Here is a 230,686-nt window from a genome sequence, read left to right on the forward strand (position 1 = left end):
CGATCTATCTTTACCGCACTACAGGCGACTTTGATTTGGGAGCCCTCGACAAAGACGATATTAGCAACGAAGGGCAGTACAACGATTACTCTGCAGCTTGGTTCTACTAAGGCTTATAAGAATGGTAAAGCTGTTACATTAACTGCACCACCACTGCAGATGAACGGCAGCACGATGGTACCGCTTCGGTTTGTAGCTGAGGCGCTGGGTGCTGAGGTTCAAATGGACAATGCGACGCAAGTGATTCGAATTACATCAGCGGAAGCCCTTTATAAGCAGCTTCTGGAAGCAGCTGCAAAAGCAAAAGAGTATGCTGATAAGCTTGCGGCAGCAACAGTGCTCACTACCAAACAAATTATAGATAAGAATGATAGCAAGGTTGTCATGATTACCACTAACGCTGGACAAGGCAGCGGCGTGGTCATTGGCACGAATCAAATTTTGACTAACCTACATGTTATGCAGGATGCAACATCAGGAAGTATTACCCTTCTGAACGGCAAAACGATTGAAATCCAAGGACTCGTTGGTTATGACGAGGATACAGATTTGGCAGTGATCCAGACGAAAGCACCGGTAAATGTTGCTCCCGTTTCAATTGGATTCAGAGCAAGCAAAGGGGATCATGTTGTTGCTATAGGCAGTCCGCTAGGCTTACAGAATACAGCCTCTGAAGGTATTATTAGCAACATCGTCAATGATTACCAAGAGACGTATCAGATTAGCGTTCCAATTGATCACGGCAGCTCTGGCGGGGGTTTGTTTAATGATCATGGCGAGCTCATTGGGATTACTTCTTCCGGTGTTGATGCGACCAATGCAAATTTGAATTTTGCCGTATCTGTTCTGAACATTCATATGCTTCTCTTCCAAATCGAAGATGAGCCGTTGGATAAAATCGCTTTTTTACCGAGTCAGCTTCCAGATACGCTCGTTGGTGCTTCTGATGACCAAATCCGCGAATTGCTGGAGAAGCAGTTCGCTGACATTCAAACGTCCCAAGGGACAACCAAGCTGAAGCACTTTGAAGTGAAACGCGATTCGGAGGGCTGGCTCGTTATTAGCGCCGTCATTGATCCGGCCTTCTACATGGTTTATGGCAATAGCTCTAATGATGATCTTCGTTACTGGGCAATTAACACCGGCTATGAGTTCACTAAATTGCTGCCTAAAGATACGATTCAGCTGACGGTTTACTATGATCAAACATTCAGCTATAAGCCTCGGGGCTTTACAGCAGATGAAGTGACCGCAAACGCGGATGGTACTTATCGTGTTCGTTTCCCAGTTATTGAAATGCAAGGAAAAGAGAAAATGATTGTTAAAGTTCGCACGTAATCAATGTAGAGGGCCGCTTCAGGTGGACAGCTTAGGCTGTGCTGCCGAGGCTGCCCTTCTTTTTTTTGTTGAATTTCGGTACAATAGAAGACATTAAGATAGACAAATGAGGGATTGAAACCAAATGAAAGTTGTACTGGCGACCTTGAACGCCAAATTTATCCATACTTCACTCGCGCTTCGCTGCCTGAAAGCTTTCAGTCAGCATGAATTTGATATTGATATCGCAGAATATACGATCAAAGATCCGGCTATGAACATTGTAGCGGATTTGTTCTCGCGAGACCCCGATGTTGTCGGATTCTCCTGTTATATATGGAATATTGAAGAGACCATAACCGTTATCGATATGCTGCGCAAAATTAAGCCTTCGATCCGAATCGTCCTTGGCGGTCCGGAAGTGAGCTACGATACTGCCTTTTGGCTGGAGCGGCTGACTCAGGTAGATTTTATCGTCGTTGGCGAAGGGGAAGAGACGTTCCACCACCTGCTGACCGAGCTGCGTGATAGCTGTAAGCTGCATATGGTATTTGGAGTTGCCTATCGCAAGGAACATGCCAATGGCGAGATTGAGATTATTGTCAATCCACCACGCCCGAAGCCAAGTCTAGCTTCGCTTCCGTCACCTCATCGCTTCCCAGAGGATGTGGCTAACCTAGGAAGTCGAGTTACTTATTTTGAGACAAGCAGGGGCTGTCCTTTCAGCTGCCAATTTTGTCTATCGAGTATTGAGGTTGGTGTCCGTTACTTCGATATTGAGCGTACCAAGGCGGACCTGCTGTACTTAATTGATTCCGGGGCAAAGCTTATTAAGTTCGTTGACCGTACCTTCAACATCAAGCGGGATTATGCGCTAGAGATGTTTCGATTCTTAATCGAAAATCATCGAGGCTGTGTATTCCAGTTTGAGATAACGGCTGATATTATGCGTCCTGAAGTGCTTGATTATTTGTCTGAGCATGCGCCTCCTGGTGTATTCCGATTCGAGATCGGGGTTCAGTCGACAAACGATATTACGAATGAAGCGGTTCAACGCCGGCAAAATTTTGCCAAGCTGACTCGCACCGTGATGAAGGTAAAAGAAAGCGGAAAGATCGATCAGCATCTTGATTTGATTGCCGGCCTCCCGCATGAGAATTACGATTCATTCCGTAAAACCTTCAATGACGTATTCGAACTGCGTCCCGAAGAAATGCAGCTTGGGTTTCTGAAGATGCTGCGTGGCACAGGTATGCGCCTTGATGCCGAGAAGCACGGATATATCTATATGGATCGCGCACCTTACGAAATTCTGGGCAATGATATTTTACCGTTCTCGGATATCGTAAGAATCAAACGCGTGGAAGATGTACTAGAGAAATATTGGAATGCACATCGAATGGATCATGCCCTCCTTTATCTAGTGGAGAGAGCTTTCACCTCACCATTCGACTTCTTCCAACAGTTCGGTGATTTCTGGGAAGGTCGCGGCTGGCAAAAAATCGGACATCAGCTGGAGGACTTGTTCTCACGGCTGTGGTCATTCTTGTCTGAGGCGCATTCGCTGCGAGCGAAGCAGGAAGGTCTTGTTTGGGAGCCGGATGTTGTGCTTGGCTTGATGAAGCTGGATTATTTCCTGGGACATAAATATAAGCCGCGCAAGCTATGGTGGGATTTTACGATGGACAAATCGGTCTGGAGCGGCTGGATGCAGCGTCTTGCTCAACGACCCGAGGAAGTATCCGAAGCGTTTCAGGCTCTCGGCCTTGCTGAGAGAGAGCTGCAAAAGCATGCAGTAATTGAGCTGCTTCCGTTTGATCTCGAACTTTACTTGCAGGAAGGCATCGTGTCCAAGGATAAGGAGACGCTCCTAATTGTGATTTATAATGGTGGCGGTAAAGAGGACGTGACGTCTGCTAAGCCATTTATGTTATCTTTAGTTAAAGCAGAGCATTCTTGAGCAGATTCTATGATTAGTGTTACAATGCAAGAGGTTTCATTAATAGCAAATAAGGGAGCGATACAGATGGTATTTCAGGCGAACAATGAGCGTTACGCTTCAATGACATATAACCGCTGCGGGCGGACAGGCCTTAAGCTTCCAGCCATTTCACTCGGATTATGGCATAACTTCGGTGGTGTTGATACTTACGAGAACGGACGCGCAATGCTCCACAGAGCATTTGATCTTGGAATTACTCATTTTGATTTGGCCAATAATTATGGGCCACCAGCGGGATCAGCGGAAGAGATGTTCGGTCGTATGATGGCTAGCGATTTCAAGCCTTACCGCGATGAAATGATTATTTCGTCAAAAGCGGGCTACTACATGTGGCCGGGACCTTATGGCGAATGGGGTTCACGCAAATATTTAATCGCAAGCCTCGAGCAAAGCTTGAAGAGGATGGCAGTCGATTATGTCGATATTTTCTACTCCCACCGTCCAGATCCCGAAACGCCACTTGAAGAAACAATGGGTGCATTGGACTCGATGGTACGTTCAGGCAAAGCTTTGTATGTGGGAATCTCCAGTTATAATGCCGCTCAAACGGCTGAAGCTATTGCGATTATGAAACGTCTTGGAACACCGCTTGTTATCCATCAGCCGAGCTATAACATGTTCGATCGTTGGATCGAAGAAGATGGCTTACAGGATGTGCTGGAAGAGAACGGTGTAGGCAGTATTGCTTTCTGTCCACTTGCACAAGGACTGCTCACTAATAAATATTTGGGTGGTATTCCATCTGATTCGCGTGCGGCAAGCACAACGGGTGCTTTGAATGAGAATGCGGTAACGCCGGATCGGATTGCTAGACTGCAAAAGCTAAATGCCATAGCTGCTGAGCGCGGTCAGTCACTTGCTCAGATGTCTCTAGCTTGGGTGCTGCGTGGTGGACGTGTGACTTCGGCCTTGATCGGCGCAAGCCGTGTTAGCCAAATCGAGGACAACGTTGCTGCGTTGAATAATTTGGCTTTCTCAAGCGAAGAACTCGAGCAGATTGAAGCTATTCTGCGTTAATGAAAGGGCTCAACGTAAATTAAGTGCCTGATGTGTCGCGAAGAAGCCCGCTGCGCGGACGGATCATTCTTACGATCGCTGTTGTCTCCCTATTTCCTTGATTCTATCCCTTAGGGGTAGAAATAAGGAGACAAAGGCGAACGCTATCGCTTCTTCAGAACGATTCCGTCCGCTTCGCTATGTACTTCGTGAACTCGTGAACTCGTGATGGCAAGCACTGATTATGGTTGAGAACCGATGAAAGATAGACAAAAAGCCTTTCGCCCATTAGAGCGAAAGGCTTTTTGTGCTCTCGTAAGGGAAGCTATTACTGCAGCCTACGAGTGTTTGGGTGATGCAAAAAAAGCTGATAGACCGAGGTCTACCAGCTTTTCTCTATGAAAGCAGGAGCATCGGTGAATATCACCTTGGCTTCAAATAATCGATGTGAAATTTTATCAAGACCTAACTCAACATCATATCAGAGCTGTCAGAAACAGTCTATATTTTTTTTGGTTTTTACTTTAAATTAGGTGATGCAATAACAAATAACGAATGGAATGGGGCCTGAGTGGAATGGATAGAGATGAGCATTGTCCGATAAGTAAGGCGTATTTAACCAAATGTTTTAAAGAAGTTCTTGGCATAACGAGTAAGATCACAAACCTAACCAACTTTCATGGCGGTGCGCAAAAAACAGTATTCAAAGTCCAATTTGAGGATGGATTGCAGCTTGTTCTGTATATTTGGGATTTAACTAGTAATTACTTTGAAGAGGAAATTAATACATCAACGGATGAACATGAATCCTTCGGTGCAGAGCTATTCGAGAACAATAATCGGTTTCTGATTCATCAAGGAATCAAGACACCGGCCCTCTATTACATGAATAAAGAGAGAACGCAGTACCCCTTCGATTTTGCGATTGTGGAGTATGTATCAGGTGATAATTTAAGTGAATTCATTAATTCTGAATCGGGAGTTGAGGCTATCGTTTTTGATAGATTCGCTCAGCTGCTGGAGCGCATGCACAGTATTCGGAGTATGGGATGGGGACAGGTGGGGAAAGTGAAGCATACGGAGCCCTGCCATCGCATGGTCTATGACAATACGCTGGAGGCTATTCGTTACACTTGCGGCTATGTAGAGGTATTCGCTATGAATGAAAGCCGGTTGGTTGAGATGCTTCAACGATTGAATGCGGCGATTCGTCCTAGGCAAGATTATGGCTTCATTCATGATGAGTTAGGTCCGGATCATGTACTAGTGAATGATAAGCTTGAGCCTTACTTAATAGACATTGAAGGCGCAAGGTGGTTCGATATCGAGCATGAGCACAGCTTCCTGCAATTCAGATTCGAGAACTACAATCGTTATCTATCTCGAACGGATCTGGACGAGGATCGCATGCGGTTCTATAAACTGTGCCATCATCTATCCTGCGCGTCGGGTGGTTTGAAGCTCATGCAGCGAGGCTTTCCGAACCAGAAGCTGGCTAAGGAGATCTTCGAATCTAACGTGCAGAGCTCATTGAATTTCCTCCGTTAACTATAACGCGCCGAAAGACCTATACAGGCAACTCCAGCTAAGATGAGCAGACATCCAGTAATTTTTAAGGCGGACAAGGATTCATTAAAGATATAGTAGGCACCGACAATGGAGATGATGTACGCCAAGCTTTGAATCGGATAAGCAAGGCCGAGATCGACTTTAGAGACGATATAGAGCCACAACACAGTGGCACAAGCATAAATAAATAAGCCTCCGATAATATAGGGTGAGAACATAAGCTCAATTATGGAGCGAAGGCTTTCAAAAGGCTTATCACGCTGCATTAACCCATATTTCCAAAGGAATTGTCCTGTGACCAACATCAGTGTATTAGCAAGAATGAGTATTAATTGCATGAAGCTCAATTTATTTCACGTCCCTTAACTTGGTCTTGCAGTTCTAAGATTTTCTTTTCCATAACGGCGAATTCCTGTGTTAACACCTTCATTCGCTCAGAATATTTAGATAAACTAATCGTTTGCCTCACTAATAATCCCAATATGAAAATAATCGTCACAAGAAAGACAAAAGTTGGCATATAGGATATGCCAATCCATAACGCAAATCGATTAAGGAGCGGAATACAGATTGCAGCCATGACTCCTGCAATGGCTGTAACCAGCCACAGGAAGGCATATCGGTCCTTTAGTTTATGCGTAACGGTAAAAGAAATAATAAGTCCTAAGAATAGGAGGGTAATGATTACAGCGACTAATTGGTTCATAGTTGGTATGGATCCTTTCCTTAAGAGAAACTTTTGCGAATGAGTGAGAACATGGTTACTTTTAGCATATAATAGATGGATTTTGACCAGTTGATGGACGAGGTTCCACCTTGTCTCCCACGCATTTCGACGTGGATTTCTTTTACTTTTCGTTTCTGCTTGGATAGGCTAATAAGGACCTCTACCTCTGGATAATCTGTTGGGTAAGTACGGGAAAAAAGCTCGATAGTCGAGCGGCTTACGATTCGAAAGCCTGAGGTAGGATCATAAATGCGAGTCCCTGTAAGCAGGAAGACGAGCACATGAAAATAGAAAATACCAAGTCGGCGGGATAGGCTTCCACGGTAGCTGCTCGATTCAACGAAACGAGAACCGATTACCATATCGTAATTGGTTGTTTGAATTTCTTCGACAAGCTTGGCGATATCCTCAGGACGATGCTGTCCATCTGCATCTAGTTGAATGGCATATTGATAACCGTTCTGATCGGCATATCGATAACCGCTTTGCATAGAACCGCCAATCCCTAAATTCACGGCATGACGAAGGGAGGGGAAGCCTTCTTGGCGAATAATAGCCGATGTACGGTCCTTAGAGCCATCATCAATAACGACAAAATCATAAGGAGTATGCAGCTTTAGCTCATGAATGGTGCGAGCAATATTTGCCTCCTCGTTAAAGGCAGGAATAATGACGAGAATATGACTTTTACTAACATTTTGCATATATAGTAAACCTTCTCTCCTCTGGTTTTACAATCTAATTTCTATAAAACAAACTTTGTATAGTATAATAGAAAAATGTTACACATGGATACCGCAATTTTTGGGAAGGAGTTTTATTATTGTTTTCTTTACAATCTGAACCACCTAAGATTCGAAAATTCGTCTTTCTTATCGTAGCAATCGTATTTCTTGTAAATGTGATCGTTGTATTAGCTTTAGGTGACCACTTTCTTCTTGGCTCCTATGAGAAGAGAAATAATGATGATGTGAAATATGTCTATGCAGCACAGATGCTGCTAGAAAAGCATACCCTTGTTTATAACAGCGGGGATAAGCCGACCAATTTCATAATGCCGACCATACCGGTTCTATTGAGTGGGTTCCTAACCTTCCTGGATAGAGATGCTGCAGTGATGGGGTTTAGACTTCTACAATGCTTGATGCAGGCGATATCTGTCTTTCTAATCTTTGTACTGGCAAGAGAAGTTGCGAACCGTAAGGTGGCTGTTGTTGCTATGATTCTGTCCGCACTCTACATTCCTGATTTATTTGCCTCTGGTGCGATCCTAACAGAATCGACGTTTAAACTGCTCTTATTGTTGCTCATTTGCAGTACAATAAATGCTATTCGCACAAAAAAAGCTAGTGCATACGTTCTCGTTGGCATCATGTTGGGTCTGTCATGCTATGTAAAACCCCAAAGCGCTTTGTTTCCAATTTGTCTTTTGATCTTATGGCTGGTTCATCATTACAGTTGGAAGGAAATTGTGAAATTCACAGCAATTGTAGGCATTTGCAGTATGACACTGCTATCCCCCTGGTGGATTCGTAACTATTCCATCTTTCATGAATTTATACCGTTTACCAAATCAACGGGAAATCCTATGCTGCTTGGTGCGCTTATTAAACGAGGAGCACCGCCAAAAGGTTTTTTTGAAGAATTCCCGGAATATAAGGATAATAAGCTATTTGGTGTTAACGACACGGCGCAGAAACTTGCCGCACAGCGTGTTATAGCATACGGCTTCAAGCATAAACCGCTTGATTATACGTATTGGTTCACCGTGGGAAAATCGATCCAGCTATTTGATACGCCGTTCTATTCACGGCCAGTGCCTGGGCTTCCTCGATCGTCGATTAATGTTCTTCATATATTTTACGTATTCATAGGCTTCTCGGGTATTGTCATCACTACTCTGAGAAGACGGGTGAAGCAGACACTGCCGATCCTGCTGCCATTTGTTTATTTCTGGCTCATTCATCTCCCATTTATTACGTTTGCTCGCTACGGGTATCCGCTCATGAGTCTATTAACGATATTCGCAGCGGCTGCTATTGTTGCCATAATAGAAATACGAAGTAAACGCAAGCATAACTCTAGTACCCTTATACAGGGGTAAGAACAACAAAAGAGGCATTCTGAGATGTTTATCCCAGGGTGCCTCTTTGTTGTTCTTTAAGGGGTAACGCTCCGTAAAACGGTTAAATTACCATCCAGCTCATAAGCGCCAAGGCTTGCAGGGAGCAGGAAGCATTCGCCAGCTTTGAGCTCTAGTTTGCCGTCTTCCCAGCTAAGCGAGCCGGTTCCTTCGGCGATGACGAGAATAACGAAACTCTCTTGTGTTGTGGATAGCTTCCAAGGTGCACGTACGAGCCCTTTCTCCACAATAAAATACGGTGATTCTGCAATTTGAAGCCATTCATTGTCACCAATATTATCGGTCTTCATACGGCTTGCTCCAGCACCTTCATAAGCGGTTACGTTAAGCGAATCTTCAACATGCAGCTCGCGAAGCTTACCATCAAGACCTGGACGGTTGTAGTCGAACACACGGTAGGTTGTATCGGAATTCTGTTGAATCTCGGCAACCACTACACCTGCACATAGTGCATGAACGGTACCCGCTGGAATGTAGAAGGCATCTCCCGCCGCTACAGGTACTTCCTGGAGCGTATCCATTACACGGCCTTCTTCAATCGCGGCAGCAAGGGCAGCGCGATCTACGCCATCTTTTAATCCGTAAATGATCTTTGCGCCTGGCTTTGCATCAAGAACGTACCACATTTCTGTTTTGCCAAGCTCGCCCTTTGGAAGTCCTTCGTAGGAATCGGTCGGATGTACTTGGATGGAGAGGTCATCATTACAATCAAGCAGCTTGATAAGTAGAGGGAAGCGGCCCCCTTCGGCATAACCCTTCGTACCGAAGAATTCACGTCCATAGCGCTCGCGTATGTCATCAAGCCCGAGTCCAGCAAGCTCTCCATTCATAACCTTAGTCGTACCATTCGGGTGGTCGCCAATCATCCAACCCTCACCGATTGATCCTTCTGGCAGTGTCAGACCGAACTGCTCAAGCGCTCGTCCACCCCAAATGCGTTCCTTCATTTCTGGTTTAAATTGTAAGGGATAAGCCTTAGTCATTGGGTTAATCTCCTTTATCTCTATGTAGTAGATACTGCTGTTTACTTGGATGCAGGCTGAAACATTTCTAAGAATTCACCATCAGGGCCATAGAAGAAGAAGTAGCGGCTCCCATTTGGCAATGTCGAAATCTCCGTGTCCCTTAATGGAACGCCAAGTCCTTGGATACGAGCAAACTCAGCTTCGACATCATCAACGGTAAAGGCCACATGGTGGGTAAGGCCCTCCGCCGGCAGTTCGCCTTGGTAACCCTCAATGAGTTCGATTTCGGATTCGCGTGCTTCAGCTCCAGCTAGAAAGGCAAGACGAATAACGCCATTGGAATGAGGTAATGTGTATAAGTACGTCAAACCGACAATTTCTGTATAAAAGGCAATTGATTTCTCCAAATCTTTAACCATAATACCAACATGCTCTAATTTACGTACGGCCATTTGGGTTTCCTCCTCGTAATCGTCTCAAATTGTTCATTGCTCCATCATAAAGCTTATGTGGGAAAAGGGGCTATAGTTTTTCGATCGCCACTAAAAAAGGTGCGTCGGACCGCTGTATCCTTTTGTAAACAACAGCCTGTCCGATTTGCTGTGGCAAGTTGGCAGCCCATTGCTCTACCGCAATCGTTTCTGCATCTCCTCCAGAGTGACCGGGATAAAGCACAATTGTGAGGATTCCGCCTTTGCGCAGCAGCATAATTGCAGACTGAAGTGCGATAAGTGTTGGTTCTGTCAGAGTAATAATACTTGGGTCTGCACCTGGAAGGTAGCCAAGATTGAACATAATTGCGGCGATTTGACCTTGAGAATTAACAGCTATATGATTAGCCATCACTTCGTGGCTGTCAAGCACCAGATGCAGCTTCGGAAGTGGGTATTCTTTCATCGAATTCGCTCTGGAAGGAGCTGGACCTTCAGCCTGTGAGGCATGTTCGACTGCTTGTACGGGAAGCGATGCGTTCAGACGCTCTGCCGTTCTCGTGAGAGCTTGCTCCTGAATGTCGAATGCATACAACGTGCCGCGTGATCCGACAAGCTCTGCTAGAAATTGAGCATCTACGCCATTCCCGCAGGTTGCATCTACTACCGTATCCCCTGGTTGAACACGCTCTTTAATGAGTTTATGTGCCATACTCAGCACGGATAGAAAACCCATTTATTTGGCCTCCCACAATCGGCCTTGCCAGGTATTACGGCGGCGCAGCTCATCGTCAATGGCATTGAGCACTTCCCATTTCTTAAGACTCCACATGGGCCCGATTAATAGATCGCGCGGGGCGTCACCCGTTAATCGGTGGACAATGATGTCTGGGGGCAGCAGTTCAAGTGTATCGCCAATTAGTTTCACGTACTCCTCTTGATCGAGAAACCGCAGCAAGCCTGCTTCGTACTGCTTAACCATTGGTGTTTTGCGCATGAGATGGAGGAGATGGATCTTAATTCCCTGCACATCCATCGCAGCAACAGCTCTGCTAGTGTCGAGCATCATCTCATGTGTCTCTTGAGGCAAACCATAGATAACGTGTGCGCACACCCGGATTCCACGTGCTCGAAGTCGCTTAACAGCATCGATATAACAGGCGGTATCATGAGCTCGATTAATGAGTGTCGAGGTGGATTCATGAACAGTCTGAAGTCCCATCTCTATCCATAGATAGGTTCGTTCATTCAGCTCAGCCAGATAGTCGACGACATCATCAGGCAAGCAGTCGGGTCTTGTGGCGATGGATAAGCCGACCACACCTGGCTGGACCAAGATCGCTTCATAATATTCCCGCAGCTCGTCAACCGGTGCGTAGGTATTTGTGTATGCCTGGAAATAACCAATGTAGCGGGCATTAGGCCACTTCTGATGCTGCAAGTCACGAATCTTATTAAATTGTGTGACGAGATCATCTCTTCGGCTTCCTGCAAAATCGCCTGAACCACGCGCACTGCAGAAGGTGCAGCCGCCTGCGGCGATTGAACCATCGCGATTGGGACAAGTAAATCCAGCATCGAGCATCACTTTAAACACTTTTCCGCCGAATTGCTCTCGCATTTCGTAGTTCCATGTATGAAAACGTTTGTCGCTCCATAGCCTAGGCTCTATGGAAGAGAACTCGGGTTGAGACTGTACCTGCATTTTAAATGCTCCTCTTTCTTACTTCAATATCGCTTCAATTGCGTTCCTCTAATCATAACGAAATTTGCTTAGAAACGCCATGCTGCAAACAAGTTTTGGATCACGAACAGCTGTATTCGATGTAGGGACAGTATCAAAATAGCTGGAAATTCACCGAGATTTATTTTAGAAAAGGGCTTGCTATACCTAACATGAAGTGTTATATTAAAAGGGCGATAGATCAACGTTTGAATCCATTTCACCCCACTTTCAATCACTTGTCATAGCAGGTCGAATTGCTGGAAAAAAGGTTTTAAATAAAACCGCGAGGTGATGAGTAATGAGCACACAAGTTAAGATTCCCCAAGGGGACGAGAAGGTAATGGTAGAACTAACTAGAAAAGAATTAATGGCACTTGCTGGCATCCGTTTTTACGGGAACCATAATGTTGAAGTATCCGCTCGCAAGAAGCTGAATGAAGTATTGGAGTCTGCGCAAGCTCAGCCGAGCCAATTACTGAATTAAAATAAATATACATTTACAATCTAAGCCGACGGGTGTTTAGCACTCACGGCTTTTTGTTTTGTCAATTTATGAACACTTTACAATTCGCGCGATGTTCGGCACAATAAGGACTAGTTTATGGATACGTGGAGGAATGAAACGAATATGCGTTTAAGAGGCAGAAAAGGAATTCTTGAAAGTTTGGAAGCCCAACCAGAACTTGTTGTATTGGATGCAGCAGCGCTCAAGGGGCGTTGGCATGAATTTTTTGGCAATCAGAAGCCAATTTACGTTGAGCTTGGTATGGGAAAAGGACGCTTCATCAGCGACATGAGCGTCCGTAATCCCGAGATTAATTTTATTGGCGTGGACATGTATGATGAATTAATTCGCAGGGCAAGTGACAAGGCGCGTATCGCTTGGGAGCAGCAAGGTGTTTCCCACCCGCCTAACTTGGCCTTACTACGAGCGAATATTGAGAAAATTGAAGATATCTTTGCCCCGAATGAAATCGAGCGCGTTCATTTGAATTTCAGCGATCCGTGGCCTAAGGCCAAGCATGCACGCAGAAGGCTGACTCATCCGAGATTTGTGGCCAAGTACATGGAGATCCTGAATGAAAATGGAGAGATCCATTTCAAGACAGACTCTCAATCTTTATTTGAGTTTTCTTTGAATAGCTTCGCGGATATGGAGCTTCATATGCGCAATATTTCGCTTCATTTGCACAAGGAAACGCTGCGTGACGATTTGGTTCTTACGGAATACGAAGCGAAATTTGTCGAGAAAGGCAATAACATTCACCGGGTAGAGGTCGTTATTGGCGAGAAGGCTTTAGCTGCGCATCGGGAAGCGAAGCGCACGTCTCAGATCAACGACCAAGCGGCCGAAACCAATACAGACGACAGCGAGCCTAGCACGGAGCCTACTGCAACATCGGAAGGATAATGCAATCCTAAGTACATTCGTGACCAAGCCACTGAGATGCCGAGTATGAGCGCAATAGGAAGCAGCAGCGGCAGCAGGGAGACATCAGCGAGCAGCCATGGTATAAGCCATGCAAAAATAGCTGTTGTATGGCCGGATGGGAAGGATGAGTCGCATAAAGGCTTCAAGCAAGTATTCAAATGCGGCATAGCCTGGTAAGGGCGAAGCCGACGGAATTTACGCTTCACGATTGCAACGGGAATATGGCTTATGGCTACTGCGATTACACATTGCAAACCGGCAATACGCCAGGGTCCAGATGCCAAAAGCGCGCATAATAAGGCGGTGACAAGCGTGAAAGTAGCACCGCCTGTATGCGTGATTAAACCAAGCCACCTGCTGAGCCACATATTGATTCCTTGATGAGCCGGTCTCCGATTTGCCCACAGCAGCATCCGCTGTTCACTCGAAACAAGCCAAAAAACCATCCGAGTCATGAAATCACACTCCTAAAAGTTTTTGCGAAACTTTCTCGAATACTTCCTGCGAGCAAAAACTCACTTCGAAAGCATAGGCTAAGTTTTTGCGAGGCTCTGCCTAACCTAACCGATTAGGCTAGGTAAAGCAAAAACTACATCGTAAGCATAAGTCTTTTTTTTCTAAGCTCTGTCTATTTAGCCGGATTTTGCTTAGGTGAGCAAAAACTCACTTCGTAAGCATAAGCCAAGTTTTTGCGAGGCTCTGCCCACCTAGCCGCCCTACACCCTCACTGTAACTCTTTATTGTTCACCCCGTGTCAACGGACTGCTAACGGTATATTAACGATCTTTTTATCCATTGTTGATGCCTCGAAAACATAGTTCCTTTATACTATCGCCAAACGACGAGCCGGTCACTAGGAATGATGTGCAGCCGGACAAACGGAGGCGATTGTAATGAGGCTGGCGCTTTTTACAGATACCTATGAACCCGACGTGAATGGAGTAGCAAGGACACTTGCCCGGTGGGTTGAGTATTTGCGTCGTAAAGGAATCCCAGTTCTTGTTTTTGCCCCAGATCCAGCAGATGACCGAGAAAGAGCCGCTATGGCATCCGTCGAGCGTTTTGCCAGCTTCCCCTTCTTCCTCTATCCAGAATGCCGCCTTGCTCTTCCTAGACCGATTTATATTCGTCGTGCGCTGCATGCTTTTGGACCCACGCTTATACATGTAGCGACCCCATTTAATATGGGTTTATGTGGCGTTCACTACGCGCGCAAATATCAGGTTCCGCTCGTTGCATCCTACCACACACATTTTGACCGTTATTTGCCGTTTTACAATTTGCATTGGATGGTTAAGATGTTATGGAGATACATGAATTGGTTTCACCATGATTCGCGTTCTATCTTTGTCCCTTCCAGATCAACGCTGCTTGACCTCAAGCAAAGGGGGTGGGATGAAGCCCGCCTTGAAGTATGGACGCGTGGCATTGATACGAAGCAATACCATCCTGGAGTAGACAGGAATACGTTCCTTACCCAGCATGATATTTCACCTGACAAATTTATCGTGCTTTATACAGGAAGATTGTCTCCTGAGAAAAATGTCGATGTTGCACTTGCAGCATTCGCTAAATTTCAACGCGACATCTGTCCAGATGCATTATTTGTCCTAGCTGGTGATGGACCATCAGCTGATTTGCTTAAGCAGCAAGCTGAGCGAGAACGAATTCCTACTCGGTTCTTGGGGTTCACTGGCATGCCTAACCTCCAGCAATGGTATGCAGCTGCGGATACTTTCTTATTTCCATCTTCAACGGAGACCTTTGGCAATGTTGTTCTAGAAGCAATGGCCTGTGGCACACCCATTGTGTGTGCAGATGCAGGCGGGGTAGTGGACACGGTCGAGCATGGCTGGAATGGTCTAATTTGCGAAGCAGGCAATATAAATGCCTTCAGCGATGCTTTGAAACAGATTCATGGGAATGCTGATCTTAGAGGTCGACTAGCGGCTCGCGGAATCGCGTACAGCTTACGTCAGTCATGGGATACGATTTTTGAAGAGCTGCTTATACGCTTTGAAAAGGCCTCGGACCTTGATAATTGTTCATGGATTCGTCACATAAGTGAGTGAAATGACTGAAACTTTTATTAAAATTAAATCGTTTATGGATAAGGAGACATTATTTCTTCGTAAATGGATGAAAATAAGAGCGAAACGGTAGAAAAACATCGATTGGGTTTCACTGACGTGCAATGCAAGCGTTTTTCCAAGGTTTCTTGCCAAACAACGGCGATTTGTTCTTTTGACAAAAAGACGTAATGTGTGGAGAATCATTATGGTTGCGGTATATAAAATAAAAAGAGAAATCCGCGTCCGCTTTAGATCGAGATAGATCAAACAGAGAGAATATGAAAATGGGGTCTCAAGGGGGCAGTAAACGTAATGGTCAACTTTATTATTATCTTGGTTCAGATTTTCCTGGCGTTTGTTGGTGTGTATCAATTTAGTATTTCTTTGTTCGGTATTGTAAGGAAACGCAGAGCTCTCAAACATCAACCGCAAAAGTCTTTCGCTGTTTTGGTTGCTGCACACAACGAAGAGCAAGTGGTCGGGGCTCTCATTGAGAATTTACAAAACCTCGAATACCCGAAGGAACTATACGATATTTTTGTAATTTGCGATAACTGTACAGACGGAACAGCAAAAATTGCCCGCAGTTACGGTGTTCAAGCTTGTGAGCGTAAGAACCCAAATCTGCGCGGTAAAGGTCATGCCATTGAATGGATGCTCAAGGAATTATGGGCCATGCCGAAACAATATGATGCGATTGTTATGTTTGATGCAGACAACCTGGTAGGTAACGACTTCTTAATTCATATGAACAACGATTTGTGTGAAGGTCATAAGGTTATACAAGGGTATCTGGATACGAAGAACCCTACAGATTCATGGGTCACCGCTTCTTATGCGATTACTTACTGGTACTGTAATCGGTTATGGCAGCTTTCCCGCAGAAACTTGAATATGGCCAACTACCTAGGCGGTACTGGCATGTGCTTCGAAACCGAACTGATGAAGGAAATGGGATGGGGAGCGACAAGCCTTGTCGAGGATCTTGAATTCTCGATGCGCTGTGTTCAACGCGGCGTACACCCAGTACTTAACTATGATGCAAAAGTGTATGATGAGAAGCCGCTTACCTTTAAAGCTTCTTCACGCCAACGTCTTCGTTGGATGCAAGGACATTTTACAGTGGCCCGTCAATATTTTTTCCCTTTGCTTTGGGCTAGTATCAAAGAACGCAGCTTTGTAAAATTTGATGCGGCGCTGTATTCCATATCGGTTTACAACACGTTTATCGGTTTCTTGGCAACAGCCTTACTGTGGGGGGATAATATTATTCCTGCACACAATATATTCACGTCGATTTATTATTACATGCCGAACTGGGTTGCCATTGCGGCAATATCGGCAACGGTTGTTATGTTCCCGCTGGTAATGATTCTTGAAGGAATTAAATCACCGAAAATGTATGCACATCTCTTTTCGATGGTGATTTTCCAGCTTTCCTGGTTACCGATTACGTTCTACGCGTTCTTCACGCAGAACAACAAGCAGTGGAGTCATACCCAGCATACACGTGTGCTTAGACTTGAAGAAGTACAAAGCAAACAAGTATAGCCTGTGTACGAAGTGAAATATTGTTGACACTGAATGTTTGTCTGTGCTATATTATTTCAGTGACATACAAACTTGTATGTGTACGCATAAGTAGAGGCACCCGCTTCTCACCTTCCCGGCTCAGGCCGAATGGTTTGCGATCGATGATTGGAACAGGCAGCAGCGCATTTATGCGACGCACCTACAATCTTGATTATTGGAATGCGGGTCCCTAGTGGATCCGCATTTTTTGATTTTTGAAGGGATTCGTAAATCTTGGAGGTGGCAGGTTATTAGCAGGGAACATCAAATTAATGATGAAATTCGGGCCAGAGAAGTTCGCGTCGTCGGTGCTGAAGGCGAACAAATTGGTATCAAATTGTTTCGTGAAGCGCTGCAGATGGCAATCGATTTGAACATGGATCTGGTGAACGTAGCACCTACAGCTAAACCACCGGTATGCCGAATCATGGATTACGGCAAATTCCGTTACGAGCAGCAAAAGAAAGACAAAGAAGCCCGCAAGAATCAGAAGATTGTTGATACGAAGGAAGTATGGTTCCGTGCCAACATTGACGAGAACGACTACCAGACCAAGTATCGCAACGTTGTGAAATTTCTTGGCGAAGGCGATAAAGTGAAATGCTCCGTTCGCTTCCGTGGACGTGAAATTACACATGCCTCTGTCGGCCAAAAGATTCTTGACCGTCTTGCTAGTGAAGTGACTGAATTATGCGTAATGGAGCGCCAGCCGAAGCTTGAAGGCCGCAGCATGATCATGATTCTGGCACCAAAAACAACTAATTAATTTACATTCTTAGAGGAGGAACTTCAAATGCCGAAGATGAAAACACATAGCAGTCTTAAAGACCGCTTCAAAATTACTGGAACTGGTAAAGTTATGCGTTACAAAGCATACAAGAATCACTTGCTTTCCGGTAAATCCGCTCGTCAAAAACGTGTACTAAATACACAACCATTGCTTTCTACTGGTGACTACAAACGTCTGCAACAAGGTCTTTCCAACATTAAAGGTTAATCAAATAAACATAACAGCAAACAACAATCGGGAGGTTTCTACTCATGGCAAGAGTTAAAGGCGGATTCGTCCGCGCACGTCGTCGTAAAAGAATTTTGAAACTAGCAAAAGGTTATTTCGGTTCCAAGCATCGCCTGTTTAAAACAGCTAAAGAGCAAGTAATGAAATCCTTGCTTTATGCTTACCGTGACCGTCGTCAACACAAACGTGACATCCGCAAACTGTGGATCGTTCGTATCAATGCTGCAGCTCGCCAAAACGGCTTGTCTTACAGCAAATTCATGTACGGCTTAAAACTTGCGGGTGTTGAAGTTAACCGCAAAATGCTTGCTGATCTTGCAGTTAACGATATCAATTCGTTTAACTCGCTTGCTGGTGTAGCTAAACAAAAAGTAAACGCGTAGCGATACACGTTAAAGATAAAGCGCCTTTCCTAACGGGGAGGCGCTTTTTTTTTGTTCAAATATAAGAAAGTATAAGTTATTTCCATACTTTGCTTATATTTCAGAGGGAAGAAACTTGCTTCGCCGCCAAGGACGGCGTTAGCCGTTTCTTCTTGCCTATAGAGTGGAACTCCTCGCAAATGAATCACCTATTTTTCGTTGGTGTATGGACAACAATACAGACCAAGCAGTCTAGGCCAGCATAAACTGTAGGACCTCTAGGCTTATGGCTTACGAGATTTAAAGGAGGAAATACAGATGCAGCGTGTCTCTAAAGAGCAAGTGAAGAAGCTAATCGGCAAAACAGTCTATGCGGTACGCAAGGACGGCTCGATAGCATCAGGCAAGCTCGTTCGAATACAAGAAAATAGACTGTACTTGCGCCCTGTGACTGAAGACAAAGAGAAAGTAGTCAGAACAAGGGCAATTCTGCCGCTTGTATTATTTGATCTCCTCGCAATCGGTACGCTTCCGTTTGCTGGCGGCTTTGGTGGAGGATTTGGTGGTGGATTTGGTGGTGGATTTGGTGGTGGATTTGGTGGTGGCTATCCAGGAGGATTTGGTGGCTATCCACCAGGTTATGGCGGCTTCGGTAATCAATGCTGCCAGCCTTATGGTGGATTCAACAACGGATTTAACAATTTTTACTAGAACGGTGCTGTTAATGCCTTTGTCATTTCATAACATCGGAGATCATGATAATAGTTGACGGTGTCAAATCCAAGCTGGGTATACAATCGCTGTGCTCTTGGGTTACTATTGTCAACAAAAAGTCTGGCTAAGCTGCAGTTCTTGGAACGGCCATAGGCCTCAACATGGGACATAAGCATCGTGCCTATTTTTTTACCTCGGTGCTGCGGATGAACGGCGAGCAAATCATATTGGAGGACATCCCCTTTTATATAAAAGTGGATAAATCCAAGTGGTGTGCTCGTCTTTGTACGTGAGTTTACGAAGGTTACACCTTCCCTTAGACGCTTGGGCAATTCGTGAATAGTCTGTGCATCACGAGGTGATGCGGTATGAGATAGCGGTATGAGCTCCGCTTTAATTAAACGAATGATTTCTGCGGAGTCGGTTCGTGGACGCCATAGCCTTATCATAGATCCACCAGCTTTCAATTTCATTTGAATAGGGTATCTTATGTAGTAGGTGGCGGGCATGCGCATTAACGACTGTTTGGATACATAACTTTTTGTCTAATTGCTCATCCTAGTTCTTGACGAAAGTTATGCCTAAGCATATAATAAGGTTTAAGTAACAGATATTCTAATAAAGTTATCGGCTATGAAGAGGACGAAGTGTTAAGGGCTCTTTTGATCAGAGAGCGGACGGATTTGCTGCAACCGTCGCCAGAATCCCTTTCCAACGAGCTCACCTCGGAGCTGTTTCCTTGAAAAGTTTGGCATCGCATGAAATGCGAGCTAACGGTGAATAAACCATCACTGGATGCCAATCGTATTAGGGGAAATCGAACGGCACACGTTAATGTGCCCAGGTATGAACGCATGCGTTCTTACCTCTGGAGGTTGCATGCTGTAAAGCGTGTAACAAATTTGGGTGGTACCACGGAAGATCAACCTTTCGTCCCTAGACGCTTGACGTCTGGAGATGAAAGGTTTTTTGTTTTTTTTAGAAGGGAGGACGACTTGATGGTCGCTCAAAATGCAACGCTAAGGTCAAAAGAAGAATTGCTTGAAAAGCTGAGTAAGCCTGAGGTCATCACGGGTTCAGAAATTTTGCTTCGCAGCTTGGTGTTAGAGGGTGTGGATTGTGTCTTCGGCTATCCTGGTGGAGCGGTGTTGTATATCTATGATGCTATGCATGGTTTTTCAGATTTCAAGCATCTACTGACCCGTCACGAGCAAGGGGCCATTCACGCAGCTGACGGTTATGCGCGGGCAAGTGGTAAAGTAGGGGTATGTATCGCAACGTCGGGCCCTGGGGCTACAAACCTTGTTACTGGGATAGCTACCGCGTATATGGATTCGGTGCCGCTGGTCGTCATCACAGGTAACGTAGCAACAACGCTAATAGGAACAGATGCTTTCCAAGAAGCTGACATTACCGGTATAACAATGCCGATTACCAAACATAGTTATCTGGTACGCAAGGCTGCTGATTTGCCGCGTATCATTCATGAAGCTTTTCATATCGCGAATACAGGACGTAAAGGTCCAGTGCTTATCGACATTCCTAAGGATGTTTCGGCAGAGCTTACAATGTTCGAGCCAGCGAAGGAAGTCAGTATTCGTGGCTACCATCCAACCGTGACGCCAAACAAGCAGCAGGTTGACAAATTGCTGAAGGCTATCGAAGAAGCGGAACGTCCGCTTATTCTAGCTGGTGGTGGCGTTGTTTACTCTGGTGGACATGAAGAGCTGCTTGAATTTGTTAAGAAGTCGGGTATTCCAATTACGACGACATTGCTCGGACTTGGCGCTTTTCCAAGCGGTGAAGAGCTTTGGCTCGGTATGCCGGGTATGCATGGTACGTACACAGCGAATAATTCCATTCAAAGTGCGGATCTGCTTATCAATATCGGAGCGCGGTTCGATGATCGGGTTACGGGTAAACTAGCTGGTTTTGCTCCGCTAGCGAAGATCGTTCATATTGATATTGATCCGGCTGAGATTGGCAAAAATGTACCGACACACATTCCAATTGTAGGTGATGTGAAGACGGTTCTACAGATCGCGAACAAAGAAGTGAAATGGGCAGCAAAAGCAGATGCATGGCGTGCTAAGCTGGCCGCTTCCAAGATAGAGAAGCCATTCAAATATATCGATTCCGATATTGAGCTCAAGCCGCAATGGGTAATCGAGATGCTTTACGAGGAAACGAAGGGCGAAGCGATTGTAACGACCGACGTTGGTCAGCATCAAATGTGGGCGGCACAATACTATAAATTCAACAAACCGCGCTCATGGGTTACCTCGGGCGGTCTTGGAACGATGGGCTTTGGTTTCCCTTCAGCTATCGGTGCTCAAATGGCTAATCCAGATCGACTTGTCGTTTCCATTAATGGTGACGGTGGAATGCAGATGTGCGCGCAGGAGCTTGCGATTTGCGCAATCAATAACATTCCGGTAAAAGTAGTCATCATCAATAACCAAGTGCTTGGTATGGTACGTCAATGGCAGGAGCTGATTTACGAGAATCGGTATAGTCATATCGATTTGGCGGGAAGTCCTGATTTTGTGAAATTGGCAGAAGCCTATGGTGTTAAAGGGTTCCGCGCATCAAACAAAGAAGAGGCGCGAGCGGTGTGGTTGGAAGCGATGAATCATCCGGGACCTGCTGTAGTGGAGTTCGTCGTTCGCAAGGACGAGAACGTGTATCCGATGGTTACGCAAGGATCCACAATTGACCAGATGTTAATGGGGGATTCGGAATGAAAAAACACACGATTTCTGTTCTCGTAAATGATCAACCCGGTGTTCTACAGCGCGTATCTGGCTTATTCGGTCGCCGTGGCTTTAATATTGAAAGTATTACCGTCGGGACAAGTGAGGAAGCCGGCTTGTCCCGGATGGTAGTGGTCACTACTGGCGATGATAATACGCTAGAGCAAGTAACGAAACAGCTATATAAGCTGATCGATGTCATTAAAGTCATTGATCTAAGCGCGAACCCAATGGTAGGTCGAGAATTGGCACTTATCAAAGTTAATGCTGAACCAACTTCAAGGCCTGAAATTCTCGGCGTTGTGGATACTTTCCGAGCTGCAGTTGTTGATATTGGTACAAGCACGCTGATGGTACAGGTTGTAGGAGATACAGAGAAGATCGATGCGATGGTGGAACTCTTGAAACCATACGGAATACGTGAGCTGTCTCGTACAGGTGTAACTGCAATGGTTCGAGGAAATGCGAGATAATGAAGTCTAGTATGTGTAAAGACTAGCAATACTCTAATCCCGATTCATCAAGCTATTTATTAGGTTCAACCACCATTTTTGGGCGGGGGTTAAAGCGGGGGAGATCGGTACTTTTATCCGGGCCTCCCTCCTTTAACACCCGCTCAAAAGGGTTAATTTAAAGGAGGCTTCATTTACAAATGGCAGTTACATTGTACTATGAAAAAGATGCAGACCAAAGCGTTCTGCAAGGTAAAACAATCGCAGTTATCGGTTACGGCAGCCAAGGTCATGCTCAAGCACAAAACTTGCGTGAGAGTGGACTTAAAGTAGTTATCGGACTTCGTGCTGGTAAATCAGCTGAAAAAGCTAAAAACGACGGTTTCGAAGTATTGTCCGTTGGCGAAGCTACTAAAATCGCAGACGTAGTACAAATCCTTATGCCAGATGAAACACAAGCACGCGTATACAAAGAAGAAATCGAACCGAACCTGAAGCAAGGCGCAGCACTTATGTTCTCTCATGGCTTCAACGTTCATTTCGGTCAAATCGTTGCTCGCAAAGATACAGACGTATTGCTAGTTGCTCCTAAATCACCAGGACATATGGTTCGTCGTACTTATGTTGAAGGCTTCGGCGTACCGGGTCTAATCGCAATCGAGCAAGATGCTACTGGTAATGCTAAAGCAATCGGTCTTGCATATGCTAAAGGTATCGGCTGTACTCGTGCAGGCGTTATCGAAACTTCTTTCCGTGAAGAAACAGAAACTGACCTGTTCGGTGAGCAAGCTGTTCTTTGTGGTGGTGCAACAGCACTTGTTAAAGCAGGTTTTGAAACACTTGTTGAAGCTGGCTACGCTCCAGAAATGGCATACTTCGAATGTCTGCATGAGCTGAAACTGATCGTTGACCTGATGTATGAAGGCGGTCTGTCGACTATGCGTGATTCGATCTCCAACACAGCTGAATACGGCGACTATGTTACTGGACCTCGTATCGTAACTGACGAGACGAAGAAAGCAATGAAAGCTGTTCTGACTGATATTCAACAAGGTAAATTCGCGCGCGATTTCATCTTGGAGAACCAATCCAACAATGCCTTTATGTCGGCTACTCGCCGCAACGAAGCAGAACATCCGATCGAAGTTGTCGGCGGACAGCTTCGTGAATTGATGCACTGGATCAAGAAGTAATCATTTTTTGCCGGATTCCGGTATATAGATAGGCATTTATGCAATCCCGGATGAACGGGACGGTCCTTCTCGTCGCCTCCTAGGTAGACAGGAGGGCCGTTTCGGTATCCGGGATCATTGTTTAGGTGCAGGATCATGCTTACGAAGTAGTTTTGCTTCGCAAAACTTAGGTTAATGCTTACGAAGTAGTTTTGCTTCGCAAAACTTTTAGGAGGTGCAAGATGCGCAAAATTTATATTTTCGATACGACGCTGCGTGATGGCGAGCAATCTCCAGGGGTTAACTTGAACACGCAGGAGAAGGTCGAGATCGCTTATCAGCTGGAGAGACTAGGCGTTGACCGGATAGAAGCGGGTTTTCCAGCAGCTTCGCCAGGCGACCTGGCAGCGGTTAATGCTGTTGCACGTGCAGTGAAGAATGCGACGGTAATCGGTCTTTCTCGTTCACGTGAGCAGGATATCGATGCGGCGCGTGAAGCGCTTAAGGGTGCACAGGATCCTTGTCTTCATCTGTTTCTAGCGACTTCTCCGATCCACCGCAAGTATAAACTTCGGATGGAGAAGGAGCAGGTGCTGGAGACAGCGGAGAAAGCGATTCGTTACGCGAAGCAATATTTTGACAAAATCGAATTCTCGCCTGAGGATGCAGGACGTACGGAGCTGGACTTCCTTTGTGAAGTGACAGCAATGGCAATCCGCGCGGGAGCAACGGTTGTGAATATTCCTGATACGGTTGGTTACATGAACCCATCGGAGTTCGGAAACATTTTCAAAACGTTGAAAGCTCAAGTGCCGGATATTGAGAAAATCCAGTTAAGCGCGCATTGTCATGATGATCTGGGTATGGCGACAGCAAATGCGCTAGCGGCGATTCTGAATGGTGCTGATCAAATCGAAGGCACGATCAACGGGATTGGTGAACGTGCAGGCAACACAGCCATCGAAGAGGTGGTCATGGCACTTGCTACGCGTGCTGAGTTCTTCCAAGCGACGACTTCATTGAACCTGAAGGAAATTGCGAAGACGAGCCGTTTGGTCAGCAAGCTGACAGGAATGGTTATCCCAGGGAACAAAGCAATCGTTGGTGCGAATGCTTTTGCTCATGAATCGGGTATTCATCAGGATGGCATGTTGAAGGAGAAAACAACGTACGAAATCATTTCTCCGGAAACGATCGGACTGGTCGATTCGAAGCTTGTTCTTGGTAAGCATTCGGGACGTGCAGCATTCCGTGAGAAGCTCATTGATCTTGGCTATGAGCTAGGAGAAGATGCAGTGAACGTGGTATTCGCGAAGTTCAAGGATCTGGCGGATAAGAAGAAGAACGTCAGTGACGAGGACATTCGTGCCATGCTGGAGGAGAAACTCATTGATACGCCGGAAGTGTTTACACTTGAGAAAATTCAAGTTAACTATGGCAATCAATCGACTCCAAAAGCAACCGTGTCTATTCGTGGAGCAGAAGGCGAAGTGAAAGAGCAGACTGCTGAAGGCAATGGTTCAGTTGATGCGATTTACAACGCTATTGATGCTGTAACTGGCGAGGCAGTCGAGCTTGAGGATTACTCGATTAAATCCGTCACGCACGGTAAGGATGCTCTTGGTGAAGTGCATGTTGTTCTGATGCAGGATGAAGTGTCGGCACAAGGCCGCGGCCTCAGCACTGACATTCTCGAAGCAAGCGCGCGCGCTTATATCGATGCATTGAACCGCCTCATTGAGAAACGGAAGTCACCTGGACGTCGGGACAAAATGAGTTTAATTTAGTTCATAGATGAGAAGAACGCTGCACAGCCGTAACCCGGCAGGTGTGGCGTTCTTTTTGTTTCACTCGCTCGTTACCCTCCATGGTATAATAAGAGGGAAATCGGCATTTTATGTGGAACGTATAGCAGCTATTTCTTCTCATCGGAGGATATAATCAAATGTTATTTGTATGGATAGCCCTATGGTTCACATCAGCTTTATTGCTTGTGGCAAATCGGAAGAATCCGGCAGGACGATGGCTGAGTCTGGTATCGTTCTGCGGTGGTATGGGTGCTTTGGCATCTATTTTGGAAGGTTGGATTGTGTCCTTATTCGAGACGGGGCAGATCGATGCTGCAGCAGAGCGGCTGCTGCGTATCCTACAGCGAGCGTGTTCGTGGATGAGCTATTATGGGCTGCCTTACAGCTTTTTATGCTTTGCTAGTGCTTATAATCATGAGGTAATACCGACACGATTCACAAAGAGATTGCCCTTGTTCTTAGTCATTCTGCCGCTAGGTATGCTCGCTTTGCCCATTGCTAAGGGGTATCCGGTTCACTTTAAGATACTCGCTATCTGGGCGATTCCTTATTTTGTAATCGGTCTGGTGCTGCTCCTAGCAAAGCGAAGTGTGCATCCTATGGAACGTCGAGCGCATGCCATTCTAACGATCGCGGTATTCCCCGTTATTCTGATTGCATTTACGATGAATTTTGTTCTTCCATTATTTGGCGTCTATGGCATGTGGCGTTATAATGTTTGGCCGATTACTGTGGCTTTCATCATCTTTATTGTGGCCCTTTTTAATTTTGGCTTTCTTGGTGTGCAGCTGCTTATTGAACGTCGTCAACTCAACTTCTCCTTGCGTGCGATAACAAGCGGGACGGCTATGCTGAATCATGCGATAAAGAATGACATTGGGAAAATCAAACTATTCAGCGATAAAATAAATCGTACAGCGGAAGCAAATCAAGAGCTTCGCGAAGACATTCGGGTTATTACTTCTGCGACGACACATATTGAATCGTTAATTCGAAGTGTACATGAGCGGACACAGGAGCTGCGTTTGCAGCCAGAGCGAATCAAGCTGTCTTCGCTTGTTCACGAACAGCTTCAAGCATTGGAGCCTCAGACGATTGCTGGACACATCACTGTGCATGCCCAATATGACGAGCAGGCGGAAGCCGTTGCTGATCTGGCGCAAACATCGGAGGCCTTGAGCAACGTCATCTTAAATGCGATCGAGGCGATGCCTGCCGGCGGGGAGCTAACCGTTAAAGTATTTGGCGGTAAACGGGGAAGTACAATCGAAGTACGCGATACCGGCAGTGGTATTGATAAAGAGCATATCAAAAAAGTAGTAGAGCCATTCTTTACAACGAAGAGTGGTAAAGCAATGAACTTCGGACTTGGACTTGCTTATTGCTACCAGCTTATGAATCGGCAGGGTGGAGAGCTTCGCATTCAGAGCCAAGTAGGTATCGGCACGGTGGTGCGGTTTCATTTTCCATCCATTAAACAAATTAAAGGAGTCAGCTAATGAGCAGCATACCGATTCGCGTGATGATTGTGGAGGATGACCCTGACTGGCGACGAGGGCTAACCGCTTTCTTGAATAATGAAATGGATCTGGATGTAATTGCTGAAGCTGAAGAACCGGAGAAGGCCTTGCAGCTTGCGAGAGAGCTTGAACCGGATGTGATTCTGCTCGATATTATGCTGGCTGACAGTCCAGAGGGTCTCCGACTAGCTGGTGAGTTGTCCGGATCAACGGGGGCGCGTATTATTATGCTCACTTCTATGGAGGATCGGACGTTCGTCGTGGAAGCTTTTCGAGCGGGGGCGGTTAATTATTTGGTGAAATCCGATTTCTCATCCATCCCGGATGCCGTTCGGAAGGCGGCAGCTGATCACTCCGCTATCGATGCAACCTCGGCACGTCAAATGCTCGAGGAGTTTAGGCGACTAAAGAAGCTTGAGCGTGAATATGAGGTGGAAAAGTTCAAGCGGATGCTGACCCCATCTGAGGTTCAGCTGCTCTCGATGATCCATGATGGCTACAGCCAAACGCAAATCGCGGAGAAGTCTTTTCTATCCATTCGTACGGTAAAGAACCATGTGACGAATATATTGCGCAAGCTGGGCGGTAAGAGCAGCAAGGAAGCAGCACAGCAAGCGAAGGATAACGAATTATTTTAACAGGTCTTGATAATTTGGCGGAAAGTCCTTTTTGTCTGGTCCCTTTAAATGTTTAAAGTCTACAAGCTTAACTTTTACGGTAGGAGATATTTCTGTCTTATATCTCCTGCCTATAAAAGTCATAGCTTTCATATCTTTGTCATGAGGGCTTGAATATGGTACAACTAAGGATAGAGTGAGAATCATAATCAAAGGGAGCCTTCATTCCGTGAAAAGAGATGCGGTGAAAGGTGAAGCCCTGAATAAAAGGAGAGTTACAAATCATATGGCTGACGTAAAAAAAATCGCGGTTATCGCGGGCGATGGAATCGGACCAGAAGTTGTAGGCGAAGCTTTAAAAGTATTGAAAAAAACAGAGGAGCTTTTCGGTTATCAATTTGAGACCGAGCACGGCTTGTTTGGTGGAATTGCAATTGATGAGAAAGGGACTCCTTTGCCGCAAGAGACGCTCGACATTTGTAAGAATGCGGATGCTGTATTGCTCGGCGCTGTTGGCGGACCTAAATGGGATAATAACTCCAAGGAGCTTCGTCCAGAGACTGGCTTGCTTGGTATTCGGAAAGAGCTGGGATTGTTCTCCAACATTCGTCCAGCAACTGTGTTTGATTGCTTAAAAGAAGCTTCCACGCTGAAGCCTGAAGTACTTGAAGGGACCGATCTAATCGTTGTGCGTGAGCTTACAGGTGGTATTTACTTTGGTGAGAAGTTCCGCCGCGAAGGTGCGAGTGGAGAAGAGGCAGTAGATACTTGTGTCTACAATGTTGTAGAAATTGAGCGTATTGCGCGTCAAGGCTTCGAGATCGCTCGTACTCGCCGCAAGAAGCTTGCATCCGTTGATAAAGCTAACGTGCTTGAGACTTCCCGTCTATGGCGTGAAGTGGTAAACCGGATCGCTCCTGAGTATCCAGATGTTGAGCTTGAGCACATTCTAGTTGATAACTGCGCCATGCAATTGCTTCGCCGTCCATCGAGCTTTGACGTTATTGTAACGGAAAATATGTTCGGTGACATCCTTAGTGATGAAGCAGCAATGCTGACTGGTTCAATCGGTATGCTTTCCTCTGCTTCACTTGGAGAAGGCAGCTTTGGCCTTTATGAGCCGGTACATGGCTCTGCGCCTGATATTGCTGGACAAGGTATCTCCAACCCAATCGCAACGATTCTATCAGTAGCCCTTATGTTCCGTCTTACTTTCGGTTATGCCGATGCAGCACAATCAATCGAAGATGCGGTTAAGTCTGTTCTTGATGCTGGTCACCGCACAGGAGACATCGCAGTTGATAAGAGCACAGCAATCGGAACTATAGAAATGGGCGATCTAATCATCGCTGCAATGAAAAAGTAAATTATAATTATTATTATATAGAAATAATTTCATTGTTGACTTTGTTATAAAGTGATGGTAGGATTTTATCAGGTCATCACGTGCTAAACGCACATAAATAGCACCAAAAAGCGTATGTTTTCGAAGTGGTTTTTGCTCTCGCAGAAGCCAAATCAAGAAGTAACGCAAAAACGAAGCGTATGCTTTCGATGTGGTTTTTGCTCACGTGAAGCCAATCAGGAAGTAACGCAAAAACCTTAGGAGGTCTTTTTCAATGGCAGAACGTTTGGTTGGTCGTCCGGCTCCTGATTTTAAATTGGAGACAGTTACTGGTGATGGACAAGATTTCAGCACAGCAGCACTTTCAGATTACAAAGGAAAATGGCTCGTATTTTTCTTCTATCCACTAGATTTCACTTTTGTTTGCCCAACTGAAATTACAGCTCTTAGCGATGCTGCTGAGTCCTTCAAAGCGTTGAACACTGAAATTCTTGGTGTCAGCATTGATAGCAAACACAGCCACCGCGCTTGGATCAACACGCCAGTTAACGATAACGGTCTTGGCAAGTTGAATTTCCCACTTGCTGCTGATATCACGAAGAGCGTTGCTCGCGATTACGGTGTATTGATTGAAGAAGAAGGTATTGCACTTCGCGGCCTATTCATTATTGATCCAGAAGGCGAAATTAAATACCAAGTCGTTAACCATAACGATGTTGGTCGCAGCGTAGAAGAAACACTTCGCGTACTGCAAGCTCTGCAATCCGGCGGATTGTGCCCAATTAACTGGAAACCAGGCGACAAAAACCTGGTAGCTAAATAATATCATTCAGACCTGAATAGACAGAACCCGGAACCTTCCAAGGTTACCGGGTTTTTCTATCTAGGTAAAAATGAAGTTTAGCAGGAATTTCAGGTGTCTATCGCGAATAAGCTTAGTAAGGTTTCAGCGTGATTTGGGTTGGCTATTGGAGGTTAAGGGGGAGAAGGACATGAGTTTTTGTTGTGGAGCGAGTATGATTGGCACTAACGGTACGCTTAAACATTTTCGGACGCATATTCATAATGTGCCTATTCTTTTCTGTCCCGTGTGCCACCGCGTCGAAATTCACCATATGATTGAAAATGAATATGAGATTTTGGCTGAATATGCTCATGGTGATGGGGCTTCCGAGGTTGACTTTATTGAATACGTTGAGCAAGAAGAGAAGGAATTGTTTGAGAACTGCGTGAATAACGAGAATGAAGATCCCATGGATGTCGTCACCAGTCAGATTGATATGGCACTCGATCTTCTATCCTTCGCCAAACAAATCAGTGATGAAGCTTGGGAAGCGGAGCTTAAAAAGAGACTTGGTATATTGAATCAGAGGCGAAACAAGCTTCGGCAGCGTTCTCCGATCTGATGGTTGTTGTGAATTCGGGTTATGCCTCCTGAGAAGGAGGCTTTTATTTTTTTACGGGTTTGCACGACGACCCCCTCAAGAGAAATAGACAGCACGAAAAATGTAGATGTGAGGTGGAGCGGTTGCTACTCGTACTATTCAAGCGATTTTTTGGCAAACATAGTCCGGCTTTAGCACCAACTGGCGAGAAGGATGAACGACATACACCAGAAGAAATGGTGGAGCTTATCCGCTCAGGCAAGGCTTCGCGAGATGATTTTATCCAAGCGTATAAGCCTTATATAGCCAAGGTGACAAGCCGATTCTGCAAAAGATATATAGATCCTTCACGTGATGATGAGTTTAGTATCGCGCTAAGTGCGTTCAACGAAGCGATCGAACAATATGCAAGCCATGCAGGTAAATCGTTTCTCGGCTTTGCCGAAACGGTCATACGGCGTAGGCTTATTGACTATGTAAGAAAAGAACAGCGTCACGCAGGTACGGTACCCTACAGTTCGTTCGACCGAACGGACGATGAAGAATTGACCGTTAATCCGATTGAAACACAGGAAGCCGTTAATCGTTATCAGATTATGCAGGAACAGGATGCAAGAAGAAATGAGATTGTTGAATATGATATTCACTTGAAGCAATATGGCATATCCTTCTCGGATCTGCAGGAAATCTCTCCTAAACACACGGATTCAAGACTTTTATTAATAGGAATTAGCCGATTGTTTATTGAAGCAGAGGGGCTATTCGAGGCCTTTGAAGTGAAGCAGAAGCTCCCGGTTAAGGAACTATGTGAAATGGCCTCCGTTTCACGAAAAACGATTGAACGTAACCGCAAATACATTATCGCATTAGCGATTTTACATAATGGGAATTATCCTTATCTTCAGTATTATCTCGAGCCACAGACGGATTCTCACAAGGTGGATAAACAAGCAAAAGGAGGCCGGTCATGAGTCGTGGAATCGTGATGGAAAACGGGAAGCGGCATGTCATCGTAATGATGCCAGATGGCCAGTTTCGCAAAGTTCCTACCAAAAATAAACCGATAGTTGGTGAAGAGATCACCTTCTCGGAACGGTCGCGGCTGCTCCAATCGCGCAAATTATACAGCATTAGCTTCGGCGCGGCGGCGGTTATCTTGCTGCTATTTATTCCTTTCATCATGAAGGGAGGGCCTTCTGAGTCTCCGGTAGTGGCCTATCTGACTATAGACGTTAATCCAAGTATCGAGCTTGGCGTAAACAAAGAAGAGCAAGTGGAGGAGCTGCGGGCAATTAACGTGGATGGAGCTGCAGTTACTCTCAATTTACCTTATAAAGGTCTTCCCGTTGAGCAGGTAGCGGAGGCGATTATGGATCGTGTGGATGCTGGACATTACATCCATAACGGAGAAGGCGATGTTGTGATCACAAGTGTCCTGGTGCATGATGAACGTGCATCTGCTTATGAAATTAATCTGAAGGAGCATGTCGATCTTGCTGTACGTAAGGCGCTTGCCAAGGTAGACAAAGGTGCGAAGCCAGGTGTAGAAGTGACAACACTTTCGGCACCAAAGGAATTGCGGGAAGAGGCTAATAGAGACGGTGTTTCCTCGGGTAAGCTAGCCTTCTATCTCTTAGCCAAAAGTCAGGGGCATCCTATTTCCATTGAGGAGCTTAAGACACATTCCCTACATCAGACTGCGAAAGCTTGGGGCGGCGTAAAAGCGGTCATTCAAGCGACCAAAGGCGACAACACCCATTCTAAGGCGAAGCAGGAACAGAAGCAGAAGGAGAAGCTGAAGGAGCTTCTGAAGCAAATGAAGAAGGACAGCAAGGAGAATCAAGCCTCGAATAATGAGAAGGAGAAATCTGATGATTCGAAAGGACAACAGCCTTCTGATCATGATGATCATACCAATATACTCCCCGCTCAAGTACAGATTGGGCAGTCTAACGATAAAGGTGAATCAACAAAGGTAAATTCAAAAGAGAAGAATGAGAAGAAGAGCTGGAATGACAAGTCTGTCCATAAACAGAGTAACAATGGAGATAAGAAAGATAAGAAAGATGAGAAAGATAAGAAAGATAAGAAAGATAAGAAAGATAAGAAAGATGAGAAAGATAAGAAGAACCATGATCAGAATGGTAATAAGCAAGATGATGAAGTTGATCGCAAGCAAAATAAAAAGCAGAAAAACAAAGATAAGGACAAAGAAAATAATAAGAACCAGCAAGAGGACCACAGCAACAATAAGAATGAGATAAGACAGGAGGAGCAATCCCCTTCTTCTAATCAACAAAAGGATCGTAAAGAAGACTCCAAGAGAGAGCATGACTAAGATCGAGGCTGCTGATCTACCCGTTTATCAAAGAAATTAGCTAGGCTATGGCAGTTATTCTGCCGTAGCCCTTTTTTCTCTCCATTATCCGCCTTTATTCGACAGGATCTCCTGTTGACATAAATTGGGCGTTGTCTCTATGATGATTGTAAGCGTCACCTTTACTCGGAATGATCAGATTTAGCATTATGAGCGGAGGGGAAAGACAAGTGGAAATGTTTCATATTCAAGAGACTTCTGATGCTATTGATGCGCGTCAAAGAGGAAGAGACATTGCAAGAGAGCTTGGCTTTAGTCTTATCGATCAAACGGTCATTACGTATACCATTTCTGAACTTGCACTTAAGCTGGTCTCTCTCTCAGAGAAGGGTCATATGACGATTCGTGCAATCGGAGTAAACAAAGGAGAAGTGAAATCGGGTATTGAAGTCCGGCTCTTCGATCATTTTCGAGGTCCTAATCGCATTGATCCGCGTTGGATCGAAAAGATAGTCGACGACATGGAAGTAATGACTGACAGTATAAGGGGGACAATGATTACCTTTCGAAAATGGCTCATATCCCCGCTACGTATCGACTCACCGATTTGTGCGGCAGGAGAGGAGTAAGCCATGCAAGCCATTCGAAAGCGCTACTTTCCGGCGCTTGCCGAATATATTAGAAGCGGTAGCGAAGCATCGCTTTTTGAAGCAACTGAAATTGGTAAATTGCTTCACGGCATTCATCCGGAGGACATCATTGCCATTCATGAAGAATCTATGCAAATGCTCGTAGCAAACGTCGAATCTGAAGAAGCACTTCGGCTTTATAGTCGGTCTTTTATCTTCCTTATTGAATTAATGGTCGCTTTTCGGTTTCGGTTACAGCCGGATCAAACGCCGGAGCAGCGGTTCAGCGAAATGAGGGACATGCTGTTGAACTCCCATCGTTCCTTTCGCATGGTCAAAAATAAATATGAAAATGTACTGCAGCATATGGATAGCGGCATCGCCATTTTTGACGGTGACGGTATTTTATCGTTTATAAATTTGCAAATGGCCAAGCTGCTTGATATTCCTCGTAAAACGCTCATTGGCAGCAATCTAACGGATTTATTATCCCATCCCCAGCTGCGTCGTGGGACGAAGCGTATTGTACTGCGTATTTATAAAGAAATGTTCCTTCGCCGAAGCCGATATCTGGAATTCCAAGATGCGAGCGGTAGACATTTACTCGTCACGGTCACTTATGGGGATCAGCTTGATGGCGATTATTTATTCAGCGTGAAGGATGTTACGGAATATAAGTTAATTGAACAATCAGCTTATCAGAATGATAAGCTAGCGATGCTAGGCAAAATCGCCGCTGCAATTGCTCATGAAATACGTAATCCGCTTACTTCTATTCGGGGGTTCATCCAACTGCTTCGTCCGCATTTAACTCAGCTTGGCAAAGAAGAATACTCCCGAATCATTCTGGGCGAGATCGATCGGGCCAATGATATCATTTATGAATTTCTTAACTCCTCCAAGCCATCTGCACCGATGAAGCAAGAGGTGCAAATTAACTCACTGCTTAAAGAAGTTATTCTTCTATCGGATAGCGAGGCTCACATGAAGGGCTGTCAAATTAATCACGAGACCTATGATGAGAATTTGACCATTTCCATTGACGTGAAGCAAATCAAGCAAGTCATCTTGAACATTGTCCGCAACGCAATGGATGCTATTGGCGAGCTTGAAGATGATCGGGGCGGACGTATCGATATTATTACGAAGCGAGAGGGCTCTTACGGAGAGATTACAATCAGGGACAATGGTAAAGGCATGGATTCAACGACAAAGGTTAAGCTATTTGATCCGTTCTTCACGACCAAAGCTGCGGGCACGGGCCTTGGTTTGTCAGTCAGCTATCGAATTGTACGAAATCATAGCGGGACGATCAGGGTAGTAAGCAATATCGGTGAGGGAACGGAGTTTAATATCTATTTGCCATTAGTGGAATAAAGGATTAAAATCGGGGTATAACCCGAATCAATCGCGAAAATGGCCTCTAAGAGCATAATGACTATACGATTTGTGGAACCGAATTGTTCGCTTCCTTCGCTTTTGAAACCTGAAATTTGGGAGGGCACCTAATGGTGGTGAGTCCCCGGTTTCAAGGGCGATTGCTTGTGCTCTTCAGCGGACTTTTTTCCATAAATGCTGTCATTATTCTGGGACCAAATGCGCTATGAAATCGGGGAAACCCGGTTTTTTTGTTGTAGAGAATTAGGTAAGTTCCATGTGATTGCGAGTGCAAGAGAGCAACCATTCAGTTGAGTCATGCTAGAGTAAGAGGGTAAGAAAACAGAACAGATAAGGGAGTTGTTATTGATCATGGGCGTTCAATTTACATATGGAGTAAATGGGCAGGATGGCAAATTGGTTGAAGCGGATGCTATTGTCCGTTTCATAAGTCGGGAGGAATTGAAGCGGGAGGACACGGATGAGGCTCAGTGGGTACATCCGCAGATGGACGCGGCGCTGAGAGAGCATTTTGAGAAGGAGTTATTCAAAGCTGAGCCCAAAGAAGTGCTATGCTTGCCGACGCTCGGGCTGCTTCCAGCTGCTTATGTCATCTATGTAGGGATTTCCTCACAGTTAGGTCTCACGACCAATGGACTGCGTGATTCCGCTGCGGCTGCTGCGAAGGCTGCTAGACGTGTGAAAGCTGTAGCTATCCAACAGCTGGTCCAAGATTCACTATATCTCGGTTCGCTGGAGTATACGGCCAGCCAGGCGGCTCAGGCTTTAACCGAGGGCTATACTCTCGGATTATTTACGCGGAAGACAGAGAAGAAAGAGGATGAGAAACGTCAAGCAACAGTAGAATCTGTCCTGTTCTCACCTATTGAGGGTGGTGCGAGCAAGGAAGCAGCTGCTTCTGCTGAGGCGTGGCAAACAGGTATCCGTCGTGGTACTGTATTTGCAGACTCAGTGAAGTTTGCTCGTGATTTGACGAATTTGCCTGGTAATAAGCTTACTCCTGAAATGCTGGCGGAGGAAGCGGAGACGCTTGCCCGTACGTATAGTCTTGATTGTGAGATCATTGACGAGTGGACAGCCGCGGAGCAAGGTATGGGTGGTCTGCTGGGTGTAGGTCAAGGAAGTGTCAATCCGCCGCGTATGATTGTTATTCACTATCACGGTGCACCTGAACACGAAGAAACCTGGGGCTTCATAGGCAAAGGAATAACGTTCGATACTGGTGGAATCTCGCTTAAGAAGCCGGCTGGCATGGAAGAGATGATCAGCGATATGGGTGGTGCGGCTGCTGTTCTGGGCGCGATGCGTATTGTTGGAGAGCTTCGTCCGCAAGTAAATGTAATTGCGGTTATACCTACCGCTGAGAACATGCCATCTGACCGTGCAATTAAACCTGGTGACGTGCTTAAGATGATGAACGGAACAACGGTTGAGGTTGTCAATACAGATGCAGAGGGACGTCTTGTACTCGCCGATGGATTAACGACAGCTATTCGCCGTGGAGCGACAAAGCTTGTTGATGTTGCTACATTGACTGGTGCCGTTATGGTTGCACTTGGTGATGTGGCTACTGGCTCGGTAAGTAATGATGAAGTCCTGCAGCAGGAGATCATTCTCGCTTCCAAACGGGCTGGCGAACGGATCTGGCCTCTGCCGACCTATCCGGAATTCCGTAAGCAATTAGATAGTGATGCGGCAGATATGAAGAATAGCGGCAGCCGATTTGGCGGAGCAAGCACAGGTGGACTGTTCATTGGAGCCTTCGCTGAAGAGCGACCTTGGGTGCATCTGGATATCGGCGGAACGGCTTGGCTTGAGCATGACCGCTCGTGGGAAGTAAAGGGCGGCACTGGGGTTATGGTCCGGACGCTCGGCGAGCTCTTGGTGTAAGCAAGGAGATAAGCATTCACTCGGTATACACCATGAAGGAGTTACATCACTATGTCATTTTGGAAGCATGTGATTTCGGTCTTTCACCGAAAGACACTCTCCGATCAGCGAAGAGGATTACTTACATCGATTATGGAAGGCATTCCTGCTACGATTATTGGCAACCTGCTGGGTGGACCCATCCTAACGATCTTTATCGTATACCTTGGGGGTAACTCTCAAGAGGTCGGCCTGGCATTGGCCATCCCAGCACTAGCCAACATGGTACAGCTCGTAGCCGCTTTTTACATGCAGCGATTTAATAACCGACGTCTACTGCTTACTTTGTTTAGTGTTATTCATCGGATATTATGGGTATCGACCGGATTAATTCCTTTATTTGTGTCAGAAGATCTGCGAGTTACGGTCTTTATAGGCATGTTTTTGCTATCATTTATATCAGCCTCTACCGGAGGCGTATTCTGGACATCTATTATTGCGGATATGGTGCCTGCTCAAGTACGCGGGAGATATTTTGGCATACGCAATACGATTCATTGGGCGGTTGCGAGCATTTCCCTCCTGGTTGGCGGTCAAATCCTTGAACACTTTACGGAGCAGACCGGCTTCATCATTTTGTATGGAGTCAGTGCAGTATGTACAGTCTGGAATGCGCTTGAGCTAAGACGGTATCCGAATCCGCCATTCGAGCGATCGAAGGAATCAAGCTCGGCGGCACTTTTCTTCAAACCGATGAAAGATCTTAGTTATATGAAAGCAACCGTGTTCATTTCTATTTTTATTTTATTGCAAAATATCGCGGTTCCGCTATTTTCATACGTTATGCTGGAGACACTTCATATCAGCAAGTGGTGGATTACAGTCATTACAACCGTGCAGATGGTGGTTATGATGTTTAGCTATTATTATTGGGGCACGATGAATACACGTTTCGCGACAAGAACACTGCTGCTCTGGACGCTGCCGGTCATTGCGCTATCCTGCCTCCTGTGGGCAGGGATCGAGATTCTGCCGGTGATGCTGGTATTGATTGCGGTTCATATTGCATTAGGATTTGGGACGGGTGGGTATAATCTACTTATCTTCAATTTCATTATCGGGGATACGCCCAAAGCTGATCGTCCTATGTATATAGCGGTGTTCTCAGCTTTAACAGGGGCGACTGGCTTCATTGGGCCTTTGATTGGCGGAATGATCTACAAGCGAATTGAAGACAGCCCCCTATGGCTGCAGAGCTATGGGGTATCGTTCATCATTGGCGCTGCGCTGCTTGTATTATCCCTTACAATTGGACCACTAGTCCTTCGTGAAGAAGTGCAGCCGCGTTTGCAAAAGACTGGAGGTCTATAGGCGATGGTTGTTGGAATTAGCAGCGAGAAAAAGGATAGAGCAGGCGATGATGCTTCTCGTACACCGCCCGGTCAGAGACTGACGGCAGGGTTCCCTGTGCTTCATCATGGAGATATCCCTGACTATAGGGACTTAAGTAAATGGAATCTGAAGCTGTTTGGCCTGGTCGAGGAAGAAACAGAGATTTCGTATAACGAGTTTATGAAATTGTCGATGAAGGAGTTCGGCAACGATATTCACTGTGTGACGACGTGGTCTAAGCTGGACAATGTCTGGGAAGGTGTTGCGGTCACGACGATCATGGAGAAGGTGAAGCTGAAGCCGGAAGCAAAATATGTCATGCTGCATGCTGAGCAAGGCTGGACAACCAATTTGCCGCTGGAGGATTTCTTAAGCGCAACTTCACTCCTCGCGATTCGCCATAATGGAGAACTGCTCTCGCCGGAGCATGGTTATCCCGTGCGGATGGTCGTCCCACATCTGTACTTCTGGAAAAGCGCCAAGTGGCTGCGCGGCATCGAATTCATGGAGAAAGATAAGCCGGGCTTCTGGGAGCGGAACGGTTATCATATGTACGGAAATCCATGGAAAGAGGAAAGATATGATTTTGATTGAGCAATACACGATATCGACTAAACAGCTGTCATCTCAATAAAAGATGACAGCTGTTTTTTTGCTTTTCTGCCGAATCAGCCGGCATGGAAACAGAAGGGCTGTGCGTCTGATTTTACATGCAAAATTGGCTCTACACCAAACTAGTGGTTGACGACGAAGGTAATCAGATGCTGAGAGTGAGCGGACAGGAGAGCTCTTATTTCAGTCCAATCGCTGTATGTAGGTGGTTTAAAGGACAGAAAAGACGCTATTCTCCAGCAAATTGTCTGAAATCAGCTGCATTTTAGTTGATAGCGGATCCTGTGTCCGCTGAACTTGTTTTGAGTCGTGTTTCGATCTGAATAGCGGTTCCACAGTCCGCTCAGCAAGATTAACGGGAAAAATGAACCGCTCAGCCCAAAATCGAGAGAATGAAATGGTGGTTTTCCTTCTAAAATATTAGGTTCGATATCTTCTACACGACCTCTATTTAACCAGCATTATAGATTAGAGTGGATGGCTGTATCTTCTACCATAATCAGTGCTTACCAACACGAAACAAAAGCGAAGCGGACGGAATCGTTCTGAAGAAGCGATAGCGTTCGCCTTTGTCTCCTTATTTCTACCCCTAAGGGATAGAATCAAGAAATAGGGAGACAACAGCGATCGTAAGAATGATCCGTCTGCACAACGGGCTTCTACGAACAATACTTCAAACTTATCGAGCACTTATTTTAGTGTTGAGCGGATAAAACTGTCGTCTAATTTCAAAATAGATTGTGAAGGTTTTCACAAATTATTCATGTTAACTGTGAGTTTTATCATAGTTAGTAGTTCTGATTAAGTTTAATCTAAATGTATAACAAACCACATAAACATTTAGAAATTATGGAGTAAATAAGGAGTTGATGGAGCATGGCGACGAAGGAAGCAAAGGTGACCGTACAAATCTCGGCACAAGAAGAGGTCAATCAACTGGTGGCTAGAGCCAAGCAGGCGCAACTGGAATTTCTTATGTTGAATCAAGAACAAGTAGATCACATTGTTCAGCAAATGGCACTGGCTGGTATTGATCGACACATGGCACTTGCAAAAATTGCGGTAGAAGAAACCGGACGCGGTGTTTACGAAGATAAAATAACCAAGAATCTGTTCGCCACGGAATACATCTACCACAGCATTAAAAACAACAAAACGGTAGGTGTCATTGAAGAGAATTCTTATGAAAACTATAAAATGGTAGCTGAACCGGTTGGTATTATTGCTGGGGTTACGCCGGTCACGAATCCGACTTCAACAACGATGTTTAAGTCGTTAATCGCGACAAAAACTCGCAACCCTATCATCTTCGCCTTCCATCCATCTGCCCAACAATCAAGCGCAATGGCAGCTTCTACCTTGCTTGAAGCGGCTGTTAAAGCGGGGGCGCCTGAGCACGCTATTCAATGGGTAAAGCATCCATCCGTTGAAGCGACCCAACTGCTAATGAATCATCCAGACGTAGCGTTGGTACTCGCCACAGGAGGTTCTTCGATGGTGAAGGCAGCATACAGTACAGGGAAACCGGCTCTAGGTGTAGGACCTGGTAATGTTCCTTGTTTCATTGAGAAAACAGCAGATTTGAAGCAGGCTGTTAATGATTTGATTTTATCCAAGACATTCGACAATGGGATGATTTGCGCTTCTGAGCAAGCCGTCATTATTGAAGAAGCCGTCTATGCGGATACAAGAAAGCTGATGGCGAATCAAGGCTGTTATTTCTTGAATAAAGAAGAAACCGAAGCGGTCTCCAAGCTGGTGATCAATGCCGATAAATGTGCGGTGAATGCCGTTATCGTCGGTCAATCTGCAAGCAAAATCGCTGAGATGGCCGGTATCAAAGTACCAGCTGATACTAAAATTCTGGTCGCGGAGTTAGTTGGAGTCGGCGAAGCCTTCCCTTTGTCAGCCGAAAAATTAAGCCCAGTTCTTGCTTGCTACAAAGTGAAAAATGCTGAACAAGGCATTGAACGTGCTGTAGAAGTTGTCAAATTTGGCGGCATGGGTCACTCGTCAGTCATCCATTCACAAAATGCAGAGGTTATTCAGGCCTTCTCCAATAAGCTGCAAACGGGACGGATTATTGTCAATTCGCCTTCCACACACGGCGCGATCGGCGACATTTACAACACAAATCTGCCTTCGTTGACACTGGGCTGCGGCTCTTATGGGCATAATTCCACGACCTCCAACGTGAGCGCGGTCAACTTGATCAACATCAAGCGGGTAGCTTACCGGACCGTCAATATGCAGTGGTTCAAAATACCGCCGAAAATTTACTTTGAAAAGGGCTCCACGCAGTATTTGGAGAAAATGCCTGACATTACGCGAGTAATGATCGTGACGGATCCTATGATGGTGAAGCTCGGCTACGTGGAACGAGTGGAATATTATCTTCGCAAACGTCAGCTTCCCGTCTATATCGAAGTATTCTCCGATGTGGAGCCAGATCCTTCGGTTGAAACGGTAGAACGCGGCAGGGCAGCGATGGCCAGCTTTCAGCCGGACTGCATTATTGCACTAGGTGGCGGCTCGCCGATGGACGCGGCCAAAGCGATGTGGCTGTTCTATGAATATCCGGATACCAGCTTTGATGCGCTTAAGCAGAAATTCATGGATATTCGCAAACGGGTTTACAAATATCCGCGTCTGGGACGCAAAGCCAAATTTGTTGCCATTCCAACGACTTCAGGCACAGGCTCGGAAGTAACTTCTTTCGCCGTAATTACAGATAAGGAAAAGGGCAATACCAAGTATCCGCTTGCTGATTATGAGCTGACACCTGATGTAGCCATCATCGATCCCGATTATGTGTACAGTCTGCCGAAAACAGCAGTCGCCGACACGGGCATGGATGTCCTAACCCATGCGATTGAAGCTTATGTCTCTGTCATGGCGAATGATTACTCCGATGGCTTGGCGATGAAGGCGATTCAGTTAGTATTCCAAAACCTGGAGAAATCCTTTGCAACGGGAGATCCAGTTGCGCGTGAGAAGATGCATAATGCTTCAACGATCGCTGGAATGGCTTTTGCCAATGCCTTCCTTGGTATTAACCATAGCTTGGCTCATAAATGGGGCGGGGAATACCATACGGCGCATGGACGCACCAATGCGATTCTGATGCCGCATGTAATCCGGTACAATGCTCAGAAGCCGACGAAGTTTACTTCGTTCCCTAAATACGACCACTTTATCGCGGATCAACGATATGCCGAGATTGCACGTATGTTAGGGCTTCCTGCCAAAACAACGGAAGAAGGCGTGAACAGCCTTATCGAGGCGATTCGCAAAATGAACAAAACACTTGGCATACCGGAGAAATTTCAGGACCTTGGTTTCAATGCTGAACAATTCGAAGCACGGGTAGATTACTTGGCGGACCGGGCATTTGAAGATCAATGCACAACTGCAAACCCGAGGATGCCATTAGTTACAGAATTGGCGGACGTTTACCGGAACGCTTTTTACGGAAGGTTTGAGTAAGTCCATCCAGGAGGTGCCATGATGGCGATACAAGAAGCAGATTTAAAAAGAGGAAGCTGGAGAGGTTTTATTCACGGGCAGTGGGCCAAGAACATCGACGTTAAGGATTTTATCGATAAAAATGTAACTGTGTATACAGACGATCATTCTTTCCTAGCAGGTCCCACAGAAGCAACGTCAGAGCTGTGGCGCATGATAAGCGTTCTTACCGGTAAAGAGAGGGAAAATGGCGGGGTATTGGACATCGATCTCCATACCGTGTCCACTATTACCTCGCACGCTCCAGGCTATATTGCGAAGGAGAAGGAGAAAATCGTTGGGTTGCAAACGGATGCGCCGCTGAAGCGTTCTGTTCAGCCCTTCGGGGGGATTCGCATGGTTATCGATGCTTGCGAGGCTTACGGCTATAAGCTTCCGCAGGAGATCGTTCAGCTATTCACGGAGATCCGCAAAACGCATAACCAAGGCGTGTTCGACGCCTATACTACGGAGATGAAGACAGCGCGTAAAGCCGCAATCATTACGGGGCTGCCCGACGCATACGGACGAGGTCGCATTATCGGCGACTACAGACGTGTTGCGCTTTATGGCGTAAATCGCCTGATCGAAGAGAAGAAGGTCGATCTCCTTCAGTTAGAGGTCGATTCGATCACAGAAAATATCATTCAGCTGCGTGAAGAGATATCCGAGCAAATTCGCAGCTTGAGCGAGCTGAAGCAGATGGCCAAGACCTATGGTTATGATATTTCAGAGCCTGCCACGAATGCGACTGAAGCTGTTCAATGGTTGTACTTTGCCTATTTAGCCGCGATTAAGGAGCAGAACGGGGCTGCGATGAGTCTTGGGCGTGTATCAAGCTTTCTTGATATTTATATCGAACGGGATATGCAAGAGGGAACGCTATCGGAAGAAGCGGCTCAGGAGCTGGTTGACCATTTTGTTATGAAGCTGCGTATCGTTAAATTCTTGCGTACGCCTGACTACAACGAGCTCTTCAGCGGAGATCCCACTTGGGTGACTGAATCAATAGGCGGTATGGGGCTGGATGGTCGGGCGCGTGTGACGAAAAACTCGTTCCGCTTCCTGCATACCTTATACAATCTGGGGCCTGCCCCTGAGCCGAACCTGACCGTGCTTTGGTCCACGCAGCTGCCGGATGGCTTTAAAGCATACTGCGCCAAGGTGTCAGCGGAGACCAGCTCGATCCAGTATGAGAATGACGATCTGATGAAGCCTTACTTCGGCGATGATTACGGCATCGCATGCTGTGTATCCGCGATGCGGATTGGCAAACAGATGCAGTACTTTGGCGCCCGCGCCAATCTGGCCAAAGCACTGCTCTATGCGATCAACGGTGGTGTGGATGAGAAACTGGGCATACAGGTTGGACCGGACCTGGCTCCTTTGACTTCTGAGGTTCTCGTTTATGAAGAAGTCGTGGAGAAATTCGACACCGTGATGGAATGGCTGGCAAAGCTGTATGTCAATACGCTTAACGTCATTCACTATATGCACGATAAATACAGCTATGAACGGCTGGAAATGGCGCTTCACGACCGTGAAATCGTTCGAACGATGGCTACGGGAATAGCCGGTCTGTCCGTCGTCGCCGACTCGTTAAGTGCGATCAAGTATGCGAAGGTCCGTCCGATCCGCAATGAGCAAGGGATCGCGGTTGATTTTGAAATCGAGGGAGAATACCCGCAATACGGCAACAATGATGAGCGCGTTGATGCGATCGCTGTTCAATTGACGGAAACGTTTATGAATAAGATTCGGAAGCATCAAACGTATCGCGGCGCAGTGCCAACGATGTCTGTACTGACGATTACTTCCAATGTCGTGTATGGCAAAAAGACAGGCAGTACGCCTGATGGCCGCAAAGCCGGCGAGCCCTTTGCACCGGGAGCCAATCCGATGCACGGTCGCGACCGGAAAGGGGCATTGGCATCGCTTGCTTCTGTAGCGAAGATCCCTTATGAGCATTGCCAGGACGGCATATCCAATACGTTCTCCATCGTACCGAAGGCTCTTGGCCGTGAAGAGCAGACGCGATTCTCGAATCTGGTTTCTCTGCTGGACGGTTATATGGCGAATAAAGGCCATCATTTGAATATTAATGTGTTTGAACGTGCCCAGCTTCTGGATGCGATGGAGCACCCGGAGCAATACCCGCAGCTGACCATTCGCGTATCCGGCTATGCGGTAAACTTTATTAAGCTGACGCGTGAACAGCAGCTTGATGTGATCCATCGTACGTTCCACGGTACGATGTAGAATAGAAAGGGGTGCAGACAGATGAAAGGACGCATACATTCTTTCGACACCTTCGGCACCGTTGACGGTCCTGGCATCCGTTTTGTGCTTTTCATGCAAGGTTGTGCGCTGCAGTGCCAGTACTGCCATAATCCGGATTCATGGGAGATGAATACCGGCAGGCAAATGGACGTAGAGGAAATACTGAACGAGATTGAGCCGTACCTGGAGTATTATCGTCGCTCAGGCGGGGGTATTACAGTCACAGGCGGGGAGCCGACCTTACAGGCTCCTTTCCTGGCTCGCTTGTTTGCCGAGTGCAAACGACGCTGGGGACTGCATACCACACTTGATACAAATGGGTTCTGTGAGCCAAGCCATGCGCAGGAGCTTTTACAAGTAACCGATCTGGTGCTGCTGGATCTGAAGCAGATTAATCCGAATAAGCACATCATGCTCACGGCACAGCCGAACGATCGGATTAAGCGCTTTGCTTATTATTTGAATGAGATCGATAAGCCCGTATGGATTCGTCATGTCTTAGTTCCAGGATGGACTGACGCTTACAAGGATTTATTAGAACTAGGCATGTTCATTGGAGCATTGGATAATGTAGAAAAGCTTGAATTGCTGCCTTACCACCGCATGGGTGTCTATAAATGGCACCAAATGGGTAAGGTTTATCCACTTGAAAACTGCCCCACTCCAACTGATCAAGAGGTAGTAAGAGCTCGCAGCATAATTGAGCTTGGTCTCCAAAGTGCTGAACCTGACGGTGCTGGATTTTGGGATTAAATGAATGAACAAATCATTCCACTATGGCATTCTTGCTTTGGTGGATTTTTTTGCAAAATTAGAGATTTCATAAAAGGAGCTGTAGTTCCATGCAATTTCATTTCTTGCATCCAGCAGATCAAATTATTCTAATCATGGAGCGAATCTATGGTTATGGCATGACTACAACATCAGGGGGCAATCTCTCCATTCTTGATGATAAGGGCGACATTTGGATTACACCAGCAGGTGTGGATAAAGGGTCCTTGAAGAGAGAGGATATCATATGTGTTCAGGCTGATGGTACCATCGTAGGGCATCATAAGCCATCAAGCGAGTTTCCCTTTCATCAGCTGCTATATCGAACACGTCCTGATTTAAGAGCAGTTGTGCATGCACATCCTCCTGCGCTTGTTTCCTTCAGTATTGTCAGAAAGATACCTCATACACATCTATTACCAAATGAGTATGATATTTGTGGCGAGGTTGGAATGGCTGCTTATGCGCTTCCGGGGAGTTATGAGCTTGGTGAACAAATAGCAGCGGTTCTGGCTAAAGGTATCAATACCGTGATGCTTGAGAATCATGGTGTTGTTGTTGGGGGTACCGATTTGTTTGAAGCCTTTAAAGTGTTCGAAACGTTGGAATATTGTGCAAGACTAGAGATCGAGGCGAACCGGATTGGAAGGCCGACGCTTTTATCTGAAGGAAGCTTGGATCTAGTGAGGGCTCAACAAGATATTCACATGCCTACGTTTGTTCCGAAAGCCTTTTCCACCCAAGAAAGAGCCCTGCGCAGAGATATGTGTAAATTCATTAAACGCTCCTACGACCAACGGCTATTTACAAGTACACAAGGAACATTTTCGCAAAGGTTGGATGGAGATGCGTTCCTAATTACGCCTTATGGCGTGGATCGTAAGTACTTGGAAGTAGAGGATTTGGTGAGAATCGAGGGTGGCGAAGTGCAGGAAGGAATGATACCCAGCCGCTCTGTATCTCTTCATCAGTCTATATATGAGATGCACCCCCACGTGAATTCGATAATAATTGCGCATCCTCCTCATATTATGGCTTTTGCAGTCAAGGATTGCCTATTTGATTCTAGAACAATTCCTGAAAGCTATATCTTATTGCGCAACATACCAAAGCTGCCTTTTGCCTCTGTATATGAGAATCTTAAAGAAACAGCCGCAGTTTTTGTTGAGAATACCCCGATTGTAATTGTAGAAAATAACTGCGTCATTGTTACAGGACAAAATCTATTAACTGCGTTCGATCGGTTGGAGGTTGCTGAATACAGTGCTAAGTCCGTTATTTCATCGTTCAGCATCGGCGAGATCGTGCATATCAATGATAAAAGTATTAAGGATATTGATAGTGCTTTTCATCTTTCCTAACTTAATCATTCAACAAAGAGCAAATCGTGCCGGAATCGATCCGACACGATTTGTTCTTTTCTATTTCTTATAACAAATAGCTCCCAGCCAGCCTCGAGTTCAAGATGCTAGATTCGGTATTTTTTAACGATCCATCGCTCCCAGTAATTCAGGTCTGGCTCAATCAGGGGCCGGCTATAGCGGCGGACGATTTCTTGCGATAATAGACAGGTAAGTGCTGTGGCCAATAATAAAACTAGTGCCACCTGTATCGAATTGTGTACATAGGTGAAGAGCCCCATAGAAATCGCTGTTTTGGTAATCAATGCGTGAAGTAAGAAGACATATACCGTATATTTTCCCCAATCTGTTACAAAAGACTTTTGGCGCGGTACAATGTATAAGAAGCAGAGCGAAGCGAGTATTTCCAACAGATAGATGCTTAAGCGATATATACCAGTATACCAATGAAAAAAGCCCATCTCTTTGAACGTAAAGCTGCTGTAAAGCCATTTTGGATCTACTGAGAATAAGTTGAAAAGGATAACAATACCAGCCATGCAGCAAGCAAATAGCCACCTATTCCTATGAATCATAATAGTTCGTACATGATCCAAACGAATGTAATATCCAGCTAAGAAGAAGGGAAAGAACACGATCGTTCGGGAAAAGCTGAGAATCGTTCCAGTGAATGGCGTGTAGCCAATGAGAACCCCTAGTATTATGGAGATTACGAGGGGGTGCTTCATTTTCGTAAAGAGGGGAAGAAGCATCCGCCAACAGAAGTGACTGAACAAAAACCATAATAACGAATAGGGAATAAAGAACGAATAATGAACACCAGGTGCATGAAACACTAATAAATCCAGCAGCGAGTATAAGCTCTGAAAGATGAGATAATGGTAAAAGATCTTCTGTAAACTCTCGATCCCGGGAATATCAAGGCGAAAACTTTTGGAGAAATAGCCTGTCACTAACACAAACATTGGAATGTGGAAGGTGTAAATACCTAGATATATAGAATACAAAGCTTTACTTTGATGCATTAAGGGTTCGATACAATTGGCGATGACAACGATTAAAATTAGCAGAAACTTGGCGTTTAACATAAACGTATCCGTAGCTTCATTCTCTATTCTATCCACACTACGACCTCCATTCAGGAATGGAATGGTTTTATTCTAATTGTATACGGAATGAAAAGTTATCGTAGTGATGAAAGTCACTTAAGGTTATACCTAACATAAAATCTTCTTGTTTATTAATCAGCTCATAAAGTATAATTTTTCCATAATTATTAAAAATAGCTGCCTAAGAAAGGGGTAGACGATGAATATTGATGAGCTTGCAGTATCAATGTCTCTCAATAGTGGTAATCGTTCAGAACGAGAAGCAGCTCACCTTTTCTATCAACGGATTGGCTTTACTCCAAAAAGCACTGGCTTATCACATCCAATCAACATGTGAATTCGTTTCATTCCCGCTACAGTTTGTTTTCGTATATTCTATGACTAAATATTTGAGACTTTGGAGGAAAATGAATTGAAAAGAACCGTATTGTTCCTTGCTTTTCTATTAGCTTTGCTATGTGTTGTTGGAACAGGATGTTCATCTAACAACTCGGATGAACGTTGGGATTATAGAGATGGTTTTGTTGTCGCGAAAGAGGGCGACAAAATACTTGTAGTGCGGGATAAGGTCGCCGATTCCAAAGCTCCTCTTAGCGAAATATTAGAGAACGCTAAACCAAATGCAATGTGGATTTCAGTTGATAAAGCTGATTACGATGCAGTTACAGTAGACGACCGTGTAAGCATTAATTTTCCGAACGGCGGAGTAATAAATCAATCATATCCAGCCCAGACGACGGCAGATGTGGACAAAAAATAATATCGCTAATTGACAACGGAATAACCGCTTATGAGCGGTTTTTCTTTTTGTGACTAGAAATAGGCCTTTCTGTTTTTCTGGTCTTCGAGGAGCCGCAACTAATGGGCTGTATGAAGAAAAACATGAAAATGGCAGAATATATCAAACCTTTATTTTGTGAAAGCAGATATGTTTTTTTCGATCGGGTATCGATAGTAGAACAAACATCAATGAGCATGATGCCGTAGCAACCTGCCGTTTTGTTAAGCTAAACGTGAACAACAACATAATGCAACTCCCAAAGAGGCAACCGATATGATGAATTGGCTGCCTCTTCCACGCTAACTGGCAGAAGAGTTTAACGAGGTCGAGTGGAATTTATTAGAAACATTTCCATCGTCATTACGTCTAATGGGTGAAAGACTCATTATAAGGAGGTATTTTGTTGTCTGGAGTGAATTGATGTTGGGGCTATGAAGAGGCACTTACCATCAGAGAGGAATATAAATCAATGAAAAAGTGGTTATACGTAATCGGAATTAGCTGTGTGATTCTTTTATTGGCTGGTTCTATCTTTGCTTTTCAGCAGAAAGAAATCAAGGTGGTAAGAGTTTATGGTTATGGTTTGTCTCCGAACGGATACAGCATTTTGACAAGCCTAGGAGGAGCGAGTACAATACCCTGTACCTATGAGCAATACCACACGTTAAATGACGATTCCTATACAAATGTTTCGTATTCCGTTATTTACGAGCAGAATAGATGGTTCAAAAACAATCAGCACACTTTAAAATTACTTCGATTCGAAAGACCGTTTCCTAATGATCAAAACAAACAAGTACAAAGCTTTTATTATCGCCTGATAGATGAAACCCTTGAACAAGTAAACGACAATACTTCCGTTTTAACGAGATTGTATGAAAAGCGTGAAAACAATAACAATCTATTCGACGTAATTCCCCAGTCCGTAGTTATTTCCAGAGTAGGTAATGTCAAGCAAGCCAGGCAGTGGGTGCAGAAGCACCATCCGGAGTTTCTACAGCTAATGGATGAAACCGTAATTGATGACTCAGTGCTGGGCAGTTGGAAACGAGACGATTATCAGCAAGTTTACAGCACCGCTTCACCTGAAGGATTATCGCTGAATGATATCATTAGCATGCATCGTGATAATGTTACAGGACAATAGGCTGAGCTTACCTGGAACATGAGCCCAAAAATAAACATTACGCTCCCGGGGACTATAGTTCAATATCAGTAGGGCTGCTCTGGGACAATAACGGGTAACGATAGCTGAATTACAGCTGTATCGGCATCCGCTTTTATTTATGTCTAGCCGTTCTATTCACTGGCATGGGAGAATTGGTGTGTTGTAATATTGATATTACTACAGAAAATAAAAGGAGAAAGATATGTGCCGAAATATAAAGACATTATTTAACTTTGACCCACCGGCTACCGACGATGAGATCCTGGCGGCCTCACAGCAATTCGTGAGAAAACTCTCGGGCTTTAACAAGCCTTCACAGGCGAACGAGGAGGCGTTCCATCGTGCTATTGAAGAGGTGGCTACGGTGGCCCGGACTTTGTTGAATTCACTGGTAACCAACGCAGAGTCTCGTAATCGCGATGTGGAGATCGAACGTGCTCGCGCTAGAGCTGCGCAAAGGTTCGGAGTTGGCGAGGATTATGGTGATAGGTAAGATGTAGAGAACTAGTGGGACACTATAGCGAAGGAGCTTGCAAAACGGCAGCTCCTTTTCTTTGTTGAAGCAACAGGCAGAAGAGTTGGAAAACATGATTTTCTGGCTTTCCACCGGTTTACGGAATGAATTGGGATGCCTTTTGGGATTCGATAACGGGGTTAATTGAAATTTGAGGGCAGGTTTTCTGTTGTTTAGTGATTTTTTTCACTTAAGCTATTGAGAAACTCCTTTAAAATAAATGTAATGCATTATTTTTTAGGAGGAGAGGCACATGGGATTCATGAACCCAGAGCAGGTCTGGAGGCAAACCGTGGAAGCAGGTGAGAAGAAGGTTTATTTGCCTATTCTCAACCAGCTTGTATTGGGCTTTTTGGGCGGGGCGTATATCTCTATTGGATTTCTTTTATATATCAGGGTAAGTGCTGTTGTTCCAGCACCTTGGAGTGATTTTGGCAGTATCCTGGGTGCTGCATGTTTCCCTTTGGGCCTGATTTTAACGTTAATTGCCGGCGGAGAACTACTTACCGGGAATATGATGGCTGTTCCAGCAGCTTATTTCTCAGGAAGGATCGGGCTAAGACAATTAATGGGGAATTGGCTGGTGATTACGCTTGGGAATTTTGTTGGAGCTCTATTCATCGCTTATGCATTTGGTCACCTAGTTGGGCTGACTGAGCATGGTATTTACCTCGATAAACTGATGAAGGTTGTCCATGCTAAGATTGCAGAGCCCTTCTACGTAGCAATCCTATCGGGTATTGGATGCAATTGGTTAGTCGGGCTCGCTGTTTGGTTAGCATATGGTGCTGAAGAGGGTATAGCTAAACTAGTAGGAATATGGTTACCGACAATGGCCTTTGTGGCAATTGGATTTCAGCACGTAGTCGCCAATATGTTTGTTATTCCTGCCGCTATATTTGCTGGGCAAGCTACTTGGATGGACTATCTAAGCAATTTCATACCGGTGTATATAGGGAATGCACTCGGTGGAACGGTATTTGTAGCAGGCATGTATGCAATGGTTTATCGAAAATCCCAATCTAGCATGCAGGCGAAATCCCTGGAGTCTAAATCTGCCCCTTACGGTAAATAAAACGGTAAAAAAGGCTCAACACTAAAAGAGCTTGATAAATTCGATGCATTTTGCTAGAAGGGTGCTACGCAGACGGATCATTCTTACGATCGCTGTTGTCTCCCTATTTCTTGATTCTATCCCTTAGGGTAGAAATAAGGAGACAAAGGCGAACGCTATCGCTTCTTCAGAACGATTCCGTCCGCTTCGCTTTTGTTTCGTGATGGCTAGCACTGATTATTCTTTAGACCCGTAAAAAATACCCGGCTCTTTTATGAGTCGGGCCTTCATTGTGTGCGAATTATTTACATCCGAGAAGATGTCTTGGAGCTTTATAAGCCTTTGTGAGAAGCGACTTTATGAATGATAGCAATACGCTCCCTTGGAGTGATGGCTATTAAAGAACGATTGACTCCCCATCGGCAGGAACGAATATGTTGGCCGTGAGACCCTTCTCTTCAATAAAGCTTATCAATTCCTGTCTTGTCAACAAGCAGTGGTTAACCGCCTCCATATGGGATACGATAATTGTCGATTGTGGGGCTTCCGTGTATGTCCGATAGATGTCTTCTTTACCCATCGTAATGGGAGCGCCTTGCAGGAATTGCGCGGAGCCTCCGTTTACAATAATCACTTCGGGACGATGAAGACCAATGGCCTCCTCAACATCATCGCACCAGATGGTATCGCCTGAAATGTATAATGTCTTCTCATCCGGATGTTTAAAGACAATCCCCGAAACTTCCCCCATAAGTTGCCCAATTTCGCCTACGCCGTGTTTGCCGCTTGTTTGATTCAAAGAGACATCACCTATTCGAGAAATGCGATTTAAAACTTGTACGTTGTGGAATCCTTCTTTCCTAATCGCGTCGGCGTCTACATCAGATTGCGCTATCACGATCATATCTTTGGAAAGCGCCTCGATCGCAGCCGCATCGAAATGGTCCGGGTGCAAGTGAGTCACAATGACCGCATCGGCCTGGACGATTTCCTCGACAGGAATCGGCAAATCGACGGTCGGATTGTTGACTTGATTTGAAGTATTGGGAAAGGGTGGATAGACCCCCTTTGCCCCTAAAAATGGATCGATTAAAAAAGTCATGTTGCCATAGTTTAGAAGCATTGTCGCATTTCGTATTTGTCTGATCTTCACTGTGAATGCCTCCTTTTATAATCTTCTTTAATAGGATAATATTTATAAAGAAATTGGGACATATATATAATCACGAAAAACGGAAGAAATACTTGAATAATGAAAGAGGTTGTCATTCATGCTGGATCATACTGATAAACGAATTCTGGAAGAACTCAAAAAGAATGCCAGAATTTCGATGAAGGAACTGGGAGAAAACATTCACATGACTGGTCAGGCGACAGCCAACCGTGTTCTTAAATTAGAGGAAGACGGAGTGATTGAAGGCTATACGATTCATCAGAATTACATGAAAACGGGATACCCGGTCCATTCGTTTATTAATATTTATACGAAGAGCTTCGATCATAAACCATTCTTGTCGTTTATAGAAACGCAGCATCCGTATATTGTGAATAATTTCAAAATTAGCGGAGAGGGATGTTATCTTATGGAGTGCAGGTTTCCGTCCAACGAGGTACTCGACAGATTTTTAGGCGAATTAAACCATTATGTCAATTATAAATTGTCTCTAGTTATTAATAATTAATAAAAACAAAGCAGGAATTTGTACTTCTCCTGTCCAGTAACCGACCCAAGGACGTATAGAAGCGTATGTTCGGCGATCAACTTCCGAGACTGGTAGAGAATCCGTGTGAATAATGAGCTGAGGATCTCAGGGTAAGCTTTCAGCAAGATAGAAAATGAGCATACTACCGCTACAGAAACTGTAGGGGTGAAGACATGGCCGAATAGAACACGCGAACTAATCCGACAATGCTGTATGAGCCGCGGGATCACAATAGTTAAAGGTGCAGTAGAAAAAGACCATCATGTGATGAGTAGGAGCTCAGTCCAAGGTTTGAGCGTGCTTCAGAGGAGCATCGATTGATGCAACAGATTTTTCTTTTAAGGCTAAGCAAATGACGGTAATACCCCAAGATACGATCGAAATAAGTATCAAATTTACAACGTAGGTAGAAATGGAACTTCCACTATAAATGAGATGCAAATAGCCTTGGATGGCATTTGAAGCAGGGAGAAAATTATCGAATTGTCTATAAAAAGGGGTAAGCATCGTTGTAGGGATGATATTACCACCTGTCATTAATTGCAGCGGTACTAAAGCGATATTAAATAAAGGACCAAAATGTCCGAAGAGGGCAAAGCCCATTTGCGTCACGCACATGCAAGAAAGAAAGACAAGGATTTGAAATGTCCACATCGATATGAAAGAACTATGTACATTACTAAATAGCATAGCAACGCTTGTGATAATGAATGGGAAAACAATCGCAATAGCGATATATAGCATTTGTCTAGCAAAAAAAATCTGCCACTTGCTATACTCACGTTTCAGCATTAGTGAGGCAAGGTTAAATTGTATGTTCATAGTCATCATGGCAATATAGGCTATGAAACCAAGAAGCATGGGCAGCATAGACGTAGAAAAATCGTTTACAGGATTTGTTTTTACGATGTCAGTTTGTATAGGATCCTCTACAATTTGTTTTCCGATTTGATTCAGTTGTTTGGATATCTCTAATGCGGCTTTTTCCATCATAGCTTTTGCGATATCCGAATTACCCTCATTGATGTAGTAAGTCAGTTTCGCTTTCTGAATGGAGATAATCATGGCAATTTCACCTGCATTAATTTTGGCTTGAGCATCTTGGATTGATACTATCGGTTTAGTTTGAAAAGGGGCAAGCTGAGTAATTTGATTCGCAATAATAGCACCCTTGGAGCCATCTTCATTGACTACAGCGGCATGCAATTGATCAATTCGGTTCGTGGCGCCGCTATAACCCGTCATCCATACAATGATGAAAAACAAGGGGACAAATAATCCAAATACAAGACCAAACTTAGTCTGAGAAGTTTTTAGAAAAGATTGTAATGCTTTCATTATGATTTAACCTCCATGTTGCTCTATTCGATTCACTTGTACATCTTCAAAGTCGAACTGACAACAAGGACAATGGTTAAGTGGATGGAGAATGATCTGATAGCTTGGCAATATGATTTAATAGGTGCATGATATGAATTTATATCTACTTTAATGAGTAAGTTTCATAATTCCAAAGCCTTGCTGTGGCAGGTTTTTTTTAAGTGCGAAAAAAGGAGTGCCTCCCTAAATCTCGAAGTAGTAGTCGCTAAACAACACACCGAGATGAAAGGAAGAACCCCCTATGTTTATGATTTCAGGATACGAGAGATTAAACTCCTTGGATCCAATAAGAGATGTCCCTCATGACGATTTCTCTCCCTATGTCATCATGAGGATTATGGAGCATGCCGGAATAGCCTAGATAACTTTTACTTACCGTCTCAGGTACCAGATCAAACAACGCCCTCGTATTTTCCGGTGGAACAATCTGATCGTCCAGCCCCTGTACGATTAGAAGCGGAACATTAATTTTTTGCGGACTCTGGAGGATTGCCTCCACCGCTGTGAGTGTTCCCCTATGAAGACCGGCTGTTTTGATATGTTGCCTTAAAGGATCCCGTTTGAACTCGCGTATGACATGGATGTCTCTCGTTAGTTGTTCAAAATCCGGAGCCTCAGGATAGGCTGCTTCATTAGGGGTATCGGCTGGTATGTTCGACAGGTATTGACGAATGCGTTCAGGTATGATGGCTGGGCATATCAGCACCAGCCCCTGCAATTTAACGGATGAATGCATATGCATTGCATAGTCCAATGCGATAACACCGCCCAAGCTATGGCCCATAAGGAAAACAGGAACATTCGGCATATCAAGTGTTATTTCGTTCAAGAACATAAATGTGTCTTTACGAAATTGTTCAAACCCGTTTATAAAAGCGCGATCTCCCTCGGAACGACCATGCCCCCTGATATCGTAAGCACACACCTCGTAGCCTTCTTGAACTAACGGGTTAACGATATTCAGAATGCCTCCACTGTGAGAACCGACTCCATGAATGATGGCTATACACGCCTTTGGAGTGGTATCGGGAGACCAGGTTCTTCGAAATAAAACCTGGTCTTGGTAACCTTTGAAAAAAGCCTCCTTATGCTGCATATGACAACTCCCTTATTAACGAACGATTGACTCCCCATCGACAGGAACGAATATGTTGGCCGTGAGCCCCTTCTCTTCAATAAAGCTAGTCAATTCCTGTCTTGTCAAAAAGCAGTGATTAACCGCCTCCATATGGGATACGATAATTGTCGATTGCGGGGCTTCTGTGTATGTCCGATAGATGTCTTCTTTACCCATTGTAATGGGAGCGCCTTGCAGGAACTGCGCGGAACCTCCGTTTACAATAATCACTTCAGGACGATGAAGACCAATAGCCTCCTCAACATCATCGCACCAGATGGTATCGCCTGCGATGTATAATGTCTTCTCATCCGGATGTTTAAAGACAACCCCCGAAACTTCGCCCATAAGTTGCCCAATTTCCCCTTCACCGTGTTTGCCGCTTGTTTGATTCAAACTGACATCACCTATTTGAGAAATGCGATTTAAAGCTTGTACGTTGTGGAAACCTTTTTTTCTGATCTCGTCGGCGTCTACATCCGATTGCGCTATCACGATCATATCTTTGGAAAGCGCCTCGATCGCAGCTGCGTCGAAATGGTCCGGGTGCAAGTGAGTCACAATGACCGCATCGGCCTGGATGATTTCCTCGACAGGAATCGGCAAATCGACGGTCGGATTGTTGACTTGATTTGAAGTATTGGGAAAGGGTGGATAGACCCCCTTTGCCCCTAAAAATGGATCGATTAAAAAAGTCATGTTGCCATAGTTTAGAAGCATTGTTGCATTTCGTATTTGCCTGATCTTCATTGTGAATGCCTCCTTTTATTATCTTCTTTAATAGGATAATATTTATAAAGAAATTGGGACATATATTAAATCACGAAAAACGGAAGAAATACTTGAATAATGAAAGAGGTTGTTATTCATGCTGGATCATACTGATAAACGAATTCTGGAAGAACTCAAAAAGAATGCCAGAATTTCGATGAAGGAACTGGGAGAAAACATTCACATGACTGGTCAGGCGACGGCCAAGCGGGTGCTTAAATTAGAGGAAGACGGAGTGATTGAAGGCTATACGATTCATCAGAATCACATGAAAACGGGATACCCGGTCCATTCGTTTATTAATATTTATACGAAGAGCTTCGATCATAAACCATTCTTGTCGTTTATAGAAACGCAGCATCCGTATATTGTGAATAATTTCAAAATTAGCGGAGAGGGATGTTATCTTATGGAGTGCAGGTTTCCGTCCAACGAGGTACTCGACAGATTTTTAGGCGAATTAAACCATTATGTCAATTATAAATTGTCTCTAGTTATTAATAATTAATAAAATGGCTATCCAATAAGCTGTCAGGCCACTCCGGGTAACCCAGAAATCGATTCTGGGTTACCCGGTTTTTATTTGAAATATCAGACTATCCTTTTCTGGCTCTAACCCATAATCAGTGCTAGCCAACACGAAACAAAAGCGAAGCGGACGGAATCGTTCTGAAGAAGCGCTAGCGTTCGCCTTTGTCTCCTTATTTCTACCCCTAAGGGATAGAATCAAGAAATAGGGAGACAACAGTGACCCTTAAGAATGATCCGTCCGCGCAGCGGGCTTCTATGCACGAGGCTTCGAATATATCAAGCAGGATATGGTGTAAGAATGCACCCCGCCCATATGCTATAATTTACTTAACTTTACGTAAGCAACGGTGCGTGTGAAAACCCCAAAGGGAGAGCGATCATGAAATCTACTATAGACCAGCAGTCAGGTGTCTTTCCCTCTGTCTGTTCACTCGATTGTCCTGATCAATGCGGATTGCTTATTCATAAGGAATCCGGCAAGATCGTCAAAATAGAAGGAGATCCGAACCATCCAGTCACGCAAGGGGCTATCTGCAATAAAGTCCGTCACATGACGGAACGCATCTATGATGAAAAGCGACTTCGCTACCCTTTGAAGCGGGTTGGGAAGAAGGGCGATAACCAATTCGAGCGAATAACATGGGAAGAAGCGATTCAGACCATTACCTCCAATTGGAAATCGGTTATTGCCTCGGAAGGTGCCGAAGCGATTCTTCCTTATAGCTTTTACGGCAATATGGGTAGAATTGGAACCGAAGGTATGGGCAGGCGGTTGTTTAATCGGATGGGAGCAAGTCGGCTTATCTACTCCATTTGTGAAGCAGCGGGTACGGAAGGCTATGGCTATACGATGGGTGGAAGCTACGGTACGGATCCAGAAGATACCGTTCATGCCAAGTTATTTATTATGTGGGGTATTAATGCGGTAAGTACCAATATGCATCAGGTGACGATTGCTGAGAAGGCGCGTAAGAATGGAGCTAAGATCATTGTTATTGATGTCCATAACAATCGTACAGCACGCTGGGCGGACTGGTTCATTCCGATTCTGCCTGGTACCGACTCAGCGCTCGCGCTTGGGATGATGCATATTTTATTCGATGAAGGCTTGGTGGATGAGGCTTTTCTTCAGCAGTATACAACGGGTTATGAGAAACTCCGCGAGCATGTGAAGCAGTATTCACCGGAGGTCGTTTCATCTATTACGGGTGTCCCAGTTGAAGATATCTTGAAGCTTGCCCGCATGTATGGAGAGATAACGCCAGCCTTCATTCGGATTGGCAACGGTCCGCAGCATCATGATAACGGGGGAATGACTATCCGGACGATTGCATGTCTGCCGGCACTGACAGGTCAATGGCTTCAGCAAGGTGGCGGAGCGATTAAAGGAAATGGTGGTTATTTAAGCCTCAATAAGCGCGCGTTGGAGCGACCGGATCTGCTGAAGACCAGCACACGCAAAATCAACATGAATCTGCTCGGTCAGGCCTTACTTGAGCTTGATCCACCTATCCGCTCGCTGTATGTATATAATTCCAATCCCGCTGTCGTTGCTCCGCATGCAAACAAGGTGAGAGATGGGATGCAGCGAGAGGATCTATTTACGGTTGTTCATGATCTATTCCTTACTGAGACCGCTTCTTATGCTGATATTGTGCTGCCGGCTACGTCATCCTTTGAGAATATGGATCTCTACAGCTCTTACTGGCATCATTACTTGCAGATTCAAAAGCCCGTTATTGAGCCTTATGAGGAATGCAAATCCAATGTGGATGTGTTTCGATTATTGGCGCAGGCGATGGGATTCGATGAACAGCCATTCCTAGATACAGATGAGGATATGATTGGTCAGGCACTAGACAATCCGAATAATCCTCCTGTGCAAGAAATAACGGTCCAAGCCTTGATGGATCATGAATTTGTAAAAGCAAAGGTGAAGCCGCTATTCCCAGGGAAGCTGCGAACGCCAAGCGGTAAGATCGAGCTTTATTCTGAAGCGATGGAGCGTAAGGGTTATCCACCCCTGCCAACCTACACATCTCTCGTTGAAGATGAGTCACTGCCCTTCTTATTCGTGCCAACTGCTAATCATAACTTTTTGAACTCGACTTTTGGGAATAATGAGAAGCACGTGAAGCTGGAGAAAACACCGAAGCTGCATATGAATATTGCGGATGCTTCAAGACTTGGGATTGATAATGGTGATGCTGTGCGTGCATTTAATGAGCGAGGGAGCTGCGAGCTCACAGCGGCGGTAGGGGAAGATGTCCTGCCGGGTGTGGTGTTAAGTCAAGGGCTATGGTCCGATGCTGCCAAAGGCAAGGCGCTGGTCAATTCGCTTACCCCAGATCGCGTGGCGGATATGGGAGAGGGGGCGACCTTCTTCTCGGGTCGTGTACAGGTAGAGAAAGTAAACTCTTAACTCACGTCTGTTATCTTAAACGAATTGCCAAAGCTTGATTGGGTATATCACATTCTATGAGTTCTATCTATAATAGCCTATAAACCGGATTGAATAGTAGAATCACTCTTATATGGACAACTAAATTTGCAATGAAAAGAGGAATTCAAATGACCCATTTCATGGATTCAATTCAACAAGCAGCCTCCAGAATAGAGGGATTGGACCCCGACCTATTAGCTATCGGGCCAGTCCTGCTTGAGCACGGTGCCGTTCAACAGGTTGCACCATACTTGAAGGATCAAGATTATGGTCACGTCGCAATAGTAGCTGATGCTCGAACCTATGACATTGCCGGTCAGGCGTTGGAGTCGTCTATACAGGAGCTTGGAGTAGCAGTACAGGTGACAATTATCGATCCTGACCATCAAGGTGACGTCATCGCAGATGAAGCTTCGATCATTCAGCTCATCTTGGCGCTGAAGACTCACTCTTCAGAAGTTGTTGTGGCTGTTGGCACGGGAACGCTGCATGATATTGTACGCTTCTCTGCTTATACGTTAAATATCCCTTTTGTATCGGTACCAACGGCGCCATCTGTTGATGGATTTAATTCTAAGGGAGCGCCAATCATTCTAAGAGGCGAGAAAAAGACAATCACTGCGATCGGTCCAAATGCGATTTTTGCGGATTTAGATATTTTGACGAAGGCACCGGCTGCGCTTGTTGCGGCGGGCTTTGGCGATATGTTAGGTAAATACACTTCGCTGTTTGATTGGAAATTTGGACATCTTGCAGGTGGAGAGCCTTACTCTGAAGTGGTAGCTGAGATGACTAGAAATGCATTACAGCAATGTGTGGATCATAGTGATGAAATTGCCAAGCGCAGCTCGGAAGGGATACGACTGCTCATGGGTGCCTTGCTTGAATCAGGCTTTGCCATGCTGTTGTTTGGTCAATCTCATCCGGCGTCGGGCGCTGAGCATCATCTATCCCATTATTGGGAAATGGAATTTCTTCGTCTTGGAAGTAGACAAATTCTCCACGGAGCAAAGGTTGGTGTTGCCTGCGCGGAGATATCCAGATTGTATCATCAGCTCGCTGATGATTCTCTTGTTCCCGTTGCTCCCGCACTCTTGCAAGCGATTCGGGACGAAATCAGCTTGATTCCAGATGAGCAGACGATTCGTCAGCTCTTGAGGACCGTCGGTGGCGCAACGACTCCAGAGGAGCTTGGAGTGAAACCAGAGCTGTTAACGAGAAGCCTGAATGAAGCGCATCTCGTTCGGCCTAACCGTTATACGCTGTTGAGAGCCTATAACGAAGCGAAGTAGGGGATCTTTCTTTCGAGGGGCAGCGGAGCTTCTCTATTATCGGACAGAATAGCGCTCCGCAATGTTTGCAAGTCGCCTGACTCCACTCCTCAAATGCTCTTCATTAATGAAGGAATAGCTTAAACGGATCCAAGATCGCATCTCTCTGAGCGGATCACAAATTATACCCGGAATGAAAGAGATTGATTGCTCCATACATTCGTTTAGAAATCCTTCTACAGGGAGGGTTTCGGGAAGTTTGAGCCACAGGTTGAAGCCGCCTTTGGGACTGTCCCATGTCCATCCGGTAGTTTTCAATTCCTCCTCCACGATTTCTTTTCTTACTTGGAGAGCGATGCGCAGCTTCTTCAAGTGCTGCCTCATCCGTTCTGATTCGAAGTAGTGTAAGAAAAGCTTCTGGTTGACGAGAGGGGTTCCATTGTCAGCCAGCGATTTTGCGGTAAGGAGAGGTGTTATCACGGAAGGTCGTCCGATGACGACGCAAATGCGAAGTCCCGGCGCCACATATTTACTGAAGCTGCGGATATACACAACCCAACCATTTGTATCGTAAGTAAGCATGGGCTCAGGAGGCGGTTCATCAAAATACATCTCGTGAATGGCATCATCTTCTACTAGTAAACAGTGATACCGTTCAGCCAGTTCAACAAGCTGCTTGCGTTGAGCCTTGGGAACCGTGTACCCCGTCGGATTATGAAAGGTTGGATTCATGTAGAAAATCCGGGGTCGATGCTGTATCATCAGCATTTCAACTTTCTCCAGATCATAACCACCCAGTGTAATGTCGACTGGGATAATCCGTGCACCCTGCTGGCGGAAAATATCCAGCGCAGAACTATATGTCGGCCTTTCTACCAAAATGGGGTCCATCGGTCTGATGTATACCCGAGATATCAAGTCAATCGCCTGCTGGCCCCCGGTCGTAACCAACAGATCGCTTACTGACAGTTGAAGATTGTGTGACTCCTTCATATAGCGACAAAGGAATTCGCAAAGCTCCTCGTCTCCTTGTACATTGGAGTAAGTACCCATTAATTTTGGATAATCGTCGAAAACTTGCTTAACATATTCGGACAGGTAAAGATTAGGCAGCAAATTCGGATCGATCAGTGCTTGGGAGAATTGATAAACAACAGGTACCTGCTGAATTTCGGCTAAGGAGTTTTTCAAGAAGCCGGAAGAGGTGACGGGGTGACTCTCCGGATGTTCAGATATTACCTGCTGCGTATTTCCTGGACTTACGTAATAACCTGATTTCTCCTTTACATAAGCCTTCCCGTTTTGTTTTAACATCTGATAGGCCCGAAATACAGTTAGCCGGTGAATCCGGAGCTCTTGGGCGAGCATTCTAATCGAAGGGAGCTTGTCATGAGTTTGCCACTCTCCCAGCTCGATCCTAGTGACGATATAATCGTATGCTTGTCTAAAAAGAAGTTTAGTATCTTTCGTCGATGACTCCTCTTGCTTCACAGCTCGTCCTCCCCTATTCGTTAATTATAGTCAAAGCTCTACTAATCTGTTCTGTTATCATTCATCTGTTCTATCCCCTGTCTAGTATGATACATCAAAAGGGGGAACATCCATGATTATTTTTAATTACTTGCTCGTATGTCTCATTTTTGGTACAACATTTTTGGCGATTAAAGTAGGTGCGGATGCTCATACACCGCCTTTCTTCTCAGCGGGATTAAGGTTCACGGTGGCAGGTATCATTTTGTTTCTTTGGATGGTATGGAGAAAAAAGGCCAGCTTAGCGCTGTTATTCCGTAAAGAAGTGCTGCTCACTGGAATTGGCCTAACGTTCGGCACATTCTCAGCCCTTTACTGGGCGGAACAATATGTATCTTCCGGTATAGCTGCCGTTTTATCAGCTACGGGGCCGATGATGATTCTTATCATGCAAACATTCGTCATGCGGCTGAAGGCAACGGCACTCTCTATATTCGGGTGCATCCTTGGATTCGCTGGAATCGTCTTGCTGCTGCTTCCAAGCCTTACCGTGACCGCTAATAAAGTTTGGGTATTCGGATGCATCGCGATTTTGATTGGGGAGATCTTCTATTCTTCTGGTGCGCTATATTCCAAACAAGTTATTCAGCGATTTCCGCAAACATCACCCATTGCACTAAACGCGGCTCAAATGATTATGGGAGGCTTACTGCTGCTTATTCTGTCTTCTTTCACGGAACAAGTGGACATCAAGGGCATGTTGACGACCAAAGTGATCGGGCCTCTTCTCTACCTAATCGTTATCGGCTCAATGGTAGGACATAGTCTTTTCTATTGGCTTGTTGCCAAAACGAATCCCGTCTTTCCGTCAACTTGGCTCTATGTATCGCCGCTGATTGCCCTCGCAATCGGAATGCTATTTTATGGCGAGAAGATCACTTGGTTAATGGCTGCGGGAGTCCTTACAATTATCGGCGGAACAATTTGTGCTAATTTGGACAGCTTAAAGCAGTTGTTCCATAGGAGAAAGACAGTATAATGCCTCATTAGGCAAGGATAGGGGAGCGCAGTTCAGCCCTTTGTTCAGCTAACTGAACAGATTAGTTTAGTTTAGTTTAGTTTAGTGGTGATACAAGCCTGTTGATTAACCAGAATATGTAACTGAACTAGATGGATAGGTATTCGATATTTTCATTAAACTGAAAGAAAAATCATTCCACAGGGGGAATACTATATTATGTAAGCAGATTTCTGACTCGAGTCAGGGGGGACACTTTTGAAATTAAAGGAGCTTATTAATCAACTGACTATTTCTCACGTTAATGGAGATACAGACGTTGAGATTTCAGGGATAAACATTAACTCGCAACATCTAAAACCGGGAGAGCTTTTTGTTTGTATTCCCGGTATTCCTGGATTCCAAGAAGACCGTCACAAATTTATAGATGAGGCTATAAAAGCTGGTGCGGCTGCTTTGGTTTTAGAGCGTGATGTGTATGTAGATGTGCCAACTGTAAAAGTATCTGATGCTCGTTACGCTTTAGCAGTTCTTTCGGCACATTTCTACGGGTACCCAAGTTTGGATCTCAAGTTGATTGGAGTTACTGGAACGAATGGAAAGACAACAACAAGTTACATGATCGAGTCAATATTTGCTCAAGCAGGGTACCGAACTGGATTGATGGGGAATATCGGCACTAAAATTGGTTCCACAATGTTCGAAACAGATATAAATACACAAGATCCTAATCGGTTACAATCAAATCTAAGCAAAATGAAAGAAAATTCGACTGACTTCTGTGTAATGGAAGTTACTTCTCAGGGTCTTCACATGGGTCGGGTACTTGGTTGTGAATTTCGAACAGCCGTTTTTACAAATCTAACACAAGACCACTTAAATTATCATGGAACAATGGAAAGCTATCTCGCGGCAAAGGGATTACTTTTCTCAAGAATGGGAAACTCATTCTCGGCAGACCCTTCCAAACGAAAGTTTGCCGTTTTAAATGCTGACGACGAAGCATCTAAGTATTTAAAAAGTGTAACTGGTGCACAGGTTGTTACTTATGGAATCAATAACTTAGCAGATGTAATGGCCAAAGATATTCAGTTAACTTCAAAAGGTACAAAATTCAACTTGCTCTCCTTTGCTGGAAAGACGTCAATAGAACTTAAGATGATTGGAAAGTTTAATGTGTACAATGCTCTTGCTGCAATTAGCGCCGCACTTGTGGAACAAGTACCCCTTGATGTGATTCAACAAGGGGTAGCAGAATTGGTGAGTGTCTCTGGTCGCATGGAAGTTGTTGATAAGGGACAGGATTTTCTTGTACTTGCTGACTACGCTCATACCCCGGACGGTTTAGACAAAGCGCTCTCTACTTTACGTGATTTTGCGGAAAAGAAAATAGTTACTGTGTTTGGTTGCGGTGGAGACCGAGATCGAACCAAACGTCCAATTATGGGTGAACTGGCTGCAAAGTACAGTGATTTTGTTATCATTACATCTGATAACCCGCGTACTGAAGACCCTAACGGCATACTTAAGGACATTCAGCGTGGTTTAATTGATTCTCAAGCTCCTGTTGACTCGTATGAACTGATTGTTGATCGTAGGCAAGCGATTAACCGTGCTATTGAAGTGGCCAGTTCGGGAGATATAGTTATTATCGCGGGGAAGGGGCATGAAACGTATCAAATTCTAAAAGACGAAACGATACACTTCGATGATCGGGAAGAAGCAAGGGAGGCAATACGTAAGAAGAACTTGTAGAAAGTGTGAGGCCATCCATGGGGACAATGTCATTAAGTTAAGGCGCAGGGCCAAAAATCAAGAACAAGAGCAGGTTATCGAAAAGATAGCCCGCTCTTTTTTTGCACAAAAAAGAAAATAGAACTTGACAAGCAGATGAAATTGTGTGGCGAAGCCCCTTGGAAAAACGAGGAGGTTACGCCAATGAATGAGTACGCGAATTCGCTAAAAGAAACGCTGACATCCCTCATACGAGAAATGTCAGCGGCACCAGCACCTTATGTCAAAAAACCTGAACAAGATTTTACCCGAAAGAAAAAGCTACCCTTTGAAACGGTTATGCAACTCCTGATCTCAATGGGGGGGAACAGCATATATAAGGAACTCTTGGAATCGCAGGGCTATGACGTAAACACCGCAACCACTTCTGCTTTTGTCCAGCAGAGGAATAAAATCCTGCCGTCTGCTGTGGAATTCTTGTTTCACAAATTTACGCAATCGTATACGAATATCAAGGACTATCGAGGGTATCGATTACTTGCCGTTGACGGTTCGGATTTGCATGTCGCAACTGACCCTGCCGACACGGAAACTTATATTCAAAGTCAACCGAACACGAAAGGCTATAACCTTCTGCATTTGAACGCAGCCTATGACTTGTGCAATAGATTTTACGTGGATGCCATTGTTCAGCCACGAAGGTTGTGCAACGAGGGAAGGGCGCTTGCTGCTATGGTTGACCGTTCCCCCATCAAAGGCAAAACCATTGTTACTGCCGATAGGGGGTATGAAAGTTACAACAATTTCGCGCATATTGAACGCAAAGGGTGGAACTATGTCATACGGGTAAAGGATCTGAATTCCAGTGGTATTCTTTCGGGCTTGCATTTGCCCTTTAGCGGAGAGTTTGATATTGACGTTCATCTGACACTCACCAAAAAACATACCAAAGAAGTCAAGGCTCATCCCGAGATTTACAAGTTCGTCCCTTCCACGTCTACATTTGATTTTTTGGATCGGCATGAGAACTTGTTTTATCCGATTTCCTTTCGGGTTGTTCGTTTCGTCCTGCCGAGTGGCGCTTATGAAACCGTCCTTACGAATCTTTCAGTCGCTGATTTCCCACCCAATGAAATCAAGTCCATTTATAACATGCGATGGGGCATCGAAACTTCTTTCAGAGCATTAAAATACACCGTCGGTCTGACGAATTTTCACGCAAAGAAGCAAGAGTCCATCATCCAAGAGATTTTCGCAAGAATGATCATGTACAATTTCGCTGAAATGATGACCTCACACGTCGTCATTTCCCAAATGGATAAACGGCACCAATACCAAGTCAACTTCACGGTCGCCGTTCATGTTTGTAGACATTTCCTGCGCCCAAGGGACGATGAATCCCTGCCCGATGTTGAAGCACTGATTCGCAAAAACATTTTGCCGATTCGACCCATTCGACCAGGGCAGCAGAATACGCGCAAAATTCGCTATAAATCAGCTGTTAGCTTCGTCTACAGAGTAGCATAATTCGGTTCATATGAACATTTTTTTAAGCGGATATTCCATCCGCTTTGTTTGCTGTACGCTTTTTTCCTTGCTTGCACAAAAAAACAAACGGCACAGGGCTTTTTCCCATACCGTTTCGGATTCCATTTTTATTCCCTATCTTGTCTTTGAGCTTAACTTAATGACATTGTCCATGGGGATGGCCTTTCTTCGTGAAAAACTTGCCGTTACAGACAGCGCGGAGAACCGTATCACAAGTGATGGTAAAGCAAAGAATTGAATTTCCTGTGTTATCAGCGGACATATGGAGATAACGATTGATGGTGTATTGGCAAGGAGATATACCATATCGTTTCCAGTAGAGAGGCGAAAAGCTTTTTTTGTTGATCTTTTTTTTGCAATTAACCATAATTGGATTTTTAAAACTGCCTGGCTCTAGAGGTTGCGCAGCATTATATTGTTTAGTTGTTTGCGTCTCTAAGCAGGATGAGACGTCTTAAATAACTTAAAAACTAATCTCACTTTAGTTGTCTTTTGCTCATCAAATGAGTAATGGTGATTTGCAAGTTGCTTGTAGTATTGTTTTTATAGAAGCTTCAAGAAATATTATACGAGGAGTAATGATTATGAAAATCAGAATTGGCGAAAATCTTCGAAAACTTAGAATTAAAAACGAACTTACACAGGAAAAGCTTGCAGAGGTATTTGGTGTATCCCCTCAAGCAATTAGCCGTTGGGAAAATAACTCGACTTATCCAGATGTCACCATGCTTCCAAGCATTGCAAATTACTATAATGTATCAATTGATGAATTGATGGGAATGGATGATATTCGCAATGTCGAAAAAATTAACAGCACATTTTCTATTGTCCATGAATATGAGTCAAAAGGGATGATTGACGAAGCTATTCAAACGCTTAGAGAGGCGATAAAAGTATACCCTAACAATTGTGGATTTTTGTCTGAACTTGCATTAGCATTAACGTTAAAAATTAATACGGATACAAAATTTGAGTTAGTCAATGAAGCTATTACACTATCTGAACGTGTGTTGTTAAGTAGTACAAATGAAAAAATTAGAAGTACAACTAAAGCAAATCTTTGCTTTCTTTATTTGAAAATATATGAAGATGAAAAGGCTATAAAATTAGCTAAGACACTACCTCACGTTTGGGAGTGTCGAGAAATTCTATTACCAGAAATGTTCATTGAGGATGATTATATTATTGAATTGAAAAAAGGGATAATCACTGTTATCTCTGTAATCTGTGAGAAAATTGAAAATTCTAAAAAAAATAAGCATTCAAGTATTGATAAAATGATTGCTATTGGACCGAATACAAATTGGAATGATGATTTAAAAGGAAAAATAGAATTGCTAACGCAATTCCTTGATGTAGCTTCGATCGAATGAGAAGTACACGTTATACCCGTTAAGGCGAACCGTATCACAAGTAACGGCAAGTTTTTTAAGGAGCACATGACTATGAAAAAGAGCTTGGAATACGGTTATTTTCCAAGAGTGGTTTTCCTAAGAAAGTTTGAAGCGGAAGAAGGGAATTCAATGCTTGTGTCGAAACTACAATTTCAGAACTTTCTCAGAAAGGAATGAATGTGTTGAAAGCGAATCGCATGGAAGCGTTCAGCGATGGCGTGCTAGCCATCATAATTACCATCATGGTGCTCGAATTCAAAGTTCCCGAGGGCCACGATTGGAATTCCTTGGTCGACCTGGTTCCCAAGTTCCTCAGCTACGCGGTCAGCTTTGTTTATGTAGGGATATATTGGAACAACCATCATCATCTCCTCCACACGGTTCATAGCTTAAACGGAAAGCTAATGTGGCTAAATTTGTTGTTGCTATTCTCGCTATCTCTTGTGCCGTTCTCCACGGCTTGGATAGGAGAAAGTAGCTTCTCCTCCACGCCTACGGCGTTGTATGGTATCGTGTTGCTGTTAGCGGCCTTTTCGTACCGGCTGTTGCAACACGAGATTCTTAAACAGCACTCCTCCGATTCCGATTTCGTGGTCGCGATGGGTAGGGACTTCAAAGGCAAGATTTCACTCTTGCTCTACCTGATTGCTATTGTAGTGGCATATCTCAATTCATGGGTGTCATGCTTCTTCTACGTGCTTGTCGCTGCGATCTGGTTCGTGCCTGATCAGCGGATCGAGCGTGTATTAAGGAACAGGTCCTCCTAACCATGAAGGGATCCTGCGGAATTACGAAAAAACATGGAGGAGCAAGCCGCATTGATTCCTTATCTGCACGCCTCCTAGCGCATAACGGAAGATTAGTTAAGATTCATTCATGGCCATCCATTAAAGGATGGCCATATTTCGTAACTTGCCGTTACAGACAGCGCGGAGAACCGTATCACAAGTAGCGGCAAGCCATCTATTTAATAACCTTGACTTAGGAAATCATATTCAGTATACTTTCCAATAACTTGAATATTCAGAAAAAAGCTAAGAAGAGAAAGAGTACCATGGTGATGTCTTAATACAGAGAGCCCCGGTTGCTGAAAAGGGGTAAAGAATAACCTTGGGAATATGGTCTCTGAGCTGCGCATCGAACCCTCATTTGGTTGTAGGCTGCGCCGGAACCCGCACCCGTTACTGTGCTAGGGTATAAACGCAAACGCGTCGTACCTGAAGAGGTTAATGCTGCAAGGCATTAATAAAATTGGGTGGTACCACGTGAGCATAGCTCTCGTCCCTTCGGGATGAGGGCTTTTTTTGTTTGTCCAAAAAGGAGGAGTCTTAATGGCAAATATTTTTATAGGCGGAGCTTGGCCATATGCGAACGGTTCATTGCATTTGGGACGATTGGCAAGTTTATTGCCAGGAGATGTGTTAGCACGTTATTTTCGTTCGAAGGGAGGAAAGGTGTTGTACGTTTCGGGTAGTGATTGCCACGGTACACCTGTTGCAGTGCAAGCCATTCAGGAGGGGGTCTCGCCAGGGGATATTGCCGATCGATTTCATCAGGAGTTTGCCGAGTGCTTTAAACAGTTGGGGTTTACTTATGATTTGTACACGCGTACTGATCAAGTTTTTCATCATCATGTCGTACAGGAATTGTTTTTGAGTCTACTGGAAAAAGGATATTTATACAAAAAAACAATCCAGCAGACGTATTGTGAAACGGACCAACGATTTTTACCAGATCGATATGTTGAGGGGGTTTGCCCTGTTTGTAAGAACCGTGCCCGAGGCGATCAATGTGATTTCTGTTCTACATTGCTAGATCCTGCAGACCTATCAGACAAAACTTGTAAGATATGCGGGAACCCTCCTGTTGAGCGACCAACAGAGCATTATTACCTTGCACTCTCTGGGTTCCAAGCTGAATTGACCGAGTATGCAAAACAAGCTCAAGGATGGAAAGAAAATGCTGTACAATTAACCGGACGATACTTAAAAGAAGGACTTCAAGATCGTGCTGTAACTAGGGACTTAACTTGGGGTGTTGATGTTCCGGTTGAAGGGTTCGAAGATAAAAAAATCTACGTTTGGATCGAAGCAGTCAGCGGCTACTTATCGGCAAGCAAGCAGTGGGCTGCTGAGACAGGTGGTAGCTGGGAATCTTTCTGGCTGAAGGGAACGGAGGAAATAACCGCTTATTATGTGCATGGTAAAGACAATATACCTTTCCATACAGTGGTTTGGCCAGCATTGCTCTTGGGTGTAGGTGGTCTCCATTTGCCAGATCGAATAATTTCCTGTGAATATATGACCTTAGAAGGGAAAAAGTTTTCGACAAGTAGCAATTGGGCTGTTTGGGTACCGGACATTATGAGTCGCTATCAACCAGATTCCATTCGCTATTTTCTGATCGCCAATGGACCAGAGAAACGGGATACTGATTTTTCATGGAGGGAGTTCATCCATAGCCACAATGGGGAATTGCTTGGCGCATTTGGTAATTTTGTTAATCGAACATTGGCTTTTATCGACAAATCTTTTGAAGGACGTGTTCCTGAAGGAAACCTTAATGAAGAATGGAAGAAAACAACTGAGGATTTGTATCTAGCTTCTGGGGTCTTAATTGAAGAAGGTCATCTAAAGGAAGCTATTGAGCTAATTTTTGCTTATGTTCGCGGAGCAAACAAATTCTTTGATGAACAAAAGCCATGGGCACAGATCAAGGAAAATCGAGAAGCGTGTGGATATACACTTCATACATGTGTGCAAATGATAGCGAATTTGTCTAATTTATTGCATCCGTTCATTCCCTTCTCCTGTGAAAAAATAAGAAGGTTTCTAACACTTGGCCAACCCATTTGGAATTTGAATTCAGTTCCAGCTAACCGACAAATCCAAGACCTAGAGTTGTTATTCCAGCGTAATGACATTAGTCGGATTGAAGAAGAAACAAGTTTATTGGAGAACCAAAAATTGTAATTCAATCGAAGGTCGCGAGAGAATACTTAGCAAGACTTGCTCCACTAGTACATGGAGCCGTACAGAGTTTGGCTTCTCCAGATGTATAGCTAGTTGTATAATATCCAGGAAGGAATAACGAATTAAAACAATTTGTTTCCTAGCACTTGAGTCTATCTTCAGGAGAAAACGATCTTTGAGTCAAAAAATGGAGGGAATCTTTATAATGAATGAGTTGAATGGGCTATTTCGTAAAAGACTTGGCATCCCAGAGAACGAAAAACTTACATTTGAAACATTAGATAACATTCTTGAAAAAACAGCAACAATCCTTCCTTTTGAAAATTTATGCATCATTTCAAATAAAACAAGAGCTATAACAAAAGAAAATTTGATTAACAAGATTCTCATAAAAAATGAAGGTGGTCTATGCTATCAATTGAATCCTCTGCTTTATTTTTTCTTAGTTGAGAATGGGTATAATGTAGTATTAGTTCGCGGAGAAGTATACAATAATGAGACGAAAGACTGGTCGAAACTTGGTAGAACGCATGTAGCTATTCTTTTGCAGCATGAAGGTCAAACGTACTTGATTGATACTGGGTTTGGTGGCAACCTACCGCTAAAACCTGTGCCGCTAAATGGTGAAACAACCTCCTCTGTGAATGGTGAATTTCGAGTCAAAGCCATGGAAAGTGATTATGGGGACTTTATACTTGAAATGAAACTAAAATATAAAGATACAGATTGGAAAATAGGTTATGCTTTTGATTCAAAACGATCATTAGAGAATTTATCTGAATTGAATGAAGTCCAAGGAATCATCGTTGAGCACAAAGAATCACGATTTAATAAAACTCCACTGATTACGCAACTTAAAAGCGATGGGAATGTAACGTTAACCGATACTTCTTTCACACAATGGATTAATGGAAAATCGAAAAAGGAACAGATTGACAATGTTAAATTCAAAGAGCTAGCAAAACAGCATTTTGGATTCCAAGAACTATGAGAAGGCCGGAGGTAACCATAGTTGTGAAATTGAAAGGATGATACGCTCATCCTGGAACCTCGAAAACCGGCTTTAGGTCTGTTCGACACCGTGGCGGGGATGTAGCAAGTACATGTGTGAAAAGCGCTCAGCACGAGTTCGATAGGCAAAAGAAAAGGCAACCGGCCTAATATATCGGTTGCCTTTGTTCACTAATTTCTTGATCCTGCCGATCATTCAAATCAATCCATTTCTCAATGATTGTCTCCCACTTCTTCTCCGAAATGATTCCTGTGATGCGCTCCCTTACAATTCCTTCACTGTCGATAAGTAAGCTTGTCGGAAACGAAGAAATTTTATACAGATCTAGTGCTATACCTTTACGATCCATTAGAATTGGAAATGTGAGTTTCTGTTGATCGACAAATTCTCTAGCTTGTCTCTCCTTGTCGTAGCTCGTTGCATTAATACCATATATCTGAAGCTGTTCACTGTACTTTTTCGACAACGTCTGTAAATATGGCGCTTCCCGTTCACAAGGCCTACAGTAGGATGCCCAGAAATTAACGAGAAGCAGCTTGTCCCGTTTACCTCCTATTACAATGCTCATACCGCTGAGGTCAGGTAATTGTAGCGTAGGAGCAATATAATCAGGCTTCGGTTTCATGTGAGCGGAAAAAGTTAGCATCGTATTTTGTTTCTCATTATTCTGATATATCGCTATACCAGCTAAGCAAAGAACTACTACTATGAAAACAATTGTACGTTTCATGAGAATCCTTCTTTCATATCTTACGACTTACAAACATTACATATGTTACCATATAAAAGAATGGATGCTCAAGCTGGAGGGGATATTGTTTATGCACGCAGCTTATTCTGAGTTATTATTTAGCGAGTTAACCGGAAACTTACGTGAGGACGTTTATAATTTCTTATCGAGGAACGGCTGTGAGGAGATAGGGGTGCACTGCTTAAAAGTCGGGGAAGAATCGAAAAGAATTGCAATCATGTTTGGTGCTAACTCAAGAGAAGCTGAGTATGCGGGATATCTGCATGATATTAGTGCGGTATTCCCAAACGAAATAAGAATATCTATTGCTCATCAGCTAGGAGTTGAGGTTTTACCAGAAGAAGAAACCTTTCCGATGATCATTCATCAGAAATTATCAAAAGAGATGGCTAGGAATTTGTTCAACATATCGAATCCTACGATTCTGAACGCGGTAGGGTGTCATACAACTTTGAGAAAGCACGCTACACTTCTGGATAATGTACTATTTGTTGCTGATAAAATTGCATGGGACCAGTCCGGAAGTCCACCTTATATCAAAGACATCTATCAGGGACTTGAAAAATCCATAGAGCATGCTTCATATGCCTATATTAATTACCTTTGGCAGCAACGAGAAAAATTGAGAGTGGTACATCCATGGTTAAGGGATGCATTTTATGATTTAGATCAACTCCTGAGGGAATGTTGAAGAATGATTCAGTCATGAAAGATGAGATTCGAAGACCTATGTTCTCGATAGGTATGCAAGACTGATACCAAAATTACAAAGTGAAAATTTGTAAAGTTGAAAGAGAATATACCTTTTAACAGGATATTAAAAGGGCTGTCGAGGTTTTCTCGACAGCCGGATAGGCCATTTAAGCTTGATTGACAGCACTTTCGTCCATATAGATGAACTCCCAGAGGTGACCATCGATATCCTCAAAACTCCATCCATACATAAAGCCATGGTCAATCGGATCATTGAAAGGCTTCCCACCAGCGGCAAGGGCCTTGTTTACAATCTCATCGACTTCTTCCTTGCTTGAAGCAGATAGAGCCACAATCACTTCTGTAGTTGTCGTTGTATCCGCAATCTCTTTTTTGACAAAAGTTTTAAAGCGGTTTTCAACGAGCAGCATAACATAGATATTTTCTCCTACAATCATGCACGTGGTGCTCTCGTCTGTAAATTGAGGGTTAAATTCAAAGCCAACTTTCGTGAAAAAATCAATAGATTTGTTCAGATCTTTAACCGGTAAATTCACGAAAATTCGTTTTGCTTGTAGTGCCATTCCTATCACCTCATCATAGTTTTATCTTCGCCAATTGCTCCTCAAGTCGATCAAGTGTTGATTTTGCACCCTCAATAGCTCCATATTCTTTAATGACCATCTCTAGTTCTGCAGCTGATTTGAAAATCGACTGCATTGTGAGTTCGGTCTTATTGTTTTGCACTGCAAAAGTCACGTTCACTCGGAACTGCTCGTCCTCACCATCTCCGCCGTGGGAATAAACGAGGCGCTCGGGGTTAATGACCTCGATATAAGTGATTTTATTATCATAATCAACTCCGTCAGGACCATGCATAATGTAATGCCACACACCACCTGGGCGTACGTCTATTTCATGCGTGGTGATCGTAAAACCTCGGGGTCCCCACCAATGTGGCAAGTGTTCAGGATCCGTCCAAGTTTGATAAACGAGTTCACGCGGAGCATTCAAGACACGCTTAACAAGGAGTTCGTTATTATTAACTGAGGTAAACGTTGAATTCACTGCTTGTTCTTCTGCCATGATTTCATTCCTCCACCATTATTAATGGTAACCGTTCCGCTCAGCAAGAGCATAAAGGTCAAATTCATGTTTTTAATATACCTTTATAGGAATATTCCTGTCAAGGAATATTTGGAGCTGTTGTAACGGACATGATTGCACTCAAATAAAGGAGAGAAAGCCGTCCGATTTGGACGGCTTTTTGGTATGCTCGGCTACCTAAGAGAACAAGCTAAATCTGAGCCGTAAAGTTTCCTCCATCGACGGTGCTTCCCGGTGGCAGCAAATGCGCTATATTAGTCTTCCCATGTTGAAGCCAACGATCTTGATTCTCACCTTGCTTCAGTTGGAAGAAACTTGAATGCCGACTTCGGAATGTTTTACGCCATGGTAGGTGATGCGTCGCTGCTGTTCTCAACAACGGACGTTATCGACACCTTGGTATACCGCAGTCTTCGTAAATCAGGTGATATTGGAATGAGGGGAAGCTTTATGAGTAAAGTCAAGATTGTAATACAGTGGTGGACAGAGAGCCTAGAAAGATTAGATATGATACGTTACGTTATTCAATGTTTCAGATCTATTTATAGTATAATGGTTACTACTGTATGGAATGGAAAACAGGGAAAAGAGGGAACGGATGCCTACTATATTGGTTGCTGACGACGATGCGAACATTCGCGAACTCGTCTGTTTATTTCTACGCAACGACGGATTCGAAACAGCCGAAGCCGCGGACGGCAAGGAAGCATTGACCGTCTATGCCTCGACGCATGTCGATCTTGTCGTGCTCGATATTATGATGCCGGTTATGGATGGTTGGACGTTATGCAAGGAGCTCCGAAGAGCCAATCCTGATCTTCCGTTACTTATGCTGACTGCAAGAGGCGAAACATGGGAGAAAGTGAAAGGGTTCGAACTTGGGACGGACGATTATATGACGAAACCATTCGATCCGTTGGAGTTGACAGCTCGTGTTAGGGCTTTACTGAAACGATACCGGATTGGCTCCACGCAGACGATTCAGTTCGGCAACGTCATCCTTGATCGGCAGACCTATAAGGTGATGAGAGGGACGGAGTCGCTCACGTTGCCGCTCAAGGAGTTCGAATTGCTATATAAGCTCGCTGGAACACCCGGACAAGTCTATACGCGCGAGCAGTTGATCGATCAAATTTGGGGGATCGATTACGCTGGAGATGATCGAACGATAGACGTACATATTAAACGCCTGCGCGAACGGTTCGCGACTACACCCGATTTTCGTATCGAGACGGTGCGTGGGCTTGGCTACCGGCTTGAGGTGTACGAATGATCAGATCCTTATATACACGCGTCGTCCTGATATTTCTAGTCTCCGTAATCGGAGGAACGATCATTTCCTTTTTTGTGTCAACTTGGGTATTTAAAGATAAATTGAACGAAAACTTACAAATCCCCTTACTTTACTTCGGTCAGGACATCGCCCGGATTTACGAGAAATTACCATTACGTGAGGCGGACGATTTCGTTAGTGGAATGAATCAGCTTAAATCTTATCATATTCGAATTTACGAAGAAACAGGACAGTTCCAGTCATACGGAGCGCTTAACGGACACAATCCTACCACTGTGACTATGGAACAAGTAAAAAAAGTACTAGATGGAGAAGTTGTTCAAGTCAATCCGACTGGTGTTGCTACGGTCCTCTTAGGGTTGCCGTTGACAACTGACATGGGAACGAAAGCGATGTTTGTAGAATCGATCGCCCTCCCTTCCACCTCTTTTATCATAAAGTGGATTTTGAACTTTTCAACCTATTCGTTGATAGCAGGAAGCCTATTGATTCTGGTTGCTGCGATGTTCCTAGTCAGACCGATCAAAAAGCTGACAAAAGCGACTAGGCAGATAGCAGGTGGAGATTTCAACGTCAAGCTGAATATTAAGCAAAAGGGTGAGCTGGGTACTTTGGCTCGCAGCTTCGAAGAAATGATGCACGATCTGAAGCAACTTGAGCAGATGCGCAGGGAATTCGTAACGAACGTGTCCCACGAGGTTCAGTCTCCGCTCACCTCAATATCCGGTTATGCTATAGCGCTCAAGCAAGTAGACATCGCAGATAACGACCGAAGCCGCTATCTCGATATTATCATCGCTGAAGCAAATCGGATGTCCAAGATGAGCGATAGCCTGCTAAAGCTGAGTTTGCTTGAATCGCAGTCACAGCAACTGCGGTTGGTCACCTTCAGTCTTGATGAACAGATCAGACGAGTGATCGTCGCGATCCAGCCGCAATGGTCAGCTCGCAACATCCGTTTCGAGCTCAATTTGAAGGCAATTAACCTGACGGCTGATCATGACCAGCTCAATCAGGTGTGGACCAATATACTCGGTAATAGCATAAAATTTTCTGAAGATGGCGGCGTTATTAACGTCAGCATCAAACAAGATATCAACAATGTGATAGTCCGAATATCCGACACTGGCATTGGTATTTCCCTCGAGGACCAGAAGCGTATATTCGAACGGTTTTTTAAGGCCGATCGCTCCCACAGTCGTAAGTATGGCGGTAGCGGTATGGGACTCGCCATCGTTAAACAGATCGTATCGCTTCATCAAGGCGACATCCGAGTGGAAAGCGAACCAGGCCAAGGAACGACCTTCATTGTCACCTTGCCAATCACTACGCCAACAGATTAGTTAGTTTCATGTGGTATCAATCGGATTGACTAACCGCATTCCCCATGCTATGGCATTATGTGCAAGCTTCCTTGCATGTGACGCCGCAGCATTTTTTTTGCTTGTTCATACTCCGTTCATATTGTCGTCACAGGGAGTACATCTTCGTCGTATAAGCTTTCATTACCGGTTCGTTAAGGTAGCCCTATAAACAGATGAGGACAGGAGAAGATGAGAGTGCAACTAAGAGAGGTAATGAAAATGAGAGAGGGTACGAGAATGAAAAAAGCGCTTAACATTATACTTAAATCCATAGGAGTTATAGCTATACTAATAGTACTTTTCCTAGCCATTGTTTTTATAGTTAATATTGTCTGCAACAAATCGGAGCAGGGAAAAATAGAACCCTATGGTCAGTCTGTAACCGTCGATGGGAAAAAGATGAATGTTTTGATTCAAGGAAAAGGCGAAGAAACAGTCGTGCTCCTGCCAGGCTTTGGAACATCAGCGCCGGCACTTGATTTTAAGCCGCTAGTGGAAGAACTATCACCCTTTTACAAAGTAGTCGTGGTTGAGCCTTTTGGTTATGGATTAAGTGATGGAACCGATAAGGAACGAAACACAGCGAATATTGTAAGTGAAATTCATGAAGCTTTACAGCAGCTTCATATTGATCGTTACACGCTAATGGGCCATTCCATTGCAGGCATTTACGGATTAGATTATGCGAACAAATATCCAAACGAAGTGAGTGCATTTGCAGGGATTGATAGCAGTGTTCCAACGCAGGGCGGAATGGATGTCAAATTCCCAATAAAAACGTTTAAATTACTCAAAGATTCCGGTCTCTTGAGAATGATCACGAAAATATCTGGCGACCCGTATGCTTCATTGCCGTATGATGATAAAACAAAAGCACAAATAAGAATGATCACGAATAAGAACATGAATAATTCCACTACCCTGAATGAAATGAAAAATATTTATCCTAATTTTGTAGCAGCTAGAAATTTAACATTCCCTAAAAATCTTCCCGTTATTTTCTTTATTCAAGCGAATAACACAGGTGTGAAAAGATGGATACCACTGCATGAAGAGCAAGTCAAAGATTCTGTACATGGAAAAGTGATTACACTTGACGGAGAACATTATCTACACCATACCAAATCAAAAGAAATCGTTGAAAACTTTAGAGAATTTATGAAAGAAATAAAATAAGTGAACTGAAACAGGTCTCTCCACTATTTTGTACATGAATATAAGTGATATAAAAACCGCCCATTGGGTGGTTTTTTCACTTTTTGTTTGTGAAAGCGAACCCTGGCTGAGATTCACCGTGGTTAGCGGTAAGAAACAGGTCTTACTACCGGAGAACGGTAGGATCGTATTTGCAGGCGAGGTAGGTTCCAAGTTAGATCATTCGTGGTCTGATGGAGAACACAACGATTAAACAAGAAAAAAAAGCTTTAAGCTTAAGGGGAGCTCAGGCTCAATAAGCTTAAAGCCATTACTAATAGTGCCAATAGAATGACATAAGAGTTTGCTCTTGCAAATACGAAGAGCTGTTTCTTATATTTTTTAACCAGTATGAAAGCTGCAATTCCAAGTGCGATTATGCACCCAGCCCGGATGGAGTATTTCGTAATCAGATGGATGATTGTTTCGAATCGATGTCCAAGTAGTCTTCCAACCATAATGTAGGTAGTCACCCATAGCAGTGCTCCTGTGTGGTTGAAAATTAAAAACGTACGAAAACGAATCCGAATAATTCCCGAGACGTAGCCTGTGAAATGACGAAAGCCAGGAATGAAATAGCTGATGAGCAAGATTTTACTGCCATATTTCTCGAACCAGGACGTTATCTTCTCAATTCGCCCAGGATGTAGAAACATGTATTTGCCATACTTAGTGAAAAAGGGTATTCCCAGCTTCTGTCCAATGAAATAAGTAATTGTTGTCCCGATTGTCGTTCCGAGGAAGGACAATAGGATCACGAATATCAGATGGAATTGGCCGAGAGAGGCCATATATCCAGAATAGGCCATCGCTAATTCTCCTGGGAATGGTGTTGCTAAAGACTCGGATAGTAAGCCGAAAAATAAAACAAAATAGCCATATTGCTCAAACAAGCGGTTTATCCATTCCATACATCCTACTCCTTCAAAGCAAATGGTAAAAGTACTTAAATTAACTATACCCTTACAGCATGAGTTGAAGAACGGACTATGGAACAGTTTATTTCTAGACTTAAGTCGAGGATACACGCAAGACCGAGTAGATTCGCTCGATGGCCCAATCTAGCTCTTCCCGTGTAATGATAAGCGGCGGGGCAAACCGGATCGTGTGCTCATGCGTCTCTTTGCAGAGCAGACCGGCTTCCATCATTTTCTCGCAATAAGGCCTTGCAGGCACGGCTAGCTCCAATCCGATGAATAGACCGCGTCCGCGAATATCAGTGATGAGCGGGTTGTGGATGCTCTTCAATGCTTCCAATAAATAGCTGCCAAGCTCTTCGGAGCGCTCGGCTAGCCGTTCATCCTCAATCACCTTCAGCGCAGCAGATGCGACAGCACTTCCAAGCGGATTCCCGCCGAAGGTGGAACCATGTGAACCGGGGTCGAAGACGCCCAGAATATCAGGGCTGGCAGCGATGGCCGATACAGGGAACACACCGCCTCCGAGCGCTTTACCCATAATATACATATCCGGCACGACGTTCTCCCAATCGCAGGCAAAGCGACGACCCGTCCGACCAAAGCCGGTCTGAATCTCATCAGCTGCGAGCAGGACATGATGCTTGCTGCACAGCTCGCGAGCTTGGCGCAAGAAGCCTGCTGGTGGAATGCGAATGCCTGCTTCCCCTTGAATGGGTTCGAATAAGAAGCCTACGGTGTTCGGTCCGATTGCTGCTTCGAGCGCTTGGATATCTCCATAGGGAATGATACGGAATCCAGGCGTAAAGGGACCGAAGCCACGCTTATAGTCCGGTGCTGAAGAGAAAGAAGTAATCGTGATCGTTCGACCGTGAAAGTTATCCTCGCATACGATAATCTCTGCCTGATCCTCTGCAATTCCTTTTACATCATACCCCCATCGACGAATCGCCTTAAGCGCTGTCTCCACCGCTTCTGCCCCCGTATTCATCGGTAAAATCATCGATTTGCCCGTATATGCCGCTAACTGCGCATACAATTGTCCCAATGTTTCATTATGAAAAGCTCTCGAAGTGAGTGTTACTTTATCGGCCTGTTCCTTCAAGGCCGCAATAATAGCGGGATGCCGATGACCTTGGTTGAGTGCGGAATAAGCGCTTAGCATATCCATATATCGGCGGCCTTCCGGATCTTCAACCCATACGCCCTGCGCCTGCGAGATGACGATTGGCAGGGGATGATAGTTCCTCGCCCCATGCGTATCGGTTTGTTGAATGATTCTGCTGGAAGGGATATTCGTCATCGTGATGCCTCCTCCTTTATTCCGTTCCAAGGTCTGCTCAAAGGGTTCGGAAAATCACCGCTTTATCATATTCTTGACAAGAAACCACATATTAGCAGGCCGTTCTGCCAACCTCCTAACAAAATACGGATACCACATTCGTCCATACGGCACGTAGCAGCGGACGGTATACCCTTCTCTGGCTAGTCGCTCCTGAAGTGGCATTCTTATGCCATACAGCATTTGAAACTCATAGGTAGATCGTGAGATCCTCTCTTGCTTAACGAAGGATTTGACCCATTCAATGATCTTCTCATCGTGAGTGGCCACACCCGTATAGATTGTGCTGCGTAATCGATGGGCAATGATGCGCTTGAAGTTCTCATCAACCTCGCTTAGCTTCGGATAGGCAATGGATTTTGCTTCCTTGTAAGCTCCTTTCACGAGCCTGAGGTTAAATCCTTCCTCTGTTAGCAGGTGTATATCTTCCTCGCTTCGATAGAGGTAAGCCTGAATAACGGTCCCGACATTGGATAGTCCTTCCGTATGCAGCCGCTTCATGATTTGAATAGTAGCATCGGTATAGGGTGAATTCTCCATATCCATACGTACGAAGTTTCCGAATGACTTCGCATGAGTCACAATTTCACGAATGTGAGTGTAAGCGGCCTCCGGATCAAGCGCCAGCCCTAACTGAGTCGGCTTGAGGGATACATTCGCATAGGCGCCGGTCGCCCGAATATGATGGAGCAGCTTGATATATTCATCCTTATATACGGCGGCTTCAGAGAGCTGCCGAATGCCTTCACCCAGATGATCGAGTGTGGTGAGGATGCCTTTGGCATTCAACAGGCGAACCTGCTCTAGAGCTTCTTCTAGTGATTCGCCAGCAACGAACTGGCTGGCGCCAAGCTTCAAGCCATATTTGAGTGCTAACGCTTCAACCGCGCGGTTCCCAGCAAGGGCAAGCAGGATGGAGCGAAAGAATTGAGTTGGGGTATCCATCAGGCATCTCCTTCCATCAATAATAAGATCCTTATGCCGCAAGGGATTGAGGTATGAGGATTCGAAGGGTATATGGCTCGCTAACTCTTGGAAAGCTGAAGGAAATCGTTAGAAAATCAAAATGAATTTAACGGTTTGAGCATCTTTATCCCCCTTTCTGCTTAGAGTGTTGTAGAGTGGCTATTTTACTTGTTATTCATCAAGTCAGAGGAGGAGTGCTGGCATGCTGGAAGACTACCGGAATGAACCCTTTACCGATTTCTCTTTGGAGCCTCATCAAATAGCTTTTCAAGCCGCATTAACGCAAGTTGAATCCGAGCTAGGCCGGGTGTACGGCCCTATTATAGGGGGGAAGTCCATAGCAACGGATCACCAGACAGTCTCTATTAATCCCGCAGAGACGAGTCAAATAGTCGGGATCATTGGGCAGGCGAATTCAGCGCTGGCAGAAGAAGCGATTCAAACCGCAGCGTCTGTGTTTGAATCTTGGAAACGGGTTCCGGCAAGCGTCCGCTCGCGTTATCTCTATAAAGCAGCAGCTATTCTGCGCCGCCGTATGCATGAATTCTCGGCATGGATGGTCTATGAAGCGGGCAAGAGCTGGGTTGAAGCAGATGTGGATACGGCCGAAGCGATAGATTTCTTGGCATTCTACGCTCGTGAGATGGATCGTCTTGCCGAGCGGCAGCCGCTCGTTCGCATTCCTGGGGAAGATAACGAGCTTGTTTACATTCCACTCGGTGTTGGGGTTGTCATTCCACCTTGGAATTTTCCGCTCGCTATTCTAGTTGGGATGACAACAGCCGCCATCGTAACTGGGAATACCGTTGTATTAAAGCCGGCAAGTCCGACTCCAGTAATAGCAGCCAAATTCATGGAACTGCTGCAGGAGGCGGGTTTACCTTCGGGTGTGGTGAATTTTCTTCCGGGCTCGGGCAGCGAGGTGGGGGATTATTTGGTTGATCATCCTTTGACAAGGTTTATTAGCTTCACAGGATCTCGGGAAGTCGGACTGCGAATCAATGAGAGAGCCGCCAAGGCGAATCCAGGGCAAATATGGATGAAACGTGTCGTAGCGGAGATGGGCGGTAAAGATACAATTATCGTCGACAATGACTGTGACCTAGACCTTGCGGCAGAGTCTATAACCCTTTCGGCATTTGGTTTCTGTGGACAGAAATGCTCAGCTTGCTCCAGAGCCATTATTCATGAGGATGTCTATGATGTCATGCTTACAAAACTCATAGATAGAACTAAGAAGCTTATCATAGGTCAGCCTACAGAGGCATCGACTTATATAGGTCCAGTTATTGACGACAAAGCTTATGGCAGAATATTGGAATACATTGAGCTTGGACGCCAAGAAGGCCGCCTCATAATCGGAGGAAACAAGGGACCTTCTAATGGCTATTTTATCGAACCTACTATTATCGCAGACGTGCTGCCTACGGCTCGCCTTGCGCAGGAAGAGATTTTTGGTCCCGTGCTAGCTGTGATCAAAGCAAGCTCATTCGATGAAGCGCTCACTTTTGCTAATAATACCGTATTTGGCTTAACAGGTGCAGTTATCTCACGCAGCCGAGAGAGGCTCGAGCAAGCTCGTGAGCAGTTCCATGTTGGTAATTTGTATTTTAATCGCAAATGTACAGGTGCGTTAGTCGGTGTTCATCCCTTTGGCGGTTTTAATATGTCGGGTACGGATTCTAAGGCCGGAGGGCGAGATTATTTGCAGCTGTTCATGCAAGCTAAGGTCGTATCCGAGCGGCTTTAAGCAGAAAGAATACCCCGAAGCAGGTAGTATCTAACCTAGTTCGGGGTATTATTTTTCCGTCGTCGTATGGATTCGTTTCTATTTTGTTTTCGTCTCGATATCATGGTTTATCGTAATTATGCCAAGCTTCTGTGGAGCAGCGATGTCGCCGCCGAACCAAATTTCACCATTACCGACCATGACACCCTGGTAATTAACGAACAGGGAATCTATCTTTTGCTGCGCGAGTGCCTGCTTGACTGGTGCGGTGAAGATCATGTCATATTGCTTCAGAAACTCTTCCTTGTTCTCTACCTTCATAGCGCTTCCGGTTCCATTCACTCGAAGAGGATACAGGATATTGGCAGCAACGGTCTCTTTGTCATCTTTGGCAACCGCAGCTTGAACAGCTTCAAACATCGTGTCGAACGCTTTGGCATCCGCTATACCTGCAGCTTCATAGGGGTTCGAGGCTGGCTTCGATGACACAGCAGCAGTGGCTTTCTTACCAGGAGAAGTATATTTTTGCTCAGAGGTGCTCTTATTCTGGGAAGTGTCGGAAGTATTATCTGAACTGCATCCTGATGCAACCAGTAATCCAGTTACAATGAGCAAGGATGCCATTAGGCGATTAAACGTTATGACGTAATTGTTCCCAATCTTATTTTTCATTGCCAATCATCCTTTCTTGTACATATGCTTTCACATTAAAGACGAAAGGATACAAGTTAATGTTTCAGTAATTGGCACTGGAAAGTATTGTGTATATATGGATGGCAATGGAATGAAGATCAAGGTCATTCCTGACATTCACTCCGATAGGCGGTAGGGCTAAGTCCGGCGACTTTCTTGAAGACGTTGCAGAAGTAATTCTGATCGTCATAGCCGACCAACTGAGAGATCCGGGCGATTCTCATCGACGTTGTCTTCAAAAGCTCCTTGGAGCGGTTAATTCGAATACGAGTCACATAGTCATTGAAGCTAATGCCGACGACCTGCTTAAATCGCTTAGAGAAATAGTTGGGATGAATATAATAGCAATCTGTGACCCACTGCAAGGACAGATTCTCCGCATAATGCTGTTCTACATATTGTTTAACGGATTCAATAATCTCTTCTCCTGTTAGTTCTGAGCCTCGCTCTGTCGTACGGCTCACTCTCAGCAGCAGCTGCTCCATGCTGCTCATCATGTCCGTCCAGCTGGACATCTCCTCTAAACTGCCCAACGGCTTAGTGACTTCGAGGAGAGGAGGAATGTACAGCCCAGCTTTCGCAATATGTCTTCTCAAGAGATGAATTACCTCGGTATACAAATACTCCAGATGTTCATACCGTGGAACTGGGGCTTCCGTTAGTTCTTCGAATAGCTTCCCCGTATATTGAAGGAATTCTTTATGATTACCTTCCTCCAGCATGCCGATGAGTCCTCGCTGAGCATGTTCGGTAAGCAGTGGGTGAGCTAGATCTGTATGATCACCAGTTTCATCGATATATACGCGACCATCCCCGAACAATAGGCGATTTTTCAACGATTTGCGTGACTCTAGGAAAGAGATTCGGAGCTGAGGGAGTGTATGCTTCACAGTACCTATTCCAATGGAAACACGCAAACCCAGATGATCCGCTGCCCAGTCCACGGCTTTCGACAAACTTCCAGCGAAGCTGTGGATATCCGGCATGGCCTCCCATCCTAGAAATAGTATAATTTCCTCGGGGTGATAAGCATGTTTAAACACAACGGACTGTAAGTTTTTTAACGCTAACAAAGCATTTTGAATAAGGTTCTGAACAGCAAAACGAGCTAAAGCTTGGTCATTTTCCTTAAAGCGAGCGTTCTCGGTGCGCGGAATGATTTTCACGGAAGCCGCAGCCCAGTATGTACTGCTTTCTAGTGACGGTGGAACCCAGCACTTGCTTGATTCCTGTTCGGAGAGGAGATGTGTCAAGTGAAAATCGATTGCTTCCAAGTCGCTTTGCAGCATGAATAGATTTAATTGATTAAGCTTAGAACGGTCTGCTGCTTCCTGCTTCTCTGTACGAAGCTCTTGGCATAGACCGAGTAAGAGCGCATGCAGCTTATCTCTATCGATAGGCTTGAGAAGATAATCCTTTACGTTATACTGCATAGCCTCCCGTACATATTCGAACTCATTGAAACCGCTGATAATGACAAACTTCGTGTGGGGGAATTGTGATCGTGCTCGGCTAATAAACTGAAGTCCATCCATCCCAGGCATACGTACATCTGTCAGTACAATATCTGGGTGGCATCGTGTTATTTGATCCATCGCTTCCAGACCATTACTGGCTTCACCAGCAAGCTGAAGATTAAGGCTTAGCCAGTCAATTTTGCGAATTAGACCTTCTCTAAGCAGCGGTTCATCTTCAACGATCATGACCTTCAACCTTATCGCCTCCTGCAGCTCGCTTCGGCAGTACAAAATGAATGACTGTTCCTATTCCAGGGTTACTTTCAATATGAACCTTCGGGTCGCATTCGTAATACATCTCAATCCGCTTGAAAACATTGGCAAGGCCAATCATTGTGCGAGAGGATAACGGGTTTCTGATGACCGATCCAGATAAAGGATCTAACCTTTTACTAAGCAGTTCGAGCGTCGCCGCATCCATCCCAACTCCATTATCTGCAATAACGAATTCGAGCTGCTCGTGATTTAAGCTGCGAATAATCACATGTAAGGATTTGTACCCAACCTTCTGCTCCAAACCGTGAATAATCGCATTTTCTACAAGAGGCTGAATGAGGAATTTGGGTATTATCAGCTCTTCGATCCCTTCCTCAACATTCATCTCGTAGTGGAATTGCTCGGCAAACCGTATTTGATAGATCGACAGATACTGCGTCAGCTGGGTGACCTCTTCCTTTATCGTGGCCAAGCTTCCACCATTGAGGTTATATCGGAGCATGTTCCCAAGCGCCAGACAGATATCACCAACCCGCTGATCACCATCTATGGAGGAGATGCTGTCTATTGTACTGAGTGTGTTGTATAGGAAGTGAGGGTTAATTTGAGATTGCAGCGCTTTGATTTCCGCTTCTTTCTTAAGCAGCTCGGTCTCATAGACTTTGCTAATGAGCTTGCGGATCTCGGCGATCATCTTGTTGAAGCTATGTTGAATAGTAGAGAGCTCATCCGCACCTTTGACCTGGATCGAAGCTTGAAAATCCCCCATTTCCACCAGCTTCATCTTTTTATTCAATTCCTTGAGCGGTCTAGTAACGCCGGCGGCAATAATCGAGCCCAGCAGCATAGCGGCTAGAAAGCTGATTACCGCAATGAAGATCAAGGTATTACGGAAGACGTTGACCTTGTGCAAAATGCGATCAAGTGGAACGCTGCCTATGACGACCCAATCACTGTAATGGAGGCTTTGAGAGAAGCCGATGTTGCTGTTATTGCCTTCCTTGAATCGAAAATCAACATAGCGGTTCGATATGTTCTCTTGCTTGTAGGCTGTGAATAAAGGACTTTTAGCAATTGACCCGCCGATCTCATCATTCGTATTGGTGAAAATAATGCGACCCTTGCTGTCTGCGATGTAGTATGTGCTGCCATCATCATTTTGCAAGCCGAGAAAAGCCTTCTCCAGAATCGCAGGATCCATGTCAATTTGAATGTAGCCAATCGGATGCTGAGAGTTCGTAGTGATGCGTTTAAGCTGCTGCACATAGCTAATCGTATGAATGGGGATCAACGCATTCTTATCTGTTGTGATGGAAACTGCCCATAAGGGGAATCCATCGAGCTGTTTGGCTTCCTGATACATCTCGCGTTGATTCTCGTCCATGAGAGAGCGAAGGGAGGAGTTGTAATAATAATAGCTGGACACTTGTTCCCCATCCAAGCTGGTGATTTTGATAAAGGAGATTAGAGGGTTTTGCATTTTCTGACCCTCAAGCTTATTGCGATAATACTGTAAATTATCGAAGGTGGGCGTGTTATCCAGAAACTTCTGCAAGGAAGTATCGCTGAAATAGCTATAGCCGATATTGCCGACTGTTTTGAAATGAAGCTCAAGCGTATCCACCGTTTGCTCGGTCATCTTCTCCAGTCCTTGAAGGGTAGAATCTTCAAGCTCATGGCTCATCATGCGGTAATAGGAATAACCCATGATGACAGCAGTAAGTCCGATAACAATGAAGAAGGAGAGAATCATCTTACTGCGGAACTGCAGAGTACGCAGTGCGCGTAATGATGGCTGAGGCATAGTCAATCTCATTCCTCCTCTCGATATGTATGCGCTTACTGCGATTGTATTCGACAGCCAGCACCGTTTTCCTTTTCGAGTAATCTGGGTATGGAGTGGGATTAAAATATTGCTAATCGAAGGTTACAATTTTATATAGAAAGCGCTATCAAGAAATCATATACTTGCGTTGTGAATCATTACCACTTAGAAGGAGGCAATCATTCAGTGAAGAGACATAAACGGTTTGGCAAATGGACAAGTGCGGTATTTGTGTTGATTGCAATGCTGCTTGTATCTGCTTGCGGGAGCAGTAACGGTGGTTCTAACACAGGCGATGCCAAAAAGAACAATACGGCCTCAACAACGACGAATCCGACAGATACAACGACAAAGACTGACGATGGAACGAACCAACCGAAGACGGAAGATCCACCTGAAGCAGTGGAAATTAAAGTCTGGGATCAGCCCAAGCCGGATGATCCAAACAAGCCAGTTTGGGAGGAAGTCTTCACAGGCTTCGAAGCTGCTAATCCGACGATTAAGGTTACGCATGAATTGATGCCGCAGGGTACAAATGACCGTGAAGTATTCGTTACGGCAATGGCTGGCGGTAATGGTCCGGATGCTTATCAAGCCGCCCATTTTCCTATCATTGCTGATTGGGTCGGCCAAGGCTTAGCGCTCGATCTGACGCCATATTGGGACAGCTATACGGACAAGGATCAATTCATTGCTTCATCCATGCAAGCAGGAACAATTGATGGCAAGGTGTACGGACTGCCGCATGATATGTACGTAACAGGACTATTTTGGAATAAGAAAATGTTCAAGGATGCCGGTCTTGACCCGAACAAGCCGCCTGCTAACTGGGATGAGCTTGTAAGCTTTGGTAAGAAGCTGACGAATACCGCTAAGAAGCAGTATGGGCTAACTCTACTCGGTATGGAATGGGCAGATTGGTGGTTCGAGTATTATGTATGGCAAGCTGGCGGTGATTTAACGCATCTGCAAGAGGATGGGACTGTCAAGCTAGCCTTTACCGAGGAGCCTTCTGTTAAAGCTCTTCAGTTCTACAAGGATCTCAAATGGAAAGAGAAGATTGTTCAGAATAACGTATTACAGAGTTATCAAGATAACATGAATGACATCTATCAAGGACGTGCAGCCATGTCTAACGGGGCATCTGGAGGCTTCGGCGATTATGCAGCCAATGGCCTCGATCTCAATGAAATCGGCTTTGCTCCTTATCCTGTAGGACCTTCTGGCAAAGGACCAGGTCAAATAGGCGGCGCGTATTGGATCATCAATCCGAAGACGAGCAAAGAAAAGCAGGACGCAGCTTGGAAATATATCACCTATTTGAATTCCAAAGAAGTGTTGGAGAAATATCTCCAGTTCCAATCGGATAATGGCATTTTCCCGAACCTGCTATCGGTTCGAAGCGACGTCAATCCGTCTAAATTCGCGGCCAACGTCTCACAAGAGTTGGTGGATGGTGTTAACAAAGCAGCAGCGGATACACATCTTGAATATTTCCTCAAGGAGCGTCTAACCCCTTATGTAGTCAAAGCGGTGCAAAAAGCACTGACTGATGAGAAATCGGATCCGAAGAAGCTGCTCCAAGAAGCTCAAGATGCAGCGCAGAAGGAAGTTGTCGATGCCTACAACGCATCTGTGAAGAAATAAATGGGTGTGGGCGGAGTAGGCAGCGGATAAGAGAAGTCGCTGCATGCTTCGCCTACCTATTCCGAAAGGAAGCACGAGCTTATGAGAACAGCAGCTAGGCCGCAACCTCAAGCGCAACCGCAAGCGCAGCCACAGGTGAGAACCAGCTTTCGCCCTCGAATACCTTGGACGCCGATTCTTTTTCTGACGCCTGCCATTATTGCATTCCTGTTATTTAAGTATTATCCGCTGTTCCAAGCGGTTTATATGAGCTTTTTTGACTACAAGGTCATCAACCCGCCAGGCCATTTTGTTTGGCTGGATAATTATAAGTATCTGATTCATTCCACGGAGTTCTGGAATGCCCTATTCAATACCTTTGCATTTTTCTTTATTTACTTTGTACTGACGTTCTGGGTCCCTATCGTTCAGGCGATTCTGCTCAATGAAGTGCGGTACGCGAACAAGACCATTCGTGTGCTTTATCTGCTTCCTACCGCGGTTCCTGCCGTTGCTGGCTATCTATTGTGGAAATGGCTCTACAATCCAGACTATGGTTTACTGAACTATTTACTCCATTTTGTTGGGCTGGGACCTTATGGATGGTTGAACGACCCGGCCATGGCGAAGTGGGCGATCGTCTTCCCGGGTGTATTCGGAACGGGAATGAGTATGCTTATCTATTATTCCGCCCTGCAGGGCATTCCCAGTGAAAATATCGAAGCTGCCAAAATCGACGGTGCAGGTCCTTGGCGCAGAATGTCAGCTATCGTATTTCCTAGCCTGAAATTCGTTATCGGTATCCAATTCATCGCCTTTATCTCAGGCGTATTCCTCACCTTTGATCCGATGTACATCATGACAGGTGGTGGACCTGCGAACAGCACAAGAACGCTCTCCATGCTGGTGTTTAACAGCTCCTTTAAGGAGTTTCGCTTCGGCGTGGCGGGTGCCATCTCGTTCGTCATGTTTATTATTATAGCCGTCATCACCTTTCTGCAGATTCGCTTGACTAACAAAGAATAACAGCTCGACTCCCGAAAGGAGATTCTCATGGCTGCACGCAGACGCATACAGGAGCGGGGAGGACTCTCCGTCAAGATTGTCAGTTATACGGTTGCTAGTCTATTTATTCTGGCCTCCATCATTCCGCTGATCTGGATGATCAGCTCTTCAATGAAGGACAACATCTCTATCTATCGCTTTCCACCGACATGGGTCCCAAATGTCCCCAAAGTCGTTAACGTAACCTTGAGTTATGAGGGTACGGATCTGCAAAAGCAGCAGGATTATGAGTTAGATGCGATGGAAGCTATTTGGTTCACATGGAAAAAAATGCAGAACGATGCGGTCGGTGCACTACGAGTCACGGGCATAAAAGACGGCGTGGTTCTGTACAGAGCAGATATGCCTTCCTATAAATTCACATTAGGCCGGCCGCAAATTGTACCGACACAGCTTGCCACGCATGCGACGATGAAGCTGAAGCTTCCGCAGATTCGAGAGCGTAAACTGACGACCTTTGAGTGGGCAGATAAGGGCGCTGCTTACACCGGAGCATCGACGGTGCCAGCTGATTTGCCGGAAACCTCAAGCACGGTTAAGAAGCTGTTGTCAGAATCAAAGGTTGTCAAAGGCAAAGTATTAGCCATCTCAGAGAAGAATGATTGGTGGCGTTTCTTTGATAACTATCTGGTTCTGTGGAAGATGGCAGAAGCCGACAAGAGCTCCTATGGCTTCCCGCACTTCCTACTGAACAGCGTCATCGTAACGGCTGCCACGATATTCAGCCATATGCTTATTGGAGGCATGGCAGGCTTCGCGCTTGCCCATCTTGTTCGAGGCCGTATTGGCGCATGGCTGACGTTATTTTTCGTGGCGACGATTATGATTCCGGAGATCGCCATTCTTGTACCGCTCTATTTGACGATGGATAAGCTGCATTTGGTGGATACGTTATGGGGAATTATTTTGCCGCATACGGCTTGGGGGATCGTCATCTTTCTGTTCAAAGGCTTCTTCCAGCAGCTTCCTAGTGAGCTCATTCAAGCGGGACGAATAGACGGTGCATCTGAGTTTCATATTTACTGGCGGATCATCGTTCCTATGTCTGCGCCTATATTCACGGTTGTATCGGTCATGACCTTCATTGGGGTATGGAATGAGTTTCTATGGCCGCTTGTTGTCGCTAGATCGCCATCGGTCTGGACCTTTACCGTTGCGCTTAGCGACTTCCAGAATCGACAGAGCATGGGTGCTAACGTCATCATGTCCAGTCTAGTCCTAGCTACCATTCCGCTTATGATTATTATCGTCTCGTGTCAGAAGCTGATCGAGAAGGGCGTTTCCTTTACGGGATTGAAGGGCTAAGCTTAAGAATTAGACTAAGAGCCTGCTCTAATGAGGAGGAACATGATGGACCGCAAAGTTGCACTGGTCACTGGATCAGGAAGAGGAATTGGAAGAGGGATTGCTCTCGCGTTCGCGGCAGAGGGTTACGATGTGTGCGTCAACTACAATACGAGCGTGGAGCGGGCTGAGGCGGTTGTTCAAGAAATTAGAGCGCTCGGTGTGAGGGCGGAAGCAGTACAAGCTGATATTTCGACGATCGAAGGAATCTCTGCTTTGTTTGAAGGTTTCTCGAAGCATTTTTACCGACTTGATGTGCATGTTGATAATTCCGGCATTACACGGATGAAGCCTTTTCTAGAAACAACACCGGAGATGTTTGACGAAGTCATCCATACGAACTTAAGAGGGCTTTACTTCTGCGGACAGCGCGCAGCTCGTCTCATGATTGAGCAAGGAACCAAAGGCGTCATCATCCATATTAGCTCCAATCATACGCAAGGCACATGGGCGAATTCCACCGTCTATGCTGCGGCAAAAGCTGGCGTGAACAAGCTTACGAAGAACATGGCGTTAGATTTGGCTAGCTACGGCATTCGTGTCGCGGGTATAGCGCCTGGCTATACGCTCTTGGAGAAGCAGAGGGATGAGAGAGCACTGCAATTTATTGAAGCGATCTCGTCCCGTATACCGCTAGGCAGGTTCACAACACCGGAAGAAGTCGGAGGAGCGGCTGTTTATCTCTCTTCCGATAAGGCTAGCTATATAACAGGCACTACTCTCTATATGGATGGTGGAGCTCTGCTGCCCGTTTGGGCGGATCAAGGCTGATACGATGAGACGATGAGACGATGAGACGATGAGACGATGAGACGATGAAGCGAAGGAGGAGACTAAATTATGAAAATCACGGATATGAAGCTATTTCATGTCAAACCGCGTTGGCTGTTCCTAAAAATCGAGACTGACGAAGGTATCGTCGGCTGGGGAGAACCCATCGTTGAAGGCCGCGCATTGACAGTGGCAACGGCAGTCGAAGAGCTGAAGCGATATCTCATCGGAGAAGATCCTCTCCGTATTGAGCATCATTGGCAGGTTATGTACCGGGGAAGCTTCTACCGCGGCGGTCCCGTATTAGTCAGTGCGATAAGCGGTATCGAGCAGGCATTGTGGGATATTAAGGGAAAATATTATCAGATGCCAGTCTATGAAATGCTAGGCGGAAAATGTCGAGACCGCATACGAATGTACAGTCATTGCGGCGGTGCAACACCAGAGGAAATGGCAGCGAATGCCGTTCGTAAGGTAGAGGCAGGCTTCAACGCAATCAAGATTGGCGTGGATGCACCTGTACAGCATATCGATACACTCCGATTCGTTGAGAATCAAACAGCCAAGCTCGCCGCAATCCGTGAAGCGATTGGCAGCGATCTTGATGTGGCCATCGACTTTCATGGACGAGTGAGTCCGGCGATGTCGATTCGGTTGGCACAAGCGTTCGAGCCTTACTACCCGATGTTCATTGAGGAGCCATGCTTACCGGAAAATGTAGATACTCTGCTGCGGATTGCTCAGTCCACGACAATACCCATTGCTTCTGGTGAGCGCCTATTCACAAGATGGGGTTTCCGTGAGGCGCTTGAGAAGCAGGCAATAGCTATCGTCCAGCCTGATCTTTGCCATGCCGGAGGTATCTTTGAAGCTAGGAAAATCGCTGCGATGGCGGAAGTCTACTACGGCTCTATCGCTCCGCATAATCCGCTTGGGCCGATCTCATTAGCTTCCTGTCTTCAGTTGGATGCATGTACACCGAACTTCCTCATCCAAGAGCATCCGTCCATGGCGGAGCGCTGGGATCTTGGTGAAGGCTATCTCAATCAGCCTTTCCATATTCAAGATGGCTACATCACCGTTCCGGAGGGTCCAGGCCTGGGCATCGAAATCAACGAAGAAGCCCTTCTTGAACGGGCTTATCCAGGTGACTGGGACACTCCGCGTCTTTACTATCCAGACGGCTCTTTTGCCGAGTGGTAATTGTTCGCTTGAGGGATCATAAAAGATGTCGGCTAGTATTGATCGGTATTGAGTGAATCGGTCGCTCTTGCTCCACTGTTATTTTGACAAAGCAATCTCAGCTAGCTAACATGGAAGCATCTAAGAAATGCCAAAGGAGTATGCAGCCATGGAAGCCACAATTGAACTTATTGTTCGCTCAACCGAAATCGATGTGAATGGTCATGTCAACAACGCGAAGTACTTGGAGTATCTCGAATGGGGGAGGGAAGAGTGGTATGAGAAGGCCGAGCTGCCGTATGCTGTTTTTCTAGCTATAGGTATCCAAACCGTTACTGTCAATATCAATGTGAATTATCGGAAGGAATGCCGGCAAGGGGATAAGCTAACGGTACGGACAGTGCCGGAGCGTGCAGGGAGAACCAGCTATGTTCTGAAGCAGGAGATTGTTAACGAGCTCGGTGAAGTATGCGCGGATGCTAATGTCACCTGTGTCACCATGGATGCGACAACACGCAAGAGCCGCGAGCTTCCCTCCGAGCTGCTTCAATGGTTTGCCTAAACTTAATCTTCATTTTGTCACCGATCGCTCTGAAAAGGATAAAAATTTCAGTTGACGAAAACGCTTACTTGCGATATTATCGACACATCGCAATTGAATACATGGCGTGTTACCTTCGATAAAGGGCATGAGCCAAGAAAAGATTCTGATTTCAGGATCTATTCTTGGCTCTTTTTTATGTCTTATTGCCATAATAAGCGTGGTGGTGATTAATGGTGAATAAGGATGAGACCCTACGAATCGATAGGGTAATCGGTAACAATGTCGTGTTAGTACAGAATCTGCAATCGGGTAAGGAATTTGTTCTTATGGGCAAGGGCATCGCTTTTGCCGGTAAGAGCGGTGATACGATTAGCGGGTCGGATCGACGGATTGAGAAGCGGTTTCGCATAGATGATCAAGCCGAGATGGTTCAATATCACTTGCTACTTGAGGATATGGATCCGGAGGTCATACGAATTTCAGAGCAAATCATTCAAATGATTAGCGATACCTTCGGCTCTCCCCCGGGAAACAAGATCTATCTTGCCCTTCCCAGCCATATCCAGTTCGTTGTTTATCGGCTGCGTAATGGTATGGATATCGTCAATCCTTTCCTATATGAGACGAAAATGTGGTTTAAAGTGGAATATGACATTGCCAAGAAAGCGGCGGATTTAATAAGTGATACATTTGGCGTTCAGGTGCCGGATGATGAAGCGGGTTTTCTAGCTTACCATGTTCACTCCGCCGTCCATAACGTACCTGTTGGACAGCTCGTGAAGTTTACAAACCTCATCAATGAGCTCGTAGAGAATATTGAGAAGAGTGGCGAGATCCAGATTCCTAGGGAGAGCTTGAATTATGTCAGGCTGATTACCGATCTTCGTAACACGGTCGACAGGGTCGTCGAAGGGAAGACGACGGCCAACCCGCTGCTCAATGAGCTGACGGTGCATATTCCGAAGGAGCTGCGGATGGCGAATGAGCTAGCAGATCTCATGCAGGCTCATCTAGGAATGAATGTTTCAAAGGAAGAAATCGGCTATCTTGCCATCAACTTGTATCGCTTGTTCCAAACGTTCGAGCTGGAACGCCCGCATTAACGTCCGAGAACTAAGCTTATGCTTCCGAAGTGAGTTTTTAGCTCACAAAGAAGTGTCCGAGAAATTATTGCTAATAACTAAGCTTATGCTTCCGAAGTGAGTTTTTAGCTCGCAAAGAAGTGTTCAAGAAAGTATCACAAAAAACTTTTAGGAGGTTTCCAACCATGTTCGGAAAACTATTTAAAACCAAAAAAAGCACGACGATCGATATCGTTTCACCAATTACAGGTATGGCTGTCTCGTTGGAGCATGTGCCTGATGACGCTTTTGCAGGTAAACATATGGGTGACGGGGTCGCAATTGAACCAGAAGTGGGTAAGGTTATCGCGCCATTTAACGCTGTCGTTTCCCACATCATTCACACGAATCATGCCGTAATTCTGGAGCATGAATCGGGATTGCAAGTATTGATTCATGTCGGAATTAATACGGTAGCCTTGAAGGGTGAAGGCTTCAAGAGCTTCGTTCAGACTGGCGATACAGTCAAGGCTGGCCAAACGCTAATTGAATTTGATATTGATTTGATTCGCAAAGCAGGCTATCCGATCATCACGCCAGTCGTTATCGCGAACGGAGAGATGGTTGCGGAGATGAATCATACGTTTAATAAGATGACGGCTGGGTCGAGTCCAATCATCAGTGTGGTCTTGGCAGAGCAATAAGAGGAGCATATAGACAACTAGAACGACTACGAGAGGATGTTGAGAAATGCTCGCATTTTTGCAAAAAATCGGTAAAGCACTCATGCTGCCTGTTGCTACACTTCCCGCAGCTTCCCTGCTGCTGCGCTTCGGCGCGATTGATTATGTGAAGGATTTTCATATGGGCCATGATGTTGGGGGATTTCTTAATCAATATATCGCACCGTTCCTGTCTGCAGGCGGCTCTGCAATATTTGACAACCTTCCCCTTATATTTGCGGTTGGGGTCGCGATCGGCTTAGCAGGTGATGCCGTTGCAGCACTGGCCGCGGTAATTGCTTATCTAGTGCTCACGACCGTGCTTACTAAAGTTCCAGTCGCATTCCCTAACTTGGTTGGTAAGGCTGCCGTACTCAACATGGGTGTTCTCGGAGGCATTTTAGCTGGTCTTGTTGCGGCTTTCTTATACAAGCGCTATCATACCATCAAACTTCCAGAATGGCTGGGCTTCTTCTCCGGCAAACGCTTCGTACCAATCATTACTTCACTGACGATGGTTTTAGTCGGAATTATATTTGGACTTATTTGGGGCCCTGTTCAAAATCAGCTCGATACCTTTGGGCGATGGATTGTTGATCTTGGAGGCGTCGGAGCCGGAATCTTTATGATGGCGAACCGGCTGCTTATCCCATTTGGCTTACATCATGTGCTCAACTCGATTGCTTGGTTTCAAATCGGCGACTATACGGATGCGGCTGGTAATGTCGTGCATGGTGACCTGACACGATTCTTCAAAGGGGACAAGACGGCTGGCATGTTCATGGCTGGATTCTATCCCATCATGATGTTCGCGCTGCCGGCTGCCGCATTCGCAATTATTCATACAGCTAGACCAGAGAAGCGTAAGGCTATCGCATCCATATTCATCGGAACGGCGCTCGCCTCCTTCTTGACAGGGATAACGGAACCGCTTGAATTTGCCTTTATGTTCGTGGCTCCTGCGTTATTTGTAGTCCATGCCGTATTGACCGGGGTTTCCGCGTTTATCGTTACCCAGCTCGGAATCAAGGATGGCTTTGGTTTCTCAGCGGGCTTCATCGATTATGTCGTCAACTTTCAGCTGGCGACCAAGCCGCTGCTGCTTATCCCTATCGGTTTGGTTTTTGCGGTCGTGTACTACTTCATGTTCCGCTTTATCATCGTGAAATTCAACTTGAAAACACCAGGCCGCGAAGTAGACGAACCGGATTCGGTATCGACTGCAGCGACAGCTAAAGCGATGACAGGTACTTTTGAGGAGAAGGCAGAGCAGGTGCTGGTTAATATCGGGGGCTCGGACAATATTGTGGGAATTGATGCTTGTATTACTCGTCTTCGTTTAGTTGTGAAGGATGAAACAGCTGTTAATGATCAGGCACTGAAAAATCTTGGCGCCTCGGGAGTAATGAGACTTGGCTCCGGTGCTGTGCAGGTTATATTCGGAACGCAATCAGAGCGTCTTAAGGATGAAATCACGAAAAAGATGTAGGCCCTTACAAAGGCTGATTAATGCCAACTATCAGACAGGGAGTGGAGAACAATGGAACAGACATACACCATTCAAAGCGAGCTAGGTATTCATGTTCGGCCAGCTAAACAAATCGTGGAGGCAGCAAAGAAATATCCAGCTTGCAGCGTATTCCTAGAGAAGGACGGTAAGCGTGTCAGCGTGAAAAGCTTAGTCAACGTCCTTACGCTTGGTGCCAAGCATGGCGATACGGTGACCTTGATTACAGAAGGCGAGCAAGAGGCCGCGGTACAAGATGAAATTGGCGCGATTTTCGCAGATATTGCAGGCAATCATCATGCACCAGGTGCTGGCCAATGATTGTTTTTAACGGCGTTGCTGCATCGCCAGGCATTGCAATCGGGCGTGCTTGGCGACTGGAGACCGAAGAGTCGCATAAGGGCCCAGCATCCATTGTTTCTTCTGCCGTAGCGGAGCAAACCTCGAGATTGCAGGCGGCTGTTCTCTCTAGCGTGGAGGAAGTGCGCAAGCTCAGAGATGAACTGACGGAGCGGGGCAGAGGTGACGAAGCCGAGATCTTCGATGGCCATCTCCTGCTGCTGGAGGATGAGGAGCTTATCGGCCGTGCCGAAGAAGCAATTAAGAATAAGCTCATTCCAGCTGAACTAGCGATTGCAGCTACCCGTGATGAGGTCGCGGCTGTAATGGAAAGTTTGGAGGATGAATACCTAAGAGAGAGGGCTTCCGATATTCGCGATGTATGCGGAAGAGTCATCGGTAAGCTTACTGGCCGAACAGAGATGCCTACCGAAGCTGGCGACGAGCCGGTCATTATTCTGGCACCGGAGCTTACGCCATCTCATACGGCTCAGCTCAAACCGGATATCGTTGCAGGCTTTGTAACTTTGCAGGGAGGTAAAACTTCGCATACCGCTATTATAGCTCGTTCCTTAGGCATACCCGCTATTGTAGGGATGGGAGATCAGCTTCAAGCTGTGCGGGGTGGTCAGTATTTAATCGTTGATGGCAGCCAAGGTCAGCTTCATGTGGATCCGGACGCCGAAACGATTGCACATTTCCGGGCACTTCAGAGAGCGAACCTTGCGAAGCTGGAGCAGCTGCGGAAGCTCACAAGTGCAGATTCCGTATCGGCGGATGGCTTCCAGGTGGAGCTGGTTGCCAACATCGGCTCCCCAGAGGATGCAGCTGCGGCTAAGAACAACGGTGCGGAGGGTATTGGCTTGTTTCGTACGGAGTTCTTGTATATGGGCCGAGACACGCTCCCTTCGGAAGAGGAGCAGTTTCAAGCCTATCGCAAGGTTGTAAAAGCGTTCGGACCGGATGCTCCCATCATCATTCGTACAATGGACATCGGGGGAGATAAGGAGCTGCCTATTCTTCAGCTCCCTCAAGAAGACAATCCGTTTCTTGGCTATCGGGCAATAAGAATTTGCTTGGATCGTCCGGAATTGTTCAAAACACAGCTTCGGGCTATTCTTCGCGCCAGTGCTTTCGGTAATGTCAAAATCATGTTCCCTATGATTGCCGCATTAAGCGAATGGCGAGCGGCCAAAGCGGTGCTGGATCAGTGTAAGGAAGAACTGCAGCGTGAGAGGATTGCATTCAATCCTGAACTTGAAGTTGGCATCATGATTGAGGTGCCCGCTGCGGCAATGCTCGCAGATCGTTTTGCCAAGGAAGTTGATTTCTTCAGCATCGGTACGAACGATCTGACCCAATATACGTTGGCGGCAGATCGGATGAACGAGAAGCTTGCCCATCTCAATGATCCTTTGCAGCCAGCAGTTCTCTATTTAATTGAGAAGGTTATCCGAGCTGCTCAGAAGGCTGGTAAATGGACAGGGATGTGCGGTGAAATGGCCGGGTCGCCTCATGCGGTGCCCATTCTTCTGGGACTGGGCCTGAAGGAATTCAGCATGAGCGGCGGCTCCATTTTCCAGACAAGAGCGCTCATCAGCACGCTGAGCCAATCCGCAATGGCTGAGCTGGCTTCCAAGGCACTAGAGCTAGAAGGGCCTGACGAAATCCGCAGCTTCGTAGAAGCGCAGGTTCCAGAGATTCTTGCTTTATAGCGATTAAAGAGCTTGAAAAACAACAAAGGGCAGTGCCCTCAAGTGAATTCGCTGGATTCATTACTTGAGGGCGCTGCCCTTTTGACATTTAACCAAACGCCGTATTGCCACCTGTTTCTCACCTACTTATCCTGATTCTTCAGCGATCCCGGATAATCATCTTTGCTCCAAGGCATAAATTCGCCCTCTTACGTACAAGGTAGATTTAGTTCTTTTTAGATGCATTAGTTGTGGTTTAAACCATTATCGTTACATAAAGTCGGATTTGACGTTATAGGTAAGTAGAAGGGATGCTGTATCTTATTTAGTGAAGGGAAAGGTGACGTATGACGGAATACCGGATTGAGAAGGATTCAATGGGAGAAATAGAGGTTGAGGTTGATCGGCTGTGGGGTGCACAAACGCAGAGAAGCTTGCAGAATTTCAGAATTGGTACGGAAAAAATGCCTTCCGAGCTCATCACGGCATTTGCTTATTTGAAAAAAGCGGCTGCTCTGGTTAATGAAAATATCGGCAAGCTGGACGCCCACAAAGCACAAGCTATCGCGGAAGCGGCAGATGAAGTTATTGCCGGACGCTGGAACGATCAATTTCCGCTTGCGGTATGGCAAACCGGCAGCGGCACGCAGTCCAATATGAACGTGAATGAAGTTATTGCCCGCAGAGCAGGGCAATTGCTTCAGGCTAGAAGCGGCGGAGATCCCATCCCTTCTATTCATCCTAATGATGATGTGAACCGCTCGCAAAGCTCGAACGATACATTTCCGACCGCCATGCATGTCGCCGCACTCATCGCTATGGAAGAGAAGATGCTCCCGGCAATTGCTCAGTTGAAACAAACGCTGCAGCGCAAGAGTGAGGAGTTCGCCGATGTGATCAAGATTGGACGTACCCATCTGCAGGATGCGACACCGCTAACGCTTGGTCAAGAAATCAGCGGCTGGGTTCGTATGCTGGAAAAAGGTGAGAGGAATATCAAGAGTTCCAGTGAAGAGCTTCGTGAGCTGGCAATTGGCGGAACAGCAGTGGGTACGGGACTGAACGCACCGAAGGGGTTTGGCGATCATGTTGCGGCAGCGATTAGCAAGCTTACTGGCAAGCGATATACGAGCGCTCCTAACAAATTCCATGCGCTGACGAGTCACGACGAAATTGTTTTTGTCCATGGAGCAATCAAAGCATTAGCAGCAGATCTAATGAAGATTGCCAATGATGTTCGCTGGCTTGCAAGCGGCCCAAGATGCGGAATAGGGGAAATTCGTATTCCGGAGAATGAACCGGGAAGCTCTATTATGCCAGGCAAAGTAAACCCTACACAGTGCGAAGCACTGACAATGGTCGTTTGTCAGGTGTTGGGCAATGATGCGGCGATTGGATTCGCGGCTAGTCAGGGTAATTTCGAGTTGAATGTATTCAAACCGATTATTATTAACAGTTTCCTACAGTCTGTGAGATTACTGGCCGATTCGATCCACTCCTTCGAGGAACATTGTGCGAGGGGGATTGAAGCTAACCGCGAAGCGATTGGCCGCCATCTGAGTGAATCGCTTATGTTGGTTACAGCACTTAATCCGCATATAGGTTACGAGAACGCAGCCTCCATCGCAAAGACAGCGCATAAGGAAGGACTTACCCTGCGCGAAGCGGCCATTCGCAGTGGACACATTACGGCGGAGAAATTTGATGAAGTCGTTCGAGCGGAAGAGATGATTTAACTTTAGCCATGCTAATTAACGCCGCCGCTGTGATTTTAACTGCTTAATAATTTGTAGTTTAGCCGCATTACTTTATGCAAAGAGGAAGTAGAGAATATCGGCGTTTGACGAGGGCAAAAAATAGACAAAATGATTTTCACAAAGCTGACAAGGTATGGCTAAATCCGACAAATTAGCTTTGCGTTAAAGGGCATTTTCAAGTATCATGGATAGAAAAGACAAGCTTTAACTAAAGGAGCTATACACGCATGAATACGAAAAAAACGAATCATGGCAAAATTGTAGACTGTACGATACGCGACGGCGGACTCGTTAACAACTGGGACTTCAGTGTTGAGTTCGTTCAACATTTGTATAACACTTTGAATGAAGCTGGCGTCGATTATATGGAGATTGGATACAAGAATTCTCCGAAACTGCTTAAAGGTGCCGAGTCAGCGGGCCCATGGCGTTTCCTGGACGACGATTTCCTTCGTAAAGTCATTCCGCAGAAGCTGAACACGAAGCTATCTGCACTGGTTGATATCGGTCGTGTAGACGAGAATGATATTTTGCCGCGCGAAGATAGCATGATCGATCTAATCCGCGTTGCATGTTACGTACAAGATGTGGAAAAAGCGCTTCATCTTGTTCAAGTATTCCATGACCGTGGCTACGAAACAACGATAAACATTATGGCTCTTTCTAACGTCATGGAGAATCAACTGCTTGAAGCATTCGAGCTGATCAATGAAAGTGTCGTGGATGTAGTTTATGTCGTTGACTCCTACGGCAGCTTGGACCCGAATGATTTCAACTATCTGGTTGCCAAATTCCAAAAGTACCTGCCTAACAAGACACTTGGTGTCCATACCCATAACAACATGCAGCTGGCATTTGCCAATACATTGATTTCTGCGGAGAAAGGCGTCGAGTTCCTAGATGCTTCCGTTTATGGCATGGGACGTGCAGCTGGTAATTGCCCGACTGAATTACTTGTAGCTCATCTCAAGAACGCCAAATATAATGTTCGTCCTTTACTGGATATGATCGAGAAATATATGATCCCTCTTCGCGAGAAAGAAGAGTGGGGCTATATTATCCCTTACATGATTACAGGTATGCTTGATGAGCATCCACGCTCAGCAATGGCGCTTCGTGAATCCGACGATAAAGATAAATCCGTTGATTTCTACGATAAGCTGACAACACCTGAGGTTCTGCATAACAAGAAGTAGTTTACAGCAGAAGCTTGGAATAATAGATAAGCAAACAAACCCTTTACTGGCTTCCATGCCGGCAAAGGGTTTGTTCTGTAAACACAATAATACCCTATCAGTCCGTTGGAATGGATGATGGGGGTATTCGCATTTATCAAGCACTTATTTTAGTGTTGAGCCTAAAAATGCAAGGGGAATTAAGCATTGTCACGTTGTGGAAAAGCGGTTAAATTTAAATAACACCTTGGAGCTGAATGTTTAGGTCCCTACTGTATAATCCTCTTGTTTATTACATTAAGGAGTGAAATTGAATGAATAATCAGCTTAAGTGGAATGAGATTATTACGAAATTGCAAAATCGCAGTCCATTACAACCGTTATCACCAGTAAGGGTATGGGATCAAGCGATAGACGAAGATATTGCAGCACTTGCTTTGCCTGAAGGTGAAGCGCTCACCCCCGAGTCTAAAGAAGTCATTGCACTAAAAGCGGGTCTTCACCTATGGAATGATAGTTTGGATCTATCACATTCCTATTCGCAGCAGATTGAAGATGATGCTACAGGCTGCTATTGGCATGCGATCATGCACCGAATGGAGCATGATTACTCAAATGCTAATTATTGGTTTCATTGTGCTGGATCTCATCCGGTCAAGGGTAAGCTTCAAGCAAAAGTGGCCGACTGGCTTCAGCACGGAGTTATACTCGTAGAGCTTCCGGAAAGCCGTATTCGTGAGACGCTTGTAGATATGAAACGTCAGAGTGTTTGGAATCCGAATGCCTTAACTGATATCATCCAGCTGCAAGAGAGTGGCAAGGCATCGGAGGAAACACGTGCAGCACTCGAGTATATCCAGCATCTCGAAGTAACGGAGCTGTTCGCTCACACACTCAGCGCAGTAGAAGCAATCCGCTAAATGGTGCTGGAATAAAACAAGACAGGCGCCAATAAAAGCGGACTGTCTTGTTTTAAAATATCAGAAAGTATAAGTTTTCTCCATACTTTGCTTATATTTCGGGGGGAAGAAACTTGCTTCGCCGCCAAGGACGGCGTTAGCCGTTTCTTCTTGTTATTTTCTAAAATCGTTATCGAATATCAATAGGATTCTTGGTGTTATTTGGATGTTTATGATTGGAGCTGGTTGGAATATCCCGATTATCCTGTGTTTGCTTGGCTTCACGTTTATGGAAGGGCCACCAGTTTGCCTCGCCTATTAAGTTGGCTAATGCTGGGACAACGAGTCCCATGAATACGGTGGAGTAAAGAACAAGACCAATGACGATGCCTGCTCCAATCTGAAGCAGTGTATTTACGCCTGAGAGCATGAGAGCTGCAAACGTACCTCCCATAATAACAGCAGCTGAAATGATAACACCGCCAGTCGTGGACATGGCCTTCGACATAGCATAGGAAATACCTCCAGGTCGGTATTCTTCCTTGAAACGAGCCATTAAGAAGATACTATAATCAACCCCAAGTGCAACGATGATCAGGAAGACGAAGAAAGAAGCGCTCCAAGATAGGCCGGGTTTGCCCGCGAGTTTGACGAAGATAAACTCGACAATTCCCATCGTCACCAAGTAGTTGAAGCCCAATGATAACAAGACATACAGCGGTGCAAGAAATGAGCGAAGCAAAATCATCAGGACGATGAAGATACCGATAAGCACGAGCGAACCCGTCCTTACAAAGTCACTTCTAGAAATGTCTTTAATCTCTTCGATCTGTGCGCTTCTTCCACTAACATAGATGCTGGGGGTTGTGATAGCTGAGCCGTCTAAGCTATGCTTGAGCACAGTCCGCAGCTGATCAACCGTTACGAGCGCTTTCGGTGAATAAGGATTGACCGAGAGCACGACATCGATCTTCGCTGTTTTGCCGTCTTTGGATATATAATAGTTGAGCGCCTGCTGCAGCTCTGGACGTTCAAGCGCAACCTTTGGCAAGTTCCAGCCTGGGATTTGACTATCGCCAATCACTGCCTCTGCTTCTTTTACCGAAGTGAGTCCAGTGGAGATATCCCCGAGTCCCCTCGCACCATCTTGTAGGCCGCTAGTAAGCTTACTCAGGCCGCTGCCTAATTTCTCCGTACCAGCAGCTGCTTGCGATTGACCTTCTGCTAATTGTCCTAGTCCGCCTGCGACCTTGGCAACGGAAGGATTAATCTGCATAAAGCCCTGCGTTACCTTCGAAGCCCCGTTCATAAGACCGGTCAAACCGCCAGTCAGACCTTGCTGCTTCACGAGCAATCGCTTCATCGTCGCATCATCCTTCAGCTCGGGATGTGCCCTGAGAAGCTGCTGCAGATCAGCAGCCATAGAGGCGGATAACTGTGAGCTTTGCTTGAGTCCGCCAGCAATTTGCTTCGCGCCTGTTGAAGCGGCTTGAAGACCTTTATAAATTTGGTTCAAACCGTTCTGGGCATCCGTTGTTTTGGTAGACATCGTATGCAAACCGTCGGTTAGCTTATTAATGTCGGCTTGACCCTTCACAATCGAATCGCCTGCGGAGGATAAACCACCCGAAATTTTATCGATCCCATCCTTCATCTGACTGAGTGCATCGGATGTCTTCGTTAGCTGGTTCGTTACTGTAAGATCTGCTAATTGCTCACCCAGCGGTCTTACGGCACTTCTTACTTCACTGACACCTTCAATCTTCGCTAAGCTAGCACTTGCGCTTTCCATTACGGCCAAAGCTTCTGGGGTTCGCATGGATGCAGAAGAAGTAAGTGCAATGGATACTGGGAATACCTCGCCTGAGCCAAAAGCATGCTCGACCTGACGGAAGCCTTGAACCGAGCCAAAGCTCGGGTTGATCTCCGAGAGATCATCGAATGAGCGTTTACCATGAAACAGCAGGGTGAGTGGAGCAAGTAAAATAACGACAACGAGAAGTACAGCTACGGGTCTGCGTGCAGCTAGTGATGCCATACCGCGCCATAGCTTCGATTCTCCATGTCCTTGACCGCTCTTGACCTTGGAAGGCCAGAAGGTCGCCTGCCCGAAGATCATAAGCAGGGCGGGTGTAAGCGTTAGACCTGCAATTAATGTAACCGCTACACCGATGGAGACGCCAACGGCAGATTGGTATAAGCCGAATTGCGCAAATCCAATTAAGAAAAAGGCTACGAAAACTGTACTTGCCGAGAAGACTACCGTCTTGCCAACAGTACGCATAGTACGAATGAGTGCTTCAACCTTATCGCCATCGGCACTGAGCTCTTCGCGGAATCGCTGAATCAACAAGATGCAATAGTCAGTTCCGGCCCCGAACAAGACAGCGATGAGGAAGGATTCCGTGAAAGAGGAAACGGTCATGCCGTATTCAGTTGCCAGAGCGACGAGTCCTCGTGTCAGAAGCAAGGACACGCCAATCGTAATCAGGGGAATGAAAGGCGCGATAGGGGAACGGAAGACAATAAGAAGGATAATGAGTACGAGTCCGACGGTAAGAAGCTCGGTCTTTGCTAATCCTTTCTCAGAGCTTTCTTGAAAGTCCTTGCTAATTGGTGCGCTGCCGGTAAGTGCTACCTTGCTGCCAGCAGGTGCGCCTTTGATATCGTCCTCTAGTCTATCGACTGCTTCGCGCGTCTTTGTATCATTATCTGCACGCTCGAACCCGACAATGACCATCTCTGTTGTCGCATCTTTGCTCTGGAACTTCGAGGCTAGCTCAGGCGTTCCGAAGGCCGACTGGACAGATTTGACTCCGTCCTTTCCCGTGCGAGCTGTTATTTCACTTACTTTATTCTTTAGCCATTCACGATCGTGATCCGTCATTCCTGAATCACGAGAATAAACAATGATGGCGCTCGACTTGGTAGTCGTCTCCGGGTCAATCTTCTCCATCATCTGTTTAGCAACGACAGATTCAGAGCTTGCCGGAATAAATTTCTGTTCGGTTTGTCTTACAATCGCCTGGAGATCAGGCAAACCAAACATCGCTGCGACTGCTATGGCAATCCAAGCAACGAGTACAACCCACTTCAAGCGGGCTAGGCCGCGGATAAAGCGTTCAGTCATCGGTGGTTCCTCCTCATTCGACATTTTCATAATGATGATCTGTAAATCATGCATAGCTATGAATCCCTACGAATAGTTATAGCTGATCCAGAAGGTAAAAGTCAATTAATTTTGTACCATTGGTCATAATTATATTTATTAATAAGTGATGTAATATATGAGGGTTTATGTACAAGTTTGTTCGGTAATATGTAGAACGTTATAAAATATGGACCAGTGGTCATATTATATTTACGTACCTGCTATCCATATGCTACAATGTAGAGAATACAACAGGTTCGGATAAAAGAAACACCGGCGAAGGGAGCAAACGAATGAAGCGCGAGCTGAAGAAGGAACAGACACGATTACGAATCAAAGAAGCCGCACTCTCTTTGTTTTCCGAGCAGGGTTATGAGACGACTACTATCGAGCAAATTGCTAAGGCCTCGGGCGTGGCAAAAGGAACCTTTTTTAATTATTTTGTATCCAAGGATAAACTTGTATGTGAACTGCAGGGAGTATTCGTGATGAACGAAATTATGAATCTGAAGGACAAGCCGGGACCGCTTATTCCGAGAGTGCAGATGGTGGTCTTCTTGCTTGCTAAGCAGTTACCACTGAATAAATCAATGACGCGTGCCCTTTTTCAAGCTATATTCGGCAGTGGGCCTGCGCTTGATGCACATAACCGAATGAAAAGTGAGATGACGGATGTTCTCGTTCCCCTTATCAAGCAAGGGCAGGAGAGCGGGGAGCTGCGCAAGGATATGCCGGCAGAGATGATTGCCCAGCTTGCACTGCAAACCTACTTCGGGGCTTTGATCGTATGGTCGATGGAAGATAAGGAAGAGCCGATTATGGATCAGCTGGCACTGACGTTCGACTTGTTCTTTAAAGGGATTGTTGTAAAGCAGCATGATTAAGCGAGTCCATATTATGGCATGCAAAAACAGCCTTTATTCTCAGAAAGCTAAGGAGAATAAGGCTGTTCTATTGTTGTAAGAAGAATTTGGATTCGTTAAAAGGTTCTAACCATAATCAGTTGTTGCCAACACGAATAAACAAAAGCGAAGCGGACGGAATCGTTCTGAAGAAGCGATAGCGTTCGCCTTTGTCTCCTTATTTCTACCCCTAAGGGATAGAATCAAGAAATAGGGAGACAACAGCGATCGTAAGAATGATCCGTCCGCGCAGCGGGCTTCTACGCACCGAGCTTCAACGCACCATGCTTCGCATTTACCAAGCACTTATTTTAGTGTTGAGCCCGTTAAAAGCCTATTAGTTCACCATCTCCACGTATGGCAGCAGCATGATGCATGACGTTCGGATGGAAATAGCCGATGGCATCGAACGCTTGACCGCTAACGGTCAGACCAGCCATATCAACACGAATATCTTCGCTTTCATTGAACATATGCAGTAAAGTCGTTTGCTTTATGCCGTCCACATCGATATACCATAGTCTAAAGCCCGCATCCGTTACAACGACGAGCTGGGCGGTTACAAATTCAAGTCTTGTAGTGACACCGTTATAGGTGATTGATAATTGCTCTAGCAAATAAGTATCCAAGCTTAGTGTCCCTCCATCTTTTGCCAAAACCGAATCAAGCTCCCTATCGACAATAAGCCTGTCTGTTTCGATTGTAAGGTCGGATGAACGATTTTGCAACAAGTGACCCACGTGACTAAGACCTTAACAGTATTCGTCCGTTTGGTTAAGAAGATCGATTCTTAACAAGATTCATACTGGCATTTAGCAGGGATCGCTGACTTCTGCAGCGAATGAAATAGGCATCCTCCAGCGAGGTTATTTGTTTAATGAAATGTCCCTCAGGCGGTTCGCTCCCCAGATATCGGACCACGAATTCTCGTTCATCCTCTCTAACATGCAGAACATGAGCGGGATCCAATTGAAAGTAATGCGCCGCATTAACCCGGCCTTCCCATACGGATAGCGGAAGATCTGCGGACCACTCGGTTACTGTACCATAGAAAAGCGTTTTTCCATCGTCCAGCCAGAGCACGCGATCGGCCCAAGCCTCCCACTCATTAAGCTCATGTGTGGATATTACAATCGTCCGGTTACGAGCATTCGTGGCGACGTATTTAATAAACTGCAGCCGTTCCAAGGAATCGAGCGCATTCAAGGGCTCATCGAGAAAGAGATAGGCAGGTGTACCAATCCACGCCTGTGCGAGCGCGATTCGCTGACGAATACCCTGCGCCAGCGATTTGATTTTGTGTGTCTTATAGAGTGTAAGGTTAAAGTCAGCCATTAATTGATCTAACTGAGACGGGTCTGAAACCCCCTTAAGCTCTGCCAAATAATGCAGCAGCTTGGTGGTTCTCATTTCCTCATAGAGTTCGATTCCAGTGGGCACAAATCCGATCGATGAGCGAATAACGGCCAAATCACGAGCGGTCGTCATTCCGTTGTATAAAATGTCGCCTTCCATCGGGAATTGAGCCGTGGCCATAAGCTTAAGTAAGGATGATTTGCCAGCACCGTTACGGCCCACAAGTAAGGTAATCCCCGATTTGATAGTCAACCTTGGAATAAATAGCCTGAAATCGGAGCCTGACGATCGCCAAATCACCCGTTGAAGCTCCAGCATCGTTAGTTCCTCCTCGTTTACGGCAGCAAGCGTCTTCCAAAGCTCTTTTTATAGGCTAGCGACAGCAGAAGGATGCCTGCAATTAGGGCAGATAGATACATCGCTGTTGCATTTCCTGTATTACTGAGCTCATTTGTGGGAAGAACTCGCTGTTCGACTCCATTCCAGAACAGCCATAACAAGGCGGAGCAGGCAAAAGCGGCTTTAAACCCTTTCCACATCAGTATATAAGCGGTTACTCCACTAACCAGCAGCATAAGAGATAGCCACTGCAGAACGAAAGGAAGCAGTGGGAAGGAGCGAACCTCGATATTCATGTAGATGGAGCCTAATAATCCGAATACGAGGTTAAGTCCGATCACAATCATCGTTCGAACGATAAGCAGCAGTGCCGGCGGGTAGGGAGTAATGCTCTCAATCATTCGCATCTCCTTATTCCACGAGCGGAAGCTGTAGGCTAAGGAAGCAAGGAGCAAAGCAGGCAATACAAAAGTAAAGGTCTGAGCAACCGAAATATAGGATACATATTCATTCGTTGGCAGCATCAGCATCAGCATGCCGAAAACCATCAGGCTCGCTACCCAATATACTCTGGAGTAGGAGGAGAGCTGCGAATGCATCAGTCGGAACAAGGACGGACGTTTGCTTGGAAGCGTTTGTCTAAGCGAGAAACGTTCTTCATCGCTGGCTTCCTTGAGCCCATCAAATGCAGGCTGAAGTGCTTTTATGAGCATGGCCGTGCCGTGAGAGGTTATCGGATGGGTCATAATTTGCGACAGCGGCTGACGCAGCTCCTGCTCAAGCTGGTTAATCTCTTTATCGTGGGGAACGCTCATTCCGTCTGCCTCCTTTAGTAGTATCAAGCTCCGCTTGCTCTGGACGAAGTCTTGATTTAAGCTTTCGAAGTCCATTGTAGAGATGCGTTTTAACTGAGCCCAGAGGTAGACTGACAATATCAGCTATATCCTGAAGCTTCAAGTCCTGATAAAAGCGAAGCTTAATGATTTCACGCTGTACCTCGGGAAGGGATTCAAGCGATTCATGGATCTCCTTGCGTGTTTCCTGACGTTCAGCCAAATCCACGACCGAAGGGCTGGTATCTCTCTGCTCCGGCGGTTCGGCAAATGGAAATTTATCCGTTCGGAACTGAGCGCTCTTCCAGTAATCGCGGCACATATTGAGGGAAACTCGATACAGCCACGCTTGAACATTATCTGGAGGACGTTTATCTCGAAGCTGTTTAATTAGCCGGAGAAACGTTTCTTGAACAAAATCCTCCGCTTTTCCGCTGTCATGCAGCTGTCGCTGCATAAACCCAGACAGCGGGGCGTGATAGCGGTGAATAAGTGCCTCGAAGCATGCTTGATCGCCTGCTGCCATCCCTTGTAGCAATTCTTCATCGCTCATCTTTGCCATCACCTGCCTTTTCTTCATTCCATACGTCGATCCAATCCTTCCATGTGATAACTGGATACAAGTAGGGGACCTGCTTCGCTAGCTCATCATTGGAATAAGTACGATTCTGAGTATTATCTTGAATAAACAATCCTTTGTCCAAAAAGTGAAGCAGTACACGTTTCACAAAATCACCCTGTCCGTTAACAAAAGCAGCATTGATCATCTTCTGCATTGATATGGCCACTGGGGCAGCTTCATTAGGCAGCGGTACCAAGTAAGTAGGTTCAGATGCAGCATATTGTTCCGTTAACGGCAAGTTAATAATCGCCGAGCGGATTTCTTGAACCATAGAGTACTTCTCGAAGGGATCATCATAGTCATCCCATTCATTAACATGCTCGAAAATGTTAACCGTATCTCCGAACAATAGCTTTCCAAGAACAAACTGAGAACGATTCGTGATGCTCTGATATTTGCCTGCGTTTACAAATAAGGTATCTCCTGAAGTATATAGACCATAAGGACTTCGTCTCATTAATCCGGAAATTTGCTCGTTTATCGACATATAGGTAATCTTGCTGATTCCAGTCAACGGTTTCTTGGTCCATGCTTCATAGTATAGTCGTTTCTGGTGGAGTTCCTTCAGAAATGTTTCACTTTCTTGCACGTTTCCCGCTGTTGTAAGAATTGCAATCGGCTCATCGGCATGTGTGAGCTTTTTTATTTGACTATATCCGAGGAGCGTAGGTGCCTGCGCTCCCTCTTCCTTGAAATGACGTGTCTCAGGTGTATCATCTGGAGCGGCGGCTATAGTAGCGAATAATGACCCGTCAAATCCATGCAGAGTCAAATCAAAATCAGCCCTTAAATATTTGATGATATCGAGTCGCTCCGTTAAGGTTTCCTTATCCATAAGCAAATGATCTCCACCAGGAAGTGGAAACCATCCTGTGTAATCTGGAAGGAAGACGGAGCTGTCTTGAACAAAAGCAGCGAATGCCTCCGAGTTGCCGGCTAGCTTCCATTCCTTGATTACACCGCTATAAACGAACTCAATGTTGTGCATTTCGGTCTTCTTTGAAAGTAAGCTTTGTGCAAATGAGATGAGATCACCCTGACGCTGCCACGGGACTGCTTGACCATCGATAAGAAGTGAATGTACTTGGAGCATGGGATCGAGCAGGAAAGAAACATGACCGCCAATATGTGATTTCACTTGGTGAATATTGGGTGCAGAAGGAATTAACTGACCATCTTGCGTTGGAAGGACATAAGTTGCTTTCATCCGAAGCATGTTGCCCTCTTCCCTTGTCATATCCAGCTTCATGCTCTTAATCTGAAAAGCATACGGCTCATTGGGAACTGCTTCATTCCGTTCTGGAGCGGAAGCCTCAAGAACATGGAGCTCCTGAAATCGATCGAACCACAGTTTACCATAAGGAGCATAAGCAGCTGCGGATATCAGCAAAGTAACCCACATGACGAAAAGCGGTCTTTTCGGATGGAGTACAGGTCTTATCCGAGCAAGCAAGGCGTTGGAGGCTGCTAATATAAATAAACCGAACGCGGCGGCGAATATATACATCAATCCGTATTCTTCTCTTAGAAGCGGAGCAGTCCAACCTTCGTTGCCCGAGTTATTAATGTTATATAACAGATGGTTCAGACTAAATGCTTTAAGTGGATAGAGACTATAGCTTCTTACAAGCAATCCAGGCAAAAACAATGTACCGAACACCCAGCCGCAGAAGGCAATTGGCAGGGAAAATCGCAGCGGCATTAGTGCACCGATGACGATCCCAAGCGCCGCCGATACCGCAAAGGAGCATCCGTAGAGAGCCGAATAATAGATAACGGAGCTGCAGATGGCGGACCATGGTAGTCCTTGATGCCATGCAAAAAGAATATAAACCATCTCAATGGCTAACGTGAACAAGCTTGCATATAGGAAGGCAGCCATCCACTTGCTTGCAATAATTATAGTGTTTGTAATAGGCAGCCCAAGCATCCATTCATAAGAAGCATTCATTGCATCGCGTCGTATAAGCAATACCCCAAGCAAAATAGGAATAGCAGGCAGCAGGATCATGAATGTCGAATGTGCATCTGCGGCATAAAAATTAATGTCCGTTGAGGATGAATGCAAACTATTCAAGCATTGCAGCAGCATCCAACCACCGGCTATCAGTGGGAGGAGAAACGGCCAGCGCATTTTGTTCATAAGACGCAGCTCTAATGTAAGCTGTAGGAGCAAGGATCTCATCGTTTCGTTCCGATTGTCAGGCTGCTTATGAGTGCCAAATAACCATCCTCCATTGTAGGAACCACTGCTGCTGCATAAGGAGTGGGAGGCAGGTCGGCTATTGTTCGACATCGTATCCCATCCGCTGTTCGACGAGCCGTGAGCAGCTGCTCTTGAGCGATGGCTCGCCATTCATGCTCAGAGGCTTCCCATTCCCACAATTTACCTGAGGCATATTCTGCCAATCCTTCTAGTTTTCCATTATAATGAAGCTTACCGGCACCAAGTACGATAACATCTCTGCAGCTCATATCCACATCACTCAAAACGTGGGTAGAGAATAGTACAACGCTCGATTGGGCTAATTCAACAAGAACATTACGCAGCCGAATGCGTTCCTCAGGATCAAGGCCAGCCGTTGGTTCATCGACGATGATGATTTGAGGGCTGCCCACAAGCGCTTGTGCAATACCTAGTCGTTTCACCATCCCGGTGGAGTAACTGCGTGCAGGGAGATCTGCTTTTGATTCAAGTTGAACAGCACGAAGAAGTCGTTCTGCTTCGGCTTCTCTTTCTCGTTTCGTGCCGATGTTTTTGAGTCGTGCAACGTGAAGAAGCCATTGTCTGGCAGTCAATTGCGGGAACATTTGAAACGTCTGCGGCACGTAACCTATCTGCTGCCTGACTTGATTACCGCTTCTAACGGAGGAGCCATGGAGCATCGCATCCCCGGTTGTTGGTACAAGCAGGCCCGCGAATAGGCGCATCAAGGTCGATTTGCCTGCTCCATTTGGTCCAAGCAGACCATGCATGCCTCGATCAAGCGTAAGCGAAATTGGTTCCAGTGCCCATGTATGTTTATATTTTTTCCCTAAATTGTTCGCGGTTAACATAGAAAGTTATCCTCCTGTTGAAATGACGAATAGATTATGGGAAAAGTTTGAGAAAACCTATATAAATAGGCTGGACAAGATGCTTTGAATGGTACAAACTAGTAATGATTAGGTCAATCGGGATTAATTACTATTACTATTATATCAGAGTTTTTTTCATGTAAGAGAAGTGGAATTTTGTGAATTGTAACAACGAGATGAATGTTGTTGTTTCTAAATAATATACATAGGTAGCAAGCGGACGTCAGACGGCTTTCCTGCTGAAGGGGGACACCATGTCAATTAACAGAGCGGAAAAAATTACGATATGGATAGCCTTCATCGCCATTCTCACCTTTATTCTCATGAGAATCCTACATCCCGTACTGTATCAAACCATCCCAAATCATGCTTACCTTTTTATACATTCCGGAATCGAATTTATCAGCTTTGCCGTAAGCTTTACAATGCTTGTACTGGGTTGGTTATTTTTCGTCAAGTCACTCTCCCGTCAGCGGCTCTTAACGGCAGCGCTTTTTAGCATCGTTGGCCTATTCGATATGCTTCATGCATTAACGATGGAGGGAATGCCATTCTTCCGCTTTGTCGGGGATACGACATTATCGCTATTATTTGCGATAACGGGGCAGTTAATCGGTTCCGTAGGTCTTTTCTTTATTTTTCGCAAAAGTGACCAGCCAATCTCGGCAGGAAGACGGCTGCCTGTTGTCTCCGCCGCGCTGGGCTTTGGCTGGCTGTTAGCTGGTTTATATTTCTCGCTTGCCGAATGGCCTTCGATTTATCTTCTAACTGGTCAGCCGCTAGTATATATGCTTACAACGGTAGAGACTGTAATTATTGTTGCCTATATGCTAACAATCGGTACCATTATGTATCGCAACCGCAATGAGCAGCCTCAGGCACTATTAACCATTATCCAGTCGCTTGTATTCTTCCTACTTGCTAACCTTCAGTTCGTCCTCAGCTCGAATTTACATGATACCGACATGCTGATGGGTCATATTTATAAGCTTGCTGGTTATTATTTCCTCATGAAGGGCATCTATTTCGTTACGATTGAAGAACCATTCAAGGAACAGAAACGCTCAGAGTCTCGCATTAACTTTTTGGCTTATCACGATGATCTGACAGGTCTTTCGAATCGTCGCTTGCTAACAGAACGCTTGAATGCCGAGATCCAGTTAGCGAAGCAGCAGGATAATCAGCTAGCTATTTTTCTGCTCGATATTGATCGTTTCAAGACCATTAATGATGCACTCGGTCACACCTTTGGTGATCAAATGCTTCAGGCTGTATCACAGCGGCTTCGTCATGCCGTAGGGAAGCCGGATCATTTATTCCGAATGGGTGGTGACGAGTTTGTTATTCTACTTCCGGAGATAGAAGCAGCAGAAGAGAACGCGGCTCAAAAGCATGCCCAATCCTTGATGGGACTCTTCGACGCTCCGTTCGTGCTTGGCGAAGCGGAGTATCATGTAACAATAAGTTTAGGGATTTCCTTCTATCCTCGGGATGGGGAAAGTGTGGATTTGCTTCTTAAGAATGCGGATACCGCGATGTACAGCGCTAAAGTTCACCGGAATGAATTCTCAAGCTATACGCCGGATATGAATATGAAGGCCCATGACCGACTGCGACTTGAAAGTGATTTGCGGCGTGCTCTTGAGCAAGAGCAGTTCATGCTTGCTTACCAGCCGCTGGTCAATTTGCAGACTGGCAAGGTTGTCGGTGTGGAGGCATTGGTCCGCTGGCATCATCCCCTGCGAGGTCTTCTTCCTCCAGGAGAGTTCATTCCCCTAACGGAAGAGAATGGGCTTATCCTGCCGCTTGGAGAATGGGTGCTTCGTGCAGCCTGCTTGCAGAACAAAGCCTGGCAGGATGCAGGGATGACGCCAATCATGATGTCGGTGAACTTATCCATGCGTCAATTCCGTCAGCATCAATTAGTCGATCGCATCAAGTCAATTTTGGAACAGACCGGTATGGAGCCTCGTTATTTGGAATTGGAAATTACCGAAAGCATGACAAGTGATGTGGAATTTGCTACTGAAACCTTGGCCAGCTTAAAGAAGCTTGGGGTTCAGATTAGTATCGATGATTTTGGCACAGGATATAGCTCACTCGTATATTTGAAAAGGCTGCCGATTGATAAGCTGAAGATTGATCGTTCATTTGTCAATGAATTAACGGAGAATGGCAGCGATGCAGCAATCGTGACTACGATCACCTCAATGGCTAAGCATTTGAAGCTGAAAGTAACAGCCGAGGGTGTGGAGAATGATGAACAACTTCATTTCCTTCGTGAACATAACTGTGAAGAAGCACAAGGGTATTATTTCACGAAACCTATACCGGCCAATCTGTTTGAGAATTGGTACAGACACCGTAATCAAATCGCTTAACGAACAGGCATCAAACGAAATACATACGTTCTAATTTGCGAATATGAAAGGGAGCTTCCTAAAAACAGCCAATGACTGTTTTAGGAAGCTCCCTTTCGTTGTACAATTACTGATGTCCGACATCTTTATAAGCTTTCAAAGCAAGTGTGACACCCTCATACATGGGAAGCAGCGTCTTATTGATCCATTTGTACTCGACATGTTCATGAACTGCTTTTGCTGTATTAATCATTAGGTCACCCTGAACATAGGATGCACTCACTTGATTGTTCAATTCTACAGATGAAACGGTTTGGGTGATACTGATCGTAACTAAAAAGCAAGCTGTTACATACACGCCTATGCGTCTCACCACGTGGAAGATAGAAGTACCATTATCTCTATGAATGCGTCTGCGCCTTACACTTTGTCTCCAAATTAGTGTTGCTGTAAGAAGTACAATGAGGATGCCAGCTATAATTAGTTCACTGCGGAACGAGATTGGGAGTCTGTATAAAGAAGGCAACGCGTACAGTAAGGCTCCAATCGTTAGTGTTTGAATCGGTACAACAAGCTCTACTTCTGATGCACTCCGACGTTTCGTCCGATTGGCCGGCTCATAGGCGTTGGTAGTTCTCATCCGAATGATTTCTATGAGACGCGGGACCGAGAACACGGCGATGGCTATCGCTGGTAAAGCAATCAAAGGAATGAAAAGAAGCAGGCTATCCCCTAAAGAGGGCATACCGTAGAAATACCTATACACGATTAGAGCCAGTTTCGTTATCGCCAATACACCAATACCGGCGAGTAAGGTGAAGTTGAATCTGGCAGCGCGACGCAAGTGCTTAATTGTTTTGCTGTATGCAAGGCTCCCTGCCACGTGACCAGCAAATAGAGAAAGGACTAAAAATGTAACCGCAACGATTGCGTTAATGATAAGTATACTTTCAGACATTACTTTATCCCCCGTTCAAACGACCTACATTTATTTTATCTGGGAGAGACTTCTTCGTTAATTGGCCGCAGTCTAGTTTATAAGCCGGACTTAAGTCCAGAATTTTCCCCGCCTCCGGCACGCATGGATGTTGTCCAGTGATCTCATTGTACCACGGATAAATGAAAGAGAGATTAAAATCATAATTTAATTGATTTCTTATAGAGCGGGTAGAGCCATTTGACGCCGGCTGGAGTCACTGTATCGGCAACCAGATGAGAGAGATAGCCGATAAAAGAGACGTTCATCAAGCCTTCAACTTGAAGCTGATTTTGCAAGCCATAGCCAAGGCTTCCCCAAATTACAGCTGCCCATATAGTATGTGTCATTCCTCTATGCTTTAGCCAGGGTGCCCATGCCGTAAATAAACCAAATCCCATTAACCAACCCCACTGCCAGTAGAAGCCCGCATAAATGATTCCCAGACCAATGATGCTGACTAACGTGTTGCGTATCACGCCTTCTTTTGTAATAAAGCCGATCAAGAAAATCATAACCGCTACCGAAGTTAATGTTAGATCAAAGAAGTCGCGTACGAAGTAAAGATATAAGGCGGTTAGAGCTAGTGTGATGCCGCCCCACAATAGAAGCTCTCGAAGCAGTTTAGATACCTTGCTGATTTTGCTGCTGAGTATACTTGTACCATCGAGGTCAGCGCTCAAGGCGGAGAAAGCAGCGACACTTACGTACAATGCGGCATTTGACAGGGTGAACGGATAGTAGGCGGCCGCAGCGATACCAATCGCAGTGCCGATAGCAAGATGTGTAGAGCCTTTCATGACATACCTCCCAAGAATGAAGCAAACGTACGTTTGCCTATTCGATTATACCTAGATCGTTATCAAGGGACAAGCATGACCATACATTTCCTACTATATGCACCCTTTACGTTTGATAGTAGTAAGCAAAAAAGCCTAATTCCATTTAAGGAATCAGGCTTTTGAGGAGTGGGCTAAAAGATTAGCCCAAGAATGTTGTCTGATGACGGCTTATAGGTCGCCCCAGTTCAGGTTGGATGACTTACTGTAGTTGGTTACCTTTTGCTCAAAGAAGTCGGTTTTCATTCCATTCATATTGCTGAAGCTCTCTACCCATTTCATAGGATGCTCAACAACCTCTGGGAATAGAATTTCGAGATTAAGTTTTTTCAAGCGCTCATTGGATAGGAACTTGATGTACTGGTCGATGATCTCGTTCGTAATTCCTGGAATTTGATTGTTCGTAATATATTGACCCCACTCGATTTCATGCTCTACCGCAGTACGCATCATTTGACGGAGTTCTTCAACAAGCACGGGGGTAAACAATTCTGGATTCTCTTTGCGAACTTCACGGAAGATCCCTTGGAACAAGGCGAGATGCGTTAATTCATCGCGCTGAATATATTTGATCTCGGAGACCGTACCGAGCATTTTGCCTTGACGACCAAGGGCATAGAAGAAGCTAAAGCCGCTATAGAAGTATATCCCTTCGAGAATGTAGTTGGCCATAATCGTCTTAATTAGATTCTGTGAGGAAGGATTGGCAATGAAATTCTCGTATAGATCAGTAATGAAACGATTCCGCTTGAGCAGGTTTTTATCCTCGCGCCACAAATTGTAGATTTGATCCCTAACGTCTGCTTGGCAAACGCTGTCGAGGATATACGAGTAGGATTGGCTGTGTACGGCTTCTTGGAAAGTATGCACGGTTAGGCATAGGTTAACCTCTGGAGCCGTTATATACTCGTTTACGTTAGGGAGGTTAGCTGTTTGCAGGGAATCTAGAAAGATGAGAAAGCTAATAATTTTATCGTAGCTGTTACGCTCGGAGAGCGACAGGTTTTTGTAGTCTTTAGCGTCCTGCGATAGAGGAATTTCTTCTGGAATCCAGAAGTTATTCATCATATTGCGGTACATTTTAGTAGCCCAGTCGTATTTGACATTATTGAGCTCGATCAGGTTGGTCGTATTTCCGCCGATCATACGACGTTTTCCCCAGTCGCGATCGCCATCCTCATTAAATAGCTTTTTCTTTTGCAGTTCCATCGACTTCATTCCTCCTATTGATAACCATTCTCATGGAAAAAGCGGCTGACGCCCTTACGACAAGCAGCGATTAAGTATTCTACTGCTTATCGCATTGACGCCAAAGTTGGCTTCAAATATCTGTTATCTCTTTTGTACTAATGGGGCATAAAAACTGCAGCGCTTTACGCGCTGCAGCTTACACAATCGTCAACTTCTAAGCTCTTGTTCCGGCAATAGTAAACGGTTTTTAGGCCATTCTCCCAAGCAGCCACGTATAGATCCATGAATTGCTTAGCTGTGTATTCAGGCGTGATATATAGATTAAACGATTGCGCTTGGTCGATGTGGCGTTGGCGGCGACCCGCTGCGCGGATGCTCCAAAGCTGATCAATATGATGGGCTTCTTTATAGAACCAGAATGTCTCATCATTTAGATTCGGCGCGGTTTGTGGAATGACGGCGTTCTTCTTCTCTTCAACGAAGAATTTGTTGAAGATTGGATCGATTCCAGCTGTCGAGCCTGCAATAAGCGAAGTGGAGGCTGTTGGTGCGATAGCGAACATCCATGCATTGCGGACGCCGTTCTCGGCTACATCCTTCTTCAGTTTCTGCCAGTGATCGGATTCATAACCGCGTGAATCGAAAAATTCGCCGGTATGCCATTCACTGCCTTCAAATACGCGGTAAGCGCCTTTTTCTTTGGCGATTTCCATGGAAGCTTTAATTGCACAATAACTAATCCATTCGTACAGCTCATCGGCTTGATCCAGATGCTCCTCGGATTCCCAAGCGATGCCATTGAGGGCGAGCCATTGATGATAACCGCTTGTACCAAGACCGACCGCGCGGTATTTCTGATTCGTGATCGCAGCTTGCGGGATTGGGTAATGGTTCAAGTCGATAACATTATCCATCATCCGCATTTGGCAGGTGACCACTTCCTCAATTTCCTCACGAGACCGCGTACGGCCAAGGTTGAGGGAGGACAGGTTACAAACGACATAGTCGCCGCTTTTGACTTGCGTAGTGATCATGCCGTCCTCATGTGTTGTTGACACAAATTCAGTTGGACTCATGTTCTGACAAATCTCAGTACAAAGGTTGGAGCAATAGATGATACCTTTATGTTTATTCGGATTCGCACGGTTAACCGTATCACGGAAGAATACGAATGGCGTTCCGGTTTCGAATGAGCTGGTAAGAATACGTTTCATAATATCAAGAGCAGGTACTTCATCACGGGAGAGTGTCGGATGATTCAAGCACTCTTCATAACGGCTTTCCCATTCTTCGCCCCATGAATCTTCAAGCGCCCAGCCCATCGTAGTGCGAACCTCATGCGGATCGAACAAATACCAGCTGTCACGCTCCTGCACTTTACGCATGAACAAATCAGGAATGCACACGCCTGGGAAGATATCATGGGCCTTCATGCGATCGTCGCCATTGTTAGTCTTCAGGTTCAGGAAGTCGAGAACATCCTTATGCCAAACATCGAGGTAAACGGCAACTGCACCGGAACGAACGCCGAGCTGATCAACCGCAACCGCTGTATTGTTATAATTCTTAATCCAAGGCACGACGCCGCCTGCAACACCTTTATAACCACGGATGTTGGAGCCACGGCTGCGAACTTTACCAATATAGATACCCATGCCGCCGCCAAATTTGGATACTTGGGCGAAGCTGGAGTCGACATTGTAAATCCCCCAGAGATTATCTGGAACCGTATCGATGAAGCAGCTTGAAAGCTGGTGGAATGGCTTGCGTGCATTGGCAAGTGTAGGTGTGGCAACTGTCATTTGAAGACGGCTAAGCACATCGTAGAACTTGCGAGCCCAGCCTAGCTTGTCCTCTTCTTTCATGGCCAGATGCATCGCTACGCCCATGAATAATTCTTGAGGCAGTTCCAGTACGTCGCCATTAAAGCTCTTGATTAGGTAGCGATCGGCAAGTGTCTTGAGGCCGATATAGTTGAACAAGTAGTCACGCTCAGGAACGATGTAATTACCAAGCTCACGAATTTCATCGCGGGAGTAATGCTCCATTATGTATTTACCGTATAAGCCTTTATCGGTCAAGTACGTAATGAGGGAGTAGAAATCACCGTAGCCGAAGTAACCGTATTTGCGATTAATTGCGGACTCTTTATAGAGATCGTACACGAGCAGCTTGGCAGCAACGTATTGCCAGTTTGGCTGTTCGATGCTTGTTTTTTCAACCGCTACTTGGGTGAGTGTACGTTGGATTTCTTTAGTCGTGATGTTGTTGCGGAAGTACGGAAGCAATGCCGTTTCGAGCTCGAGGGGATCGCAATCGTTGTAACCAACGCAGGAGAAATCAATGACTTTCTTAAGCTTAGAGAAAATAAGTTCTTCTTTCTGACCGTTCCTCTTAATTATATCCACGAGCAGAGCCACTCCTTGTCGAAGGGCGTCGTCTGACAACCCTTAATACACAATATGTTGATAGCACTTACCTAAATTACACCAATATATAGTGGGTGTCAAGCCATATGATTCGACAATGGGAGGGTGAAAAGTGGACGAATTAAGCTATGAAAAACAGATGAAAACGTGTAGGTACAGGCTATTTTAACGTCTGATAAGACTAACATGGATGCGATGGAATTGGAATAAAAAAGTAGGCTTCTTCTAAAAAGTTCGCAATATTGTTATTGGTATATCTCGACTCCTTTTAGTAAACTAAGGCTTGAGCTTATCCGTCGAATTCCAACCTGCAAGGCCATGCTTCGAAATGAGAGGACGTATATCGTAATATGATGAAAATATATGAATCGATTCATACACATGCGCGAAGGCTCTCCTTGATGGGAGTCTTTATCATGATGATCGTGATGCTGGCAAGTAACCCAGGAGTCGCGAGTGCACATGCGACTCTGGAGAGCTCGATACCTGAGGCTAACACGCAAATGGATGCCAGTCCAGCTGCTATTGTGCTTAATTTCAATGAAGCCATTGAGGCTAAGCTTGGATCGGTTGAGGTGCTGGATAGTAAATCAAATCCCGTTACGAATAATAAGCCTGTCGTCAGTAATGGCAGCCAGACGCTGAAGCTGGATCTGCCGAAGTTGAAGGAGGGTTTATATACCGTCTCCTATCAAATTATATCGGTTGACGGCCATCCAGTTAGCGGGTCGTATATCTTTGTCGTAGGGAATCCCCCTGAAGGGATTGATGCATCAGCATTTAATCCGCACAAGGAGCTCGGTCATGAAGGCCACACGGTTTCAACGCAGCTGACGACGAATCAGTTTATCATTTATGCGGTGCGAACTGTTTACTATGCTTCATTGCTCTTCTCAGCTGGCATCATGTTCTGGTCCTTGCTATCTAGGGGACGCATTGATGCCCTTGCGGCTGTCCTGCGTAAATATGAACTGCTCGCTATGCGTTCCTTAATGATAAGCGCACTTCTCTATGTATTCGTACATGCTCGTGAGATCATGTCGGGGTATGCGGGTAACGAGTACGGTCGACTGTTCTTTTCTACATCTGTAGGAAGAGATTGGATTGTCTTGCTTGTGCTCGCTATTCTTGGTTTTCTTGCCATTCGGATGGGTAAGGCTGTGAAGGCAGTTTGGGCAGTGATCATACTTGGATTGGAAAGCTGGAGCGGTCATGCCGTCGTGTACAAGCCTGAGGCCGCAACGGTTTCGTTGGATTTCATCCATCTGGCTGCCTCATCCATCTGGGTAGGCGGATTCGTGCTGCTCTTAGCGCTTTGGATTAGCGATAGGAAAGAAGCAGGAAGATTCGCTGTTCAGTTCTCACGCGCAGCCCTGATTTCCTTAGCTGCTCTTGTTATTAGCGGCGTTGCTATGACATTGCTGTTCCTGCCATCGCTAAATTATCTGTTTTATACGGCATGGGGAACGCTATTACTCGTGAAAACAGGATTGGTTCTGCTTGTATTCGTCTTCGGTGGTTTGCTTCATCTTCGGGTCCGACGAGGTGATATGCCAACGCTGTCGCTATTGCGTGTAGATGGCTTGCTGATGGCACTTATCATCATCGTTGCTGCGCTCTTCACCTATATTAGTCCGCTGCCGGTCAACGAGCCTGTTGCCTATCACAAAATGGGCGAAGATATGCACTTGTCCTTGCGCATTACACCGAATAAGCCAGGTGTGAATAAATTTGTCGTTAAAGTATGGCTGCCTGATAAGGTCGGCGCCCCTAAGTCGGTTATTCTTCGTTTGCGTTCAGATGATCGGAAGGAGCTTGGACCGATCGATATCCCGCTAAAAACTTTCGAAGATACGGAAATTACGACTTTCGATGGTTATGTTAAAGAGGCTTATACGGCTGAGGGTCCTTATGTTCCTTTTGCCGGACGATGGACAGCTGAGATTCGGGTTATGACCAAGAATGATGACGAGAAAGTGGAGCGTTATCCATTCCGGAACTACTAATGGATAGGGTGGTGAAAGGGAACGGGATGCCGTACAAGCGGATAAAATGGTTCATTTTGTGGACGCCAACCTTGACGATTGCGCTCTGGGAATACATTCGGCATACTTTTCTATTGCCTTATATATCAATGGATCTCGGCAATGTCTTGGCTCCTGTCATCGTGCTGACAGTAACCATGACCCTCGTTCAGAAGTTGTTTCACTTACTTGAGCAAACAAACGATTCGCTTCAGCGTGAACGGCTCGTTAAGGCTGCTTTACTGGAACGAGAGCAGCTGGCACGGGAACTGCATGATGGGATATCACAATCGCTGTTTCTGCTGTCTGTTAAGCTCGACAAACTTGAGCATACAGAGGACCTTGAGAGTATTCAAGCGACAGCTCAGCAAATTAGGAAAACAGTCAAGCATGTGTATGACGATGTAAGGCAATCTATTGCGGGGCTGCAAAGTGAGCCGTCGATGACTGAGATGCAGTGGATGCAGGCTGTGACCGAGATGGCTGCTGAGATTCGTCTTGGGGGCTTGCAGGTTGAGCTCGATTGGCAGCTAACGGAGACGCATCTTACAAGCAAAGAAAAGATCGAGCTGTTAGCCATTGTAAGAGAGGCTATGCTGAATGTCCGCAAACATGCTCATGCCTCACGTCTTTGCATTCAGGCTGTTCCCGAAGTAGAAAGTACGGTCGAGGAAGGGTTCCACTGTACCATTACAGACGATGGGATAGGTGCAGATGAACAGCTTCTTGAGGCCAAGGGGCGCTATGGGGTCAGAATGATGAGGGATCGAGCTCAAGCAATGGGCTGGAAATTTGACGTTCAAAATCAAAATCATAGAATCGACGATAAAAGGGTAGGAACTGTTGTATCCGTTAGGAAAGAAGGTCGGGTTGTATGAGTATGACGGAACAAATTCGGGTACTGCTTGCTGACGATCATCCGCATGGACGAGAAGGTATGCGTGAAATCGTGGGTATGGATGCCTCCTTTATCATCATAGGAGAAGCGGAGAATGGCGAGCAGGCTACGGTGATGGCTGCTGAGCTTCGGCCGCAGTTGATATTGATGGACATTAATATGCCAGTCATGAACGGCATGGAAGCGACACAGATGATCAAAACGATAGACCCGCAGATTAAAATCATCATGGTGACCGTTTCGGATGATATCTCCGATTTATTCGAAGCGATCAAGCGGGGAGCACAGGGGTATCTGCTAAAGAATCTTTCACCTTCGGCATGGCTTGAATATTTGCGCGCTGTGGCCGTTGATGAGGCACCGCTTTCTAAGGAGCTCGCTTTTCGGATGCTGCAGGAATTTAATAGCGGAAGAAACGAGCAGGTTAAGACGGATGCGAGTCACTCGGATAAAGGTAAGAAAGCGAAGATTCCAGCTGCAGCTCTTCCATTAAATGCCGGTAGTGATCTGACTATTCCTACATCTAACAACTCGGCAGGGCTTGGGAAAACTCCGCTTACTCAGCGGGAACGGGAAGTATTGGAGCAGGTAGCTGCAGGACATTCGAATCGTCAAATTGCTGAAGCATTCATGATCTCCGAGCACACGATAAAAAACCATCTCAAAAATATTTTGCAAAAGCTACATCTCGATAATCGTGTGCAGCTTACCCGTTATGCGCTGGAGAAGGGACTGCTGGACAAGTAGACTCGTTCTTCACATTATTGACACACTGTATAGCCCTATGGAGTCATGGCAATCACATTTGCTGGGGCTATACTAAGTCCCGACGGATAAGTGGTGCAACGATATCGCAATTGCAAAGCGCAATTGTCTGGAGGGATTATACGATGAAAAAAATGAAAAATTGGTCTATGGTATTGGTTACGGCTTTATCGTTGTTCTTGTTTGCTGGATTGGCTAGTGCGCATGTGACCGTACAGCCGGCGCAAACAACGCAGGGAGGCTATGAAGTCTTTACGGTTCGTGTTCCTAGTGAAGCGGAGAAGGTTACCACTACGAGCGTTAAAGTGACCGTGCCAGATGGTATTAAAGTAAGCCGTGTGCAGCCGAAGGCGGGCTGGAAATATGAGCTTGAGAAGAACAGTGACGGTGCGATTACGACGATTACTTGGACAACCGAAGGCGCAGGACTTAGCCAAACGGAATTCGATGAGTTTCGGGTATCGGGTAAAGTTGCGGATGATGCGAAGGAGCTTACTTGGAAGGCTTACCAAACCTACAGCGACAAATCAGTTGTGGAATGGACAGGGGCACCAGATTCTGAGCATCCTGCATCCGTAACAACGGTTGCAGCTGGTACAGGAGATAGCGATCATCACGGCGGGACGGCTGCCGCTCCTACAGAAACGACAACTAGCAGCAGTGACAAATTGCCGCTTGTTCTCTCCATTATCGCGCTTGTATTGGGTGCTGCTGGCCTGATCGCTGCTCTTGCACGTAAGAAACGCTAGACGATAAAGATAGATGAATGGGAACCCAAACAGGTCATTTTGAAGAGGAAATCTTCAGAATGACCTGTTTTAATGGGCTGATAGCTGTAAAATGGAACTCGAAAGAACACTTTTTTATTAAAAAGCTGTCATTTTCCGCGTCAAAGCTTGCGAACTGGTCTTATAATTATTTATAATAATACTCATATACATAACGCGATGAGGAAGAAAAGTACACAGTGCTTTCTTACAGGGAGAAGATGCCGTAGATTGAGAGCATCTTTACGAAATCAGGCTGTCGAAGTTCGCTTCCGAGCAGGCTCTTGAAGACATACGCTTACGGGCGGTATGGGGTAGGGAGTACCGGTCTTCCGGCCGATATCCGGAACATGAGGAATTACGTGTGTGAAGCCGTAATTCGAATTAGGGTGGTACCACGGTCTTTCGTCCCTTTCGGGGAGAAAGGCCTTTTTTTATTGAAATTTAACCGTATCTTATTTCTTGAAACAACGAAAAAAGGATGGCGATAGCCAGTTCTTTTAGAGCACAGAAGGGAATGGGTAGAATGAAAGAGCGTTTAGAAGCACTGCGGACAGAAGCGTTACAGGAGCTGCAGCAGGTAGAGAGTCCACAGCAGTTGAATGACCTTCGAATTAAGTATTTGGGCAAGAAAGGTGCACTGACCGAGATTTTGCGCGGGATGGGTGCACTTAGCGCTGAAGAGCGTCCAGTTATCGGTCAAGTCGGCAACGACGTACGAGCTGCAATTGAGGAAGTCATAGAAACGAAGCAATCCGCTTTCCAAGCGGCCGAAACGGCAAATCGCCTTCTTGCGGAAACGATCGATATTACATTGCCGGGAAAACAGCTTCCGACCGGAGCTGTGCATTCTCTGAATAAAGTAACGCAAGAAATTGAAGATATTTTCATCGGATTAGGGTACACCGTTGCGGAAGGACCTGAGGTAGAGACCGATTACTTTAACTTTGAAGCGCTGAATCTACCCAAGGATCATCCCGCGCGCGACATGCAGGATTCCTTTTATATTACAGATGAAATTCTGATGCGTACGCAGACTTCACCCGTTCAGATCCGCACGATGAAAGCCATGAATGGTAAACCTGTTAAGGTTATATGTCCAGGTAAAGTGTATCGGCGCGATGATGATGATGCTACACATTCCTTTCAATTTAACCAGATCGAAGGACTGGTCGTTGGACCTAACATTCGGATGAGCGACCTGAAGGGTACACTGCTGGAATTCGTACAGCTGATGTTCGGCAAGCAGGCACAAATTCGTTTGCGTCCGAGCTTCTTCCCTTTCACTGAACCAAGTGCGGAAGTTGATGTGACCTGTGCACAATGCGGCGGATCCGGCTGTAAGATGTGCAAGCAAACGGGCTGGTTAGAGATTCTTGGATGCGGCATGGTCCATCCTCGTGTTTTGGAAATGGGCGGCTATGATCCGAACGAAGTGAGTGGTTTTGCTTTTGGTATGGGTGTAGAGCGTATTGCACTGCTTAAGTATGGCATTGATGACATCCGTCATTTTTATACGAACGATCTGCGCTTCCTAAGCCAGTTTGTCCGAATGTAGAGGGAGGCAAAGACAATGAATGTTTCTTATAAATGGTTAAATGAATATATTGATTTGAGCGGCTTCACCGGCGAGAAGCTAGCAGAGCTAATGACAAGCGGCGGTATCGAGATTGACGTTGTAGAATCACGTAATAAGGGTGTTACTGGCGTCGTAGTCGGTCACGTGTTGACGAAGGAGAAGCACCCTGATGCTGATAAGCTGAGTGTGTGTACGGTAGATGTTGGAGCGAGCGAGCCGCTTCAAATTGTCTGCGGCGCGAAGAATGTAGCGGCTGGCTTGCTTGTTCCAGTTGCGGTAATCGGCGCAATATTGCCAGGTGACTTCGCCATTAAACGGGCAAAGCTTCGCGGTGTTGAGTCACAAGGGATGATTTGTTCGGCTAAAGAGCTTGGAATCAATGAGAAGCTTCTGCCGAAAGAGCAGCAGGAAGGTATCCTAGTACTTCCGGAAGGAACGCCAATCGGCAAATCGATTCTGGATGTACTTGCTATTGAGGATGAGGTGCTGGAGCTTGATTTGACACCGAACCGTTCGGATTGTTTAAGCATGCTGGGTGTTGCTTATGAAGTCGGTGCACTTACTGGCCGTACGGTTAAGCTTCCTGAGAACCGAGTGAGTGATTCGTCTGAGCAAGCTTCTGGGCATATTTCCGTTCGCATCGATGCCAAGGATCAGTGCTCGCACTATGCGGCCCGTTATATTAAAGGCGTTCAAGTAGGTCCTGCACCGCAATGGATGCAGAACCGTCTAATCGCTGCTGGCATTCGTCCAATCAACAATGTTGTAGACATTACGAACTTTGTTCTACTTGAATATGGACAACCGCTGCATGCCTTTGATGCGGATAAAGTTGAAGGTGGCCGAATTGTTGTAAGATTGGCAAAAGAAGGCGAAACTTTGCTAACGCTTGACGATCAAGAGCGTAAGCTTGAGCCCAATATGCTTGTTATTACGAATGGTGAGCAGCCGATTGCGCTTGCGGGTGTAATGGGCGGGGCGAGCACAGAGGTAACAGCTTCCACAGTTAATATCTTATTGGAATCCGCTCGCTTTGAAGGGGCATCGGTTCGTAAAACTTCTCGTCAAGTTGGGCTGCGCTCGGAATCGAGCATTCGTTTTGAGAAGGGCGTTGACCCTGCTCGCGTTATACCTGCTCTTGATCGGGCTGCTTCCCTGCTTGCGAGCTATGCCAGTGGACTTGTTCTTGATGGTATCGTGGAGGAAATTGCTTCGATACAAGAGCCAGCTGTTGTCAGTGTTTCACTTGATAAAATCAATCGTTACCTTGGAACAGAGCTATCCAAGCTGGAAGCGGAAACGATCTTCGGCCGTCTACAATTCCCGTTCGAATTGTCTGGCGATGGTGTATTTACGGTGAAGGTGCCTTCCAGACGCGGCGATATTACTAGAGATGTGGACCTAATTGAAGAAGTAGCCCGTCTATATGGCTATGATAATATCCCAACTACAGCTATTGAAGGGGCGACGACTCCAGGAGCTTTGACGAAGCCGCAAGCGATTCGCCGTGAGCTGCGTAAGCGTCTAACCGATGCTGGTTTGCATGAGGTCATCAATTATTCCTTCACGCACCCGAATCGGACGAAGCTGTTCCCTGCTCTTGCCGATGCTTCGGTTCTGCCTGTACGACTCTCTCTTCCGATGAGCGAGGATCGCAGTGTGCTGCGTACAAGCTTGCTGCCACAGCTGCTTGAGACGGCTGCTTACAATCACAATCGTAAAAATGATGACGTTGCGATTTTTGAAATCGGGAGCGTCTTCCATACCGATGAAGAGGTATTAACCCGCCTGCCTCGCGAGAAGCACCGTTTGGCGGTGTTATTGACAGGTAATCGAATTGCAGCCAGCTGGAATCGTAAGGCGGAAGCTGTAGACTTTTATGATATAAAAGGAATTCTGGAAACCGTGGGAGAAATGCTCGGAGTTAGCAGTTTGCTCCATTATGTCGCAGCTCAGCCAGAGCATATGCACTCAGGACGTACAGCTGCTGTTGAAATGGATACTGAGCGCGGCCCTATAACCATTGGCTATATCGGTCAATTGCATCCGACGCTGCAGATTGAGAATGATCTGAACGATGTTTATGTGCTTGAGATTGAGCTTGCTCCATTGTATGATGCAGCGAGTCTCCAAATCGAGTACAAGGCGCTTCCGCGTTACCCAGCTATGCAGCGGGATATTGCCGTTGTGCTTGCTCGTGAGGTTGAAGCTGGTAAGCTGCTGGATACCGTCAAGGAAACAGCTGGCGAGCTGCTTGAGTCTGTTCAGGTGTTCGACATCTACACGGGAGAGAAGCTTGGCACGGATAAGAAAAGCGTAGCTTTATCTCTTATCTACCGCCATCCAGAGCGTACATTGACGGATGAAGAAGTGACAGAGCTGCATAGCGTAGTTGTAACAAAATTGGAACAATCTTTTGCCGCAGAATTGCGTAAATAGGCAGGAGATATATATAGCCGCATCGAATAAGTTCCTTGCGAACCGATATCGATGCGGCTTTTATGACTTTATATGGTTGATTATCCCTTTTATCGGTTCAAATGGACTACTTATGACTTAAGAAAAAGGTTTGACATTAAAAAACACTTGATAAATTCGAAGCATGGTGCGTAGAAGGCCGCTGCGCGGACGGATCATTCTTACGATCGCTGTTGTCTCCCTATTTCTTGATTCTATCCCTTTAGGGGTAGAAATAAGGAGACAAAGGCGAACGCTATCGCTTCTTCAGAACGATTCCGTCCGCTTCGCTTTTGTTTCGTCATGGCAAGCACTGATTATGGTTTAGAGCCTGAAAAAAATGTACATTATTACTTCCGAAGTAGTTCTTGCTTGATGATGTCGAAATTCAGCTGCGTCAGGCAAAGCCATTTTTATAGTCGTTTTTGCTTGGTTGTAACTTATTTTCTGGCCCATCAAGCAGGGCCGCGCAATAACTTTTAGGAGGAAATGCCTCATGGATGCTGCCGAACGGACACGTGTCACGGTTGATATATACGGTAACCAATTTAAGCTGACAGGGCATAACAACCCTGATTATATTAAACGGATTGCTGCTTTAGTTGATGAGAATATGAAGAAACTGGCCAAAGGGTATCCTAGGCTGGATTTGCCCAAAATCGCAGTTCTTGCCGCTGTGCATATGGCGGAGGATGCTCTTCGTCTCAATCGGGAGAATGAGCAGATGCATGCGACCGAGGAGAGATGCAAGGCTGCAGTCGCTGAGCTTGAGCAGGCGATGGTTCTTGTTGAATCGCTTCGCGAGGAGCTGATCGGGAACCGAGAGAATGCGGAAGCGGAGCTTGCTCTGGAGCGAGAGCTGGCCCGAGATGAATTGGAGCGGACAAGCGCTGGATTGCAAGGACGCCTAGAGCGAGCGGTGATCGAAGCGGAGGAGCTTCTCTCTGGTGAGAGAGAAGCAGCACTTGCCGAGCTTGCGAGCTTGCGCGAGATGCATGATGCGGAGCGGGAGAGCGAGAGAGCTGCGGCGATTGCAGAGCTTGCGAGCTTGCGTGAGAAGCAAGATGCAGAGCGAGAGAGCGAGAGAGCTGCGGCGAGTGCAGAGCTTGTGAGCTTGCGTGAGATGCATGATGCACAGCGAGAGAGCGAGAGAGCTGCGGCAAGTGCAGAGCTTGCACGCGTGACAGCGGAGCGGGAGAATGAGCAGGAAGCGGCGAGAGCAGAGCTTGCACGTGTGACAGTGGAGCGGGAGATCGAGCAGGAAGCAGCAAGCGCAGAGCTTGCGCGTGTGGCAGCGGAGCGTGAGAATGAGCAGGAAGCGGCGAGTGCAGAGCTAGCGCGTTTGACAGCGGAGCGTGAGAACGAGCAGGAAGCGGCAAGAGCAGAGCTAGCGCGTTTGACAGCGGAGCTGAATGAGGAGCGGGAGAGCGAGCGTGAAGCTGCGCGTCTGGAGCTCGAGCGCGTGCTTACTGAGCTTAGTGAGGAGCGGGAGCTTGCACTTGTGGAGCTTGAGGAGGTGCGTGGTGAACTAAACACGAAGCTTCAAGCGGAGCGGGAAGCTTCGTGTTTAGAACTGGAACGGGTGCTTGATGAGCAGAATAAGGAACGCGAGCTGGCATTGGCAGAGCTCGAGCGGGTTCGTAGCGAGCTAAATGTAGAGCTTGAAAGCGAGCGTGAAAAGGCGCGGCTCGAGCTCGAACGTGTACAAAGTGAGCAAAGCGAGGAGCGAGAGGTCGCTTTTGCGGGTCTGGAGCGATTGCGCAATGAGCTTCATGCGGAGCTTGATAGTGAGCGTGAAGCTGCTCGCATTGAATTAGAGCGATTGCAAGCCGAGCAGCTTGCAGAGCTTGCAGCTGCGAAAGCCCAGATGGATGATGTCCAGGCTGAGCGGGATCAAGAGCGTGAAGCGGCAATAGCGGAGTTGGAACGTGTACGCAGCGAGTTGACTGGCGAGCGGGAGCGGGAGCGTGAAGCTTCTCGTCTGGAACTAGAGCGCGTCGTTGCCGAGCAAAATGCAGAGCGGACTGCCTCGAAGGTTGAGCTTGATTACGTGTTAAGCGAGATGGATCAAGAGCGTGAAGCAGCGGTATTGGAGCTGGAACGTGTTCGCGAGAGCGATCGCGAAGAAGCACGCTTAGAGACGGAGCGCGTAATCGCAGAGCTTGGTATGGAGCGTCAGAAAGAGCGCGAAGCAGCAAGCGCAGAAACGGAGCGGCTGCTCGCGGAGCTTGGCATGGAGCGTGAGTATGAGCGCGAAGCAGCACGGGCAGAAACGGAGCGGCTACTCGCGGAGCTTGGTATGGAGCGTGAGAATGAGCGCGAAGCGGCACGGGCAGAAACGGAGCGACTACTCGCGGAGCTTGGAATGGAGCGTCAGAATGATCGTGAAGCGGCACGTGTAGAACTTGTGCGCATACAAACGGAGCATGGTACAGAGCTTGATGCAACAAGACTTGAGCTGGAACGTTTACTAAGCCAAATGCAAGCTGAACTTGAAAGCACGCGTATGGAGCAATTGAGCGAGCGCGAAGCGGCTAACGCTAAGCTGGAGCAAGCTCGTGCTGAGCTGAATGCGGAGCTTGAACTGGAGCGTGAGCTTCAGGTCATTGCTTCGGCTGAAGCTGGTACCGCGCTGGAAGCGGCGCGCGAGAGTGAACGCGAAGCGGCGAAGGCAGAGCTGGAGCGAGTGCGAGCGAAGCTGGAAGCGGAGCAGGAGAGTGAACGCGAAGCGGCGAAGGCAGAGCTGGAACGAGTGCGAGCGGCGTTGGAAGCGGAGCACGAGAGTGAACGCGAAGCGGCGAAGGCAGAGCTGGAGCGAGTGCGAGCGAAGCTGGAAGCGGAGCAGGTGAGTGAACGCGAAGCGGCGAAGGCAGAGCTGGAACGAGTGCGAGCTGAGCTGGAAGCGGAGCAGGAGAGTGAACGCGAAGCAGCGAAGGCAGAGCTGGAGCGAGTGCGAGCAGCGCTGGAAGCGGAGCAGGAGAGTGGACGCGAAGCAGCGAAGGCAGAGCTAGAACGAGTACAGTCAGAGCTAGGTGCGGAGCTGGAGCTGGAACGCGATCTCCAGGTGCTTGCTGCCGAAGAGGCACGAGATCAACAGGAGCGTATTCGCAAGGAGTTGCAGCTGCAGCTTGTGGAAACACGCAATTCAGCCGAAACGGAACGGGAGCGACTACGTCTTGAAGCTCATGAACGATTTGAACATTTGCGTAGTGAATCTGAACGAGCTGCAGCGCAGGCTGCTGCTGCTGAAGAAAAGGTTACACAAGTGATTGAGGAGCTAGAGCTTCTTCGTTTGGAGGCTGATTCTGAACGGGATCGTATACGCGCTGAAGCCAAGGCATCTTTAGAACAAGTGCAAGAGAAAGCGCAATCCGAGCTCGAACAGGAGCGGCAAACCGCTCAAGCGTTATTGGAGCAAGCGCTGCAGGAGAACGAGGAGCAGACTGCCGCAATAACAGCCACATTCAAGCATGAACTGGAAGTACAAATTACAGCTAGTAAACAAGCTTATTCGGACGAGCTAAATCGTCGTATAGCAGATTGGAAGCAGGAACGTGCTCAGTTATCGGAACAGTTAGAGCAGCTAAGCAAGGAACAGGAATTGGTCCAAGGTCAGATTGCTGCTCAATTAGAGGAAGCAGAGCTAGCTGCAATGGAAGCTGCCGATCAGGAGGAGACGCTCCGAGCAGCGTTAGGTCGCCTTGAAAGTGACTTGGGTGAAAGGGAGAATGAAGCTCAGGACATCCAGCGTCAGTTTACCGAGCTGCGGCAGAAGGAAAATCGTCGTGCTCAAGCAATGGAGCAGCAAGAGAAGCAAATTACGGAGCTGCGCAATCGATTAAGTGAAACGCAGCGACTTGCTGAGGAAGCCAGCGAAGAGCAGCGCCATGTTGCAAAGCAGCGCGATCAGATGAAGGATCAGCTTGAGCAGCTAAAGGCAGAAACGGCCATTCTGAGTGAAAGGCTTCAATCAGCAGAAGATCGTTCAGCCGACCTGATGAACGAGGCTAAGTTCCAAATGGCTGAAGCAGAACGAGTGGGCTATGAGGCTTCAGAAGAAGCAGAACGCCTTGCTAATGAAGCCCTATCTGAGCTTGAACAGGCTAAACAGCAAGCAGCGGCTCATGCAGAGGCGGAGGCTGGAATGCTAGAGCAATTGCTGCTGAGTGAGCAGCAAACTAGCGAAGCACGGACGCGCGAGCAACAAATCAGTGAGCGTGTAGCGCAGTTGGAAGCCGAACTCGCCGAAGTAGAAGAGTTGAAAGCCCATCAAGCACAACTGCAAAACGAGTACGGAAAGCTCAAAATCGAATATGCTAAACTTCAAAATGAATATAATGAGTGGATCGAGCTGTTGGAGCAGGACTAAAAAAAAGAGCTGTACATTCAGTTGACTACTGAATGTACAGCTCTTTTCGCTTAATAGACAACGGTTGTACCGGTAGCTCCACCTTGCGGAAGTGAGGCAAGGCGAATGAGATCAGCCGTTACCACAGAGGGATCTTTTCCTGTTGCATGCATCTCTGTGCGCAGTGTGCCTGGATTATAACTGTTAGCTAGGATGTCGTAATCCAGCTCCTCATCAGCTGTCGTGCGAGTCAGTGATTCCAATCCTGCTTTGGCAGCGCTATAGGCGGCATAACCGCCTGCCCCGTTCCATGCCAGTCCTGAGGTGATATTAATAATACGACCATAGTGGGCCTGACGCATTAGCGGGAGCACTGCCTTTGTTAATAAGAAGGGACCGGTTAGGTTAATGGCGATTTGCCGGGTCCATTCTTCATAGGTGAGTTCAATCACTTGCCCGGGTTCAAATGAAGCGGCATTGTTAATGAGAATGTCAATACGTTCAAAGTTTTGTGCGATTGTTTCCATTGCTTGTTCTACCTGTTTAGGATCTGCGATATCCGTCGGCAGTACGAGCGATTGACCGATACCTTCCTGTGCAATCAGGGCAGCGGTTTCTTCAAGCTTAATTGTGCGGCGGCCCAGAAGGACAACATGAGCGCCCTCCTGAGCAAAAGCGATAGCTGTAGCCCTTCCAAGTCCAGTACCCGCGCCGCTGATTATGGCTGTTCTTCCGTCAAGAATACCCATTTAGCAGTCTCCTCATCCGTATCAATTTGTCTTTATAATTAGTTTAACAAAGACGTCTCTAATCAGGGAAGAGGCGGGCTATCAATCTTTCTTATACAATTTATAAGAAATAGCTCAAATTAGATCATTCGATTAGTTGTAGAACTGATTATTCGTTGGAGCTTCGACAGCTTCGCAACGGTACAGAAGTAAAATAAAGAACCCACCCCTGTATGAAACTACAGGAATGGGTTGGAAGTTAAGCTGTCTTCATTTACTCAACGACGAGCTTTGCGACCATTTTGGAGTGGCCTGTACCGCACATAATGCTGCATTTAAATTCATATTCTCCAGCTTTATCGATCTTAACAACAGTAGGTTTATCAGCATCAATCGTTTGGTCAAGATCTGGAATAATTATGCCATGAATACCATCGGGCGAATCCAAGGTGATTTTCGTTACTTCCCCTTTTTTGATCTTATATACAGGCTGGTCGAATTTATATCTCGTAGCTGTAATGACGATCTCTTTAGTGGCGGCTTCTCCGGTCACTTCTACGCCACCTTTTTTGGATGAATTATTGGTTGAACCGCAAGCAGCTAGAAGGAACACGGTAGCGGCTAACATGAGCATAAGAACTAGGCTCTTTTTCATTGAAAATATCCCCCTGATTGTTATAATATCGGTTAATAGCCTACCTATTATAGCGTAATTTGGATAAAATGACAGTGTCGAACTATAGAAACTCCTATGAACAATTCATGAACTTTAGTTAAAATCGGTTTATCATAAAAGAAAAACCGAGCTTCAGCGGAGGAAGCTCCGCTGAAGCTCGGTTCTCTGTAGCTCATATTCGATTAGGCGGTGATGAAACTATCACCCGTTCTAGTCATGGGCGCGTTTGCTATCGCTGCGTCCTGCCTCATAAGGCGTGCTGACAGGTATGAACAGGTCGATTATTCCGATGACCAGCGCGGCTAAGATAGCACCAAGCCAGGTTACAGAAACACCACCAACGATAAACTGAGCAATCCAGATGACAGCGGCGCTTGCGATAAAGCCCACAATTCCGCGACCAAATGGAGTTACCCGTTTACCAAAGATCCCTTCAATAATCCAGCCAAGCGCGGCAATGACCAGCGCGAGAAACAACGCGCTCCAGAAACCACCTACACTAAACTGAGGGACGATAAAACCGACGATCATTAGCACAATCGCTGAAACGACAAATCGAACTACGTGACCTAGAAAGTGCATGCTTAAACCTCCTTAGAATTCTCCGAGGGAATCGGCTCCAAACACGTCGGAAAAGCTGCTGCAGAAGAAGCGAGTGGTCGTTCATCCCTCCTGCGTATTTCCGCTGCAACAATTATTGTTACCTGCTTTTCATTAGTCATACATGGAACTTACAGCATGGCATACGTAAGAAGCTTCGGCTATAATAAGGAACGAGAGGGGTTGAACCTGTTTTGGATGACAAAATACTCCACACACTTGAATACGCGAAAATTGTATATAAATTGACTCAGCATGCTGCAACATCGCTTGGTAAGGCGGTTGCGGAAGCGGTTCGTCCGAGTTCGGATTTAGAGGAGGTCAAGCGTCTTCTCCAGGTAACAGACGAGGCCTATAAAGCCGATCGTCTAAAGGGCAGTGCGCCATTTGGCGGAATTGCAGATATTCGTGCTGCATTGCTTCGCTCACGCATCGGGGGGACGCTAAGCCCATCCGAATTGCTTGAAATTGCAGAGACGGTGCGAGGCTCAAGGCGGCTTAAGCGTCACGTTCTGCAGCTTCATGATGATGATGCAATCCCGATGCTGGCAGCGATGGCTGGACAGCTGACGGAGCATAAGACGCTCGAGGATGCTATCTTTAATTGCATTGATGAGCAGGCTGAAGTAATGGATAGCGCCAGCTCAGAGCTTGCTTCTATTCGCCGTGAGCTTCGTGCGGGCGGAGCCAGAGTGCGTGAGAAGCTTGAGCAGATGATTCGTTCTTCTTCCGTGCAGAAAATGCTTCAGGATGCCATTGTAACGATTCGGAACGATCGATATGTTATTCCGGTCAAACAGGAATATCGCTCCAGCTTTGGTGGTATTATTCATGATCAATCAGGATCAGGTGCAACTTTATTCATCGAGCCTGAAGCGATTGTTGTTATGAATAATAAGCTGCGTGAATTAAGACTGGCCGAAGTGCGAGAGATCGAGAAGATTTTACAGATACTTACGGCGCAAACCGCTGATTACGCGGAGGATTTACTCCTTGATGTTGATCAATTAGGTGAGCTTGATTTCGCATTCGCAAAGGGACGGTTGGCCCACCAAATGGGTGCTTCGCTTCCACGTATGAATGACAGAGGTTATCTGAAGCTGCGTCGTGGACGGCACCCGCTGCTTGCTCGTGAGCAGGTTGTCCCTATTGATGTAGAGCTTGGTAATGACTACACCACAATAATTGTTACAGGACCTAATACAGGCGGTAAGACGGTCTCCCTCAAGACAATTGGATTGCTAAGTCTGATGGCGATGACGGGCATGTTCGTTCCAGCAGAAGATGGAAGTCAGCTCTGTGTCTTTGATTCGATCTATGCCGATATCGGTGATGAGCAAAGCATCGAGCAGAATTTAAGTACATTTTCTAGCCATTTAACGAATATCATCCGCATATTAAACAATATGACGACAAAAAGCTTAGTGCTGTTAGATGAGCTCGGAGCGGGTACAGATCCTGCAGAGGGCTCAGCGCTTGCTATTGCCATGCTGGAGCATATGCATAAACTTGGGTGCCGAATTGTAGCAACTACGCATTATAGTGAGCTAAAGGCTTACGCTTATAATCGCAAAGGGGTCATTAATGCCAGTATGGAGTTTGATGTGCAGACACTAAGTCCAACTTACCGTTTGCTAGTGGGTGTTCCAGGGCGAAGTAATGCATTCGCAATTGCGGAGAGATTGGGCTTGCAAAAGTCCATTATTGACCATGCTCGCGGTGAGGTAAGCGAAGAGGATCTTCGTGTGGAGACAATGATCGCTTCCTTGGAGGAGAATCGGATCGGTGCCGAATCAGAGCGGCAGACAGCTGAAGCGCTGCGCAAAGAAATGGAAGCCCAGCAGATACGATTCGAAGCGGAACGCGAGCGTTTCAATGAACAACGCGAGAAGCTTATGTTTAAAGCACAGGAGGAAGCACGTGAAGCTATCGCGAAAGCTAGACGTGAAGCGGAGCAAATTATTGCTGAACTACGCCAACTGGCGAAAGAAGAGGGCGCATCGGTCAAAGATCACAAGCTAACCGAAGCTAAAAGAAAGCTTGATGAGGCGGCCCCTGCGGTGCAGAAGTCTGCGAAGACTGCCAAATCCAAAGCCGCCAAGCAGCAGCGCATTGAGAACGGCGATGAGGTAATGGTGTACAGCTTAGGCCAACGGGGTCACGTTGTGGAGCTTAATGGTAACGATGCGCTTGTGCAGCTTGGAATTTTGAAAATGAAGGTTTCCACTGGTGATTTGGAGCTGGTGAAGCGTGCTGAGACAACGCAGCAGCCGAAGCTTGCAGCAACCTTGAAGCGAACACGTGATGAACAGGTTCGGATGGAGCTGGATTTGCGAGGCGCTAATCTGGAAGAAGCCATCTTGGAAGTAGATCGTTTCTTAGATGAAGGGTTTCTTGCAGGACTTGGGCAAATTTATATCATTCATGGACATGGAACCGGTGTCCTAAGGACGGGGATCAGTGATTTCCTTCGCCGACATAAGCATGTGAAGAGCTACCGGCTTGGTAACTATGGAGAAGGCGGGACTGGTGTTACCATTGCTCAGCTAAAGTAAAGGGGATAGCAGGATGGAGCGCGAGGTAGATACTTTGCTCAGCAATCAATTTGCAGCATCGCTTGTCTATGTATCATTAGCGGTTCTTGCGCTAATCATCTTCCTATTTTTCTTTGAGTTCGTAACGCGTTATAACTGTTGGCAAGAGATCAAGAATGGCAATATGGCAGCTGCAATGGCAACTGGTGGCAAAATTTTTGGACTATGCAATATATTCAGATTTGCTATTCAAGCCAATGAGACGGTGTACCAAAGTATGACCTGGGCTACCTTTGGGTTTGCCATGCTGCTGACTGCCTATTTCTTGTTTGAGTTTTTGACCCCTGTTTTCCGAATTGATGATGAGATCAAGAAGGACAATCGGGCGGTAGGCTTTATCGCTATGATTATTTCTATAGCACTTTCCTATGTGATAGGTGCAACTCTTCACTAAAGTAAATATGGAAAGGATCGGGCCACAGCTGCTTATGAAATATTTATGGGGAATCTTATTTGCGCTTGCCGCACTATTTGTTGTGCTTGGCATCGTTTATTTACTACAATAGATACCAGAAGTCTCACAGGATATGAAGTGGAGGAAATGGAATGGAAGAGCAGCAGCAAACAGTTTGTCCGTGGTGCCATACCGAAATTGTATGGGATGAAGAACTAGGACCTGAACGTCATTGTCCACATTGCGGAAATGAATTATCCGGCTATCGCACGCTTCAGCTGGGGCTTGATGCCGAATTGGAGGATGAGGTCGACGATCTGGAGGAGGAAGATGAGGATCCGGATTGGGAAGATAATGAGAGCTTCAAGAAGCAGAGGGATGCCGCACTCGGAGACTTATCGGAATTAAGACAATATAGTCGTGAGCGTCTGGCACTTGATGAAACGATGGAACGTATTCTTGATGATCAATTAGAAGCGCCTGAGTGCCCATCCTGTCGAGAATATATGCTCGAAGTAGGTTCTTCTCATGTAACGGGAGAGTCGTTCACATCAAGAACGCCTGCTGCCATGACCATACCGCTGCTTCCAACGCCTTTTGACGTTGTTATGTATGTATGCCCGTCATGCTTCCATACTGAGAACCGTCTTAGCGCACAAGATCAAGAACGATTCGTGCGCTCACTGGCGAAGGCCGCAGAAGAAGGTCAATAGTTTTTCCAGCATGTGAACTGCACTTTAGGGGTACTTTACATGAAGATACCACGTGGAGTGCCGTGCAGGCTGGAGGGATTAGAATGAAACATGAACGTTTGAATGGACGACAATTAGATAGACAAGCCATTCTTCTATTGGCTGTACAAGGACTGCTCGGAATCGCGAATGCGTTGTCGGGTACCTTTTTACCCATCTATCTATGGAAAGCGAGTCAATCCCTTGCATTAATCGGTTGGTTTAATTTGAGCCAGTTTGCAGTGAGTGGATTGACCTTCTGGCTCGCTGGCAAATGGGTGAAAGAGCATAATAAGATGAACAGCCTCCGGCTCGGCGTCGCGCTGTCCGGAGTTTTTTATTTTGTTGTGCTTTTGCTCGGTAAGTCTGCGGTAACCTATGCAGTACCACTCGGGATGTTTAACGGTTTGTCGCTTGGACTGTTCTGGGTCGCATTTAACGTGGTTTACTTTGAAATCACGGAGCCTGGCAACCGGGATCGGTTTAATGGGTGGGCAGGGCTGCTTGGCTCAGGTGCTGGAATTATTGCGCCATGGGTTTCGGGATTGTTGATAACGGCTAGCAAAGGAGAACGTGGTTATAGCATCATTTTCACGATATCCGCTATTATCTTCGCAATTGCTGCAGTATTAAGCTTTTGGCTTAAAAGGCGTGAATCGAGTGGTCATTACGAATGGTTTCACGGCATCAGGCAGCTTCGTCAGCCTGGTAATCCATGGCGGCAAGCAGTACCTGCCCTTATGGCACAAGGGGTTCGTGAAGGTGTGTTTATGTTCTTGGTCGGTCTACTTGTTTATATGGCAACAAGTAATGAGCAGAAGCTGGGCAACTTCTCGCTTATTACCTCACTTGTAGCCTTGGTTAGCTTCTGGATCATTGGCAAGCTGCTTACTCCACCTAGGAGAAATAGAGCAATGATGGTTGGTGCTTTTGCCATTACACTTGTAATTGTTCCTCTCTTCATGCCGCTGCGCTATGAGACACTGCTGTGGTTCGGCATTGGAACCGCACTCTTCATACCGTTATACATTATTCCGATGACTTCCACTGTGTTTGATTTGATCGGCAGCAATGAACAAAGCGCGAAACAGCGGGAAGAATTTATCGTTCTTCGTGAAGCAGCACTGACTGTAGGACGAATTCTGGGCATTTCAGCTTATTTGGTCGTTCTTCCTTTTGTTGATCAAGCACCTCAAACAGTAGCATGGCTGATGCTGGCCGTAGGTGCATTCCCTATCATTAGCTGGTGGTTGATGCGGCGCTTCTTAGGAACGGGAGAAAGACAAGCTATGTAAGAGGAGGAGAAAGTTGTGGCACGAATAGTGAATTGTATAACCGATTTGATCGGACAAACGCCTGTCGTTCGTTTGAACCGGCTAACTGGACAAGGTGATGCTGAGGTCTTGGTAAAGCTGGAGAAATTCAATCCTAGCGGCAGTGTAAAGGATCGGGCAGCTTCTGCATTAATTGCGAATGGTGAGCAGCGCGGACTCCTTCGACCGGGGGACACAATTATAGAACCAACCAGCGGTAATACGGGAATCGGTCTGGCTATGAATGCCGCTGCCAAAGGATACAAGCTCATTCTTATTATGCCAGATAACATGTCCAAGGAGAGAATCGGCTTGTTACAGGCATATGGTGCTCAGGTTGTGCTCACTCCAGCAGCAGAGCGGATGCCAGGGGCCATTAGAAAAGCTTTCGAGCTGCAGGCCGAGCTTCCGGGAAGCTTCATCCCTAATCAATTTGAGAACGCAGCGAACCCTGATATTCATCGATTAACGACAGCCAAAGAAATTTTGGAGCAGACAGAAGGTCAATTAGATGTATTCATTGCTACAGCTGGAACTGGTGGAACGATTACAGGTACAGGTGAAACGTTAAAGTCGGCGCTCCCTGGCTTATATGTAGCTGTCGTAGAACCGCTTGGCTCACCCGTACTCTCGGGAGGGAAGCCCGGTCCGCACAAGCTAGTTGGGACAAGTCCTGGTTTCGTACCGTCTATCCTAAATACATCGGTGTATGATGAGATTGTTCAAGTATCGGATGATCATGCGCTTCAAACGATGCGTGAGCTCGCTAAACAAGAGGGACTGCTGCTAGGTCCTTCCTCAGGTGCAGCAGTCTGGGCAGCCTTGCAGCAAGCCCGCCGTATAGGATCGGGCGGGCGTGTACTTTGTATAGCGCCAGATAGCGGGGAAAGATATTTAAGTATGGATATCTTTTAACTCGTATAGAAGCATGAGCTAATCGGTCCAATTCCGCAGCTCCTTGTATATAATAGAACGGCGTTCATTTACGTAGGTTTGGAAGACCTCCGGCTCATGCTCGAAAGTATCGAACGGCCATTTACGAGTGAAATCATCTTGAATGGCCGGTGTTATTTTCTGATACATTTGTAAAATGACTGGCTTTATTGTTTTCCAAGTGAACCTTTCTTCTAATAGTTTAATTAGTAGACGACGATAGACTTGTCGGCAAGATTTATAGGCAAGTATTTTTTGAGTTAGCTTATTGTAGCCCTTAACTTCGACCAAATCGCTTCCACACAGTCTGCCATAGCAATTTCTTCCCCATGTACCCTCATAATCCCATGGAATAATACGATATTTACCGCTTGATGCATGTTCATAAAGTGCATAATTCTGATCGAAGCCATCATAATTACCCGTTAGTACGGCTCCTGCAAGCCACTTCAGATAAAGTCCAATGTCCAAACGTCGCACGAGGTAACTTTGATGCGATTTCCCCACTGGCTTATTAATTCGCCGGACAAAGCGTGTTAATCTCGTTTTCGTCGATCCATTTCCTCTCATTACACGGTAGCCTTCAAACAAGGTTGCCTTATTTTCTTTTGTATTGGGATCCAAGAGGCTGAAATTGGCTTTATCATTAATAGCGTAGATCAGCGCACGTGATGCGATACGACGTTTGGAGAAGAATGTCTGGTCGACAGCTTCAATCTCCAGATAGACGCCATGGGGCTGACCGTTCCATTCGAGCCAGATATGCTGAGTCTTGGGTGATGGAACTTGAATCATATTAAAGAAATGGAAGGAAAGCGCATTGCGAATCATAGAGGGATCGTCAAACTCTGCATTCCAATGAAGGGTTTGATCATCCCCGAATGTGATTTCATATGATTTTTTTGGATAGTTGCGCGTATGACCGCCACGAAATCGGAGCTGTGCATCGTAGGAGATGCCATCCAGCTCAAGCTTGACAGGAGCGAATTGGTTACTCCAAACATCGGCTTGCAGGTTATTTAAATCCTTGCTTTGAATCGTGATTTTCCGACTGGGTAGTCCTTCCCCGGACATTGGACCATCTCCTTGGGTAAAAGATAAAGCCTATCGAATACGATAGGCTTAAGCTTATTTACACTATGCGATTGTTGTTCTAGTGGTGCCTAGATACTAAGCCATCTTATAGAACGTTGTTGCAGCACGAACCATGGCTACCCCGACTGCCGTGTGAACCATGAGAGCCATGAGAGCCATGGGAAGTATTATTACCACCAGGGGAAACGTTATTACCTCTTGTGCTGTTAACACCACGCGAGCCGTTATTGCCTTTTGTACTATTGACACCAGGGGAAACGTTATTACCTCTTGTGCTGTTAACACCACGCGAGCCGTTATTGCCTTTTGTACTATTGACACCAGGGGAAACGTTATTACCTCTTGTGCTGTTAACACCACGCGAGCCGTTATTGCCTTTTGTACTATTGACACCAGGGGAAACGTTATTACCTCTTGTGCTGTTAACACCAAGCGAGCCGTTATTGCCTTTTGTACTATTGACACCAGGGGAAACGTTATTGCCTCTTGTGCTGTTGACACCACGCGACTCGTTATTGCCTTTTGTACTATTGACACCAGGGGAAACGTTATTGCCTCTTGTGCTGTTGATACCACGTGGGTCGTTATTGCCTCTTGTACTGTTGGCACCAGGCGAAACGTTATTGCCTCTTGTGCTGTTGACACCACGTGAACCGTTGTTTCTACCTTTAGAGCCGTTATTACCTCGAGAACCCTTGTTGCCTCTAGCACCATTAGAACCTTTTGGCATGCTGTGAATTCCTCCTATATATGTCTTAATACTAAGCTATGTTGCGAATCTATCAATCGATCCAGGTCACATGAGCCATCTTATAGAAAATAGATAGCAATCTAGTACCTCTCAATTACGAGATACATATAAATAGATTATAAATTGTCTCCCATGATTGATATCACAGGGGCAAGTAATGGAGGGATGAAAGCCGAAGCGAGATGGATGAACCGTAAATCATGTAGTCGCGATCGTATTTGTGCCGGTCGTCCTAATGGGTTACATTCTAGTACTTTATTGGAGGGATTTTTGAATGGAAGACTGTCGTAATAGCAACAGACCTTGGGGTGGTACTCTAAGTCGCAAAAGCTGGTGTGGTACTGAAGCTAATCGTGTAAGTAATGCGAATCACAAATCTAACAGCATGGGGGTTTCATCTACAATGGAACAACATAAGAGTTCAAGAAATGACGACATGAATAGAAATAATCTGAACAATAAAATTGGTAAGTTAGTGAAAATTAACCGTGGAGGTCCTGAATCGTTTGATGGAGTTATAGTTGCTGTTCATAATGATTATGTTGTTATTCGCACGAGTGCAGGCCTCGTTTATGTCAATGCCAGCCATATCAAAAGTACTACTGATCTTCCAGGTCAAAAGAGTGGAGGCTCGGATTCTAGCAAACATATCGTAGCTGCAAACTTTGTTGGTGTTCTGCGCAATTTGAGTCAACATTTCGTTCAAATTAACTGGGGCGGTCCAGAGAAAATTGAAGGATTTATAGCCGAGGTTAACAATCAATCCGTTCTTCTTGTTGTAGGTCAGGAAAAGGTTATCATTCCACTTTTTCATATCAAAACAGTGAAACAAACAGGCCAATACGCCAGTAATGGAAGTCGCGGTAGCAACTCTAACAAATCTGGAAGTAACAACAACAAATCCGGAGGTAACAACAACAAATCTGGAGGTAACAAAAACAACAACAAATCTGGAGGTAACAAAAGCAACAACAACAAATCCGGAGGTAACAAAAGCAATAACAAATCCGGAGGTAATAAGAGTAACAACAAATCGGGAGCTAACAAAGGCAACAACAAGTCAGGTCAAAATGGCAATAAAAAAACGAATGGAAATCGTAATAGAAATGCCTCCAGCAACAAAGGCGGCAGGTGCTAGAACATATTGTATGATTAGCGTCATGGCCACCCAAGCTGGGTTCTTCATCGAATCCAGCTTTGGAGTGCCGATAGCGTGATTTGCTTAACCACAGTAATTGTACGGAATATCTGGAGATGAAAAGTCTCTATGTGCATAATCGCAACTTATTAGAAGAAAGGAGGTCGATTTCATGAAAAATCGTCACCCTTTATTAGATCAATATGTCGAGCTAGATATATCGGGTAAAACGATGCCCATTCGAGGCAAGCTGATTGATTTAGGCCAAGACATTCTTGTGCTTCATAATGGTAATCAGTTCCTATATGTCCCACTTATCCACTTGCAGCAGCTTCGACTATCAGTCCACGACAAGCAAGATATGGATGTGCCAGAGACGCTGTTTGAGCATCAGAACGAGCTGATCTCTTATCGAAAAGTATTAATGAATGCAAAAGGTATGTTCTCCGAAATGTACATTGCCGGAAACCAATCGATTCATGGTTACTTAACGAGTGTAATGAACGACTTTTTTGTTTTCTACTCGCCGGTGTATCACTCGGTCATCGTATCACTATCACACTTGAAATATTTAATTCCGTATAATCCCAATGTGACGCCTTATACACTTACTCCCGAGCAATTCCCGCTTAAGCCTTCACCAATTACATTAGCACGCACCTTTGATCAACAGCTTCGAAAGCTAATTGGCGAATTTGTTATTCTGGATCTTGGCGAGAATCCGAATAAGATTGGTGTACTCAAAAGTATTGATCAAAATATAATTGAGCTATCAACAGCCAGCGGGAACGCGGTTTATATTCACTTCGATCATGTCAAAACGGTTCATCTTCCCTAAGCGCTAGACACCGGAATTCTCCTCTATTGGGGGAACTCCGGATACATAACCTAACCATTGTCAGGACAAACTATCGAAGGCTCAATAAAATTGAAATAAAGGCGGGGAATTTCTATGCAAATGCAGCCAATGACTGCAAAAGAACTGGAATATATCGTGGATTCCATTTCTAACGAGGATTTGTTGATCAAGCAATGCGCAGTGACCGCAGTGTCAGCCAACAGCGCCCCACTCAAGCAAATATGTGGACAAATGATTCAAACCCATCAACAGCATATGCAAACACTTCTACAATCTCTTCAACAGCATCAGCAGCTTGCACCTACACAGCCGCAAAACTAATTTACTTTTCAGGAGGCCTACTATGTATCAACAACAACAAGCCCAATCTTTAATGCCAGAGCAGGATTTGGCGTACACTGTGCTCTCTGATCTGAAGCGGGTCGTGCGTGAATATGCGACTGCTGCAACAGAATCCAGCTGCCAGTCCATTCGCCAGATGTTTTCAAGTCTTCTTAATAGTGCCTTGCAGATGCAGGGTCAGCTGTTTAAAGTAATGGAGCAGCAAAATATGTACAGCACGTCTTCACCAGCGCTTCGTCAAGAATTAGACAAGCAGCTTCAGCAAAATCAGCAAATGGAGCAAAAAGCCAATCAGTTCTTGCAGCAGCTTCAACTAGGCCGCCAAGGCAATTACGGCATGCAACAATTCCAGCAGCAGCAACAAGCACAACAAGCACAACAAGCGCAACAAGCGCAACAAGCGCAACAAGCGCAACAGGCGCAACAAGCACAATTAGCGCAACAAGCACAACAAGCGCAGCAACAACAATACCAACAGCATCTAAACCAGCAATCTCAACCAGGACAAAACCAATACTATAGCTAGCCATGTAGTAGGCCCTTCGGGGCCTTTTTCTTTGTTAACTAATAGGACTGAAATTGGATTCTCTATAGCTTCAAGGACGAACTTATCCGATTCATCTTGTTTGTCGCTTTGCAGGAAGCCTGTATTCGTTGTAAGATAGTCATTATAACTAGTGTCACATACTGCGACGCTAACGGTGGATTTTTACATTAGGGAGGGCTTTTGACGATGGATGGACGTAAAATGAAAATATTAGAGCTGCTGAAGGAAGATGCGCGCCGGAGTGCGGATTTGATCGCAACGATGCTGGATGAACCACTTGAGGAAGTCAAACAGGCGATTGCCGAGATGGAACAGGATCATATCATCGTCAAATATGCAACCGTTGTGAATTGGAGTAAGGTTGAGGATGAGAAGGTAACTGCACTCATTGAAGTACAAATTACACCGGAACGCGGCCGTGGTTTTGAAGGCATTGCGGAACGGATTTATTTATATCCAGAAGTGAAATCGGTTTACTTAATGTCAGGTGCCTACGACCTGCTCGTCGAGGTTCAGGGGAATACGCTTAAAGATGTAGCTTCTTTCGTCTCTAACAAATTGTCTCCGATCGATGCCGTTCTTTCTACCAAAACATTCTTTATTTTGAAAAAATACAAACAGGATGGCATTATATTCGAAGAGCATGAAGACGATCATCGTCTTCTGGTCTCACCGTAAAGGGTGACACACAATGATTAAAGACGAAGAGAAGCAAGCAAGTACACAGGAGAAGCGCACTTCGATGGCAGATTATTTGTCTCCGCAGGTTCGTGCAATTAAACCGTCCGGTATTCGTCGTTTTTTTGATTTGGCAAACGGCCGAAAAGATATTATTACACTGGGTGTAGGCGAGCCGGATTTCATCACGCCTTGGCATGTTCGCGAAGCTTGTGTTTATGCGCTTGAGATGGGGAAGACCCAATATACCTCGAATGCTGGTACACCTGAGCTAAGAGAGGAAATTAGCTACTACCTGAGCAATCAATTCGATGTTTCGTATGATCCGGGTAACGAGATTCTTGTAACGGTTGGCGGAAGTGAGGCTATCGACCTGGCACTTCGCGTGCTTATATCCCCAGGGGATGAGATTCTTGTCCCAGAGCCTTGTTATATCTCGTATTCACCCATTACATCGATCAGCGGCGGTGTTCCTGTCGGTATCGAGACATTTGCCAAGGATGAATTCAAGCTGAAGGCGGAATCGTTGAAAGCGGTCATTACGCCACGCTCTAAGGTACTCGTATTAAGCTATCCGAGCAATCCAACCGGAGGCATTATGACTTACGAGGATTGGCTGCCGATTGCTAAGCTTGTTGAAGAGAATGATCTCATTGTGATCTCGGATGAGATTTATGCAGAGCTTACCTATGGCTCTAAGCATGTTAGTTTTGCTTCGATGCCAGGAATGAAGGATCGCACCCTTCTCGTTAGCGGGTTCTCGAAGGCGTTTGCCATGACAGGCTGGCGGATTGGCTATGCTTGCGGACATCATGAGATCATTGCTGCCATGCTCAAGGTTCATCAATATACAGTGATGTGTGCCTCGAATATGTCGCAAGTAGCCGCTCTTGAGGCGCTTAAGAATGGTCTTGAAGAGAAGGATCGAATGATAGAATCCTACAATCAGCGTCGTAGACTCGTTGTTCATGGGTTTCGCGAGATTGGACTTGACTGTCATGAGCCACAAGGTGCTTTTTATGCTTTTCCTTCCATTAAGGCTTTCGGACTTAGTTCCGAGGAGTTTGCGACGAACTTGTTAATGGAACAGAAGGTGGCGGCAGTTCCTGGTGATGTGTTTGGACTTGGTGGAGAAGGGCATCTGCGCTGTTCATATGCGACTTCCGTAAGCCAAATTACAGAAGCGATAGATCGAATAGGTGCTTTTGTCAGGAAATTAAAGGGAGATTGAAAAAATATATTCATGCTTGTTATTGTTTGGTATAATTTAAATAATTCTTTAGCCAAAATAAATTGCGGAATGCATGGAAATAAATTCGCGCTGATTGATGACAGGGAGGGATGACAGTGGCTTATGCGGATTTTGGTTTCAACTTTCGTAATTTATCGAATGCCAATTCGGCCAAGCACCCGTCCTCGTCCATGCAGATATTAGAAGATGAAATCTATGCGTTAAGAACGAAGATGGAACAGTCCTATATGGAAGAGCTTTCCTTAAGTTCGCAGAAGGTTATTGATCTTAGCTTAAAGCTCGATGTGAAGATCAATGAATATATGCAGTTTATACGAAGAAAGACGAAGCTGCAGTGAATCATGATTTTATAGATTGTTCCTATTGAGGCTTAATTTGTCAGATGAAGGAGTCCCATCGGGGCTTCTTTTCTATTTTGTCGACATTCTTAGCTTTTTGAAGGCTGCTTTTATGCTATATTTGATGGAGTTATTAAAGGAGATGAGTGAACGATGAAATTATATACACGTACCGGAGACGAAGGGAAAACGTCTGTGATCGGTGGCCGAGTCCGCAAGGATGATAGCCGCGTCGAAGCCTATGGCACGATTGATGAACTCAATTCCTTTGTGGGTCAAGCGGCTGCGGTTGCTCTAGCAACAGGTCAGTTAAATGAGCTGCAAGTTGAGCTTGTAGAAATACAACAGGAGTTATTCGACTGTGGTTCTGATCTCGCTTTCGCTGATCCGGAAGGCCGGACCTTCAAAATGACGGCGGAACCAGCGCTGCGAATCGAAGGCTGGATTGATGCTCATACGGAAGCTTCGCCTGCTATAACAAGGTTTATTTTGCCTGGTGGCAGCGAGGTATCGGCTTTGCTTCATGTTTGCCGAACTGTCTGTCGCAGAGCGGAAAGACGAGTGGTAACGCTATCGGGAGAACTTCCGATAAATGGTGATGTGCTGAAATATATCAATCGTCTATCGGATTATTTCTTTGCGGCTGCTCGGTCGGCTAATGCGAAGCTGGGTGTATCAGATACGGAATATATACGCAGTGCTGAAGTGTTCCGCAGCAACGACAAATGAGTGAGACCTTATATTACAAGCCACTGAGCTTACAGATATCGGCAGAGGACGAAGGAAGAATGGTCCGGAGAGTACTCGAAATGCGGCTTGGCGTTTCCCGCAAGCTGCTTTCAAGAGTAAAAACGACTGAGCAGGGGATTACAGTCAACGGAGAGCGTGTTTATACGAATGATCGACTCAAGGAAGGCGATATTCTAGAGGTGCGGATGGAGCAAGAGCAGTCGGAGGATATCCTGCCACAGCCACTGCCGTTAGATATCGTTTATGAGGATCGTGATTTACTCATCGTGAACAAACCGCCAGGTATTGTCGTTCACCCTACTCATGGACATTATACGGGTACAATTGCGAATGCCGCCGTTTATCATTGGCGAGAACAGGGTGAACGGGTTCGTTTTCGCCCTGTCCATCGACTGGATGAGGATACCTCGGGACTTGTGGCGATTGCCAAGAATCCCTATATTCATCAGCAATTGTCCGAGCAGCTGCAGGCGGGCGAGGTGGAGAAACGATATTGGGCTTATGTATATGGGGCACCTAAGATTGTGAATGGAACAGTAGATGAGCCTATCGATCGAGATACCGACAACCCGCATGTCCGTGTTGTAAGACCTGATGGCTATCCATCCGTCACCCACTATGGAACGGAAATGATTTTTGGAGAAGGCTTGGCAGCTAAGGTGAGTTTGAAGCTGGAAACGGGAAGAACTCATCAAATTCGCGTTCATATGAAGCATATCGGCTGTCCTCTCATTGGGGATAAGCTATATGGTTTTGCTGGTGAAGAGGAGACAGATGAAGGCATCAAACCAGTTACTAAGGCCGGTGGTTCCGCTACTCTGGAAGCAGCTGTCCAGAGACAAGCTCTGCATGCGGCGATTCTGGCATTCACCCATCCGATCACACGAGAAAGAATGAGATTCGAAGCGGCTCTTCCCCAAGATCTTCAAGATCTCGAAAATGAGCTTCGTAAATTATAGTAATGAGGTATGGCAGATAATGAGGTATGGCAGATAAATACGATTGGAGCTTCACAATGAAAAAACTAACCATTTATGAATACCCCAAATGCGGAACATGCCGCAGTGCAATCAAATCCTTGAAGTCAAAGGGATATGAGCTTGAAACGCATAACGTCTTTGAAACGGCCCCATCTGTTGAAGTCCTTGCAGACTTGATCACACGCAGCGGCTTAGATATTAAGAAGTTCTTTAATACTTCTGGTGAAGTCTATAAAGAAATGGGCTTAAAGGACGTATTGCCTGGCATGTCTGACGCAGAGAAAATTGCGCTGCTCGCATCAAACGGCAGATTAATCAAACGTCCGGTTGTCACGGATGGCAAGCAGGTCACAGTTGGCTTCAAAGATGATGAATACGACAACGTATGGGGCCAATAAGCAAGTGGAAGGAGTTACAAGCGTGACAACAAAAGCATGGCGCGCCGATAGACTTTCGAAGCTTGGATCGTCTATCTTTAGTGAAGTAGCGGAGTGGAAGAGGGAAGCACAGCAGCAGGGACTTGATGTGATTGATCTAAGCATTGGCAGCCCAGATTTGCCGCCATCGGAATCGATAAAACGCTCGTTAAGTGAAGCTGTACTTCGAGATACCGCATATGCTTATCCTGGATCAAAAGGAAGCAAAGGATTTCTTCAGCAAGCAGCGGAATGGCTCAAATACAGGTTCGATATCCAAGTGGATCCTGAATTAGAGCTGCTATCGTTAATGGGTTCTCAGGATGGACTTGGTCATTTGGCACTCGCATTATGTAATCCTGGGGATATCGCACTTGTGCCGGATCCTGGTTATCCGGTCTATGCAGCAGGACTTGCCTTAGCAGGTGTAGAGCCCTATTATATGCCGCTGCGCGCAGAGAATGGATTCCTGCCGGACTTCACGGCAATTCCGGACGAAGTCTGGAGTAAGGCCAAATTTATGCTGCTAAATTATCCAAGCAACCCTGTCTCAGCAGTTGCTGATCTATCCTTTTTCTCTAAGGCTGTTGCCATAGCCAAGCAGCATAATGTTCTAATCGTTCATGATTTGGCTTATTCTGAGATGGCGTTCGATGGCTATCGCCCACCAAGCATTTTGCAGGTTGAAGGTGCTGTTGAGATCGCTGTTGAATTTCATTCCTTATCCAAAAGCTTCAACATGGCTGGCTGTCGCATCGGGTTTCTCGCGGGCAATCAGCATGCAGTGTCAGCACTAGGAGCGCTCAAGGCCAATATTGATTATGGAATTTTTCTTCCAGTTCAGGAAGCAGGTATTGAAGCCTTAAAGCAGGACATGTCTGGTCAACATCCATCAGTCGGTCTTCTTTATGAAAGACGTCGTGATGCTTTACTACATGCACTTCATCAAGAAGGCTGGGATATAGCTAGTCCAAAAGCTACGATGTTTGTCTGGGCGCAATTGCCTCCGATGACATGGAGTCTGTCGGATCCATGGAATTCTCGTCGAATTTCCCGGGAAATGTTAAATCGAGCTGGAGTTGCTGTTATTCCAGGAGATGCCTTTGGAATGGAAGGCGAAGGCTATGTGCGAATCGCATTAGTGGAGAATGAGCAGCGTCTGATCGAGGCAGCTCGGCGGATTGGCAGATTCATTCGTGGTGAATAGAATCGATTGCGTATGCTGTGCTGCTACAACTATGAATATGTAAAGGGAATGATGATAGATGATAGAAGAAGAGAACCAGAATAAGTTGTTACTTGTCGATGGAATGGCTTTATTATTTCGTGCTTTTTTTGCAAACTCTTATGGTGGTAGCGTAAGGCGGACAAGTGAAGGCGTACCCGTTAACGCAATTTATGGATTTATCAAATATTTCATGGATGCTGTTCAGCGGTTCGGACCGACTCATGTCGTTTGCTGCTGGGATATGGGCAGCACGACATTCCGCACAGCGCAGTATGACGGTTATAAGGCCAACCGCCCATCAGCACCAGAGGATCTTGTTCCACAGTTTGATTTGATAAAAGAGGTTATGGAAAGCTTTGGAGTCCCGAATATTGGACTGGTTGGATATGAAGCAGATGACTGCATTGGAACGCTTGCAAAGCGGCACAGCAATGAAGCTCATGTATATGTACTGTCCGGTGATCATGATTTACTTCAACTAGTTGATGATCGAATTACGGTTGTCATCATGAAGAAGGGGCAGGGCAATTATGCCGAATACACGCCACAGTTCTTACACGAGGAACGTCAGCTGACTCCACAGCAGGTCATTTGCGTAAAAGGTCTAATGGGTGATACGAGTGATAATTATCCTGGGGTTCGAGGAATTGGCGAGAAAACAGCGTACAAGCTTATTCAGGAGCATGGTTCGGTGGATGGTGTATTGGCCAATCTCGATAGTCTGTCGAAGACGATACGCGCCAAGATTGAAGCAGATCTTGATATGCTGCATATGTCACGAGAATTAGCGACCATTCGCTGTGATGTGCCAGTAGAGATCGAATTTACAAACTGCGGTTGGGAGATTAATCGAGCACAGGTTATGAATAAGTTCGAACAGTTAGAGTTTCGCAGCTTAATGGCACTTATAAGTTGATGGATAGATGAGGTTAAGAGGTTGACCAGTTGAATCTGGTTAACCTCTTTTTTGTGTCGCCGAGCATGGGCGTTATCTATAGGGTGTAAGTCCCGAGTGACGAAGGCGGTAGTAGTCATTAGCTTAAGACAAGGGAGTCGACCGTGAGGTCGAATCTGAAGGAAGTCGGCGGCAAACCTCCAGTTCGAGGAACACGAACCTCATATAAGGCTAACGTTCGTCAGATGAGGCTGCCAAACAAGTCAAAGTCTATACTCCAAGGCGAATGGGAGTAAATGAGGTGAATAGATGGAGGGAAAGATAGCGTTCTTACCTTGGGAGATCTGTACGGAATGCGGAGCAATCTCCGTAACCCTGCTTGTGAAAGTAGGCTGAGCGTACAGAAGTCAGCAGAAGCTATAGTGCGCTCTGTGTTGCAACACGCAGAGGAAGGGCCGCTGCTGATCTCACAATAGAAAAATTTAAGATTAATTAAGTGATAAGCTTAATTGCTATCATGGTTATTAAAACGTAAGTGTAGTTTGATAAATATAAATAGCTGCATCTACATGAATGTACAAAGCGGTAGCGAGTATAAAGTCTTAAATATTAAGGAGAAGGGCGGGTTAACTGGTGTGAAATGGAGAGTGAAATGGGAGCGTATAAAGATGCCCCGGGGAACGGAATGGATACGGATGGTCACGTTATTGCGAATTATGCTCGTTGCCTTACTTGTGTTCAGTCTGTATCAGCTTGCAACCTACTGGCACAATAGCATGGAAAACCGCCGAGCGTTGAATGACATTCAAGAATTATATTACCAACAACAGGCTGTCCCTCCCTATAAGCAGGATATAGTCGTGGATCGCACGTTATACAACGCCGGCAGTAAACCCATTAACAAGACCGACTCCGCAGATCTGGAGCATTCAAAGCAATCGCAGAAGCTTGCACAAACTGAACGGTTTGCCCAATTGAAGGAAATCAATGAGGATATTGTAGGCTGGATACAGATACCTGATACAGAGATTGACTACCCTATTGTACAGGGTGAAGACAATGAGTATTACTTGAAGCATACGTTCGAGAAGATAAAAAATGTCTCAGGAGCCATCTTCATGGATTATCGGAATGATCCTGAGCTCCAGGATGCCAATACAATTGTGTATGGTCATCATATGAAGAATGGAACGATGTTCAAAGCATTGCAAAACTACAAAGATCTGGACTTTTTTAATAAACATCGAATCATCATGTATGATACCCCAACCGGTCATTATGAGTGGGAAGTTTTCTCCGTCTATGTAACAAGCACCGAATTTTACTACATCCAGCCGACCTTTAAAACAAATGAGCAATACGCGACTTTCTTAAACAAGATACATTCCAAGTCCATGCATCCTTCTGAGATTACGTTAGTTGATCAAGATCGAATTCTAACCTTGTCTACATGCAGCTATGAGTTTGATAATGCAAGATTGGTTATTCATGCCAGACTGCTCTGATTAATTTAAGAAATAAACCCTCTAAATAATAACTAATTCCATGTTCAGCTAATATCAAATTATAGTTTAATGGGGTTGTCGGACTTAGTTAATATTCATCTCCATGAAGAGTAGGTGGTCGATGGCAGTGACAAGCAACAAATGATCTTGTTAAGGGTGGTACAGTAACTCGTTTGCTTATAAAACTAGAGAGGTGAGATTATGAAATCAATACGTATTCTTATTACAGCGTTATTCCTATTTGTAATTGCAGTGTCTTCTGTAAGTGCTGCCTCAGGTAAAGTGTTCAAGTTTGATAAAGGGTTAGATGAAGCGGGGTACACGTATAGCGCTTATAATTCCAATTTCAAAATTAACAAAGGTATATTGGAAATCACTGTTGAGAAAACCGACGTAGCTGGGGGAATTCCTATATTCTTCTTGCCGGATAATCTTAAGCTGGATATCAATAAAAACAAATATGTGATCGTTAAGCTTCGTAATGAGTCTACTGTGTCATCGTCTAAGATCTATTGGACAACTACGGATGACAAAACCTACGATGAATCGAAGGCGCTAGCAATTGAAATCGGAACAAAAATGTCCGACTTTCAAGAAATCGTCTTTGATCTCAGTGATCAAAAAGCGTGGAAAGGTACTTTAAAGGGGTTACGACTTGATTCACTGGCCAGCGATAGCAATCCCAAAGGCGCGAAGGTATTTATTGAGTCTATCGAAATTGCCTCTACGCCCGAAAGCAGCAGCACTCCAGCAGCAAGCAGCGGTGAAGATACAGGCAGTACCCCGGCAGCGAGCAACAGTGTCGATACTAACAGCAATACGGAAACCGGAGATGCGGGAGCAACTACGGCCAGTAATCCAAAGACAGGCGATAATGGAACGGGGATGTATTTCTTAATTGTCATGATCGCGGCGGCGGCACTATTCTTATTAAGAAAGAAAAAGAGCTTCAATAATTAACACTGTGTGATCTAGAGGTGGAGAGTTGTTGCTCTCCACCTCTGACACTTCTACGGGCGCTTTAGAAATAAAGGTTAATAACGATGGGGGGTATCAGATATAGGTATAAATATGGACGGATATCAACTATATAACTTAGATCTGACCAGAGCAGCAAACTGGAACAGCACGTTATATTAATTTCGCTTGGATCCTTTCAATCTGAAGAACCTCCAGTAGAAAGAATTGTTGCCAAGACATTGACATTTGCGAAATAGAATTATCCATTCAAGGGGAAATTGAGATGATAGTAAACGTTACAGCTATCTCAAAAATCGATTGGGACAGTGAGGGAAAGCGGAATTATCATATTCCTATGACCTATGACGGTGAGTGGGCACGTGTGCGTATTCCACTATGCGTGATTTGCGGTATTAAACCAGGGAAAACATTAACGGTCATTGGAGGTACGCATGGGGATGAATATGAAGGTCCTGTAGCCGCCAAGAAGTTGATCGAAAACCTTGATTTCAGCAACATGAGCGGTCGCGTGATTATTATACCGGTTCTTAATGTGCCGGCATTTAAGGCAGGGACAAGGGTATCCTCACTAGATGGGATGAATATGAATAGAGCCTTCCCGGGGGATGCCAAAGGAACGATCACATCCCGTATTGCCCGCTTTATTACGGATGAGGTATTGTCCCGTTCAACTATCGTGGTGGATATCCACTCGGCGGGTGAGACGATGGAAACGATACGCTGCACGAGTTTCCATGAGATACAAGATCCTTCAATGTACAGGCAGTCGGTTGAAACTGCGTCAGCGTTCGGAACTCCTTTTACGATGATCTATACCAGCGATATGGGAAGCGGACTCTTAACGGAAGAAGCGGAGAAAATGGGCATTGTCACCATTGGAACTGAGCTCGGATACGGGGCCTCGACCGATTTGGACGGGGTGAGATGGGCCTATGACGGTTTAAATAATGTGATGAAACTGCATAAAATGCTGCCCGGAGAAGTGATATCTCTTCTCCCCCCTACCCATGACAGAACCATATTGGTTAAGAACACGGATATAGACACATGGATGACGGCTCCGACGTCGGGTATTTCAGAACCGCTTGTCCCCATCGGAGCTTATGTCCGTAAAGGCGATCCGGTGACGTGCATACATGATTTTGAGCAAATCACGAAACCCGGCTATATCATCAAAGCAGACCGTGACGGCTATGTGCTGCAGCGCCGCTTTCGAGCTTCAACGCGGCAGGGAGACGTCGTAATGGTCATTGCCGAAGAAGTGAATTAACTCAATTAATCATGATCATTTCAACTAAAAGGGAGATGTGCTTGTGTTAAATACGAAAGAGAAATTTCTCATGGATACCTATGGATATGTAATCGTACCGAATCTTGTGGATTTGGATCTCGTGGAGAGGGTCCGCCAAGCTATGGACAGCATGAATCGGGAACTGCCGCTCGTATCGCGTGAAGATCCGTCGCCGAATGGGAAAACTCGGAAGGTCGAAGGCACCCCCTATTTTTCAAAATTCAGTCCGTGCATCGAATATGATCCAAAATTCTTGGAGATTGCTATGTACCCCAAGATCATGTCCTACGTTGAAGATATCGTGGGAGGACCGGTTCGCTATGAGGAACAGGAATGTTCTATCAATCGTCGAAACCCCAACGACGAGGCAACCAATATTCGAAATCTAGCGTGGCATCGGGGAATGAGTCCGGATTTCTCTAATTATGCAGTTGCGGGCAGAAGTCACTATTTGTGGATTAAAGCGATCGTCTTCCTTACGGACATTGGCCCTGATGATGGGGGTACAAGCGTAATTCCTGGAAGCCATCGCACCGACTCCATAGCCGGGATCGTTCCAGAACTCGAACCATGGATGGTTCATCAGGCTAAGGGAAAGGCGGGCAGCGTAATGTTCTTCACGGAGGCGCTGATTCACTCGGTAACTCCGATCCTTTCGGAGAGGACACGATATGTCATGATTACGGGTTATGTTCCGCCCTTTATGCGCGAGTGTGGACGGGTGGAGGCCCCCAGTTCAGAATTCCTATCGACTTTAGGGGAGCAGGAACGGACTTTCATGACAGGTGACAACCCTAAGGAAAGTCGTTACAGTTTCCGCGTGAGATAGAAATGAAGTTTCTTATAATTCCGCAGGAGTATTGAAGATTACAGTGAATAATGACTTGGACGGAGGAATTCCGCTTCTCTTTACTCCGGATAATCTTAATGTCGATCTGAGTACAAATAAGGCTATAAGAGCCTGTTCAAAAAGTATCATCTAAGTCTGAAGTTGACCGGCATAACCAACCAACAAGGGATCCGTAATTGGAAATGAAAGGGCTCGAGTTTGTGAGGGGGTCATGCTTAGAAAAATCCGCTTTTCGGAGCCGGATTTGGACAAACGTATCCCTTGGGTGGTGATTTTCTTTTTTTGAAGTTGTGGTAGGAATCGTTTTAACCTGCCAGAGGCAGCGACAATTGCTCCACTTGAATCTCTTGCAGCTTTTTGATGGTTGACACATGATTCGGAGGCAGAATCGTCTGCCGAATATGTGCAATTATTCGCTCAATTAATCGAAATGTATCTCGCAGAATGAACCATTTCTCGACGCGTTCGGTTGTACGGACCGGCACTTTCTTGTGCTTCATGATGGAAGTCAGTTGATTGGACTCTTGCGCAAAAGCCAGTTCCACCTGCTTACGGAAATTTAGCATGTGCTCTTGCAGGACGCTTCCTTGCGGTACAGGGCCGTAGAAAAACGGGTTTTCCGTGAAGGAATAGCCAAACTGCTTCTCGCAAAGACCTTGCAGCGGACAGGCGGCGCATCTCTCATCGTCTCCGCGAAACCAAGCGGTGTGTGTATCCTTATCGAATTCATCGAACACAAGGGCGTGACCTTGCTTCCATTCCGGGTTTCCTTCGGGGGAGCAGTGTTCAGGAATGACGGTGTTTTTCTTGATTTCTGTCACGACCGCCACATCGTGCTTCAGGAGCGCTTCCTTCTGATCGTCGGCGTCAAAATAACCCAAATCGGCCACCAGGTAGTCGACCTTCAGTCCTTCGATCTTCTTCATCATTTCAATGAGCGGCAACATCACTTTGACGTCCGCTGTATCATTGGGTAGGATGATCGAGAACAAAACGATCGGACCTTTCGGACTGGGACAGACGATGGAGTGTTTGCGGTAGCCGATGAAAAACTTGTTCTGGTTCGCCTTCGTCCGTTGCACACCGCAGATGGCATCCGGATCGGAGTAGGTCTTCTCACAAGAGCACTTGTGCTGATTTGGGCAAGAGCAGCGCTTGTGCCTGTATCCGTTGACGTTGGCCCAGATCGGTCTGGAATCGATGCCCGTAAGCGTCGGCAGTAGAAAGTCCTTTAGTTTCAATGCCTGAGCAATGAGGTCGAAAAGAATGGCATAAAACAATTCGGAACTAACCTTGGTTCGGAAGGTGCTCAGACTGCTGTGTACTGGCACCTTTTCGATAATAGGGACACCGATAAAGTTGCGCCATGCTTGATTTTTTGGTTCTTTTAATTGCCTTACCAGTTCTCGAAAAGAGGAAATCTCAGGACGTGTAAAGTACAGATAATGCATCCAAAAACAGATTCTTGAATCAATTGGAGGACGCCCGCCATCCTTGTACAGCGGAGCGATCTTTTCAAGCACGATGGTGTCATCCACATGATCGATGTAATCGATGAGTTCCGCATCAAATCCGAGTGTGTTATAGTAGTGGTAGGGCAGCAGTTCAAGCTGTAAGTCCATGAAAATGCACCTCGCAGATAGGTAATTTTGGTTGTAGGGATACCTCCATTTTACCATTCTTCGATTCGGTGCATTTTTGTTTTTTGTTCAATTTTATGAGCTTTTTGAACAGGCTCTATAAGTATCAAACTTTGGAATACGTCTAATGTTTCCAAATCTCAAATTTACTGGACACCTACGGATAAGCCTGATTTCTCCGAAGACAAATCAATGGTAATCCAGATCGATAAAAATATGACTGATTTAGCCGTTTTACCTTCGCTAAGTGCAATCGAGCGGATTGGGCAGGTACGCTAAAGCAGCTGCGACTTGACAGTATTACTGGGGATAATCTTAAAGCGAACTCGAAGGTGTACCTATAGGTATTTGACGTTGCTTCTGTACTTGGGACACCTGGAAATGGGGACTCCGTGAAATTGATTCTGCTGGCTGGCAGCGCAAGGAACGCCAAACCGGTAACAAGGCCTCTGTGAGTATTCAGGCAGTGAGGTTTTTTCTTGTTTGCCAGACCATCCAATCTGGAGCCGGGCTGCCAAAGAGATTGACTTCTCCTTTGCTGACATTGTATAGGAGGAAACCGAAAATGAAAACTGTTCTACGGGATGTCAAAACGGCAAGCCAGATGATGCGCCGTTATTATCGCGCCGTCAAAGAAACAATGCGTGCCATGGCCGGGTACTTGCCGAGCATGAAAAGCTGGGAGACCAGGAAGATGCTCGCGAGGCACATCTGGCTCGACGCGATGCATGCGGATATGCTAAGGTCCCGCACATTGGATTTAAGGTATCCACGCGTTGACGTGGATGAAGATTCGGATGCCCATCTCATCAAACTGCTTCATCAGCTTCCAAATGCCGCTACCGACGAACAATTTGTAGCCGGTATTTATCGAGTGATCAAACCCGCGCTGCTCGCTGCTTTTAAAACTTATATGCATAACAGCGATCCATTGGATGACGCCCCCAGCCATCTCTATTTGCAGCGGATCATAAACGAGCTGGAGCAACAACAGACTGATTTTGAAACGATTCGCACCTCGACCGGCAAAGCTTTTGCGGACACTCGTTGGGAGACGTTCCTCCACTCCGTCCTGGCCGCTAGCGGAGGAATCGACGGATTGGACCTCGATCCGGGGGAGAAATACATTCCATTTCTCTCGCGCGCTCTCTATCAATTGCCCGAAGAGGGAGCCCGGGACGAGTCATGGGAGCCGGCTGTCATGCAAGTGCCCCCTAGACTCCCAGATAATTGGATCGAACATCGCATATGGGTTGCGATTGATCACGCTAATGAAGTGTGGGCTAGTGAAACGGCAGCGGCTTTGATTTGGGAGTATGACAACAAGCCTTGGAATCTTTATTACGAAGCCGCCCGGTGTTATGACGAAATGCGGCACGCCATGATGGGGGAAGCGCGGCTAGCTTCCATGGGTTTGCAAATTGGCATCGATTATCCTATGGTTCCCGATCACTGGAGAACTTTTCGCCAAAGAGGCATAGGAGCTCTGTTACTTTTGCTTCATGGGCTTGAGCAGAGAGGACCGCTTCACAAGTCGAAGCTTAAGCAGGAATTGTTCGCGGTTCACGATTTTGATGGTGCGCAGGATTGCGACTATGACTGGGCAGATGAGTCAGGACATATCACCTACGGGCTGTCATGGTTGAAATCCGTTTTTCCCGGCTGGCAGAAACTACAGATCATCGAGGAGACAAATAAGCTCTTAGCCGAATGGCGAGAATGGATCGAACGGCACCACCACGAAGGAACGCATGGGTATGCAGTTTTCCTGAGCAGAATCGAAGCGAAAGCCAAGCTACTGAAAACTGAACAAAGCGACACCCAAGTGGTGTTTCAACCTACGGTAGTGACGAAGTAAATCTATGATTAAGAGGAGAGCCAAATGACACCTATTCGCTTTGTGGCAATCGGCTTGCGTATACACGGGGAATATGCGATTGAGCAATTTTTAATGACAGAAGGAACCAAGCTCGTCGCGATTGCAGAAACCGAGCACCACTGGCGCGCTGTATCCGATCGTTTTCAAGTCCCTTTTTACGACGATTATTTGCATTTGCTGGATGAACAGGAATGTGACACCGTCATCGTTTGCCTGCCCAATTATCAAAAAGCCGACGCTATTATCGAATGTTTGAAACGGGGTAAAAACGTCATTTCAGATAAACCGATAGCGGTTACGGAAGAAGACCTGCGTCGGATTGAAGACCAGGTTGCTGTCTCGCAAGGACAATTCTCGACTCTTCTGACCGAGCGGTTTAACCCTTTATATATGAAAGCGAAAGAACTCGTTGATGCAGGTAAAATCGGTCAAGTGGCAGGGTGCTTAATGATGCGCCCGCATGAAGCTACCATTCAGAGAGAGGAACCATGGATGTTTCTAAAGGAGAAGAACGGTGGCCTCATCGTCGATCTCATGATTCACGATATCGATCTGGCCCGATGGATCTGTCAAGCAGATGTGGTAGAAGTGACGGCCCGGAAAATACAGACGAATTTTTTTGCCGATAAAGCGAACTATGTGGATTTTGCCCAGGCGTTGTTCGTGCTGGAAAGAGACATTACGGTCCATATTGAAGCTGATTGGCTGACTCCTGCGAACACCTCTTGGGATTGCCGCATGCTCATTGTCGGCTCGGACGGCACCATTGAAGTGTTGACTAAATCGGGCGAAGTCATTTACTGCACGCACAATGAAAACCATGATGTGGTCGCGGTTAACCCACCGGTACTCGACGAAGTCTGTCAGGATTTCATCCGCAGAATTCGGGGACAGCAGCATCAAATCTTGTCTGCGGATGAATGCATCAAGTCGGCCCGCGCCGTATTGATGGCCCGCGAATCCAGCGAAACGAGACAAACCGTTAGATCGGAGGGATAAACCGATGTTAAGAGTAGGCATTGCCGGCATTGGCTGGGTGGCCGAGGAACATATTAACGCTTACCGAAACAACCCCCATATGCAGGTGGCAGCGATGTGCGGGACAAACATGCCAAGGCTGCAAGCGCGGGCGAAAAACCTCCGGTTGGACGACGCATCGCTTTACGACGATTTTTACAAAATGGTCGAAAATCCGGATATCGACATTATCTCGATATGCACGCCCCATCACTTGCATGAGGAACAGGCGATAGCGGCAGCCAAAGCAGGCAAACATATTTTGCTGGAAAAGCCCATTGCGCTATCCGAACAAGGTTTATTTAAAGTGAAGGAAGCGGTGCTCGCTTCCGGGGTCAAAAGCGTTACGGGTTTCGTACTGCGATGGAATCCGTATGTTCAAATGGTCGAAAGGCTCATGAACAACGATTTGATTGGCCGTCCATTTTTGGCCGAGGTGACTTATTATCAAGGACTTGGCGATTGGTACAGAGGATTTGATTGGATTCGCCGCAAAGAGTTCGGGGGAAGCGTGTTGCTTGCAGCAGGGTGTCATGCGGTCGATGTATTGTTGCTAGCAGTCGGAGCTTTGCCGACGGAAGTGAGCGCATATGCCGTCAAGACGGATTGTGGTCTCGAATACCCTTCCACGGTCGCGGCTATCGTAAAATTCGATAACGGTGCGATAGGCCGGGTTACCTGCAGCTTAGACAGCAAAATCCCTTATGCCTTTCACCTCCATATGCTCGGTACGAAGGGGGCTTTGCGGGACAACCGGCTATACGCGGATCTCTTTCAAGGACAAACGGACGAAATTGTGATTCCTACGTTGCTCCCAGGAAGCGCAGACGTTCATCATTTTCCGTTTCAGGGAGAGATCGATCATCTGGTAGACTGTATCTTGCACGACAAGGAATCGTTTGTCAGTATTCCTAAGGCTTGTACAAGTCATATGATTTGCCTGGCAGCCGACCGGTCTGTCGAATCGGGCCGGCCCGTAGGCATTGGTCTAGATGGTTTGCAGCAATGACAAATAAACAATTTATCAGAATGGAGAGTGAACGGATTGAATAAATTAAAAGTCGGTGTCGTCGGTCTTGGCGGAATAGGTACGATCTCTCTCAAATATTATTTGCAAAACCCGTTAGTTGAAGTGGCAGCAATTTGTGACGTGAGGGAGGAAAGGGTCAAGGAACTATGCGATACGATGAATATCGCAAAAGGGTATACCCATGTGGAGGACATGCTTCGGCTTTGCCCAGAGCTGGACATGGTTTCGATCCACAATGTCGATTCAGCCCACGTAAGCACGACATTGAGCGCATTGAACGCCGGGAAACACGTATTTGTCGAAAAACCGATGGGGCTGAACATCGACGAATGCCATCAGGTTGCCTCCCTTGCCCGCCATGCGGGCAAGAAGGTTGCCGTTGGACAAGTCGTAAGGTTCCGCAATTACGTGAAAACCGTCAAAGAGCTGATCAGTCTGGGAACGCTAGGTACCATTTACAATATTGAAATCGAATACATGACCGATCAGATGAGATTTCCCGGAATGTCGGATCGGGCAAAGCAGAGTTATTCACCCGGAGTCGTAACGCTCGGGGTGCACGCAATCGATACGGTTCGATGGCTGGTTGGCGAAATCGTGGAGGTTAAAGCCGTTTCGAACAAAGGCTTAAGCGATCCAGAATGCGGCTTCGATGATATGACTTTGGCTATTTTCCGCTTTGATAACGATTGCGTCGGAAGATTGTCCACTTGCTGGTCGAGCGTGGGTGAGAACGATCCTTACATGGGGTTGAGAGTATTCGGAAGCAAAGGGACGGTTATCGGCAATCGTCTCATGCTTCAAGGCGTTCGAGGGAGCATGACGCTTCCGGAAGTTACCGACAATATAGATATATTGAAGCAAGAGCTCGAATCCGTCGTAGATTCGATCATCCATGATAAACCCTTGTTCTGCGATGCAGCAGATGGAGGAAATACGGCAATCGTCTGTTTGTCCATTTTGGATGCCGTTCGCACAAATACAAACGTAAGAGTTAACAATATTATACGGCTTGCGTGATTGTATTGACTGGAAGGGAGTAGGCATTGAGATCGTAGTCTATAGTCGGTTTTTTCGACTAAGGCGTGGATGTTGAAGGTTGGACTACTTCTATAGTCGTTTTTTCCGACTGTGGCGGATGTTGATTTTGAGAAACTCGCAAGCCTTTGTTTGCGTAAGGAACGGCTATCTGTGGAACAGGAACTGCAAATTACGATAGAACAATTATTGTCTGTGGGTCAATTAATTGACCAAGAGGTATTAGTCAGTCCAGTATTTGAACTATTGAAAAATTTCTCGGGTAATTTCTCGAAGTCGGTAACGCTGACCTTCCAGTTTGAAGCTGATCGCTTAACAAAGAATCAGATTGCATCATTGGTCGTAATGAGGCGTTACAATCTCAGAAATGAACGATAACACTTTTGAATAAAAATTAATTAAAAAGGGCGGATAGGCAATTACTTTCCGCCCTTTATTTCATTCGCTAAGCTAGACAGAAGCCTCCGACTTTCCTAAAATAACATTTTGTTGACGAAATTCAGAGGGACTGCATCCTTCAAGTTTTTTAAACAATTTACTGAAATATAATGAGTCAACAACTCCCACTTCTTCGGAGATCTGGTTAATGCTCTTGCTTGTATCCTGCATGAGGAATTTGGCTTTCTGAATTCGAAGCATATTTGTATATTTTACGATTGTCGTTCCAGAGTATTTTTTGAATATTTGACACAAATATTCGTACGTGCGCTCCATGTATTCTTCGATTACCTCTTTGTCCAAATTCGCATGATATGTCTCATCCAGCAATTCGACGAGTTTACGGTAAATGATGAAAGAGTCCGGAATATAGAGGGGATGCTGCTTGTTGGATAGCAGATTGTTCGCTATCATTTCGAGAATTTGCGATAAGAGCAACGAACTGCGAAATCTGAAGTAGCCTTTGGGGTGGGACAAGGTTTGAATTAGTTTCTCGAATAGGGAGAGAAGCTCGAATTGTTTGATATTCTGACAGAACTGAGGAAGGATTATCTGATCCACTGCATTCGTATTATTTGTTCGCAAATCCTGAGGCTGAAGATGCTGCTCACTATCGTCGAACTGCAGGGTCTTCTCACCTAACAAAGGATCAGCAGTAAATTGAACCCAGAAAAAGTTCGCATCACTGTGTGTTGTTTTCCAAGACTGATGTCGTTCCCACGGTTTCAAGATAAGGAAATCACCTGACTTAAGCTCCATCTTCCTGGACTCTACTTGAAGGTAGATCGGACCTGCAGCAACCATAATAATCTCGTAGTTGGGATTGGAATGTTCCTTGTTCAAAAGGTGGTTGTTGCCTGCATGATTACGTGCCCACTTGACGTCTAATCTGGTCAGTCGAGACATTGCAAAAAAGGACATAGATGCTTCCTCCAGTCTATTGGGAGTGTCGTCAGCCTTATGCATATTATTATAAAGCATTATCATGTGCAATAGAAGGGAGAAGTTGAAGGAAGGGTTAAGGTCAGCGTGCTTACAGTACTACAGTTGGAGAAGATCTGAACGCAATCGTAATCTATGAGATTGCAGCTTATGGTGAACTCGTGACCGTTCCTAACGGTCAAAAGGCTTACTATGCCAACTCTGTGAAATGGGCAGTTGACAATGGTGAGACAGCCCAAATTATGGCTAAACTTCTACAGGGGATGGGTTATAAAACAGAAAACGATAATGGATTAATACTTATTAATCTTCATTTTAGAAGGGAAGCAGAGAAAGATGAGGCAAAGATGGAAAATGGATAAATGGGAGCCTACCAAGAAGGTTCCTATTATAGGTATGGTTCTAGTCATTGTAATGGTATGGCTAGCAAGCTGTACCAATGAAAAAGTAAAAGTAGAGCAATTACTTCCTTTAGAAGAAGGGAAATATGTGATGAATATCGAGGCACCAATTGAACATCAAGTGTATCAGCGTGATCTGAATAATAAGGCAACTATTTCATTCAAGATTCAAGTAGAGTCGGATATTGCAGGTAAGGTGGAAGCGCGGGCGATTACGGAAGGAGAATCGTCTGACTGGCAGACAATTGGAGATATAAATGGCACAACGTTCGAGGGTGTGATTGTAGGAGTATCCATTGGACAGCACCGGCTGGACATTCGTGTCAGGTCAGATCAAACGCTAGCAGCGAAAAGTGTAGAGCCGATCCTTGTCGGTGACTTGTGGGTATTGGCCGGCCAATCGAACATGCAGGGCTGGGGTAAGTTAATCGATATGGAGGAGCCGCAGGTTGGGATCAGTCTATACAGCAGAGAGGGGGATCAATGGTCACAAGCTGTTGAGCCTCTAGGCTGGACGGAGGGTGCAATGAACTGGGAGGCACCGCGGGGTGCAGGGCTCGGAATTCCATTTGCCAAAGAAGTCATGAGTCATACGAATGTCCCTATTGGATTAATCATGAGTGCAGTAGGCGGATCGACAATGCTCGATTGGGATCCAGCACGCTTGGAGACGGAGCCTCAATCACTATATGGGGACATGATCAGGAAGATTCGTGAGCTTGGAGGCAGTGTGAAAGGGGTGCTCTGGTATCAAGGAGAAAGCGAGGCGAATACGGAGGCGGATATTTACCTAGAACGTATGAAGACATTCGTGACCCAATTGCGGAAGGACGTAGGCGATTCGAAGCTGCCGTTTATTTACGCCCAACTGTCCGTGTACCATACCTTTGATGAAGGTGGGAAATTGTGGAACAGAATTCAGCGGGATCAATTAGAATTGGAGTCCTTAATTGAACATGCAGCAATGGTGCCAACAATTGACGCAACTCTATCTGACCCTGTTCACTTGGATGCAGCTTCCTTGAAAAGGGTTGGGCAGCGTATGGCGTGGCGAGCAATAGATATGGCATATGGTATGGAGAACGCTCAATCAGGCCCTAGACCGGATACGTACATCTGGAATGAAGAGCGTACGGAGCTTCTAATTACCTTTAAGGGGATCAATGGTAAATTGGCACCCATTAACCATGCTTATGGTTTCCAAGTGACATTGGGGTCGGACAAAGTGCCATTTACAGCTTTGTTAACGGAAGACAGAATGGGTGTAAAGCTGCAATTTGAATCTCCAACGTCCGAAAATGATCTGCTTATACTCTGGCACGGAGCAGGCTTCAACCCTGTAGTCAATGTGAAGGATGAGATGGGAATTCCGCTCGTTGTTTTTGGTCCTGTTGCAATCTAAATATACTCAATTTTCCTCAATAAAAGCTCAGCCGCAGGATAGTTTTATCATTATTCATCCTGAAATTTAAATTTTATCTATATTCATAAATGCCTTCTCGCCATTAAAATAATAAATAGCTGCATGAATCATAAATGTTAAATACATTCGAGAGTGAGGCCATTCACTAATGATATTACCGAAGCCTAAAAGTAATCAGTTGTTTAACGAGAAGATTTATCTTCACAGCGAGATGGAAGCGTATTCAGATGCTGGGGATCAATACTGTAAGAAGGCATTGACTGTACTGAATATTCTATTAACTGAGATTAATGTTGTTATTAAATCGGGTGTGAACGGCAATCTAAGTTTTATGTATTCAGACACTTCGTTTGTTAAGAAAGAAGCCTATCATATTGAATTTCGCGATGAAAAGGTTATAGTCACATACGGAGATGAGCTTGGTGCGAGGAATGCAGCCATCTCCTTGTATGGATTAATAGAAAAGGATGACAAAGGTTACTTTTTTAAAGCCTGTAATATGACTGATTTTCCCGACTCCGAATATAGAGGGCTTATGCTTGATTTGGGTAGAAAATTTGTTCCTGTTGAAGAAATAAAAATAACAATTGTGCAGATGGCTAAAGCTAAATACAATACTTTGCGTCTTCATTTGCTAGAGTCCGATCATAACCCGATGCAATCCGATGTTTATCCGCAATTAAATGAAACAAAGAGACGTCAATATACCAAGAACGAGCTTCGTGAAATTGTAGATTTTGCAGCCCTGTTCGGACTTGAAGTGATTCCTGAGCTTGAAATGCCAGCACATAGTTTGTTTTTGATAGACCGTATGGAGGAATTAAAGTGCAGAACGAAGCATGTTGATCCTAGCAGATGGGCCATATGTCTGGGTAGTGAAAAAACGTATGAAATCATGGGGAATATGATTAAAGAGCTCACTGAAATTTTTCCAGGGGAATATATTCATATCGGTACAGATGAACTTGAATTCACCGATGTATACAAACGGTTAAAATTATGGCCTACATGGGATGACTGCGAGTTGTGCAACAAGCTTTCTGAAAGGGAGCGGCTGCGGGGGGATCGGGAACTCTTCTACTATTTTGTCAGAAGGATCTATGAGATTATTACGAGTTTAGGAAAGAAAATGATGATGTGGAACGACAGCATTGACTGCACGGTATCCCCCCCTTTACCGAGAGATATACGGATTCAGTTTTGGAGAGTTGCTGAAAAAGGGCGAGGGCCGGCATCAGGCAGCATGCAGCGGTTTCTGGAGGAGGGATTTCAAGTCGTGAATTCCTACTATCCTGAAACTTATTTGGATGATTATATTGAGGAGACTAAGCTGCTGAAGTGGAATCCCAATGCAACGCCTGAATCTACAGATGAGGTGAAGCATTTGATCTTGGGTGGAGAAATGTGCACCTGGGGTCCGGACAACCATTACGAGCGCACTCTTCCAAGCGCAGTATTCATGTTCGGAGACAAGCTCTGGAACCACTCGGACAGAGAGGCGACCAGCGAATATAGGCAAGTACTTACTAAAGCTGTGTTGGGACTGCAAACCCCTGCAAACTTTGACGTTTTCGAATCCCTTGGCTGCTGTGTGCTCCCATTGGATAAGGTGAAAATGGGGAAACCTCACATTGTGAATAGGAGTAAAGCAGAGCTGCAAGCGAATCTGAAAATACTGCAAGCCTTAGTCGAGAATAATGCCTCCGGTCAAGCTGCTGCTGGCGTGTATATGAAGTGCATTCAATATGTAATAAATGAAATTCTTGAAATCAATAATGGAAAGGACTTCTAGCAGCGAGTGAGAAAGCAGGGGGGCATGGACAGCTTGTAAGTGGATATAATTAAGATTTCCTGCCGATAAATATTAGCCATTTCCATATTTAGTTCCCCAGGGAAAAAGTATAATAAAAACGTATTATAAGCAACCGTTGTTTCACAAAAGCCTACCCATAAGGAGGATTCGTAGAATGAAACGGTCAGTATTGAGGTTCCTTATTGTCGCACTTATCACAACGATGTTCAGTCCATTGCCCAGTAAGGTGAAAGCATCGGGAGCGCTGCCCGAGGCGAATGTAGTTTGGGTTAACGGAGCGCCATTCATTAATGTTGATGGAGTTAATTATGCGCCGATGATGCTCTTCATTAATGCCGATGTAGAATTGGCGCCCGCGAAAGCCAAGCTGGAGGCAGAACTGGAGTTCGCGGATCGAGAGGATGTCAAATTTGTAAGTGTCAATCTTACGTTCCCATGGAGAAGCTCCGATTCGGGAACCCGCAGCTGGTATTATAGCAAGATCAATACATGGCTGAGCTTCATCGCGGAGACTTATCCGAACGCTTATATTATTCCGAGAATATGGCTTGGCTCTCATATTCCTGATTTGCTCGCGGACCCTTCACTGGATAGCGAACGCATCGCGTATACCAATCAGACAAAAGAGAATGTATTATCTCTGGGATCTGCTGAATGGCAGAGCGGAATGGTAGAGGCGATTGAAGACGGAATCGCTCATATCGAGGCGAATCCCATATATGCGCAGCGGGTCATCGGTTACCATCTTGCCTATGGGGATGGCGGTGAATGGTTCCAATATCATTACAGAGAATACGGCAACGATGTGTCTCCTGCGAATAAAGCAGCATTTCGTGCGTGGCTGTTAGATAAATACGGCGGAGAGGCGCAGTGGGCGGCAGCATGGGGATTGTCAGCCATAGGTCCGAACGATCCGGTTATACATAAAGAGCCGAGCACAGCCAATAAGGCATTTCTGGAATCCGTGGTAAATCAAGATGATATTGATTTCAATGCATTCACTTCGGATCTGGTTGCGGACAGCATAATTAAAGCAGCAAGTGCCGTGAAGCGAGTGACAATGGGCAAGAAGCTGGCAATGGCTTTCTATGGTTATTTATTTGAGCTCGTGGACGCGAATTCCGGCCATCTGGGACTGAAAAAGGTGCTTGCCGCAGGGGACATTGATATGCTGGCAAGTCCAGTCTCTTACTTCGATCGGGGAGTAGGCGGTATTGGGAGCCACATGACAACAGTCGATTCCGTAGCGCTGCATCATAAGTTATGGATGATTGAGGATGATTCGCGAACGTACCTGTCAGAGATTACTCCGCAGAATTTCCCTACAGCTGAGCTCACGATTGAGGGGCACAAACGGAATATAAGTTCTGCGATCGTCCATCGAACGGGTTTGTGGTTTATGGATCTGTCATCGAACGGGTGGTTGAACGACAGCAGCATGTGGGAAAACATAGGGAATATGCAGCAGTTTTATAAGGAGTACATGCAGACAGCGCAGCCACTCAAACCGGATGTTGCGTTCATTGTGGATGAGCAGAGTATGCAATACATGAGTGCAGGCCGGCAGATTAATTCAGCCCTGTTATTCAATCAGAGAACGAATATTTACCGTTCCGGATTATCTTACGGTATGTATCTGCTGGAGGATATTCTCAATGGAGCAGTACCGGATGCCAAGATGTACGTATTCCTCAACGCACATGTTCTGGATACGAATGAGAGGAATCAATTAAATCAGCTCAAAAATGCCAATCGAACGTTCGTGTGGGTGTATGGCGCAGACATTATCGATACCTCTGCGTTGGGTGCAGCAACAGGGTTTACACTAAGTAAGGCAACCAACGTATCACCGTCATCCATAATCAAAATTAATGCCAACGCTTCAGGGCCTTGGAGTAATCTGGCGGGCGTACAGCTGGCGCTCGGCTTGCAAAGCGGGTCGTATCCCTTCTTTACGATCTCATCGCCGGGAAGTGCTGCGGTGATCGGACGATACGGCACATCGAGCACCGGACAACCGGCCATTGTGGCGCAGGATTTCGGAACATGGAAATCGGTTTTTGTTGGATCTGGGAACTTGGATGTTAACCTCCTTCGTGCTATAGCGGATTATGCGGGTGTTCATAAGTATATGGACGCGGGCGATGTCCTGCAGACGGATAAGACGTTCTTCAGCATTCACGCCTCATCTGCAGGAATCAAGACGTTGAAGCTGCCCGTGATGAGCAATGTACGTGATGCGTTCTCAGGAGTACTTATTGGCGACACAACAGATACTGTCACATTTACGATGTCTAATGGTGAGACGAGATGGCTTGTGCTTGAAAAGCCGACCGCTGCAAAAAAATATAAATTTTCTAATGGGTTCGATCTTGCGGCAAAGGGTTTTACTTATAGCGGGTACAATTCCACCTTCAATACGTCCACCGGCGTATTGGAAGCGACGGTTACGAATTCTTCTCTTGGAACGGGTCCGATTCTAATCACACCGGCTAATCTTGGGGTCGATGCAGATGATAACCCTCATGTAAATATTCGAATTCGGAATGTGTCCGGTGCATCCGTATCCCGGATTTATTGGACGACGGACACCTCGACTTCATTCGGAGAAGACAAGACATCCGCGATAGCAATAGGTACGAATATGGGAAGCTATACGAATTACTCATTCGATCTGAGCAATCATCCGAATTGGTCAGGTACGCTGAACCAGCTCCGATTCGATCTCATTACAGGACCAGGGATCGTCAACGGCTCGAAAGTATATGTAGATTATGTTGAAATCGCTTCCAAACCGCCATTCGCAGCTGAGAGGTTTACATTCGCAACTGGATTCGATCTTGGGGCTAAGGGATTTACTTACAGCGGGTACAATGCCAGCTTCAATACGTCCACCGGACCATTGGAAGTAACGGTTACGAATTCCTCTCTTGGGGCGGGCCCGATTCTGATCACACCAGGCAGGCTTGGAATTAATGCGGCTGATCATCATTATGTGAACATTCGGATTCGCAACTTGTCCGGTGCATCCTCATCTCGAATTTACTGGACGACGGGCACTTCTCCTACATTCGGGGAAGACAAGGCTTCTACAATTTCAATAGGTACGAATATGGGGGGCTATACGAATTACTCATTCGATCTGAGCAGCAACCCGAATTGGGCTGGCATGCTGGATCAGCTCCGATTCGATCTCATTACAGGACCGGGTATTGTCAACGGCTCGAAAGTATATGTAGATTATGTTGAAATCGCTTCTGCTCCATAAAAAATAGACGGATGTATAAAGGAGTTCACGATGAATAATTCACAGCTTGATAACAATCCTATGAAGTTACCCGAAGCCCACCTGCAATGGGAGGGCGGTGCGCCTTACTTCTGTATAGACGGGGAGAAGCATGTGCCGCTGGTGCTGTTCGTCAATACGGACATGGATTTGAACACATCGAAGGAAGAGGTGGGTGCTGAGATTGCCTATGCCAGGCGAGAAGGCGTAAAGTTCGTGAGCATGATCTTCTCCTTCCCATGGCCAGGATCCGATGAGGAGACACGCACATGGCTGTTGAATCACATGGAAGCCTGGTTGGACTTTATAATCGATATCTATCCTGAGGCGTATCTGTTTCCCCGTATTTGGCTTGGACCGAGTGTGGCTCAGATTCAGCAAACCCCAGAATGGGACAATGAATGCGTTCAACATGCAAATGGGATGAGCAGCCCCGTCCTTTCCGTCAATTCGGAGATTTGGAGAAGCGGTATAGGGGGGGCCATCCGGGAGGGAATTGCTTACTTCGAATCCCATCCGAGAATTGCTCCAAGGATAATCGGATATCATTTGACCTACGGAACGGCAGGAGAATGGTTCCACTATGCCTACCGGGAGTTTGGCAGCGATGTTTCACAGCCTAACAAAGAGGCATTCAGCCGTTGGCTGATCAGCAAATACGGCAGCCAGGAGAATTGGGTTCAGGCATGGAATGGAGAGTCAATGGATGACTCTGGTAATCCTATTATTTATCAGCAGCCAGATATCGCAGGTAAGCCGTTTCTGTCTACGGATGCGGATCGGCCGATGATTGATTTCGCTCAATTCAGTTCTGAGCATATGGCTGACCGTCTGATCGAAGCAGCGGAGGTCGTGAAGAGGGTGACAGATGGACAACGTCTGGTCATGGCCTTCTATGGCTATCCCTTCGAGCTTAACGATGGTCATTCCGGTCATCTTGCACTAGATCGGGTACTCGCTGCGCAAGAGATTGATATTCTTGCCAGTCCGATCAGTTACCTGGATCGCGGTCTTGGTGGATCAGCATCGTTCATGGCAGCGGTGGATTCAGTGGCCCTTCACCACAAGCTGTGGATGATTGAGGACGATACGAGAACGCATCGTGCGGAGAAAAGCGAGTTCGACGAGAGCTTCGGTACGTTGATGCCGACGGTGGAGCTAGCCTCGGAGACGCATAAAAGGAATCTGGGTGCCGGTATCGTCCATCGGACGGGACTGTGGTGGATGGACTTGCCATCCAAGGGTTGGCTTAACGACAGCGCCTTATGGGACAATATCGGAAACATGCAGCGGTTTTATAAGCAATATTGGGAGACGGCGAAGCCACTGGCTCCGGAAGTAGCCTTCATTATCGACGAGAAGAGCATGCATTATACAGGACAGGGGCTTGCAGTGAATGGTCCGCTGCTGTATATGCAAAGACTGAGTCTTTATCGTGCTGGCTTTTCCTATGGATTGTATATGCTTGAAGATGCAGTGAACCTGCGCATCCCTCAGGCAAAAATGTACGTATTCCTGAATGCCCATCGTCTGGACGATAGGCAGCGCAGCGGAATCGAGCGGTTGCAGCAATCCGGCGGTACGTTCGTCTGGATCTATGGCACAGATTTTATAGATGTGGAAGAGGCAGGAAGTATAACTGGATTCCATCTGCAGAAGAAATATGGCATGACGCATGCAGGATCGGTCTCCATTGGTGCTGAAGTCGGGCAGCCTTGGGAAGAGCTTGCCGGACAATCTCTAACGATCGGTATCCCGAACGTACCTTCGCTTCTGTCTGATCAATTGCTTCCGCACGAGACGTTTGATATCCCGTACTATACGGTTCAGCCTGGCGATGGTGTGCAGGCAATCGGACATTATGAAACGGATGGCCATTCCATTGCAATCGCAGCCCGTGATTGTGGGACGTGGAAATCGGTATTCGTCGGTACTGGCGTGCTTGACGTGAGACTCCTCCGATCCATAGCGGCGTATGCGGAAGCTCATATTTATATGGACTCGGACGATGTGCTGCACACGGATGGAACATTCCTATGTATTTATGCTTCCTCTGCGGGTCTGAAAAATTTGAGATTGCCTGATAAGCGTATTGTGCGCGACGCGTTGATCAATGAGACGTTAGGCGAAGCCGCTGACTGCTATGCCTTCGAGATGTACAAAGGAGAAGCACGCTGGTTATTAATAGAGTGATAGATCAATGTAGTTACAACAGCTAAGTGTTTGAATCGTTATGTTGTTTCACCTATAAGGGGGATATTAGAATGGGTCAATGGAAAAAGGTATCGATATGGACGATGATTGTCGCTTTTTTAGTAGTAATTGCAGGTTGCTCAAGCTCGAATACTAATACGGAGAGTACAGCGAACGAGAAAGCAAGCAGCAAGAACATGGGCACGCCGAGTGAGACGAATAATCCAACCCCGCAGGGCGGCGGCGTTAAAGAAGGAGCAATCGACCTGAAAGGCCGTACAATCAAGATCGCAACCTTCTGGGATATCGAACCCAAAGGAGATACGGAGAACAGCGAGAAAGAGCTGAAAAGATGGCGTGATGTTGAAGCGAAGTATAACGTCAAGCTAAAGGTCGTTAATATTCCTTACGAAGAATTCCGAGACCAATTTACGGCCAGCGCTCTAGCTGGGAAGCCGATAGGCGATATGGCCTATTTGGAAATGAGTTGGATTACGACAGCTGCCCAAGGGGGACTGCTGCAAAATCTGAACGACTATGTGAATCGGGATTACTGGCCCAAGAACATGATGGATTGGGCGGGTTACAAGGGTGATCTTTACGGGATGAGTCCGTCGAGCGTCAGTGGCCGGGGAATCTACTATAACAAGACCTTATTTAAAAATGCAGGGCTGGAGGATCCCTATGATCTGGTCATGAAGAAAGAATGGACATGGGATAAGTTTCTGGAAATGGCGAAGCAGTTGACCAAGGATACAGACGGGGACGGCAAGATCGACCAATACGGATATCATGGAGTATGGTACATGATCGGCCAGGACTTCATCAATTCGAACAATGCGGAAGTGATTGGTTTCAAGGATGGGAAATATATCAGCGGCTGGGATGAACCGAATGCGAGAGAAGCTCTCCGTTTCATATACGATCTGATTCATGTGCACAAAGTCGTTGCGCCTTTTCCTGCCGAAGAGAGAACGGATGCCTTTACGAGCGGGAAAGTGGCGATGAAGCAGACGATGGGATGGGAAGGGACGCAAATTAAGACGGTTCTCGGGGATAACTTCGGATTTATCCCGACACCAATGGGACCGAAAGCCGACAAGTATTATTCGCCTCATGGAGGACCGGCATCTGTTGTAATTCCCAAGGGTGTAGAAAATCCGGAAGTGCTAGTGAAGATTTTCGAAGAGCTGACCGGCCCGGCAGAAGATTGGGATAATTCTACCAGGGAAACACTCGAGGGGTCTCAGCCGTCCGAGCGGGATGTGGATTTGATCCTATCTTTGAAGAATGATGTCAAAATGGCCAGGGAGACGATCTCGCAATCTACCAATGCAAACTTTGTTGAAGCAATGGCTGATATTTTCTATGAGGGAGTTACTGCAGAGGTAGCAGTTGAGAAGAGAAAGCTGGCCATGCAAAATGCGATTGATGAATTTTTCAACAAGTAATAAGGACGCAAGGTGGGAACAAGGGTGCGGATAAGCTCAAATAATAAAGCGATCCTTATAGCAATCGTATTGATCATTGGAGTACTGCTGGTCTACTGGCGCGTTGCCTATGGCTCAGTGGATGGGCAGCAGCCTGCGGGCACAGGATTTGAGGAAATGAACATACCAGAGCGGGAAGGTTCATACGGGGCTTATTATGCGCAGCATGAAGGTCAAGTCAGACCAGACACTGTCATTAAGGTGGAAGCGGAGCATTACACGGAAGCGGAAGGTATGACTGTCGAGATTGTCGACGGTCATGCCGGCTCTCCCGGAGAGAGCATCATTACGCAGGAAAGCGGTACGGTTCATTGGCAGATCGAGGTGCCTGAAGAGGGCTTGTACAATATCGCAATACGCTATTATCCGATTAATGGAAAAAGCTCATCCATCGAGAGGCAGCTGCTTATTAATGGTGTGTCGCCGTTCGACGGCGCAGAACGCCTCGCATTTCCCCGAATTTGGAGCAACGCGTTAAGCAAGGTCGCGCAGGATAATCGTGGCAATGATCTCAGGCCCGGTCAGATTGAGAATCCCATGTGGCAAGAAGAGCCGTTAAAGGATATGGAAGGCTATTATACAGAGCCATATGCATTCTACTTCAAGGCGGGAGTTAATAAGCTGTCACTCGTTTCCCTGCGAGAACCGATGATGATTGATTATATCAAGTTGTACCAGATTGAGAAGCCTCTGACTTACGAGCAGTTATTGGCAGACTATGAAGAACGGGGTTATAAACCCGCACTGGATCAGATGATTCAGATCCAGGGTGAGGACGCCTCCATGAAATCAAGTCCCATGCTGTACCCGCTTATGGACCGTTCAAGTCCCGCTACGGAACCCTATCATGTATCCAAAATGCGGGTCAATACGATTGGCGGGCAGAATTGGCGCCTTCCTGGAGACTGGATTACATGGTCAATTAATGTTCCGGAAACCGGACTCTATCAGATCGCAGTGAAAAATAAGCAAAATTTCGTGCAGGGTATGGATTCTGCACGCAAACTATATATTGACGGACAAATTCCATTCAAAGAAATGGAGCAAATTCGCTTTAAATACGACAGCAATTGGAAAATGACAGTGATGGGCGATGAGGAGCCGTATTTGTTCTATCTCGCCAAAGGCAAGCATGAATTGAAGCTGGAGGTAACGCTCGGGGATATCAGCAGGCTGCTTAGAGTGGTAGAGAACAGCCTCAGGGAAATCAACGAAATCTACCGTACGATTCTAATGATTGTAGGGTCGGTTCCCGACCGCAATCGCGATTATCGACTCCAGGCTCAAATTCCCGAGACTGTTGCAAAAATCGCGGAACAAAGCAAGCTTCTGGCTGCGGCAGCCTCAGAGATGGACCGCATATCCGGGATGAAGAGTGAACGTTCGGCCTTGCTTACCACGTTATCTCGCCAATTGGCAGATATGGCAGAACGACCAGACTCGATTCCGCAGCGCATGGACCAATTCAAAGCGAATATGGGCGGCCTTGGTACGTGGATGCTTAGCGTTCGAGAGCAGGCGCTGGAGATTGACTATCTCGTCGTTGCTTCTCCGGGGGCAAAGTTGCCCAAAGCAGATGCAGCTTGGTGGGAGAAAACGAATCACGAGCTATTGTCCTTTGGGTATTCCTTCCTTGAGGATTACAACAGCATAGGCGATATATCGGATAAAGATGAAGCCATAACAGTATGGATTGGCGCCGGGCGCGACCAGGCTCAGGTGCTGAAGGCGATGATCGATGAACAGTTCACGCCTCAGACGAATGTTAAGGTCAACTTGAAGCTGGTCCAGATGGGTGTGCTGCTGCCTTCCATATTATCGGGCACCGGCCCTGATGTCGCGATGCAGGTCGGAAGCGATATTCCTGTTAATTTTGCAGCGCGTAATGCCTCTCAGGATTTATCTATCTTTCCTGACTTCACAGAAGTGTCAAAGCGGTTCATGGACAGTGCGATCGTTCCTTTCCGATACGACGGTGGAACCTATGGTCTGCCAGAGCAGCAGTTATTCCCGATGCTGTTCTATCGCAAGGATATTCTTACAGAGCTGAAATTGGATGTTCCGCAGACATGGGAGGATGTATATCGCATGATACCGGTGCTGCAGAAGAACAACATGGAATTCGGACTGCCGATTGAGGGGCAGTCGCAGAGCGTCACGCAACTGCCGCCCAACGATACGTTCATGATGTTCCTCTACCAGAATAACGAACTGCTTTACAAGAACAATGGGGCAGCTAGTAATCTGGATTCGAAGAAAGCGGTGCAAGCGTTCGAGCGGTGGACAGAGTTATACACCAGCTATAAGCTGCCTCTTCAGTACGATTTCTCGAACCGGTTTCGGATCGGCGAGGTACCGATCGGAATCGCTCCCTATTCGATGTACAATATGTTGTCCGTATTTGCCCCCGAAATTCGTGGCCTATGGGAATTCGTTCCCGTACCAGGCACCCAACTGCCGGACGGAACGATTAGGCGAGACACAGGAAGCGGCGGCAGCGCCACCGTCATGATGGAATCGGCCAAGGATAAGCAAGGGTCCTGGGAGTTCATGAAATGGTGGACGGACAAGGAAACGCAGGTGCGATTCGGCAGAGAGATGGAAGCCTTGATGGGGGCGGCTGCACGTTACCCAACGGCTAACGTCGAAGCGCTTGCTGATCTGCCTTGGCCAGTCAAAGACTATCAGAATTTGATTAAGCAGTGGCAATGGGTGCAGGGCATTCCCGAAGTACCAGGCGGTTACTTTACGGGACGGCATCTGACGAACGCTTTCCGTGAGACTGTCATCGAGGGTGCGAATGCAAGAGAATCGTTGCTTGATTATATGCGGTATATTAATGAAGAAATTCAAATTAAACGCAAAGAGTTCGGATTAGATAGGAAAGAGCAATGAGGAGGACGCTTATATGAACACGTATTGGAAGCAGCTTAAAGCATATAAGCATTCTTATGTCCTGATCACCCCCTTCTTTATCGTCTTTACGATATTTACTCTGTTGCCGGTTGTCGTATCGATGGCATTCAGCTTCACCTATTTCAATATGCTGGAGTTTCCGAAGTGGGTAGGCCTGGAAAATTATACGCGCTTGTTCCTCGACGACGATGTTTTCATGATCGCTCTGAAGAATACATTCCTGTTTGCCTTGATTACCGGGCCGCTCAGTTATGTTGCCTGTTTTCTATTCGCTTGGTTTATTAACGAAATGTCGCCGACGGTGCGTGCGATCATGACTTTGCTGTTCTATGCCCCATCGATTTCAGGCAATGCGTACGTCATCTGGCAGATTATGTTCTCTGGCGATACGTATGGTTACATTAACGGATTTCTGATGAATATGGGAATCATTCTGGAACCTATTCAATGGCTGCAGGATCCGCGATATATGCTGGGTATTGTTATGATCGTACAGCTGTGGCTAAGCTTGGGTGTAGGCTTTCTGGCTTTTATTGCGGGTCTTCAAGGATTGGACAAGACCTTGTTCGAAGCTGGGGTGATGGACGGAGTCCGCAATCGCTGGCAGGAGCTGTGGTATATTACGCTGCCTGGTATGCGGCCGATGCTGTTGTTCGGTGCGGTCATACAGATTACTTCATCCTTCGCTGTCGCAGAGGTGGCGATGTCGCTCGTCGGATTTCCCAGTACGAAATATGCAGCACATACGATCGTGACGCATCTATTAGATTATGGCACAATCCGTTTCGAGATGGGTTATGCCTCGGCGATTGCAACTGTATTGTTCTTGCTGATGGTTAGTACGAATTTAATTGTGCAGAAAATGCTGCGGAAAGTGGGGGAATAACGTGTCTGTATTCAGAGCCATACGCTCTATCATCCCCAGAAGACCGGCGAATCGTTCTCTGTTTGGCGATGCGATGATTTTCAGTTTTCTGGCCTTGTTCGCAGCGTTTACTGCATTGCCGCTGATGTATATTGTCAGCAGTGCCCTGAAACCGCTTGACGAATTGTTCCGATATCCGCCGCGATTTATTGTTGTCAATCCGACACTGACCAATTTCACGGATCTGTTCCAGCTATTGTCTAATTCATGGGTTCCTTTCTCGCGTTATGTATTCAATACGATGTTCATTACACTCGGGGGAACCGCCGGCCTTGTGCTGTTCGCCTCTATGGCGGCCTATCCTCTGGCTAAGCACAAGTTTCCCGGCAGCCGTTCGCTATTCACCATTGTCGTGCTTGCCTTGATGTTCTCTCCTCATGTCACGGCAATCCCGAATTTCATGATTATGTCATTGTTCGGTTGGATTGACTCCTATGCGGCGGTCATTGTTCCGGCGTTCGCACTGCCGCTGGGAATGTATCTAATGACCCAATTCATGTCACAGATTCCACCCGCGCTGCTGGAGGCGGCCAAGATCGACGGTGCCAGCGAATACCGAATTCTGTGGAAAATCGTTATGCCGCTTGTCAGGCCAGCCTGGCTTACGGTCATTATTTTCTCCTTCCAGAGTCTATGGTCTGGCAACTCCGCATCGACTTACATTTTCAGTGAAGAGAAGAAGTCCATGGACTATGCGTTAAGTCAAATTCTAATGGGCGGTATTGCCAGATCAGGCGCAGCGGCAGCGGTAACGCTGCTTATGATGATCGTCCCTATCACGATATTCATCATGACACAGCGTAAAATATTGCAAACAATGTCTACGTCGGGCTTGAAAGAATGAAATGGCGGTGAACGGGTTAATGCTACCTATGCATAAATGGCTTACAGCACTAGTATTTTTCACCCTAATTTCAATCCTATCTGTTCCTTCAGCAGCTGGAGCGGTACAGCCTTATGAGTCGTATAATTACTCCTACTGGTCCGAGCCAGTCCCCGCCCCGGCAGGGTATTTGCCTTCCAAGGTACATAAAGGACAGGATTTCGGTATCGGTGCAATGAGTACGCCGCAGGATCTGTTCGTCGACGATAGCGGAACAATCTATGTGGCCGATACCGGCAATAACCGAATCATCGTATGGAATAGCGATTGGACTTTGGCTAGAGTTATAAAGTCCTTTGACCGCGCAGGTACTGCAGATACGTTCAGTCATCCAAGTGGTGTCTACGCTACGGGAGAGGGAATTCTATACATCGCTGACACAGATCATCAACGGATCGTCATCCTTAATCAGCAAGACCAATTCGTTGGTTTAATCGAGGCACCGAAATCGGAGGTATTGTCGAAGAATTTTACCTTCTATCCATTGAAGGTGGTCGTGGATGAAGCGAAGCGTACGTATGTTGTCGCAAGAGGCGTGTTTGACGGCATTATGGAGTTTGATATCGAGGGCCGGTTCAGAGGCTTCATAGGAACGAATCGGGTGACCTTCAATGTTGTCGATGCGTTATGGAAAAGGCTGTCGACACAAGTGCAGCGGGACAAGATGGAACTGTTCATACCGATCGAATTCAACAATGTCGATATTGATGCCAAGGGTTTCCTATACGCTACGACTGGAGAACTCAATTCTATAATGCCGATTAAGCGGCTCAATCCATCGGGCATCGACGTTCTACGCAGATCAGTATATGATACCCCGCGGGGTGATGTTAACTATGTAAGCTACGGAACCATTAAGGGGAGCTCGATGATGGTCGACGTCGCTATTGGGAAATATGGTGTATATACCAGCTTGGACACGAAACGAGGTCGGTTGTTCACCTATGATAACGATGGCAATCTGCTGTTTGTGTTCGGGAAGCTGGGAGATCAGGTCGGTACGTTCAGAAACCCGATCTCTCTGGCTGCCTATAACGACGAAATTATCGTATTAGATCAGGGAATGAATCGATTAACGGTGTTCAGCCCTACCCGATATGGCAGACAAGTGCTGGAAGCGGTATATGCTCATTATCGTGGAGATGATGAAATATCGGATGCCGCCTGGAGAGAAGCGCTGAAATATAATACGAATCTCGATATCGCCTACATTGGGCTGGGTAAATCGCTGCTCATGAAAGGGAGTTACAAGGAAGCCGCGGACAATTTCAAGCTGGGCAGTGACCGGGCATCGTATTCCAAGGCTTACGCGCTATATCGCAAAGGCGTGCTGCGAGCGTACTTCGGACCAGCCGTGCTTTCTCTGGCCTTATTGGCAGTCGCTGCTGTCGTAATCAATCGGTGGAGAAAGAAGCAAAGAACCACCTTCCATTCTATGAACAACGTGTTCAAACCTATTAAGCAGGTTTTCTATGTATTGCTCCATCCATTCAAAGGATATTGGGAGCTTAAAAGCGAGAAGCAAGGCAGCGTGTGGATCGCACTTACACTTCTCTTTCTATTGACATTGACGGCCAATATAAAAAGTCAGTTTTCCGGTTTTGTCGTAAATAATTTAAATCCACAAAAAATCAACAGCATCGACGAAATCATTTATGTCGTATTTCCGTTCCTGTTGTGGTGCGGAGCTAACTGGCTGGTGACGACACTGTTGGACGGTGAAGGCAAGTTCAGTGAAATTGTAATCGCTTCAGGCTATGCACTGATACCCATTATTATCACTTCTGTTCCGCTTACGATAATTAGCAGGTTTATCACTGTGCAAGAAGCGTCTTTCTATTATTTCTTCGACACTCTATCTTATGTGTGCTTTGCATGGCTTCTGTTCATCGGAGTGATGACTGTACATCAATATACCGTTAAGAAGACAATAATGACCTCGCTGCTCACACTGATTGTAATGGGTATTATTATATTTCTATTCTTGCTGTCCTTCAATTTGGTGCAGCAAGTAGCCGTGTTTATCTCGACGGTATATCAAGAACTCATCTTAAGATGGTAGGGGTGGAACATGAGAAGAGCATTGTTGTGTATGTTGGCCGTAATGTTGGCGGCGCTGATCACCGCATGTAGCAGTACGCCGCCGATTGCCGAGAGTAAAGCGACGGGCGACGGATCGCACTTCATGCCAACCGCCTCGCAGTTAAGTCTTACGAATGCCAATTCCTTGGACAACGGAATGGTACTTGCATTGGAGAATGATCTGCTTGCTCTGTACATCCATCCGAAGACAGCGGAAGCAGCGTTGCAAGACAAGCGAAATGGAGAATGGTGGTATACGAATCCGCATGACGGTACCGGTAAGGCCAGAGATAAGATTGGTGCTCAGTTAATGGTACAGTACTACGAAGACGGGCTTCCAGGAGAGTACAGCAGTGTTACTCACAGCATTGCTAACGGTCAGTTTCAACTTATGAAGACGGAGACGGGGATTCGCATCGTTTATACATTCAGCAACAAGAAGGTGTCGCTTGATGAGTTCCCGGCGGAGATAATCAAAGAACGTTTCGACGAACTGCTCGAACAGGCTGGATCGGATAGCGACCGTGAGGAGCTTAACAAGCGCTATCGCTTTGTTGAAGCTAAGAATAGCTATGAAGCTCGAAAAATGTCGGATTTCGTCATGGAAAAAATACTGAACATTATAGATAATGCTGGGTTCAAGGTAGAAGAGTTAAGCGGAAAAGCGGCTGAAAAAAGAGACGAGGGGATGGACATTACAAAGCCAGCGTACCTTGAAATTCCCCTGGACTATGTTCTGGACGGCGACCAGCTTGTTGTTTCTGTGGATACACAGGATATTAAGGTGCCGCCGCAATTTACATTAAGCATGCTTAAGCTTCTTCCGTATTTCGGAGCCGCGGATGGTGATCAAAAGGGTTATGTGTTCGTCCCTGACGGTTCTGGTGGATTGATCTCGCTGAATCGTGATAAACCAGGAGCTTCACAATATCGGACCCAACTCTATGGCAGGGACGGCTCCCTTACCCTGGAAGAGAATATGGACAACTCCGCGATTGCCCGTCTGCCTGTATTCGGACTAAAACAGGGAAATCGGGCATGGTTTTCCGTGATTGAGCAGGGGGATGGCATAGCCAGCATTAATGCTGAGATTAGGGATAAAATTCAAAATTACAATATCGTATACAGTCAATTTAATATCACGCCCAACGATCAGATGGAATTGAAGGGAAATAATAAATCGAATGTATTTCCTGTTTTTCCCCAAGAACGCTTCAGAGGTACAATCGTCCAGCGCTACTTTTTCTTGTACAACGACCGCGCCGACTATTCCGGGATGGCATCTACCTATCGTAATTATTTGGTGGAAACGAAGGGGTTATCGAAGAAGCAGCAGGGGGAGAACGGAGATATCCCATTCTATACGAGCTTGATCGGATCAATCCCGAAGCAGTCCTCGTTCTTGGGCATACCGTATACGTCCCAGGTAGCTCTGACAACATTCGAGCAGACCAAGGTGATTGTGGAAGAGCTGCTGAGTCGCCATGTGAGCAATATTAAGCTGCGGTATGAAGGCTGGTTTAACGGCGGTATTACCCATACAATAGCGCAAAAGATCAGCGTTGAGAAGGACCTCGGTGGCGCTAGCGGGCTGAAAGAGCTGGCACAATGGCTGGCCGCAAGAGAGGTCGAGTGGTTCCCGGATGTGTCTTTCTACAATGTATATACGGATTCTAGTGGATTTAGCGCTACGCGAGATGCTGCTCGGTATATATCTGGGAAGCCGGTACAGAAGTACAACTATAATCCGGCTAACTACCAGAAGGTTGATGGGGGGGCGATCTCTCATATTCTGTCGCCGAGCAAGATACCGGCTGTAGTCGCCAAATTTGCGGAAGCAGCTGGGCAATATGGGCTGACAGGCTTGGCATTGACCGATCTGGGAGGGGAACTCTATTCTGATTTCCGCAACGGAAGTATGATCGATCGGCAGCAGGCCGCAAGCATCGTGACGAATCAACTACAGGGACTGCATGACGGGATTGGCAGCCTTATGATGCTGGGAGGGAATGCCTATGCCCTGCCTTACGCAGATCATATCCTGGAAGCGCCGTTAAGCGGGGGCGGCAATAACATCATAGACGAGCAGGTTCCCTTCTATCAGATGGTGCTGCACGGTTATGTCAATTATGCGGGTGAACCTTTGAACTTGGGAGCAGATCAGGATTCACGTCTCTATTTACTGAACATGCTGGAGACCGGTGCGAGCCCCTTTGTCTTATGGAGCTACCAGCCATCCTCTATGGTGAAGAATACCGCCTTTGATTATTTATACTCCATTCAATATACGGATTGGCTGGAGACGGCAGCGCAATTGTATACAGAGGCCAACGAAGTGCTTCGTAAGGTGTCAGGCAAGTCGATTGTCCATCACAGTCAAATTGCGGATAACGTGTATCAGACGGAATATGAGCAGGGGTTATCCATCACGGTCAATTATAACGAACATCAAGTAGAAGTGAACGGGATCTTAATAGAAGCGAGAAGCTACATCGTTGGAGGTGCAGGTCGATGAGACTGCGATGGACATTGGAGAGAAAACGCGGGCTCATAGGATTATTGTTTCTAGTACCATGGATATTGGGATTTATGCTCTTCTTTGCCGTTCCATTCATCCAATCCCTCGTCTACAGCTTCAATACAATTAGTCTGCAAAGCAACCAATTTACGCTGGACTACCAAGGCATTCGCAACTATACCATGATCTTCACTGAGCATCCGAGCTTTAATCGCGTGTTGACCGAATCGGTGATCGGTATGATCGTGAATGTACCGCTTATTCTTGTGTTCAGCTTGTTCGCGGCTGTATTAATTAATCAAAAATTTCGCGGCCGGTTTCTCGTTAGAGCGATCTTCTTCCTTCCGGTTATTCTCGCCTCCGGGGCTATTCTAGCGATGGAGAGTGGCGACTTCATGACCTCGATGATGAAAAACCAGATGTCAGAATCGTCAGGCAACCTATCGACGCTTAAGAGCGGTGAGCTGGAAAACCTATTGTCACATTCAGGCGTCAGCCCATGGATTATTGTCTATTTAACCGGTGCGGTTAACCGAATTTATCAAATTATTAGCTCCTCAGGGGTGCAAATCCTCATTTTCCTAGCTGGCCTGCAATCGATCCCGACCACACTTTATGAGTCCTCGAAGCTAGAGGGAGCGACCGCCTATGAGGCGTTCTGGAAAATTACCTTTCCGCTCGTTAGCCCGCTTGTATTGACGAATATTATTTATACAATCATTGATTCGTTCAACAATAATGCGATGACGAAACTGATGAAAGATACGGCCTTCATCTCCTTTGAGTTCGGAAGAAGCGCGTCGATGTCGTGGGTATATTTCACAATAATAACTATTATTCTTGCAGTCTCGTTTGCGATAATTTCCAAGAAAGTGTTCTATCATGATTAACGGAAAGGATGAACACAATGACGAACGTAACTCGCTCTTTGCTCTCACCTAAACTCTGGATAAAAGTGCTGTGGGTACTTGTCCGATCCGCTCTATTGATTGGCATATGTTATGTCATTTTGTATCCGATTCTGCTGAAGCTATCCATTGCGTTCAAGGATTGGTCTGATGTCACTAATCCGAGGGTCATATGGGTGCCGGAAAATTTCACTTTGAACAACTTTAAGCAGGTTATCGCGATTACGTGTTATGGTCATGCAGCATTGAATACGTTCATGCTGGCAAGTCTGACGACAGTACTGCAAACAGCGTCCTGCGCGCTGGCGGGGTATGCTTTTGCCAGGCTTCATTTCAAGGGGAGGAGCATCGTATTTGCGCTGGTCGTATTGACGATTGTTGTCCCTCCGCAAACCTTGATGGTTCCTACTTACCTCCATTTTCGTTATTTCGATGTCTTGGGCCTTATATCCCTGTTCACAGGCAAGGAAGGGGTCAATATACTGGGAAGCTACTGGCCGTTCGTGTTAATGGCTGTAACGGGAATGGGGCTGAAGAACGGACTATTTATCTTTATTTTCCGGCAAGTGTTCCGTTCGATTCCCAAGGAGATTGAAGAAGCATCGCTTGTAGACGGCGGCGGGTTTTTCAAGACTTTCTATCGGATCATGCTTCCCAATGCCATTCCGGCGATGATTACGGTCATGTTATTTTCCTTCGTCTGGCAGTGGAACGACACCTATTATTCATCGATGTTTCTTACCAACACCAATATATTATCCACGCAGCTGATTAATCTTCCGGCCACGATGGAGCATTACTTCAGGTCGCAAGGCACTGCCTATGATCCGACATACGGCTCGATGCTTCAGAATACTTATGCGCTGCTTGTCATTGCACCACTCATTTTTCTCTATTTGTTTGCGCAACGACACTTTGTTGAAGGCATTGAACGAAGCGGAATTGTTGGATAGTTTTATAATATTTTGTTGCAAAAAATGAATCCAGACCATGTTTATATGTTCTATTCGTTGGTAGACTTTCCTAGTAGAATTATTATCATACTAGAGGAGTGTCGGATGAAATGAAGCTAACCTTGGCGGAGTATCGCAATAAAGTACGGGGCTGCTGGATGGGTAAAAATATCGGAGGAACATTGGGTGCCCCTTTCGAATGCAGGCGTGGCGTCTTTGATGTCACATTTTATACACAGGATTTGAAAGGCGAGGCTTTGCCCAATGACGATCTTGATCTTCAATTGGTATGGCTGAATGCGGTGGAGAAGCACGGACGCAACGTTTCTGCGACCATATTGGGTGAATATTGGCTTTCGCATATTACACCGAACTGGGCAGAATACGGCGCAAGCAAAAATAATCTTAGAAACGGCTTATTACCGCCTCTCTCCGGCTATGTCGGCAACGAGTATCGCGACAGCAACGGTGCCTTTATTCGCTCGGAGATCTGGGCGTGTCTCGCAGCGGGACATCCGGATATCGCTGTACAGTACGCTTATGAGGATGCGATTGTCGACCACAGTCATGAAGGGGTGTACGCTGAGGTATTGTTCGCTGCAATTCAAAGTGCTGCATTCGTGGAGTCGGACCCGTATCGATTAATTGATATCGGATTATCTTATATCCCCGAGGATAGCGGTGTGGCGAGAGGGGTCAAATCGGCTATTAACGCATATCAATCAGGCTTGTCCTGGCAGGAAGCACGTATCCAGGTCCTTACGGATGTGCCGGGAAGCTTCGGGTTCCTTGGAACGCCGCCGGAAACTTTAACCGGCGATATTCCGAATGGTCCGATCGGCTGGGACGCACCAGGCAATGCGGGTATTACGATTATCGGCTGGCTGTATGGCGAGGGTGATTTCGGTGAGAGCCTATGCATTGCGACTAACTGTGGCGAGGATACGGACTGCACTGCGGCTACACTGGGTGCGATTCTAGGCATCATCGCCGGTGAACAGGCAATCCCTCAGAGATGGGTAGACCCGATTGGGGACAAAATAAATACATGGTGCATCAACTTCTGTGACAGGGGAATTTCGCTGCCGCAAACAGTGGGCGAGCTGACAGAGAGGATCTTAATGCAGACTCCGTTGTTCTTGGGTCCTGAGATTTGCGACTTCATCCATTCTGACAGCGGTTACACGCTGGAGCTTCTTGAAGGCGATAAACTGTCCAATCATGGCCAACGCGTCAACTGCTGGGTTTACAACGAAATGAAGGATTTGGTCAGCCAAAGTCCATTTGTTGTACATCATGATTTCAATATTTTCTCCACCTATCTGGACTACCATGACGAGCCGTATATTCAAGCAGGCATACCGAGGGCCTTAACGCTCACCATTGACAATCAGATCTTCATGCAGCAGTGGCTGGATATCCGCTGGCACTTGCCTGCAGGCTGGACCGTATCGCCTGGAGCCAGAATCGGCTCTCAGCTGGAGCAGTACCACTGCAATATCGGCAAAACCATTATCGAATTCGTACTGACACCTGTGGAATTGCTGCAATCCAGATATGACCTGGTTCTGGAAATTACTTCGCAGGGCCGTCCAACCAAAGGATTCGTTCCTGTTGTTCTGATCAATGGTACAGCAGCCAAGAAGAATTAGGCCTAAGCTAATTGTAGATAAGGGGGGGCGTGGAGTGATAAAGCAGAACTGGGTTAGAAAACTTCTAATGGGAATTGCCATATCCATCTTCCTGCTGCTGGTTATCGGATGTGAAGAGGATAAGAAGATACGATCGTCTAACGTTAGCCCAGAAGCAAGCAATACCGAGAGTGTGAAGGTTATTTCTAAAGACAAGCCGGTCAAAGTGGATAAATGGACGATGCCAACTCCCATTAATCTGAACTCTCTCGCACCTGAGGTGAAGCTGGATTGGAATGAGGGGGCTCCATTTATTAATGTCAATGGAGAGTCGATATCGCCTCTGATCCTATTCTTCAGCGCAGATCAAGAGCTGGAAGCGGCCAGAGAGGGCTTGAAAGCGCAGCTGGAATACGCGAAGAGGGAAAAGGTGAAGATCGTAAGCATTAATTTCAGCTTTCCTTGGAGGAATAGTTCGGAGGATGTACGTAGCTGGTATTATGCTCAAATAGAACGCTGGCTGGACTTTGTTCTGGAGAATTATCCGGACGTATACATTATCCCGCGTGTCTGGCTTGGCATGCATGTGCCGGATTTAACCTCCAATTCGAGCTTGGAGGGCGATCGAGTAGCAAGTGTTGACGGCACGCTGCATAACGTTCTGTCCTTGAGCTCTGAGGAATGGAAGACAGGAATGATTGGGGCCCTCCAGGATGGTATTACCTACTTGGAATCAAACCCGAAATACGGTCCTCACATGATCGGTTATCATATCTCTTATGGGGATGGCGGGGAATGGTTTAACTATAACTACAGGACGCATGGTAACGATGTGTCACCGGCTAACCGCAAGGCATTTCGGGAATGGTTGCTGGACTATTACGGGAGTAAAGAAGCATGGGCTAAGGCTTGGGACCTCGAAGAGATTGTAGATGCGGATCCGGTTATTTACTCGCGACCAGATTCATCCGGACAGTCTTTCTTGAGACCTGGAATAGATCAGCAGTTCATCGACTTTGACTATTTCAGCTCCGAAATTGTGGCAGACAGCATCATTGCAGCTTCACGAGTGGTTAAGAATGAAACGGACGGTAAACGTCTCACGATGGCTTTCTACGGTTACTCCTCTGATGTGGTTGAGGGCCATTCCGGGCATTTGGCGCTAGAAACCGTGTTGGCTTCCGAATACGTCGATATGTTATCCAGCCCTATTTCATATTTGAATCGCGGAGTTGGGGGGATCGGCGGATTCATGACGACGGTGGATTCGGTCACTCTTCATAAGAAGCTGTGGATGATCGAGGATGATTCGCGAACCCATCTTGCGGCGAGCTCGGATTTCGATGTGAGCATTGGCTCCCTGTTCCCTACAGCCGAATTGACGATAGAGGGGCATCAGCGTAATCTTGGCGCGGCAATCGTGCATCGCACCGGGTTATGGTGGATGGATCTGCAATCCAAAGGATGGCTGAACGACAGCAGCCTATGGAAGAACATCGGGGAGATGCGCAAATTCTATACGGACTATATGAAGACCGCAAAACCATTAAAGCCCGATGTCGCTATTATTGTAGATGAGCAGAGCATGAAGTATACAGGCAAGGGTCTGAAGGTGAACAACCCTCTTCTGCATGAACAGCGGCTATCTATATATCGGGCAGGTCTCTCTTTCGGTATTTATCTCCTTGATGATGTGCTTAACGGCTCAGTACCAGATGCCAAAATGTACGTGTTTCTTAACACGCATATTCTGAATGACGAGCAGCGCCAGAAACTGGAGGAGTTGAAAAAATCCGATCATACCCTTGTCTGGGTTTACGGTGCTGACTTTATTGGATCAAAGAAGATTGGCGAAGCGACAGGCTTTGAAATGGAAGTTGTAGCGGGTGAGAAGGGGAGAGGCAGCGTCGTGTTGGATACGAATGCTGCTGCGCCGTGGGCGTCGCTTGCAGGGATGTCGCTTCCTCTGAAAATTCCTGATGTGCCTTATTATTCGATTAAAGCGGATAAGGACACGACGGTCATCGGACATTATGAATCCTCGCCGGAGAAAGTCGGACTTGCAGCGCGAGACTTCGGTAAATGGAAATCGGTGTTCATCGCTCCAGGTGCTTTGGACACTAGTCTGATTCGAGCAGTCGCAGAGTATGCGGGTGTTCACGTCTATATGGAATCTGATGATGTCTTGCAGACAGATGGGACTTTTTTCAGCATCCATGCGTCCTCGGCCGGAACCAAAACATTGAAATTGCCAGCCAACAAAAAAGTAATGGATGCACTATCTGGCGAGATTATCGGAACGGACACGAATACCATTGTACTGGATATGTATGTAGGCGAGACGAGATGGCTAGTTGTTGAGTAAAAAGCGTAGCGTATACTGAGGCGCTTAGATGAATAAAGTCCTCTGTTCCCGTTACTGTTTCCTTGAGGACAATAAATAAGCCATGCTAACATAATAATACTAAAGGCAATACAACCCTAGGGTTCAACCTCGCTTACACGCGAGGTTGAACCCTTTCTGCATTTCTGGGAAGCGGTGCGGCAAACTTCAGAAGCGATGCTATTCATTAAGTCCTGCTAATTACCGAAATAGGGATGAGGCTATATACTTGTTTCTGGGAATAGAGAGGGATGGATGTATGAGGAAAGTGAATTTGAAAATAATCGGTTTAAGTGCTGCTCTGCTTGCTATTGTGGCTAGTTCAACGGTGGTCATGGCATCAGGTTTAACAAACGACACAACAAGCACCATCAAAGTGAATCAGCAAGAACCAGTCACGCTAACCTATCCTTCAGCAATCATTGAGATGAATATAGGCTCACAATTACGTATCGGCAATAAATTGACAATATCGCAACCCGTAGCGCTCGCGTATCGGACAGGTAATCCGGCGATTGTAAAAGTAAACACGAATGGTGTTCTTATGCCCGTTTCCGTAGGCGCAACGACAGTTACGATTCAAGTTTCCTCCGATTCATATTCAGGCACGTTGAAGCTTCCTGTTCGCGTAGCTGCAGCAGCGCCTTTGAAGCTTTCCTTTGCACCCAAGCATGAAGTGCGTAAAGTTACAGCAGGAGGGAAGTCCTACACGGTTCAAACCATCATTCTTCCTAAGGGGATGCCTGTCACGATGGGCTATGGGAATCGGAAAGTCGGCACTACACAGTCGCTTGCAGGCATAGCCCAGTCGTACAACGCAGATTTTGCTATCAACGGTGCTTTTTTCGATGCTTACAGCGGTATTCCTGATCCGTACGGTAATTTGATTAGCAATGGAATTGTCGAGCATATTGGCAATAGAGGGACGACAATTGGATTCAAATGGGATGGCAGCGTTGTGATGGATTCTCTTCGTATCGGGGTTGCCGGCAATGTGGAGGGAAGTAAACGCTCAAGCAGCTGGTATGCTTATTTCATCAATCATCAGCCTGTTGACGGAGGAACAGCAGCTACTTTATTCACTCCGATGCGCGGAGATAAGCTCGGTTTCAAGGCGGGTAATGCCATTATTGTTCAGAACGGTGTGGTAACTCGTATAAGGCAAGGGGAGGATGTCGCTATACCAAAGGATGGCTTTGTGCTTGTCTTCCAAGGTGGAGAGAAGGGACAAGCGAATCGATTCGCAGTTGGTGACAAAGTATCTTACAAAGTGAACTATACAGATAGCAATGGTAAGGAGCTGGACTGGAGCCAAGTCCATACGGCAGTTGGTGCAGGTCCAAGGCTGGTTCAGAACGGTGTTCTATCGCTTAATGCCACTGAAGAAGGTTTCAAGGATCCTAAGATTCTGACTGGCGGTGGTGCCAGAAGCGGCATTGCCATTCGTAAAGATGGTTCAATTATGCTTGCAACTGTCCCAGGGGCAACGATGAAGCAGTGGGCACAGATCATGGTGCAGCTTGGTGCTCAGCAGGCAATGAACTTGGATGGCGGTGCTTCTTCAGGACTTTGGTTTAAGGGAGCTTCCGTAACATCTGCTGGGCGTGAGCTCAGCAATGTGCTGCTATTCGGCGAAAGGCTGAAATGGTAATCGAATTGTGACTTATGGCATGAATTGTGACCTATGGCAAAGCATCATAGTTATCTACAAAGAAGAGAAGCATCTTCCGGTCCCTAGCACCCGGTAGAGGCTTCTCTGTAGATCTGCATATTACGCACAATGAATGGTCGTCCTAAGGCTCATCGATAGCATCAGGAATCGAATTCTCAAAGCTGTCGTCGCCTGGATAGTCTCGTTCAATACCCGCATGCAGCTCGCGGTTTTCGTAAGCGAAACGATCGGAAGGGCGTTGATCGATGCGCCATGGACTGCTTTTGCCAAGCGATTCGGTTATTTTGTCGGAGCCATAAGGTCCTTCCGGAAATTCTTCTGCCGTAAGGTCGTTGCGCTGCGATTCGACCGTTGCCAAATCCGTGTAAAGCTGTCGATCTTCCTTCATGAAATCGCTCATTAGTAACCTCCTGTAACGGCTATTGATTGATTTACCGTTACAGTGTACCCTGATTAGTCGGTAAAATTCACTGCACCTACCACTAATTCTAAAAATTGGCTTAAATCCGTTGCTTCCTCTTCAGTCAGCTTATACGTATATTCCAAATAGCCTTCTTGCTCTAGATCGTCTTGGCCCACGATAGCCGTGCGGCCGCTCTGCAAATCCGTAATGAGCTTTTTCCCATAAAATCGATTTGTCGTCATAATGGCAAGGTCGAAGCGCTTCAGATTAGGGGTAATAAAGGTGACGAAGCGGGTTGTTGTCTGTTCAGTCATATCAGCCATAAAATCATAATCAGGCAGTAACAAGGGTGCTCCTCCTCCTATTTCACTATTCGTTCTATCATAGCACTCGTTTCCGCGAAGGGGCAACCTATAGCATAAAGGATAAAATCGTTCCTATTGTCAGATACTCCCTCCTATGCTATGATATGAGCAATCAAATTGTTGAACGTGAGGAAGCACCTCTTCAAGCCATTTCTATGGCTGGGGAGGTGCTTTTTTTTGTTGCCTGGCCTCACTTATCGCGTTCATACATTTGGTAAATAAGATGACGTCGGAGGTGCAGTTCAATGCAAGTTGTATTCTTAAACACATTTGAAAAAATTGGGGAAAATGGCCTCACGGAACAAGCACAGCTATCTATTTGTGAGCAAAATGGGGTGTGGTCGGTCATATGGACGGAAGGGCAAAGCAAGAAGTCAGATAAACAGCTTATTTGGTTCGAGGGTGGATCGTGGGAAGAGATGATGACCGCATTTCGCCATGGTACAGCTGTACAAATGGGTGAAGGCTATTCGCCAATTATTAGAGATCTGCTCGATGATCGCCGGGCAAATGATGGGGTAGGAAATCTCTACTCGATGGTACAGTGTTATGGCGAGCTGCACGCGAATCAGGAATTGTTTGAGGCACTTCGGGAATGGCGTAGGGCGGTAGCGATCGCGGATAAGAAATCTGCTTATATCGTGGCTACGAATCGAATGCTGTGGATGATCAGTGCTTTCGTTCCCCAACAATTAGACGAGCTTCTGCAAATACCAGGGTGGGGTGAGACGAAGCAAGCTGCATATGGTGAAGCTGTTCTACAAATAACTCGAGCTTACGAACAATCCACTTCATTTCCACTAAATTGGGTAGCAGAAACACTAGATCCGAAGGTATATACAAAATGGCTATTCAAGCTCAAGGAGAATAAATATAAAGCGCAAATGGATAAGCAGCTGGAGAAACGTCAATTGCTAAGTGCCATTGCTGATGGTGTTTCTCTAGAAGAGTTGCAGGAGAAGCTGGAGCTTCCCAGACGTGAGTTAATGGAAAGGATTGAGAAGCTGGAGACTGAGGGCTATGACATGGAGCCGCTTATCGAACGTGAGCTTGAGAAGATGCCTGAAGCAGAGCAGCTGCTTGTTTGGGAAGCGCTTCATAGTGAAGGAGATCGCTATTTGAAGCCGGTTCTGTTCAAAGTCTATGGTGAAGAAGCCGTTCAAGGCAAACCGCTTGATCTGCTTTACGACCGCCTCCGTCTCATTCGTCTTCGCTATCGCCGCACGAAAGCGGAAGCTGTATAGGCTCCAAGCACTGATTATGGTGTAGAGCCCTTTATATTCGACCAAATAGGGTCAGCATGCAGGATCTCTGCTCCGCTGTCGCACGGAAGACCGGTTTCGTAAGAGCGGTTGGCAATAAGAACTGCCACCGCTTCACGAAGCTGGGCAATACGATGAAATTCTTCATCGCTATAGGGGCCCTTCTTAAATTTATGCTGTGCTCGCAGCCATTCTAAAATAGCCGTAATAACAGCTTTTGCCTCGACCATAGCAGTATCCCACATATTCCAAATACTATCATTCCTCTTTGGTTTCCCATCCGTAGGATCAAGCCAAGCTCGATGAGACTCATTGAGAATATCAAGCTGTGGAACGTGACTTTTAAAAACGAAGGGTTCAATCTGCCCAAAGGTCAGTACTCGTTTAATACCGGTCGGATCATAGAAGAGTCGTTGAGCACGAATCATATCGAGCATGGCATTGCACCAATCTTCTCGTCTAACACGCGGGGCCAAGTCCGGGTAGTGAACAGCAACAATTTGTTCAAAGACATCGACGATCTTGACTGGCAGCTCACCCTTATTGTTAATTTCGCGCCACACCTCCGTTTTCCAAGTTTCGATACCAAGGAGCTTACGGACGATGAGCGTATCCATCATAACCTCAAAGCGCTGATGATCCCATTTGCGAAAGCCGGACCGGCTAAAAACATAAGGATGCATATGGCGATCTAATAGATGATGCAGAACAAAACCAAGTACATAGATAAGTGCCGGATCTGAAGGGACTGTATCGGGAGAGCATCCAACTACCGCTTCAAGTAAATCCATAATAGCTGGGCCGCATTGTACACTGTGCATGGCGCTGCCTAAAAGATTCATTGTTTTGTCGTTCTGCCAGGGTAGGAAGTTATGATAGAACAGAAAATCGGGTCCTTGACATCCCATATTGAACATTCTCAATTGTTCTGAATTGGCAATGAATGGCTCTTCGCCTATTGCTTTTAAACAATGCTGCCCAAAAATAAAATGAGTCCAGACATTTGGCATACTGGTCCTCCTAGGTCTAAAGTTCGACAATATAATACAACTTTCGCAATTTTCAACATGGGAATAGTATACTTGTCCTAATGTATTTAGTATAATAAAAAAACAAAGACGGAGATAATCGAATCTAGTCGAAAAGGGGCGAAACCTCACGATGCAAGCCGAATTAATTAATCCCTTCTTAGAGTCAGCAAGAGTTGTCATCGAACAAGTAATACAGATTAAGCCTTCTACTGGAAAACTGGGTGTTAAGGACGTCAAGTTCGTTGAGAATTATATATGGATTCAGATCGGTTTGAACGGTCAAATGAACGGTGATATTGTATTCGGTTTAAGTGAAGAGGTTGCGATGAAGATGATATCCGCAATGATGGGCGGCTACGTCATATCAGAAATCGATGATATGGGCAAAAGCGCGATATCGGAACTCGGCAATATGATAAGCGGAAATGCGAGTACCATGCTTTTCAATCAAGGTATAAGGGTAGATATTACCCCGCCTAAAGTCCTGCATTCCGCACAAGCAGCTGGATTTACGGCACAGAGGGCGCTTACAATTCCACTTATTATGGATGGAATTGGCGAATTAGATATACAAGTCCTAGTTGCATCGTAACATAGAGTAAGGCTCCTTAGGGAGCTTTTTTCTTTTTTTAAGGGGATATTTGCCCGTTTGCTTTGCCTAAATGTGGCGGTTGCAGTAAACTGAAAGACAGGTGATAAATGGTGATAAACGGGCGAATTGTTCTTATTACTGGAGCGACGAGCGGGATTGGTGCGGAGACGGCCAAGCTGCTTGCTGCGCGAGGAGCAATACCGATTTTAACGGGTCGGAACGAGAAGAAGCTGCGTGAAATGGCGGCGACCTTTAGCGGCAGATTCGGCTGCTACAAATTGGATGTTACGGATAATGATGAAGTCTTAAGCGTGATGGATCAAGTACTCAAAGACTTTGGCAGTATTGATGTCCTACTTAATAATGCGGGTTATGGAGTGTTTGAGCTTTTTGCTGAAGCCAAGGTAGATCGGTTCGAAGACATGATGGATACGAACTATATGGGTATCGTGCGCTGTTCTAAAGCTGTGCTCCCAATAATGAAGAAGCAGGGCAAAGGTCATATTATTAACGTTGCATCTATGGCAGGAAAGCTCAGTACGGCAAAATCATCTGGATATGCTGCGACAAAGCATGCGGTGCTAGGACTTACTAACGCGATGCGGACCGAGCTTTCTTCGATTGGAATAACCGTATCTGCCGTCAATCCAGGACCGATAGATACCCCTTTTCTGACAATAGCGGATCCAGCGGGTACCTATGCGGCTAAAGTACGAGGGTATATGCTGAAGCCTCAGCAAGTAGCGGAGGCTATTATTCGCGTAATTGAGACAAAGAGGGCAGAGGTAGACATGCCTTTTTCAGCATCACTTGGCATAAGGCTGTATGGTTTGTTTCCGCGAATGGCGGATCGGATAGCGGGTCGATGGCTGAATCGTAAATAGATTGGATAGGCAATGACATTAACTTGTAAATAATGAAATGAGGGTCATCATGAACGCTACTTGGGAAACTTTTGGGCTGCATCCACGAATCGTGGAAACGCTCATCGCTAATAAAATTGAAACGCCTACACCCGTGCAGGCTGCAACAATTCCAGTTCTGCTTGCAGGACATGATGTTACGGCTAAGTCACAAACGGGAACAGGCAAAACGCTAGCTTATATGCTGCCAGCCTTACAATGTGTGGATACGACAAGCTCTGCGGTACAGGTAATTGTACTTGCTCCAACACAAGAGCTTGCGATGCAAATTTTTCGCGTAGCAGAAGCCTATGGGGAGCCGCTTGGAATCAAAACGCAGCAGCTCATCGGCGGGGCATCTACGCAGCGACAGGTGGAGAAGCTGCGTCTTCATCCGCATGTCGTTGTAGGTACGCCCGGACGCATGCATGAGTTAGCGAAGTCAGGCAAGCTTAAGCTGCATCAGATTCGCTTCGTCATCGTGGATGAAGCAGATCAAGTATTCAGCCTTGGTTCAACAATTGAAGTCGTGACTTTGCTCAGGGGGACGGCTCGCGATCGACAAATTGCTTTCTTCTCGGCTACGCGTCCGCGTGAAATGGAAGAGACTGAAGCACAGTGGATGAAGGATCCCCAGCATATCGATGTGAGCGCGGATCAAAGTACCGCAGGTAAAGTTGACCATTATTATCTCATTTGCGACAAGCGAGACAAAGCAGATACAGCAAGACGTCTTATACGCTTGCTTAAGCCGGCGGCAGCATTGCTGTTTATTAACGATACCGATGAAATAGCGAATTATGAAGCGAAATTCGGCTATGAGGGCTTTACGGTAGAGACTCTATATGGCGATGCAGATAAGCAAAAACGCGCGGCAACGCTTGCCCGCTTCCGTGATGGGCGCTGTCAGCTGCTGATTGCGACTGATGTTGCGGCTCGGGGCCTCGATATCGTAGCTTTACCCCTAGTTGTCCATCTCGATCCAGCACTAGATGCTGACCACTATGTTCACCGATCTGGAAGAACAGGACGGATGGGGAAGTCGGGGACGGTCGTCTCGATCGTAACACCTCAGGAATTGTTCATTATGAATAAGTTCAAGAAGCAGCTTGCTATCGATTTGCAGGAAAAAGTCATGTACAAAGGCAAGCTGGTTGATCCAGGCACACAATCGTTCAGCCGAGATTCGGAACGCGGCTCATCGCGAAGAAGAGATGAAGGTTCTGCAGGGCAGAGCGCTGGTGGAGCTGGCAGATTCGCTGCACAAGCAATGGAGTCTGCTTCAGCAGGAGACCAAGGTCTCAAAGCTGCGACAAGCAATGTAACAGATGGGCAGAACGCATCTCTAGAATCTGGCATTAAAGCTGGATTTCGAGCTGGCAAACCACTGCAGCTAGGGAGTCAATCAGTGGCTCGACCGGCTGCTCGAACGAGCTCAGCATCAGGAAAGCAGAATGCCCAAAAATCTGCAGCACAGCCGATTAAACCGACCAAGTCCAAGCGTGAGCAGGAAAAGGATCGCAAGAACAAAGGGGCACCCAAATGGCTGAAAGCAAAGCGCGATGAAGAGCAGAAGTAGCAAACAGAAATGGTAAGAAACCCTTGCAATTCGTGAGGAACTATCGTTGACCAAGACAATCCATCTGAGTATGGATTGTCTTTTTTTATTTTAAATCCGAGACACAGCTTATTGATTCTTTTTCCACTAGACCCCCTCAAACCTATTACGACCGCCCGAACGTTATTGGCGAAGGTAAATAAGCGGGATGCACCGCATTCATGAGGAGAGTGGCAGCACAATGAATAAAGCCATGTTGAAGAAGGCGGCAATTACATCAATGGCATTACTAACACTTGTAGGCGGGGGAACGAGCGCGTTTGCAGACGGTAAAGGTAAAGACCATGATAGGGGCAAGAACCACGATAATGGCAAACACAATGGCAATAATGATAATAAAGGCAAGAACGATCGTGAAGGCGAGAACGATGATGAAGGCTACGGCAACTCAAAGTCAGATATTCGTCTGCAATTTAAAGACGAGAAAGAACTGAAATGGGCGCTCGAGTACATCATTCGCCTTGCTTCCAAAGGCGTGTTCAACGGGTACGAAGACGGAACATTCAAACCGCAGCAAAACATAACTCGCATCGAGTCGATTGTAGCAGCTGTTCGCTTAATGGGCTTGAAAGATCAGGCTGAATCGCAGGCTGAGATGAGCACGAAGCTGAATTTCAAGGATGCGGATGAGCTAGCTCGCAAATATCCATGGGCGGTTGGTTATGTGGCAGTCGCACTCGAGAAGGATCTGTTCTCGGAGACGGATGCTGTCCTTCAAGCAGACAAGCCAGCTACGCGTCTATTTGCTACAACGCTGCTCGTTAAAGCACTTGGACTTGAGGCAGATGCTAAAGCGAAAGTAAACTCGCAGCTCTCCTTCAAGGATGCTGACAAGATTCCGGCAGGATCAGTTGGCTATGTGGCCGTTGCACTGGAGAAAGGCGTAATTACAGGGTATAACGATAATACGTTCCGCCCTAATCAATCGGTTACTCGTGCGGAGCTCGCAGCGCTGCTCGACCGTACAGATAGTCAGCTTCCGAATAATGACGCGCAGGCGATTACAGGTAAGCTAAAGGTTGCACCTACTAATGGAACAGTAGTTGTTGTGAAGCCGGACAACACAGAGGTTACTGTAGCCATTGATCCTAACATTTTCATTTTCCGCGATAACGTAAAAGCATCCGTTGCGGCGCTTAAGGCAGGAGATGAGGTGCTGCTCCGCACATATTTGAATAAAGCGGTATTCATCGAGGTAACCAAATCCGCTCCGGTACAGCCGACTTTGCACACGGAAACAGGTAAATTCAATTCCGTTTCATTCGATGCACAAGGTAAAATGGCAACACTTTCTCTAACAAAAGAAGTGAACGGTAGCACACAGGCCATCATTCTTAATGTATCCCCATCCGTAGTTATCATTGGCGATGCAGCACTTCTGACTACAGGACGAGCTGTTGAGATAACGGTCTTGAATGGAACAGTTTACTCCATCAAAGCCATCTAAATAAATGTGATTTCTTGTTTCGAAGGCTCTTCCTATCTGCAATTTGGCGGATAGGGAGGGCTTTTTGCTTGCGCAGGCAATACATAGAACGGCCAAGCAATTGGAAGCCCGCAAGCAGTTAGGTTGGTAAGACAAAAAGGGCAGCCGTATGTCATGATTGTCAATCGCGATCCGCAGCATGAGCTCACCATGTCATCAAACGGAACGTTGATAACGTCCATTAAGTAGACAAAAAGAAAAAAGCTAAACTGCCAGCGAGCGTCGATACTCAATCGACGCTCGCTGGTTGAGTTTGGTTTGAAATCGTTGGATAGTAAATAAAAGAGGCTCCAATCAATGCTAGCCATCACGAAGTACCTAGCGAAGCGGACGGAATCGTTCTGAAGAAGCGATAGCGTTCGCCTTTGTCTCCTTATTTCTACCCCTAAGGGATAGAAACAAGAAATAGGGAGACAACAGCGATCGTAAGAATGATCCGTCCGCGCAGCGGACTTTCGCACAAGTCTCGGAGGTGGATGGCGCAGCGCCAGTTTCACAAACAGAGGCAGTTTTTGTATAATGAATGGTAACGAGGTGAGTATGATGAATACGGTTTTAGAGGTCCGTCAATTAACGGGAGGTTACAGTCCGCGAAGGCCTGTCCTTCACGATCTGTCATTTGAGGTTGGAGCCGGTGAAATGGTCGGTTTAATCGGCCTGAATGGGGCAGGGAAAAGCACAGCGATCAAGCATATTCTTGGGTTGATGCAGCAGCAGCAAGGCGAAATCCGTATTCAAGGTCATACGTTACAACAAGAGCCAGAGAAGTATCGCAGCGCCCTCGCTTATGTGCCAGAGACGCCGCTGCTCTTTGATGAGCTAACTGTTGAAGAGCATCTTCGTCTCACGGGTATGGCTTATGATGTCGAGGAGAAACTCTACGAGGAGCGGACAGAGAGTTTGTTGGACGAGTTTTATATGACACCTAAACGACGTTCATTTGCTGCGCATTTATCGAAGGGCATGCGCCAGAAGGTCATGATCATGAACGCTTTATTAGCTCGGCCAGCACTATATGTGATCGATGAGCCATTCCTAGGTCTTGACCCGCTTGGTATCCGTTCTTTGCTAGATAAGCTGGTAGAGGTAACCCGAGAGGGATCGGCTGTTTTTATGAGCTCGCATATTTTGTCGACCGTAGAATCCTATTGCAGTCGATTCATCGTTCTGCATCAAGGGGCCATCATTGCTCAAGGAACGCTGGAGCAAGTCTGCGAAGCTGCTGGTATGAAAAGTGGGAAGGGTTCACTAGAAGAGGCGTTTTATCGATTGGTGACAGGCGGTGGGTCGAATGGACCGCTCGGTTGATTCCCTGTGGAGCTCACGAGCTCGTGCATTCTGGCGAGATTCGCTTCCCTATATCCGTTATATGGCGCAAAGTGGACTACCAGGCGTAACCATCATGCTGCTGTTCGCGGGGCTAGCTGGATATGCATCCCTGCTGCATCATTTGCCGGAGTCATTTCCGTATACGCTGGTTGGTGTAGTGTTCTTAACTCCAATTGTTTGCTGGAGCCCTCTGCGGACGTGGCTTCGTGAAGCCGATATCGTCTTTCTGGTGCCGCGGGAAGGACAGATGGATCGTTATTTGAGAAGATCCTTCCGTTATAATGGCTTAGGTGGAGCCGCAGCAACTGCGATATTCTGTGCCATCTATCTTCCGTTATATTCGCATGGACCCGGTAAGCTTCAAGCGCTGCAGCTGCTAGCTGCTGTCTTGCTGCTCAAGCTATTTAATATTACTGGTGCATGGCGTGAACGCGTACTCGTAAGTATCAGCGCACGCCGCAGCTTTAGGTTACTGCGTTGGATCGTTACAGCAATAGGTGTTGCTTCCTTACTTCAAACAGATGTATGGAAAGCGGTCCTTTATATCCTGGTGTCTGTACTTTTATTTGCCCTTCTGTATAGTCGGTTACCCCGTTATCGATTCCCGTGGTTGATGCTCATAGCGGAAGAGAGCCGGACAAGAAGAAGGTATAATACGTTCTTTAGCTCATTTACCGATGTGCCTTCAGAGTCCACTCCTGTAGTAAGAAGGAGATACCTCAATTGGCTTGCAGGCTTCATCCGTTACCGCAATCAGCATGCATTCGTATACTTGTACGCTCATACGCTTATTCGCACAGAGCTTGGCGGTATTGTCATCCGACTTCTAGGACTCGGTGTAGTCTCAGGCATGCTTGCAGCTGAGTCTGGATTATTCCTAGGGTGGGGTGCTGCAGCGATATGCTTATTGTTCGTCTGGTTAACAGGCATTCAGCTCAGCTCGCTTGCACAAGCACATCGACATTCCGTATGGCGCCATGTTTATCCACTGCCTGACCAGTCACGTCTGAGTGCATTGCTCAAGGTAGATCGCGTTGCTTCACTGCTGAGCACAGCGATTCTGTGGCTGCCTCATGCAATCCTGTTGACGGTTCAAGGCTACATGGCACAGGCTGTGGTCGCCATTCTTTCATCGCTTGTGTATGTGCTCGCAATCAGACCTCGAAGATTGAAACGCCTTTTCTCCATTGATCCAGACGATGAGGATTAAATGAAAATAGCAACGTCATCCGCAGCTGTATCACGGATGACGTTGCTATTTATCTCATTACCCCCGAAATCGAACACACGCATCATTTTGAATGCTTCCTGTATTCATTAGGCGAAACTCCTTCTATCTTCTTGAATACCTTGCTAAAATATTTCTCATCCTTGTACCCTACCAAGTCAGCAATTTGTACGATACGATACTGTGGGTTCAACAAGAGCAGCTTGGCTTTATCCATCCGGATTCGCTCGATGTAATCGGAGAGATTCTCCTGAAATTGCTGTTTGAATTTACGGGAGATGTATTCTCGACTTAGAAAGAAGCGCTCTGCTATATTCTGCAGTGTTAAATCATCCGCATAATGGGAATCGACATATTTAACAATATCAAAGATAATATGCTCGTCCTGCCGTTTATGCTCCACCCAAAGCTGTGATAAATGCAGTAAACCTTCTTCGAGTTCTACACCCCATTGCTTCAGCGACAAGCAGCCATCTTGATCCAAAGGGACGATGAAGAAAGCAGACTCCGAAGGCAATGATAGTGTGACAGGGGAATCGCCAAACAGCTCCTTAAGCCATCGTGCTTTAATGACACCATATTCATGTCCCCATAATTCAAGCTGCTCGATATTGATATATTTCATTGCTTCAACCTGATTAATCCACTGCTGAACGGCTTCCTTGATTGGGTTAGCTTTACCGCTCCGAATAGCAAAACGCAGCCGATCCTCATATTCGGACAGATGCACAGTGGATTGACGCGGGTTCTCGTTTGGATCAAAGCAGCGAATTCGTGGTCGAACCACTCGCATATTACGCTGGCGCAGCACTAGAATGGCTTCGTTATAGGATTGCTTAAAGCCTGCAGGCAGCATTCTCTCACTGCCCACTCCAAATTCAAGCCGACTACCTAAGGCCCGTTGAATGCCGTTATTCATGGTGTCAAGCAGTGCAGCTCCTTTTTCCGTCTGCTTCCATAAGATAACGACAATGTCACCATGATTATGGCGGAAGGCAACACCTTGGTTATGTTTACGGACAAATTCATTACAAATATTCAGCAAGGAGAAATACAGCAGATCTTCACTGCCAGCAAATTTACTGCGAATAGCCGGATTAATCGTATCGGTAGCCAATACCGCTACACGGCATGGCAAGTCTCCTGTCGGCAACCCAAATTCAGTATGGAGTGTTTCAGCAATGGACGAATAATACGATGGATCATCTAATAGATGAGTCAGCATCTTGTTCCAGTAAACAGGTTTTAGCTGGTTGATCTCAATTGACTTTCGCTGCTCTTGCTTCGAGCCTTCATCTTCTTGCTTGCGACTAGCAACCGCTTTGCTGACAGCTTCATTTAACTGAATCGGATCAATAGGTTTAAGAATATAATCGATTCCGCCATACATCACCGTTTTACGCACAAAATCAAAATCATCATGCCCACTAATCACAATGGTCTTCGTTCTTGGAGCATGCTGCTGAATCCAAGCCAAGAGCTCAGTCCCCAATTTCCCCGGCATCATCATATCGGTGAAAATAATCTGTGGACGCTCCTTTTCAATGATATCGATTGCGGTTTGAGCGTCCTGTGCTTCCAGAATGCTCTCAATTCCATAAGCCTTCCAATCAACCAGCAATCGAATGGCTTCTCTCACATGTCGTTCATCATCTACGATCAGTGCCTTCATCATAATCTCCTTCTTGTTCAATCGGAATCCATAGCACAACACTGAAGCCGCCCAGCTTACTATGCTCCACTTCAAGGTTTGCGGTTTCGTTATAATAAAGCTTTAAACGTGAAAGAATATTCGGTAAACCAATCCCAGATTCTCCATTTGCCCAAACACCCTTGGCCATTGCAAGCCGCTCACGCAAAGCCTTCAAATTCGAAGCCGTTATCCCTTTCCCAGTGTCACTTACTTCAAGCCGCAGCCAACAGTTGTCTGCTGAAATGGCCCCATAAATAGCGATCGCACCCGTTTCCGTATTTACATCAAAGCCATGTTTAAAATAATTTTCGACCAATGGCTGAAGGATCATTTTTGGTATTTGCAGTTTTAGTAATTCTTCATCTATATTTACGGTATATTGAATCTGCTCACCAAACCGCTGGCGCTGCAAAGCAAAGTAGGCTTTCACATAATCAAGCTCACGGGCAAGGGAAACGATCGGTTCTCCTGCGTTCATGCTGTATCGCATCATTTTCCCCAAAGAAGTAATTAAACTGTAGATTTCCGGCTCCTGCTTTTGCAAAGATAGTGTTCCGATGGATTGTAAGGCATTATTCATGAAATGAGGGTTGGTCTGCACCTGCAGCACTTTCAGCTCATTAGTCTTGCGGGCAAGCTCCAGCTCATATTCGCGAATAATCATCTCATTGATCGTATTCATCGCCTGCTGGAAGCGTCTAGCCAAGATCCCGAATTCATCCTTGCGATTCACATCAATGTTTACCTGTAAATTACCGCTTTGAATTTGATTCATCGAACGGATCAGCTTTTTGATGGGCGCCGTTAGTTGGAAGGTAATGAGTATCGTTGCAATAATGGTCAGAATTAAGAATAAGACAACAATTCCGCTATTAATCAAGGCAACCTCACGAGCAGTCTGATGCAGCGTTTCATTCGGAATCCGTTTAATCAGGGTCCAATTCAAAAATGGATTGATCATTTTATCATAAATAATCTCACCTGAGAATCCATCCTGATGGAGGGCAAAGCTGCCTGTAGCTGTGTCTGTCTGCATGACTTCATCGACCCACATATTTTGCAAAGGCTCTGCACTTGTTTGATTCGTGGAACTATAGATGACACGCCGATTCTGGTCAAGAATGTATAGCTCTTCCTTCGCCGGAGAAAAAAGCTGCTCACAAATCGCACGAATGCCATCCATCCGAACATCAATGGATAAGGTACCAAGCTCTTTTTTTGCTGCCAAATAATATAGCGAGCTGTTCAGCGAGATGACCTGATTCGTGGTTGAAGCGGGCATGTTAGCAATTCCATAATTATTCGGTTGATGCGGCGGTTCCATATAAGAGCTGCCTTTGAATAGATTAGGGGGAATGTACTTACCATTATTTCCTAGGAAGCTTCTCTTCGATCGGTTATTTACGAGTAAGTAATGGATATCGTCTTTACGAATATACAGATGCACCTGCTCGAAATCTTTAGCCTGATAGCTCAATAACGACAGACCCCGGTAAATTTCTTGCTCATCCTGATAACCCGCAATACCGTCATTTAGAATGGAGAATAATTTATTATCATTATAAAAAATAAACGTGGACTGATGAAGCGCGTTCATATAATTGAGCAAATTCGTTTTCCCTTGAAACAAGAGATCTGCGTTACTCTTCAAGGTTTCCTTTGTAACTTTGCTCGTTGTTAAGTTATAGGTGATGAAAATCGAAGCTAGAATGGGAATCAAGGTAGCTGCGAGCAAAAAAACAATCATTTTGTTGCGGATACTGTTAAAAAGCATCGTTATACACCTCATTTTCAAATCCGAGAGCATTTTCCCCATTGTAACATGAAATCAATAATTTCCCCCTCTTTGATCATTAGAATCGGTGGGAGCAAGAGGATGAGGGCTCTATACTTGGTTTATTAGCTTAAAAGGGGTGAAGCCACCATGGAAACTGCCAGAAAAAAATGGATTCATCAGCTCGTATTTGTGGGACCTGCTGTATTTTTTTTCGCGCTTATTCTCGTCATACCATTCTTCATGAGCATCTATTATTCCTTTACCGCATGGAATGGTGTCAGTACAAAAGTAACATGGATTGGAATTGAGAATTACAAAAAAATAATTTTTCATGATCCTGATTATTACAAGGCATTCTGGTTTACTTTTCGCTACGCTATAGTTGGAGTCCTACTTACCAATCTGGTTGGTTTTCTCTTGGCGCTGCTGCTCACGCAAGCTTTAAAGACGCGTAATATCCTGCGAACCATCTTTTTTATGCCGAACGTCATTGGTGGATTGCTGCTAGGATTTATATGGAGCTTTATTTTTGTTAAAGGGTTTGCCACTATTGGAGAGCATACTGGACTTGCTTTCTTTAATCTCCCTTGGCTGGGCGATGCACCTACAGCATTCTGGGGCATAGTCATTGTTACCGTCTGGAAGGGCGCAGGTTATGTCATGGTCATCTATATTGCTGGTTTAACAAATGTACCAAAAGATATGATTGAAGCTGCTCGGATCGATGGAGCAACGAGGCTGCAAATGCTCTCGAAGATTACGATACCGATGATCATGCCAGCGATTACGGTATGTCTATTCCTGACCATATCATGGGGCTTCAAAGTGTTTGATCTAATCGTCTCTCTGACTAAGGGTGGACCGTTTAATTCCACGGAATCGGTATCCCTTAACATTTATCAAGAGGCATTCCGCAACAATGCTTTAGGACTCGGCAGTGCGAAGGCGGTTATCTTCTTCGTGATTGTAGCACTAATCACAGTCATCCAAGTAACGATTACGAAGAAACAGGAGGTGGAATCGTAATGGAAACGACCAAACGATATACCTTCCGCTTGTTATCTTTAGAAACAATTGGTATCCTAGTGGCTTTAGTGTTTCTCGTTCCATTTTATTTTGTCCTAACGAATTCGTTTAAGCCTTTCGCAGAGCTGCTTGCCAATACAACAAGTCTACCGAAAGCAGCCAGCTTGCATAATTACATTGAGGCATGGAAGATCATGAGCTTTCCGACCGTGTTCATGCATTCCTTACTCATTACCGTTGCCAGCAATCTGGGGTTGATCATCATCAGCTCCATGGCTGCCTATCGTATGGTACGTGTTAATAATCGTCTAAATCAGATTTTGTTCTTACTGTTCGTCTCGGCTATGATTATCCCATTCGAATCGATCATGATTCCTTTGGTTAAATTAGCAGGTAATATTGGCTTTCTGAACCATATGTGGGGCGCTGTCCTCTGTTACTTTGGCTTTGGCGTATCCTTGAATTTATTCCTTTATCACGGATTTATAAAGTCCATTCCACTAGAAGTTGAGGAAGCGGCTATTGTAGATGGATGCTCCACCTATGGCGTGTTCTGGCGAATTGTCTTTCCACTTCTGAAGCCGATGACCGTTACGATTGTCCTGCTCAATAGTCTGTGGATTTGGAATGATTTCCTGCTGCCTTTGCTGATTATTGGTGGACCAGAGACACGTACGATTCCGCTTGCAACCTATTCCTTCTTTGGCCAATACATGAAGCAGTGGGATCTTGCACTTGCCGCACTTACACTTGGTGTGCTGCCGATCATTGTTTTCTTTCTCGGCATGCAGAAGCACATTATTGAAGGAATTACGGCCGGATCAATTAAGGGGTAAAATGGTGACCAGCCAATCCAATGACAATAAGTTACCCCTAATCGTTCAATTTTCTCCGTATGGTTATTGCTTTTAATTCTTTACACTATGAAATGTAACAAGCGAAACATAATAAAGGGAGGCACTACAAATGAAAAAAATGACCACGCTCACTGTATCCGCCGTACTTGCTTTGACTCTTGCTCTCACAGGCTGTGGCAAAAGTAATTCAGGTACTAATACTCCTGATGCTACAAATGCAGGGAATAAACCTACAACAAATGAATCAACAACACCAAAGAAAAATGTAACCATTAAGATGTTTCAATTTAAAGTTGAAATTGCTGAACAATTACAGCTCCTGGTAAATGAGTATGAAAAAGAAACAGGTGTTAAAGTCCAAATTGAAACCGTTGGTGGTGGAGCCGATTACGGCGCTGCACTAAAGGCTAAGTTTAACTCAGGCGACAAGCCGGATATTTTCAATAATGGCGGATTCTCTGATCTAGATCTTTGGTCTGAGAACCTAGAAGATCTGTCCGATCAACCTTGGGTTAAGGATCTAGTCAAAGGAACAGCTGAGCCGATGACGAAAGACGGCAAAATATACGGGATGCCAATTGGTGTTGAAGGTTATGGCTACATCTATAACAAAGATTTGTTCGCTAAAGCTGGCATAACCGAATTGCCAAAAACAATCTCTCAGCTTGATGCTGCTGCACAAAAATTGCAAGCTGCGGGTATCACACCTTTTGAAAACGGATACGCAGAGTGGTGGGTACTTGGCAATCATTTCGTCAATCTTCCTTTTGCATTCCAAGAAGATCCTAATAAATTCATTGATGGCTTGAACAAAGGTACAGAGAAAATCGCTGGTAACGCTGTATTCGAAAACTGGGTTAAGCTGTTTGACCTAACGATTAAATACGGCAACAAAAACCCGCTGCAAACGGATTACAATACCGAGGTTACCGATTTCTCTAATGGTAAAGCGGCAATGATGCAGCAAGGTAACTGGACACAAGTACAAATCACTAAAACGAATCCAAATGTGAAAATCGGCTTCCTTCCAATGCCAATCAGCGATGATGCAGCTGCAAGCGATAAGCTCTTCGTGGGTGTACCGAATAACTGGGTTATCAACAAAGACTCAGCAGTGAAGAAAGAAGCAAAAGACTTCCTGAATTGGATGGTAACTTCTGATATTGGGAAAAGTTATATCACAAAACAATTTAAATTCATTCCAGCTCTAACAACCATTCCAGCAACAGAAGAAGATCTAGGTGCATTAGCAACTGACATCATGAAATACAGCAAAGAAGGCAAAGTGCTTTCTTGGAACTGGTTTAAATTCCCGCAGGGTGAAGCATCCAGTAAGAAATTCGGCGATGCGATGCAAGGTTATGTAGGCAAACAAGTTACCAAAGAGCAAATGCTCGAAACGTTCCAAACAACATGGGACAGCTTGAAAAAGTAATCAGGGCTCGCTACGCGAACAGAATCATCTTACGATCGCTGTTGCAGCCGAATTCTTTGATTATCTTAACCCTTATAGGGTAAGAATCCGGCTGCAAAGGCGAACACTTCGTTTCTCCAGAACGATTCTGCTCGCTCCGCTATCGCTATCTGTTTCTTTAGTTCAACTCATATAAAACTAAAAAATCTGCATTACCGATAACCTGTTGAGGCGTATCGGTTCTGCAGATTTTTTGCAATTTGTATACATTGGTTTCTAATCATTATAAATGCTTGTCATCACGAATAACAAAGCGGAGCGGACGGAATCGTTCTGAAGAAGTGTTAGCGTTCGCCTTTGTCTCCTGATTTCTACCCTTAAGGGATAGAATCAAAGAAATAAGGAGACAACAGCGATCGTAAGAATGATCCGTCCGCGCAGCGGGCTTTTTCGTTAAGCTTTACTATGTGATTGAAACGGTATTTACTTATTCAGAACTGCAGCTTCCTGAACGGCTTTATAAATCGTATCGAACAATTCTTCAAGGTTTGGTTCTTCGATGCATGAGAATGCAACACGCAGATCGGTCTCACCAAGCGCAATCGTGCCGATTTGATACTCATCAAGCAGACGCACACGAACGGTTTCTGCTTCCACATTGTTCAGCTTCAAGCACATGAAGTAGCCGGAGTTAAATGGATAGTAGGACCACACATCGCCATAGCGACCGCTGTCCAGCAGATCTTTAACACGATTAGCGCGATTCTTCATAATCTCATACTTTTCAGCCTTTTGCGCTTCGAACTCAGGGGATTGCAGCGCACGCAGCACGAAGGTCTGCGATGGATGCGGTCCGCTCGAAATCGTTGCACGGATAATACCAAGTGTCTTTTGCTCCAGAGCACTCAGCATGGCATCAGATTGAGAAGCATACGTGATGAATCCTACACGGAAGCCCCATACATACTCTTCCTTCGTTGCACCATCAATCTTAACTGCAAGTACACGAGGATGAAGATCGGCAAGCTTGCCGAATAATGATTCATGTAAGGAATCTTCAAAGAATAAGCCGAAGTATGCATCATCTGTTACGGCTACGACATTAACGCCAGCCTCAGCAGCATCGTGAATCGCCGCTACAATCTCTGTACCCTCTTGCGGGGTAGGCGTGTAGCCAGTCGGATTATTCGGGAAGTTAAGCAGAACAATTGCTTTTCCTTTGCCCTTTTGTGCAAGTAACGCTTCGCGCAAGCCTGAGCTGTTGAAGCGCTGTTCTTCATTGTATAGCGGATATTCAACGATCACTGCGCCGCGACGGACGCCGAACGTTAATTCATAATTTTCCCAGTTTTTGTTTGGAATAATAACTGCATCTCCGGTATCGGCGAACAAGTCAGCTACGATACTAAGTCCATGCGTCAGAGCGTTGGTGACCACAGGGTTACCGAATGACTTGCCAGCTAGAGCTGGATTCTCCTTCAGCATCTTCGTGCGCCATGCTGCGCGCAGCTCAGGCTTGCCTGCTGGTGGTGCATATTCGTAAATATCCTTCGGATTGTAAGCGGACAACGTGTCTTGAATAACCTTCAAATGCATCGGTTGACCGCCTTCTAGAGCGATACCGATGGTGGCATTGAATTTCTTAGCCTTCGCTTTAGCTTCAGCCGATTGGCTCAGGATGCCTTCCTTCGGGAAATAGATTTCTTTACCGAGAGTGGACAACATTGCGAAAACGTTCGCATTTTCTCGCTCAATCGTAACGTTCAGCTGCTGGGCAAGTGGGTTCATGGACTTCATTCATCCTTCCAAAATTCATTCGTCTATTATAGCTCCCATATGGGAACTATTTAGGTGATATTATAACACTTTTGAGGAGCCCAAGGCCAACAAAGCTGACTATTTATTGAACAATTATTTCTAGGGCTTGTCGAGAGTGATCCAATCGTTGATAGATGACCCTTTTCCTGTTTATTAGAGACAAGGATCTCCTGCTTGCATACCGATTTTACGCTGGTGTATGATGACAACGATAGAGGCGGTTTGCGACAGCTGCCTCGTAAGAAAGTTCATGTGAGGGAGGAAGCTGAAATTGCTGCACTGTGCGCCATCTTCATTTACCTTGATGTCTGCTTTTGCCAAGATTGTATGTGAACCAGGGTGGAAATGGCAAAAAAGAGAGAAGCCTATGGCCAACTATGATTTGTTCTATGTCTGGAGCGGCGAAGGGGAACTTCTATTAAACGGGGAGCCGTTTCCGCTGGGCAAAGGGAGCTGCTTCCTATTCCGACCAGGGGACTTCACGAGTGCCACCCATAATCCGCAGAAGCCGCTGGTACTGACATATATTCATTTTGCTATAACCGAGCCCGTCGATAAGGTGCCTCAATCCTACCGTGTGCTTAACGAAACGGTTGACTTTGAACATCTATTATCGCGATATGTGCGGCTGTTTCTCGTTAAGACCTTCGCTGCGGAGGAAGAAGCTCAGCTGATTCTGAAGCAGCTGATGATTTATCTGCTGCGCGAGGATTTGGAGGGACCTGTGGAGGAGCGGAAGGCAAGCAACCAACTGACGGAAGCGATTCACGAGATCGCTAACTTTATCCGGCAAAATCCAGGTGTTCCGCACCGTGTGGAGGATTTGGCACAGCGAGCACATTTGTCACCGCGGTATTTCTCGATTAAGTTCAAGGAGATTATCGGCACTTCGGTTCAAACGTATATGATTCGGATGCGGATTGATCGCGCACAGCATTTGCTTATGCATGCAGGGATGAATGTGACAGAGGTTGCGGATGCGCTTGGCTACCGGGATATTTTCTTCTTTAGCCGTCAATTCAAACAGTACACGGGCAAGAGCCCATCGGAGATACGGTAAAGAATTTCAGGCTCAATCCCATTATCAGTGGTTGATTATTTTGAAACGGGTCCGTTTCGAGCCTTAGCCGCTTTTTATTCGCCGATAGATGATTCTACACTGCAATTCAGGCGTTCAATATGAAATAACAGGAGCTTTTCCCGTTAATCTTGCTGAGCGGACTGTGGAACCGCTATTCAGATCAAAACACGACTCAAAACAAGTTCCGCGGACACAAGTTCCGCTATCAACTAAAATGTAGCTGTTTTCAGATGATTTGCTGGAGAATAGTGTCTTCTCTGTCCTTTAATCCACCTACATGCAGTGATTGGACTGTAATAAGAGCTTTCCTGTCCGCTCAGCATCTGATTACCTTCGTCATCAACCACTAGTTTTGGTGTTTAGCCGAATTTCTTAAATATATAATAATTAGCAAGTAGTGGGGTGAAACATGGTGTGGGGATGGATTTTACTGCGTATATCGGCCATAGATTAAATAAGAATGATCTTAATCACATGTGTCTTGAACTAAATTCGAACAAATTTATTTACACTCAACACTTCCTACAAGAAATACTTATTTATAATCCTTCTGATGTAAACAAGGTCTGGAAGATCGAAACAGATGATTGGGGTGGAACTATAAGTCTTGATGGACCATGCGGTCTTACGTTTACTTTCTCGGAACATGTTTGTATGATGTCGCATTATACAAGGTGGTTAACATTTTTGTTAAATGACTTAGAGTTTGATTTTAGATCTCACTTAAGAAATGTTTCTTATGAATTAACACGATACTTTAATACGAAATTTGCAATTTATGTGCCTGATAGTTCGAAAAAAGAATCTGCGATAATGGATTTCCTATGGGAGGATGAAAACAAGAGTATTGAATTTATGAAAAAATGGCTGCTTGAGAAATGTGGTAGCCCAAAGGATGAAATCGATTCTATCTATGTAGATTATGAAGATTCTTGGGAATCTGAAGGCTACTTTATAGACTACTTTATAGACTACAAATAACCTCTGCTTCATTAAACTAACGAGAATCGATAGTTCGATAAGGTATGACCTCTTAATGCAAAGGTAACACTTAATTCTCATTCAAAAATCAACAATGAAAAATAACACAAACTGTAATAAAGAAGCAGCCAGCTAGAACAGGATTGAACTTGTTCCAGCTCAGGCTGCTTCTTTAGGTATTTTCAAAACTAGTCACCTATAGTAGGTGTATGAGGGCAATAACGGCGCATAAGCTCCAGCGTTTCCGCATCCATCGGGAGATTGCGCTCTGCAAGGCCCTGTGTGACGGATTGCCGACCTGGTTCTTTCAAATTCTGACCAAACTTAAATTTGCAGCTCGTTTGTGTGGCATCAATTCGTACGACCGCTACACCCTTCAGACGAGGAATATAGTCGGAATCTTCGGCATCAATGGTTTTGTAGCCGCCCTCTGGCTGAAGCTTACGCATAAGTGCTTCAAGGACTGTCGCTTTCTCGTGGGGATCGTCGACGATAACGGCATGTCCATCGAATCTCACGGATTTGAAGTAAGCCGTTGCTGGACATGCCAGCAGTGGATCTGAGAAGTAAGAGGGAATGACGGCATATTCTTTGGCAATGGCGAAGGTGACTGCTTCGTTTGTAGTGAGCTGCTTCATTTTCTCGCCAATTCGGCTGCCGTGAAAATAAATGGCACCGTTCACATATACAAAATTAAGCGGCGTAACGGAGGGCATTCCATCCTCACTGATGGTACCGAGAAAACCAAAGCTCATTTCACTTAAGAAAGCTTCCAGCTCCTCTTTATTCTCTTCGTCGATTGCAAATTCTTTTCTACGCATGGGGCAACCTCCTCGTAACAACTGTTACGAGCATACCTCTGTAAGTGGCAAGTAAAAAGATCCAATTTGATTCAAAAAAAATGTACCATTTCTCGCAAGCCTATCAGCGTCGTTCGATCCTACTGATAAAGATGGTATATGCTTCTATTATGGTGAAATGAAGCTTCAGCTAAAGGTGCGCTTAACAACGAATTTTAGCCGATCGCCGCGGACGATCAGATGAGCATACTCAATCGGCACCTTATGTTCGGTAGACGTTATCGATTCAATCAAGAAGGCGGGCGAACCTTCTGGAACGTCGAAGAAACGGCTGCAGGTATCGTCAATCACAATAGGTTCAATTGATTCTATCGCACAATACGGCGTAAGTTGATATTTGCTGCTCAGCAGTTCAAACAAAGATCCCGTCAAATCATCCTGCAGGAGCTCAGGCGCAAGTCGCCATGGTACGTAAGAGGTAGCGTACTGGAGCGGCTTATTATCGGCATACCGTAAACGGATTAATTTGAAGACAGGATCTTTCTCTATAATGTTCAGAACCGAAGATAGATGGGGTGTGGCGGGTATGAGCCCAATCGATATTATTTTCGAATGTGGCTGCAAGCCCAGATCCTTCATCTGTTCTACAAAGCTCCTCACATGCTTGTTAAGAGCATCTTCGATCTTCGGTGCGCTGATGAAGGTTCCCTTCCCTTGTATACGGTGAATCATTCCTTCGAATTCTAGCTGCTGCAGTGCCAAGCGTATAGTAGTTCGGCTTACAGTATACTGTTCACATAGTTGGGATTCTGTCGGCAGTTGATCACCTGGCTGGTAATTCCCAGATGTGATAGCTATCTCTATAAGTGTCTTCACGACATGGTATAAAGGAGTTCCTTGCTTTGCTTCTTTCAATGTACTAACCTCCCGCGAATTCAACATCATTGTAACATAACCCATCAAATATGTTATAACAAATAAGGTTATGAATACAGTTGACACGAAAATATAACTAATTTATAGTAACGACATCATTGATTTGTAATAACAAATATTTAAGATTGCCTTTTGCAATAAGAAAGGAGAGATAGAGATGGAGTTAGTCGTCGTAAAGGATTATCAAGAATTAAGTCGTGTGGGTGCAGAATGGGTGAAGAAGTTGATCAACGCTAAACCGGATTCGGTGGTTATCCCCGCCTTGGGAAATACGCCAATCGGGATGTATGGGGAATTAACAGCTATGCGAGAGGCAGGCCAGTTCGATACGACTAGGATACGGATCTTTCAATTGGATGGGTATCTCGGGCTGGCACCTGAGGATGAGCGTTCGTTAACAGGCTGGCTGCGCAGATCAATACTAGAGCCTTGGCAGATCGAGGAGAAGCGCGCTGTTCTTCTGGCAGAAGACGGTGTAGAAGTCGGAGCGGTATGCGAGGACTATGATCGGAAGATCACTGAGGCAGGCGGTGTAGATGTACTCATACTTGGGCTAGGTCCGAATGGTCATCTTGGATTCAATGAGCCTCCATCAACTGCCAGCTCTCCAACAAGGGAAGTTCTGCTTACGGCAGAAAGCATTCGCAGTAATGCCGTATATTGGGGAGGCGAAGAGAACGTGCCTAAGTCCTCTTTAACGGCAGGAATGGATGTCTTGCTTGGTGCACGACATATTCTGCTACTAGTGAGCGGAGAGAACAAACAGGATATTTTGCGCAAGACGATAGAAGGTCCAGTTAGTGAACACGTTCCTTCTTCTTTCTTGCAGACGCATCCGAATGTAACCGTTATAGCAGATAAAGGGGCATGGCCTCAGGCATAGTGTAATGTGGCAAGGAGGCGATAGGAGTGGATTTACGGATTGGTTATGAACGACATTATGCGGAGCTTGGCAGGAAGACGGAGGCATTATATGCAGCGCTTCGAGAAGCCATTATCGGGGGGCAATTAACAGAAGCAACACGATTGCCGTCTAGCCGCATGCTCGCTGGCTTATATGGCATGTCGCGGGGGTCCGTTAATCAAGTTTATGACATGCTTGTTGCTGAAGGATTCGTTCGGGCTGCAGCGGGCAGCGGGACATTCGTAGCTTACCCGGCATCAGAGATTAGAGCTAGCTTGGCTGAAGGTGAAGCGATCTCATCGCCAGTTTCACTTTCCGAATGGGCACAGCGGCTTAAACCAGTGGCGATACCACAAGTCGTTGAACCGCAGAAATCTAGCTTAACCTGTGCGCAAGAGCAGGTGAATATTCAGGAAATTAGCTTCGACATCAATAGAGTTGATTCTACTTTATTCCCTGTAGAGGAATGGAAAACCTCGCTCTTTAACGAAGTAAGGGAGATGCTGGAGCCTTGGCCGATAAGGGGCGCATCGATTGAAGGTTACTTACCGCTGCGTGAAGCGATTATCTCTGACCTTCGAAGGGAGCGCGGCATTCATGCAGAGCTATCTCAGCTATTCATAACGAATGGTTCCATGCAGGCAATTGCGCTGCTCTCCATGCTGTTGGTTTCTCCAGGCAGCACCGTTGTAGTAGAGAATCCGGGCTATCCTGGAACATGGCGCGCCGTCGACGCTGCTGGTGGAAATGTCCTGACAGCATCGGTGGATGATAGTGGCATTAAACCTCAGGATTGGGATGCTCAGCTATTGTTTGTAACGCCGACCAGGCAGTTCCCTAGCGGTGCCGTCTTATCGACGAGCAGGAGACTTGAGCTACTGGATTGGGCATCACGCCGGAGAGCGGTTATTGTAGAGGATGACTATGATAGCGAGCTGCGCTGGGGTGGACGTCCGGTCGAGCCGTTAAAGGCGCTGGATAGAGAGAATCGAGTTGTTTATGTAGGGACATTTTCCAATACGATGTTCGTTAACTTGCGGATTGGTTATGTGGTACTGCCGGAATCGCTTGTCGAAAGCTTTCGTAGAGCGAAGTCACTTATGGAGCCGCAGCCTTCAGGTCTCACTGAACAGCGGGCATTGGCACATTTTATGAGGAGTGGTAGTTACGCTAGGCATTTAAGGCGAATGCGGCGTGTCTGCGGGCGTCGGTTAATTCGTTTTCGTGAGGAAATGAAGCGGATGGAGCGCTGGTTCCGGTTCGTTCCAGCTGATGCAGGTCTTCATATGTACGCACAGTGGCGAGGAGATCGGGATGAATATTTCTCGTTCAAGGAGGCTTGCCAAGCAGAAGGTGTGAGCTGGTCAGACGGCAGCAGATTCTGGTTTGGGGAGCCGAATTTTCATACGGCGCTATTTGGATTCGCTCATCTGGATGAAGAACAGATCCAAGCTGGTGTAGATCGTATGGCGACTGCTGCGCTGAAATGGGCGGGAGAAAGCAGACATTAGATCAGCCATCTAATCAGTCATCAAATAGAAAAACGCCATGCGGCTGTTCTCACCTCCAGGAGGATGATCAGCCGCATGGCGTTTTTTTGTGGAAGAAACTTGCGTCGCTGCCAGAGGAAGCGTCAGCCGTTTCTTCTTAAAATATAAGAAAGTATAAGTTTTCTCCATTATTTAGGAAGGATCGTTCCGAGCTTCTCGCCCATTCGGACCTTCAGGCCAGTCTTCAAGTCACTGCGAGGGATGAACGTTTCATCCTCGGTGAGCAAGACAACTGTAGAACCGAATTCGAAGTAAGCTAGATCCTGACCTTTCTCGACTTTATCCTGCCGAGGCTCGACATATTTGATGCTGCTAACATTCATAGCGCCAACTTTGACAACTGCAACCTCAGCGCCGGCATGCCTAATATACGTAATCAGACGTTCGTTCCGACTAAGCACTCTGCGCATGTTGCGCAAGCCGAATTCGTTAACCGGATATACCTTGCCAGGCACATGCTCACGCTCGACAATCATGCCTTCAACTGGTGTATGAATCCGATGGTAATCTGTTGGACTCAAGTAAAGGACCATATAGAAGCCATCTTTATAATTCTCAGTTCGCGGGGAGCGGTTAAGCAGCTCATCGACCGTATAATCCTGACCTTTAACGTTCAAGATTGTGCCTGCTGTAATCGGTCCAGCTCCGGTAATAAGCGCGTCTACAGGGCTGACTAGTGCTGTAGAATCTGCTTCAATAATGCGCATGCCTGGTTTTAAGCGTCTTGTGAAGAATTCATTCAAGGTGCTATATTCCTCAAGCCGTTTCTCGGCTTCATCAACACGAATACCATACATCCGAGCGAATCTCGGGATGAAGCGCCGGCTAGCGGGCGACTGGGCAAATCGACCGGTTATTCGCGAAATCCATTTGCGCGAGCTAAGCTCGGTCATTGATCGGAGCAGCCATTTGGTCATGCCGGTAGTTCACGTCCTCTCTTCATTTGCAGGGTCAAATAGGGTGGTCTCCGAACTAGTGTGACATATCACGACTTATTAATCAATAGAGTTCATTTCCAACAGGTTTAACAGGTCGTTAAGTTGCGAATGCTGGCAAATGAGGTGATGATCGTGATGGGATGGATTTTAGCAGGAGTCATTATTGGCGGTGCGCTGTTGTATCTTCTACGTTCGAGAAGCCGTATCTTGCAAATCATCATCGATGGTTTGGCAGTGCTGGCTTATTTGGGTTTCTTTATGGAGACTGCTTCGAGCGTCTTGCGAACGTTAATGGATGGTACGGTTTTTATGACACAGGTTCACGAGGTGCTGCTTAACTCGATTTTTCTAATAAGTGGGGGCTATTTGGGACCTTATGGCTTGTGTTTCTTGCTTGGACTCGTGAGAAAGAGCTAGCAAAGGCAGTTAGCAAATTTGACCTGAATGATAGCTAAGCTGCACAAACACTCGAGCGGAAATCAGAGTCCATTTCATAAGAACAGGGGAGATGTCGGAGTCCTAATCATTCAAATTTGCGTATGCTATGAAAACAAGCTTAGAAAGAGAGGGGCTGTTGATCTAATGGCGCGACCCAGAATCGCGTTTGTGACGCCGGGTGCTTTTCCGTTGCCATCGCCTAATAGCGGTTCCGTTGAACGTGTTGTGGAAAAGCTAGTTCCGCTTCTCGTGCCATCCGTGCAGGCACGGATTTATGGCCGAATCAGTCGCAAGCTCCCTCATCGCAGTATGCTGGGTGGTGCAGCTTGTGAGCGATATCCGGCAGGCAATAAAAGCCGCTATATAAAGAAGGTTGGAAAAGCAATCGTAAGGTATAAGCCGGATGTGACGGAGGTTGAGAATCGTCCAGGCACCGTCCTTAAGCTTAAGCGTATGCGGCCAAGCGGCCGAGTATGGCTTAATTTGCATTCTGAGACCTTCATTAGGTCCAACTCAATAAAACCTGCAAAGTTAATGAGGAGTTTCAGAGCAGCGGAGAAGATCATCGTTAACAGTGAGTTCCTCCGTAATATTGTTTCTACTCGTGCACCACAATTTACTCATAAGCTGAACGTCGTTTATCCGGGTGTCGATACCGATCGGTTCCAATCGCAATATTCAGTAGAAGGCGCAAGTCGCAGGGAGCGATTACGTGCTTCGCGCGGATGGACGGAACGCAGCGTTGTACTCTTTATGGGTAGGTTGATCGAAAAGAAGGGTGTTCATCATCTGCTCCGTCTGATGCCGGAAGTCGTAAAACAGCATCCTTCTGCCCTACTCGTTATCGTGGGTGGAGCATTCTACGGTTCTACAAGGACAACGGCTTATGTCAGGGAGTTGTACCGGCTTGGACGTAAACTGCAGGGGCATGTTCAATTCATTCCCTACGCACCGTATTCAGAGGTTCCGGATTGGTTCTTGGGAGCGGATGTTGCTGTTGTACCTTCAGGGAGCCGAGAAGCGTTTGGCTTAGTCAACGTGGAAGCAATGTCCTGCGGGCTTCCGGTCATTGCAACATGTGCTGGCGGGATGAAAGAAATTATTGAGCATGGTGTTACAGGTTATTTGGTTAACCCGGCCGAGATAGAGTCGGAGATGAGAATCCACCTACTGGTGCTGCTCCGCAATGATCCATTAAGAGTTTTAATGGGGTTGAAAAGTCGGGAGCGGGTGGAGCAGCACTTCACTTGGCGGCATTCCGCAGCGCGATGGTTAGAATTGCTGCAGGATTAGGGTCATGTCAGTTGAACTCTAAGATGAGAGCGGAAAGATCAATATGAGGAGCCAGAATAGCAGCTGTGAATAAAAGGTTGAAATTTGGCGATAGAATGGGTATTATAGGAATTAATTGAAAGACGGCATTCATAGGACTACTAGCAGGAAGCACCTGCTTGCAGGCTGATTTTAGCTTGCAGGCAGGTGCTTTTTTCGTTGTCTTAAGTCAGAAAGAGAGCGTCGATTATTGTTGAATGGCGGTAGAACATGTTAATGGTTGATGAAACCGAACGTCAAAAATATTGCTTTTCAGTGAAGTAGATAGACCTATTGAAATCCTATATAAATACAAGAAAATTCTAAGGGAGATGAACTTAAATGAAAAAAAGAATGATTTCTACAATTACTGCAGCTGCAGTTCTACTCACATCTTTTGCTTTGGTGCAACACAAGGCAACGGCAAGCCCTTTGCCTAAAATCGTAAGCTCAGATATGCCTATTGCTGTACTTTATAATGCACGTAAAATCTCTTCGGATGTCTCCCCAAAAATGATAGACGGAACCGTACTTGTACCAATCCGTTTTGTTGCTGAAAAGTTGAAGGCTACCATTGATTTAAAAGGAAAAGATATCACTGTAAAAAAGGGAACTAAAACCATTAAGCTTACTATCGGTTCTAAGGCAGCCGTCATCAATGGAAAATCTACTACTCTCTTACAAGCTGCAATGGTAGAAAAGGGGAGAACTCTTGTGCCTTTACGTGTGATTAGCGAAGGCTTAGCAGTAAAGGTTGAATGGGATGCCGTTACGCGGTTTGTTTGGATTGGTAATAAAGATATTCCTGAGCTTAAAGATGTGGCCCCGAAAACAAAGGACATTAAAGACTATATGAATTATTTTAAAGGTAACGAAGGCGAGCTTCAGTTTGAAGGAAGAAATAAAACGACAGCTACAATAATCGCAAATGACTTGTTCCCTTTTCAAGTGGACGGTAGGGTATTTTATAGACTTGATTTAGCAAAGAGTGATAAAGGAAATATATATATTAAGGTCGTGACCACAGACAAAGGGATTATGGTTACTCCTCTCTTCTTTCTTGGACCAGATAATCTCTACAGAACACGTAATTCACCGGCTTATTTAAGAGAGACTGTTGGGAGTATCAGACTAAATTATTATCCTGTTGATGCCCGCGATTCTTATAAAATAAACATGGCTAAATATGTTGGTTTGTATCTCAGTTACGATTCCTTGGTCTTAATGAATAACCCTTGGAGGTAATGACTTTGAAAAAGAAAAAATATCTATCTCTATTGATTATATGTAGTTTATTGCTTAGTATCTCTTCAAGTTTCATAAATCTAGAACCAGCTTCTGCAGCTCCAGGCGGTAATTCCTTTGTAAGTCCTATTCCATGGGAGGGAAAGCCTTCTACTATGCGTTATGCAGTTGGATTTATGTCATACGAGATATGGACTAATTCTAAGGGCGAATGGACAACAAAGCCCCCTAAAGCTGACGTTACAATAGAAGCTCCCTACACATTTTCTTTTCCAGGAAGAACAGTCAATAATGTTTCAATACGAAAATTTAATGTTGCCAATGACGGCCCATTATTTACAGCTTCACGAAATAACGAACCGTATGACGACTATCGTAATCTCGTCGGAACAGAAACTAGTAATCCTGTAGTTATCCCTGGTAGTCTAACGGGAAAAGGGACTAGCTCTATTACATTTAAAGCAAATATGGACGGAAAACTAAATGCCGCAACACCATATGATGTAATTGTAAATGAATTAAATCCTTCTGATTTTGGCCCACTAGTACAAGCTCAAAGATATTATTTCCCAATTGTTTTTGAAATCGAGCTTAACGGCCAACTAGAAGTCCATCACTTCAATAAAGATGGAACTAATATTGATAGCGATTTCCCTGATCAATCTAAGTCTATCAAGGTCGGTGATTCTTTAGGAATAACGCCGGCCACTAACTCCAAATATACTTATAACGGTTACAAAAAAAGCGTTACCTCATCTCCAAGCGGTGGATCTATTATCACAGGAAACCCTCCAGCATTGCCATATGACGGTACTTACGACACCTATTATCTAAACCTCTACTACGATAAGAAAGCCGATGGTAAAGCGCATGTTCGACGCTTAACATCCGATGGTCAAAGCTTATCGTCTGTTTTTCCCGATCAAGATTTGGATATGAACAAAGGAACAAATTACCCCTTTCCACACCCCACGAATGCTTCCTACGCTTACAAGGGATATCTAAAAACAACAACTGGAACGCCGCCGTCGGTAACAGGTACCCCCACAACTGGAGACTTTGGATTAACCCCCTACGAAGGCAGCTTTAATGAACTCTATTTATATCAAATTTACGATCCTGTCGGTGAGATCGGGGAAGTCAATATACGTCATATGGTTCGAACGGGCACTACCGGAACCTTTGCTCAACGAGGTGAGGATAAGAAGTCCGTACCCCTTCCTCATACGTATACCTATTCACCAGATGCTATCTACGGAACAGTAGTGGGAAAAAGCATTTCCTTTACCTCTTATTCCAATACTGTCGGTAGCGGAGCGAGTGCCTACGTAAGTCTTACTTCTGCAGGTAAAAAGGTTTATATCACCTTCTTTTATGAAGAAGTCGGAAACTTCACGGGAGACTTCGATGTTCTACCAAACAAGATTCCGTATAAAAACAGTTTTAGCTTGCACCCTAGAGACTTTCAAATGAACGGATGTACCTACCAAGGTCATTATTTTAGAATTGACCGAGCTGGCAGCTCATGGGAAGGGAATTTGGTTACGAGTCAAACGACCGATTCTAACTTTTCGTTTAGCTCCTACCCTTGGGTAATTGGTGTTGGTGTCCATGACGTTTACATGAAAATCAAGACAAGTTGCGGCGTATCCAATTGGATTGGGCCGAAGCCATTAACGGTGACCGGACCGACTAACAATAATCCACCTAATTTTGATATTGGGTTTGTACGTCCAAGTCAACCAACGATAGCACTACATGAAGTCATTGAAGGAACTGTTCTTGATCTCATTTACATCAACGATCCATCCGTCCCTACGCCAACTGATCCAGACGGCGATAGCCTCTATTTTATGGGGTTTGACTATTCGAAGGGCACAAGCTTTGTTCAATCTATTTACTCGAAAAGCGTTGAGTACGGGGATGGACAGCATCAATTAACGATGGATACGCTTGGCTATCACAATATTTGCGGGCAGATGAGGGATGAATTTGGGGCAACGGCAACGGCCTGTACGTACATTAATGTCGTACCTAAAAATCCTGTGCCCATTATTAAATGTCCCATTCGAGTCATTGCCAATCACCCGATTGCGGATACGGCTTTCGATCCAAGCCGCAGTTACAGTCCAATGGGACTGGCCATTGATCATAGCCGCGATGAATGGAAGAATAAACAAACCAGCTATGTGAATGACACCGGTATGGATATTGCGGTTCAGGTTTCGTTAGACGTGTATGATAGTTCAGGCTTAAAGTCGTTAGCGCCTGATACCTGTACGATCATCGTAGCACCTGATTTGCCGCCGATTGCGAAGCTTGTTGTACCTCCGCTTTCTGTTCGCGGAACCTTGTTGGACATGGTTAATAAATCAACTAGTCCTGATGGTGATCCAATCACCGTAGCGGAGTACAAATATAAATACGATTCAAACAACAATGGCTTTGCTGATGATGCTTGGGTAACAGCAACCGGAACGCTTGCTAAGCTGCCATTCACACCTACCAAAGTGGGTAAATACTTTTTCTACCTCAAAGTAACCGAGCAATATGGGATGTGGGATGATACGGCATCGGATAGTATAGCTTCACTCACTCTTAATGTTGTGAATAATGCTCCAGAAGTTTCTTTTGATATGGTAGGGAAAAATCCGCAGCCCGATCTTGATCCGTACACCCGTATCACGCCTACTGATATGTTGGATTGGGGCGTTTATGTACCGCAAACGGATACGTTAGTCACGAGTAAAGAGAATCTTTGGGAACCAAAACCGAATCAGCTGGTAAGTGGTGAAGGCCGCAATTTCGGTGCACAGTCGCAAAATATCTATGAGTATAATAAGATCATTTTCGGTGGCGGTGGGGCAACCTACGATGAGCTTGTAGCTCAACGGCTCGTCGATAACGGATATGGTCCGAACCGCTTGTCTCCTTGGCGAGCTTCAACGACCTATGATCCCAAATTATCAGCGCCGCTGTTAGATCCAGCTACAAACGATTGGTTTCAGTACCCTGCTTATCTAAGTAGTTCAGGAGCCTTAAAAATTCGTTCAACAAAGAAAAACGTCATTTTCGACAAATACTCTTCAACCTATGAATACAACTACAATACACAGTCCGGTAAATACACAAATGATAGACGCATCTACGGGCTTAATCCTAAAAAGTTATCGCCGATTGATTTCATCGTTGGCAATGGGGGCTCCATTACGAAGAAATATAAAAATGGAAGTCCGTATGATTATGTAATCGGATTTAAAGGCGGAAGTAAGTCCTTGAAATACAACGATGCCGGCGTTGTACGGAATATCATTGCCTACCCCAATTATATAGGCAGCTGGGAATTAGCTGATGGCTATATTTATGCATTTAGATATTGGGATGCGTATATTAATTCCAAAAGTAGAACGCTCGTTGATCTTGCTGTCTACGACTCTCGAACAGGCGTTGAGCTAAGAAGCTCCTTGGATTCCGTGGTCACTCAAAAAGCGCTCGAAGACAGCGCCATAATAGCATCAACAGTAATTGATAGAAGTAAAGGTTATAAGATCATTGTATCAACTACAAACAGCTGGTATGCAAATCCTGGCGCGAAGATCAAGACGATATATGAGATCAATCCTGATCTGACTTTCAAAAAATTATCGGATTGGATGGCCCCTGCACCAAAGATTTCAAGCACGATTTGGAACATGGATACGTATAAACTGGGTTATCGAATTTTTGGAACGTTCTACGATGCCACAGGCTCCATGTACACGTATGAAGGGTATGATTCAACGAACGGTACAGGATTTAAAGGCGTCGCTGATCTGAATATTACGAAATATAATTCAGATTATGCTTTCGTCTGGCGAACATATCTGTCTACGGAAGATCGGAATGTATTAGGGTTAAGTTCACTGGTTAACTACCTTGATATGTACATGTATAATGATAATTCGCCTTTCATGTTCATTAATCCGCTAAGCGGGGAGCTGTATGCGAGAACCCATTATGACCAAGCTCAGCCTGGCAATATGATACCCGACATGGTTAAAGATGTAGATGTTCTCAATACGAGAACGGGAGCCATAACCAAACATTTGACCAACTTCAACAACAAAGATAATCTAGCTCCTTATCTAGTTGAGAATGGACCAAATGGATTGGATAATCCGTTGTTTTACCTAGACCGCAATACAGGGAAAACGCAAGGATCCGCATCAGCTACGTCTACGATTGAAGGCTATCGTACAGATACTGCAATAACTTGTGGTGGATATGATAACTGGAATTCGCGCTCTGGTTACAGTACCGTGTATGACAAAGACGGAAAAGCAGTCGGACAGACAGGATCATCTTGTAACGAAGGGAAAAACATGATAGGAGAGTATTTTGGTGACGGGGTATACGTGTCCATGTCAACGCCTCCGTGTCAAGGCTGTACCTATCCATCATCATTGAAATGGCTGAATATCTCAGTAGGAAAGCCGTCCACTGCTCCTGCATTGGTTAAGGCATTTACGAGCGGACAATTTTACTCTCCTACTCCATTAACCGATGCCGAGGTGAAGTTTAACTTTAGGATCGATGATGTGGATTACGATAATGAATGGCTAGGATACACCTTCCGGATGCAGAATCGTAAGAATGGCTACGCTTTTGAAACGGATGCTAAAAAGGTTCAGTTAGTCTCTTACAAAAACGGAATCCGTTCCGTGTTGGAAACTCAGGATTACGAACTAGTAAGCGGAAAAAGCTATGCGGTAAAGCTGCTAATGGTAGGTAATAAATTCGATTTATTTATTGATAATACGCCGATTTTCAGCACAATTGATGATACCTATGCGAGTGGCCGTTATGGTTATTTCAACAGTAAATCCTTTGTAACTTTCAGCTCGCTTGCTTACAAGGCTTTAACTGAAAATATCGTTTGGTCCGATCAATACGCGATTTGGGATGAAGGAACTGCAAAAGCAGAAGTCGAGTACAATAACATTTTGTTCGATGATCCCGAAAGTGATCCAGCTGTAGAAGGGAAATATGATTGGTCTGTCGCCCATACGGTGAGATTCATTCATAACCAAGGTCTATCGGGCCTCGATGGTAAGACCTTTCATGATGCACAGTTAAATTTCGATAAGGTCGGAGATTATGTGATCAAGCTCAAAGCGAAAGATGATCCTAACCCAGACTATTTATTCCCAAGTAACACCTTTGACGAATATCGAAAATCTTCTAACGAATTTACGAAAAGAATTACTGTCCATCGTCGGCCTGTATCTGATTTTTCAACTGTTCAAGGCACAGACGGGAAAGTCGTTTGGACGGATCGCAGCCATGATCCAGATCGATATATGAGTGCGACCGATTATTCGAAGGAAGCTACAGGAATTGACTACAAGCTAACAAAAGGTGTTGTAGAGAAGAAATTCTATCATATAACTCCTAGTGGTAAATATGTAACGCAGAAATTAGTGACCCCAACAGAAGTAGGAACCTATGAAATTGGTATGGCTGTAAAAGATGAGTATGGAGCTTGGAGCAATTGGTATGTCGTGATGCTTCCGGTTGGTTCTTTACCAGCACCAAACAATCCACCCGTACCAGGATTTACAACAAGTTACATCAATACGTTCCGCGGTGTACCGATCACGATCGATTCCACGGCTCACGATATTGAAGATGGCGGTCGTGAGAATCTGATTCATGATTATTACATGAAGAACGTCACAACGGGTGGCGCTGAAAGCAATGCAAGCAGTGTTCGCACGAGTTGGAGTAAAACCTTTAGCAGTTTAGGTACTTTTAACATCCGGCAAGTTGTGGAAGATTCTGATGGGGCCACGGCACAATATGAGCTACAGGTGACGATTAACAATCGCAAGCCAAGTGCAGTTGTGACTATGCCAACAAGTACGGACCAATTGAACCCGACAAAGCTTATGGTGCTGAGGCCTGATTTTACATGGAGCTATTTGGATCCAGATAATGATACTCAGACACAGTATCAAGCGAAGATATACAAGTACGGTGGTATCTTGCAGCTAGATTCCGGTGTGAAGAACGGGAGCATAGAGGATTGGATTCCAGCAAGTGATCTACCGGAAAAAGTAAATATGTTCATCGTCGTTCGGGTGTTTGATGGTTATGAGTGGAGCGATTATAGTGCTCCTAAGTTCTTTTATATCGAGACGAATCGTCCGCCTACAGCTGATTTTGATTGGTCCCCTAAGCCGGTTTACGAGGGGGACATCCTTATGATTAGTCATACAATCGATGATTTGGACAAGGATACGTTAAGTGTAAATTATGTGGTTACCGATCCGGGCGGGGTTTCAAAAACATATTCAAGCTCACTGCCATTCCCATATGCGATGAGCGGCCCTGTCTTTCAAGCATTAAAGGCTGGAACCTATAAGGTAGCGCTGACGGTTTCGGATGGTAAAGCACCGCCAGTCGTTGTACGCAAAAATATTATTGTCCTGCCGCTGATGGTAGCCGGACAAGTTGGGCACACAGCATTATGGGATCAGCGTCGTAAGGATTATAACCTTAGTGAGAGCAAGAACGAAGATTCACCAAGAGGTTATGAGGTGTTCTGGGCTGGGGAGAAATTCATCCTTTCCGCACAAACAACGATAACCGGAACGCTAACGCAGGCTGAGCGAGTCGTAGTCACGATGAACAGCTATAAGGTAGAGCTGACGGCTTCTAATGATGATCATACTCGTTGGAATGGAGAGCTGTGGGAAGAAAGCTTGGAGAAACTGGCCAATGGCCCGATAACTTTCACCTTTAAGGCGATCTATAATAACGGTACGATCAAGATATCCACCGTCACGGTAACAATTAACGGTAATGTACAGCAGCTTTATGGCGTGCATCGCAGAAATTAACCCGAATCTATTGATGCACCACGCATTTATCGGAAGGTTCTGCACCAATCCATCGATAGGTTCTGCACCAATCCATCGATAGGTCCTGGCAAGACTCGACAATCTTAACCCGTTGACAAAAATTCTCCACAGCGGTATAGTCGAACCAGGAAATCCACTAGGGGCGCCCATTATGGGCTGAGATAAGGCATTATTGCCTTGGTCCCTTCGAACCTGATCTGGGTTATGCCAGCGTAGGAAAGTGGGATTGTACGTGCGACTTGGGGTTGTTCGTAATTGCCGCGGTATAACTAGGCAATACGACAAACCTGCGCCCTGTACATGGAAGCATTCTTATGCGCCATGTTAAGGGTGATAGACCCGCGACATCCACCGCTCCCTTCGCCGGAGCGGTTTTTTTGTGCTTCGGTGGTGGAATGAGACGGAAATGTTGCAATTGAGGCAATGGCAATTGGTATAGTTGCTGCTCGTGTCTATATAAGTATAGGCATCATCAGAACAGTCCATTGCCTTGCTCCCGTCTAAAGTTAGCCATGTTCACAACCCATAACTTCATCAGCGCCTCCTAGGGATTATCCAGCTACAACATCCTTTAGGAGGTTTTTTATTCATGTCTATTTTAACTACTCCGCTGCCAGGCAGCCGTAAGGTGTACGTAGAAGGAAGCCGTGCCGATGTGCGCGTACCGATGAGAGAGATTGCTTTGTCACCGACCACCAGCCGTAATGGCATTGAGCAAGAAAATGAGCCGATCCGAGTCTACGATGCTAGCGGCCCTTATACGGATCTTCAGTATGATGTTAATGTTAGGCGCGGTTTGCCGGCACTTCGGCAGGCATGGATTGAAGAACGTGGGGATGTTGAAGCATACGAGGGACGTGACATTAAGCCGCTCGATAATGGCTTTCATTCTGAAGATACGGCGGCCAAGCGTGGAGCTGAGCTTTTTCCTGCCTTGGAACGTCGACCGTTTCGTGCAAAAGGGGAGCAAAACGTGACCCAGCTTCATTATGCGCGCAAAGGGATTATTACGCCAGAGATGGAGTATATTGCGATTCGCGAAGGGATGGAACCCGAGTTCGTGCGTAACGAGGTAGCTGTAGGACGCGCCATTATCCCAGCCAACATCAACCATCCGGAGAGCGAGCCGATGATTATTGGACGACATTTTCATGTCAAAATCAATGCGAACATCGGCAACTCCGCCGTTGCCTCTTCCATTGAAGAGGAAGTCGAGAAGATGACTTGGGCGACCCGCTGGGGAGCAGATACGATTATGGATTTGTCGACAGGCAAAAACATTCATACAACGCGCGAGTGGATCGTACGTAATTCCCCTGTTCCAGTCGGCACTGTACCTATCTATCAAGCACTCGAGAAGGTTGATGGGAAGGCAGAGGATTTAACCTGGGAAGTATACCGAGATACGTTGATAGAGCAAGCCGAGCAGGGTGTCGACTATTTCACCATTCATGCCGGTGTGCTGCTGCGTTACATCCCACTAACGGCCAAACGCGTTACGGGTATTGTTTCCCGCGGCGGATCCATTATGGCAGCATGGTGTCTAGCGCATCACAAAGAAAACTTTCTTTATACGCATTTCGAGGATATTTGTAAGATTATGAAGCAATACGATGTTTCTTTCTCGCTCGGTGATGGCCTTCGTCCAGGCTCCATCGCAGATGCCAATGATGCGGCGCAGTTTGGGGAGCTTGAGACACTCGGTGAGCTTACGAAAATCGCTTGGAAGCATGACATTCAAGTTATGATCGAAGGGCCAGGTCATGTACCTATGCATCTAATCAAGGAAAATATGGATCGTCAGCTGGAAGTGTGCCAAGAGGCTCCATTCTATACGCTTGGGCCGCTCACAACGGATATCGCTCCAGGCTATGATCACATCACATCGGCGATTGGCGCAGCGATGATTGGATGGTTTGGAACAGCGATGCTCTGCTACGTAACGCCCAAGGAGCATCTCGGATTGCCGAACAAAGAGGATGTGAAAGAGGGCGTCATTACGTATAAAATCGCTGCCCATGCTGCTGACTTGGCTAAAGGTCAT

The 230,686-nt window shown here is 45.9% G+C and carries 192 protein-coding genes, 1 pseudogene, 1 riboswitch and 1 other annotated feature (2 of these 195 running past the window's edge); of the genes and pseudogenes, 141 read left to right on the forward strand and 52 right to left on the reverse strand.

What is annotated here, in order from left to right:
- From EKN16_RS30625 to EKN16_RS30640, 4 genes are all read left to right on the forward strand, one after another.
- Nucleotides 1-1,338: the 3' portion of a stalk domain-containing protein gene (locus EKN16_RS30625; RefSeq protein ID WP_125665246.1), read on the forward strand. It extends 231 nt beyond the left edge of the window; only the last 1,338 of its 1,569 coding nucleotides appear in the window; its start codon lies beyond the left edge, outside the window; it ends in the stop codon at nucleotides 1,336-1,338.
- A gap of 124 nt (nucleotides 1,339-1,462) precedes the next feature.
- Nucleotides 1,463-3,277, forward strand: a complete 1,815-nt coding sequence (locus EKN16_RS30630) for a B12-binding domain-containing radical SAM protein (RefSeq protein ID WP_125665248.1) — start codon at nucleotides 1,463-1,465, stop codon at nucleotides 3,275-3,277.
- Nucleotides 3,278-3,343: 66 nt separating this feature from the next.
- The gene (mgrA, locus tag EKN16_RS30635; protein WP_125665250.1) at nucleotides 3,344-4,336 is read left to right on the forward strand and encodes an L-glyceraldehyde 3-phosphate reductase; all 993 of its coding nucleotides are present in this window, start codon (nucleotides 3,344-3,346) and stop codon (nucleotides 4,334-4,336) included.
- Between the two features lie 555 nt (nucleotides 4,337-4,891).
- Nucleotides 4,892-5,863, forward strand: a complete 972-nt coding sequence (locus EKN16_RS30640; protein ID WP_164523060.1) for a phosphotransferase — start codon at nucleotides 4,892-4,894, stop codon at nucleotides 5,861-5,863.
- Here EKN16_RS30640 and EKN16_RS30645 read toward each other — a convergent pair.
- Genes EKN16_RS30645 through EKN16_RS30655 form a run of 3 tightly spaced genes read right to left on the reverse strand, consistent with a single transcriptional unit; the run spans nucleotide 5,860 to nucleotide 7,315 of the window.
- Nucleotides 5,860-6,222, reverse strand: coding sequence for an EamA family transporter (locus EKN16_RS30645; protein WP_232016109.1), 363 nt, complete (start codon nucleotides 6,220-6,222; stop codon nucleotides 5,860-5,862). The two genes, EKN16_RS30640 and EKN16_RS30645, sit on opposite strands and share 4 nt — an antisense overlap.
- A gap of 5 nt (nucleotides 6,223-6,227) precedes the next feature.
- Nucleotides 6,228-6,590 carry a DUF2304 domain-containing protein gene (locus tag EKN16_RS30650; RefSeq protein WP_125665256.1) on the reverse strand — a complete coding sequence of 121 codons (363 nt, stop codon included), beginning with the start codon at nucleotides 6,588-6,590 and terminating at the stop codon, nucleotides 6,228-6,230.
- Between the two features lie 20 nt (nucleotides 6,591-6,610).
- The gene (locus EKN16_RS30655; RefSeq protein ID WP_125665258.1) at nucleotides 6,611-7,315 is read right to left on the reverse strand and encodes a glycosyltransferase family 2 protein; all 705 of its coding nucleotides are present in this window, start codon (nucleotides 7,313-7,315) and stop codon (nucleotides 6,611-6,613) included.
- A gap of 119 nt (nucleotides 7,316-7,434) precedes the next feature.
- Here EKN16_RS30655 and EKN16_RS30660 point away from each other — a divergent pair, with 119 nt between their 5' ends.
- Nucleotides 7,435-8,715, forward strand: a complete 1,281-nt coding sequence (locus EKN16_RS30660) for an ArnT family glycosyltransferase (protein WP_125665260.1) — start codon at nucleotides 7,435-7,437, stop codon at nucleotides 8,713-8,715.
- Nucleotides 8,716-8,771: 56 nt separating this feature from the next.
- On the opposite strand, the gene EKN16_RS30665 is transcribed toward EKN16_RS30660, so the two are convergent.
- From EKN16_RS30665 to EKN16_RS30680, 4 genes are all read right to left on the reverse strand, one after another.
- A complete protein-coding gene (locus EKN16_RS30665) occupies nucleotides 8,772-9,737 on the reverse strand; it encodes a type I phosphomannose isomerase catalytic subunit (protein ID WP_125665262.1) in 966 nt (321 codons plus the stop codon).
- Between the two features lie 41 nt (nucleotides 9,738-9,778).
- Entirely contained in the window at nucleotides 9,779-10,171 is a 393-nt protein-coding gene (locus tag EKN16_RS30670; RefSeq protein ID WP_125665264.1) for a VOC family protein, read from the reverse strand.
- Between the two features lie 70 nt (nucleotides 10,172-10,241).
- Nucleotides 10,242-10,886: a class I SAM-dependent methyltransferase gene (locus EKN16_RS30675; protein WP_125665266.1), complete on the reverse strand. Its 645-nt coding sequence runs from the start codon at nucleotides 10,884-10,886 to the stop codon at nucleotides 10,242-10,244.
- Entirely contained in the window at nucleotides 10,887-11,855 is a 969-nt protein-coding gene (locus EKN16_RS30680; RefSeq protein WP_125665268.1) for a tRNA modification radical SAM protein MnmL/YtqA, read from the reverse strand. It abuts the gene before it with no gap.
- Nucleotides 11,856-12,174: 319 nt separating this feature from the next.
- Here EKN16_RS30680 and EKN16_RS30685 point away from each other — a divergent pair, with 319 nt between their 5' ends.
- A complete protein-coding gene (locus EKN16_RS30685) occupies nucleotides 12,175-12,360 on the forward strand; it encodes a hypothetical protein (RefSeq protein WP_125665270.1) in 186 nt (61 codons plus the stop codon).
- A 144-nt stretch (nucleotides 12,361-12,504) separates the two neighbouring features.
- Complete coding sequence (gene trmB / locus EKN16_RS30690; protein WP_125666841.1) at nucleotides 12,505-13,287, forward strand: tRNA (guanosine(46)-N7)-methyltransferase TrmB; 783 nt, start codon at nucleotides 12,505-12,507, stop codon at nucleotides 13,285-13,287.
- Here trmB and EKN16_RS30695 read toward each other — a convergent pair.
- Nucleotides 13,206-13,763, reverse strand: a complete 558-nt coding sequence (locus EKN16_RS30695) for a phosphatase PAP2 family protein (RefSeq protein WP_125665272.1) — start codon at nucleotides 13,761-13,763, stop codon at nucleotides 13,206-13,208. The two genes, trmB and EKN16_RS30695, sit on opposite strands and share 82 nt — an antisense overlap.
- Before the next feature lie 438 nt (nucleotides 13,764-14,201).
- Between EKN16_RS30695 and EKN16_RS30700 the strand changes: the two genes are divergently transcribed.
- The 6 genes from EKN16_RS30700 (at nucleotide 14,202) to EKN16_RS32600 (ending at nucleotide 19,043) form a co-directional block, all read left to right on the forward strand.
- Entirely contained in the window at nucleotides 14,202-15,380 is a 1,179-nt protein-coding gene (locus tag EKN16_RS30700) for a glycosyltransferase family 4 protein (RefSeq protein ID WP_125665274.1), read from the forward strand.
- Nucleotides 15,381-15,692: 312 nt separating this feature from the next.
- Complete coding sequence (locus EKN16_RS30705) at nucleotides 15,693-16,931, forward strand: glycosyltransferase family 2 protein (protein ID WP_125665276.1); 1,239 nt, start codon at nucleotides 15,693-15,695, stop codon at nucleotides 16,929-16,931.
- Between the two features lie 289 nt (nucleotides 16,932-17,220).
- Nucleotides 17,221-17,718, forward strand: a complete 498-nt coding sequence (gene infC / locus EKN16_RS30710; protein ID WP_125666843.1) for a translation initiation factor IF-3 — start codon at nucleotides 17,221-17,223, stop codon at nucleotides 17,716-17,718.
- Between the two features lie 27 nt (nucleotides 17,719-17,745).
- Nucleotides 17,746-17,949 (forward strand): 50S ribosomal protein L35, encoded by a 204-nt coding sequence (gene rpmI / locus EKN16_RS30715; protein ID WP_125665278.1) that lies wholly within the window; start codon nucleotides 17,746-17,748, stop codon nucleotides 17,947-17,949.
- Between the two features lie 44 nt (nucleotides 17,950-17,993).
- The gene (gene rplT / locus EKN16_RS30720) at nucleotides 17,994-18,353 is read left to right on the forward strand and encodes a 50S ribosomal protein L20 (protein ID WP_125665280.1); all 360 of its coding nucleotides are present in this window, start codon (nucleotides 17,994-17,996) and stop codon (nucleotides 18,351-18,353) included.
- Between the two features lie 297 nt (nucleotides 18,354-18,650).
- Nucleotides 18,651-19,043 (forward strand): hypothetical protein, encoded by a 393-nt coding sequence (locus EKN16_RS32600; RefSeq protein ID WP_170180894.1) that lies wholly within the window; start codon nucleotides 18,651-18,653, stop codon nucleotides 19,041-19,043.
- On the opposite strand, the gene EKN16_RS30730 is transcribed toward EKN16_RS32600, so the two are convergent.
- A complete protein-coding gene (locus EKN16_RS30730) occupies nucleotides 19,040-19,495 on the reverse strand; it encodes a GNAT family N-acetyltransferase (protein ID WP_164523061.1) in 456 nt (151 codons plus the stop codon). The two genes, EKN16_RS32600 and EKN16_RS30730, sit on opposite strands and share 4 nt — an antisense overlap.
- 549 nt (nucleotides 19,496-20,044) lie before the next feature.
- Here EKN16_RS30730 and ilvB point away from each other — a divergent pair.
- The 20 genes from ilvB to EKN16_RS30835 all read left to right on the forward strand — a co-directional run bounded on the left by ilvB (nucleotide 20,045) and on the right by EKN16_RS30835 (nucleotide 46,231).
- Nucleotides 20,045-21,790 carry a biosynthetic-type acetolactate synthase large subunit gene (ilvB, locus tag EKN16_RS30735; RefSeq protein ID WP_125665284.1) on the forward strand — a complete coding sequence of 582 codons (1,746 nt, stop codon included), beginning with the start codon at nucleotides 20,045-20,047 and terminating at the stop codon, nucleotides 21,788-21,790.
- Complete coding sequence (gene ilvN, locus EKN16_RS30740) at nucleotides 21,787-22,272, forward strand: acetolactate synthase small subunit (RefSeq protein ID WP_125665286.1); 486 nt, start codon at nucleotides 21,787-21,789, stop codon at nucleotides 22,270-22,272. The genes ilvB and ilvN overlap by 4 nt, the downstream gene beginning before the upstream one ends.
- 179 nt (nucleotides 22,273-22,451) lie before the next feature.
- The gene (gene ilvC, locus EKN16_RS30745) at nucleotides 22,452-23,444 is read left to right on the forward strand and encodes a ketol-acid reductoisomerase (protein WP_125665288.1); all 993 of its coding nucleotides are present in this window, start codon (nucleotides 22,452-22,454) and stop codon (nucleotides 23,442-23,444) included.
- A 221-nt stretch (nucleotides 23,445-23,665) separates the two neighbouring features.
- Entirely contained in the window at nucleotides 23,666-25,210 is a 1,545-nt protein-coding gene (locus EKN16_RS30750) for a 2-isopropylmalate synthase (RefSeq protein WP_125665290.1), read from the forward strand.
- 158 nt (nucleotides 25,211-25,368) lie between these two features.
- On the forward strand, nucleotides 25,369-26,730 hold the full coding sequence (locus tag EKN16_RS30755; protein WP_125665292.1) for a sensor histidine kinase: 1,362 nt from the start codon (nucleotides 25,369-25,371) through the stop codon (nucleotides 26,728-26,730).
- A complete protein-coding gene (locus EKN16_RS30760) occupies nucleotides 26,730-27,389 on the forward strand; it encodes a response regulator (RefSeq protein ID WP_125665294.1) in 660 nt (219 codons plus the stop codon). The genes EKN16_RS30755 and EKN16_RS30760 overlap by 1 nt, the downstream gene beginning before the upstream one ends.
- A gap of 265 nt (nucleotides 27,390-27,654) precedes the next feature.
- Nucleotides 27,655-28,734 carry a 3-isopropylmalate dehydrogenase gene (leuB, locus tag EKN16_RS30770; RefSeq protein WP_125665298.1) on the forward strand — a complete coding sequence of 360 codons (1,080 nt, stop codon included), beginning with the start codon at nucleotides 27,655-27,657 and terminating at the stop codon, nucleotides 28,732-28,734.
- 253 nt (nucleotides 28,735-28,987) lie between these two features.
- Entirely contained in the window at nucleotides 28,988-29,536 is a 549-nt protein-coding gene (locus EKN16_RS30775; protein WP_125665300.1) for a peroxiredoxin, read from the forward strand.
- 169 nt (nucleotides 29,537-29,705) lie between these two features.
- Nucleotides 29,706-30,119 carry a hypothetical protein gene (locus tag EKN16_RS30780; RefSeq protein ID WP_125665302.1) on the forward strand — a complete coding sequence of 138 codons (414 nt, stop codon included), beginning with the start codon at nucleotides 29,706-29,708 and terminating at the stop codon, nucleotides 30,117-30,119.
- Between the two features lie 113 nt (nucleotides 30,120-30,232).
- On the forward strand, nucleotides 30,233-31,069 hold the full coding sequence (sigI, locus tag EKN16_RS30785; protein ID WP_232016112.1) for an RNA polymerase sigma factor SigI: 837 nt from the start codon (nucleotides 30,233-30,235) through the stop codon (nucleotides 31,067-31,069).
- Nucleotides 31,066-32,436 (forward strand): anti-sigma factor domain-containing protein, encoded by a 1,371-nt coding sequence (locus EKN16_RS30790; RefSeq protein WP_125665304.1) that lies wholly within the window; start codon nucleotides 31,066-31,068, stop codon nucleotides 32,434-32,436. The genes sigI and EKN16_RS30790 overlap by 4 nt, the downstream gene beginning before the upstream one ends.
- A 215-nt stretch (nucleotides 32,437-32,651) precedes the next feature.
- A complete protein-coding gene (locus tag EKN16_RS30795) occupies nucleotides 32,652-33,044 on the forward strand; it encodes an ATP-binding protein (protein ID WP_232016623.1) in 393 nt (130 codons plus the stop codon).
- A 3-nt stretch (nucleotides 33,045-33,047) separates the two neighbouring features.
- Nucleotides 33,048-34,421 carry an ATP-binding protein gene (locus tag EKN16_RS30800; protein ID WP_125665308.1) on the forward strand — a complete coding sequence of 458 codons (1,374 nt, stop codon included), beginning with the start codon at nucleotides 33,048-33,050 and terminating at the stop codon, nucleotides 34,419-34,421.
- Nucleotides 34,422-34,793: 372 nt separating this feature from the next.
- Entirely contained in the window at nucleotides 34,794-36,332 is a 1,539-nt protein-coding gene (locus EKN16_RS30805; RefSeq protein ID WP_125665310.1) for a leucyl aminopeptidase, read from the forward strand.
- Nucleotides 36,333-36,383: 51 nt separating this feature from the next.
- A complete protein-coding gene (locus EKN16_RS30810; RefSeq protein WP_125665312.1) occupies nucleotides 36,384-37,682 on the forward strand; it encodes an MFS transporter in 1,299 nt (432 codons plus the stop codon).
- Between the two features lie 3 nt (nucleotides 37,683-37,685).
- On the forward strand, nucleotides 37,686-38,297 hold the full coding sequence (locus EKN16_RS30815; RefSeq protein WP_179955575.1) for a sulfite oxidase-like oxidoreductase: 612 nt from the start codon (nucleotides 37,686-37,688) through the stop codon (nucleotides 38,295-38,297).
- An 894-nt stretch (nucleotides 38,298-39,191) separates the two neighbouring features.
- The gene (gene adhE, locus EKN16_RS30820; protein ID WP_125665314.1) at nucleotides 39,192-41,801 is read left to right on the forward strand and encodes a bifunctional acetaldehyde-CoA/alcohol dehydrogenase; all 2,610 of its coding nucleotides are present in this window, start codon (nucleotides 39,192-39,194) and stop codon (nucleotides 41,799-41,801) included.
- A gap of 21 nt (nucleotides 41,802-41,822) precedes the next feature.
- Entirely contained in the window at nucleotides 41,823-44,078 is a 2,256-nt protein-coding gene (gene pflB / locus EKN16_RS30825) for a formate C-acetyltransferase (protein ID WP_125666851.1), read from the forward strand.
- Between the two features lie 21 nt (nucleotides 44,079-44,099).
- Complete coding sequence (gene pflA / locus EKN16_RS30830) at nucleotides 44,100-44,852, forward strand: pyruvate formate-lyase-activating protein (protein WP_125665316.1); 753 nt, start codon at nucleotides 44,100-44,102, stop codon at nucleotides 44,850-44,852.
- A gap of 89 nt (nucleotides 44,853-44,941) precedes the next feature.
- Nucleotides 44,942-46,231 (forward strand): class II aldolase/adducin family protein, encoded by a 1,290-nt coding sequence (locus EKN16_RS30835; RefSeq protein WP_125665318.1) that lies wholly within the window; start codon nucleotides 44,942-44,944, stop codon nucleotides 46,229-46,231.
- A gap of 107 nt (nucleotides 46,232-46,338) precedes the next feature.
- Here the strand turns inward: EKN16_RS30835 and EKN16_RS30840 are convergent, their stop codons facing one another.
- Nucleotides 46,339-47,355 carry an acyltransferase family protein gene (locus EKN16_RS30840; protein WP_125665320.1) on the reverse strand — a complete coding sequence of 339 codons (1,017 nt, stop codon included), beginning with the start codon at nucleotides 47,353-47,355 and terminating at the stop codon, nucleotides 46,339-46,341.
- A gap of 184 nt (nucleotides 47,356-47,539) precedes the next feature.
- Here EKN16_RS30840 and EKN16_RS32570 point away from each other — a divergent pair, with 184 nt between their 5' ends.
- The 6 genes and pseudogenes from EKN16_RS32570 (at nucleotide 47,540) to EKN16_RS30865 (ending at nucleotide 50,878) form a co-directional block, all read left to right on the forward strand.
- Nucleotides 47,540-47,677, forward strand: a complete 138-nt coding sequence (locus EKN16_RS32570) for a hypothetical protein (RefSeq protein WP_164523062.1) — start codon at nucleotides 47,540-47,542, stop codon at nucleotides 47,675-47,677.
- 75 nt (nucleotides 47,678-47,752) lie between these two features.
- Nucleotides 47,753-48,100 (forward strand): DUF3221 domain-containing protein, encoded by a 348-nt coding sequence (locus EKN16_RS30845; RefSeq protein ID WP_164523063.1) that lies wholly within the window; start codon nucleotides 47,753-47,755, stop codon nucleotides 48,098-48,100.
- 490 nt (nucleotides 48,101-48,590) lie between these two features.
- On the forward strand, nucleotides 48,591-49,268 hold the full coding sequence (locus tag EKN16_RS30850) for a hypothetical protein (protein ID WP_125665324.1): 678 nt from the start codon (nucleotides 48,591-48,593) through the stop codon (nucleotides 49,266-49,268).
- Between the two features lie 223 nt (nucleotides 49,269-49,491).
- Nucleotides 49,492-49,782: a DUF2277 domain-containing protein gene (locus EKN16_RS30855; RefSeq protein WP_125665326.1), complete on the forward strand. Its 291-nt coding sequence runs from the start codon at nucleotides 49,492-49,494 to the stop codon at nucleotides 49,780-49,782.
- A 107-nt stretch (nucleotides 49,783-49,889) separates the two neighbouring features.
- Nucleotides 49,890-49,958: pseudogene (locus tag EKN16_RS33865) on the forward strand (barstar family protein); the annotation flags it as partial.
- Between the two features lie 98 nt (nucleotides 49,959-50,056).
- Nucleotides 50,057-50,878, forward strand: coding sequence for a formate/nitrite transporter family protein (locus EKN16_RS30865; RefSeq protein ID WP_125665328.1), 822 nt, complete (start codon nucleotides 50,057-50,059; stop codon nucleotides 50,876-50,878).
- Nucleotides 50,879-51,254: 376 nt separating this feature from the next.
- Here the strand turns inward: EKN16_RS30865 and EKN16_RS30870 are convergent, their stop codons facing one another.
- Complete coding sequence (locus tag EKN16_RS30870) at nucleotides 51,255-52,010, reverse strand: MBL fold metallo-hydrolase (RefSeq protein ID WP_125665330.1); 756 nt, start codon at nucleotides 52,008-52,010, stop codon at nucleotides 51,255-51,257.
- 118 nt (nucleotides 52,011-52,128) lie between these two features.
- Between EKN16_RS30870 and EKN16_RS30875 the strand changes: the two genes are divergently transcribed.
- On the forward strand, nucleotides 52,129-52,539 hold the full coding sequence (locus EKN16_RS30875) for an Lrp/AsnC family transcriptional regulator (RefSeq protein ID WP_125665331.1): 411 nt from the start codon (nucleotides 52,129-52,131) through the stop codon (nucleotides 52,537-52,539).
- A 300-nt stretch (nucleotides 52,540-52,839) separates the two neighbouring features.
- Here the strand turns inward: EKN16_RS30875 and EKN16_RS30880 are convergent, their stop codons facing one another.
- The 3 genes from EKN16_RS30880 to EKN16_RS30890 all read right to left on the reverse strand — a co-directional run bounded on the left by EKN16_RS30880 (nucleotide 52,840) and on the right by EKN16_RS30890 (nucleotide 55,807).
- Nucleotides 52,840-53,898: a YhgE/Pip domain-containing protein gene (locus tag EKN16_RS30880; protein ID WP_125665333.1), complete on the reverse strand. Its 1,059-nt coding sequence runs from the start codon at nucleotides 53,896-53,898 to the stop codon at nucleotides 52,840-52,842.
- 310 nt (nucleotides 53,899-54,208) lie between these two features.
- On the reverse strand, nucleotides 54,209-55,036 hold the full coding sequence (locus EKN16_RS30885; protein ID WP_125665335.1) for an alpha/beta fold hydrolase: 828 nt from the start codon (nucleotides 55,034-55,036) through the stop codon (nucleotides 54,209-54,211).
- 15 nt (nucleotides 55,037-55,051) lie between these two features.
- Entirely contained in the window at nucleotides 55,052-55,807 is a 756-nt protein-coding gene (locus EKN16_RS30890) for an MBL fold metallo-hydrolase (protein ID WP_125665337.1), read from the reverse strand.
- Between the two features lie 118 nt (nucleotides 55,808-55,925).
- Here EKN16_RS30890 and EKN16_RS30895 point away from each other — a divergent pair, with 118 nt between their 5' ends.
- The 3 genes from EKN16_RS30895 to EKN16_RS30905 all read left to right on the forward strand — a co-directional run bounded on the left by EKN16_RS30895 (nucleotide 55,926) and on the right by EKN16_RS30905 (nucleotide 60,094).
- A complete protein-coding gene (locus tag EKN16_RS30895; protein ID WP_125665339.1) occupies nucleotides 55,926-56,336 on the forward strand; it encodes an Lrp/AsnC family transcriptional regulator in 411 nt (136 codons plus the stop codon).
- Between the two features lie 402 nt (nucleotides 56,337-56,738).
- On the forward strand, nucleotides 56,739-58,781 hold the full coding sequence (locus tag EKN16_RS30900; RefSeq protein ID WP_125665341.1) for a molybdopterin oxidoreductase family protein: 2,043 nt from the start codon (nucleotides 56,739-56,741) through the stop codon (nucleotides 58,779-58,781).
- 131 nt (nucleotides 58,782-58,912) lie between these two features.
- Nucleotides 58,913-60,094, forward strand: a complete 1,182-nt coding sequence (locus tag EKN16_RS30905) for a sn-glycerol-1-phosphate dehydrogenase (RefSeq protein WP_232016113.1) — start codon at nucleotides 58,913-58,915, stop codon at nucleotides 60,092-60,094.
- 36 nt (nucleotides 60,095-60,130) lie between these two features.
- Here EKN16_RS30905 and EKN16_RS30910 read toward each other — a convergent pair whose 3' ends face one another.
- The gene (locus tag EKN16_RS30910) at nucleotides 60,131-61,564 is read right to left on the reverse strand and encodes an aminotransferase-like domain-containing protein (protein WP_125665344.1); all 1,434 of its coding nucleotides are present in this window, start codon (nucleotides 61,562-61,564) and stop codon (nucleotides 60,131-60,133) included.
- Between the two features lie 112 nt (nucleotides 61,565-61,676).
- Between EKN16_RS30910 and EKN16_RS30915 the strand changes: the two genes are divergently transcribed.
- From EKN16_RS30915 to EKN16_RS30950, 8 genes are all read left to right on the forward strand, one after another.
- Nucleotides 61,677-62,582, forward strand: coding sequence for a DMT family transporter (locus EKN16_RS30915; RefSeq protein ID WP_125665346.1), 906 nt, complete (start codon nucleotides 61,677-61,679; stop codon nucleotides 62,580-62,582).
- Between the two features lie 237 nt (nucleotides 62,583-62,819).
- Nucleotides 62,820-64,316, forward strand: a complete 1,497-nt coding sequence (locus EKN16_RS30920; RefSeq protein WP_125665348.1) for a UDP-N-acetylmuramoyl-L-alanyl-D-glutamate--2,6-diaminopimelate ligase — start codon at nucleotides 62,820-62,822, stop codon at nucleotides 64,314-64,316.
- Nucleotides 64,317-64,499: 183 nt separating this feature from the next.
- Nucleotides 64,500-65,822 carry an IS4 family transposase gene (locus EKN16_RS30925; RefSeq protein ID WP_125654374.1) on the forward strand — a complete coding sequence of 441 codons (1,323 nt, stop codon included), beginning with the start codon at nucleotides 64,500-64,502 and terminating at the stop codon, nucleotides 65,820-65,822.
- A 10-nt stretch (nucleotides 65,823-65,832) separates the two neighbouring features.
- Complete coding sequence (locus EKN16_RS33345; RefSeq protein ID WP_125665350.1) at nucleotides 65,833-66,081, forward strand: hypothetical protein; 249 nt, start codon at nucleotides 65,833-65,835, stop codon at nucleotides 66,079-66,081.
- Nucleotides 66,082-66,427: 346 nt separating this feature from the next.
- Complete coding sequence (locus tag EKN16_RS30935; RefSeq protein WP_183530709.1) at nucleotides 66,428-67,216, forward strand: helix-turn-helix domain-containing protein; 789 nt, start codon at nucleotides 66,428-66,430, stop codon at nucleotides 67,214-67,216.
- A gap of 203 nt (nucleotides 67,217-67,419) precedes the next feature.
- Nucleotides 67,420-68,004: a TMEM175 family protein gene (locus EKN16_RS30940; RefSeq protein WP_125665353.1), complete on the forward strand. Its 585-nt coding sequence runs from the start codon at nucleotides 67,420-67,422 to the stop codon at nucleotides 68,002-68,004.
- Between the two features lie 260 nt (nucleotides 68,005-68,264).
- Nucleotides 68,265-68,526: a binding site (T-box leader), on the forward strand.
- A 42-nt stretch (nucleotides 68,527-68,568) separates the two neighbouring features.
- On the forward strand, nucleotides 68,569-70,209 hold the full coding sequence (metG, locus tag EKN16_RS30945; RefSeq protein WP_125665355.1) for a methionine--tRNA ligase: 1,641 nt from the start codon (nucleotides 68,569-68,571) through the stop codon (nucleotides 70,207-70,209).
- A gap of 205 nt (nucleotides 70,210-70,414) precedes the next feature.
- Nucleotides 70,415-71,200 (forward strand): arylamine N-acetyltransferase family protein, encoded by a 786-nt coding sequence (locus EKN16_RS30950; protein ID WP_125666853.1) that lies wholly within the window; start codon nucleotides 70,415-70,417, stop codon nucleotides 71,198-71,200.
- 166 nt (nucleotides 71,201-71,366) lie between these two features.
- Here the strand turns inward: EKN16_RS30950 and EKN16_RS30955 are convergent, their stop codons facing one another.
- Nucleotides 71,367-71,951 carry a TlpA family protein disulfide reductase gene (locus EKN16_RS30955; RefSeq protein WP_125665357.1) on the reverse strand — a complete coding sequence of 195 codons (585 nt, stop codon included), beginning with the start codon at nucleotides 71,949-71,951 and terminating at the stop codon, nucleotides 71,367-71,369.
- Nucleotides 71,952-72,042: 91 nt separating this feature from the next.
- On the opposite strand from EKN16_RS30955, the gene yqeK reads away from it, so the two are divergent.
- Nucleotides 72,043-72,663, forward strand: a complete 621-nt coding sequence (gene yqeK / locus EKN16_RS30960) for a bis(5'-nucleosyl)-tetraphosphatase (symmetrical) YqeK (protein ID WP_125666855.1) — start codon at nucleotides 72,043-72,045, stop codon at nucleotides 72,661-72,663.
- A 169-nt stretch (nucleotides 72,664-72,832) separates the two neighbouring features.
- On the opposite strand, the gene EKN16_RS30965 is transcribed toward yqeK, so the two are convergent.
- Entirely contained in the window at nucleotides 72,833-73,249 is a 417-nt protein-coding gene (locus EKN16_RS30965; RefSeq protein WP_125665359.1) for a VOC family protein, read from the reverse strand.
- A 13-nt stretch (nucleotides 73,250-73,262) separates the two neighbouring features.
- Nucleotides 73,263-73,751 carry an SRPBCC family protein gene (locus EKN16_RS30970; RefSeq protein WP_125665361.1) on the reverse strand — a complete coding sequence of 163 codons (489 nt, stop codon included), beginning with the start codon at nucleotides 73,749-73,751 and terminating at the stop codon, nucleotides 73,263-73,265.
- A gap of 619 nt (nucleotides 73,752-74,370) precedes the next feature.
- On the opposite strand from EKN16_RS30970, the gene EKN16_RS30980 reads away from it, so the two are divergent.
- From EKN16_RS30980 to EKN16_RS30990, 3 genes are all read left to right on the forward strand, one after another.
- Complete coding sequence (locus EKN16_RS30980; protein ID WP_125665362.1) at nucleotides 74,371-75,045, forward strand: response regulator transcription factor; 675 nt, start codon at nucleotides 74,371-74,373, stop codon at nucleotides 75,043-75,045.
- On the forward strand, nucleotides 75,042-76,409 hold the full coding sequence (locus EKN16_RS30985) for a sensor histidine kinase (protein ID WP_125665364.1): 1,368 nt from the start codon (nucleotides 75,042-75,044) through the stop codon (nucleotides 76,407-76,409). Before EKN16_RS30980 ends, EKN16_RS30985 begins: the two co-directional genes overlap by 4 nt.
- A 234-nt stretch (nucleotides 76,410-76,643) precedes the next feature.
- Complete coding sequence (locus EKN16_RS30990) at nucleotides 76,644-77,606, forward strand: alpha/beta fold hydrolase (RefSeq protein ID WP_232016114.1); 963 nt, start codon at nucleotides 76,644-76,646, stop codon at nucleotides 77,604-77,606.
- Between the two features lie 254 nt (nucleotides 77,607-77,860).
- Here EKN16_RS30990 and EKN16_RS30995 read toward each other — a convergent pair whose 3' ends face one another.
- From EKN16_RS30995 to EKN16_RS31005, 3 genes are all read right to left on the reverse strand, one after another.
- Nucleotides 77,861-78,535 carry a DedA family protein gene (locus EKN16_RS30995; protein ID WP_125665368.1) on the reverse strand — a complete coding sequence of 225 codons (675 nt, stop codon included), beginning with the start codon at nucleotides 78,533-78,535 and terminating at the stop codon, nucleotides 77,861-77,863.
- 100 nt (nucleotides 78,536-78,635) lie between these two features.
- The gene (locus EKN16_RS31000) at nucleotides 78,636-79,844 is read right to left on the reverse strand and encodes an ornithine--oxo-acid transaminase (protein WP_125665370.1); all 1,209 of its coding nucleotides are present in this window, start codon (nucleotides 79,842-79,844) and stop codon (nucleotides 78,636-78,638) included.
- Between the two features lie 54 nt (nucleotides 79,845-79,898).
- Entirely contained in the window at nucleotides 79,899-80,828 is a 930-nt protein-coding gene (locus EKN16_RS31005; protein ID WP_125665372.1) for a proline dehydrogenase family protein, read from the reverse strand.
- A 223-nt stretch (nucleotides 80,829-81,051) separates the two neighbouring features.
- Here EKN16_RS31005 and pruA point away from each other — a divergent pair, with 223 nt between their 5' ends.
- On the forward strand, nucleotides 81,052-82,599 hold the full coding sequence (gene pruA / locus EKN16_RS31010) for an L-glutamate gamma-semialdehyde dehydrogenase (protein ID WP_125665374.1): 1,548 nt from the start codon (nucleotides 81,052-81,054) through the stop codon (nucleotides 82,597-82,599).
- 78 nt (nucleotides 82,600-82,677) lie between these two features.
- Here pruA and EKN16_RS31015 read toward each other — a convergent pair whose 3' ends face one another.
- The 3 genes from EKN16_RS31015 to EKN16_RS31025 all read right to left on the reverse strand — a co-directional run bounded on the left by EKN16_RS31015 (nucleotide 82,678) and on the right by EKN16_RS31025 (nucleotide 86,808).
- Nucleotides 82,678-83,250, reverse strand: coding sequence for a hypothetical protein (locus tag EKN16_RS31015; RefSeq protein WP_125665376.1), 573 nt, complete (start codon nucleotides 83,248-83,250; stop codon nucleotides 82,678-82,680).
- Between the two features lie 125 nt (nucleotides 83,251-83,375).
- On the reverse strand, nucleotides 83,376-84,974 hold the full coding sequence (locus EKN16_RS31020) for a response regulator (protein WP_232016624.1): 1,599 nt from the start codon (nucleotides 84,972-84,974) through the stop codon (nucleotides 83,376-83,378).
- Entirely contained in the window at nucleotides 84,964-86,808 is a 1,845-nt protein-coding gene (locus tag EKN16_RS31025; RefSeq protein ID WP_232016626.1) for a cache domain-containing sensor histidine kinase, read from the reverse strand. Before EKN16_RS31025 ends, EKN16_RS31020 begins: the two co-directional genes overlap by 11 nt.
- Nucleotides 86,809-87,015: 207 nt before the next feature.
- On the opposite strand from EKN16_RS31025, the gene EKN16_RS31030 reads away from it, so the two are divergent.
- The 14 genes from EKN16_RS31030 (at nucleotide 87,016) to EKN16_RS31095 (ending at nucleotide 102,536) form a co-directional block, all read left to right on the forward strand.
- Nucleotides 87,016-88,476, forward strand: a complete 1,461-nt coding sequence (locus EKN16_RS31030; protein WP_125665382.1) for a sugar ABC transporter substrate-binding protein — start codon at nucleotides 87,016-87,018, stop codon at nucleotides 88,474-88,476.
- A gap of 81 nt (nucleotides 88,477-88,557) precedes the next feature.
- A complete protein-coding gene (locus EKN16_RS31035) occupies nucleotides 88,558-89,481 on the forward strand; it encodes a carbohydrate ABC transporter permease (RefSeq protein WP_125665384.1) in 924 nt (307 codons plus the stop codon).
- Nucleotides 89,482-89,508: 27 nt separating this feature from the next.
- Nucleotides 89,509-90,825: a carbohydrate ABC transporter permease gene (locus EKN16_RS31040; RefSeq protein WP_125665386.1), complete on the forward strand. Its 1,317-nt coding sequence runs from the start codon at nucleotides 89,509-89,511 to the stop codon at nucleotides 90,823-90,825.
- 42 nt (nucleotides 90,826-90,867) lie between these two features.
- Nucleotides 90,868-91,635 carry an SDR family NAD(P)-dependent oxidoreductase gene (locus EKN16_RS31045; protein WP_164523065.1) on the forward strand — a complete coding sequence of 256 codons (768 nt, stop codon included), beginning with the start codon at nucleotides 90,868-90,870 and terminating at the stop codon, nucleotides 91,633-91,635.
- A 69-nt stretch (nucleotides 91,636-91,704) separates the two neighbouring features.
- Nucleotides 91,705-92,838, forward strand: a complete 1,134-nt coding sequence (gene dgoD / locus EKN16_RS31050; protein ID WP_125665390.1) for a galactonate dehydratase — start codon at nucleotides 91,705-91,707, stop codon at nucleotides 92,836-92,838.
- 148 nt (nucleotides 92,839-92,986) lie between these two features.
- Nucleotides 92,987-93,379, forward strand: coding sequence for an acyl-CoA thioesterase (locus tag EKN16_RS31055; RefSeq protein WP_125665392.1), 393 nt, complete (start codon nucleotides 92,987-92,989; stop codon nucleotides 93,377-93,379).
- 212 nt (nucleotides 93,380-93,591) lie between these two features.
- Entirely contained in the window at nucleotides 93,592-94,464 is an 873-nt protein-coding gene (locus EKN16_RS31060) for a PRD domain-containing protein (protein ID WP_125665394.1), read from the forward strand.
- A 164-nt stretch (nucleotides 94,465-94,628) separates the two neighbouring features.
- The gene (locus EKN16_RS31065; protein ID WP_125665396.1) at nucleotides 94,629-95,126 is read left to right on the forward strand and encodes a PTS sugar transporter subunit IIA; all 498 of its coding nucleotides are present in this window, start codon (nucleotides 94,629-94,631) and stop codon (nucleotides 95,124-95,126) included.
- A gap of 46 nt (nucleotides 95,127-95,172) precedes the next feature.
- Nucleotides 95,173-96,633, forward strand: coding sequence for an N-acetylglucosamine-specific PTS transporter subunit IIBC (gene nagE / locus EKN16_RS31070; protein WP_125665398.1), 1,461 nt, complete (start codon nucleotides 95,173-95,175; stop codon nucleotides 96,631-96,633).
- Between the two features lie 51 nt (nucleotides 96,634-96,684).
- Nucleotides 96,685-96,972, forward strand: coding sequence for an HPr family phosphocarrier protein (locus EKN16_RS31075; RefSeq protein WP_125665400.1), 288 nt, complete (start codon nucleotides 96,685-96,687; stop codon nucleotides 96,970-96,972).
- Nucleotides 96,969-98,705, forward strand: coding sequence for a phosphoenolpyruvate--protein phosphotransferase (ptsP, locus tag EKN16_RS31080; RefSeq protein WP_221226668.1), 1,737 nt, complete (start codon nucleotides 96,969-96,971; stop codon nucleotides 98,703-98,705). The genes EKN16_RS31075 and ptsP overlap by 4 nt, the downstream gene beginning before the upstream one ends.
- Nucleotides 98,706-99,031: 326 nt before the next feature.
- Entirely contained in the window at nucleotides 99,032-100,420 is a 1,389-nt protein-coding gene (gene fumC, locus EKN16_RS31085; RefSeq protein WP_125665402.1) for a class II fumarate hydratase, read from the forward strand.
- 248 nt (nucleotides 100,421-100,668) lie between these two features.
- Nucleotides 100,669-101,637 (forward strand): aldolase catalytic domain-containing protein, encoded by a 969-nt coding sequence (locus EKN16_RS31090; RefSeq protein ID WP_125665404.1) that lies wholly within the window; start codon nucleotides 100,669-100,671, stop codon nucleotides 101,635-101,637.
- Nucleotides 101,638-101,930: 293 nt separating this feature from the next.
- Nucleotides 101,931-102,536 carry a hypothetical protein gene (locus EKN16_RS31095; RefSeq protein WP_125665406.1) on the forward strand — a complete coding sequence of 202 codons (606 nt, stop codon included), beginning with the start codon at nucleotides 101,931-101,933 and terminating at the stop codon, nucleotides 102,534-102,536.
- A 169-nt stretch (nucleotides 102,537-102,705) separates the two neighbouring features.
- On the opposite strand, the gene EKN16_RS31100 is transcribed toward EKN16_RS31095, so the two are convergent.
- A complete protein-coding gene (locus EKN16_RS31100) occupies nucleotides 102,706-105,645 on the reverse strand; it encodes an MMPL family transporter (RefSeq protein ID WP_164523066.1) in 2,940 nt (979 codons plus the stop codon).
- 314 nt (nucleotides 105,646-105,959) lie between these two features.
- Here EKN16_RS31100 and EKN16_RS31105 point away from each other — a divergent pair, with 314 nt between their 5' ends.
- Entirely contained in the window at nucleotides 105,960-106,550 is a 591-nt protein-coding gene (locus EKN16_RS31105) for a TetR/AcrR family transcriptional regulator (protein WP_125665410.1), read from the forward strand.
- Between the two features lie 344 nt (nucleotides 106,551-106,894).
- Here EKN16_RS31105 and EKN16_RS31110 read toward each other — a convergent pair whose 3' ends face one another.
- Genes EKN16_RS31110 through EKN16_RS31135 form a run of 6 tightly spaced genes read right to left on the reverse strand, consistent with a single transcriptional unit; the run spans nucleotide 106,895 to nucleotide 112,775 of the window.
- On the reverse strand, nucleotides 106,895-107,299 hold the full coding sequence (locus tag EKN16_RS31110; RefSeq protein ID WP_232016115.1) for a hypothetical protein: 405 nt from the start codon (nucleotides 107,297-107,299) through the stop codon (nucleotides 106,895-106,897).
- Between the two features lie 43 nt (nucleotides 107,300-107,342).
- Complete coding sequence (locus EKN16_RS31115) at nucleotides 107,343-108,242, reverse strand: ATP-binding cassette domain-containing protein (RefSeq protein WP_125665412.1); 900 nt, start codon at nucleotides 108,240-108,242, stop codon at nucleotides 107,343-107,345.
- Between the two features lie 17 nt (nucleotides 108,243-108,259).
- Nucleotides 108,260-109,078 carry a hypothetical protein gene (locus EKN16_RS31120; protein ID WP_125665414.1) on the reverse strand — a complete coding sequence of 273 codons (819 nt, stop codon included), beginning with the start codon at nucleotides 109,076-109,078 and terminating at the stop codon, nucleotides 108,260-108,262.
- On the reverse strand, nucleotides 109,059-109,676 hold the full coding sequence (locus EKN16_RS31125; RefSeq protein ID WP_232016116.1) for an RNA polymerase sigma factor: 618 nt from the start codon (nucleotides 109,674-109,676) through the stop codon (nucleotides 109,059-109,061). Before EKN16_RS31125 ends, EKN16_RS31120 begins: the two co-directional genes overlap by 20 nt.
- Complete coding sequence (locus EKN16_RS31130) at nucleotides 109,639-112,014, reverse strand: ABC transporter permease (protein WP_164523067.1); 2,376 nt, start codon at nucleotides 112,012-112,014, stop codon at nucleotides 109,639-109,641. The genes EKN16_RS31125 and EKN16_RS31130 overlap by 38 nt, the downstream gene beginning before the upstream one ends.
- Nucleotides 111,900-112,775 (reverse strand): ATP-binding cassette domain-containing protein, encoded by an 876-nt coding sequence (locus EKN16_RS31135; RefSeq protein ID WP_125665420.1) that lies wholly within the window; start codon nucleotides 112,773-112,775, stop codon nucleotides 111,900-111,902. The genes EKN16_RS31130 and EKN16_RS31135 overlap by 115 nt, the downstream gene beginning before the upstream one ends.
- A 275-nt stretch (nucleotides 112,776-113,050) precedes the next feature.
- Here EKN16_RS31135 and EKN16_RS31140 point away from each other — a divergent pair, with 275 nt between their 5' ends.
- Nucleotides 113,051-115,177 (forward strand): putative bifunctional diguanylate cyclase/phosphodiesterase, encoded by a 2,127-nt coding sequence (locus EKN16_RS31140; protein ID WP_125665422.1) that lies wholly within the window; start codon nucleotides 113,051-113,053, stop codon nucleotides 115,175-115,177.
- A gap of 106 nt (nucleotides 115,178-115,283) precedes the next feature.
- On the opposite strand, the gene EKN16_RS31145 is transcribed toward EKN16_RS31140, so the two are convergent.
- The 4 genes from EKN16_RS31145 to EKN16_RS31160 all read right to left on the reverse strand — a co-directional run bounded on the left by EKN16_RS31145 (nucleotide 115,284) and on the right by EKN16_RS31160 (nucleotide 120,570).
- Nucleotides 115,284-116,114, reverse strand: a complete 831-nt coding sequence (locus EKN16_RS31145; protein WP_125665424.1) for a hypothetical protein — start codon at nucleotides 116,112-116,114, stop codon at nucleotides 115,284-115,286.
- A 179-nt stretch (nucleotides 116,115-116,293) separates the two neighbouring features.
- A complete protein-coding gene (locus EKN16_RS31150; protein WP_125665426.1) occupies nucleotides 116,294-116,932 on the reverse strand; it encodes a metal-dependent hydrolase in 639 nt (212 codons plus the stop codon).
- Between the two features lie 210 nt (nucleotides 116,933-117,142).
- The gene (locus tag EKN16_RS31155; RefSeq protein WP_125665428.1) at nucleotides 117,143-118,180 is read right to left on the reverse strand and encodes a ribonucleotide-diphosphate reductase subunit beta; all 1,038 of its coding nucleotides are present in this window, start codon (nucleotides 118,178-118,180) and stop codon (nucleotides 117,143-117,145) included.
- Nucleotides 118,181-118,344: 164 nt separating this feature from the next.
- Nucleotides 118,345-120,570 (reverse strand): ribonucleoside-diphosphate reductase subunit alpha, encoded by a 2,226-nt coding sequence (locus EKN16_RS31160; RefSeq protein ID WP_125665430.1) that lies wholly within the window; start codon nucleotides 120,568-120,570, stop codon nucleotides 118,345-118,347.
- 437 nt (nucleotides 120,571-121,007) lie between these two features.
- Between EKN16_RS31160 and EKN16_RS31165 the strand changes: the two genes are divergently transcribed.
- The 8 genes from EKN16_RS31165 to EKN16_RS31195 all read left to right on the forward strand — a co-directional run bounded on the left by EKN16_RS31165 (nucleotide 121,008) and on the right by EKN16_RS31195 (nucleotide 133,450).
- The gene (locus tag EKN16_RS31165; protein ID WP_232016117.1) at nucleotides 121,008-122,597 is read left to right on the forward strand and encodes a copper resistance CopC/CopD family protein; all 1,590 of its coding nucleotides are present in this window, start codon (nucleotides 121,008-121,010) and stop codon (nucleotides 122,595-122,597) included.
- Nucleotides 122,597-123,493 carry a sensor histidine kinase gene (locus EKN16_RS31170; RefSeq protein ID WP_232016118.1) on the forward strand — a complete coding sequence of 299 codons (897 nt, stop codon included), beginning with the start codon at nucleotides 122,597-122,599 and terminating at the stop codon, nucleotides 123,491-123,493. The genes EKN16_RS31165 and EKN16_RS31170 overlap by 1 nt, the downstream gene beginning before the upstream one ends.
- A 2-nt stretch (nucleotides 123,494-123,495) precedes the next feature.
- Nucleotides 123,496-124,260: a response regulator gene (locus EKN16_RS31175; RefSeq protein ID WP_125666865.1), complete on the forward strand. Its 765-nt coding sequence runs from the start codon at nucleotides 123,496-123,498 to the stop codon at nucleotides 124,258-124,260.
- 143 nt (nucleotides 124,261-124,403) lie between these two features.
- A complete protein-coding gene (locus tag EKN16_RS31180) occupies nucleotides 124,404-125,027 on the forward strand; it encodes a YcnI family copper-binding membrane protein (protein ID WP_125665432.1) in 624 nt (207 codons plus the stop codon).
- Nucleotides 125,028-125,571: 544 nt separating this feature from the next.
- Nucleotides 125,572-126,603: a phenylalanine--tRNA ligase subunit alpha gene (gene pheS / locus EKN16_RS31185; protein ID WP_125666867.1), complete on the forward strand. Its 1,032-nt coding sequence runs from the start codon at nucleotides 125,572-125,574 to the stop codon at nucleotides 126,601-126,603.
- 15 nt (nucleotides 126,604-126,618) lie between these two features.
- Nucleotides 126,619-129,063: a phenylalanine--tRNA ligase subunit beta gene (pheT, locus tag EKN16_RS31190; protein ID WP_125665434.1), complete on the forward strand. Its 2,445-nt coding sequence runs from the start codon at nucleotides 126,619-126,621 to the stop codon at nucleotides 129,061-129,063.
- 163 nt (nucleotides 129,064-129,226) lie between these two features.
- The gene (locus EKN16_RS32575) at nucleotides 129,227-129,409 is read left to right on the forward strand and encodes a hypothetical protein (protein ID WP_164523068.1); all 183 of its coding nucleotides are present in this window, start codon (nucleotides 129,227-129,229) and stop codon (nucleotides 129,407-129,409) included.
- Between the two features lie 168 nt (nucleotides 129,410-129,577).
- Nucleotides 129,578-133,450, forward strand: a complete 3,873-nt coding sequence (locus EKN16_RS31195; RefSeq protein WP_125665436.1) for a hypothetical protein — start codon at nucleotides 129,578-129,580, stop codon at nucleotides 133,448-133,450.
- Between the two features lie 50 nt (nucleotides 133,451-133,500).
- Here EKN16_RS31195 and EKN16_RS31200 read toward each other — a convergent pair whose 3' ends face one another.
- The 3 genes from EKN16_RS31200 to EKN16_RS31210 all read right to left on the reverse strand — a co-directional run bounded on the left by EKN16_RS31200 (nucleotide 133,501) and on the right by EKN16_RS31210 (nucleotide 135,415).
- Nucleotides 133,501-134,178 (reverse strand): SDR family NAD(P)-dependent oxidoreductase, encoded by a 678-nt coding sequence (locus EKN16_RS31200; protein WP_125665438.1) that lies wholly within the window; start codon nucleotides 134,176-134,178, stop codon nucleotides 133,501-133,503.
- Nucleotides 134,179-134,431: 253 nt separating this feature from the next.
- A complete protein-coding gene (locus EKN16_RS31205) occupies nucleotides 134,432-134,812 on the reverse strand; it encodes a cupredoxin domain-containing protein (protein WP_125665440.1) in 381 nt (126 codons plus the stop codon).
- Between the two features lie 231 nt (nucleotides 134,813-135,043).
- Nucleotides 135,044-135,415, reverse strand: a complete 372-nt coding sequence (locus tag EKN16_RS31210; RefSeq protein ID WP_125665442.1) for a phage holin family protein — start codon at nucleotides 135,413-135,415, stop codon at nucleotides 135,044-135,046.
- A 212-nt stretch (nucleotides 135,416-135,627) separates the two neighbouring features.
- On the opposite strand from EKN16_RS31210, the gene EKN16_RS31215 reads away from it, so the two are divergent.
- The 5 genes from EKN16_RS31215 to cysK all read left to right on the forward strand — a co-directional run bounded on the left by EKN16_RS31215 (nucleotide 135,628) and on the right by cysK (nucleotide 141,380).
- Nucleotides 135,628-137,988, forward strand: a complete 2,361-nt coding sequence (locus EKN16_RS31215; RefSeq protein ID WP_125665444.1) for an endonuclease MutS2 — start codon at nucleotides 135,628-135,630, stop codon at nucleotides 137,986-137,988.
- Nucleotides 137,989-138,001: 13 nt separating this feature from the next.
- Nucleotides 138,002-138,421, forward strand: a complete 420-nt coding sequence (locus EKN16_RS31220; protein ID WP_125665446.1) for a DUF350 domain-containing protein — start codon at nucleotides 138,002-138,004, stop codon at nucleotides 138,419-138,421.
- Nucleotides 138,422-138,573: 152 nt separating this feature from the next.
- Complete coding sequence (locus EKN16_RS32580; protein ID WP_164523069.1) at nucleotides 138,574-139,134, forward strand: hypothetical protein; 561 nt, start codon at nucleotides 138,574-138,576, stop codon at nucleotides 139,132-139,134.
- An 83-nt stretch (nucleotides 139,135-139,217) separates the two neighbouring features.
- Nucleotides 139,218-140,447 carry an MFS transporter gene (locus tag EKN16_RS31230; protein WP_125665450.1) on the forward strand — a complete coding sequence of 410 codons (1,230 nt, stop codon included), beginning with the start codon at nucleotides 139,218-139,220 and terminating at the stop codon, nucleotides 140,445-140,447.
- 15 nt (nucleotides 140,448-140,462) lie between these two features.
- Complete coding sequence (cysK, locus tag EKN16_RS31235) at nucleotides 140,463-141,380, forward strand: cysteine synthase A (protein ID WP_125665452.1); 918 nt, start codon at nucleotides 140,463-140,465, stop codon at nucleotides 141,378-141,380.
- A gap of 18 nt (nucleotides 141,381-141,398) precedes the next feature.
- On the opposite strand, the gene EKN16_RS31240 is transcribed toward cysK, so the two are convergent.
- A complete protein-coding gene (locus EKN16_RS31240; RefSeq protein ID WP_125665454.1) occupies nucleotides 141,399-142,472 on the reverse strand; it encodes a CotH kinase family protein in 1,074 nt (357 codons plus the stop codon).
- 106 nt (nucleotides 142,473-142,578) lie between these two features.
- Nucleotides 142,579-143,223 (reverse strand): hypothetical protein, encoded by a 645-nt coding sequence (locus EKN16_RS31245; RefSeq protein WP_125665456.1) that lies wholly within the window; start codon nucleotides 143,221-143,223, stop codon nucleotides 142,579-142,581.
- Nucleotides 143,224-143,518: 295 nt separating this feature from the next.
- On the opposite strand from EKN16_RS31245, the gene EKN16_RS31250 reads away from it, so the two are divergent.
- From EKN16_RS31250 to EKN16_RS31330, 16 genes are all read left to right on the forward strand, one after another.
- Nucleotides 143,519-144,382 (forward strand): hypothetical protein, encoded by an 864-nt coding sequence (locus tag EKN16_RS31250; RefSeq protein WP_125665458.1) that lies wholly within the window; start codon nucleotides 143,519-143,521, stop codon nucleotides 144,380-144,382.
- 172 nt (nucleotides 144,383-144,554) lie between these two features.
- Nucleotides 144,555-145,220 carry a DUF2642 domain-containing protein gene (locus EKN16_RS31255; RefSeq protein WP_125665460.1) on the forward strand — a complete coding sequence of 222 codons (666 nt, stop codon included), beginning with the start codon at nucleotides 144,555-144,557 and terminating at the stop codon, nucleotides 145,218-145,220.
- Between the two features lie 114 nt (nucleotides 145,221-145,334).
- Nucleotides 145,335-145,562, forward strand: coding sequence for a hypothetical protein (locus EKN16_RS31260; protein WP_125665462.1), 228 nt, complete (start codon nucleotides 145,335-145,337; stop codon nucleotides 145,560-145,562).
- A gap of 22 nt (nucleotides 145,563-145,584) precedes the next feature.
- Complete coding sequence (locus EKN16_RS32695) at nucleotides 145,585-146,109, forward strand: spore coat protein (protein WP_179955577.1); 525 nt, start codon at nucleotides 145,585-145,587, stop codon at nucleotides 146,107-146,109.
- Between the two features lie 207 nt (nucleotides 146,110-146,316).
- Nucleotides 146,317-146,808 carry an Lrp/AsnC family transcriptional regulator gene (locus EKN16_RS31270; RefSeq protein ID WP_125665464.1) on the forward strand — a complete coding sequence of 164 codons (492 nt, stop codon included), beginning with the start codon at nucleotides 146,317-146,319 and terminating at the stop codon, nucleotides 146,806-146,808.
- A gap of 13 nt (nucleotides 146,809-146,821) precedes the next feature.
- The gene (locus EKN16_RS31275; RefSeq protein ID WP_125665466.1) at nucleotides 146,822-148,039 is read left to right on the forward strand and encodes an aminotransferase class I/II-fold pyridoxal phosphate-dependent enzyme; all 1,218 of its coding nucleotides are present in this window, start codon (nucleotides 146,822-146,824) and stop codon (nucleotides 148,037-148,039) included.
- A 116-nt stretch (nucleotides 148,040-148,155) separates the two neighbouring features.
- Nucleotides 148,156-148,398: an aspartyl-phosphate phosphatase Spo0E family protein gene (locus EKN16_RS31280; protein WP_232016120.1), complete on the forward strand. Its 243-nt coding sequence runs from the start codon at nucleotides 148,156-148,158 to the stop codon at nucleotides 148,396-148,398.
- 153 nt (nucleotides 148,399-148,551) lie between these two features.
- Nucleotides 148,552-149,127, forward strand: coding sequence for a cob(I)yrinic acid a,c-diamide adenosyltransferase (locus tag EKN16_RS31285; protein ID WP_125665470.1), 576 nt, complete (start codon nucleotides 148,552-148,554; stop codon nucleotides 149,125-149,127).
- On the forward strand, nucleotides 149,124-150,107 hold the full coding sequence (locus EKN16_RS31290; RefSeq protein WP_125665471.1) for an RluA family pseudouridine synthase: 984 nt from the start codon (nucleotides 149,124-149,126) through the stop codon (nucleotides 150,105-150,107). Before EKN16_RS31285 ends, EKN16_RS31290 begins: the two co-directional genes overlap by 4 nt.
- 56 nt (nucleotides 150,108-150,163) lie before the next feature.
- Entirely contained in the window at nucleotides 150,164-150,526 is a 363-nt protein-coding gene (locus tag EKN16_RS31295; protein WP_125665473.1) for an arsenate reductase family protein, read from the forward strand.
- Nucleotides 150,498-151,751 (forward strand): aminotransferase class I/II-fold pyridoxal phosphate-dependent enzyme, encoded by a 1,254-nt coding sequence (locus EKN16_RS31300; RefSeq protein ID WP_125666869.1) that lies wholly within the window; start codon nucleotides 150,498-150,500, stop codon nucleotides 151,749-151,751. Before EKN16_RS31295 ends, EKN16_RS31300 begins: the two co-directional genes overlap by 29 nt.
- Nucleotides 151,752-151,809: 58 nt before the next feature.
- Complete coding sequence (locus EKN16_RS31305; RefSeq protein ID WP_125665475.1) at nucleotides 151,810-152,688, forward strand: 5'-3' exonuclease; 879 nt, start codon at nucleotides 151,810-151,812, stop codon at nucleotides 152,686-152,688.
- Nucleotides 152,689-153,236: 548 nt separating this feature from the next.
- Nucleotides 153,237-154,172 carry a class B sortase gene (gene srtB / locus EKN16_RS31315; RefSeq protein ID WP_125665477.1) on the forward strand — a complete coding sequence of 312 codons (936 nt, stop codon included), beginning with the start codon at nucleotides 153,237-153,239 and terminating at the stop codon, nucleotides 154,170-154,172.
- 201 nt (nucleotides 154,173-154,373) lie between these two features.
- Nucleotides 154,374-155,132 (forward strand): LPXTG cell wall anchor domain-containing protein, encoded by a 759-nt coding sequence (locus tag EKN16_RS31320; protein WP_125665479.1) that lies wholly within the window; start codon nucleotides 154,374-154,376, stop codon nucleotides 155,130-155,132.
- A 283-nt stretch (nucleotides 155,133-155,415) separates the two neighbouring features.
- Nucleotides 155,416-156,423: a succinylglutamate desuccinylase/aspartoacylase family protein gene (locus EKN16_RS31325; RefSeq protein WP_125665481.1), complete on the forward strand. Its 1,008-nt coding sequence runs from the start codon at nucleotides 155,416-155,418 to the stop codon at nucleotides 156,421-156,423.
- Between the two features lie 43 nt (nucleotides 156,424-156,466).
- Nucleotides 156,467-157,273, forward strand: a complete 807-nt coding sequence (locus EKN16_RS31330; protein ID WP_125665483.1) for a phytanoyl-CoA dioxygenase family protein — start codon at nucleotides 156,467-156,469, stop codon at nucleotides 157,271-157,273.
- Nucleotides 157,274-157,599: 326 nt separating this feature from the next.
- Here the strand turns inward: EKN16_RS31330 and EKN16_RS31335 are convergent, their stop codons facing one another.
- Nucleotides 157,600-158,916 (reverse strand): transposase, encoded by a 1,317-nt coding sequence (locus EKN16_RS31335; protein WP_164523070.1) that lies wholly within the window; start codon nucleotides 158,914-158,916, stop codon nucleotides 157,600-157,602.
- A gap of 583 nt (nucleotides 158,917-159,499) precedes the next feature.
- Between EKN16_RS31335 and EKN16_RS31340 the strand changes: the two genes are divergently transcribed.
- The 5 genes from EKN16_RS31340 (at nucleotide 159,500) to EKN16_RS31360 (ending at nucleotide 164,276) form a co-directional block, all read left to right on the forward strand.
- A complete protein-coding gene (locus EKN16_RS31340; protein ID WP_232016121.1) occupies nucleotides 159,500-160,792 on the forward strand; it encodes a hypothetical protein in 1,293 nt (430 codons plus the stop codon).
- Nucleotides 160,793-160,816: 24 nt separating this feature from the next.
- The gene (locus EKN16_RS31345) at nucleotides 160,817-161,812 is read left to right on the forward strand and encodes a Gfo/Idh/MocA family protein (protein ID WP_125665489.1); all 996 of its coding nucleotides are present in this window, start codon (nucleotides 160,817-160,819) and stop codon (nucleotides 161,810-161,812) included.
- Between the two features lie 4 nt (nucleotides 161,813-161,816).
- The gene (locus EKN16_RS31350) at nucleotides 161,817-162,839 is read left to right on the forward strand and encodes a Gfo/Idh/MocA family protein (protein WP_125665491.1); all 1,023 of its coding nucleotides are present in this window, start codon (nucleotides 161,817-161,819) and stop codon (nucleotides 162,837-162,839) included.
- Nucleotides 162,840-162,875: 36 nt separating this feature from the next.
- Nucleotides 162,876-163,880 carry a Gfo/Idh/MocA family protein gene (locus tag EKN16_RS31355; protein WP_125665493.1) on the forward strand — a complete coding sequence of 335 codons (1,005 nt, stop codon included), beginning with the start codon at nucleotides 162,876-162,878 and terminating at the stop codon, nucleotides 163,878-163,880.
- A gap of 111 nt (nucleotides 163,881-163,991) precedes the next feature.
- Nucleotides 163,992-164,276: a hypothetical protein gene (locus EKN16_RS31360; RefSeq protein WP_164523071.1), complete on the forward strand. Its 285-nt coding sequence runs from the start codon at nucleotides 163,992-163,994 to the stop codon at nucleotides 164,274-164,276.
- 72 nt (nucleotides 164,277-164,348) lie between these two features.
- On the opposite strand, the gene EKN16_RS31365 is transcribed toward EKN16_RS31360, so the two are convergent.
- Nucleotides 164,349-165,257, reverse strand: coding sequence for an AraC family transcriptional regulator (locus tag EKN16_RS31365; RefSeq protein WP_164523072.1), 909 nt, complete (start codon nucleotides 165,255-165,257; stop codon nucleotides 164,349-164,351).
- A gap of 224 nt (nucleotides 165,258-165,481) precedes the next feature.
- On the opposite strand from EKN16_RS31365, the gene EKN16_RS31370 reads away from it, so the two are divergent.
- The 16 genes from EKN16_RS31370 (at nucleotide 165,482) to EKN16_RS31445 (ending at nucleotide 192,734) form a co-directional block, all read left to right on the forward strand.
- The gene (locus tag EKN16_RS31370; protein WP_232016122.1) at nucleotides 165,482-165,640 is read left to right on the forward strand and encodes a hypothetical protein; all 159 of its coding nucleotides are present in this window, start codon (nucleotides 165,482-165,484) and stop codon (nucleotides 165,638-165,640) included.
- Nucleotides 165,633-167,081 carry a sialate O-acetylesterase gene (locus EKN16_RS31375; RefSeq protein WP_164523073.1) on the forward strand — a complete coding sequence of 483 codons (1,449 nt, stop codon included), beginning with the start codon at nucleotides 165,633-165,635 and terminating at the stop codon, nucleotides 167,079-167,081. The genes EKN16_RS31370 and EKN16_RS31375 overlap by 8 nt, the downstream gene beginning before the upstream one ends.
- Nucleotides 167,082-167,250: 169 nt before the next feature.
- The gene (locus tag EKN16_RS31380) at nucleotides 167,251-168,894 is read left to right on the forward strand and encodes a family 20 glycosylhydrolase (protein ID WP_125665503.1); all 1,644 of its coding nucleotides are present in this window, start codon (nucleotides 167,251-167,253) and stop codon (nucleotides 168,892-168,894) included.
- 175 nt (nucleotides 168,895-169,069) lie between these two features.
- A complete protein-coding gene (locus tag EKN16_RS31385; protein WP_125665505.1) occupies nucleotides 169,070-172,183 on the forward strand; it encodes a hypothetical protein in 3,114 nt (1,037 codons plus the stop codon).
- A 30-nt stretch (nucleotides 172,184-172,213) separates the two neighbouring features.
- Complete coding sequence (locus EKN16_RS31390) at nucleotides 172,214-174,394, forward strand: hypothetical protein (RefSeq protein WP_125665507.1); 2,181 nt, start codon at nucleotides 172,214-172,216, stop codon at nucleotides 174,392-174,394.
- A 71-nt stretch (nucleotides 174,395-174,465) separates the two neighbouring features.
- Nucleotides 174,466-175,845 carry an extracellular solute-binding protein gene (locus EKN16_RS31395; RefSeq protein WP_125665509.1) on the forward strand — a complete coding sequence of 460 codons (1,380 nt, stop codon included), beginning with the start codon at nucleotides 174,466-174,468 and terminating at the stop codon, nucleotides 175,843-175,845.
- Nucleotides 175,846-175,869: 24 nt separating this feature from the next.
- A complete protein-coding gene (locus EKN16_RS31400; protein ID WP_125665511.1) occupies nucleotides 175,870-178,779 on the forward strand; it encodes an extracellular solute-binding protein in 2,910 nt (969 codons plus the stop codon).
- 13 nt (nucleotides 178,780-178,792) lie between these two features.
- A complete protein-coding gene (locus tag EKN16_RS31405) occupies nucleotides 178,793-179,686 on the forward strand; it encodes a carbohydrate ABC transporter permease (protein WP_125665513.1) in 894 nt (297 codons plus the stop codon).
- Between the two features lie 73 nt (nucleotides 179,687-179,759).
- On the forward strand, nucleotides 179,760-180,569 hold the full coding sequence (locus EKN16_RS31410; protein ID WP_125666871.1) for a carbohydrate ABC transporter permease: 810 nt from the start codon (nucleotides 179,760-179,762) through the stop codon (nucleotides 180,567-180,569).
- A gap of 28 nt (nucleotides 180,570-180,597) precedes the next feature.
- Nucleotides 180,598-182,670 carry a YIP1 family protein gene (locus tag EKN16_RS31415; protein WP_164523074.1) on the forward strand — a complete coding sequence of 691 codons (2,073 nt, stop codon included), beginning with the start codon at nucleotides 180,598-180,600 and terminating at the stop codon, nucleotides 182,668-182,670.
- A gap of 9 nt (nucleotides 182,671-182,679) precedes the next feature.
- The gene (locus EKN16_RS31420; protein ID WP_125665517.1) at nucleotides 182,680-185,205 is read left to right on the forward strand and encodes a DUF5696 domain-containing protein; all 2,526 of its coding nucleotides are present in this window, start codon (nucleotides 182,680-182,682) and stop codon (nucleotides 185,203-185,205) included.
- Complete coding sequence (locus tag EKN16_RS31425; RefSeq protein ID WP_125665519.1) at nucleotides 185,202-186,098, forward strand: carbohydrate ABC transporter permease; 897 nt, start codon at nucleotides 185,202-185,204, stop codon at nucleotides 186,096-186,098. The genes EKN16_RS31420 and EKN16_RS31425 overlap by 4 nt, the downstream gene beginning before the upstream one ends.
- Before the next feature lie 17 nt (nucleotides 186,099-186,115).
- The gene (locus EKN16_RS31430) at nucleotides 186,116-187,069 is read left to right on the forward strand and encodes a carbohydrate ABC transporter permease (protein WP_125665521.1); all 954 of its coding nucleotides are present in this window, start codon (nucleotides 186,116-186,118) and stop codon (nucleotides 187,067-187,069) included.
- A 110-nt stretch (nucleotides 187,070-187,179) separates the two neighbouring features.
- Entirely contained in the window at nucleotides 187,180-188,721 is a 1,542-nt protein-coding gene (locus EKN16_RS31435) for an ADP-ribosylglycohydrolase family protein (protein WP_125665523.1), read from the forward strand.
- Nucleotides 188,722-188,755: 34 nt separating this feature from the next.
- On the forward strand, nucleotides 188,756-191,065 hold the full coding sequence (locus tag EKN16_RS31440; RefSeq protein ID WP_125665525.1) for a hypothetical protein: 2,310 nt from the start codon (nucleotides 188,756-188,758) through the stop codon (nucleotides 191,063-191,065).
- A gap of 277 nt (nucleotides 191,066-191,342) precedes the next feature.
- A complete protein-coding gene (locus EKN16_RS31445; RefSeq protein WP_125665527.1) occupies nucleotides 191,343-192,734 on the forward strand; it encodes a phosphodiester glycosidase family protein in 1,392 nt (463 codons plus the stop codon).
- A gap of 142 nt (nucleotides 192,735-192,876) precedes the next feature.
- On the opposite strand, the gene EKN16_RS31450 is transcribed toward EKN16_RS31445, so the two are convergent.
- Together EKN16_RS31450 and EKN16_RS31455 are read right to left on the reverse strand one after the other, a co-directional pair.
- Nucleotides 192,877-193,155, reverse strand: a complete 279-nt coding sequence (locus tag EKN16_RS31450; protein WP_125665529.1) for a hypothetical protein — start codon at nucleotides 193,153-193,155, stop codon at nucleotides 192,877-192,879.
- Nucleotides 193,156-193,208: 53 nt separating this feature from the next.
- Nucleotides 193,209-193,481 (reverse strand): DUF3055 domain-containing protein, encoded by a 273-nt coding sequence (locus EKN16_RS31455; RefSeq protein WP_375782054.1) that lies wholly within the window; start codon nucleotides 193,479-193,481, stop codon nucleotides 193,209-193,211.
- Between the two features lie 287 nt (nucleotides 193,482-193,768).
- Between EKN16_RS31455 and EKN16_RS31460 the strand changes: the two genes are divergently transcribed.
- Complete coding sequence (locus EKN16_RS31460) at nucleotides 193,769-194,767, forward strand: HRDC domain-containing protein (protein ID WP_125665531.1); 999 nt, start codon at nucleotides 193,769-193,771, stop codon at nucleotides 194,765-194,767.
- A gap of 14 nt (nucleotides 194,768-194,781) precedes the next feature.
- Here EKN16_RS31460 and EKN16_RS31465 read toward each other — a convergent pair whose 3' ends face one another.
- Entirely contained in the window at nucleotides 194,782-195,795 is a 1,014-nt protein-coding gene (locus tag EKN16_RS31465; protein WP_125665533.1) for a zinc dependent phospholipase C family protein, read from the reverse strand.
- A 151-nt stretch (nucleotides 195,796-195,946) separates the two neighbouring features.
- Between EKN16_RS31465 and EKN16_RS31470 the strand changes: the two genes are divergently transcribed.
- From EKN16_RS31470 to EKN16_RS31495, 6 genes are all read left to right on the forward strand, one after another.
- A complete protein-coding gene (locus EKN16_RS31470; protein ID WP_125665535.1) occupies nucleotides 195,947-196,408 on the forward strand; it encodes a chemotaxis protein CheX in 462 nt (153 codons plus the stop codon).
- Between the two features lie 107 nt (nucleotides 196,409-196,515).
- Nucleotides 196,516-197,292, forward strand: a complete 777-nt coding sequence (locus EKN16_RS31475) for an SDR family NAD(P)-dependent oxidoreductase (protein WP_125665537.1) — start codon at nucleotides 196,516-196,518, stop codon at nucleotides 197,290-197,292.
- Between the two features lie 49 nt (nucleotides 197,293-197,341).
- Nucleotides 197,342-198,889: a DEAD/DEAH box helicase gene (locus EKN16_RS31480; RefSeq protein WP_125665539.1), complete on the forward strand. Its 1,548-nt coding sequence runs from the start codon at nucleotides 197,342-197,344 to the stop codon at nucleotides 198,887-198,889.
- 220 nt (nucleotides 198,890-199,109) lie between these two features.
- Nucleotides 199,110-200,375, forward strand: coding sequence for an S-layer homology domain-containing protein (locus EKN16_RS31485; protein ID WP_125665541.1), 1,266 nt, complete (start codon nucleotides 199,110-199,112; stop codon nucleotides 200,373-200,375).
- Between the two features lie 582 nt (nucleotides 200,376-200,957).
- On the forward strand, nucleotides 200,958-201,722 hold the full coding sequence (locus EKN16_RS31490) for an ABC transporter ATP-binding protein (protein ID WP_125666875.1): 765 nt from the start codon (nucleotides 200,958-200,960) through the stop codon (nucleotides 201,720-201,722).
- Entirely contained in the window at nucleotides 201,706-202,953 is a 1,248-nt protein-coding gene (locus EKN16_RS31495) for an ABC transporter permease (RefSeq protein WP_125665543.1), read from the forward strand. Before EKN16_RS31490 ends, EKN16_RS31495 begins: the two co-directional genes overlap by 17 nt.
- 82 nt (nucleotides 202,954-203,035) lie before the next feature.
- On the opposite strand, the gene EKN16_RS31500 is transcribed toward EKN16_RS31495, so the two are convergent.
- Nucleotides 203,036-204,664, reverse strand: coding sequence for a response regulator (locus tag EKN16_RS31500; protein WP_232016124.1), 1,629 nt, complete (start codon nucleotides 204,662-204,664; stop codon nucleotides 203,036-203,038).
- Nucleotides 204,621-206,438 carry a sensor histidine kinase gene (locus tag EKN16_RS31505; RefSeq protein ID WP_164523075.1) on the reverse strand — a complete coding sequence of 606 codons (1,818 nt, stop codon included), beginning with the start codon at nucleotides 206,436-206,438 and terminating at the stop codon, nucleotides 204,621-204,623. Before EKN16_RS31505 ends, EKN16_RS31500 begins: the two co-directional genes overlap by 44 nt.
- A gap of 150 nt (nucleotides 206,439-206,588) precedes the next feature.
- Here EKN16_RS31505 and EKN16_RS31510 point away from each other — a divergent pair, with 150 nt between their 5' ends.
- The 3 genes from EKN16_RS31510 (at nucleotide 206,589) to EKN16_RS31520 (ending at nucleotide 209,759) form a co-directional block, all read left to right on the forward strand.
- Nucleotides 206,589-207,467 carry a carbohydrate ABC transporter permease gene (locus EKN16_RS31510; protein WP_125665547.1) on the forward strand — a complete coding sequence of 293 codons (879 nt, stop codon included), beginning with the start codon at nucleotides 206,589-206,591 and terminating at the stop codon, nucleotides 207,465-207,467.
- On the forward strand, nucleotides 207,467-208,303 hold the full coding sequence (locus EKN16_RS31515) for a carbohydrate ABC transporter permease (protein WP_125665549.1): 837 nt from the start codon (nucleotides 207,467-207,469) through the stop codon (nucleotides 208,301-208,303). Before EKN16_RS31510 ends, EKN16_RS31515 begins: the two co-directional genes overlap by 1 nt.
- 130 nt (nucleotides 208,304-208,433) lie before the next feature.
- Nucleotides 208,434-209,759 (forward strand): ABC transporter substrate-binding protein, encoded by a 1,326-nt coding sequence (locus tag EKN16_RS31520; protein WP_125665551.1) that lies wholly within the window; start codon nucleotides 208,434-208,436, stop codon nucleotides 209,757-209,759.
- Nucleotides 209,760-210,221: 462 nt separating this feature from the next.
- Here EKN16_RS31520 and EKN16_RS31525 read toward each other — a convergent pair whose 3' ends face one another.
- Nucleotides 210,222-211,526: an aminotransferase class I/II-fold pyridoxal phosphate-dependent enzyme gene (locus EKN16_RS31525; protein WP_125666879.1), complete on the reverse strand. Its 1,305-nt coding sequence runs from the start codon at nucleotides 211,524-211,526 to the stop codon at nucleotides 210,222-210,224.
- A 301-nt stretch (nucleotides 211,527-211,827) separates the two neighbouring features.
- Between EKN16_RS31525 and EKN16_RS31530 the strand changes: the two genes are divergently transcribed.
- A complete protein-coding gene (locus tag EKN16_RS31530) occupies nucleotides 211,828-212,616 on the forward strand; it encodes a helix-turn-helix domain-containing protein (RefSeq protein WP_125665553.1) in 789 nt (262 codons plus the stop codon).
- A 708-nt stretch (nucleotides 212,617-213,324) separates the two neighbouring features.
- Complete coding sequence (locus EKN16_RS31535; protein ID WP_125665555.1) at nucleotides 213,325-213,618, forward strand: hypothetical protein; 294 nt, start codon at nucleotides 213,325-213,327, stop codon at nucleotides 213,616-213,618.
- A 188-nt stretch (nucleotides 213,619-213,806) separates the two neighbouring features.
- Here the strand turns inward: EKN16_RS31535 and EKN16_RS31540 are convergent, their stop codons facing one another.
- On the reverse strand, nucleotides 213,807-214,439 hold the full coding sequence (locus tag EKN16_RS31540) for a pyridoxamine 5'-phosphate oxidase family protein (RefSeq protein WP_125665557.1): 633 nt from the start codon (nucleotides 214,437-214,439) through the stop codon (nucleotides 213,807-213,809).
- 165 nt (nucleotides 214,440-214,604) lie between these two features.
- Complete coding sequence (locus EKN16_RS31545; RefSeq protein WP_232016126.1) at nucleotides 214,605-215,333, reverse strand: GntR family transcriptional regulator; 729 nt, start codon at nucleotides 215,331-215,333, stop codon at nucleotides 214,605-214,607.
- A gap of 178 nt (nucleotides 215,334-215,511) precedes the next feature.
- Between EKN16_RS31545 and EKN16_RS31550 the strand changes: the two genes are divergently transcribed.
- Together EKN16_RS31550 and pdxR are read left to right on the forward strand one after the other, a co-directional pair.
- Nucleotides 215,512-216,237 carry a glucosamine-6-phosphate deaminase gene (locus tag EKN16_RS31550; RefSeq protein ID WP_125665559.1) on the forward strand — a complete coding sequence of 242 codons (726 nt, stop codon included), beginning with the start codon at nucleotides 215,512-215,514 and terminating at the stop codon, nucleotides 216,235-216,237.
- A gap of 26 nt (nucleotides 216,238-216,263) precedes the next feature.
- On the forward strand, nucleotides 216,264-217,769 hold the full coding sequence (gene pdxR, locus EKN16_RS31555; protein ID WP_232016128.1) for a MocR-like pyridoxine biosynthesis transcription factor PdxR: 1,506 nt from the start codon (nucleotides 216,264-216,266) through the stop codon (nucleotides 217,767-217,769).
- A gap of 9 nt (nucleotides 217,770-217,778) precedes the next feature.
- Here pdxR and EKN16_RS32585 read toward each other — a convergent pair whose 3' ends face one another.
- Both EKN16_RS32585 and asd read right to left on the reverse strand, forming a co-directional pair.
- The gene (locus EKN16_RS32585; protein WP_164523076.1) at nucleotides 217,779-217,937 is read right to left on the reverse strand and encodes a hypothetical protein; all 159 of its coding nucleotides are present in this window, start codon (nucleotides 217,935-217,937) and stop codon (nucleotides 217,779-217,781) included.
- Complete coding sequence (asd, locus tag EKN16_RS31560) at nucleotides 217,937-218,725, reverse strand: archaetidylserine decarboxylase (protein WP_125665561.1); 789 nt, start codon at nucleotides 218,723-218,725, stop codon at nucleotides 217,937-217,939. The genes EKN16_RS32585 and asd overlap by 1 nt, the downstream gene beginning before the upstream one ends.
- A 129-nt stretch (nucleotides 218,726-218,854) precedes the next feature.
- Here asd and EKN16_RS31565 point away from each other — a divergent pair, with 129 nt between their 5' ends.
- The 5 genes from EKN16_RS31565 to thiC form a co-directional block, all read left to right on the forward strand.
- Complete coding sequence (locus tag EKN16_RS31565; RefSeq protein ID WP_164523077.1) at nucleotides 218,855-219,163, forward strand: hypothetical protein; 309 nt, start codon at nucleotides 218,855-218,857, stop codon at nucleotides 219,161-219,163.
- A 165-nt stretch (nucleotides 219,164-219,328) separates the two neighbouring features.
- A complete protein-coding gene (locus EKN16_RS31570; RefSeq protein ID WP_125665565.1) occupies nucleotides 219,329-220,477 on the forward strand; it encodes a glycosyltransferase family 4 protein in 1,149 nt (382 codons plus the stop codon).
- A gap of 360 nt (nucleotides 220,478-220,837) precedes the next feature.
- Entirely contained in the window at nucleotides 220,838-221,740 is a 903-nt protein-coding gene (locus EKN16_RS31575) for a copper amine oxidase N-terminal domain-containing protein (protein WP_125665566.1), read from the forward strand.
- Between the two features lie 176 nt (nucleotides 221,741-221,916).
- Entirely contained in the window at nucleotides 221,917-228,621 is a 6,705-nt protein-coding gene (locus EKN16_RS31580; protein ID WP_232016129.1) for a hypothetical protein, read from the forward strand.
- 149 nt (nucleotides 228,622-228,770) lie between these two features.
- Nucleotides 228,771-228,878, forward strand: a riboswitch (TPP riboswitch).
- 353 nt (nucleotides 228,879-229,231) lie between these two features.
- A protein-coding gene (gene thiC / locus EKN16_RS31585) for a phosphomethylpyrimidine synthase ThiC (RefSeq protein ID WP_125665570.1) crosses the window boundary here: on the forward strand, nucleotides 229,232-230,686 show its 5' portion. It continues 309 nt past the right edge of the window; the window shows 1,455 of its 1,764 coding nt (coding positions 1-1,455); it begins with the start codon at nucleotides 229,232-229,234; its stop codon lies off the right edge, out of view.

The sequence above is a fragment of the Paenibacillus baekrokdamisoli genome, from assembly GCF_003945345.1.
Lineage (GTDB): Bacteria > Bacillota > Bacilli > Paenibacillales > Paenibacillaceae > Paenibacillus_Z > Paenibacillus_Z baekrokdamisoli.

What these genes read in the sequence shown, in the direction of transcription:
- EKN16_RS30630 (WP_125665248.1), top strand. Translation starts at nt 1,463, where the DNA reads ATGAAAGTTGTACTGGCGACCTTGAACGCCAAATTTATCCATACTTCA.
- mgrA (WP_125665250.1), top strand. Translation starts at nt 3,344, where the DNA reads ATGGTATTTCAGGCGAACAATGAGCGTTACGCTTCAATGACATATAAC.
- EKN16_RS30640 (WP_164523060.1), top strand. Translation starts at nt 4,892, where the DNA reads ATGGATAGAGATGAGCATTGTCCGATAAGTAAGGCGTATTTAACCAAA.
- EKN16_RS30645 (WP_232016109.1), bottom strand. Translation starts at nt 6,222, where the DNA reads ATGCAATTAATACTCATTCTTGCTAATACACTGATGTTGGTCACAGGA.
- EKN16_RS30650 (WP_125665256.1), bottom strand. Translation starts at nt 6,590, where the DNA reads ATGAACCAATTAGTCGCTGTAATCATTACCCTCCTATTCTTAGGACTT.
- EKN16_RS30655 (WP_125665258.1), bottom strand. Translation starts at nt 7,315, where the DNA reads ATGCAAAATGTTAGTAAAAGTCATATTCTCGTCATTATTCCTGCCTTT.
- EKN16_RS30665 (WP_125665262.1), bottom strand. Translation starts at nt 9,737, where the DNA reads ATGACTAAGGCTTATCCCTTACAATTTAAACCAGAAATGAAGGAACGC.
- EKN16_RS30670 (WP_125665264.1), bottom strand. Translation starts at nt 10,171, where the DNA reads ATGGCCGTACGTAAATTAGAGCATGTTGGTATTATGGTTAAAGATTTG.
- EKN16_RS30675 (WP_125665266.1), bottom strand. Translation starts at nt 10,886, where the DNA reads ATGGGTTTTCTATCCGTGCTGAGTATGGCACATAAACTCATTAAAGAG.
- EKN16_RS30680 (WP_125665268.1), bottom strand. Translation starts at nt 11,855, where the DNA reads ATGCAGGTACAGTCTCAACCCGAGTTCTCTTCCATAGAGCCTAGGCTA.
- EKN16_RS30685 (WP_125665270.1), top strand. Translation starts at nt 12,175, where the DNA reads ATGAGCACACAAGTTAAGATTCCCCAAGGGGACGAGAAGGTAATGGTA.
- trmB (WP_125666841.1), top strand. Translation starts at nt 12,505, where the DNA reads ATGCGTTTAAGAGGCAGAAAAGGAATTCTTGAAAGTTTGGAAGCCCAA.
- EKN16_RS30695 (WP_125665272.1), bottom strand. Translation starts at nt 13,763, where the DNA reads ATGACTCGGATGGTTTTTTGGCTTGTTTCGAGTGAACAGCGGATGCTG.
- EKN16_RS30700 (WP_125665274.1), top strand. Translation starts at nt 14,202, where the DNA reads ATGAGGCTGGCGCTTTTTACAGATACCTATGAACCCGACGTGAATGGA.
- EKN16_RS30705 (WP_125665276.1), top strand. Translation starts at nt 15,693, where the DNA reads ATGGTCAACTTTATTATTATCTTGGTTCAGATTTTCCTGGCGTTTGTT.
- rpmI (WP_125665278.1), top strand. Translation starts at nt 17,746, where the DNA reads ATGCCGAAGATGAAAACACATAGCAGTCTTAAAGACCGCTTCAAAATT.
- rplT (WP_125665280.1), top strand. Translation starts at nt 17,994, where the DNA reads ATGGCAAGAGTTAAAGGCGGATTCGTCCGCGCACGTCGTCGTAAAAGA.
- EKN16_RS32600 (WP_170180894.1), top strand. Translation starts at nt 18,651, where the DNA reads ATGCAGCGTGTCTCTAAAGAGCAAGTGAAGAAGCTAATCGGCAAAACA.
- EKN16_RS30730 (WP_164523061.1), bottom strand. Translation starts at nt 19,495, where the DNA reads ATGATAAGGCTATGGCGTCCACGAACCGACTCCGCAGAAATCATTCGT.
- ilvB (WP_125665284.1), top strand. Translation starts at nt 20,045, where the DNA reads ATGGTCGCTCAAAATGCAACGCTAAGGTCAAAAGAAGAATTGCTTGAA.
- ilvN (WP_125665286.1), top strand. Translation starts at nt 21,787, where the DNA reads ATGAAAAAACACACGATTTCTGTTCTCGTAAATGATCAACCCGGTGTT.
- ilvC (WP_125665288.1), top strand. Translation starts at nt 22,452, where the DNA reads ATGGCAGTTACATTGTACTATGAAAAAGATGCAGACCAAAGCGTTCTG.
- EKN16_RS30750 (WP_125665290.1), top strand. Translation starts at nt 23,666, where the DNA reads ATGCGCAAAATTTATATTTTCGATACGACGCTGCGTGATGGCGAGCAA.
- EKN16_RS30755 (WP_125665292.1), top strand. Translation starts at nt 25,369, where the DNA reads ATGTTATTTGTATGGATAGCCCTATGGTTCACATCAGCTTTATTGCTT.
- EKN16_RS30760 (WP_125665294.1), top strand. Translation starts at nt 26,730, where the DNA reads ATGAGCAGCATACCGATTCGCGTGATGATTGTGGAGGATGACCCTGAC.
- leuB (WP_125665298.1), top strand. Translation starts at nt 27,655, where the DNA reads ATGGCTGACGTAAAAAAAATCGCGGTTATCGCGGGCGATGGAATCGGA.
- EKN16_RS30775 (WP_125665300.1), top strand. Translation starts at nt 28,988, where the DNA reads ATGGCAGAACGTTTGGTTGGTCGTCCGGCTCCTGATTTTAAATTGGAG.
- EKN16_RS30780 (WP_125665302.1), top strand. Translation starts at nt 29,706, where the DNA reads ATGAGTTTTTGTTGTGGAGCGAGTATGATTGGCACTAACGGTACGCTT.
- EKN16_RS30790 (WP_125665304.1), top strand. Translation starts at nt 31,066, where the DNA reads ATGAGTCGTGGAATCGTGATGGAAAACGGGAAGCGGCATGTCATCGTA.
- EKN16_RS30795 (WP_232016623.1), top strand. Translation starts at nt 32,652, where the DNA reads ATGTTTCATATTCAAGAGACTTCTGATGCTATTGATGCGCGTCAAAGA.
- EKN16_RS30800 (WP_125665308.1), top strand. Translation starts at nt 33,048, where the DNA reads ATGCAAGCCATTCGAAAGCGCTACTTTCCGGCGCTTGCCGAATATATT.
- EKN16_RS30805 (WP_125665310.1), top strand. Translation starts at nt 34,794, where the DNA reads ATGGGCGTTCAATTTACATATGGAGTAAATGGGCAGGATGGCAAATTG.
- EKN16_RS30810 (WP_125665312.1), top strand. Translation starts at nt 36,384, where the DNA reads ATGTCATTTTGGAAGCATGTGATTTCGGTCTTTCACCGAAAGACACTC.
- EKN16_RS30815 (WP_179955575.1), top strand. Translation starts at nt 37,686, where the DNA reads ATGGTTGTTGGAATTAGCAGCGAGAAAAAGGATAGAGCAGGCGATGAT.
- adhE (WP_125665314.1), top strand. Translation starts at nt 39,192, where the DNA reads ATGGCGACGAAGGAAGCAAAGGTGACCGTACAAATCTCGGCACAAGAA.
- pflB (WP_125666851.1), top strand. Translation starts at nt 41,823, where the DNA reads ATGGCGATACAAGAAGCAGATTTAAAAAGAGGAAGCTGGAGAGGTTTT.
- pflA (WP_125665316.1), top strand. Translation starts at nt 44,100, where the DNA reads ATGAAAGGACGCATACATTCTTTCGACACCTTCGGCACCGTTGACGGT.
- EKN16_RS30835 (WP_125665318.1), top strand. Translation starts at nt 44,942, where the DNA reads ATGCAATTTCATTTCTTGCATCCAGCAGATCAAATTATTCTAATCATG.
- EKN16_RS32570 (WP_164523062.1), top strand. Translation starts at nt 47,540, where the DNA reads ATGAATATTGATGAGCTTGCAGTATCAATGTCTCTCAATAGTGGTAAT.
- EKN16_RS30850 (WP_125665324.1), top strand. Translation starts at nt 48,591, where the DNA reads ATGAAAAAGTGGTTATACGTAATCGGAATTAGCTGTGTGATTCTTTTA.
- EKN16_RS30855 (WP_125665326.1), top strand. Translation starts at nt 49,492, where the DNA reads ATGTGCCGAAATATAAAGACATTATTTAACTTTGACCCACCGGCTACC.
- EKN16_RS30865 (WP_125665328.1), top strand. Translation starts at nt 50,057, where the DNA reads ATGGGATTCATGAACCCAGAGCAGGTCTGGAGGCAAACCGTGGAAGCA.
- EKN16_RS30875 (WP_125665331.1), top strand. Translation starts at nt 52,129, where the DNA reads ATGCTGGATCATACTGATAAACGAATTCTGGAAGAACTCAAAAAGAAT.
- EKN16_RS30880 (WP_125665333.1), bottom strand. Translation starts at nt 53,898, where the DNA reads ATGAAAGCATTACAATCTTTTCTAAAAACTTCTCAGACTAAGTTTGGT.
- EKN16_RS30885 (WP_125665335.1), bottom strand. Translation starts at nt 55,036, where the DNA reads ATGCAGCATAAGGAGGCTTTTTTCAAAGGTTACCAAGACCAGGTTTTA.
- EKN16_RS30890 (WP_125665337.1), bottom strand. Translation starts at nt 55,807, where the DNA reads ATGAAGATCAGGCAAATACGAAATGCAACAATGCTTCTAAACTATGGC.
- EKN16_RS30895 (WP_125665339.1), top strand. Translation starts at nt 55,926, where the DNA reads ATGCTGGATCATACTGATAAACGAATTCTGGAAGAACTCAAAAAGAAT.
- EKN16_RS30900 (WP_125665341.1), top strand. Translation starts at nt 56,739, where the DNA reads ATGAAATCTACTATAGACCAGCAGTCAGGTGTCTTTCCCTCTGTCTGT.
- EKN16_RS30905 (WP_232016113.1), top strand. Translation starts at nt 58,913, where the DNA reads ATGAAAAGAGGAATTCAAATGACCCATTTCATGGATTCAATTCAACAA.
- EKN16_RS30915 (WP_125665346.1), top strand. Translation starts at nt 61,677, where the DNA reads ATGATTATTTTTAATTACTTGCTCGTATGTCTCATTTTTGGTACAACA.
- EKN16_RS30925 (WP_125654374.1), top strand. Translation starts at nt 64,500, where the DNA reads ATGAATGAGTACGCGAATTCGCTAAAAGAAACGCTGACATCCCTCATA.
- EKN16_RS33345 (WP_125665350.1), top strand. Translation starts at nt 65,833, where the DNA reads ATGAACATTTTTTTAAGCGGATATTCCATCCGCTTTGTTTGCTGTACG.
- EKN16_RS30935 (WP_183530709.1), top strand. Translation starts at nt 66,428, where the DNA reads ATGAAAATCAGAATTGGCGAAAATCTTCGAAAACTTAGAATTAAAAAC.
- metG (WP_125665355.1), top strand. Translation starts at nt 68,569, where the DNA reads ATGGCAAATATTTTTATAGGCGGAGCTTGGCCATATGCGAACGGTTCA.
- EKN16_RS30950 (WP_125666853.1), top strand. Translation starts at nt 70,415, where the DNA reads ATGAATGAGTTGAATGGGCTATTTCGTAAAAGACTTGGCATCCCAGAG.
- EKN16_RS30955 (WP_125665357.1), bottom strand. Translation starts at nt 71,951, where the DNA reads ATGAAACGTACAATTGTTTTCATAGTAGTAGTTCTTTGCTTAGCTGGT.
- yqeK (WP_125666855.1), top strand. Translation starts at nt 72,043, where the DNA reads ATGCACGCAGCTTATTCTGAGTTATTATTTAGCGAGTTAACCGGAAAC.
- EKN16_RS30965 (WP_125665359.1), bottom strand. Translation starts at nt 73,249, where the DNA reads ATGGCACTACAAGCAAAACGAATTTTCGTGAATTTACCGGTTAAAGAT.
- EKN16_RS30970 (WP_125665361.1), bottom strand. Translation starts at nt 73,751, where the DNA reads ATGGCAGAAGAACAAGCAGTGAATTCAACGTTTACCTCAGTTAATAAT.
- EKN16_RS30980 (WP_125665362.1), top strand. Translation starts at nt 74,371, where the DNA reads ATGCCTACTATATTGGTTGCTGACGACGATGCGAACATTCGCGAACTC.
- EKN16_RS30985 (WP_125665364.1), top strand. Translation starts at nt 75,042, where the DNA reads ATGATCAGATCCTTATATACACGCGTCGTCCTGATATTTCTAGTCTCC.
- EKN16_RS30990 (WP_232016114.1), top strand. Translation starts at nt 76,644, where the DNA reads ATGAAAATGAGAGAGGGTACGAGAATGAAAAAAGCGCTTAACATTATA.
- EKN16_RS30995 (WP_125665368.1), bottom strand. Translation starts at nt 78,535, where the DNA reads ATGGAATGGATAAACCGCTTGTTTGAGCAATATGGCTATTTTGTTTTA.
- EKN16_RS31000 (WP_125665370.1), bottom strand. Translation starts at nt 79,844, where the DNA reads ATGACGAATATCCCTTCCAGCAGAATCATTCAACAAACCGATACGCAT.
- EKN16_RS31005 (WP_125665372.1), bottom strand. Translation starts at nt 80,828, where the DNA reads ATGGATACCCCAACTCAATTCTTTCGCTCCATCCTGCTTGCCCTTGCT.
- pruA (WP_125665374.1), top strand. Translation starts at nt 81,052, where the DNA reads ATGCTGGAAGACTACCGGAATGAACCCTTTACCGATTTCTCTTTGGAG.
- EKN16_RS31015 (WP_125665376.1), bottom strand. Translation starts at nt 83,250, where the DNA reads ATGAAAAATAAGATTGGGAACAATTACGTCATAACGTTTAATCGCCTA.
- EKN16_RS31020 (WP_232016624.1), bottom strand. Translation starts at nt 84,974, where the DNA reads ATGATCGTTGAAGATGAACCGCTGCTTAGAGAAGGTCTAATTCGCAAA.
- EKN16_RS31025 (WP_232016626.1), bottom strand. Translation starts at nt 86,808, where the DNA reads ATGCCTCAGCCATCATTACGCGCACTGCGTACTCTGCAGTTCCGCAGT.
- EKN16_RS31035 (WP_125665384.1), top strand. Translation starts at nt 88,558, where the DNA reads ATGAGAACAGCAGCTAGGCCGCAACCTCAAGCGCAACCGCAAGCGCAG.
- EKN16_RS31040 (WP_125665386.1), top strand. Translation starts at nt 89,509, where the DNA reads ATGGCTGCACGCAGACGCATACAGGAGCGGGGAGGACTCTCCGTCAAG.
- EKN16_RS31045 (WP_164523065.1), top strand. Translation starts at nt 90,868, where the DNA reads ATGATGGACCGCAAAGTTGCACTGGTCACTGGATCAGGAAGAGGAATT.
- dgoD (WP_125665390.1), top strand. Translation starts at nt 91,705, where the DNA reads ATGAAAATCACGGATATGAAGCTATTTCATGTCAAACCGCGTTGGCTG.
- EKN16_RS31055 (WP_125665392.1), top strand. Translation starts at nt 92,987, where the DNA reads ATGGAAGCCACAATTGAACTTATTGTTCGCTCAACCGAAATCGATGTG.
- EKN16_RS31060 (WP_125665394.1), top strand. Translation starts at nt 93,592, where the DNA reads ATGGTGAATAAGGATGAGACCCTACGAATCGATAGGGTAATCGGTAAC.
- EKN16_RS31065 (WP_125665396.1), top strand. Translation starts at nt 94,629, where the DNA reads ATGTTCGGAAAACTATTTAAAACCAAAAAAAGCACGACGATCGATATC.
- nagE (WP_125665398.1), top strand. Translation starts at nt 95,173, where the DNA reads ATGCTCGCATTTTTGCAAAAAATCGGTAAAGCACTCATGCTGCCTGTT.
- EKN16_RS31075 (WP_125665400.1), top strand. Translation starts at nt 96,685, where the DNA reads ATGGAACAGACATACACCATTCAAAGCGAGCTAGGTATTCATGTTCGG.
- ptsP (WP_221226668.1), top strand. Translation starts at nt 96,969, where the DNA reads ATGATTGTTTTTAACGGCGTTGCTGCATCGCCAGGCATTGCAATCGGG.
- fumC (WP_125665402.1), top strand. Translation starts at nt 99,032, where the DNA reads ATGACGGAATACCGGATTGAGAAGGATTCAATGGGAGAAATAGAGGTT.
- EKN16_RS31090 (WP_125665404.1), top strand. Translation starts at nt 100,669, where the DNA reads ATGAATACGAAAAAAACGAATCATGGCAAAATTGTAGACTGTACGATA.
- EKN16_RS31095 (WP_125665406.1), top strand. Translation starts at nt 101,931, where the DNA reads ATGAATAATCAGCTTAAGTGGAATGAGATTATTACGAAATTGCAAAAT.
- EKN16_RS31100 (WP_164523066.1), bottom strand. Translation starts at nt 105,645, where the DNA reads ATGACTGAACGCTTTATCCGCGGCCTAGCCCGCTTGAAGTGGGTTGTA.
- EKN16_RS31105 (WP_125665410.1), top strand. Translation starts at nt 105,960, where the DNA reads ATGAAGCGCGAGCTGAAGAAGGAACAGACACGATTACGAATCAAAGAA.
- EKN16_RS31115 (WP_125665412.1), bottom strand. Translation starts at nt 108,242, where the DNA reads ATGCTGGAGCTTCAACGGGTGATTTGGCGATCGTCAGGCTCCGATTTC.
- EKN16_RS31120 (WP_125665414.1), bottom strand. Translation starts at nt 109,078, where the DNA reads ATGAGCGTTCCCCACGATAAAGAGATTAACCAGCTTGAGCAGGAGCTG.
- EKN16_RS31125 (WP_232016116.1), bottom strand. Translation starts at nt 109,676, where the DNA reads ATGAAGAAAAGGCAGGTGATGGCAAAGATGAGCGATGAAGAATTGCTA.
- EKN16_RS31130 (WP_164523067.1), bottom strand. Translation starts at nt 112,014, where the DNA reads ATGTCGAACAATAGCCGACCTGCCTCCCACTCCTTATGCAGCAGCAGT.
- EKN16_RS31135 (WP_125665420.1), bottom strand. Translation starts at nt 112,775, where the DNA reads ATGTTAACCGCGAACAATTTAGGGAAAAAATATAAACATACATGGGCA.
- EKN16_RS31140 (WP_125665422.1), top strand. Translation starts at nt 113,051, where the DNA reads ATGTCAATTAACAGAGCGGAAAAAATTACGATATGGATAGCCTTCATC.
- EKN16_RS31145 (WP_125665424.1), bottom strand. Translation starts at nt 116,114, where the DNA reads ATGTCTGAAAGTATACTTATCATTAACGCAATCGTTGCGGTTACATTT.
- EKN16_RS31150 (WP_125665426.1), bottom strand. Translation starts at nt 116,932, where the DNA reads ATGAAAGGCTCTACACATCTTGCTATCGGCACTGCGATTGGTATCGCT.
- EKN16_RS31155 (WP_125665428.1), bottom strand. Translation starts at nt 118,180, where the DNA reads ATGGAACTGCAAAAGAAAAAGCTATTTAATGAGGATGGCGATCGCGAC.
- EKN16_RS31165 (WP_232016117.1), top strand. Translation starts at nt 121,008, where the DNA reads ATGATGATCGTGATGCTGGCAAGTAACCCAGGAGTCGCGAGTGCACAT.
- EKN16_RS31170 (WP_232016118.1), top strand. Translation starts at nt 122,597, where the DNA reads ATGGATAGGGTGGTGAAAGGGAACGGGATGCCGTACAAGCGGATAAAA.
- EKN16_RS31175 (WP_125666865.1), top strand. Translation starts at nt 123,496, where the DNA reads ATGACGGAACAAATTCGGGTACTGCTTGCTGACGATCATCCGCATGGA.
- EKN16_RS31180 (WP_125665432.1), top strand. Translation starts at nt 124,404, where the DNA reads ATGAAAAAAATGAAAAATTGGTCTATGGTATTGGTTACGGCTTTATCG.
- pheS (WP_125666867.1), top strand. Translation starts at nt 125,572, where the DNA reads ATGAAAGAGCGTTTAGAAGCACTGCGGACAGAAGCGTTACAGGAGCTG.
- pheT (WP_125665434.1), top strand. Translation starts at nt 126,619, where the DNA reads ATGAATGTTTCTTATAAATGGTTAAATGAATATATTGATTTGAGCGGC.
- EKN16_RS32575 (WP_164523068.1), top strand. Translation starts at nt 129,227, where the DNA reads ATGGTGCGTAGAAGGCCGCTGCGCGGACGGATCATTCTTACGATCGCT.
- EKN16_RS31195 (WP_125665436.1), top strand. Translation starts at nt 129,578, where the DNA reads ATGGATGCTGCCGAACGGACACGTGTCACGGTTGATATATACGGTAAC.
- EKN16_RS31200 (WP_125665438.1), bottom strand. Translation starts at nt 134,178, where the DNA reads ATGGGTATTCTTGACGGAAGAACAGCCATAATCAGCGGCGCGGGTACT.
- EKN16_RS31205 (WP_125665440.1), bottom strand. Translation starts at nt 134,812, where the DNA reads ATGAAAAAGAGCCTAGTTCTTATGCTCATGTTAGCCGCTACCGTGTTC.
- EKN16_RS31210 (WP_125665442.1), bottom strand. Translation starts at nt 135,415, where the DNA reads ATGCACTTTCTAGGTCACGTAGTTCGATTTGTCGTTTCAGCGATTGTG.
- EKN16_RS31220 (WP_125665446.1), top strand. Translation starts at nt 138,002, where the DNA reads ATGGAGCGCGAGGTAGATACTTTGCTCAGCAATCAATTTGCAGCATCG.
- EKN16_RS32580 (WP_164523069.1), top strand. Translation starts at nt 138,574, where the DNA reads ATGGAAGAGCAGCAGCAAACAGTTTGTCCGTGGTGCCATACCGAAATT.
- EKN16_RS31230 (WP_125665450.1), top strand. Translation starts at nt 139,218, where the DNA reads ATGAAACATGAACGTTTGAATGGACGACAATTAGATAGACAAGCCATT.
- EKN16_RS31240 (WP_125665454.1), bottom strand. Translation starts at nt 142,472, where the DNA reads ATGTCCGGGGAAGGACTACCCAGTCGGAAAATCACGATTCAAAGCAAG.
- EKN16_RS31245 (WP_125665456.1), bottom strand. Translation starts at nt 143,223, where the DNA reads ATGCCAAAAGGTTCTAATGGTGCTAGAGGCAACAAGGGTTCTCGAGGT.
- EKN16_RS31250 (WP_125665458.1), top strand. Translation starts at nt 143,519, where the DNA reads ATGGAAGACTGTCGTAATAGCAACAGACCTTGGGGTGGTACTCTAAGT.
- EKN16_RS31255 (WP_125665460.1), top strand. Translation starts at nt 144,555, where the DNA reads ATGAAAAATCGTCACCCTTTATTAGATCAATATGTCGAGCTAGATATA.
- EKN16_RS31260 (WP_125665462.1), top strand. Translation starts at nt 145,335, where the DNA reads ATGCAAATGCAGCCAATGACTGCAAAAGAACTGGAATATATCGTGGAT.
- EKN16_RS32695 (WP_179955577.1), top strand. Translation starts at nt 145,585, where the DNA reads ATGTATCAACAACAACAAGCCCAATCTTTAATGCCAGAGCAGGATTTG.
- EKN16_RS31270 (WP_125665464.1), top strand. Translation starts at nt 146,317, where the DNA reads ATGGATGGACGTAAAATGAAAATATTAGAGCTGCTGAAGGAAGATGCG.
- EKN16_RS31275 (WP_125665466.1), top strand. Translation starts at nt 146,822, where the DNA reads ATGATTAAAGACGAAGAGAAGCAAGCAAGTACACAGGAGAAGCGCACT.
- EKN16_RS31285 (WP_125665470.1), top strand. Translation starts at nt 148,552, where the DNA reads ATGAAATTATATACACGTACCGGAGACGAAGGGAAAACGTCTGTGATC.
- EKN16_RS31290 (WP_125665471.1), top strand. Translation starts at nt 149,124, where the DNA reads ATGAGTGAGACCTTATATTACAAGCCACTGAGCTTACAGATATCGGCA.
- EKN16_RS31295 (WP_125665473.1), top strand. Translation starts at nt 150,164, where the DNA reads ATGAAAAAACTAACCATTTATGAATACCCCAAATGCGGAACATGCCGC.
- EKN16_RS31300 (WP_125666869.1), top strand. Translation starts at nt 150,498, where the DNA reads ATGAATACGACAACGTATGGGGCCAATAAGCAAGTGGAAGGAGTTACA.
- EKN16_RS31305 (WP_125665475.1), top strand. Translation starts at nt 151,810, where the DNA reads ATGATAGAAGAAGAGAACCAGAATAAGTTGTTACTTGTCGATGGAATG.
- srtB (WP_125665477.1), top strand. Translation starts at nt 153,237, where the DNA reads ATGAATGTACAAAGCGGTAGCGAGTATAAAGTCTTAAATATTAAGGAG.
- EKN16_RS31320 (WP_125665479.1), top strand. Translation starts at nt 154,374, where the DNA reads ATGAAATCAATACGTATTCTTATTACAGCGTTATTCCTATTTGTAATT.
- EKN16_RS31325 (WP_125665481.1), top strand. Translation starts at nt 155,416, where the DNA reads ATGATAGTAAACGTTACAGCTATCTCAAAAATCGATTGGGACAGTGAG.
- EKN16_RS31335 (WP_164523070.1), bottom strand. Translation starts at nt 158,916, where the DNA reads ATGGACTTACAGCTTGAACTGCTGCCCTACCACTACTATAACACACTC.
- EKN16_RS31340 (WP_232016121.1), top strand. Translation starts at nt 159,500, where the DNA reads ATGAAAACTGTTCTACGGGATGTCAAAACGGCAAGCCAGATGATGCGC.
- EKN16_RS31345 (WP_125665489.1), top strand. Translation starts at nt 160,817, where the DNA reads ATGACACCTATTCGCTTTGTGGCAATCGGCTTGCGTATACACGGGGAA.
- EKN16_RS31350 (WP_125665491.1), top strand. Translation starts at nt 161,817, where the DNA reads ATGTTAAGAGTAGGCATTGCCGGCATTGGCTGGGTGGCCGAGGAACAT.
- EKN16_RS31365 (WP_164523072.1), bottom strand. Translation starts at nt 165,257, where the DNA reads ATGTCCTTTTTTGCAATGTCTCGACTGACCAGATTAGACGTCAAGTGG.
- EKN16_RS31375 (WP_164523073.1), top strand. Translation starts at nt 165,633, where the DNA reads ATGGATAAATGGGAGCCTACCAAGAAGGTTCCTATTATAGGTATGGTT.
- EKN16_RS31380 (WP_125665503.1), top strand. Translation starts at nt 167,251, where the DNA reads ATGATATTACCGAAGCCTAAAAGTAATCAGTTGTTTAACGAGAAGATT.
- EKN16_RS31385 (WP_125665505.1), top strand. Translation starts at nt 169,070, where the DNA reads ATGAAACGGTCAGTATTGAGGTTCCTTATTGTCGCACTTATCACAACG.
- EKN16_RS31390 (WP_125665507.1), top strand. Translation starts at nt 172,214, where the DNA reads ATGAATAATTCACAGCTTGATAACAATCCTATGAAGTTACCCGAAGCC.
- EKN16_RS31395 (WP_125665509.1), top strand. Translation starts at nt 174,466, where the DNA reads ATGGGTCAATGGAAAAAGGTATCGATATGGACGATGATTGTCGCTTTT.
- EKN16_RS31405 (WP_125665513.1), top strand. Translation starts at nt 178,793, where the DNA reads ATGAACACGTATTGGAAGCAGCTTAAAGCATATAAGCATTCTTATGTC.
- EKN16_RS31410 (WP_125666871.1), top strand. Translation starts at nt 179,760, where the DNA reads ATGATTTTCAGTTTTCTGGCCTTGTTCGCAGCGTTTACTGCATTGCCG.
- EKN16_RS31415 (WP_164523074.1), top strand. Translation starts at nt 180,598, where the DNA reads ATGCATAAATGGCTTACAGCACTAGTATTTTTCACCCTAATTTCAATC.
- EKN16_RS31420 (WP_125665517.1), top strand. Translation starts at nt 182,680, where the DNA reads ATGAGAAGAGCATTGTTGTGTATGTTGGCCGTAATGTTGGCGGCGCTG.
- EKN16_RS31425 (WP_125665519.1), top strand. Translation starts at nt 185,202, where the DNA reads ATGAGACTGCGATGGACATTGGAGAGAAAACGCGGGCTCATAGGATTA.
- EKN16_RS31430 (WP_125665521.1), top strand. Translation starts at nt 186,116, where the DNA reads ATGACGAACGTAACTCGCTCTTTGCTCTCACCTAAACTCTGGATAAAA.
- EKN16_RS31435 (WP_125665523.1), top strand. Translation starts at nt 187,180, where the DNA reads ATGAAGCTAACCTTGGCGGAGTATCGCAATAAAGTACGGGGCTGCTGG.
- EKN16_RS31445 (WP_125665527.1), top strand. Translation starts at nt 191,343, where the DNA reads ATGAGGAAAGTGAATTTGAAAATAATCGGTTTAAGTGCTGCTCTGCTT.
- EKN16_RS31450 (WP_125665529.1), bottom strand. Translation starts at nt 193,155, where the DNA reads ATGAGCGATTTCATGAAGGAAGATCGACAGCTTTACACGGATTTGGCA.
- EKN16_RS31455 (WP_375782054.1), bottom strand. Translation starts at nt 193,481, where the DNA reads ATGGCTGATATGACTGAACAGACAACAACCCGCTTCGTCACCTTTATT.
- EKN16_RS31460 (WP_125665531.1), top strand. Translation starts at nt 193,769, where the DNA reads ATGCAAGTTGTATTCTTAAACACATTTGAAAAAATTGGGGAAAATGGC.
- EKN16_RS31465 (WP_125665533.1), bottom strand. Translation starts at nt 195,795, where the DNA reads ATGCCAAATGTCTGGACTCATTTTATTTTTGGGCAGCATTGTTTAAAA.
- EKN16_RS31470 (WP_125665535.1), top strand. Translation starts at nt 195,947, where the DNA reads ATGCAAGCCGAATTAATTAATCCCTTCTTAGAGTCAGCAAGAGTTGTC.
- EKN16_RS31475 (WP_125665537.1), top strand. Translation starts at nt 196,516, where the DNA reads ATGGTGATAAACGGGCGAATTGTTCTTATTACTGGAGCGACGAGCGGG.
- EKN16_RS31480 (WP_125665539.1), top strand. Translation starts at nt 197,342, where the DNA reads ATGAACGCTACTTGGGAAACTTTTGGGCTGCATCCACGAATCGTGGAA.
- EKN16_RS31485 (WP_125665541.1), top strand. Translation starts at nt 199,110, where the DNA reads ATGAATAAAGCCATGTTGAAGAAGGCGGCAATTACATCAATGGCATTA.
- EKN16_RS31490 (WP_125666875.1), top strand. Translation starts at nt 200,958, where the DNA reads ATGAATACGGTTTTAGAGGTCCGTCAATTAACGGGAGGTTACAGTCCG.
- EKN16_RS31495 (WP_125665543.1), top strand. Translation starts at nt 201,706, where the DNA reads ATGGACCGCTCGGTTGATTCCCTGTGGAGCTCACGAGCTCGTGCATTC.
- EKN16_RS31505 (WP_164523075.1), bottom strand. Translation starts at nt 206,438, where the DNA reads ATGCTTTTTAACAGTATCCGCAACAAAATGATTGTTTTTTTGCTCGCA.
- EKN16_RS31510 (WP_125665547.1), top strand. Translation starts at nt 206,589, where the DNA reads ATGGAAACTGCCAGAAAAAAATGGATTCATCAGCTCGTATTTGTGGGA.
- EKN16_RS31515 (WP_125665549.1), top strand. Translation starts at nt 207,467, where the DNA reads ATGGAAACGACCAAACGATATACCTTCCGCTTGTTATCTTTAGAAACA.
- EKN16_RS31520 (WP_125665551.1), top strand. Translation starts at nt 208,434, where the DNA reads ATGAAAAAAATGACCACGCTCACTGTATCCGCCGTACTTGCTTTGACT.
- EKN16_RS31525 (WP_125666879.1), bottom strand. Translation starts at nt 211,526, where the DNA reads ATGAACCCACTTGCCCAGCAGCTGAACGTTACGATTGAGCGAGAAAAT.
- EKN16_RS31540 (WP_125665557.1), bottom strand. Translation starts at nt 214,439, where the DNA reads ATGCGTAGAAAAGAATTTGCAATCGACGAAGAGAATAAAGAGGAGCTG.
- EKN16_RS31550 (WP_125665559.1), top strand. Translation starts at nt 215,512, where the DNA reads ATGGAGTTAGTCGTCGTAAAGGATTATCAAGAATTAAGTCGTGTGGGT.
- EKN16_RS32585 (WP_164523076.1), bottom strand. Translation starts at nt 217,937, where the DNA reads ATGGAGAAAACTTATACTTTCTTATATTTTAAGAAGAAACGGCTGACG.
- asd (WP_125665561.1), bottom strand. Translation starts at nt 218,725, where the DNA reads ATGACCAAATGGCTGCTCCGATCAATGACCGAGCTTAGCTCGCGCAAA.
- EKN16_RS31565 (WP_164523077.1), top strand. Translation starts at nt 218,855, where the DNA reads ATGCTGGCAAATGAGGTGATGATCGTGATGGGATGGATTTTAGCAGGA.
- EKN16_RS31570 (WP_125665565.1), top strand. Translation starts at nt 219,329, where the DNA reads ATGGCGCGACCCAGAATCGCGTTTGTGACGCCGGGTGCTTTTCCGTTG.
- EKN16_RS31575 (WP_125665566.1), top strand. Translation starts at nt 220,838, where the DNA reads ATGAAAAAAAGAATGATTTCTACAATTACTGCAGCTGCAGTTCTACTC.
- EKN16_RS31580 (WP_232016129.1), top strand. Translation starts at nt 221,917, where the DNA reads ATGTCATACGAGATATGGACTAATTCTAAGGGCGAATGGACAACAAAG.